We start from the raw sequence: 230,686 nt of genomic DNA, 5'->3' as shown, positions 1-230,686 counted from the left end.
TAATGCCAAGATTTTGTCGTTCGAAATTAATGCCGATAAACCTGATTTCAATGCCGGTCAAATTACTTTGGCTTCGCAGGTAAATAACCTCAACGAGGTGTCGGTGAGTGTAACCCGCCCGGTAATTAAGCAGGAAATTGATAGAATCAGTTATGATATTCAGGCTGACCCCGAAAGCAAAGTTTTGACTGCCCTGGATATGATGCGTAAGGTGCCATTGCTTTCTTTGGATGCTGATGATAACATCAAATTAAAAGGAAGTGGAAATTATAAAATCCTGATCAACGGAAAACCATCGAGCATGGTAGCGAGAAGTCCTAAAGATGTTCTGCGAGCCATGCCTGCTTCTTCCATTCAGAAAATTGAAGTCATCACCACGCCTCCGGCGAAATACGACAGCGAGGGTTTATCCGGGATCATCAACATTATCACTAATAAAAAAATTGATAACGGTTATAACGGCAGTTTAAATTTAAGACATCAGTTTCCGGCTGGCGGCCCCGGCATTGGCGGGTTTTTCACCGTAAAACAAGGAAAGTTTGGCGTAACCGCTTACGGTGGAACTGGATTTTACAGCACGCCAACCACTCAAAACATCAATTCACGAACGACTTCAGGTGCTAACCCCTCTGAACTTTTAAACATCGGAAACCGAAAATTCAATAATAATTACCGCTACGGTGGTGCAGAATTGAGTTTTGAAATAGATACCTTAAACTTAATTACTGCCGAAATCAATCCCTACGGCGGTTACAACAAATCGGCAAATAATCAATCTTTTAGTCTAACCTCTCCAGCGCAGGTTACCGCCTATGATTTAATTAGCAACAACCGTTTCGATTGGGGCGGCATCGATTTAAGTTTAAATTATCAGCTCGGTTTTAAAAGTAACAAAGAACGTTTGCTTACCTTTTCTTATAAATACAGCAACGGAACTAATCCGCAAAGAAACGAGTTGAATTTCATCAACCGCCAGAATTTTAACGATCCCAATTATATTCAGGAAAACGAAAGCCGCTCAAAGGAGCAGACCATACAGCTCGATTATGTCCATCCCGTAAAAAAACTGAATATTGAAGCTGGTTTGAAAGGGATCCTCAGAGATAACAACAGTAATTTTGAATTCAAAAGGCAGGTGAGCGGTGGCGATTATCAGATTGATCCGGCCCGGACAAACATTTTTAACAACAACCAGGATGTGATCGGCGCCTACAACTCTTACGCTTATAACTTAACCAACTGGGGTTTCAAAGCTGGGGTAAGGATAGAAGAAACATTTGTAAAAGCCGATTTCATCAGCAATGCCTCAAATGTAAATACCGATTATTTTAACATTATCCCTTCGTTTTCAGTTAACCGCAAGTTTAAAAATCAAAGCAGTTTAAACTTTGGTTTCACGCAAAGAATTGAACGCCCGGGAATAGATAATTTAAATCCATTCGTCGATCGTTCGGTGCCAAACTTCGAATATAGCGGAAACCCGGATCTGGAAGCCGTTTTGAGCAATAATTTTGATCTTACGTACAGCCGCTTCAAAAAAGGTTCTATCAACGCCGGGGTGGGCTATAATTTTGCCAACAACACCATTCAGAACATTTCAATTTACAACGATGCAGATAAAATTACCCGCAGTACCTTTGCAAACGTAGGGCGTAATAAAAACCTGACAGCCAATATCAACATCAATTATCCGCTTACCAAAAAGTGGAATCTTTCGGTGAGTGGTAACGCTGGTTACGCCTGGCTGGAAGGAACAATTAATGGCTTAGCAACCAAAAATGAAGGTTTATCGGGCAGTATCTACCTCAATACAGGCTACAAATTTGAAAAAGATTGGCGGGCAAATGCAAGTTTTAACTACAGCTCTGCCGATGTTTTATTGCAGGGCAGATCCGGGCAATATTATTACATGTCGTTCAGCGGAAGCAAAGAACTGGTGAAAGATAAGTTGACCATTTCGGCGGGTGTTAACAATCCGTTTATGAAATACCGCTACTATGAAACCTTAACAGAAGGGCCAAATTTTTCGCAGCGATACCGCGGACAAAATTATAACCGCTCTTTCAATGTAAGTTTAAACTGGAAATTTGGTAAACTCAAAGACGCCATTAAAAAGAATCAGCGGAGCATCAGTAACGATGATGTGAAATCAGGGGGAAGCAAATCAGGGAGCTAATATTTAATACCAAAGCCTGTTGCCATAGCAAACAGGCTTTGGCTAAACATTAACATTCGCCATTGCGTTCATCCATCTTTTTAAGGATGTAAGAAAGGATCTTGGCAAAAATAACGTAGGCAACAAAAACGAAAAAGCCCAGCTGCAAAGCCGAATTATTGGAAGTAACCGTTTTCAAGGTTTCATTCTCTATATTCAAACCAGAAAGCTGGCTTTTCAAAATGCCATTCAGGCCGATATAAGTCATCGCAATACCAACCACCATTACATCAGCCATATCCCATTTACCCAAATCGAAGGCTAAAAACCGCAAAGCCTTTTTACTTCCGAAGAGGTGAGCACAGGCTACATGTAAACCTCTCGCTATAATCCTCAATAAAGGCAAAATCACTACAAAAAGCAATAACAATACACCCACCAATACGGAATCGAGTTTAGGCTGCTCGATCAAAGTACCTATAATGCCGAGAATACTTTTGCTCTGGAAAAATAACACCTGATTGGTGAAGGCAATTTTATCACCCAGCAAAGCGAATTCGAGGGTTTTAATTCGGGCATCCACTTCAATAATTGGCGAGATAATCCCTACGGTAAGCAATACCAGGGCAAACAATAACGACATGACAAATAACGGGGCATGCAACTGAACCTGTTTGCGTAAAAATAACCACATTAAAAATGCAATGGAAATGCAGCCAAGCATAATCGAGCCAAAAGTCATGGTCATCTTTTTAATATAGGCCAATTTGGTCTCAATAATTTTATCAAATGCGGTAGCATTCGCGGCATGGTATTTCTTGTAAATGTTACGTTCTACGGTAGTAATGGTGGTATCGCTATGATCATAGGTTTGCGCCTCCAACTCATCTACCTTACTGGTTGCAATGCCTTTAATTTTTTTTAAACTCCCCGGACTTGTAATTTTCACTACAATGGTTTTGGCAAAAGAAGGTACCTGAGCATGCAGTTCATCCTGATCAACAAATGTATTAAAAGCCAGCTTTTTAAGCTTGCCACCAAGGCCTTTCTGCGGTTTGGTAATTTCGGCAACAGCCTGATTAATGAGCCCATGAAGTTCTTTTTCTACCTGTTTCCGCATTTCTAGTTTTTGCTCACCCGTGAGTTTGAAACCCTTCACCCTACGGTCGGCAACGGCAGAAATTTTATCGCCCCAGCGGTCTACAGAAAAAATACCAAAGGTGATGTTGTTAGATAAACTATAATCTTCTTTAATGCTTTTTTGCTCAACAGCAAGCTGATAAAAACGAAAACCCGCGTAGGCTGCGCCAAGCAAAAGGATGCTTAATACGGCAATGAGCACAAAGGGAGCTGCCTTGCTCTTTTTGCGTGGAGTATCGGGAGTGGAAGAGTTTGTCGCCATCATAATTAAAACCGGTTAATGCGCATCGTGTGGAGTAATAAACTTAAGTATGGTGGATAAAATCAATCCATAAAGCACAAAACTGATGAATATGATATAACCCGGTTGCAACGCCGTGTTGTTGGTAGTGAGGATGGTGAGCGAATCATTTTTAATATTCAGTGCCTGGAGCTGCCCTTCTAACAATCCGTTCAAACCGATGTAAGCCATCAGAATCGCAATTACAATAACATCAGCCATACTCCATTTGCCCGATTGGAAGGCGAAGTATTTCACAATTCCATTCTCCGCCAGTTTTTTGTTACCGAGCAAATGAATGCCGGTGGAAGTAAGCTTAACTACCGGAAACAAAATGCTAAAAGCGAGAATCAGCACCCCTACCAGGATAGAATCAATCCCTTCCTGACCAAGCAAAACCCTCACCACATCCATAATACTCTTACTTTGGAAAAACAGTACCTGATCTTCAAATACAATATGTTCGCCAAGCAACACAAAATCTATAGAGCGAATACGGGCATCTACTTCAATCATAGAGGCAGTTAAGCCAACGGCAAGCAACATAAATGCAAAAAGGAGCGACATCACAAAAAGGGTAACGTGTAAATCGCGGCGCTTTCTTAAACCCCACCAAAAAGCCAAAACCACGGCTACACAAGCCAGCATTCCATAAGAATATTGATAAGTTTGCGTCCGTATTTTAGATAGCGAAGCCCTTAATTTGCTGTTCAGCTCATCGGTGTTGTTTACTTTATAACCTGCAAACAATCTTTTTAGTTCGGCTTGTTTGGCTACAAAAACACTGTCTTTCATTTCTTCGGTGGCCAGCTCATTAAATTCTCCAATAGCCATTTTACTCAACTCTTTTTTATTTTTTGGATCATCAACCTCGGCAATAATTTTTCTGGCGAAAGTGGGTACCTGTGCCCTTATGCTATCAGAATTAACAAAGTTCTTGATGGCAAATTTTTGAATTTTACCGCTAATGGTTTTTTTAGGTTTATTAACCAGCGCCTCCGCCTTATCAATTAAAGCAAGTATTACCTTTTCTACTTCCTGTTGCAAAACGCGTTTTTGCTTTTTGGTCATTTTAAGGTTTCGTACCTGATGATGCACAATTCTGGATACATTATCTTTCCATTTTTGCACAGAAAATAATCCATAGGTGATGTTATTGATGTTGGAATAATCTTCCTTAATACGCTCCTGCTGATCGGAAAGCTGATGCAATCTAAAACCGAAATAGCCCTCTACCCCAAGCAATACTGCCAGAGAAAGGATAAGCATCAGTTTAGGAAAGAAAGACTTTTTCTTCTCCATAGGGTTATGTTGTGTTTGCAAGATGATTGGTTTTGTATTGCCCCTACTCAAATTAACGTAATCGTTTTTAATTGAAACTGATCAGCTAAACGGGTTTACGATTTGGTTAGGTATCGGCAAATAAAACAGCGGTGTGCTTAAAAGGTTTTGATCCTGAAAAATAATGAATGCGGGCACTCCAAAGCCTGGTGCAATTTTTTTGCACCTAAATTTCTAATCAATATCTTTGCCGCCACATTAAAATAGGATACGTTAAGGCATGAATACCGAAAAAGAAGATATGGTATCTAATTGGATACAGGAAAACGGAAACCCGGCAATTGAAAAATTAACCAGCATCAACCAAAACACAGCCAGAAAGGTAGGCGAGGTTTTAAAAGAAAAAGGAATAGATGCAGAAACTTTTGCCCAACTGGTAGATACGCAGGTGGCAGAAGTAAGCAAATGGCTGGCAGGCCATCATAATTTCAGCGAAAAAATGCTTAGTGAAATTACCGCAAAGATCGAAGTCAACTAAATTTCGGTTAGTTGAATTCTTGCCTAAAAGCAAGTGGAGAAAAATTGGTTTTCTTTTTGAATAAGGTGCTAAACGACTGAGCATGCTCAAAACCCAAATCGTAAGCAATTTCACTCACCGATAAATTTGTGGTAGAAAGTTTCTCTTTGGCTTTCTCAATTAACTTTTCATGGATGTGTTGTTGTGTATTTTGCCCGGTATGCACCCGCAATAAATCGCTTAAATAATTGGGCGAAAGGTTCATTTGCCCCGCCACATATTGTACCGTTAATAAACCGTTGTTCTGGTTTTTCACAAAATAATCTTCCAGTAACCTTTCGAATTTGGTTAGCAATTCATGGCTGTTATTTTTCCTGGTAATAAACTGCCGCTCGTAAAAGCGGTTTGAATAATTAAGAAGCAGCTCTATTTGTGAGAGAATAATTTCCTGGGTGTGCTTATCAATATGCACACATTCTTTATTTATTTTGTTTAAAATCGCGATTAGGTTATCCTCTTCTTCTGCTGATAAATGAAGTGCCTCATTTACCGCATAGGAAAAAAAGCCATATTGGTGAATAGTGTTTGCCAGGCTATGGCGAAGTAAAAAATCAGGGTGGAAGATGAGCAAATAACCCGAACCGCATTCCATTTGATTCAAATCGAGATACTGAACTTGGTTTGGAGCAGTAAAACTGAGCACGCCTTTATCGTAATCATAATGCTGTTGCCCATACCTTATTTTGCCGGTAGCACCTCTTTTCAAAGCCACGCAATAAAAACGATTGATAAAACCTTTCCAGATTTCATCCTCTAAAAAAATCGCCTGATCGAGATTAATTACGCTAACTAAAGGGTGTAACGGTTCCGGGAGCGATAATAACCGGTGAAATTGTGAAATCGAATTTATGGCGTTCATGGTTGTAATTTACAAATAAAAGAGTAAAGAATTACGGCTGCATCACGGTGCAGCCGTGAAATTAATCGAGCAAGCTCATACTAAATTCGTCGTAGGCTTTGCCAGTATCCGTACCAAGAGGCACTATATTTTCTAATGTAGCTACATCGGCAGGTGTTAATTCTATACTCGCCGCAGCCATATTTTGTTCCAAATACTTTCTTCTTTTAGTCCCGGGAATAGGAACAATTCCTTTATTAATAATCCAGGCAATGGCCAATTGAGAAGCACTTACATTTTTGTCTTTAGCTAAGGCTTCAATGGCTTCTACCAACTCGATATTTTTATGGAAGTGAGCTTCCTGAAAGCGTGGAATTGCCCTTCGGAAATCATTTTCCGGTAAATCGCTCATTTTTTTAATATCACCCGATAAAAAGCCACGACCAAGTGGTGAATATGCTACGAAACTGATTCCCAATTCTGTTAACGTTTGAAGTATGCCCCGCTCTTCTACTGTTCGCTCAAATAAAGAATATTCGCTTTGAACGGCAGTAACCGGATGTACAGCATGTGCTCTTTTTACCGTTTCGGAAGATACCTCTGATAAACCGATATAACCTATCTTGCCTTCTTTAACCAGTTCACTCATGGCACCAACAGTTTCTTCGATTGGTGTATTTTTATCCAACCGATGCATATAGTATAGATCGATATAATCGGTTTTTAGGTTTTTAAGTGATCGTTCTACCGCCATCTTCACATATTCCTTTTTCCCGTTAATAGCCCACGTAACTTTATTGTCTTCATTAATTTCCCAGCCGAATTTAGTGGCTATAATGTACTTATTCCGATCTGCTCCCATTGCTTTCGCAATAAGTTGCTCATTCTTTAAAGGACCGTACAAATCTGCAGTATCTAGAAAATTGCCACCCATTTCAAGCGACTTGTGAATGGTAGCAATCGCTTCAGTTTCATCTGCGGCTCCATACATATTGGCATCTTCAAAACCCGTCATCCCCATACAGCCCAAACCAATCTGAGGTACAACTAAACCTTGATTACCTAATTTAATCTTTTTAATTTCCATTTTTTGATGTTTTTGAATAACCAAAATTAGGCTTACGTTCTGGTATCAATGTTTGCAAAACCCCGAAAAACGTATGCAAAACAAAGGAGATTTTCGATTCATCACCGGTAACAAAAAATCAGAAAAAAATTTATATTATTAGAATCTATTTATAAATCTAAAAGTATAGTTTTCATCTATTAAATTTTCACCACTAATCTAAGTCAAAAAAATAAGGTCATAAAAAAACAGCTACCCATTTCCAGACAGCTGCTTACCTATAAATAATTAGCGCTTATTTTGCTAAAACCATTGCGTTTTGTGCGGCGTTCATAATCGCTTCTGAAGTGTATGAAGCAGATTGTTTGCTGGCAAATTTATCAATGTTAACGTTTTTATTATTACTGGCAACCATCGTGCTTTGATCTGCTGTACCATTTAATTTTAGTACTGCGTCTTCTTTAACAACGGTGTATAAACTTCCGGCAGTGGCTTTGATTTTTACCGTGGCGCTTTGATTTAAAAATAACTGGAGGTTTTTAACGTCAAGGTTATTGGTGCTTAGCACTACCGATTGTCCGTAGGCTTCGATTCTTTCCAAATCTTTAACGGTAATGTTTAAAGTTACCTGACTGTTTTCTAAAGAGTTGATGAAAAGTGTTCTGCCATCACTCATTACCGACGTTTTAGTTGCATCGTAACCATCGCCGCCTAAAATGCTCGTGCTGCTTCCCTGTGTTAAGTTAATTTTCACATTTCCACTTACCCAAATTCTTTTGAATGTAGGAACTGCGTTTACTTTTGTTTCTTTTTTGATTGGCGCTATAGCGAAGCTGCTCATTGCTGATGAAGTAAATACTACTGCTGTTAATGCTACTGCGAATAATGTTTTTGTTAAATTTTTCATGACTTTATATTTTAAGTTTCTTAATGTTTTCTGATAATAAGACGCCATCACCCCAAAAACGTTGCAGGGAAAAATGGTGTATTATACCAGCTTAAGTAACTATCAGACCAACGCCTGTAATTTGTCGACGAAAAGGAGTTGGTATATCGATTAAAACTTTCAATGATGAGCATATCACTCGCAACTCGTGATCTAGACCGCAGCGGAGAGATCTCTCAAAACCAAATCCCCCTCCAGCAAATCCGTCATCCTCGCGTAGGCGGGGATCTTAAAACACTAAACAGGTTCTATTATTACCATGAATTTTCTCTTTCGCCTCATCGGCGGCGGCCTCTTTCTTTTGTCTTGATACAAAAGAAACAAAACATCAAGGCTTGCATCTGATGTCGGCTATCCTCGTCGAAACTTCCATCGCGGCAACGCAAGTATTCCGACGAAGGGTCGGAACAGAACGCGTTGCCTTGTAAGTAGTATTTAACGTTAGTGCACAAGTTTCAACAGGCTTTCCTTCCATCATATGCTAGGCCGGATAGCATGATGGCTATAGCATTTTGCAAAAACATCAATCCGTCATCCTCATCAACCAGTCCGTCATCTCGACCGCCGCGGAGAGATCTTTTAAGCCAAGTTTTAGTCTTATCGCTTGTCATCCTGAGCCTAGTCGAAGGATCTCTTTCAATCATTCCTTTCGCCTCATCGGCGGCGGCCTCTTTCTTTTGTCTTGATACAAAAGAAACAAAACATCAAGGCTTGGACCTGATGTCGGGTAAATTCGTCAAAGCTCTTATTTCGGCATCACAAGCTGCGATGAAGAATCGCAGAATACGCGTTGCCTTGGTTTGTGGTTTTTGAACGTTGCTGCTAAAGCTTTAACGTTTTCTCCTTCCATCAGCTCCTATGCCGGAGAGCATGATGGCTATAGCATTTTGCAAAAATATCAATCCGTCATCCCCTTCCAACCAATCCGTCATCTCGACCACAGCGGAGAGATCTTTTAAGCTCAATCTCGTCCGTTGTCATCCTGAGCGTAGTCGAAGGACCTCTTTTTCTCCTTGATTCAAACCATTTTTAAACCATATAGGTATATAGTACATATAGCCTTTCTCCATTCATCATCCGCAATGCAGGAAGCCACCACAGGAAAAACCACCACATGAATCTTTCTGCTCATCCTCATCTCCACCAACCAATCCGTCATCCTCGCGTAGGCGGGGATCTTAAAACACTAAACAGGTTTTATTATTACCATGAATTTTCTCTTTCGCCTCATCGGCGGCGGCCTCTTTCTTTTGTCTTGATACAAAAGAAACAAAACATCAAGGCTTGGACCTGATGTCGGGTAAATTCGTCAAAGCTCTTATTTCGGCATCACAAGCTGCGATGAAGAATCGCAGAATACGCGTTGCCTTGGTTTGTGGTTTTTGAACGTTGCTGCTAAAGCTTTAACGTTTTCTCCTTCCATCAGCTCCTATGCCGGAGAGCAGGGCGGCCATAGCGAGCGATTATTTTAGAGCATCCTCATCTCCTCCAACCAGTCCGTCATCCTCGCGTAGGCGGGGATCTTAAAGCAAATTAAATTTCCCCCTCTCCATAGTAAAAACTCAGCAGTTCGCTTCAAGAAAAAAGAATCATAAATTTTTCACTATTTTCGATTGTTCATCCAACTAAAAACGACGATTCTCCCATATGATCAGGTATTTCACTTTCAGCTTATCTATTGCCTTTATCTCCTGGATTGTTGGCATGATCATTACCGCACTGCTTTCCAAAACCAATTTTTATCAGCAACGACTCTCCAGCCTCAACTTCATTAGCAACGAAAAGCTCAATACAGTACTCGGAATCCAACCTTTTAAATGGATTATCCTGCATAGCTTTTTTAAATATTTTAATCCAAAGCTATCCCTTAGTAAGAAAATAAAGGCAAGCGAATTAGGAACGTACAGGGTGGAGATGATGAAGGCAGAACTTAACCACCTATTTGCTTTTTTGTTTATGGTGCCTTTCATCTTATTCAGACTGTATCAGGGGCTGTATTGATTTGCCCTAGTGATGCTGCTCGTCAACCTGATCATGAACTTCTACCCAACGTTACTACAACAGCAAAACAAAAGGCGAATCGACCGTTATCTTCAGGTATTGAAACAGCGATCTGCTTCACCCGTTTAAAACTCCTTTTAGGTTTAATTAACCATATAGGCATATAGAACATATAAGTATTCCAAAATACCTACATCATTGCCTGCCTGCGGTAGGCGGGAGAGGCTGGGTTAGAGCGAGCCGAAGCAATCCCCTCGTTTACGCCGCATTTCCATTCAGCAAATCCTTCCAATCAACCTCATTCAACAAATTCCCTCAATAAATCCGTCATCCTCAGCTTGACTGGGGATCTTAAAGCTCATAAAGAAACTCCTTTGGGTTCAATAACCATATAGGCATATAGAACATATAGGTTTTTCTCTCCAAAGTCCAGCCTATCCCATAATTGCCAAAACCCATAACGTCAGCTACAACCCTAGAGCCGTTATTGCCTGCCTGCGGTAGGCGGGTGAAGGAAGCGCCTTCCGCTGACTACGACAATCTTCTTGCTTACGCAAAAATCCCCCCAACCAATCCGTCATCCTCAGCTTGACTGGGGATCTTAAAGCACATAAAGAAACTCCTCTGGTGCAATTAACCATATAGGCATATAGAACATATAGGTTTTTCTCTCCAAAGTCTAACCTATTCCATAATTGCCAAAACCCACAACGTCAGCCATAACCCTGGAGCCGTTATTGCCTGCCTGCGGTAGGCGGGTGAAGGAAGTGCCTTCCGCTGACTGCGACTATCTGCTCGTTTATGCAAAAATTCCTTCAACAAATCCGTCACCCTCAGCTTGACTGGGGAATCCTAAAGCAAGGACTATACTAGAATTTTGTCTTCTATATTTTTGATTCAGAAAAACGCAACCGCCTGCAATGCGACTTTGCTTTGCCACCTAATAAGGCCAACGCAGAACATCTCCGTTAACCTTCAATCCGGCCTGACAAATTCTTGGGGATGCACAGTCAAGGCCTAAGCAGAAACTTGAATACAAGAATTTTAAGCCGGTGTTTTTTGTTGCTTTTTGACATCAAAAAGCAAAAAGCCTGTCCGGCCAGGACAATAAAGTCTAACCTGATATCCTTTATACACTTGAAAGCCTAAATACACTCAACAAATCCGTCATCCTCAGCTTGACTGGGGATCTTAAAGCAAATAAAGAAACTCCTCTGGTGCAATTAACCATATAGGCATATAGAACATATAGGTTTTCTTTAAACTAATCTGAAGTAAATCTATCCTCGACCGTAGCGGAGAGATCTTTTAAGCTAGGTATCAATCTCGCAACTTGTCATCCTGAGCTTGTCGAAGGATCTCTTTCGCCTCATCGGCGGCGGCCTTCTTCTTTGTTCTTGATAACAAAGAAGCAAACAATCAAGGCTTGGATCTGCTGTCGGGTAAATTCGTCAAAGCGTTTACGGCGGCATCACAAGCTGCGATGAAAAATCGCAGAATACGCGATGCCTTGGCTGGTGGTGTTTGAACGTTGCTGCATAAGCTTTAACGTTTTTCCTCCCGATGGTAAATCGGGACAGGCTCTTCCATCATCTCCTATGCCGGGAAGCAGGGTTATTATAGCAATGAGGAGATCACATTCTTTTACGAGCCTTTCTCTTTAAGGAGAAAGGTGTCGATAGGCGGATAGAGGTTTTTTCCCTTCCATCAGCTCCTATGCCGGAGAGCATAGCGGCCATAGCGAGCGCCTATTTAGGTCACCGTCATCTTGACCGTAGCGGAGAGATCTTTTAAGCTAGGTATCAATCTCGCAAATTGTCGTCCTGAGCGTAGTCATAAATTCCGATCTACGGTTGATTTTTTAACAATGCTCTATGTTCCTCGCCCCAACTTTCCAGGGCTTTGATCACCGCTTTTAGCGCATAACCAATTGGAGTGAGTTCATATTCTACACGGGGCGGAACCTCGGCATAAATTGTTCTGCTGATGATCTTATGCTCCTCCAGCTTTCGAAGTTGTAAGGTTAACATCCGTTCAGTAATGTTGGGTAATTTCTTCCGAAGTTCGCCGAACCTCATTTTTCCACTCAACAACCAGGAGCAAATCACTAAAGTCCACTGGCCGCCGATGATATTCGAGGCGTAGGCTTCCGGACATTCATCCGCCAGGGCGATTTTATTGGCAAAGTTGGTTGATGTTTCTTTGATCTCACTCATTACTTACATTTTATATAGTACCTAACAATTGGCAGGCAATATACAAAACACTTGGTTAGGCAATAACTTTGTAGCATCATAAAAAATGAAAGAAATGAAAACATTAGTCATCGTCACTCATCCCAATATTGCAGAATCCGTCATCAACAAACGATGGATTGAGGAACTGTCTAAATTCCCTGAAAGTTATACCATTCACCAATTGCATCAGGCTTATCCAGATGGAAAAATAGATGTTTTGGCAGAGCAACGCCTGGTTGAACAATATGATCAGATTGTATTTCAGTTCCCCTATTATTGGTTTAATTGCCCGGCGCTGTTAAAGAAATGGCTTGATGAGGTGCTCACCCATGGCTGGGCCTATGGGAGCAAAAGTGGATACCGAATGAAAGGAAAAAAGATTGCTTTGGCGATATCATTAGGCGTAGAAGAAAGTGAGTTAAGTTCTTCCGGCATCTATAAATATCCGCTAAGCGAACTGATTAGACCCTTTGAACTCAGTTTCGAATATGTAAAAGCTGATTATCAGCCACCGTTTGCTTTTTATGGAATGGAACATCAGGTTGATGAAAGCCATATCGATAAAGGCGTATCGTTATACCTGGAATACCTAAAGCATTTATCGGCTGGTCAAACCCTTTAATGTTATTGATCGACAGGCGTAGACGTAACTCGAGGATCATTCAATGACCTTAAGTTAAATCCACTGAAATGCAAAGAACTCACCAATAACGATTGATGAGTTCTTTCAATTAGCAAATCACCAAAGGCTGATCTCGTTGCTAACCAGTATTATTTTTACTGACTAGTATTTGAATGGTTGTGTGCCGCAATGGATTGACCTAAACTGCTTACCAGGTTTTCATCCAGGTGATCCATCGTACGCCACTTTGTACCTTCATGACCCGGTTCAGCATAGATTACGCCAATTTTGTTTTCACCTTGAAAAATGCGGTAAGTACCGTTCTCCTGTGGCGAAATGGTGTAAATTCCCTGCCCTGCGGTTACCGTAAAATCTGAATGTTCTGATACAGCAGCGGGCTTCACCTCGTCGTGCTCCACCTTATTTTCCTCCGCATGCTCTACCAACTGATGAATGGTGTGTCGTTCTTCTTCGCGGTTTTCAATGGCCGCATCAGAAATTACTCCAGAAGGTGAAGTTTCCTGCCTTCTCGAGATCACATTACCACGATCGAAATGATGATGCGCATAAAAATCTGCAGGATCAAGCTCGTGAATTTCTTCTTCTATGCGTAATGCCGCCGGACTTCCAATGGCTGATCTGATTTGCATTTCGGTGTCTCTCGTCACCTCGCCTATGATGTAGCGGGGCATGGCATTGTACTGATCTTCATGCAAAACAGGGATCACCACCTCCTTTTTATCCTCGCCTAAGTTGGCAAACCCAATCGGGATCAGGATGGCTTTGTCTTCTATTGCAGTGTGTTGATCATTAAGGTCAACAATGATATAACGAACCGCATTTTGCTCCGGATCAAACAGTAAATCCCGCACTTTTCCTACAGGTGTTTGGCTTTCATCAACCACCGGCCAACCTGTAATATCTGCCTGTCCATCTGTAATCACGTAATCCTCATGGGCTAATTCTCTGAGGTTTAAATAAGTTATATTTCCTGAATTCATGTTTAATATTTAAGAGGATAAAAAATCTCATCCATCTTTTAAACATTACCTCAGGTAAATGGTTTTGGTTTATTCAACCGATTTGTAGGTACTAGAAATTTCGTCTTCTGTCCCTAAAACATTCAACCAATCCCTCATCCTTAACTCGACTGGGGATCTTTAAGCAAAAGGACTAAACTAGAATTTTGTCTTCTATATTTTTGATTCAGAAAAACGCAACCGCCTGCAATTCGACTTTGCTTTGCCTCCTAATAAGGCCAACGCAGAACATCTCCGTTAACCTTCAATCCGGCCTGATTCCAAAGGAATCCCATTGGGACAAATTCTTGGGGATGCACCGTCAAGGCCTAAGCAGAAACTTGAATACAAGAATTTTAAGCCGGTGTTTTTTGTTGCTTTTTGACATCAAAAAGCAAAAAGCCTGTCCGGCCAGGACAAATAAAGTCTAACCTGATATCCTTTAAACACTTGAAAGCCTAAACACACTCAACACATCCGTCATCCTCAGCTTGACTGGGGATCTTAAAGCACGAGCACAACTTAAATTTCAATTAACCATATAAGGCATATAGAACATATAAGTTTTTCTTTCTCAAATTCCAATCCAGTTTATAATCTAAAAACCCACAACGTCAGCCTTTAACCCTAAGGACGTCATTGCCTGCCTGCGGTAGGCGGGTGAAGGAAGTGCCTTCCGCTGACTGCGACAATCTCCTCTTTTACGCCGCATTTCCATTCAGCAAACCTTTCCAATCAATCCCATCCAACAAATCCCCTCAACAAATCCGTCATCTCGACCGCAGCGGAGAGATCTTTTAAGCTCAATCTCGTCCGTTGTCATCCTGAGCTTGTCGAAGGATCTCTTTTTCTCCTATACGGCATCAAACCAGTTTTAAACCATATAGGTATATAGTACATATAGCCTTTCTCCATTCATCATCCGCAATGCAGGAAGCCACCACATGAATCTTTCTGCTCATCCTCATCTCCTCCAACCAATCCGTTATCTAGACCGCAGTGGAGAGATCTTTTAAGCTGAATCTCGTCCGTTGTCATCCTGAGCTTGTCGAAGGACCTCTTCTTTTTCTCCTTGACGATTCAAACCAGTTTTAAACCATATAGGTATATAGTAAATATAGCCTTTCTCCATTCATCATCCGCAATGCAGGAAAACCACCACAGGAATCTTTCTGCTCATCGTCATCTCCTCCACCAGTCCGTCATCTCGACCGCAGCGGAGAGATCTTTTAAGCTCAATCTCGTCCGTTGTCATCCTGAGCGTAGTCGAAGGATCTCAAAGCAAATTAAATTTCCCCCTCTCCATAGTAAAAACTCAGCAGTTCGCTTCAAGAAAAAAAGAATCATAAATTTTTCACTATTTTCGATTGTTCATCCAACTAAAAACGACGATTCTCCCATATGATCAGGTATTTCACTTTCAGCTTATCTATTGCCTTTATCTCCTGGATTGTTGGCATGATCATCACCGCACTGCTTTCCAAAACCAATTTTTATCAGCAACGACTCTCCAGCCTCAACTTCCTTAGCAGCGAAAAGCTCAATACGGCACTCGGAATGCAACCTTTTAAATGGATTATCCTGCATAGCTTTTTTAAATATTTTAACCCGAAGCTATCCCTTAGTAAAAAAATAAAGGCAAGCGAATTAGAAACGTACAGGGAGGAAATGATGAAGGCAGAACTTAACCACCTATTTGCCTTCTTATTTATGGTGCCTTTCATCTTATTCAGACTGTATCAGGGGCTGTATTGGCTTGCCCTAGTGATGCTGTTCGTCAATCTGATTATGAACCTCTACCCAACGTTATTACAACAGCAAAACAAAAGGCGAATCGACCGTTATCTTCAGATATTGAAACAGCGATCTGCTTCACTCATTTAAAACTCCTTTAGGTTTAATTAACCATATAGGCATAGAGAACATATAAGTATTCCAAAATACCTTACGTTATTGCCTGCCTATGGTAGGCGGGCGAGGCTGGATTAGAGCGAGCCGAAGCAATCCCCTCGTTTACGCCGGATTTCCATTCAGCAAATCCTTCCAATCAACCCCATCCAACAAATTCCCGCAACCAATCCGTCATCCTCAGCTTGACTGGGGATCTTAAAGCAAATAAAGAAACTCCTCTGGTGCAATTAACCATATAGGCATATAGAACATATAGGTTTTCTTTAAACTAATCTGAAGGAAATCTATCCTCGACCGTAGCGGAGAGATCTTTTAAGCTAGGTATCAATCTCGCAACTTGTCATCCTGAGCGTAGTCGAAGAATCTCTTTCGCCTCATCGGCGGCGGCCTCTTACCTTTTTCTTGATAAAAAGGTATCCAAACCGAGCTCTTCAGCGAGCTCATTGATACCTTTAAAAACATATAAACTATTAATAACATCAAGGCTTCCCGATGAATCGGGACGCGTGCATCTGCTGTCGGGTACATTCGTCAAAGCGTTTATAACGGCATCACAAGCTGCGATGAAGAATCGCAGAATACGCGATGCCTTGGCTGGTGGTGTTTGAACGTTGCTGCATAAGCTTTAACGTTTTCCCTCTTCCATCATCTCCTATGCCAGGAAGCAGGGTTATTATAGCAATGAGGAGATGACATTCTTTTACGAGCCTTTCTCTTTAAGGAGAAAGGTGCCGATAGGCGGATAGAGGTTTTTCCCCCTTCCATCATCTCCTATGCCGGGAAGCATAGCGGCCATAGCGAGCGCCTATTTAGGTCACCGTCATCTCGACCGTAGCGGAGAGATCTTTTAAGCTAGGTATCAATCTCGCAACTTGTCATCCTGAGCGTAGTCATAAATTCCGATCTACTGTTGATTTTTTAACAATGCTCTATGTTCTTCGCCCCAGCTTTCCAGGGCTTTGATCACCGGTTTTAGCGCATAACCTATTGGAGTAAGTTCATATTCTACACGGGGCGGAACCTCGGCATAAATTGTTCTGCTGATGATCTTATGCTCCTCCAGCTTTCGAAGTTGTAAGGTTAACATTCGTTCAGTAATGTTGGGTAATTTCTTCCGAAGTTCACCGAACCTCATTTTTCCACTCAACAACCAGGAGCAAATCACTAAAGTCCACTGGCCGCCGATGATATTCGAGGCGTAGGCTTCCGGACATTCATCCGCCAGGGCGATTTTATTGGCAAAGTTGGTTGATGTTTCTTTGATCTCACTCATTACTTACATTTTATATAGTACCTAACAATTGGCAGGCAATATACAAAACACCTGGTTAGGCAATAACTTTGTAGCATCATAAAAAACGAAAGAAATGAAAACATTAATCATCGTCACTCATCCCAATATTGCAGAATCCGTTATCAACAAAAGATGGATTGAGGAACTGTCTAAATTCCCTGAAAGTTATACCATTCACCAATTGCATCAGGCTTATCCAGATGGAAAAATAGATGTTTTGGCAGAGCAACGCCTGATTGAACAGTATGATCAGATTGTATTTCAGTTCCCCTATTATTGGTTTAATTGCCCTGCGCTGTTAAAGAAATGGCTGGATGAGGTGCTCACCCATGGCTGGGCCTATGGCAGCAAAAGTGGATACCGAATGAAAGGAAAAAAGATTGCTTTGGCGATATCATTAGGTGTAGAAGAAAGTGAGTTAAGTTCTTCTGGCGTCTATAAATATCCACTAAGCGAATTGATTAGACCCTTTGAACTCAGTTTTGAATATGTAAAAGCTAATTATCAGCCACCGTTTGCTTTTTATGGAATGGAACATCAGGTTGATGAAAGCCATATTGCTAAAGGCGTAGCGTTATACCTGGAATACTTAAAGCATTTATAAATTGATCGAACCTTCTAATTGTGCTGATCGACAGGCCATCAGGTAAATGGGAGATTACGGACCGTACGTACTGAAGATTTAAATCCACTGAAACGCAAAGAACTCACCAATAACGATTGATGAGTTCTTTCAATTAGCAAATCACCAAAGGCTGATCTCTTTGCTACCCGCTATTTATTTCTACTAAACAGCATTTGAATCGTTGTGCGCCGCAATGGATTGACCTAAACTGCTTACCAGGTTTTCATCCAGGTGATCCATCGTACGCCACTTTGTACCTTCATGACCCGGTTCAGCATAGATTACACCAATTTTGTTTTCACCTTGAAAAATGCGGTAAGTACCGTTCTCCTGTGGCGAAATGGTGTAAATCCCTTGCCCGGCGGTTACCGTAAAATCTGCATGTTCTGATACAGCAGCGGGCTTCAGCTCGTCGTGCTCCACTTTGTTTTCCTCCGCATGTTCTATCAACTGATGAATGGTGTGTCGTTCTTCTTCGCGGTTTTCAATGGCCGCATCATAAATTACTCCAGATGGCGAAGTTTCCTGCCTTCTTGAAATCACATTACCACGATCGAAATGATGATGTGCATAAAAATCTGCAGGATCAAGCTCATGAATTTCTTCTTCTATGCGTAATGCCGCCGGACTTCCAATGGCTGATCTGATTTGCATTTCGGTGTCTCTCGTCACCTCGCCTATGATGTAGCGGGGCATGGCATTGTACTGATCTTCATGCAAAACAGGGATCACCACCTCCTTTTTATCCTCGCCTAGGTTGGCAAACCCGATCGGGATCAAGATGGCTTTATCTTCTATTGCAGTGTGTTGATCATTAAGGTCAACAATGATATAACGAACCGCATTTTGCTCCGGATCGAATAGTAAATCCCGCACTTTTCCGACAGGTGTTTGGCTTTCATCAACCACCGGCCAACCTGTAATATCTGCCTGTCCATCTGTAATCACGTAATCCTCATGGGCTAATTCTCTGAGGTTTAAATAAGTTATATTTCCTGAATTCATGTTTAATATTTAAGAGGATAAAAAATCTCATCCATCTTTTAAACATTACCTCAGGTAAATGGTTTTGGTTTATTCAACCGATTTTTAGGCGCTAGAAAATTTAGTCTTCTGGTGCCCCACTTGTGAATAAGTGGATCAAAAGTGGAGCATAGTTAATGCGTAATTCAAAATGAGCAAAATTGGAATTAAAACAAAAAGCGGTTGAAATAAATTTCACTGCGCTCTTATATAGTCTCGACGAAACCAAAACAAGCTTTATTTAAACAATCTACTGACTAACAATTACTTGCAAAACACAATTACGACTCACTAACGATCTAAAATGACTGTTATTGGGCTCAAATGTTATCACTTAAATTTGCGAAATGAATTCGTTTAACACAAGAAAAATCATCTAAACACAACCAGCTACGAAATATCAAGAAAATTAATAAATGGCTTTCGCGAACATTTCAGTAACAACAATACATACACTTACCCTAATTCTATTACAATTACTAATAAAATTCACCCTAATTCTGTGATAGAAAAATGATTAATTAACCCTAATTTTGTGACGAAATATTCACTATTTAACCCTAATTTTGTAACAATAAGTAGTTTTGGAATTAAAGTTTTTGTCAAATGTTCGATAGGATAATATTTACAGAGTTAGAAAAATGGCTTATCAAATCAAATCGTAAGCCATTGGTGATACGAGGCGCTAGACAGGTGGGTAAGACGACTGTTGTTGAGCAATTTTCAAAAAAATTTAAGCAGTACATCTATCTCAATCTCGAGCTTGCTGTGGACAGAAAGCCTTTTGAAGAGTTCACAACGATCGAATTACTTGTGCAGTCTTTGTTTTTTATTAAAAATCAATCACTTACCCAAAGAAACGATACACTTTTGTTTATCGATGAAATACAGGAAGTGCCTGAGGCCTTAAACATTCTACGTTATTTTTATGAAGACCAACCAGGGATTGCGGTAATAGCCGCGGGTAGTATGCTCGAAACGTTATTTGATAAAAACATTAGCTTTCCGGTTGGTAGAGTGGAATATATGGTTTTAAGACCTGTTTCTTTTCCAGAATTTTTGAGTGCTATGGATGAGCGGGAAGCGATAAATTATTTACAACAGGTACCCGCACCAACCTTTACACATGATAAACTCATGCAGCTATTTCATACCTATGCACTTATAGGGGGAATGCCGGAAGTTATTGCAGCGTATAGTAAAAACAAAGATTTACTGGAATTGTCATCAATCTTCGATTCGTTGATTACGGCATACATGGACGATGTTGAGAAATATGCAGGGACAAATGCACAGGCATTACATATAGGTCATGCGATAAGGGCATCATTTGGACGGGCCGGTCAGCGTATTAAATTTGAAGGTTTTGGAAATTCGCCCTACCGGTCCAGGGATATGGGAGAAGCATTAAGAACGCTGGAAAAGGCGCTGTTAATTGAGCTCATTTACCCGTCAAGTGATGTAAAATTGCCTTTGCTGCCAGACTATCGGAAATCTCCAAGGCTTCAGGTGCTGGATAGTGGAATGCTTAATTATTTTGCTGGTATACAGACAGAGGTTTTAGGAACTGATGATTTAAATAAAGTTTATCAAGGGACCTTGATTGAGCACTTGGTTGGTCAGGAGTTACTAGCCACACAGTTTAAATCCTTAAGTGCACTCCATTTTTGGGTGCGGGAGAAAACTACTTCAAGTGCGGAGGTTGACTATGTTGTACCTTTTGAAGGGCAACTAATTCCGGTAGAAGTGAAATCAGGAGCTGAAGGTAAATTAAAATCTTTGCATATGTTTATGGATCTGTCCCCACATAATATGGCCATCCGATTTTATGCAGGCTCGCTGCACATTACCGACGCCGTTACCCCCGGCGGAAAGAAATATAAACTATTGAACCTCCCTTATTATCTGGTATCTCAAATCGAGAATTACCTAACCTGGTTCAAAACGCAAATTTAGATTAGCAAGCTTACACGAATTTTTTCAAAAGAGATAAGCTCTATCGCAGGCGGGTGAAGGGAGCGCCTTCCGCTGACTGCGACAATGTTCTCGTTTACGCAAATAATCCCTTCAACAATTCCGTCATCCTCAGCTTGACTGGGGATCTTAAAGCACAAGGACGACATAAATTTCAATTAACCATATAAGGCATATAGAACATATAAGTTTCTCTTTTTCCTTCCATCAAAACCAACTCAATCATCCTCGTGTAGGTGAGGATCTTAATTAACCATTAAGGCATCAAGAACATTTAGAATTTATTCAATCTGTCATCCTCAACACCCCCAACGTCATTCCTTAACCCTAAGGCCGTCATTGCCTGCCTGCGGTGGCGGGTGAAGGAAGCGCCTTCCGCTGACTGCGACAATCTTCTTGTTTACACAAAAATCCCTTCAACAAATCCGTCATCCTCAGCTCGACTGGGGATCTTAAAGGATAAGGACGACATAAATTTCAATTAACCATATAGGCATATAGAACATATAAGTTTTTCTTTCTCAAATTCCAATCCAGTTTATAATCTAAAGACCCACAATGTCAGCCTTTAACCCTAAGGACGTCATTGCCTGCCTGCGGTAGGCGGGCGAGGCTGGGGTAGAGCGAGCCGAAGCAATCTCCTCTTTTACGCCGCATTTCCATTCAGCAAACCTTTCCAATCAATCCCATCCAACAAATCCCCTCAACAAATCCGTCATCCTCAGCTCGACTGGGGATCTTAAAGCACGAGGACAACTTAAATTTCAATTAACCATATAAGGCATATAGAACATATAAGTTTTTCTTTCTCAAATTCCAATCCCATTTATAATCTAAAAACCCAAAATGTCAGCCTTTAACCCTAAGGACGTCATTGCCTGCCTGCGGTAGGCGGGCGAGGCTGGGTTAGAGCGAGCCGAAGCAATCTCCTCTTTTACGCCGCATTTCCATTCACCAAACCTTTCCAATCAACCCCATCCAACAAATCCCCTCAACAAATCCGTCATCTCAACCGTAGCGGAGAGAGCTTTTAAGCCAGGTATTAATCTCGCCAGTTGTCATCCTGAGCGTAGTCGAAGGATCTCTTTCGCCTCATCGGCGGGGCCTCTTACCTATTTCTTTATAACAAGGTAACCAAACCGAGCCTTTCAGCGAGGTCATTAATACCTTTAAAAAAACATATAAACTATTAATAACACCAAGGCTTCCCGATGAATCGGGACACGTGCATCTGATGTCGGCTATCCTCGTTGAAACTTCCATCATCCCCTATGCCAAGAAGCAGGGCGACTATAGCAATGAGAAGATGACATTCTTTTACGAGCCTTTCTCTTTAAGGAGAAAGGTGCCGATAGGCGGATAGAGGTTTTTCCCCCTTCCATCAGCTCCTATGCCGGAAAGCAGAGCGGCCATAGCAATATACAGAAATACCAATCCGTCATCTCGACCGCAGCGGAGAGATCTTTTAAGCCAATTTTTAGCTTCGTCGCTTGTCATCCTGAGCGTAGCCGAAGGATCATTTCAATCATTTCTCTCGCCTTATCGGCGGCGGCCTCCTTCTTTGTTCTTGATAACAAATAAGCAGAACCGAGCCCTTCAGCGAGCTCATTAATACCTTAAAAAACAGTAACCAAATATTAATACCTCAAGGCTTGAATCTTTACACTTCATACCAGAAAGTTTTTTCCGCACAATATGGTAACTTCACAACATGAAAATAATCTTTTTAGCGCTCGCATTGCTCTTTTGTAGTCAGGCAGGCTTTTCTCAGGAAAGCATCTGGACGAAACAACGTAAAATTTCCGAGGTGATCGATTTTGAAAAGAAACTTGATCCAGATACAAAATTTCTTTCAAAAAATGTCTGGCTTTCCAAGGAATACTATCCCCTTGCAGATCTTTATAAGACTGTTAACCCCGTTATTGTACAGCGTAAGCCGCTTGGTGTGCTCCCGGTTTATGCAGAATATTTTTACACGCCAAATGATTCGCTATTGCGCCTGGTTTCTTACGACTGGGAAACAGGGCGTTATGCTGACCTAAAAGATATGCTGGAGAGCCGCAAAGAACAGGCGGGAAAATCGGAAATCTATTTCAAAGAATATGAACGGATCAGACAGCAGCTCATTAAATCATTTGGCAAACCTGATCAGGCTGATGAAAAGCCAAAAACAGTGAATGATGAAGGACAAAAATATCTTAATCAGAATACGCTTTGGGAGACTGATGACCTCCATGCTGATCTGAACCTGATTTTTTCTGCCGGAACGCAGCGAATCAGGCTCACCCTTTATTGGAAAAAATAGTTAATAATAAATCCATACTCAATGATTGATTGCAGTCAAACCTTGCCGTTCAATTTCATCCGTTTAATCAAATCAGACAATAGCGGAAGGTATTAAACCGCAAAGCCCGGTACATATCTTGATGGATCGGGCTTCGAAACTCAGCACTCCGAAACTGGCAGTGTAAGTAGAACAAATATACCTTTTTTGATTAGCTTTAGAAACATTTTAACCCTCTTGAACACATCCCTCCAAAAATACCTTAAAGCCTTTAGCCACCTTAAGCAAGGGCAAAAAAATCTGATACAACCAAAAAACTTTCACTATTATGAACAGATTAATATTAGTTGGCAACGGTTATGATCTAGCTCATGGTTTAAAAACAAGCTATAAAGATTTTATAATCTGGCACTTAACAAAATCACTTGGCTGCGTAGGATATTCCCCAAAAATTCATGAAGACAGATTGTTAAAAATCACCTTTAAAGATTTAAATTCTTTTAATGATTTCTTTTCTGCCATTAGGTCAGGTTCATTTACGTATAAAGTAACGAAACAAGATGTTAAGGATTTTATAGCTAATCATTTTGAAGAACAAACTATAAAAGCACTTTTGAATATTGATGAAGATAATGTACCCGAACCCATAAGGGTAAGTGACGACGATTTTCATCCGATGATTAATTACCGTGGTTACCCTTTCCGTATTCATATTAAATCTGATTTTTTAAGAAGCTTAATAATTAATTGCCAAGATTGCAATTGGGTGGATATTGAAAATGAATATTTCGACCAGCTCAAGCTTTGTAGGTATAAGGATGATTTCGATATGAAAAAGGTAAGGCAATTAAATAGCGACTTCGCTTACATCAAGAAAGAATTAGAGGAGTACTTAGCCTTGCAGCAAGAAAAAGTAAATATCATACCAAAGCTTTTAACTGCGATGGGCAGTAAATTTGATATTGAAGATTTTGAACCATTAATGGGCTATGAAAACGCTAGGTTGGAATTGGGATATGATAAAACATTAAAACCAGAAATGACCCATAAATTGTACTTCCTTAATTTCAATTATACTGATAGCGTAGAGCCCTATCTTAATGCTTTAAACTCAACAAGGACAGATTTTTCAAATATAGAAATAAATTATATCCACGGGCAGTTGAATAAAACGGATAATCCAATAATTTTTGGTTTTGGCGATGAGCATGACAAGCAGTATCTGGAATTTGAAGAGAATCGAAATAATGAACTTTTTGAGCATATCAAATCTTACCAATACCTACACACACCCAACTACCGCAATTTACTAAAGTTCTTAAATAGTGGCTGCTATCAGGTGCTTGTAATGGGCCATTCTTGTGGATTGTCAGATCGAACCATGTTTAAAGAAATTTTTGAACACGAAAATTGCAAGGCGATCAGGTTATTTCATTACAACGGCGATTTTCACGACAAGGTTATCAATGTAAGTAAGCATTTCAGTAACAAAGGGCACATGCGTAAACTCATTGTTGATTATAAGGTTTCCGATGCTTTTCCACAAATTACAAGATAATGATCTCCCGCATATACTCAAAACCGTTATTACTTGCAATTGTAATCAAGGGCGCAATAGTGCTTTTAAATTTCAGCTTATAGGCATCCGGTAATTGCTGCACACTGCTCAAATCGGGGAAAATGCTTAAATAATCTTCCAGGAGTTTATCTTTCGGCAGCTTATATTTAATAATTTCAATCGCCGTTTTTTGTAACCCATAAAATGCATCGAAGTACTTTTCCAGCCTTGGCAGCTTATCCGATTTAGTACTGTTGAAAGACGGACAGGCCGGAATCAGGTTCCAGAATAAATCATGCGATACAAAAGCATAAGGAATAAAATGTTCTACGGCAAAGCTATTTTTCTGTAGCCTGGTATTAGTGTAAATGCAATCTACCCCACCTAACTCGTCTATCACCACATCCCATACTTTGCGCTGCTTAGCCAGGCCATTTCTTTTTGCAAGTTTAACCAGTTTGTTTGGGATATCGGGAACATTAGGGTTGTGCTTCTGAAGATATAAACTCAGTTTCCAGTAACAAAAGCTTTTCAAAACCCCCGCATTGGTTCGGAGATAATCAATCCAGATCGGATTAATGATAATATGGGTTTGCTCCAGCGCATACAAACAATCGTTTTCAAATTGCTGTGAAGTTAATTGCACTTTATTACGTTTCTCCGCTATCTCCGGAAACCACGGACTTAAAAATCGATGGGGCACCTGCTTATCAAAATGCCACAACAGTTTTTGCGTAAGCAGAAGATTACTCTGGCTTATCCGATGTTTAATATGCGCCCTATCCGCATCAATGCTGATGTTCTCAAGTGCTGCTATTTCTTTTACCTTTTCGTGTAGCTGATCCTGCTTGCCAAAGTTGATTTTAAAGTAATTAATGGTGTACCAGCTGGCAGCTACCATCCCGGCAAATAACCTTTGCTTGGGGATATGGTACTCTCTCTGCTCTACTTCCTCTAAAATGGATAGAAACCAATAGAATTTATAGGCCGCAGCAGTATTGTTAAAACTGGCAACTAAAAGGTTTACAGGCAGTCGTTCATCATTAGAGTTCATTCAAGGCACAAGATAACTATTCCCTGGCTAATATAAAATTGACAGGATATCGCCTGGGGTTATGAAATCTTAACGAAGTCGCTAGAAAAAAATTAACGCATTCATTACTTTAATCAAAGATCCGCAGCTTGAAAAATAGCACACAGGAGCTTACCGACCAAAATTGTATTTAATGCGCAAGTTTTGTGTTTGTAATTTAGGTCTAACACTTTATATCTACCGCACCATTACGATAGGTAGATAACACACATTTGGCATGGCCTAACCTCATATTTCTACTAGAATAGATTAAAAGCCGATAGTCTGTACGAATATTGAATCGAGCGCTAGCTTTAACGAGAGCACAAAAAACATATTAGTATTTTGCTGATTTGGCCGGGTCAGCGCTTAATAACCTTTTTTTTTGAATAGTCCTTAAAATCAATATCTTTAAAAAAAATTTAACAATGACGCTCCCATACTCAATACATCTAAAAGAATTTCTTTAGCGGCAACAGCACTATCTTATAAGTAGACCACTAACCTTTATTTATTAATTGCCTTGAGGGTAGGTTTTAAACTTCTTAAGCTTATCTATTTTCCAATATTAAACTAACAGTTGCTATGGATTTTTACGATTTCAATAAAGAACTCATTTTTACCGCATACAAAAAACTTAAGCATTATTACTACTATGACAACACAACTTTAGTTACTCGCCAGAGGATTGCTGCTTTTGAAGGTAAATATCTATCTAAGCTTAATAAGAAAGAACTTAAGGAAAAGCTTAAAACACTTGTAGATGACCAGCTGCGTGCTATTAGCAATGGAATAGTAGATATCCATCCTTATATATTGCCAAAAAAGATTAAAAGGTCTGAAAGTGATATCATTAGTAACTATAAAGACCAAACCGAGATTTTCGAAGTTGAAAGGCTCAATATTCTAGCTGACGCTAACGTTGAGATACATATTATTTGTACTATTTGGGTAATGATGGTCGGGCGGTATCTATCAAAAAGTGTTGGTGAAAACAATTACGCTTATCGTATGACCTTGGATATCAATGAAGAAAATGACCTTCCTTGGGAGAACTTAAAGCTATACGAACCATATTTCGTCCAGTATCAAAAATGGCGAGATTTAGCTATAGAGAAGGCTGAAGCATTAATGGATGAAAAACGTAATGTGACAATGCTAAGCCTGGACATCAAAGACTACTTCCACAGCGTAGACTTAGACTTTGAAGAGCTAGATAGGGACACCAATGACATGATCGATGATCATTACAAGCATTCTGTTTGGAAGCAAAAGAAAAACCATATCTATAAAAGAAAACAGGCCGCAGGGTTTCTTAACCGACAGCTTCACCAAATTCATAAAATTTACGCTAATCGATTAGAATCCTATCATCCCAAAAAACTAAGTGAAACCCGTGGCCTCCCACTTCCAATAGGACTCATTTCCTCAGGGCTACTTGGCAATTATTACCTAAACCTAATCGACAAACAGCTAATTGAGCAGCTGAATCCAGCTTTCTATGGCCGCTACGTGGATGATCTAATGTTTGTGTTTTCTGACCTGAGTGCTACTAAACGCAAGGTGACCTCCACTATAAATACCTTTATCAACCAGCATTTGGTAAAGAGGGGAATACTTGAGTTCTCTAACGCCAAAAAATATGATCGCTTTTTTAACGAAAAAGGCGATTACATAGATAACCCTAGTGAAAAAAAAGAATACGTCATCGAGCACATTGACGAAAAAACCATTGATAAAATTCTCGTCAAGAACCTCACATATAAACTCAAAAGTGAACCTGGGCTGGAAATTCAGTCTGCTAAAGTGGTGATGCATTTTTTTGATTACCGCGAATCCAAAGCGGCACTGAATATCTTTAAAATGAAACTTGAAGAACAGCGAAGCGAGTTCAGGTTTTTACCCGATGAAGATGAAGTAAGCGAAGATTTTGATAAAGGTGCATTCTCCTTACAATACAACGATTCTGTAAACAAATTTCGAAGTATCCAGGACTTTACGGAGGATAAATACGGCGCATCAAAATTTTTGGCAAAGAAAATATTTGCTCGTAACTTTGGTAACAAGGAAAATGATGACAAGACTGATCAGCAGATTCTCACATTTTTCAAAGAACGCATTGCCATCAGCTTTTTTTCTCTTTGGGAAAAGGTAGCCACTTACTTTGTCGTTTGTGGCCAAGGTGAAAATCTGGTTAAATTTAAAAGAAACGTCGAGCTTGCCATTGCCCGTGTAAGTTATATTTCGCTTGAAAGTGATGAAGAAGAAAAAGAATTAACACTCAAACTCAAAGAGCAATTACTAGAACAGCTCCGGATTGCAATAGCCATTCCTCTTGCCCTAAATCCAAACTTAAAAAAGGTGGCTGCAACTAAGCAGGAACTACATGAATTTAAGTACCTGCGTGAAGTCTATGTCATGCCCATTCGTATTAGTAACCTATTTCGGCAATCATTAGTAAACTTGCCATTCCTGAATTACACAAAGTTTCTTTATACCAAGCAAAGCTTGCTTAGTTTTAACCCCGATTTCCTTAATATGGATGAACCCAAGCTAGTGGAAAAAGGGTTGGGCCTATTGGCTCCAAATTATGTTCCATTCCACGAAGTAAACATTTTTCAGATTGCCCTAGTTGTCAACACGTTAAATCGCAAACGACTTAAAAATAGTTTGCCAATCATTACCCCTGACAAGGCCGATCAAACCCAAGCGCTAGACATTATAAACCGAATACCTGACATAGCATTTAATCATTATTATAAAGTAAATTACCATTGGAAAAAAATAAGGCGAAATAAACAAGAGCTCAAATCAACCTATTTTGATATACAGCCAGCCGGCAACTACGATGGCAAACCGACGCATATTAACATTGAAGTGAAAGGAGAGAGAGATGCCGGTTTTGACAATGACCAGGTAAATAAAAAAGTCGCCATTGCCAACATGAAAGTCAACGGCAAGAATATCAAGTCTAGCATCCGCAAGCAACCAAATTTAAGCAAGGCCAGACGAAAAGAGGTTTTTCAGTTATTGAACATGGCTGACAAAAACGACGCCGACCTTATTGTATTCCCCGAAGTATCGATTCCCTATGCCTGGATACGCTTACTTGCTGAGCGAAGTCATAAACGCTATATGGGTATAATTGCAGGACTTGAGCATTGGATTAATGGCCATAACTTCGCCTTTAATTTTATGGTGACTATACTGCCTTTCAAAGTACATCACTATACTACATCTTTAATTAAAATTCGCTTAAAAAACCATTATTCACCATCCGAGGCCGCCCTGCTGGGTGGAAACAGATTATTGGTGCCCGGAGAAACTATTAAAGAATATCCTAAAATGTATGACCTTTTTCATTGGCGAAAAACATATTTTTCAGTCTACAATTGCTTTGAACTGGCTAACATCAACCATCGAGGAATTTTTAAATCCAAGGTTGATTTTCTTATCGCTTCAGAATACAACCCCGATACCAATTATTTCTCCGATGTTGCGGGTTCTTGGGTCCGGGATATACACTGTTTTTTTATCCAGGTCAATTCTTCAGATTTTGGAGACTCAAGACTAATTCAACCCTCAAAATCTTATTCCAAAGATCTAATTCAAGTCAAAGGTGGCGTCAACTCCACCGTATTGGTAGGAGAATTGAATATCACCCAACTCCGCGAATTCCAATACGTAGAACATAATCTTCAACGCGATATGATTGAAAAAGGAGGTGTCGACCTAAAACCTACTCCGCCAGATTTTGATACATGTGCTGTTGCAAAACGCATACATAACAAAGGCTTAAACCCAAAGCAAAAAAAATAGCATGGAATTCAGAATTCAAGAAATCATTAAAATGCTTGTCCCTGGTGGCATGTTTCTCATCAGTCTTTACCTTTTCATTTTCCCTATCACGGCTATAGAAATGTCTTTTAATAAAGACTTTCTTGCCGTTTACTTACTTATGCTGACCACCATAACCTATGTGGCGGGTTATTTTGTTGACTGGCTTGGCAGTCTTTCTGAAAAGCTATACTATAGTATTAATACAAAGCCATCCGAGCGCTTGCTCAATAACTTTTCCAAAAGTAAAATATTCGGCATCAGAATGTCGAAGCATAAAGAAATCGGTGAAAAACTCTGCGCTTGCATAGATGAAACACCTACCGGTAGTAGATATGATAAGGATTTGTCCGAAAAGCTCTTCAGGGCCGCCAATGCCATCAAAGACCAGAATGTAAATGATCATATAAAAGAGAGAATTTCCGACTTTTACTTTTACAGCATTTTCAGCCGGAACCTAGCTACTGCATTCCTTCTCTCCTTTTTCGCTTATCCGACATTATACTTTCTCGCCAGTCAGCACATAATTAAACTCTTTATAGGGGCTGGAAACCTGCCCGATTTCAATTGGTACTTTCTTTGCTCGCCATTGTTATTCGTCTTTAGTCTCTTTCGATGGAAAGACCATGCTACCTATTATACACGGCTGATCTTTTACACTGCATGCCAAGATGTCTTTACGCCCAAAGATATACCCCCTACACCATAGTCCCACAAATGCCGGTATGGAACATCTTCTAAGCTGGCCAAGATTCAGGCCAAATTAAAGCATTAATAAAGTTGTCTCGGCCATTATCCAATAAGGCTGTATCAAACCAGGCTGCCAGAGCATAACTAGCGAAATAAAAAACAAAAGCTCGATTACCTACAGATTGTCGTCACCAGGTATTTTAGTATATTTAATTATATAAACTCTATTAACAAACTCTCAAAATGGCAAATTTATCCCTTAACTCTTACGATACCTTAGATGACATTCTTCATGATGTTTTTCAAGACCTATTATCTCAACCGTTTAATGTAGTTAATACAAGAGGGACGAGTAGTGAAATCATTGGCCTATCAATTAAATTAACGAATCCTAGGGCACGTCTCAGTAGGAGTGAAATTAAATCAAAAGCTTTTAGTGCAATTGGTGAGCTATTATGGTATCTCTCAGGCAGTAATGAGCTTGAGTTTATAAAACACTACTTAAAAAAATATGAGAAGGAAAGTGATGATGGCAAAACCATATATGGTGCCTATGGCCCCAGGCTATTTAACATGAGGGCTGAATTCAATCAACTTGAGAATATTACAAAATTATTGACTGGAAATCCAAGTACAAGAAAAGCAGTAATTCAGATTTTCGATGCTATGGATATACAAGAAAAGCACAAGGAGGTCCCATGTACCTGTACACTCCAGTTTTTAATAAGAGAAAATAAGCTAAATCTTTATGTCTCAATGAGGTCTAATGATGCATTTATGGGACTTCCACACGATCTGTTTGCCTTTACTATGTTACAGGAAATCATGTCGGTTAAACTTGGTGTAGAGCTCGGTACTTACCACCATTCGGTTGGAAGCCTACATCTTTACGAAACTGACATTAAAAAAGTTAGTACTTATCTTAATGAGGGTTTTCAACCTACTAACTTATTTATGCCTGACATGCCAAAAGGCGATCCATGGCCAGCTATATCTTGGCTGTTAGAGTTTGAATCCAAGGCTAGAATAAATGGTGAAATATCAACAAATAATGAAATTGATGAATATTGGGATAACCTTGCAAAACTTTTATTAATCTATAACCTATACATCAAAAAAAATCAAGATGATAAAATAAGAGAACTAATGGAAAGTATGAACCCATTATATCAAGTCTACATTATGTCGAAAATTAAAACGAAGACAAAAATTAGCATATGATAACCAAAATCTATGATTTAATTTTACGCCTCACAGATCCTTCCATCGATGATCTGGAAATTATTGGATGGGCTTCACCTATAATTTCATTTGGCAATCCAGAAACTTCAAAAATAGCAACCTTAGGTCTTAATCCAAGTAATAAAGAATTTGTAGATAATAAAGACAATGAGTTAACTAGCAACAATAGAAGATTTCAAACTTTAGCTTCGCTAAAACTCTTAAGGTGGGATTATATTTCAGATGACCAATGTAAAATGTTAATGGATCAATGCTACGATTATTTTATAAGAAACCCTTATGATAGTTGGTTTAAGAGACTGGATTATTTAATTTCTGGAACCTCAATGTCTTATTACTTTCCATCCAGAGAAGCATGTCATCTAGATCTTGTTCCATACGCTACTTTTAAAAAATGGGGAGGTCTAACCACAGGTCAAAAATCAATCTTACTAGAAAAGTATGGCGATGTGCTTGGGCTAGTCTTAAAAAGTTCTACGATAAAGATTTTAATCTTAAATGGTAAAACTGTCATTGATAATCTGCAAAAAATTTCTAATGTCGAATTTAGTGTTAACTATCAACCAACGTGGGATTTATTGCGAGAAAATACAAGCAATGTAAAGGGCAACTCCTATCAAGGCTACTTAACAAAAGTTGGAGGGATAGACTTGGAAAAAAAAATTCTTATATTAGGTTTTAACCACAACATACAAAGCAGTTTTGGAGTCACCTCAGTAGTGCAGCAGGAAATTAGGAATTGGATATCAAAAAAAACGAGTGAATATTTATGAGAGCACCCAAAAACAATGCAGTTGTAGCAAACTTAGAGGCACAACTTGATGCCTTTTCAAACCTAATCCCACTAAATGGGATAAACACTCTTACCCAGAAGAATTGTTTTTTATATCAATTGGAAGATAGCATTCGTCGAATCCAGTATGTTCAGACAATCGGGCTTAAACAGCATGACCAAACATCTGCAGATCCAAATTTGGCTTTCTTTAATCCTATATCTGCAGCAGCATGGCATTTGTCAAATGGAAATGTAGATGAAGCTTCGTGGCTCGTATTTTTAATTACTCATTTTGGAAAAAATAAGCGAACAGGATGGCGGTTACTTAAAGATGTATATAGTGGTTTAGGTCAACAGTTATGGGATTGGCCAACGGTAAGTTTTACTCCAAATGCATTTGGTCATTGGATTGATGCAAATCTTGTTGTGCTTAAAGCAAATGGCATCTTTGGCAACCATAGAAAGTACGAGAGCCTAAAATATCGGATAACAGGCGGCGCTATCAATAGCTATGTAGAATGGGTGGGACCAAATTTAAGCCATGTGGTAAAATTCGCCCAACTCGAACCGGTCAATGCAACGCCAAGAACACGGTTTAAGGCATTTTACAGATCATGTAGCCGAATATATCGTTTCGGAAGAATGGGAACTTTTGACCATCTAACGATGATGGGCAAGTTGAATATATTAGATATTGAACCGGACTCTGTTTATTTTTCAGGTGCAACCGGTCCCATACCAGGAGCTAAAATGCTTTTTACAGGAAATCCAAATGCGAATTTAACCAATGCACAGCTTGAAAATCAGTTGTCACAACTCGATGCACATCTAGGGCTACCGTTTGGAATGCAAATTTTGGAGGATGCTTTATGTAACTGGCAAAAATCACCTGCAGACTATATCTATTTTAGGGGTTAATATCTGTAGGCATATTTTCCCATGAATATTTTCTCTTATAACTATTCATTCGGTGATATTCTAACTTTCCTGAATGCTGTAACTGGCCGATTACAATTCCTGCAGAAACACCTGCTTTGGTAGCAAAACCAATAATTGATCTTTTATTACTTACAGCTAATCTCATCATTTCGGGCCGTAGGTGCATTGGGATCAGCATTTCACCAGCAAAATTATTTGCCTCTTCTTCTTCTTGGCTAATTAATCTCGTTTTACCTACTTCTTCAACAAATACTGCTCGCTTGCCATGCAACACCAAGTGACCAGCTTCATGGAAGAAGGTAAACCAAAAATGGTCGTCTGTTAAATACCTTAAGCTTAACATTATTAATGCTCGATCTGCTGTTAAAAATTTCGTGACACCACTTGCCTGGCAACCATTTGGCGTTCTTGCTATTGCAATAGCGACTCCACACTTAGCACAGAGTTTTGCAAGTTTTGGCAAAAAATCAATCGGATCTTTTATTTTAGTCAGTTTTTTTATTTCAAATAAAGTTTCCTTAAACAATTCAGGATTCCATTCTTCACAAGATATAGGTTGACTCTGTATTTCGCCTTGCCTCAACCATGCCGCAACTGCAGCTGGCTGTTGTTTAAATGAATTTGAGGTGCGAAAGGAAACCTGAGCCATTTCAGCTTCATATTTCAAATGCCATTCATTGATTGAATCAACACCAAAGTAAGCAAGTAGAGATTTTACACTTTTAGACACTTCTTGTTTTATCCAGCCGTATTTAACCATATCAGCAATAGGTAAAAGTTTAAGCCAAGAAATTTCTGCTACTTGCTTTAACCTTACTTGGTCTTCCCTAAACTGAAATTCGCGTCGCAGCCAAAAATCTACGGTTGACCCTAAGAGTTTAGCTAACTTTTTAGAAGTCTCCTCATTTATTTCGTTTTGCCCTGCAATAAGCTTCTCCACATATTCACGTGAGGCATCCATTTGTTGAGCAAAAACATCAATTGAAATATTTCTCTCATTCAAAATGTCTACAATCGTATTGCCTGGTGCTGAACTCCAATTTGGCTGGAATGTTCCTGTATTTATCATATTTGAGATCCAATATTAACTAGTTTTACACGACTGACTTGTTGCCAATCGGTATTATTATTTGGGAGTAAAGGAATCGTTTCATGTACACAACAAAAAATTAGGCGTTCTTGTGTTGTTAAATCGAGTTTATAAGCTGAAATGTCATTATAATTGGTTTCCCCTGGAGAACCAGCAAGAAGTTCGCTAACAAACATTGCCGCTCGCATATCCGCTAAACGGGACTTTAGTGTCAATGCTACTGATGCGCCTAACATATCTTTTGCTGTGTCTTCATTTTCACATATCATGCGAATATTCTGGCTTACGAATGATAGTTCCAAGAGAGTCGTTATATTTTAATTGTTTGAAAAGTCTTAAGTTAGGCAAAACCTGTCCACTTTATTTCAGCAATGTTATTCAAACAATATCAATTTACAAAATTAATAAAGTAGATTTGAGCATAATTGTTAACATCTTAACATAATGTTGAGATTTATTGGTTACTTAATGATAAATTAATAATGGTTTCAGTCGCTGCGGCAATAATTTCCAATGGTTCTAAAGTGCTTATCGCAAAAAGACCATCCAATAAATTCTTAGGTGGTTATTGGGAGTTCCCAGGCGGAAAAATTGAATCAGGCGAAACCCCAGAAGTTTGCCTACGTAGAGAGCTAATTGAAGAACTAGAAATCAGTGTTCATATTAATCGTTTTTTAACAGAACAAATCTATGATTATGGGGACTTTATAGTTTGCTTGAAAGTGTTTCTGTGCACAGTAGATAAAGGTAAAATCACGCTTAATGATCATGACGAGATTAAGTGGGTAGAAAAGCATGACCTACTTTCTTTTAATCTCGCTCCCGCGGATATCCCTCTGGTTGATTTCTATCTTTCAAATGAAAATAAGTATCGCTTATCAGACACTTAAAGTACCACAAAACGGCTTATCATTATCGCTGTTTATTCTAGTCAGGCTTTAATCAAAATCGTTTATACCACTTTTTGCAAAATTATAGCATAAATCAACTGCGGTTGGTTTCGCGGTAATACTGTCGTATGTTATTCTCTTGGTCTACATCAGTCCTATAAAGTCTGAAGTTATAAAAATATCCTTTGACAGCATCATATGTACCGTATAAATGCCGTGTGGGTGGCTTTGAATTACGATGGTTGCGTGTTTGCATAATCCATTAGCACGTGATTTATCTTCTTAGAAAATAATGACACAAACAACTCTAACTGTATCCATGTGCAAGGCGATGATAGGCTAGATTTGATAAATTTAGTTCATGTTTTTCTTTCAAAATTAACTTTCCAGCTACATCGCCTAACAAGTTAAATTCATTTGAAATAGAGAATAGCCCATTGTCAGACATTACATGATGATTAGGGCACAAACATATTAGGTTGTTCGAGTTATCATCTCCGTTATGTGGCTTGCCTAGCGGTTTAATGTGTGCACCTTCGGGATAGCGGCCAACTTTGGTAATAATGGTTTCATCGCATATTTGACACTGATATTGTAGAGTTGTTTGACTTCTCTTGCTATTTTGTGTCACGAACTATCCTTAGAACGACGCTTTCGGTTCTCTTTTTATCTTTAGTCGAGTAATCAAGCTCTATTTCTTCTGTGGTTTTCCTATGTGGATTAATGCCTGTGTATTCGAGCTTGTATCTGCAGATTTTAAAGCCGCTTTTACCGATCTCCTGCCATGCATCTATTACACTGTAAAGGCCTGCGTACTTATAGCCTTGTTTTGGAGAAAATGGTGTTTTGTGTTTTGCACCTCTAATTACTCTTATGGGTAATCCTTCGTCCATGCTTTTTAATAATCCAGCGTTGCCTCGATTATTCCAGTCTTGGTCTTTGGTTTGCTTTTTACTGCCGCCTTCATTTCCTCCAGCGCCAGTATAAATGATTGTATCGCCAAGATCTTCGTCATCTGCATAGCCCCCTGAAAGTACAATAGCAACAACTGTTTTCCCTGTACCATCAATTCCTCCTGCACAGTTTCTATGGAAACTGTCTTTCATCATTATTCTTCTATCTTCAAATTGATAGCCTTCTGGGATACCTTTTATCTCCCAAATATTATCGGCTTAGTCATGAAAAGTTATAGCGTTCAATAACTGCTGGGTTTCTTACATGTATTTGGCCAGGGGTCAATTTAAAATATAAATCTAACGCCAGAATAATTTCATCTCCATGCCATTTAGTATTTCTCATCAAATATTATCAACTAAATTGTTTATTTTTAATCATGAAAAAGCTAATCCTCTTAATTTTTTCATCCCTAATTTTTAGCCAAACCAACGCCCAGAAACAAATCCCAATTAATGATGCGCCAAAATATATCGGCCAAAAGGTCGTAGTTTGTGATTCTGTTTATAGTATTATAATACTGCCGAGCCTTACCTTTGTAAATATTGGTGGAGATTATCCTAATCAAAAATTAACTTTAGTTTTTTACAAAAAAGATTTGGTGTTAAAAAACTTAGATGTAAAAGCTTTATGCTTAAACAAAAGAATCTGTATTATTGGAAAGCTGCTTAAATTTGAAGGGAATCTGCAAATTGTTATAAATAACAAAATGCAGATCACTATAAATAAATAGAACGTGGGTAATTTGGATTACAGTTTGAAGAAGAAACCGATTGATGTTACCTGTGCCATTATAATAAATGATTTTGGGGAGATACTGGTTACCCAGAGGAGTGAAAAAATGTCCCTCCCATTAAAATGGGAATTTCCTGGGGGTAATGTAGAATTTAACGAGGCACCTGATCAATGTTTAATTCAAGAGATAAAAGAAGAACTAAATCTCGACGTTAAAATTATTACACAACTACCTGAAAACATTTATGAGTATCCTTCCATTATAATCAGGCTAATTCCATTTGAATGCATTTTAATAACTCAAGAGATCAAACTGGCTGAACATGCTCAATTTGTATGGTCGACTAAAGAAAACTTAACAAACTTTGCTTGGGCCGAAGCAGACATTAAAATTGTATTCGATTTGTTGACAAGGCTATAATTCGAATTGATATTTTTCCCTGTGATAGGCCAAATACTCTTGTTGTTTTTTGTTGAAGCTACCAACATTAGTTTCCTTGAGGCCCCATGCAGTAAAAATATCCTTAGCTTCATCTTTTATCAAAACTTTTCCACCTCCTGTAAAGCTTATAAAACCTTTGTCAAATAGTTTGTCCACATGTGGGCTCAACAACAACCCATTATTACCATCCAGCTTTTCCTTATCAGTTGATTTACACCAAGGCTTTATATGACTTGCAACTAAAAATGCCAAATCCGATATTTTTGTTATTCTACATTTTTTTTCAATATTAACGACATCTTTTCTAAACTCACCCTGGCCGAGTCTTGCATTAATTAACCTTTGTTTTTGAGTTTCTGTTCTTTTGGATTTTCTAATATCATCTACTTCTTTGCCTTCATCTCTCGGTAAAGAAGTCACATTGTTATCATCAACTAGATTTTTATAGATAATAAGCATTTCCGTCAAATCATCTAAAAGCATATCTTCTTTGGGAATATTTGCGGCAGGATAATATTTCGACATTATGTTACCTGCTTCATAATCGCCTGGTAGGCTACTACTAGTTTTCTTATTTTTCTTCAGGTCAATTGGCTCTGTAGTAAAGCGATCATCTACAATCTTAATTTGCCTTTGATAGGATTTTGCTCTTTTTCTAAGAACGTCCCTATAGCCCTTTTTTATTTCCTGATTGACACTAGTTACACCCTGATTTAATGTTAAATAAAATCCAGACATATCCTCACTAAAAATGTAAACAGGATAATATCCTTTCTGTGTAGTGTTTGTTACTAGTAAATCAAGAATTGCAATCCAAGGGCACGCTACCCATCTTCCATTTCCAGCCGAACCTTTTACAACGTATCTCTCTGGATTCGCTATGTTTCTCTTAACTGAGTCAGGAAGTTCATGTCTCAAAAAATTAGCAATTTTATTTTCATTGAATTCTCCTTGAGTTGAACTTAAGTATTCTTGTAGTATTTTAATTAGATGAGAGCGCATGGGCAATAGTTATTTATTCTTATCATTTTTCCTTTGATAAAGAGTGCAGAGGGAGAAATTCACGTGGTGAAATGCCAAAATGGTCAGCCAATTTGTCGATATGAGATAGGTTATATTTAGATCTATTTTTAGGACTTTCTACATTCGTTATAAAGGTTCTTTTCACCCCCAAAACTGTAGCAATATCTTCTTGCTTAAGAGTATATTTATCTCTTAGCTTAATAACGAAATCTATAACGTACTGATCAATTTCAGAAATATTAATTCCCTCTCCCATACGCTATAAAAGGATAAAAAAAATAAACACGAAATGACATACATGTATTACATATTTTGATTATCTTTGTTTATTACACAACGGTATTAATAAGAGTCTTGCGATTACAAATCTGAAGCCGTCAACGCAAGTAAGCAGATTAATACCCACAGCTTGTTTTAGATGTACTATCTTTGTGCATTGAAATAACTGTGGGCTCTGCTGTAATTCCATGTTGACATAAGGCTTCAGAAACTTTTAGGTAATCATGGTTTGAAGAGCCCACAGGTATTCATTCCACCAAGACTCGTATTCCATACGAGTATGAACAGAAAAGAAAAACAGGTACAGATTGATTCTACGCTCCATCCCAAAGCGATACTTTTTTTTGCGTTCGGCTCTATCCCTAAACATCACCACCATGTTACCCATCCCTTTGATTGCCCCTTTGACTATTTGTTTGCTTTGAAGCCTAAAAACCCTGTGTAAAGCATGATCAAGCCCTGCCTGCTCCTTCTTTTTTGTAGAAAATTGGTGATTTAATAAAGGTTTAAGGAACAGGTGGGGTTTGTCTTTCACTTCCGATTAAATGTGTAGCGCTTTAAGATCCCCGCCTACGCGAGGATGACGGATTGGTTGGAGGGGATTTGTTGAAGAGATTGAAACGATATGCCCTTATATGCCATATCGTTTAAATGATAATGGCATGTGGAAGGGATCTACAGAGGAGATTGCCGCGGCTCGCTCTTGTCCGGCCTCGCAATGACGATAATGTGAAGAGCAATGCCGGCGGTTTGATCCGGCCTAGCAAATGATGGATGTATAGCCCGTTGAAAATTTTGCACTAACGTTGAATTACCAGGAACAAGGCAACGCGTTCTGTTCCGACCCTTCGTCGGAATACTTGTGTTGCCGCAATGGAAGTTTCAACGAGGATAGCCGACATCAGATGCCAGCCTTGATTTTTGATTACCTTTTTATCAAGAAAAAGGTAAAAGGCTGCCGCCGATGAGGCGAAAGAGATCCTTCGACAAGCTCAGGATGACAACTGGTGAGACTAATACCTGCTTTAAAAGATCTCTCCGCTACGGTCGAGATGACGGATTTTCGGGAGGGAATTTGCTGGACGGAATTTGTCTAAGGGAAGCATCGCGTAAACGAGGAGATTGCTTCGGCTCCCTCTTGTCCGGCCTCGCCCGCCTACCGCAGGCAGGCAATGACGATGATTTGAAGTATTTATGACACAATGCTATAGCCGCCCAGAGCTCCCTCTCTTAAAGGAGAGGGCGGGGGGTGAGGTCTAAACAAACTAAACATGAAAAAAATAATACTTTTTACTGTAATGGCATTGCTATGCCTGAATTTTTGGGCAGTCGCACAAGCCCAGGAACGCCTAATCATTGGCGATAAAGTGCCCAATGTAGTATTCTCAACGGTACTCAATTATAAAGACAGCACCATTCAACTCTCAAAACTCAGGGGAAAAGCGGTCATTCTTGATTTTTGGGCAACCTATTGTACCGCCTGTTTAAAGGAGTTTCCAAAAATGGACTCGCTGCAACGCCAGTATGCTAAAAACCTGCAGATCATTTTAATGGATGCCTATACCAAAGACACCAAAGCGGTATTACAGGCATTTTTAGAAGAGAGGCTGCATGCCGACAGTGGCTTTTCGATGCCAATGGTGCAACATAGTGAAGCCATAAAAAAGGTTTTTCCGATCAAAAGTATGCCGCACTACATCTGGATTGGAGCAGATGGCCGCATTAAAGCCATTACGCGGGCAGATCAGGTTAAGCCTGCAAATATCGAACGGTTGATTGCAGGTTTAACGCTTAACCTCAAACTTAAAAAAGACTAGCCATGAACGACAATCATTTTAACGCTAAAAAAATGAAGTGGAACTTCATGATCATCAGTACGGTGATCGTCTTATCGATGCTGGCATTTGTTACGGCCTATGCGCAAAACCCATCAAAAATTTCAGGTAAGGTAACAGATTTAGATGGCCGACCGGTTGGGGCAAGTGTGAGGTTTAAAGGAGGGATGCTGCTTGCCGATGGTAGGAACGGCGAATTTACGATCCCTTTTATTAAACCTGGTGATACGATACGCTTTACTGCTCTGGGCTATACCAGCCTGACAAAAGTTTACCATCGGGAGGGCGATTTTCTCTTCGTTAAAATGACCGAAGAAGTGAAGCAACTGGAAGATGTGGTGGTACAAACCGGTTATCAAACGGTAAAGCCAAATGAGATTAATGGCGCTGTTTCGCTGATTAATGAGCAGGCGCTTCAAACCCGGGTGGGCAGCAATATTCTCGACAGGATTATTGGCCAAAGCAGCGGATTGATGCTGCAAACCGGCAAAAGCAATGGCAATCCTCAAAACACCACCAACCTGAGCATCCGGGGCCTGGGCACTATTAACGGTCCTTTGGATCCGCTGATTGTACTCGATGGTTTTATTTATGAAGGCGACATTGGCAACATTAATCCGAACGATGTAGAAAGTGTTTCGGTTTTGAAGGATGCGGCGGCTGCATCAATTTGGGGCGCCAGGGCAGGCAATGGGGTAATTGTGATTACCAGTAAGCGTGGAAAAATAAATCAGGCCATGCAGATTTCCTTTGGAGCCAATTACTTTTCACAGGCATTGCCTAAGCTGAAAGAAATGAATCAACTGGAAGCCCGTGATTACATTATGGTGGAGCGGCAATTATTTGATGCAGGTTATTTTAATGATAGGATCACCACCACGCCTTTTTATGCGCTCACGCCAGCGATAGAAATTTTATTGGCGATGCGCAATGGGTCGCTTAATCAGCAAAGCGGGGCATCTCAATTGGAAGCGCTGAGCAAAAATGATACCCGCCAATCGTATCTGGATAATTTCTATACCCATGCAGTTACCCAACAATACAATCTGAATGTAAAGGGTGGTGGAGAACGGAACAGTTACTTATTTGGAATTGCTTACGATCGGGCTAAAGGAGAAACCTACACCACAAATAACAAACTGAACCTTCATTTTGCTAACGATTTTAAAATTGTTAAAAACCTCGATTTAAGCACTAATATCTATTACACCAACAGTACTGCGAATAGCGGCCGTCCCGCCTACAACAGTCTATCCGTTGGCGGTCGTTTTCCGGCCTATCTCGATTTTGCATCAGGCGATAAACTGGCTTACCAATACCGTTCGGCCTATACCGATACTTTGGCAGGAGGCAAATTGCTCGATTGGGCTTACTATCCGCTCGACGATTATAACCATGATGGGTATAAAAGAAAAACGCAGGAATTTTTTGCCAACGCAGGCTTGCGCTATCAGATCATGAGCGGCTTAAATTTACAGTTGAGCTACCAATACCAGAAACAGAATTCGGCATATACCCAAACGGCCGATGCGCAGAGCTACGCTGCCCGGAACCTGGTAAATACCTTTAGTCAATATGATCAAAGTACAGGCTTGATCAAATATATCGTGCCAAAGGGCGGCATCCTGAATATGGATCAAACAGAAGTGTATTCTCAAACCGGGCGGGCGCAGTTTAATTACAATAAGCTATTCGGCTTACATGCCATTAACGCCATTTTTGGGGCTGAAATGCGTTCGGCCAGCACCAGTGGCCATTCCAGCAGGCGTTTGGGTTATCAGGCCGATCCGCTCTATTTTAGTGTGGTGGATGAATTAACCTCTTATCCTGAATTGTTAACCGGTAATTACAGTCAGCTGGCAGGAGGCAATACTTTAACGCAAACCGACTACAGGTTTATAAGTTTATATGCCAATATTGCCTACAGTTACAAAGGGCGCTATACCCTAAGCAGCAGCGTTCGCCGTGATGGCTCTAATATATTTGGCGCCAATACCAACGATAAATGGAAACCTTTATGGAGCGCAGGCTTGGGCTGGAAACTGGCGGAAGAAAGTTTTTATCACCTGGATTGGCTGCCGGTATTCACATTAACCAGCACTTTCGGTTATAGTGGCAATGTAGATTTAAGCAGAAGCGCATCGGCAATTGCCGGATATGCCAACAACACCGTAACCGGTTTTCCGATTACCAGGGTAAACACCATTGGCAACCCCAGTTTGCGCTGGGAGCAATTGTCGCAACTCAACTTCAAGGTTGATTTTGAACTGAAAAGGCAGCGATTCACCGGTTCCTTTTCCTGGTACCTTAAAAAAGGAGCTGATTTATATGGCAATGCACCTTACGATTATACCACCTGGGGCGGCAGAGATGATTTAGTGAGGAATATCGCCAACATGAAAGGTTACGGTTTCGATTTGGATTTACACAGCAGAAACATTCATCGGGGTCGTTTCAGTTGGAATACCGATTTATACCTTAGTTATAACCAAAGCAAAACAACCAAGTATTATAATCAATATGGTGTTAATATCGTCAGTCTCCTCTCGGGAGGCACCTTTATTACCCCACTGGAAGGCTATCCACTCTACTCCATTGCAGCCTACAAATGGGGCGGGCTGGATGGGCAGGGCAATCCGCAAGGTTACCTAAAAGGGCAATTGAGTACAGACTATAATGCCATTGCCGAAGAGGCCGGGCAAACTGGTGCTAACCTGGAATATAAAGGCACTGCCAGCCCCACCTATTTCGGATCTTTAATCAATACCTTTAGCTGGAAGCAGTTGAGCTTATCCTTCAATATCAATTATAAACTCGGCTATCAGGTGCGGAAACCTGCAATTGCTTACAGTCAGTTGATCAGCAATGGGATTGGCAATAAGGAGTTTGCCACACGCTGGCAAAAACCAGGTGATGAGCGCACGACGAATGTACCTGCTTTCATTTATCCTGTTAATGGTAACCGTGATGCTTTTTATGCAGGCGCAACCGCCAACATTATGCCTGGCGATCACATCCGGCTGGATTACATTCGTTTGGCTTATACTTTTAGTACAGCAACCTGGAAGTTTCCTTTCCGCAACCTGGAGGTATATACAGGTCTGCAAAATGCCGGCATTTTATGGAAAGCCAATCAGGATGATTACGATCCGGATTATACCCATGTCATTCCACCAGGCCGCCAGTTCACCTTTGGCTTAAGAGGCTCATTTTAATATAAAAAACGATGAAAAAGAAATACACAATAGCAATCATTATGGGGCTCTATGCCACCATTGTCATATTGGGCTGTAAAAAATACCTGGAAATAAAATCCGATGCGAAGCTTGTGATCCCGAAAACACTTGCTGATGCCCAGGGATTACTGGATGATGCGAATTTAATGAACCTGAGAACTACGCCTTCATTTGGCGAGGCCTCGGGCGATGACTTTTTCCTGCCGCCAGCCAGTTACAACGCGATTATTACCCGGGGGCAGGAAGCTTATACCTGGCAACCTACTGCTTACCGCTATCAAAATGATTGGAGCATGGGCTACCTTGCCATTTACAATAGCAATTTAAGTCTGGAGCTATTGGATGATATCACCCGCAATACGGCCAATGCGGCGGCCTGGGATCATGTTAAGGGCAGTGCCTTATTTTTCAGGGCCTATTATTTCCTGATGCTGAACAGCCAGTTTGGTTTAGCCTATGATCAGTCAGCAGTTTCCAATTTAGGGATTCCGCTGCGTTTAAATACCGATTTTAACAGCCCATCAGTAAGGGCAAGCGTGAGCGAGGTTTATCAGCAGGTGATTGAGGATGCCACCAGAGCAATCGATTTATTACCCAACTATCCGCAGCATGTGATGCGCCCATCAAAAGGGGCGGCGGCGGCCTTACTTTCGCGGTGTTATCTCTACATGCATCAATATGATCTGGCTTTAAAATATGCTGCTGAAGCGCTTAAGTTAAATAACAAGCTCATGAATTTCAACGGCGATACGGACTTGTTAGCATTGAGTAACGCTGTGCCTGTTAAAAAATTTAATAAAGAAACCATTTGGTATGCAGAATTATCAACCAGTTTTGGTGTAACTACAACTGCCAGAATAAGGATTGATTCTAATTTATATGCCAGTTATGGTCCAAATGATTTAAGGAAAACTGCATTTTTTAAAGCCGCCGCACCGTACCAGCAATTTAAAGGAAACTATACCGGAAGCGCTACGGTTTATTTCTCGGGGCTTGCAACTGACGAGCTTTATTTAAATAGCGCAGAGTGTAAGGCGTATCTTAATGATTTACCTGGCGCAATGGCCGATTTAAATACTTTATTAAAAAGCAGGTGGAAAAACTCAGTAGCTTTTGTGCCCATAACGGCAGTCGACAGAATTGATGCCCTGGATAAAATCAGATCAGAACGGAGAAAGGAGCTTTTAATGCGGGGCCTGCGCTTCGGTGATTTGAAGCGATACAACAAAGAAGGTGCAAACATTATCCTGAAAAGATTAGTGAACGGCAAAACCTATACACTTTTGCCAAATGCAAGCTATTATGCATTACCGATCCCCACAGATATTATTGAGGCTTCGGGTATGCCACAAAACTAAAAAAAGGGCAGATAAATTTATCTGCCCTTTGCCGTTTTATCAGATTGATATACTATTGAATACTACGGTTTTGAATTTCCATGCTGGCATCTGCACTTCCTGCCACGTACGCATTGGCTGATGAAATGGCACTCGCATTTAGATTTAAGGTAGATTTCAATGTTGGGCTGGCACCTGCATTTACATAGGCAGCATCTACTTTTATTAAACAGGCTTGTTCCTGCTCCTGATCACAATCTCCTGCTGTTGCATCATAAACCCATTTGCTTTCATCTTCTACGTTAGCTTCGCTATGATTGGCATCGTTGAAACGAAAGGTGTATTGGGTTCTCTTAGCGTTACTTTCTGTTTTAAAGGCAGATCCTGTAAAAACCAATGTTAATCCGAAAGCGGCGGCTAATAGGCCTTTGCTTAAATTTTTAATGTTTGTATTCATGTTTTAATACTGCTTGTTTGCATTTGAAAAAGCAGTGAAAAAGTTTAGTTTAAGGTTTGGGCTTTCGCCCCGTTTATTAAATAATTTATGATGTGTCGCTTAACCTCCTTCCCTTTTTGCTCATGGTGTAAAGACAAAAACTATTGATGGCGATTAAAATCAGATTGAATTTTAAATGATTTTTCCAGCTCATTTTAGAAATGAAGCCCCCGCAGCTACAAGGCCTATCAGGGAAAGCCCCATTAAGAACCAGTAAAATATAAATGGTAAACGCTATTAAAAGCATTAAGGAAAGGATCAGGCCAGTAAACTTTTTACCAATAATTAAAAGGATTGCGGCTAAAGCCTCGCTAATCAATAATCCGTAAGTTAATATGCCCTGAAAAAAGAGGGGAAAAGGCTGATCAGCCATTTGATTCTGGTAGTGATTAAAATCGATGATTTTGATAAAAAAGGCGTAAGTCCACAAAGCGATGAGCAGCATCAACCCTGCTTTATTTAAAAGATTACCGATGATTAACCTGCTTTTCATATCCCTCATTTTGAATAGAATAAAGCTAGCCGGATAAGGAGGAGTAAAGAAGGTTAGAATTGCACCGAATGCAAGCTTAATTTGCAGCGCTTATAATCAATTCGGCTTTGGGCGGTTGAGTTAATTCATCTGATGGATGATTTACATGGGGGATATTGGCTTAAGCTGCATGCGCAGGTTTTAGCCATAACGCAAATGTTTGATGGTGCTGATGCTCATGCCCAAAAAGGAGGCAATATCTTTCAGGCCGGCATGCAACAATAAGGAAGAATGGTATTTCATCAGGAATGCGTAGCGGGCAGCACTTTCGGCATGTTGGATCAAATCAAGATGTTCACTAAGTTTTTGATTGATGCGCTCCAGATAGCCCTGACTAATCAAATAATATTCAGGGAAAAGGTGATTGAGGTGCTTGAGGTGAATATACGATAGGGCAATTACCGTACTTTGCTGATCGAGTGAGATGGTGGTTCTGGCCGGGGTTTGGCTAAACAGGCCATCAAGCGGCAAGATCAACTCATTCTGCCAATACCATAAAGTCAAATCTTCCGCAGTATTTTCATCTACACGGTGTACCCTTGCCGAACCCGATGGCAGATACCAGATGTGTTTTGGAATTTTACCGGCCTCTAACAGCTTGGAGTTTTTGGGCAATACTTTTTCGGTAACACTTTCTTCCAGGTATTCGGTCAACCCTTCGGATAGCGGATGGTATTGACTCAGGTGTTTTGTAAAATCAGTGAAGGCGGTCATGGTCGTCTTTAGGATGAATTGGATCCAAATGTACAGGGGATGTGAGCTAATAGGGATGGTTGTGTTTTACTCTCCGCAACAAAGTATCGGTCAATGCACTGCGGATTTCATGATGTGCCTACTGATATTCAATGGTAAAGGTGAGTGTTTCTTCTTGTGTAAACCCTTCAACAGATGAATATTTACCCTTCGTATCTTCATGCACAATAACCACTTTGTCTTGTGTTTCGGAGCGGGCAGCAGTAGTGGCCGCCTTGACTAGCACAACAGGAAGCCGGTTTTCAATAAAGTAAGCGCTTTTAACCGCGGCCATGGCAATAAATTCGTTGCTTAATGCAGTAAGGAAAATGATCTGGCTTTCGGCCAGGTTAAAATTCCCCGTTAACCACCTCCTGAAATCGGCGATGATTGCTGCTGCTTCAAACTTTAATTGGGCGTCGGGCAATTGGTAAAGCTGCCTCAAAAGTTCGGATAAACCTTCGGGACTAAGTTCATTTTTATCCATAGTATTCGTTTTAATCTTGCACACCATTGTGCTCTTCAAACTTAGAGATCAATCTAAAGCCAACAAAATACAGATGAGCGGGAAAACCATAAAATGTCCATTTACAGCGCTATTTGACACTAAATAGCTCGCAAATTGCCCAAAACCAGGTATAAATGGTCCATAATAATTACCTGGGTAAGCTTAAAAATAAGGTAGGTAAGCGGTTTAGCAGCGGTGTTTTCAGTGCATAAGAAATAAATTTTATACCTTTTAAGCCTAAACGAAACGTAACCTGTAAAACCATTGAAATCCAGATTAACCAATAAAACCTATTTACCTCTGGCATCCCGTTTAATCCTCGCTGTTACTGCTGCTTTTTATATAGTAGTGGAAGGACAGCAAAGGCCGATTTGGGTTGTCATTTTTGACCCTAACGTAATCATCACTATCATATTCAGTATTGGGATTGCATTCATTTTAATTGCCATCATTCATCAGGGCACTAAAACGCTGGATCATTATCATCCCTGGCACCGCAACTTCAACCAACGCCTGGCTTTTCAATTGCTCTGCTGTGCCCTGTTTCCTATTGCACTTGATTTAGCGCTTGTGAAGTACTTTTTTTGGTTATTCCGCTACGATTTCTCAAAAAGCAATTATCTAACTTCCGAATTTCCATTAGTGAAGTTACTGATCTATGGCTTTAATCTCTGGTACTACTTCTATTATTCCAGCAATCAACCCATCGCTAATGATTCTCCGGAACTTGCTCCTCCGGATTCACCCGGAAGCGAATCGAGTGAATCCTCTGCGGTACAGTTACCATTATTGGCGTTCAATGGGAGCATGGGAATCAATAAAAGGGTTTTTCATGTAAGAGATTTAAATTGCTACAAACGGGAGTCGAATGCAGGCATGGCACTTTTAAAAGACAATACCATTTGGTTCATCGATTTCAAAACCGATGAGTTGGAAGAGAAACTCAATCCACAAGATTTCTTCAAAATCAACCGAAACGTGATTATTGGTTTCGACACTATTGAAACGTATAAAAACGATGGTAAAGGAGGTATGCTAATCTTAAAAAGCGGAATTAATTTTGATGGATCTGTATCGGTAACGCGAAACCGTTATCCGAAATTTAAAGTTGCCTTTAAAGAATATATCGAGAGGCAATAATATCCTTTTTCAATATGTTAAAAAGATTGCTTTTGTGTATAATTTCATTGAAATAATAGCTGTTTTTATATCCTTCTTTAAGTAAATTTAATCATCGGTCAGTGCATAGTTACAAGTAATATTATTAGGCAACATTTAATCGAATCATGAAACGATTAATGCTGTTGCCGGCAATTAAGACTTTGAATTATGAAAAAGATCGATACCCTCATTCAAATCCTTTATAAAATTTATCTTTTGTTAAAGGAACACCCCAATCTTTTATTGTCTTCGCCACCGCTTATGCCTGAAGAGGAACAAATGACCCGTCAGGAGGTTAAAGATTATTTAAAAATTAGCGAGAGCACTTACAAGCGTAAAGTAAAAGATGGCACATTAAGGCCAATCAAAATGCCTGGTGGCGATCGGTTTTACAAGCGTGAACTGCTGGCGGCTTTCCAGGAAAGCTATCGAAAAGGAAGATTATAATTTCTTTACCCTTTCTGGCACAAAGGTTAACCCTTGCTTTACCCCATGTAAACCTTTTCTTTACCTATCTTGTACCTATTCGTTACCCTTTCATTACCTCGCAGTAACCCTTAAGGTTAAGTGAAGCTTTGGTGTTGGTTCGCGAGCGCTAAACAAATTGTTCTGGCTGCGCAAGGAAAGCATGTCGTAATTTACAAGAGAGATTTTTTGCTTTTTTTATTAAGAACAATGAAGGTTGCTTCCATTGAGGCGAAAGATCCTTCGACTACGCTCAGGATGACAACCGGCGAGATTAATACCCGTCTTAAAAGATCTCTCCGCTACCGTCGAGATCACGGAATGGTTGGATGAGGGATTGGTATTTCTGCATATCGCTATAGCAATCATATTATCAGGCCTGGCAAATGATGAAAGGAGAAAAGCTATATGTTCTATATGCCTATATGGTTCAAAACCTAAATGATTGTAATCTTACTGGGAAAGATTGAAGAGGTCCTTCGACAAGCTCAGGATGACAACTGGCGAGATTAATACCCGTCTTAAAAGATCTCTCCGCTACGGTCGAGATGATGGATTGGTTGGATGGGATTGTTGACTCTGCATATCGCTATAGCAATCATGTTATCCAGCCTGGCAAATGATGAAAAGAGAAAAACTATATGTTCTATATGGTTCAAAACCTAAACGATTTCGATCCGTAAAAGAGAATTGCATCGTCTATGGTTCACTTCAGCCCATATTAGATCATCTCGTCCCAATACAGCCTAAAATGCATTTCAGCCTAATAATGTGGACTATGTTTGATCATGGATTTCAAAATATACCGGTATTCAACATCCATTTAAACAATGATCACATTTTAAAATTTAACATTATGGGAAGTTATTCAAAAGGTGCCAACGGCACATTCTCTGGTAAAGTAGGAAGCGTTGTAGGCAGTAGCTGGCGTAGTATTGATTATCTAAAAGGTTTGCCGAAAAAAAGTACCAAAGTGGCAACGATAGACCAGATTACACAACGGGCAAAATTTGCCCTGGCTCCTCTGTATCTAAGGCCAATAAAAGACATTCTTAACATTGGTTTTGGTGATAAAAAGTTAAACAAGATCACGGGCTATAATGCTGCGGTAAAGGTCTTTCTAACACAGGCCGTGGGTGGGGTTTATCCTGATTTTGAAGTAGATTATTCAAAGATGGTAATGAGCAAGGGCTCACTGTCAGTATTCCATGGTCTCGGCTCTACTTTGCAGGGAAGTGATTTAATCTTAACCTGGCAAAACATCTTGAACAGGTACAATTCGTTTGCCGATGATGCATTAATTGTCATTATTTTCAATGAACCGAAAATGATGTATCTCATTTATGAGGAAATGAGCCGGGCTGATTTGACCTATACCGTTAGCATAGGGCCTGAGTTTGCCGGGGATGTATTTTATACCTGGGCGTTTGCTTTAAAAAGAGAAGGCGATGTTGTAGCCAACAGTCAATACCTTGGTTCGTTTACCATGCCTTAATTATTCACTTAAAGTTTGTTTGATGTGGGGCGCCTTTTTAAAGCCAAAAGGCTCTTGAGATGTTCCGCATCAGGCAGCTTTTCTTAAAAATCAAAATCATGAAAACACTATTATTAGGCAGCCAGGCGCTGCTCAAAATTCCATTCATTCATCTGGTAATGCCTTTGCTTCTTTTAGGTTTATGGTTCAGCCTCCCAAAGATTATTGGCTACCTGGAGCCCACTGCTGGCCTGCTTGATGCCGGAGTTGTTCAAGTAATTCTATTGAGTTTTACTTGCTATTTCATACTACTAATTTTCTGCTGGTTGTTGCTTAACCGTTTTTGGCGCTTGGCCGGCCTCACCCAAACTAAACAGATGGTTTCACAATTTCAAACATTAATGACATGGCAACAATTAGGATTTTACTGGGCATCTTTTGCCTTGCTGCTTTTGGCTGGAGTGGGCTGCCTGGCGGCGGTTTTGTAGGCCGGGCTGAGTTTGGAGCAGGAACTTTGGAGTCGGCAGTTGCTAGTAAGCAGTTACCAGCCTTTAGTGTGGCTTACAGAAAAGCAAAGCCTTTGCATCTTATTTCCAGAAAGGTAGTCCCTTATGCGGATAAAAATGCCATTATCTCCATAGCACAATTTCAGATAGGTGTGCGGGAGGCTACAGGCAAAAACGACGGTTTAAACGTAGCGCAATACCTTGCCTATACCGGGGAGCAGACGGGAGCGCCCTGGTGTGCCGCCTTTGTAAGCTGGGTATTTGGAAGGGCAGGTTTCGGTCAGCCTAAAACCGCCTGGAGCCCTGCGCTGTTTCCGCTTCAGAAACATACAACTGACATCCAACCTGCAACTGTATTTGGCATCTATTTTCCTGCTTTAAAAAGGATTGCCCATTGTGGTTTTGTAGAGCACCTGGAGGGGCATTGGATCATCACCATTGAAGGCAATACCAATGTTGCCGGAAGCAGGGAAGGTGATGGCGTGTATCGAAAACGAAGATTGGTAAATACCATCCGGTATTTTGCCGATTGGACCAAAGGGAAGGAGGAAGCAAAGCATGAGAAATTTTAGACTGTTGTTGATGATCATCAGCCTCACCACCGCCTGTGGGAGTATTAAAGATAAACAGCTTCTGAAAGCAAGTACCTCCGAAGCGGAAGCCATTGTAATAAATACGGATTTATCGATCGCTGCTAGCACCAATGAATTAATTACCGACAGTTCCCGGCAAGATTACCTGGTGGAGATTTCACCCCTTGGCGTTTTCACTTATGATGCCGTTAACGGATACAAAGGCATGGCCAGCCAATTGGTGTGGAAAGGAAAATTACAGCAACAAAGGCAGATGAAGCGCAAGGAGGATCAAATTATTGGCGTTAATTACCGGCAAACCCAGGCCACAAAAATAAAAAAGACTCAATTGGAGGAACATCTCAAAAAATCAGATTTGAGTTCAGCCATTTGGCTTTGGCTTGCAGTAGCCGGTGTGATATTCCTTGCGTGGGTGATCCTGGATTCAAGGTTGCGAAAGAAGTTGGCGATGATTTAAATTAAGCGCCGCACAATAAACATCGTACCTGATCGTATTATATACGAGAGCGTTAATTTAGATCAAACGGGAATTGTCCAAAATTGGATGATTCCCGTTTTCTTTTCAGGGCACTCATAAAAAAGCCTTAAAGGTGGTCTTTAAGGCTTAAGGGCTAACATAAAAAGTGGTCCCGACGAGAATCGAACCCAATGCATTTAAAGGCATTTAGAAGCACCTTTCACGATATTTTTATTCAAAACTCACCTGTTACTCACCACAGATATCAGTCTAAATATTGCAATATCTAATGAGCTAAATTTCGTAATAAGATATCAGAAAAACAAGCTAATAATATGGATACACTTTCTTCTCGAACTTTTTTTTATCGACTATTACAAATGAACACTAGCAAGATTGAACACTCAAAGCGTCAACCTTTGATTTCCCAAATTAAGTTCCTTTTTTGAGACATTAACTTAAAAGGAATCTTAAGTCCTATCAAAAGCCAAGTGGAAAAATAAGAGCCCTGTTTAGATCTAAGACTGAAATATCCAAATTAAGGGCTCTCAAAAAGTCGTTGTCAACTAATTTTGCGCTGAATCAATATCAGTATTTTACACTGATATTGTTATTTGAGGTTGGTTTCATACTAACATCCTGTTCGACTAAGCCCTTAGGAAAAAATAATGTTACGTTATTGAAGGCTGCTTATGATGAGATTGAAATGAGTTATAAATTTATTTCCAAATCGGGAAAGAATATATTATCTCAAATGTCTAGATCCATAATGGGTATTGATATGAGCATAAAGATCCTTGAAAATTGCACGAATCCGAACTAAGCTTAGTGTTTGCCATAGAATATATAGTTGGGTTACGTAACGTCAGGAATTTAGGCGGTGCGTTAATATGTTTGCCATCGCATATGCAATAATGTGTCATTCATAATGGGAAACAATGTTCTAAAAGGCCGAGCCAGTTTGCCTCTTTTATTTTAGCTGATTAAGATCAATAGACGAAGGAGATCAGTTAATTTAATTTGGATGAATGAACTTTATCTTTTCGTTAGCATTAGTTATTTCACGCGAACGGGTGAAACAGATAAATATTGTTAAAAAATAAACAACCTTAAAGTTTAATTTATTCTCTCTTGTTGTTACTAATCAGGCACTTATAAAAACCGTTTGTCAATAACATTCGTTTCTTAATTAACCTCGCACTTAAAGGCGATAAATTAAAGGAGTAGCCGAAAACCTCAAACAGAGTAGGCAAAATTAAAATTAAAACGTTATGAAACTTCAAGAGTTAAATTTAAACGAAATGAAAGAAATCAACGGTGGTGGTTTATTTGGTGGTAATGATTCATCGAATTCAGGTGGATTATTAGGATCAATTGGAATTGGTAATTTATTATCATTTTCGAATGAAACACAAGACGGAGATGAATCGAGTAAAACCTCGTTCTCTTTAGGGAATAACATTGGTGGAAGCTTACAAGGGTTATTCCAAAGCTTAACTAGCTAATTTTATTAAGCTCAATTAATTAAAAGGGATTCTTACCAGAATCCCTTTTTTACATTATTAAAAAATGGAACGTCATGGAAAATTTATCTAAAGAACAAATGATGGGTATTAATGGGGGTGGAATTTTTGGGAATAATTATAATGCTACCGGAATTTCTATCCATGCATCATCAGAAAGTTTATTGAGCATAACATTTGTTAGTAATTATGGTGATCGCCGTAACGAAACCAAAATCTCAATAGGGAACAATATCGATCTCGGCTTAGGGCTCGTCAATAGAAATCAATAGAAATATCAAGAAAAAGACCATGAATATTGGTCTTTTTTTATGTTCGCGAAAACCAAATTAATTGAAATGCGTATATAAAATTTAGATATGGACAGTGATAAATACATATTTCCTAAAGAGATTATTGAAAATACAGCAGAGTACCATTTTCATTCTCATAATTCTTATACCAAGGTAATTTATCAGGTTATTCTGGTGGTCCTTGTTATTTCCTTTTTTGCAATCTTTTTAATTAAAGTTGATGTGAATGTTAAAAGCACAGGCCTTTTCCGGCCTACTGCAGAGCGAAATGAAATAAAGCCACTAATTGCTGGGAGGATTGATTCTCTATTTGTAAAAGAGAATATGCATGTTAAAGCTGGCCAGGTTTTACTTACCATTAAAAAGGAAAACATAGAAAGTCAGGATGCTTTAAATCAGTTTCAGCAAACCGACGTAAAAGATCAATTACATGATTTGGGTTTGCTGATTAGCGCTTACAAACGAAATGATTGGTCGAAAAAGTTACCCCTCAAATCTGGCGTTTATGGCCAGCAATATAGTTTTTTTATGCAGCGGGTTACCGAAGCTAAAGCCCGTTATCAACTGGCGCTGAAAAATTTTGAGCGTTATGCTTATTTGTATAACCGCAAGGCTGTTTCAGGAGTTGAATATGATGAAATGAAACTTAAAAAAGACAACGTTTTTAATGAGTTGGGGCTAATCGGTGAAGAACAGGGCAGCAAATGGCAGATGGAACTAAATCAACTTTCCATCCAAAACCAGCAACTTGGCACCAGAGATAAACAATACGAAGAAGAGAAAGAATTTTATACCATTAAAGCTCCCTTAACAGGCACTGTACAACAACTAAAAGGAATACAGCCCGGAAGTTCTGTTTCTGCAAATGAGATTCTAGGAGAAATTTCTCCAGATTCCGGGTTAATTGCGGAAACTTATGTGCAACCCAAAGATATTGGTTTATTAAAAGTGGGTACTAAGGCCAGGTTCCAGATTGATGCCTACAATTATAACGAATGGGGAATGGCGACCGGAAAAGTAATTTCTGTTTCCAGCGATGTTTTTATGCAAAATGGATCTCAGCCTTTTTTCAAAGTCCGTTGCTTGCTCGATGAAAACAGCTTAAAACTCAAAAACGGCTATACGGGTAAAATAAAAAAAGGGATGACGCTGCAGGCAAGGTTTTTCGTAACCAGAAGAACGCTGTTTCAATTGTTATATGATAAAGCTGACGACTGGTTGAACCCAAATGTAATACCAGAAAGCAAAGAAAATCAAGTGTCTAGCCTATGAAATCATTAAGTCAAATTTTTAAGGCTTTTAGCTCAAAACTCGCTTCAAATAAGAAAGCTAAACGCAGCATAATCAAACAGCATGATGTAACAGATTGTGGCGCCGCTTGCTTAGCTTCAATTTCCATTCACTATGGATTGGATTTGCCAATTGCCAGAATAAGGCAATATGCCGGAACTGATAAAAAAGGAACTAATGTTTTAGGGTTGATCGAGGCTTCATCCAGGCTAGGTTTTTCGGCAAAGGGTGTAAAGGCTACTTATGACAATCTTTTCACTATACCTACACCCGTTATTGCCCACGTTAACCACAATAACTTAGCCCATTACATTGTACTTTATAAGGTAACTGAAAATTATGTGGAGGTAATGGACCCGGCTTATGGAGAAATGCAGCGATTAACGCCAAATGAATTTAGGCAAAAATGGACCGGCGTTTTAATTATGTTGCTTCCTGGCGATGATTTTACCGCTGGAACAGAACGAATTTCACTCGAAAAACGGTTTTTATACCTTTTGATGCCGCATAAGTCGATATTGGTTCAGGTGTTAATTGGTGCCATTTTTTACACTATTTTAGGATTATCTACTTCCATATTTTTGCAGAAAATAGTTGATAATGTGCTGCCGGAAGGCAATACCAACTTGCTTAATTTGATGGGCACGGTGATGATTATCATCATTCTCCTGCAAATTTTTATCAACTATGCAAAAACACTTTTAACAATAAAAACTGGTCAGCAAATAGATGCAAGGTTGATTTTAGGTTATTATAAGCATCTGCTAAAATTGCCACAGGCATTTTTTGATACGATGAGGGTCGGAGAAATTATTTCCAGGATGAACGATGCAGTAAAAATCAGGGCCTTTATTAATGATGTGCTGGTGGGTTTTGCAGTCAATATTTTTATCCTCATTTTCTCTTTTGCGCTAATGTTTACCTATTACTGGAAACTTGCGCTAATTATGCTTACCGTTATTCCGTTGTATGCATTAGTTTATTATATTTCGAATCGTTTGAATAAGACTACACAACGGCAGCTGATGGAAAAGAGTGCCGAACTGGAAAATCAACTGGTGGAATCGGTTAATTCGGTAAGCACGATTAAACGTTTCGGGTTGGAAAATTTTTCTAATTTAAAAACAGAAATCAGATTTATAAACTTGCTGAAAACAGTTTACACTTCAGGTACTAACTCTCTTTTGGTGGGTAATGCGAGTGGTTTTATTTCGAGTACATTTTCAGTTATTTTGCTTTGGGCTGGAGCAAGTTTTGTACTTCAAAATCTAATAACACCAGGCGAACTGCTTTCTTTTTACGCTATTATTGGCTATTTCACAGGTCCGGTTATTAGTTTAATTGGAATGAACAAAGTGTTTCAGGATGCCCGGATTGCAGCAGACAGGCTTTTTGAAATTATGGATTTGGAGCGGGAGAAGACTGAAAACCGGATGGATATTACCACTGATATGATTGGTGATATTGAATTTAAAAAGGTTAATTTTAGGTATGGTACACGGGTTACTGTCTTTGAAGGTTTCGACCTCCACATCCCAAAGGGAAAAATAACAGCTGTGGTAGGCGAGAGTGGCTCAGGCAAAACCACTTTACTTTCTTTACTCCAAAATATTTATCCATTGCAATCTGGCAGTATTATGATTGGTGAGTTCGACATCAATTACATCACCAACGAAAGTTTAAGAAAACTCGTTGCCGTAGTACCTCAAGATGTGCATCTTTTTGCTGGAAATGTGATTGAAAACATAGCTGTTGGTGAAATGGAGCCAGATATGAAAAAGATTATCCGCATTTGTGCGCAACTAAATATTATGGATTTTATTGAGCGTTTGCCAAACGGATTTGATACTTACCTTGGTGAGAATGCTACAAATTTATCTGGTGGACAACGCCAGCGTCTGGCTATTGCCCGGGCCTTATATCGGGATCCTGAAATCCTCATTTTGGATGAAGCCACATCATCATTAGATTCTTCATCAGAAGAGCACATTCACAATGCAATATCTTTACTTCGTGAGCAGGGAAAAACCATTATTTTAATCGCTCACCGCCTAAGCACCGTGGTTAATGCCGATAAAATTGTAGTGCTTAAAGAAGGGAAATTAATAGAAGAAGGAACGCATCAAGAATTGGTGAAATTGGATGGAATGTATACCAGCATGTGGCATAAACAATTTCCATCAATTACCGATGCTATAAAGAAAACGAAGGCAAGAAAAGTTGAGCCTAAAAGTTGAAATTTAATTTAGGCTCCTGTATTATTTTTGAGAGTCTTGAATAACCTTAGCCTTTATCTCGCAGATGGGATGGTCCTTATATCGCTCTAAAATTTCCCTTGCCTCTGGAAGGATAGGGATATGCGAGGGTGTCTCAGTTTTTGTCCTGGATGTAAATATCCATTTCTTGCCATCATCGCCAATCTGGATCTCACTTCTCTTGAGTTTTTGCACATCTATGTACGCCAGTCCGGTGTAGCAGCTGAATACAAAAATGTCCCTTACCTGAACGTGGCGCTGTACATGGAGCCTTTTCGACCGCATGGCATCTAGCTCTGCCTGCGTCAGAAAGGTCCTTGGAGAAGGCTTGGCAGTTAATTTATAATGAAGAAAAGGGTTGGCGACAATCCAGCCGCTTGCAAGGCTGAAAAATATGATCTTCTTTAAATGAACGATATACTTCTGCGCAGATATAGCCATGCACTGCTTTTCAACTCTAAGGTAATGCTCGTATCCGGTAATGAAGCCAAAGTCTACTTTGATCAAAGGATAATCAGGTTTATCTAACGTTGCTTTGATGTATTCTTTCAGATGTTTTATCGAGCTCTTGTAGGTCTTAAGTGTGTTCTTGCTATAGCCATTTCCGATGAGTTCGGCAACCTTTATATTATGCTCCTCAAATATTTCGAGAATCATTTTCGACCGGGTACCTTTCCCGAGATAATGGTTGCGGATCGCCTCAGCATCAATTTCCTCGTCACGATCTATCATGCTAGTGTGAATCTTTCGGATCTTTCCTACGACACTCCCCATATAATCGTTGAGGGCACGGCTTTCCTTGCGGGTACCCTTGACCCTGTTACGACTGTTGTCCCATTGATCGGGATCAATTTGCCTTCCGATAGAGATCTCTGATCTTTTCCCGCCAGTGCTGATGCGAAGGTAAATTGGTGAAAGGCCATCTTCACTGTGTTTTTTTTGCTTTTTCAGATAGAAAAGCAGGCTGAAGTTCTGATTCATACGCTTGAATTACTAGGTTAACAAAGTTAGATTTGCAACCCGACTAAATCAAGATGTTCGGAATTCGAACATGCTGACAATCAGTGTTTTAGACTCAATCCGTGGTAGAAATTCGATTCTTTCCAAAACTCACCGAATTACTCACCCAAGTGGGTGAAAACAGCCTGTTTTTGATGGTTTTTGATAAAAAACAAAATCCTGCAACATATTGATTTACAGGATTTTGAATCGTTTTAAAACACATAAAAGTGGTCCCGACGAGAATCGAACTCATATCTAAAGTTTAGGAAACTTCTATTCTATCCGTTGAACTACGGGACCAAGTTTGATTAAACTTATAATAAATAGTTTATTACAATCTGATAATCAATTAATTGACAGCATAAAATAATGATTTATTGCTATTGAAAAATTAATTATTTCTGCAAATATAATAAAACTTTTAACTCAAAAACACCAATTTTTAGATTGGTTTGGCGCATCTGGTGACGCAGATTTCTGAGTTTCGCCCCTTATAAAAGATGAATAAAACCTGCCCTATCAACCTTTCCTCAAAAGGGTGGCTTAAGTGATGAAGAGTAAAGTTTTGTAGGTTTATACATATACACCATAGAGTGGCAGATAGAGACAGACGAAAGAAGATAAGAGATGAACGCCGTCTAAAAGCACAAAAGGAAGAAGACAGCCTTCCAATGTTTACTGAGAAATTTAAAAGCTTAGTCTTTGCTGTGCAATTACCAGTTCTCACACATTTTCTCAGTTCGCAGGCGGTGAGCAACTATAAACGCTATATTTGGTTCTAATGAAATCATCAATAGTAAACGCATTAATATCAATTTTAGCCCTGTTTTTAATAGCATTGGGCTTTTACTGTTTATCAAATGCATGGACGGTTGCCAATGGCAACGGGACATTATATTTAATTAGTGGTTTTATAGTTGGTGGAACTGGAGTCGGTCTGTTTATTTATCTAGTAACAGCCGCGAAGGACTAAGGAATAAAACATAACGTTGCATCGTTCTTCGAACTTTACTGCAACGATGGTCGCTCAATACGCATCTTCGGTACGCGTTCTTTATAAAAACCTATCAGTTTACTCTTTTCAAGTCCAACTTGATCAACACATGATCTACTTCTATTTTGTTGCCATTAACATAATACGGCGGGCTCATCGCATGGGTGATATCGCCTGTTAGCGCCAAAGAGCCATCGGATTCTTTTACAACATTCCAGTTATTGACAAAGTAAATACCTTTCCCTCCTAAACTAAGATTGATGTCTTTGCCATATTTATTTGAGGTGAAAGGAATTGTTATTGCGTTATTATATGAATCCAGAATACTTACATTACCTCCATCAAAGGTTAATTTGATCTGGACATCAGACTCGGGAATATAAGGAGTGATTTGGTGGTTATTGGAATCGAAGTAAGCTATGCTGTATCCATTGCTAATCCATTCCCCTTGAAGTGTTAGGTCAGGCCTATCCTTTTTACAGCTCACAAATAGAAGGGCTAGTAGCATTATTGAGAGGGAGTTTTTCATATTATATAGTAAGCAGCAATTATAGCAATCTCGCTAAACAAATCGTTCCATACTTGACAAATTAACGATTTGATAACACTTAGAATAAGTTCGTAGAATTGATACAGAAATCTCACCAATCGCTTGTGTTAAAACGTCGATCGGATACCGTTGCGGTGCAACTGCTGATCCTCACACATTCTCTCAGTTTCCCGGCGGTGAGCATAATTACAATCCAATTAAAACCACTATCTTGACTTACATTATCTTTTCAAATGTTTGCAGAATTTATCGATAGACCAACTTCAGGCGAGTATCAAGAAAAGCACTTCGGAAATACTGATACTGATTGTTCTTGGGTTAAATTTACTAGCATTAACGGAGAGGAATGGGTGGGCTCATTTCAAAAAGGATGGCTTGATCAATCACTGATAGTTAGACTAATGGATAATCGCAAATATGCTTTTGTTATAGCTAGCGGTTCAGCCTATCTAATTAATATCGCAACTCATCAATTAGTCTATAACGCAGAAACATCATATGTTAAAACGGTTTTGGTAGATGATGAGCAACTTATTGTTTACTATTCAAATGGTTTTGACTTAAGATTAGTTGACATACACGGTAATGAAACTTGTCTATTCGAGTATAGCGGCTTCGATGATATTGAGCTGACTAATATAACGGGTAGTAAGCTATATGCAACCTATTTTGATTACCAAGATATTACTAAGCAATTTCAAATCGAAGTAGATTTGCTTACAAAGAAAGTACTCGATTCGTTTTACAATGTTCAACCATCAGTAATAAGCAGTGAAACACAGATTATAGATAAACCAAGGCCATGGTGGAAGTTCTGGTAGTTGTGATTAGCACAACTTCCTACCATATCTGTTTTATCAATCTCTTCGATATAAAAATGGGCGCTACTGCTAGTCGTTATAAAAGGTAGACAGTTGTAGTCGTATTCGTCTTACCTCTTAAATACAACATCGATAACAAAGCACTGTAGCATATCCAAAACTTCCTCTTAACATTAGTTAATGCAACTATTTTAGATATTGTATATCTTACTTACTCAACTATCATGAACTATAAATTTAACAATCCAAAAAACACAGCTTGCTTTGTTTGCAAGCATGTTCTTAACAAACAAAGACCAATACTATATATAACACATGAAGCGGAAGATGGCTTTTGGCAATTCTTATGTGGGCATGATGACCATCCAAATGATGACGATTACAAAGTGATTTCACTAGAAGAAGTAACTGCAATTGATGAATCTATAAACGATTTATATGAAATGCCAGTGGGTATTGGTGCAACCCGCGAAAGTCAATCTTGTAAATGGGAACCTTTCAATCTTGATTGATTTAGCAAATACCAAAGATGTCTTTATACATCTGCCCCAAATGTGACATTAAAAGCTTTACATGAGCTATCGAAGGTGAACATATCTCTTAACAAATTGAGGTTGTTATTCCTGTGGCTATTTAGCTTTCGAAGATGAACGGCTAGAGCGTATTTGTAAAGTATGCAGGCAAAACTCAGAATCACTTTTGAAAGATGAGTTGAGAGAGCATTGGTGGTGATTGACTTGTGAGCAAGAGGCTGACCATTGATATCCATAAGTTAAACCTTCCCCTTAAAAGAAAGAAAAGCATTGAAAGCTGGATATTAAGAAGTGACGCTGGGAAGTATCTATACAACAATACACGAATTTAAGCTTGTCTTCCCAAGACGCCAAAAGGAACTACGGCATAAACGCTCATGTAGCCAACGCACGACCTATTTATTAGGGGTAACAATTTTGGGTTGTGTAAATATAATTTGGCGCATCTGTTGGCGCAAAACCAATATTTAACCTTAACTAAATAACTTTCAATGTTTCGGATGATATCCTTGGAGGAGGCTATCCTAAACAATAGCGGATGTTATCTGTTGCATTATATATTCACCTCATATTTTTGTTATGGATACGAAAATGATCTGGGCTAATCTGGCCGTAAAAGACCTTGCCCGAACCGCTGAATTTTACAATGCGCTTGGCTTTAAACAAAATGGGGAGCAAACTACCGATCTGGTGAGCTTTTCTTTTGGCAATAATAATTTCATTATTCATTTCTTTACGGAACAGCAATTTACCAATGCAGCAAAGTTAGAAAGCACGGCGCTTCACACCGGAACTGAAATTATATTTAGTCTCTCTGCAGAGAGCCGCGAAGAAGTTGATGCCTGGTTTGAAAAGACGAAGGCTGCTGGAGCCACTATTTACGCCGGGAAAGAAAATTATCAAAAAGGTTACACCTTTGGCTTTTCGGATCCAGACGGACATAAGTTTAACGTGCTTTATTGGCCGTCTTAATTTGAAATTTACTTTCGAAAAACCCGTTGAAAAGAGTCGCTAAAGGCTAACCTACATATAGCATAAAAAATCAGCAGATGCAATATTGTGCATCTGCTGATGTGATCACTTTTTAACTTGTGTGTCTAAAGTGCTTGAGGTAACGTTTAAATACACGAGCGATTCACTTGTGTTTAACCTAAATTATACATCAGTTAGTTCCAGATGTACATTCCTAAATACGAATTCACTTTCAAGTTGGATTTTCAGAAATCATCCTCATCATTCATTTAATTGATTTAGTGACACATAGAATGAGTACAATATCATTATTTGATTAAAAAATAGGCTTAAACCAGGAAGGATTTACAAGCTGATGTGTACTAGTGAAATAATAAAATAATTGCTATTTATGCTCTCAGAGGCATTCTGCACCTAGTGTGGAATCCGACAACAAAAATCTGCGCTTAATCGACATATATTTTAATCAGAATTTTGAAGATTATCTGGAAGGATTGTACCACAAAATCATTCCCGAGGTAATTGAGAAAAAATTAAGCTTTGAAGATCCTAAAATTGCCCGCCGAATGGCCGAGCTTGACAAGGTCTTTGGCTTAACGTATTACCCAGAAAGCAGCAGGCTTTACTCGATCGATATGGACCAAGCTAAGAACAATTGGCTACGTAATGGGAAGAATTTATGTCCCGCTTACAAAGATTTGAATATCGCTTAAATAAGCTAACTTGCTCCTGTCAACATTTCGAATTTAAGTGCCTCCAGTAAGCTAATCACACAAATGCTCCAACGAATATTCCACCATATCTTAATCACTCTTTTTTTCCTGTTAACAATAAATGCAAATCTTGCTTTTGCGCAAAAAAAGATTGTAAAGGAAACCATTGTTGATAGTTTGACTTTCTTGCAGAACAGGAAAATAGTAAATAGCTTAAATTCTAAAGTATGGCTCAAGAGGGATTTCATTCTTGATAGCATCCAAATTCCTTATCGACTGCTTTTACCTAAAGCACCTAAACCCGGCAAGAAGAGTTACCCTTTAGTGATTACTTTTCATAACTCCACCAGAATTGGAAATGACAATGAGCAACAACTGGAGCCACTGGCAAAAATCTGGCTCCGACCTGAAATTTATCATGATTATCCATGCTATGTGGTGGCACCGCAATTTAACAGGCGATCGTCCAATTATGCGAAGGATGAGGCGGGTACTTTAATTGCAAAACCTTCTGCGGATGTTTCTGCTTTATTGAAATTGATTGACCAATTGACAGATGAATATCCTGATATTGATCGAAATAGAATCTACCTGATCGGCTACTCAATGGGTGCCTCTACTGCACAAAATCTACTGAACCTGGCGCCAGACAAATTTGCAGCAACAGTTTCTATCGCAGCCGTTTCAGATTTCTCTAACCTTCAAAAGATTAGTCAAAAAAACATTTGGCTCATCCATGGCGAAAAAGACGATGAAAACCCTTACCAGAGTAGCTTGGCTTTGTTTAATCGATTGGTTTCCGACAAAAATCTCGTTTTCACAACCTTTACCAATTTAAACCATAACAACATTGTAATCCCCTTTTTATTAACTGAGGAGATTCCAAAATGGCTGTTTAGCAAACGGAAATAATTTTTGAGAAAACAATGATCGCACCTGCAGGAAACCAGTATCTGTTTAATCGGAATTTGATGTTGAAGGCGAAGCGAATTTGGCTTTACCTGCTACTTTTTGGCGGCTCATTAATCGTCTTAATCGTTGCAGCGATGATCGACCCAAATGCTGGAAAAGGGATTAACGGATTGACTGTCAAAAATCGATACAGCCAAAGAAATATCAACCCTTTAATGCTAAAGTACACCACTGGCATCCGCTCTATTTTTGCAGATCGCAAAGGAGATATCTGGTTTGGCAGTCACCAGGAGGGTGTTGCGCTGCTTCATAAAGGGAAATTTCAATATTTTAGTAAGGCGAACGGTTTAAGTGATCATCAGGTAAGGAACATTTATGAAGATAAAAATGGTATCGTTTGGTTTGAGTGCGGCAGGGGCTTAAGCCGATATCAAGACGGTAAAATGGCAGTTTATAGCCAGAAGGATTACCATAAAAAAAACGACTGGAAGCTCAACGAGAACAGTATTTGGTTTAAGGGAAATGAGATGGAAGCCTATAATCAGCTTGAAGGCAACCCCGGCGTATACGAATATGATGGAAAAAAGCTCTACTACCGTACATTTCCTATTCGTTCCAGAATAGGGCATGAAAATCATTTCTCAATTTCCACGGCTTTTGTGAAAGGCAAAAATGGCAGACTTTGGTTTGGCTCCTATGGCGCAGTAGTGGGCTATGATGGGAACAATTTTAAAATTCTGAACGACTCGACTCTGGGTTTGAGCGATAAAACCAGGCGGCTTCACGCCAGAGCCATCATGGAAGATCGTGAAGGCAACCTTTGGATTGGCAACAACGGGATAGGTGTATTGAGATACGACGGCAATAAGACTGTTAATTTTACTGTTGAACAAAAACTTAGAAAAGCCGACACCGGGGGGAATTCGTTAGAAAAAGTTTTTGCACTTGCAGAGGATCAGGCTGGAAATATCTGGTTTGGAACCGTAGGATCTGGTGTATGGCGATATGATGGAAAGTTGATGAAAAATTTTACTAAAGCAGATGGGCTGGAGAGCCAACACATCTGGACAATCTACAAAACCCCGCAAGGCGAATTGTGGTTCGGCGGCGCAAACCCAAGTGGAGTATACCAGTTAACAGGAGATAGGTTTGAAAGGAAATTTTGAACTTTAGATCCGTAAGTTAAACTACCAAGCCAATAGGTCGCAGCTGCTACTGTGGCTTATGGCTTGGCAGGTTTAGTTTGAAATCAAACTTTTTATTTTTTATCAGTGCAAAAATTATTACGCAATTTCAATATTTTCTATCCCCTTTTCTAAAGCAGTTTCTTTTAGATCAGGCATATTTACGCCTTCTACTCTGAAAACAGTAACATCTGTCATTCCCAGAAAGCCGAGAACAGCTTTCAAATAAGGTGCGGCAAAATCATACGCCTGCATCGGCCCATCAGAATATACGCCACCAGAGGCAATGGCCAGATAAACTTTTTTCCCTTTAACTAAACCTTCAGGTCCGCTTGCTCCGTACTGAAAGGTAACGCCAGCTCTGGCGATGTGATCAATCCATGCTTTAAGCGTAGAATGGATGCCGAAATTGTAAAAAGGTACACCAATTACTAAAATGTCAGCATCTTTTATTTCCTGAATCGCCTCATCAGAATGTTGTACCGCAAGCCGATTTTCAGGACTTCTCTGTTCAACAGGCATATAAAAAGCGTTGAGATGCGCTTCCTCCAGGTGAGGGAAATGCTTGTTGATAAGATTACTCTCCTTAACCTTTGATCCTGGGTATTTCGATTGAATTTTATCGACAATGGCATTACCTAGTTTAATGCTCATGGAGGCCTCTCCACGAGGACTTGAAATAATATGAAGGATATTTTTCATCTGTATATATTTTTTTAAGGGTGATGAAGCGATCAGATTGATTCATTCCACTAAGTGGTTTCGAAAAAATATGAGGCTTCCTGTTTTTAAATTTACCAGACAAATTTAGCCGTAACACCTGAGCAAACCTCCTTACTATCCCAAAGGGTAGTGCTATCCTTTGGGATAGCCTCAATAAAATCAGGCACAAAAAAAGCCCCGAATAACTCCGGGGCTTGATGCAAATCCTAATGATATATTATCGAATAATACTACCTTCTTGAAACTTTTCAACCGGCGCAACAAAAGTTAATTTACCTTCCGAATTTTCGGCCATCAAAATCATTCCCTGTGATAAAATTCCTTTAATTTCACGGGGAGCAAGATTAACAATCATGCTCACTTGCTTGCCGATAATATCTTCTGGCTTATAATATTCTGCAATACCTGAAACTACGGTTCGTTCATCAATACCGGTATTTACGGTTAGTTTTAATAACTTTTTGGTTTTCTCTACCTTTTCGGCCGCTACGATGGTTGCCACACGGATATCCATTGCAGAAAAATCATCGAAATTAATATTCTCTTTAGCAGGAGTAGCCACAACAGCACTCGCGGCATTGGTTGCTTTACTTTGATTCAGTTTTTCAATCTGAAAATCGATTTCAGCATCTTCAATTTTCTCGAAAAGAAGTACGCCTTCTCCAATCTGGTGACCGCGTTTAAGCAAACTCACACTTCCGGCATCATCCCAATCATGACCACCATTCACCAGCATCTTCATCAACTTCTCGGCTGTAAACGGTAAGAAAGGCTCAATTAAGATTTGAATATTTGCTGCGATTTGGAGCGACAAGTGCAAAATGGTCCTTACACGGTCTTCATCTGTTTTAATCAGCTTCCAGGGTTCAGTTTCTGCTAAATATTTATTCCCCAAACGGGCAACATTCATCACTTCAGATAATGCCTCTCTAAAACGATAATTCTCAATTGAAGCCGATATTTTTGCCGGATAACCTGCCAGCTCATCAATTACAGCTTGATCAACTTCAGTAATTTCCATGCAGGTGGGCACAATCCCATTGAAATATTTATGTGTAAGTACCACTACACGGTTTACAAAATTGCCAAGTATAGCGACAAGCTCGTTATTGTTTCTGGCCTGAAAATCTTTCCAGGTAAAATCGTTATCCTTTGTTTCCGGTGCTGTTGCGGTAAGTACATAACGTAACACATCTTGTTTGCCTTCAAACTCACGCAGGTATTCGTTTAACCAAACCGCCCAGTTTTTAGAGGTAGAAATTTTCTGTCCTTCGAGGTTTAGAAACTCATTGGCTGGTACATTGTCGGCCAGGGTATACTCGCCATGCGCCATTAACATGGCCGGGAAAATGATGCAGTGAAAAACAATATTATCCTTGCCAATGAAATGTACCAATTTGGTTTCATCACTTTTCCAATATTCCTCCCAACCACATTTATCCGCTTCGTAATTACTGATGTAATATTCTTCCGCTTTTGGATTCCAAACATCGAGTTTGGCATAGTTACAAAGTTCTTTTGTGGCAGAGATATAGCCAATCGGTGCATCGAACCACACATACAATACTTTACCTTCGGCATCGCGAAGCGGAACACGTACGCCCCAATCTAAATCGCGAGTCATGGCCCGGGGCTGTAATCCAGCATTCAACCAGCTTTGGCATTGTCCGTAAACATTTGGTCGCCACTCTTTATGGCTTTCAATATAAGTCCGAAGGCGATCTTCATATTGATCTAAAGGTAAAAACCAGTTTTTAGTTTCCTTTAAGATGGGTTTATCTCCTGAAAGCGTAGATTTTGGATTAATTAAATCGGTAGCATTTAAAGTAGAACCACAATTCTCACACTGATCGCCATAGGCGTTCTCATTGCCACATTTTGGGCAAGTACCCGTGATGTATCGGTCGGCTAAAAATTGTTTCGCCGTAGGATCATAATATTGCTCGGTAATTTCTTCGGTAAACACACCTTTATCATAAAGGGTTTTAAAAAAATCTGAAGCCGTTTGATGATGGGTTTGAGAAGAGGTACGGTGATAAATATCGAAAGAAACCCCAAACTCTTTAAAGGAATCGCCGATAATTTTATGGTATTTATCTACTACTTCCTGAGGAGTAATTCCTTCGCGTTTTGCCTTCAAAGTAATTGGCACACCGTTTTCATCCGACCCACAGATGAACTTCACATCGCGTTTATTCGACCGAAGGTAGCGAGCATATATATCAGCAGGAATGTAAACACCCGCAAGGTGCCCAATATGTACGGGTCCATTGGTATATGGAAGCGCTGCCGTTACGGTATATCTTTTTATTTTACTATTATCCAAAACAATTTTTATTAATTTGGCAAAGATAAGTGTTTTAAAGATGATTAAGCAGCCCCCGTATTTAAAAAAAGGAGATAAGATTGCCATAGTTTGTCCGGCAAAGAAATTACCTAAATCCATTGATAGTGCAATTTCCATTCTGGAAAATTGGGGCTTAGAAGTTATAGTGGGCGAAAGCGTATATGCAAGTCACCATCAGTTTGCCGGTACAGATCAATTGAGAACCCAAGATATTCAGCGTTTTTTGGATGATGAAACCGTGAAAGCGATTATCTGCGGTCGCGGAGGTTATGGCACCATCCGAATTATCGACGAGCTTGATTTTACAAAGTTTAAGCAGAACCCGAAATGGTTTATTGGATTTAGTGATGTGACGATTTTACTATCGCACATTATAGCGCAAACCCAGATGCAATGCTTACATGCGCAAATGCCTTACACTTTCGATGAATCTACCCCTGAAGCTTTAGCATCATTAAAAAAGGTGATTTTTGGTGAGCGGCAAACTTATCATTATAACAGCGAATTTAATAATCAACCGGGTGTTGGAACAGGCATTTTAATAGGTGGAAATTTAACATTACTTGTCATGATGCAGGGATCAGTTTCGGAGATGGATTTTGATGATAAAATTTTATTTCTCGAAGATGTGGGTGAGCAAGAGTACAGTATTGATAGAATGCTGAGAATGCTGAAGCGTGCCGGAAAGCTAAAAAACCTTCGAGGCTTAATTATCGGAGCATTTAATGAAATAGCAGAAGAGAAGATCTCTTTTGGCCAAACGGCAGAGCAGGTAATTTGGGATATCGTGAAAGATTACGATTATCCTGTTTGTTTCAATTTCCCCACCGGACATATTGAAAATAATTTAAGTATGGTTTTAGGGGCTGAAGTAGAATTAAAAGTAGAAAAAAACGACGTTCAATTTAAATATTTATAACATGGCAATTTTTGATAGTTTGGGTAAGTATCGCAACACTGGCCTAATAATTCTCCGCATTGGTTTAGGGGTGATGTTTATTATTCATGGTTTTCCAAAATTGGCTGGCGGTCCTTCTGGCTGGGCAGGTTTAGGCGGCAGCATGAAAGTTGTCGGCATTGATTTCTTACCCGTTTTTTGGGGCTTTATGGCTGCCGTAGCTGAAACCTTTGGCGGCTTCTTGTTAATTGTGGGGTTATTTTTTCGCCCTGCCTGTATGTTATTGGTTTTTACAATGGCTATAGCCGCTTTGGTTCATTTTGGAAAAGGCGATGGCCTGAGAGGCGCAAGCCATGCAATAGAGTTGGGTATTGTATTTTTCAGCTTGATTTTTATCGGCCCTGGAAAATATAGTGTAGATAAGAAGTAAGTTATTTTTGATTAACGCAAAAAGCCAGCGAATGCTGGCTTTTTGCGTTAAGAATGGTCATGACTAATTTTGTGTAGCCAATTTGTTATTCTGTATTTCTGTTGCCGAGATCGGCCAAATGTAACCAGCAGTATTGAAAGGAATAGCTGGAGCTGTACCCTGCGGACCACTTTTAGCTACGAAACCCGCACCTAAACGCATGATATCTGGAGATCTAAATCCTTCGCCTAAAAGTTCTATTCTTCTTTCTGTGAGAATGGTTGCTTTAAGGTTTGCAGGAAATAAGTCTGCCGCAGGAAATACGTAAGTAGGGTTTGAACGCTGTCTAACTGCGGTTAGTAATGCGATAGAACGGTTAGGATCACTTACTACTGTTGCTTCTGCTAAGTTTAATAAAACTTCGGCATATCTGATTACTGGAATGTAATCTGTATAGGGAGAAGGTTTTTTAAACTTGGTTAAATAGGTATTTGCACCTACTGCTGTAGTTAAGGCTTTTCTAGCATCTGGTGAAGCTGCAGCAAATGCAGCATTACCAAATATACCAGCGGTATTTAGGAAATATTCCTGATTTCCGCCTAAACTTTCTAAATTGTAGTAATAAGCCAATTGATTTTGTGTACCAGGTGCATCAAGCTCCGTCATCGGAAAAGATAAAAGCGCTTCAGGCCCAACATAATTTCCACCAAAAACATTAGCAATACTGGCATCTAATCTATTTGCCACACCAGTAGTAGCAGTAAATGGTGCGGTGGCTGTTACAATTTTGTTTGCTTCAGTTACAACAGAAGCTAGGTTGCCCATTGATAAATATACACGCGTTTTTAATGCGATTGCCGTATTTCTCGAGGCTCTGGTTGCTATTAGCGTTAAAGCCAAATCTGGCTCTGCCTCATTCAAATCTTTCAAAATCTGCGTATAAACCTCAGCTACGGTACTTCTTTTTAAATCATTTCCTGTTAAATCTTTTTCAGCCCTAAGCCTTAACGGTACGCCTAAACTTGCGCCGTTATCAGTGATATAAGGTTTAGCATAAAGTTGCAAAAGACTGTAATAGCATAATGCCCGCATTACTTTTGCTTCCGCAATGTATTGTTTGGATAATGCAGGTGTCAAAATCGCCGAATTTGCCGTGATCCCTTCCATCACTAAATTAGCTCTGTTAACTGCCGCGTAGATGGCACCCCACAAACCAGTAACTTCACTAGTATTAGATACCAGGTTGAAGCGCCAGGTTTCTAGGTTTGTAACACCGTTTGGTTTATTAACAATAAATTCTTCCCCGCGAATGTCGTTATAAACCAAATAACGCCCCCCATAAAAGTTGCCATTTTTTACTCCTGCGTAAACACCTCTGAGCTCAGAAAGTATTCGATCAGGATTTGAAAATGCCTCTTCAGTTGGCAATGATGTTTTCGGTGCTGTATCTAGAAAATCCTTTTTACAAGCGGTTGTAAACAACAACGGCGCAGCAACAAAAAGGTATTTTATTTTATTATTTATATTAATTTTCATATTTACCTAAGTTTAAAATCCAACATTAATACCAAAAGTGAATGTTCTCGCAGATGGAACTGAGTTTCTATCCACACCAGGTGCTAAACTTCCACTGTTTCCTGTGGCTGTCGAGTTACCATTCACCGACACCTCAGGATCTGGTCCCGGATAGTTAGAAATGATCCATAAGTTGCTCGATTGTGCATAAACCCTTACATTAGAAATTCCATATTTATTCAAAAATTCTTTCGGTAAAGTATAACCTAAAGCGAGGTTACGAACCTTTAAAAAGTTACCAGAGAATACATTTTGTGATTGTGCAAACGCAGAACCATTGGATACGTTATCGCCGTAAACCAAACGAGGAATATCGGTAACCTGACCAGGTGTAGTCCATCTGTCCATCATTCCGGCTTCATTATTCCAGAAACGCTGATCGCGAAGACCTGCCAATGATCCGTAATAAACTTTATTACCACCTGAAAAGGTTAAACCTAATGTTAAGTCGAATGCTTTGTAACGGAAATTATTGTCTAAACCACCAAACCACTTTGGAATTGCCTGACCGGTGATGGTGGCATCTAAAGCTGCATCAATTGCTGGTGCATTTGTTCCTGCATTTGGTCCGTCTAAATATTGGTAACGGGCTGCTGCTGCTCTTTGAAAGCTAAACCTTAGTTTTTGTCCAAACCTGTTTACAAAAATTCGCTCTCCGGTAGCTGGATCAACACCTGCAGTTGGTACCGTATAAATTGATCCGATAGGATAACCTACACGAGTAATGTTAGCCGTTTCCAATTGGGTAACTCCAAATAAGTCAGCGTTGTTATTTCCCAATGCAGTCACTTCATTTTTTAAAGTACTAAAGGTAAATGAGGTCGACCACGAGAAGTTATCATTGTCTATATTTTTAGAGTTAACTGCAAACTCAAATCCTTTGTTATACATCTTACCAACGTTAGTTGTGATAGCATTTCCAGGAATACCTTTAGATGGCGATTGAGGTGCATTTTGCACTAAATTATCTATATTATTATGATAATAATCAACATCCAATGAGAAACGACCGCCTAAGAATTCTAAGTTTACACCAACATCTGCTTTTTTACTTGTTTCCCAGGTTAAGTTGGGATTACCCGCCTGAGTGAAAGACAGTGCGGCATCTGAACCATATAAGCCCGGACTGTATAAATATAAAGCAGGGTAGTTTCCGATATTAATGTTACCAACCTCTCCATAACTACCACGAATTTTAACACGAGTTAATATTTTGCTGATTCCAGATTCTTTGTAGAAATTTTCTTCAGAAATAGCCCAACCAGCCGAAGCGCCACCAAAGTTACCGTATTTGTTACCATCAGATAAACCAGAGTAACCATCACGGCGGAATGAGCCCGTTAAGTAATATTTCTTTTTATAGTCATAGTTTACGCTTCCGAAAAATGAACGGAAAGCGTTGTCAAACTGTACTAAGTTGGCCGGTGTAATTGCACCAAATGAACCTTGATAAACCTCAATAAAAGGATCGATTACATTTTGACGGGTAGCACCGTAACCATAAGCCTTAGTGTACTGATCTTCAGCACCGATAAAAGCACCAACGGTATGATCGCCAAAAGTATTGGCATAGTTTAAAGTGTTAGACCAGTTCCATCTGCTATTTTTTACGTAGTTACTTGTTGCACCGCCATTATAAGCAAATCCATCACCCTGCAGGCGATTTACAAAAACATTATTATCAAGCTTTAAATTATCAATACTGTAATTGGTTTTAAAAGTTAAACCTTTAAGGATTTGAACCGAAACATACCCATTAGCGATTAAGCGGTCACTTTCGGAAGTATTCCTATCCATATTAACCAAAGCAGCAGCATTTGGATAGTTAGATGCAATTAAATTTGCCCCTAAACCTATTGCTGAACCTGCAACGTTGTACGAGCCATCTTCATTGTATGGAGAGACGTTCGGTGGCAAAACTAGCGCCAAACGACCTAAACCACCTGTATTAAATGATGATCCTGGAAGTGAACCTGTATTTGGTGCACGATTTAGCGTATTACTGTAAGAAAAGTTGGTTCCGATCGTTACATTTTTAAACAACTTATGATCTAAGTTTACGCGGCCATTTTTTCTTTCGAATGAGTTATTGATGATGAAACCCTCCTGGTTGCTGTAACCCAAGGAAACAAAGTAAGAAGTTTTTTCACTTGCTCCAGAAAAGTTTAAAGCATGGTTTTGAGAAGTGGCCGTTCTATAAGCATAGTCATACCAATTCGTCTCAACCTGAGAACCATCAGATCTGGTTTGTAGGAAAAATGCAGGAGCCAAACCGATATTGGTTCTAGCTTCATTTTTGATTTGAACATATTCTGCGGCATTTAATAAAGGATTAAGATTTTGAGCTTTAGATGACCCCACCCATCCTTCGTAATTTACCTTTGTTGTTCCTTGCTTACCTTTTTTAGTGGTGATTACCACTACGCCATTGGCTGCTCTTGAACCATAAATAGCTGAAGAAGCCGCATCTTTTAAAATGTCGATAGACTCGATATCTGCTGGATTGATATCACCCAAAGCATTACCAGCAGCGCTATTACTAGATTGATCACCTGTAAAAACGGGAATACCATCAACAATGATTAATGGGTAAGAACTTAAAGAGATGGAATTAACACCACGAACCCTAAATACAGGCGGGTTGTTTAACAAACCATTTGGTTGAATGATGTTAACACCAGCAGCTTTACCCGCTAAAGCTTGCTCAAAACTTTGAACAGGCTGATTTTTTAGTTTCTCACCACTTACGCTGGCGATGGAACCAGTTACGTCTCTTTTGGCCTGAGTGGTATAACCTGTAACCACGACATCAGATAAGGTTTTTGAATCACCTGATAGTGTAACATTAAGCACATTCCCCGAGCCGATTGGGCGCGTTTGAGTTGAAAAGCCGATGTAAGAAAATTCTAATGCTGAGGCTTGTGAGGTGATTCTGATTGAATATTTACCATCTGCAGCTGTTGTGGTTCCGCCTGCAGCCCCTTTAATTTTTACACTTACTCCAGGGAGCGGCAAGCCGTCTTCCTTTCCTGTAACTGTACCAGTGATTGTTCTGTCTTGAGCTATAGCACTTCCTGCTATAAACAATAGAATGAACAAACTTTGTAGAAGTTTTTTCATAAAATTTTGTTTGGTTTAGTTAATGATTTTCTAAATATAAAATTTAACAACCTGTAATACAAATTTTACATAATAAAAAATAAGCGTTAAAAATCTAAAACGCTGCATAAAGCCATATAAAAAGGCTAATAAAGCCATAAATTAGCCCAACTCCATTAATATATTATCTAAAAAAAGATACTATAATCGAATTAAACCTACAGTAACAAAAATTTTCATCAAAGTATGAGCTCAAAACTTTTTACTTGTGGGAGAAGATTAAATATTTAAGGTTTATAAAAATATTTAATGCGATTTATAACCGATTTCGACAACATTCGGCATACATCACAGGTATCCTGACGCCAGTAACGCTTTTTCATGAATTTAAATTAGTTGTTTGATTTATTAAGCTTTGTGAGTTCCAATGTGATATTTAAAGTATTGTAAATCAAATATTACAACCTGATTCGCAATTAGAAAAACAGATTAGAGATGTTATGACTTTAGATTACTATAAGAGTTTACTAATGGTGTTCTTTCTATAAAACAAGGTTATTTAAATGTCGACAATCCAAGCAATAGCTATGGACACAGTCTACTAAAAACAAAAAAAGGTCTCAACTATACGCTGAGACCTTTAAAATAATAAGATGATTTAACCTACCATCCTGGATTCTGAACCAGGTTTGGATTTAAGATAATATCATTTGTTGGCAACCCCCAAACAAATTTCGGATCAGATGCTGCAATTGTTAAGCCAGTAAAACCCGTCGAATTTTGAACAGCAGCAGGAACTTGAGCAGTTCCCCTAGTAAATCCTTGACCCCATCGTTTCAAATCAAACAAATGGAAACCATCAAAATTTAGCTCACGAGTACGTTCGGCTCTTACCTCGTTGATTAAAGCTGGGCCAGTTAGGCCAGATAATGCTGTTAATCCACGAGCAGTACGAAGTGCATTTAAAGCCGTTAAAGCATTGCCACTTTGACTTAAATTAGCAGCAGCTTCGGCAGCAATTGCATAAACCTCACCTATACGAAAAATCTTATTTGCATTTTGATAATTAGTAAACTGCGTAGTAAACAGGGCTGGATTTCCTGGAAATTTATTAACTAACCAAACATTAGGATAATTGATGCCCTGCATACGGATCAACTTTTGCTCGAAATAAACGCCCTTCCTTATATCAGTAGCATCATAGCTATCAACCACGGTTTGTGTTGGGATAAAGTCTGGAGCGAAAAAGCCACCTGCACCATTTAAACCCAAATATATGGCGTTCGTATTTACAGTTTCGGCTAATGTCGCATTTATACGCATAATATCTTCTTGTGCTGCATCTGTAGCCCAATACGATTTTAATCCAGCAGCAGTAGTATAAAGTGGGTACCTTCCGGAGGCAATTAAGGTATTTGCAGCATCATAAGCTCCTTGCCAATCCTGCATATCTAGTCTAACTCTAGCTTCTAATGCCAATACAGCATCTGGAGTGAAATATCTTGCTCCTTTTATATTAGCTCTTTTGGTATTGAGAGATTTAGCATAGGCTAAATCTGCTAAAATCTGATCGTATGTAGCTTTAACTGTAGCCCTTGCAGGTTTTGCTGCCAAATCAAATTCGGTAACCAATGGAATACCAGGATCACTTGCTGCAGTAGCTGGATTATATGCTTTTGCAAATCTTTTCACTAATTCGTGAAAGTAGTATGCTCTAGCCATTCTCGCATCAGCTTTGTAGGTGTTTAAACTGTCTGTTTGTGCTCCGGCAGAGGCTTGTATTTGCTCGTAACCCTTAATAACTACGTTAACATTTGATAAACCTGAATAATATCCCTGATAAACACCAGCGAAATCGTCATTATTTAAAAAACTTCCCCAACGGTGAGGGGCTCCATTTCTGTTTCCAAAATCTATTGAAGCATTCAATTGATCTCCTTGTACTTCTTGTAAAATGTTATAACTACCATAAACACGGCCTCTTAATGCCGAATATATCCCTGAATTCCAATATTTGGCATCGAGAACGCTATTAAAACCGGTAGATATATCAACGGCATCATATGGCTTTAGATCCAGCTTTTTACATGAAGTAATTGCTGTAAAAGTCAATGCGGCCCCTACTAATCCCAAAATTATATTTTTCATAACTTTATTATATTTTAAAGTATATCTCTTATTTATTAAAATGTCAATTGCATACCGAAACCAACTTGTCTGGTATTAGGGTTAACGCCTAAGGTTAAGTTAGAATCTACCTCTGGATCTGGACCAGTATAATCAGTAAATGTTAAAAGATTTCTTGATACAAAGAAAATCTTTGCACCTTTAACTACTTTCGTATGGCTCAATATTGACTGGGGTAAGTTATATGCCAATTGAACGTTCTTTAATCTTAAAAAAGAAGCATCTTCAATTAATCTGCTGTCAAATTGAGTAAACTGTTGAGTAAGATTCGGAAATGTAGCATTTTGCCCAGGAGTTTTCCAGTAGTCTAAGACTGTTACTGCTTGGTTGAAACCTGAAAATGTAGTAGGGTTCTCAAAGAAATACCTATCGTTATTGATTAAGTATTTACCTTGTGAGAACGTGAAGTCTACACTTAAGGAAAGTCCTTCATAGCCAGCATTGAAACCGAAGCCACCGTTCAACCACGGATAGCGTTCAATACCAGTATTTTGTTGCAAGTTAGCTGCCGAGAACGTGCTTGTAACTGCATTAGGATCTGTTCTTGTATTAATACTTCCATCGCCTGCATTAGGGATATACCATTGAGGCAAACCATTTGCTGGGTTAACACCCGCCCACATCGGATAAACGAAAGAAACAGGTTGGCCTATTGCCCAAAGTACCCCAGTTCCAGAATTTACGAAGTAATTCTTACCCTGAAATAATTCTGTGATTTTGTTTTTGTTAAAGTTGGCATTGATGTACGGTGTAATAAACGCGTTGTGCTCGTCATTAGTCCAAACATCAAAATTTAAACTTACATCTAAACCTTTATTTTCCAAAGCACCGACATTTGTTCTAACCAGTGAATAGCCTGTTGTAAATACTTGAGGCACATTGAATAACTGTCTACTTGTTTCGCGGAAATAGAGCTCCACATCTAATCGGAAACGTTTTAAAAACTCTGCTCTGAAACCAAAAGATGTTTTTTGTTGTTTTTCCCATCCCAAATCTGGGTTTCCAGCTGTATTCTGCAAAACAGTAGATAAACCATTATAATTAGTACCACCAGCTGCAGTAGCTAAATTGTCATAATTACCAATCGCTGAGTTACCACTCGTTCCTGTACTTGCTCTAACTGTTAAATCATTTAACCATTCAACATCTTTAAGGAAACTCTCTTCTTTAGCCTTCCACATTCCACCAACGGACCAAAATATTGCGCTTTTATTGTTCACGCCAAAGCGAGAAGATTTATCTTCGCGAATCGAACCATCAATGTAGTATCTGTTATTGTAGTTATATTCTAAACGTCCAAACAAAGACTTAAATGAGTATTCAGTTTTAAATGAACTCACGCCTCTGTTAGTAGCATTACCGTTTTGCAAGATAAATAAATTATCATTTGGCAGACCAACCGTACTACCACCAAATTCTTGTGTAGTTCCATCTACATATTCCTGGCCAACTAAAGCAGTGAAGTTATTTTTACTTAATGAAAACTTATATTCTAGTGTATTGGTAACTGTTTTATTGATCCTTCTTGAATAATACTCAGAAAGTGTACCAGCCCCAGGAAATGCTGCATAAGAAGGTAACCTTGCATCTGTAGTTCTATCAATAAAACCATCAATACCAGCTTGTGATTTAAAAGTCAAATTTTTAACAGGTGTAATTTCTACGAAACCACTTGGCGTAAAAGTTAAACGATTTCTGTTGTAAGGTGTATTGTCAGCCAAATACCTAGGGCTGTATCGACCCCATCCAGGAATTAACGTACCATAATACTCATTTCCATTTGCATCGAAAGGAGAGAACCAAGGCTGGGCTAACAAAGCCAACGGACCGTTCGTATCATTACCAGCTAAAGGGTTAGTTTGTGTATCAGAACTACCACCAGCAAGATTTAAACCCAATTTCATGTAATCGTTCAGGGTTGTAGTGAGATTCGATCTTAACGTATAACGGTCAAAATTTGAACGGAATCTATTACCTTCACTATCGAAAAAACTTCCTGAAATATAGTATGAAGTTTTACCCCCTCCACCAGAAACAGTTATATCCGTTTGGTATGTAGGCACATCCTTTTTAAAATAATAATCATACCATTTAGTGTCGTTAGGGTATTGCGCCAGAAGTGTAGCTGTTTGAGCGGCAGTTCTTAAGCCTTGCTCAATTTGCAACTGGCTTAATTGCGCTGTATTAAGAAAGTTTCTATAAAATTTATCGCTTGCAGGATTTGCAACCGAATACTGTCCTTGGACTGTAATTGTTGCGTCTTGTCCTATTTTACCTCGCTTTGTCGTAACATAAATAACACCATTTGCAGCACGTGCACCATAAATAGAAGTGGCTGACGCATCTTTTAGAACCGATATATTTTCGATATCATTTGGATTTGTATTCAGAATGGTTGATTCATCTACCTGGATACCATCCAATAGGAAAAGTGGCGCATTACTCGCACCCAAAGATCCTACTCCATGCAATCTTATGGATGATGTTGCAGATGGCTCACCTGACGATGTGAAAACTTGTAATCCTGAAACTTTACCTTGCATAGCATCGAAAGCATTTGCTACCGGCTTACTCTCTACGGTTCTTGCACCTACAACAGCGACCGTACCAACGGTAGATGAAATTCTCCTGCCTGAACCATAACCGCTAACTACAACCTCGTCCAATACTCTCGAATCACTTTCAAGAGCAATGTTCAAGATATTACCATTTGCAGGAATAGATTTAGTGATTTTTGTGTAACCAACAGAGGTAAATTCAATTTCTACCACACCTGCTCCAACACTTATCGAATAGCGACCATTAACATCGCTGGTGGTACCACCTGTACCATTTTTTACTCTGATACTAGTACCAGGGAGAGGTAATCCATCCTCTTTAGCGGTAACTGTACCTGTAATTGTTCGGTTTTGTGCCCATGCAGATCCAGCAAGTAGCATTAACACGAACAAACTTTGTAGAAGTTTTTTCATGAAATTTAAGTTAGTTAGTGATTGATTTGTTTGAACATCTAATTTAAATATTACAACAGATTTCTTCGCATGAGCCTATAGAAAAAACACAATTAATAGGAATAGCAAACAACTATGACAATAAAATTACGATAGTATTAAAACTGTATTAGTCAAATACATAAAGAGTGAGTTATATATTGCTTTGAGCCGGTTAGGGGAAAATCCTATGGGAACAGGTATAACATTTACAGTTTCCAGATATTAAAATTGTGTATGGATAACTAGAAATCTACACTGATATTTGATATTATGTATCACTTTTTCTGAGATTAGTTAGCTAAACAATAATCCGCTTTTCGAAGAGAACGGGAAGTTGCACCTATCAGAGTTGGTGAATCATTTACCATAAATTTTGGAAGTTAAAAAAAAATGCCTCTAAAAAGCTGATAACTTTATAGAGGCATTACATTTTACTAGAATTTTATAACATTATTTTTCCCAAAAAATCTTATTGGTAAAAATGTCAATAATTGGCACATTCGCACCGTTGTTTGCTAGCTCATTTTGAGGATAGGGGATACGTAATGGTAATTTACCTCCACTAGCATTATTAATACCTACAGGCAAGTTAGAAGGAAATCCAGTCCGACGATATTCTGTCCATGCCTCGTGGCCATTGAAGCCATTGTTTGCAATCCACTTTTGAGTGATAATCGCTTCAAATTGTTTATCTGGAGTTCCAGCAACAGCCCAGTTAACTAGCGGCTGTGTAGAAGTGGTGTAATAGGTTGTAGCTGCTGCCGCTGTAGAGCCTAAAATCTTGAAAGACTCTTGGATTCCGGCTTGATATGCTGCTTGAGCACCTGCGTTTCCTCCTGGAAGGTAGCCTTTCAACATAGCTTCAGCTTGTAGAAAAAAGCCTTCCGCTGCAGTCATTAAATATGCTGGTTTAGAAAATCCGCTATTAGCACTTGAAGGTAATACCCCAGCACCAACCGCCGAATAGTTATCTTTTTTAGTGGTCGTTGTTGCTGTTGTTCCTGGATATACTCCAACATAGGTAGCTCCTGGTGCTACCGGTGTAACTGCAGGTCTGTAAAGCAAGCCTACACGTGGATCATTATTAGCTAATAAAAAGTCAACTGCGTACTTATTGCCTCTGGTTGCTTGATAATTTGATGTTTCTGCACCATTAACTTGGAAGCCAATTGCACCATATAATGGATTATACTTCCCGGCCTGATTAAAATAGCCCGGATTAACTCCTACATTCTCTCCCGCAGCCAAAAAAGACTTACCTGCCAATGTCGCAAATCCCGCAGCTACTTTCGTTGCTCTAGACTGAATCAAAGATTGTCTTAAAAGAACACGAAGCTTTAGTGTATTAGCAAATCTTATCCATTTATTCATTGCAACAGCTGGAGCTGTTGTTATTGAACCATTACCAAAAATGATGTCACTTGATGTAGAAGGATTATCGCCTGTTGCTGTAGTATTGATAATGGCAATACTTGCATCAATAGTAGAAAGTATTCCATCATATATATCTTCAGCTTTATCATATTTTGCAGATAATAAATCTGTACCCTTCAAAGCGTCCTTGTAAGGAACATCTCCCCAAGTATCAACTAACAATTGAAAATTATAAGCCTGCATAATTTTTGCAATTGCCTGGGCATTTACTTTTCCGTTAATTGTTGATTGAGTCTCTACATATTTTAGGTCGTTTAATGCGTCTGCGTAAAGTGTTGTCCATACTCCATCATATGTAGATGATGTGAAGGCATACGTTTCCTGTGGTTGGTAGAATGCAAAGTCAGGAGACTGAGCCCAATTCCCAGCTAACAAATTACCCAGTATATTAAAGTTGTTGTTTACAACAGTCCCTGTCGAAGCTAAGGCCGCAGGCAGTACAAGTTCTGGAGTAGTAGTTGTTGGTGTATTTGGATTACTATTAATATCCAAAAAGTTTTTTTCACAACCACTTAGCGAGACTGCTAATGATAAAAAGGCTACTCCCTTTATGATATTTTTGATTTTCATTTTCTTAGATTTTATTATAACTAAAAACTAGCACTTAAGGTAATACCAAAGGTACGTGTAGAAGGTATACTAGTAAATTCTCTTCCTTGTGAATTGTTGGTACCGAAAATACTTGCCTCAGGATCTACATAAATATTTGATTTTGGAGTCCATAATAAAATATTTGCACCAGATACAGCAACGCTCACTCTTCCAAAAGGAGTTTTATTTAATAAATTAGCAGGTAGTCTATATGTTAAAGAGATATCTCTTAACTTCAAGAATGCTGCGTCGATAATATTGGATTCTGCAATTTGGGCATAATTTCCGTACCAAAAATCATAACTACCGCTACGTGTTTTCACTGAAGTATTCGGGATAAAATTACCAGAATTTAACGGAGACTCTATTACTGAATTAGGGTAAACAAATGGCTGACGGCCATATTCAACAGTTTCTAAGCTCGATCCTGTAAAGGTAAGTTGGCTTTTTGTTCCTGAAAAAAGTACATTTCCCGAACGAAAATCCAAAGTTGTGGAAAGAGAAAACGCTTTATAAGAGATTGTGTTGTTAAATCCTAAAATATGTTTAGGATTAACTTGTCCTAAATTTCTCAACGTCGGATCTTTTCTAATGAAACCAGTGGTTGCATCTACAACAACCCTACCTTCTGAATCTCTTAAATATGCTCCCCCTACCAACGAGATTGGTTGTCCAACAATTGCTGTAGGAACAGGATCACCACCACCAAGCGATAACTGCTTAGAATCCTGATATAATGACTCAACTATATTTTTATTGTTTGTATAAGTAAAACTAAAATTCCAAGAAAAACCATCGCGGTTTGCGAAAGGGTTACCTTTCAACGCCACCTCAATACCTTTGTTTGTAACTAAACCAGCATTAACAGTTGCAGCGGTGAAACCTGTTGATGATGCCACACCAATGTTAATGATTTGACCATCCGTTTTAGTATTGTAATAAGTAAAGTCTAAACCTAACTTATCTTTCAAAAATGACAATTCAGCTCCAACCTCAAATGCCTTTGTAAATTCAGGTTTCAAGTTTGGATTTGGCGTTGTATTAGATAACGAGAAAGCTGCAAGTGAGCTATAAGGGAAGTTGGTAGCTGGACCAAATGTTGGCTGCAAGCTATATGCACCGGCATCAGACCCTACTTTAGAATAACTTGCTCTAATTTTCGCATATGATAACACGTCATTATCTTTTAATGACTCTATTGCTGAAGTAGGAATGAAACTTAAATTTACAGAAGGATAGAAATATGAATTATTATCTTCAGGAAGAGTAGAAGAAATATCATTTCTTAAAGTTCCGTTTAAGAATAAATAATTCCTGTATCCTACGGTTAGATCTCCTGCCCATCCGATTAAACGCTTCTTGTTAATGCTTTCACTACCTCCTAATTCTCCTACTCTATTAGAGAGATTGAAAAAACCTGGTGTAGAAAGCGCACTTGCTGAAGCAGTTAAATTCCGAGTATCTACCTGGCGAACGTTGTTCAATAGAATTAATGTAGCATTGAAATCTTTATTCAAATCCTTTTTAAATGTTAGCAATAAATCTGAGTTCATAATCCTGTTTGAAAATGCATTTTCAGTTATTGCGCCTGGAGTTGCAGTTGGACGTTGTCCTGCACCAAAGGTTGTTTTTTCAAATGTTGATTTCGTTCTGCTAGAGGCATAATCAGTTCCCAATCTCCAAGTAACATTCAACCATTTAGTTGGATCGTAACCTACTTGGAAACTACCTAGAAAACGATCTAGATTATCAGCATATCTATTATTAGCTATATTGTAGTAAGGGTTAGGCTGATATCCATTGAAATACCCCTGTGTAGTAGCAAACTCATAGTTTTTCCAATCTTTGAAGTCTTCAAGATTGATCTGACGACTGGTATTCAAAACAGCATCCATAACACTATTATTTCCACCACCAACGAAAGAGGTATTAGTTAGGTTCTTATTGTAACTGATGTTAGCACTTACGTTGAAATTATTAGCCAGCTTTGTAGCTCCAGATAATTTGAATGTGTTTCTTCTAAACTTGTCGCCAGGAACAACACCTTTAACTTCATTGTCAGAAAGTGAGGCATAAAATGAGCCTTTTTCACTTCCACCTTGAAATGAAACTGAATTCTGAAAATTTGTTCCTGTATCGAAGAAGTTTTTGATGTTATCTTCAACAGCACTGTAAGGAATCATTAGTTTATTACCATTAGCAAGAGTAGGACCAGACTGAACGATAGAACCGTCTAATTTTGGCCCCCAGTTTGTGTTCTCGATTGGATCATATTCTGTAACAGACACACCATTAACAATATCCGTTTCATAACCAGAACCGTACTCGTTTTGAACTTTTGGTAATTTTTGAACGTTATCTATTTGGAAAGTTGAAACAACATTGATTTCCATTTTTTTATTTCTAGAAGCTGCATCCTTTCCTGTTTTTGTTGTTATGATTATCGCTCCATTTACACCTTGAGAACCGTATAATGCGGCAGCATTCGCTCCTTTTAAAACTGTCACAGATTCAATGTCATCAGGATTAATATCACCTACACGGTTTCCAACGTCAACTTGATTTGCTGAAGTTGAAGAAGGCTGTCTAGCACCATTATCAATAGGAACTCCGTCAATCACAAATAATGGCTGTTGTTCGCCCTGTAAAGACCTGATACCTCTCATAGTAATACGTGTTGCAGTGTTAACACCACCACTCGAACGACCAATTTGAACTCCAGCAGTTTTACCGGTTAATCCATTTATTAAGTTGGTCTGTCTACCATTTGTTAAGTCCTGTGCTTTAACAACATCAGCAGAATAACCTAGTGACGCTCTATCTTTTTCTATACCGACAGCGGTCACAACCACTTCATTAAGAACTTTGGCGTCTGAAATCAGACTAATATTAATTATTGAAGCCGAACCAAGTGATTTTGTCTGCTTCACATAGCCAATATAGCTGAATTCAAGCGAAGTCGCAGTACTTGGAACTCTTAGAGAGTACTTACCATCAGCACCTGTTACCGTGCCACCGGCTGCACCTAGGATTTTTACACTTACCCCTGGGATAGGCTGCTTGTCATCCGAGGAAGTAACTGTTCCTGTGATTGTTCGGTCTTGAGCCATTGCAGTTACTGAAATGAACATCAAGATGAACAAACTTTGTAGAAGTTTTTTCATTTTTACGAAATAAGTTAGTTAATGATTAATGATTGGCCTAATTTAAGAGTTGTTGAGCACGTTAGAAAATTTTTCTTAACATATTTTAACATAGTTTTAATCTTGCTCCAATAAAAGAGCTGAAACGATCATAAGAAATTAATAATCAGAATATTACAGTTTTACTCACCTGTAATCAATGAATAGATTTACGAATTTTTTGTTGGATAATTTTAACTTATAAGGCCAAAATAAACCAGTGTTATCAGAATTTAAGAGGCAATTATGAGCGAATTCGCCTTATTGTTGATAAAAATCAAGAAAAAAACCCTAATAATTAGATAAGAATGTAACTCACTGCAATAGATCATATTACTAATAACTACAAAATAGAATATTCCCAAAAAGTGTCTTGCCACCTTCCCAAAAGTTTCTAAAAAGAGGATCGTTTGCCAGATAAACTACCTGGCCTTTACCAAAATCCTGGACACCAATTAACAAACCTGATTTTAGCTCTTCTCTTACCTTTTTTCCAACGACACCAGCCATTAAACTTTTATCATTTACCTGACCAACATTCCAACCTTTTGTAAAAGGCTCATAAATTTTACGATCTGTTTTTAGCGTATAGTAGAATTTACCCAAACCGTAGGAGAAGGGGTGAGATGCATCTAAATTTACTTTATAGATTGCGCCTGGAATAGCAAATTCGAAATCATCTTTATCTTTGTTTTTAAACAGAAGTTTACTTGGCTCCGGTTTTTCATCCTTTTTAACCACCGCTTCCTTCTTTTTAATATCATAACCCTTTTTCTCCAGAACACTCTCGATAGCATCCTCCATTAAAATCAGTTTTCCACCTTTATTTAACCAGGCGGTTAAGCCCTCACCTATAAAAGGACCGTAACTTCCATCAGGAAGAATCAAAGTATTTACCTTATTGATATCCAAATTGTTGAAATCTTTTGCATTAATGATGCTTGGCGAAAGATTTAAATCATGCTCCAAATAAAACCAAGCCTCGCCAAAAGCTAAAGAAGAAACCTCATTTCCTGATGCAATTGCAATTTTAGGCTGTTTTAAAATAGGATAAACATTAGAGCCAAAGTCTTTCCCCTTTTCTACAAAACCACTGGTTATGCCTCGTACGGGTTTATCAAATTTCTTCGCCACCACTACAACCTTATCTTTTAAACCTTTAACCGTCTTTTCGTTTTCAGTTCTTAAAACAATTAAGGTTCCGGCAGGATAATCTCTACCAGCTACCGTGAAGGCTTGATCTGATTGCCTCACTTTTATATTTTCTTTCTGTAAATTAATTAAAACACCAGCATCTTCAGCTGATCCCCAAGAAAATAACCAAGCCAAGGGTTTGTCAATGTCGTTAGATGTTGGGTCGGCAACAGATAGATCAGGATATTTGCCCTTAAAACTTTCTTTACTGGCATAAGCTTTCAAACCATATACATAAGGCAGCGCCCAAGCTGTTATATCATAGGTGTTCGAGTCGGTAACAAAAGTTTGGGGCTCCAGCAACACATTGGCCAGTACTGCTCTAGGCTGTTGAATATTTACAATCAAGTCGTTTCGATCGATAGAGAAATTCTCCTCTTTTTGGGTATCGTAGTCATATCCTCTACCCGATTTGTCTGCGCCATAAGCATACTGAATTTTATTTTTACTTAACAGTTCCGCCAATTTTTTCAATCTGGAAATATTACTTGCCTTAATGATATAGGTTTTATAAGCTCCCGGAGCTGCTATCAATTCTTGTTGGAAGTATTTTTTATATTCCTCCATTAACTTCGCCTGATTTTGAGAAGATACTTCGACCGTTGACATGCCCGTTGCGAAATGATGGGCAATTCTATCTTTCAACGTAAGCGTATCACCATCATTTGTAACCACAGATAAACCTGCCTTGATCCCTCCTTGCTCATAAGTCATACCGATTGAGCCGTTATACAAGGGATAAGTATCGCCGTAAGATGGATAAAGTAAGTCGAACCGCTCTTTAGTGAAATACTGCCAACCTTCAGCATCGAAATATTTAGCATTATTTTTCCCTACAACCACTTGAAAACTTCTTTGCCAAGGGGTAATATCCTGATGAACAGGTTCTGCCGCTGGCGCAAAATAATAGGGTTCATTATAGCTTTGTTCATGAAAATCGACATGAACCTGAGGCATCCACTCATTATAAAGCGCTAAACGTTGTTTACTTTCCAGTTGGGTTTGCCAAGCCCAATCTCGGTTTAAATCAAAGTAATAATGATTTGGCCTTCCACCTGGCCATGGCTCAATATGCTCCCGGGAAGCGGGATCGGAATTAGGCGTTTTGCCAACCACACTATTAAAGTAATTTACATAACGGTCTCTTCCATCGGGATTTAAACACGGATCTATCACTACAATTGTATTTTTTAGCCAATTATTGGCTTCCACATTTTTGCCGGAGGAAAGTGTGTAAAGCATTTTCATAGAAGTTTCAGTAGAATTTGCTTCATTTCCATGCACATTATAGCTCAACCAAACGATGGCTGGTTGTGCTTTTATATCAACTGTATTATCTGCACCAGTAGCTAATTTTAAGTTATTGGTTCTAATTTGCTCTAATCTGGCAATGTTTTCAGGCGCAGATATTACGGCAGCCAATAGTGGTCTACCTTCATTTGTTTTTCCGTATTCGATTAATTTGATGTTTTTTGGAGAAGCAACAGCAGTTTGTTTAAAGTAATCGGCTACTTTATAATGCGGCGTAAAATGCGCACCAAGTTCATAACCTAAAAACTCATCAGGCGATTTGATTTGGGCATTCAAAACCAAAACAGAAGCCATAAAAACCAGACAGAACGTTATGCTTTTTTTCATAAAACAATTAAATTTTATCTAATGTAGTAATTTTGCTTTTTGTTATTGCTAAACCTTAATTTTACAGCATAATTATTAACAATAAAGATGATTACAACAGCCGAATTATACCAGCACTTCCTTAACAATCCGCTTATCTCAACGGATACCAGAGATATTTCTGGTGGCTGCATCTTCTTTGCTTTGAAAGGCGATAATTTTAATGCCAATACTTTTGCAGCACAAGCTATTGAAAAAGGGGCTTCTTTTGCTGTAGTAGATGAGGAAGAGTATGCGGTAAATGAGAACTGTTTATTGGTTGATGATGTTCTTCTTACCTTACAGGATTTAGCCCGGCATCACCGCAAACAATTAAATATTCCAGTGATTGGTTTGACAGGGAGCAACGGAAAAACAACGAGTAAGGAGTTGGTTAATGCCGTTTTAGCAGAGCGATATAAAACTTTTGCAACGGCTGGCAATCTAAATAACCACATTGGCGTTCCACTTTCCATCTTAGCCATTACTAACAATGTGGAAATTGCGGTAATAGAAATGGGCGCAAACCATCAGAAAGAAATAGAATTGCTTTGTACTATTGCCCAACCTACTCACGGCATTATTACGAACGTAGGCATGGCGCATTTAGATGGGTTTGGCGGTTTTGAAGGCGTAAAGAAAGGCAAAGCAGAACTTTATGCTTATCTTAAAGAAACCAATGGCTATACTTTTATTAATAGAGATAATGCCTATTTATTGGAAATGAGTGCTCAAGCCGGGCTAAGTAAACTCATTTATTATGGCACTGAAAATGGAAATACCATTAAAGGAATGTTAAAAAGCAGTGATCCTTTTATTGAAGTTGAATGGACCAATCATGACGTTTCAACGGCAGTAAAAACTAATTTAACCGGCCGTTATAATTTTGAGAATATTCTGGCTGCAATTTGCATTGGCGATTTCTTTGATATGGACCCTGAAGATATTAATAGCGGGCTTGCCAACTATCAGCCAAAAAATAACCGCTCTCAGTTAACGAAAACCGAGCGCAATACCGTGATTTGTGATTTTTACAATGCTAACCCAAGCAGTATGATGGCGGCTTTGAATAACATTTCCGTATTATCTGCAGATAAAAAGACAGCTATTTTAGGCGATATGTTTGAGCTTGGGCCAGAATCTGCTATACAACACGAATTAGTTGCAAAACAAGCTACTCAAAGCGGTTTAAACAAGATTGTTTTTATAGGAAGCCATTTTTATGCTTTTAAAGATAGCTTTGATGGTATGTTTTTTGAAACGCCTTCCGCAGCAGCTACGTATTTAGTAGCAAACAGAATAGAGAATAACCTGGTTTTGCTTAAAGGATCAAGGGGAATGAAGCTGGAAAGTTTGTTAGAGTATTTGTAGGGGCCTCACCCATTGAAAGGAAGATTTTTGGCTAATGCTGTAACCGCCCTCTCCAGACGAGAGAGTTTTTGGGTACGGAACTTTAAACCAAAAATTTCAAATCACAATTCTCTCAATTTCCTCCTCTTTGGGAAGGAAACGCAGAAATTAGCCTAACACCAACATTGATAGGGTGGAGTTCGGAGCTAAAAAAAGCGTTGCACATTTCTGTACAACGCTTCTAGTTGTTTGGTTGTATTATCTTAAAAAGTACAAGCTATTTTTCCGTAAACATACCGGCCGCTAAAACCGAACTGACTTACTGCTCTTGGATATAAAAATCTACCATTTGAAGTATTGTCTAATCCTCCTGTATAACTGCTTGTAGAAGCACTGTTAAAGTTTGTTTCATTGTTACGAGCATCGATGTATAACTTATCAGGATAAACATCAAAAATGTTATTCGCTCCTACAGTGACAGTCCACATTTTACTTGGTGCATAACTCACTGAGAAATCAGAAACCCATTTAGGAGAGAAAGTTTGGTCTAATTGAGTTGGCAAACCATTTGCCGGAATATTAGGATCTATAGCGTTTAAGTAAGTTACCTCGCCAAAACGAACAGTTCGTGCTACAAAAGATAATTTATCTACGTTATAAGTAGCGGTAATATTCAATTTGTTTTTGGGTACGGAACTTTCAAAACGAGAACGTTCTAACCTATCGAAAAGTTTAGCTTTTAATGCTGGGTCGCTTTCAATTTTATCCGATCCTTGAATACTTCTAACCACAGTTTTATTCATATTTCCAGCAACGCTTAAAATTAAGCTGCTTTTGGTTCCTAAAGTAAATTTATTGGTTAAAACTACATCAATACCAGCTGTATTTGTTTTAATAGCGTTAGTAAAAAATTGTACACTATTAACCTGAGCAGCTGGATCTACTGTATTTAAAATTTGATTTACCACACCTGTTGGCACAAGAACACCGCCAGAACGTTCACGAGCATACTGACTAGAAAAAACAATACGATCGCTAATGTCAATGTTATAAGCATCAACGGTAAATGTAAATGTTTTGGCAATTCTTCCGGCTAAGCCTAAACTTCCTGACTTGGAAATTTCTGGCTTTAAAGCACCAACACCAAATTGACCTACAATAGGATTTGTATTATTTACCGTTAGCACCTGTGTAGCAGCCGTCCCAACAAATTGCGTACTCTCATTATTAAAATACTGTTGGTGTAAAGATGGCGCTCTGAAGCCTGTGGCATAAGCTCCACGCAATGACACATCACCAAACAGTTTAATTTTGCCTGTAAACTTATAAGAGAAATTAGAACCAAAATCGCTGTAATGTTCGTAACGACCTGCAGCACCTATCGTTACTCTCGTCCCAAATTCAGCTTCTAAATCTGCATATGCACCAACATTATTTCTTGATTTATCTAATGCATTACTAGGTTTAAATCCTGGAAATACCTGCGAGCCTGAAGCCGTTGGTGAAGTACCAATTAATCTTCCTCCATTTGAATAGGATAATAATTCACCTTCTTTGATTTGATAGTTATCTATTCTGAATTCAGCACCGAATGCAGTGTTTAACGTGCTAAGGAAGCTTCCGTCAAGCTCATGTTTTTTATTAACATCGAAATTGCTGGTGTTTTGTCTGAACAACAATTCTCCAGCATAAAATGACCTTGGACTTGTACCAGTTGGTAAAGAGGCATTAACCGTATTATCGATATTGAACTTGATAGTATTTTCTCCACTGGTATTGCTTAAATCATAATCCCAGGTGCCAATTTTACCTCTTAAACCGGCCGAAAATGAATAATCATTGATTGAGGTATTAATAAAAGGCAAAAATCCATTAGGATAAATTGACAAATCTATTTGAGTGGTTTGAGTAGGCAAACGATAGAAACCGGCTGCGCTACCCGTTTTATGTGTGAAACCGGCTGCATAATACAATTGTGTAGTTTTACCAAAATTAAATTGGCCGTTTAAGAAACCGCCTCCATTTTTAGAATCAGAGTTACCAACACGCATATTATTTCTATCTAAACCATTTGCTGCTGCTCTTGCATCGTCAGCAGCTTTTAAACTGGCGAAACGAGTTTGAAAAGCGGCTTCAGTTTCGGTTGCTCCTCTAGTTGGATTAGCAGAATATAGAAGCGGGCGAGTATCTAAACCACCCCGGTTAGTGTAACCACGTTGTAAGTATTGTGCAGCAAAATTGATGAAACCTTTATCATTTTTAAAAGCCCAGCCTTTGCTAAAATCTACCTGAAAGGTTCTACCGTCGCTAAAATCGCGACCTAAAGCACTTGATGATGATTGCCCAAAAGAAGTAGAAATGCTATACGGTGTTACCTTTTTTAACACGATATTAACTACGCCTGCAATTGCATCAGAACCGTATTGTGCAGCAGCGCCATCACGCAAAACTTCAATACGTTCAATTGCCGAAACTGGAATTGAGTTTAAATCTGTACCAACTGACCCTCGTCCGAAAGTACCGTTAATGTTAACCAAAGCTGTAGTGTGACGGCGTTTTCCGTTTACGAGAACCAAAACCTGATCTGGCCCTAAACCCCGTAAAGATGCTGGATCGATGTGATCCGTACCATCAGAAACTGTTTGCCTATTTGAACTAAAAGATGGTGCAACGAAATTTAAAATTTGTGTTAAATCTGTTTGAGCAAATACCTTAACGTCTTTAGCAGAAATTAAATCTACAGGAACAACACTTTCAATGTTCGTTCTCGGTGTAGACCGTGAACCAATTACTACAACATCTCCTAAATTAGATTTCGTTTCTAATAAAGTAAAATCTAGCGTTTTAACAGATTTCTCAATGGTAACATCTTGCTCTGCGTTAACATAACCAGTAAAAGTGACACGAACTTTATAGGTTCCGGCAACAGGAAACTTTAATGAATATTGGCCATTGCCATCTGTTGAAGTTCCAATTTTCTGACCAACAACTTGTACACTGGCTCCTGGGATGGCCACGCCGGTAGAATCGGCTACCTTTCCTTGCAAGCTTTGTGCAAATAACTGACTGGATATAATTAGAAAAAAGAGTGGGAGGGAGATTTTGAGTAAATTTCTTATCATAAATTATTGTTTGTTTATCAGCAATGATAACAATTTTATTACAATAACAAATATTTTACAATCATTTATCCAAATAAAATTCGAAAACGATTCTTTCGGCAATCTTTTTTAAAATTTTATGCGCCTTTTATCTACAAACTTAAATCACTATACAGAAAAATAGCAATTAAAAAGTCTTATTCAACCTCTTCTACCAAAATACCAACATCGCTAACTTCCACTAAAGGATTATCCCGCATATTTTGCTCAATTTCAATTTCAAACTTTCCATTTCTCGGGAAACGATGGTTTTCCAGCAATGGTAAAGTGTAATTGAATAGATTTCCCGATCCACTACCTAACCATTCGCCATCTTTTTTAGCCAATTGAAATTCGAATCGTTGATTAACCATTGCTTTTCCATCTTTAAAATGAGCCAGAATAAAAATATTCGAATATTTATACTCAGCGGTATGCCTCAACTTAAAATAAACATTATAGGCTTTTGTATTATCTTTTATTTCAAATGCTGTAGTAATATGATTACGATAAGTCCATTTGCGTTCAGGAATTTCCACATTGCTATCAATAACACTCGACGTACATCCTGTAAAAAACGATGCAACCAAAAGAAAGCTCAATAAAAAAGCTGTTTTATTCAGAAGCAGGTTTATTCTCTGAGCCATTTGTATTGTTTCGGCGGTTATTATTTTTTCTACGGTTATTTCTATTCTTGTTTTTACTTTGCTCAGGCTTCGCACCTTCAACACTTTGAGCTCCTTCCGCCTTCACTACGGGTTTCTGCTGCTGAGGTTTCGGTCCGGCATTTTGCGGTTTTGGTCCGTTAACATGAGCAGGTTTTGGCACCGCTTGCTGTTGGTTTTTTTGATTGGCATGCTGAGGTTTAGCACCAGCATTTTGAGGCTTGGCACCTTGCTGAGGCTTCTGGGGATTCTGCTGCGACCTGTTGTTAGGCTCATTGCTTTTTTCGCCAACCGGAACACGCTCTCTTCTGTTATCGTTTTTATTATTGCGGTTTTTCGAATTCCTGTTTTGATTGTTTTTCCCTCTCGAACGTTCATCCAAACGGGTTAAACTATCCTGGCCAACCACGTTTTCGTAATCGAATGATTTTTCAACCACTACCGGAGCAGCAATCTGAACAGCTTCTTCTTTAAGGTTTGGCGCTTTTTTACCAGCCTTATTCATCACCATGATTTCTTTAACACGAGCGGCTTTAACCGGGATCCAGTTTTCATCACCCTGATAACTAAACCACATTATCTTTTTGAAAATATCAGTTTTTTGATGACGGGCATAACCCGCTTCAGTATCTAAATTTTCAATGCGATCAGGAATATCCTTCAGCGCATCTAAATAAGTATCCAGCTCATAATTTAAACAACATTTCAACTTTCCGCACTGGCCAGCAAGCTTCAACGTATTTAAAGAAAGGTTTTGATAACGGGCAGCAGCCGTAGAAACCGTTTTAAAATTGGTTAACCAGGTAGAACAGCACAATTCACGTCCACATGAACCAATTCCACCTAAACGACCGGCTTCCTGGCGCATTCCAATCTGGCGCATTTCAATCCGAATCCGGAAACTCTCAGCCATTTTTTTAATCAGCTCGCGAAAATCAACACGGCCATCAGCAGTATAAAAGAAAGTTGCTTTTGTTTTATCCGCCTGGTAATCCACATCACTAATTTTCATTTGCAAACGAAGATCTAAAGCCAGTTTACGGGCTTTGTGCATGGTTTCCCATTCCATTTCTTTCGCGGCATTCCATTTTTCTACATCCGCTTCGGTAGCTTTGCGATAGATTTTTTTGACTACCTGATCTAACGAAGTTTTGCGTCGTTTCATTTGTACGCGAACCAATTCGCCAGTTAATGAAACATGGCCAACATCAAAGCCTCCGGTTGGTCCTTCAACGGCAACCAGCTCGCCAATTTCCAAATAAATGTTATCCGTATTAAGGAAAAATTCTTTTCTTGAACCTTTAAATTTTATTTCTGTAACCTGAAAAGGTTTATAACTTGAGGGCATATCCAGGTTGGATAGCCAATCGTGAACTTCCATTGTCTGGCACCCACCGGTACCGCATGAGCCATTACTTTTGCATCCATTAGGGGTGCAACCACCACCTGTTGAACAACTTCCACATCCCATAATCTAATTGTATATATATTGAGTCCCCTGAGGGAGCGTTTTAAACTTTATAATTTTTACCAACTGTAAAGATACATCTAAAAACAGAATTTTAGGATTTGCATTCCTTTCGATATGGTAATGTGCTTTCTCCAACTCACCAATTATTGCCTCGGCCATTGGCAACGTGAGTACGTGTGTGCTGAGCTTTTTTGCGGTTTCAAGCGTTAACGGAGGCAGTTTTACCAGGTCTTCCGCTCCACTTAAAATTAGGCAACATTCGCGTAAATAATTTACACCGTACTTTAAAAAATTCTTTTGATTTTCCCTTCCCCACTTTGCCGCTTCATCGGTAAAATCTATCAATTCGGGCACTTTGTTGCTAAAACCATTTCTAAGCCAACTGGTAAAAGTACCCGAGCTGTCACTCTGAGTATCGGCGGCAAGTGCCTTCGCCTCAATCAAATTTCCATCAGCCAGAAATGCATAATCTATTGCCTGATGTTCAGTTAAACTTCCTGAATTAAGCAAATAACCAGTAACCTCTGCCCCGGTAAGTTTTGGCATTTTAACAATTTGCGTTCTTGATAATATGGTAGTTAAAATTTGATCCTGACTTTGTGCAATCAAAATAAACAGTGTATTTGCAGGCGGTTCTTCAATCAGTTTCAGCAAAGCATTTCCAGCTTTGTCCAAATACTCGGGCAGCCACATAATCAAAACCTTCGTTTCAGCTTCAAAAGCTTTATAGCTTAATTTTTTTATAATATCGTGGCATTCGGCTATTGGAATATTGGCTTGTTTGTTGGCTGCATCGAGTTTCGATCGCCAGATATCCATATCAAAATACGGATCATGCATCACCATACTGCGCCATTCTTCCAGTACATCTACCGCAGTTTTTGTACTGGCAGATGCAAAAAATGGATAAGAAAAATGTAAGTCGGGATGAATGAGCCGATCATACTTTCTACAGCTTGAGCATTCTCCGCAGCTATCATTTTCCATTTTATTTTTGCAGTTAATGTATTGCGCATAGGCAATTGCCAGTGGCACCGCACCAGAACCCACCGGCGATAAAAAAAGCTGGGCATGGCTCACCCGGTTTTCCTTTACCGTTTGCACCAATTGTTGCTTAATTTTGCCTTGTCCGATGATTTCTTTAAACTGCATTTGGTGCAAAATAAGAAATAGATATGAGAATTGAAGCTTTGTTATTCTGATCTTCTTTCAGGAGCTGCATTTTTTAAATTAAAACGACATTTTATTGATTAGAAAAGCAAGCTCCGGTAACGCTTTTGTTCCGTTCGGTCCCTCTTTCCGCTTTCTCCCAAATTGTACCCATTTGGGGATGCCGCTGCAATAGGGTTTAGAGCGCAAGTGAGGTCGCTTTTCCACCCCAAAAACCCATTTACCAAAAAACCTTACCTTTGGGGCTTTTAATTTTCGCAATGGTCAAAGCATTGCGCCACAGGCAAAACACTATATGGCAAGAATTCTCGCTTTTGATTATGGAACTAAACGTATCGGTATCGCCGTAACCGATCCCTTGCAGATTATTGCAACAGGCTTGGACACCGTTCATCCAAAAGACATTATCGATTATATCAAAAAGTATATGTTAGCAGAGCAAGTGGAGGCATTTGTTTTAGGCGATCCAAAGCAAATGAATGGATCAGATTCTGAATCAAAACAACATGTTAAAGGCTTTTCTACGCTACTTAAAAAATCATTTCCAACCGTACCACAGCATTGGGTTGATGAGCGTTTTACCTCCAAAATGGCACAGCAAGCCATTATGCAAAGCGGCTTAAAAAAGATGGACCGGAGAGATAAGGATCGGGTGGATACCATCGCCGCCACCATTATTTTACAATATTTTATGGAAACCAACCGTTTATAACCGAATACATGAGCTTAATAAACGACGATTTACAACAACTACTTCTTGATTATTGCGAACCCGAAAGTGAGTTGCTTCAACATATCGATCGCGAAACCAACCTTAAAGTTTTAATGCCAAGAATGCTTTCTGGCCACTACCAAGGCCGGGTTTTGAGTATGTTGAGTAAAATGGCAGCTCCAAAAAGAATTTTAGAAATAGGAACCTTTACTGGTTATGCTACGCTTTGTTTGGCAGAAGGATTAATGCCTGATGGGTTGATTTACACCCTTGATATTAATGCAGAACTGGAAGATCTGGTTAGAAACAATTTTGCCAAATCTCCACTGAATGATAAGATCAAATATATTATAGGCGATGCGACCGAAACAGTAAATCAACTGGATGAAGTTTTTGATATCGTTTTTATTGATGCGGATAAGAAAAACAACGGTACCTATTACGATTTGATTTTCGATCGCGTTCGCCCGGGGGGAATTATCATTGTTGATAATGTGCTATGGAGTGGAAAAGTACTTCAGGAGAAACAAGACAAAGACACCAGAAATATTACTAGTTTTAACGATAAAATTGCTGAAGATGAACGGGTTGAGAAATTAATTTTACCCGTTAGAGATGGATTATTTGTGATTCGGAAAAAATAAAATTCGTCGTTGCGAGGCACGAAGCAATCTGTTGGATGAGATTGCTTCGTGCCTTGCAATGACGATCAAATGAATAAAAAATGAGAAATATACTTACTTTTTGCCTTTTACTTCTAAGTGTAATTACCACCAAAGCACAAGACACGGAAGATTATATTGCCGAACATGTGGAAGTTGCGCAAGAGTTAATGCGTGATCATAAAATTCCGGCGAGCATTATTTTAGCGGTTGCCATTCATGAATCTGCTGCTGGAAACAGCCGGATTGCTCAGCACCTAAATAACCATTTTGGCGTTAAAGGGCCAAATAATAATGCTGATATCCGTTCTGCTTACCGCGATTACGAAAGCGATGAAGAATCTTATAATCACTTTGTAGAATTGATGGAAACCAGAGCGCCTTTTAACGGCTTATTTGGAAAATACGATCAATACGATTATAAAGGCTGGGCTAGAGGAATACAGAGATCGGGCTATGCACAAAGCCGAACCTGGGCAAGCCAGGTTATTGCCCTGGTAGATAAATACGATCTTTATCAATATGATGAACGACCTGAAGATTATGTAGCGCCTGTATATAAAGCACCTGTTTATCATCGCAAAAAAAGATCTACAACAAGAATTTATACTGTAAAAGCCGGCGACAACCTCGGTGCCATTGCAAAAAAGAAAGGTACAACAGTAAAAACACTGATGAAAAAGAATGGGATGAAAAGTGCGAACTTAAAACCTGGGCAGCGAATTAAGTTTTAAGTATTTAGATGCCAATAATTCCATTTCAATTAATCGATTAAATAATTTCAACAATTTACCATATAATGCATTCATCCTATCGCTTATCGTTTCTATTTCTCCTTATCGTTTTGGCCAGTTCTTGCAGTTCGCGGAAGTTTTCGAAAAACAACAAGCAAATTGAAAAAGCGGCTAACAAAGCCAATAACAACAGTTATAAAAGCTACAACACTTTAAGCTATATCGATGAGTTTAAAGCAGTAGCCATTGAGGAAATGAATTCCGATGGTATTCCAGCGAGTATTACTTTAGCACAGGGAATTCTGGAATCAGGTAGCGGAAACAGCGATTTAGCAAAATATGCAAATAATCACTTCGGGATTAAATGCACTTCAGACTGGAAAGGAAAAAATTATTTCCGTGATGACGATCAAAAAAATGATTGCTTCAGAGTTTATAAAGATGCCCGTGAATCTTTCAGAGATCACTCTGAATTTTTGAAGCGTAAGCGTTATAGTTTCTTGTTCCAACTGGATAAAAATGATTACAAAAGCTGGGCCCAGGGCTTAAAAACTGCTGGCTACGCCACTAATCCAAAATATCCTGACCTGCTGATTAACATGATCGAAAAATATCAGCTTTATCAATACGATCAATCGGAAAGCGAGAAACAGAAAATAGCTCGTGAGGATCGCGTTTTTGCAGAAATTAACCAAAATATCCCGCAGGAAAAAAAGAAATTTACACCAGTTGATACCCCGCCGCCAGGAGCGAAACCAATTATTGCCGACGGAACATACACAGTTGTAAAAGGCGATACGCTTTATAATATTGCAAAACGTTTCAATTTATCGGTTGATGAACTGAAAATGCTGAACGAAATGACTACAGATGGCATTAAACTTGGTCAGGTGCTTAAGGTTAAATAATGTTAATACTAAACATTGCGCAACAGATATTTGTAGTTTTGTAAACACATGAAACTTTTTGCAACGCTTGCTTTTCTTTTTTGCTTCACAATGGCACTACATGCACAAACTAAACCGGTGCAGGGTATTGTTATTGATAAGGAAACCAAGCAGCGATTAGCCAAGGTTTACATCTATAATGTGCGCAGTAAAGATGGTTTGTATAACAACACAAAAGGTGAATTCAGCACTTATGCCAATCCCGGCGATACACTGGTTGCTGCACTTTCTGGATACGGGGTAGATACGATTATTTTCAAAGGGCAAACCGCAGCTTACTTTCAATTAAAATCCCTTGGGATCAGACTTCGCGATGTTGTAATTGCCCAAAAGAGATTAACACCTCAGCAGCAATACGAAAAATCGATAAAAGAATTCCGCTACCAAACCATGAAGGGTAGTAGTAAAGACCTTTTAAATTTAGGCACAGGCGGTGTTGGCCTCGGTATAGATGCGATTTATAATTTATTGAGCCGGCAAGGAAGAAATGCCCGCCATCTACAGAAAATACTGGAAAAAGATTATCGGGAAGATTTAATAGATTATCGCTTTAAAGCTTCATTGGTTAAGCAAGTTCTAGGCATAAAGGATACTGAATTGGAAGATTTTATGCAACAATACCGCCCAACTTATCAATTTGTGCTCGATGCGGATGACTATGCTTTTAATGTATTTATCAAAAATGCTTATCGCAGCTACCGGCTTAACCCGAAGGCTTTGCAATTGCCTGCTTTGCCTAAATTAACTATTGAGAAATTGTGAAAGCACCAATCTTGATTGTTAAGCATTTGCCTGCAGCAGGAATGGCAATTTTTCCCTTCATTTTGCTGAAGTCGGAAAAACTTAAGTCCGATATGGAAATCATCAACCATGAGAAAATTCATTTAAGGCAACAGCTGGAATTATTGATTTTACCGTTTTACATTCTTTATTTAATCAATTACCTGTTTAATTTGATTATTTATAAAAAGCATGATTTGGCTTACCGCAAAATCATATTTGAACAGGAAGCCTACCGGCATGATGCAGATTTAAAATACCTTAAAAACAATAGCTGGTATGGCTGGATTAAATGGTAATAGCGCTTCAATTTTAGTCGTTTCATAATTGTCTACCAGACATTCATTTTGGTAAAACCTTTTTATCTATAGAATTTTTGTTTTTCTTTGTAACCCATGAAGAATTGTTTAGCCGCCCTAATCCTTATTCTAAGTATCTGCTCTACAAAATTATTTGCACAGGTAATTGATACCGTTCCGATCAATACTAAAGACCTGAACATTAAGCTTAAGCGTAGTCCGCTACCTAGCAGACAAGGACCGTTAAATTTCGAGCCCGTAAAAATCCCTCCATTTATTGTAAATGCAAAGGTTAATTATTGGAAGACAAAAACATCGATAGGCATTAATGTGAACCAGGCGCAATTTAGCGACAACTGGAAAGGTGGGGGTGTAAATTCCGTAGCCGTAGGCGGATTACTGAATTGGAAAGCCGAATACAATAAAAACAACTACAGTTATGTAAGTGAGGTAATTTTGCAGTACGGTAAAATCAAAAACAAAGATCAGCTGCAAAAGAAAACCAACGACCGTATTTTCTGGGATAACAAAGCTTCGTTTCAATTATCAAAAAACTGGTTCTTTTTCGGATCTGTTAACTTTGAATCGCAATTTGATAGTGGCTACCGTTACTTCAGAGATGGAAATGGCGAAGAGCAGCAAGTGTTAATCTCCAGATTTATGTCGCCAGGATATTTAACTGAATCAATCGGTTTTGAGTACAAGCCAAACAAATATTTTTCAACCAGAATTGGTACGGGTACCGCCCGCCAAACATTTGTGTTAGATACTGCCGTATATGATAACAAAGCGAACGTTTTCGGGGTTGATAAAGGCAAACACTTTAGAAACGAACTTGCTTTCCAGATAGTAAGTGCCTTTGATAAAGACATTTTCAAAAACACCAACCTTAAAGCACGTTATGCCATGTTTATTCCTTATGAAGACATCGCCGTGAAACGCATCGACCATAGATTAGATGTTGCTTTAACCGCAAAAATTAACCGTTTTATGAATACCAGTTTAACAGGTGTAATTTTGTACGATACGGATACGGACGCTAAAGTTCAGGCCAGCCAAACTTTAGCGCTTGGTTTTGCTTTTGTTTTCCCGAGGTAATTAAGCACCACCTATTTTACCAATTTCCCAGTAGGGCTTGGTAATAATCTGATTGAAACCTACGCCTCTTTGTTTCAGGTATTTTTTAAACTGCTGAACCGATTTTGCCCGGCCAGTTAAATAAAAGGTTGCATACTGCCACATTTCCCAACATTTCGGATGCATGTTTTCCATCCATTGAATGGCTCTTTCGGCAGGGGTATTTTTATCTACTGGTACAGCGTCTATCAAAAGCTTGATGCAATTCAAGGCTTCGAAGTTTTCTTCATCAAGTTCCAGGATCCCAAAATATTCTTCATCCATTTCAACTGCTTTTTTTCCGAGCGATTCATATAAACCGATGCTGGTTTCATCACCAAAAAAGAAATGCTGACTTGAACCATTATTATACTTCACCCTCGCTTTATCTATAATTAGTTTTAACTGATCTCCACACTGTATATTTTCAGCAAAGGCATTGCCTGGTCCACGCCTGTTTAAATAAAAAATCACTACACAGGTTTGATCTTCCCTGTTAAATCTTGAGACCGTATAATGCCTGTATTCGTTGGCATTTACCCTGAAAAGAATTTCCATTCCCGGAATAAATTCAGTTTCATAAAAATCTCCTTTAAAGGTTACGCTTTTGATATTGTGGCTTAACATTTTGGCTTCTAAAACCTCAACCTGAACTATTTTATTGCTGATTAATTTCTCTACTGTATAAGCCAGCCATGATGGTAACTTCGGCATTGTTTAAATTTGTTTAGTAACTTTGAGCAAAAGTAATGGTCTAAAAAATGCTTCCTTTTACATCAAAAGGAGAAAAATTTATATCAAAAGGATTTTTTATGGCCTTAAACATTTATGATAGTTCAGATCGTCATTACATTGTAGGTAACGTCTTCAATGAAATTGAATTCAACCAACCCTTAGTTAGAGAAACCCGCGAAAAGTTAAGTTTTCCATTTGGCGATGCAGAAATGGTACAGATCATTTTTTCTGGGATATCAATTGTTTATGGTGATATGGTGATGAAAGAAAATCGATTAAAGATTAAATCGTTGGATGAACCGGATTTGGTAGAATTACACTTTTCGATAAGTGGTAATGGCATTATGAATAACCACATTACAAATAGGAGCATCAGCATAAAATCAAATCATCATAACATCCTTTACACTCCTAATTTTGATGGAACAGCCGACTTCGATGAAACAGGTAAGTATAAGTTTTTTGAAATTCATTTTCAGAAAGAACGCTTTGTAGATTTGACTAGCGACAGCAGTACTTTATTGAAAAACTTTGCAGAGAATATTATGAACAATAAATCTGTAGAGTTATCGGAAGAACATTTACCAATCAGTTTTGCCATGCATAACTGTATTAAGGATATTATGAACTGTCAGTTTTCGGGAGGGTTGAAATTGCTGTTTTTACAATCTAAATGTGTGGAACTGCTGGCTATGCAGGCACAAGCATTTGAAATTGCGGCGAAGAAAGTAGAGAAACCAAAATTAAAGACAGTTTATGATCAGGATCGGATTTACTATGCAAGAGAATATTTGATTCAGCATGCCAATTGCCCCCCATCGCTACCCGAACTTGCGAAAGTTGCCGGAATAAATGAATTTAAATTGAAGCAGGGCTTTAAAGAAGTATTTAATGATACTGTATTTGGCCATTTAAGCGATTATCGGTTATCAAAAGCAAAAGATCTTTTATCGGATAAATCAAAAGATATTAAGCACATTGCAAATGATCTTGGTTACTCTTCAGTTCAACATTTCAGTAACGCTTTTAGTAAAAAATTTGGCGTAAGCCCAGGCAAGGCGAGATAATATATTAAACCTTTTTTCTTTTTTTCTTAAGATCAAGATAATCTACAAAGTACAATACCTTAACAGATAAACTATTGTTTTGAGGTGCAGCAAGAATGCCGCCCAAATTGCGGTTGTAACGCTGCGTAAAATACGAATCGTAGGTTTCGGCTGCATCTTTATACGAAAGTGATAATGTACTGCCGGGGGCGAACTGCCAGGTATAAATTAAATCGATATTAAAAACATTATAGTTTCTGTCCGTTCCCGTTAAAGCGGGGCCTTGATAATCAGTTAAATTACCATCTGGGTTTAACAAGTAAAACTCTTTGTTTCTTCTGTCGCTCCAATAATGCCTTAACACCACGGTAACCCCCATTAAGTTGGTAAAGGTGTACTTTGCATCAAAAGAATTTTCAACAGTACGTCTATCATATTTAGAAAAAATTGCCTGGCTTCCTTGTGATGTTACCCAGTTTACATAGTTATAATTTGGGTTGAAATTCAAATCCAAACCAAAAGCGACTTTATCATTTAGGCGGAAATTTTGAAACAGGTAGAAATTATATTCTTTGCCCCCAAAAAGTTGTTGTTCGAAAAAGCGAACATTTCCACCAAAATTATACGCTTTAGCCCGATTTGGATTAATGTAAAGCCCAATACCATAACTTTCTGGCGCTTTATAAATTTGTCCGTTCCGTGCTTCGTAGAAATCGTTACCCTTCGCATTATAACTCATATCTATTTCCGCCGACCATAGATTTTTGAAACGTACATAAGCACCTCCATTTGCTAGCGTATTTTGGTAATCGCCAGGATTTACCCTTCTTGAATAGGTAACATTTAGCCAACTTTGCATTTCATTAAACCACTTGCTCGGCTTAAAAATATTGTATCCAAGTCCTATTTTTTGATCTAAAAAATTATTGTTGGTAAAGAAACCTAGATCTGAAGGATCAAATTGATTGTCGGCATAAACCTGGTTATAATTCCAGGTAAAATTGCCGCTTTGTTTTCCCAAACGCAAGGTATAACTATAGCCCGTGCTGCTTTCTTCGCCACGTAAATAACTCATTTTAGCCCCGCCATTAATAAAATATTTGTTGTTTTTATTGTTTAAGTTAAAAAGCAAAGCACTCACATTTGCATCATAAGCACTACCCTGGCGCAATACATTTGTATTAATAAACGTTGCGGAACTGTTATTTTTTAACGATTGATCGAAAACCAAAATATTATAGTTGGTGAGCGGTTGTGTTTCTACGTTCCGAACATTTCCTGCTGCATCTTCTACTTCGGTTTGCATACTGTTAGTAATGGCATTAAAAATACCAACTCCTAAACCCTTTGCCGTACGTCCAGATATTTTAGTTGCGTTTAATACTTTTGCTTCGGTTTGATCTCTAATAATTTTGTCGCTTTCCGCTACGCCAGAATAGTTAGAGTAGGCGGGAATAGAGCCAATTCGTTTGGAATAAAACAGATCGCCTTTGTTAAAAAGTTCTGTTCCTTCGGTAAAAAATTGCCGGTTTTCGTTAAATTTTACCTCAAACGGCGTAAGGTTTAAAATGCGATTATCAGATTGCACCTGCCCAAAATCGGGTACTAAAGTCATATCTAACGTAAAGCTGTTGTTGATGCCATATTTTACATCCATACCACCATTGAAGCGAGAGGTGGTATTTTTTACTCCGGGAATATTTGCTGGATATTGATTTACGTAAGCAGAAACGTACGGTGAGAACGACAAACGAAGTGGTGGCTTAATGTCTTTTAAACCTGTAAAAAGCCCTTCCTGATTAATGAAACCATTAACCTTTGGATCAACAAAATTCCAAAAGGTTTGGATATTGGTTCGTTGAATTCGGCGACTAAAGTTTAAACCCCAGTTTTGAATTTCCTTACCAGAAAAACGTAATGCAGAATAAGGAATTTTCATTTCGCAGGTCCAGCCTAAATCGTCTAATTTGACGGCACTTTCCCAAACGGCGTTCCAATTCGGGTCTTCATCGCCAACTTGAGAGTATTTAGCATCAAACTGAACGCCTGCAGCAGTAACGAAAAAACCATTACCATTCATTTTATCGTAAAACGGGTCGACAATGATTGAAATAAAATCGGCATTACCGATGTTGTCCCTCGAAACCAACTCGTGTGAAACGCTATCCTTATCATCGTACATCCGGGCGTAAACGTAAATTGCAACATCATCATATAGCACTTTCATTTCCGTCCGTCGATCTTTCGTTTCCACTCTTCCAGGTACGGGTCTTATTTCGAAAAAATCAGTAGCAATTGGCACATTTACCCAGCAGGCATCATCTAAAACACCGTCAATTTTAGGAGTTTCCACAGTTCTCACCGCTTTAAGTTCCTTTTGTTTAGCAGGATCTTGGGCACCACAATAAGAATACAGGAATATAAAGATAAGAGTTGCCCAGCGTTTCATTTGTTTAGGTTAGTTATGTATAAGACTAGCTAATGTTAAAAATGTTGCACCTAAAAAGAAAATATCAAATTAATAATGACTAACTATTTGAAGCGCAATGGGTTTTAAACACATCGGATAGCACTTTATTTAGGGTTAGCTTGCTGGATTTGCTTTTTGTAGTAACGTTTGACTAGCAGGCCGTTGTGCCTAAACGTGACAGAAACGGAGATACTTTTTATAAACCTCGTAGGTTTTGAAAACCTACGAGGTTTAAATTAAAAAGATCGAAGTGTATGGCAGGACTGATGTCTCCTAAATAATACTGAACTTTCATTTCCAAAAAAAGATTTTTGACTTTGTGGTGCAGCGATTTACAATCAAAATTTGATACATTTGCCTTTTATTAAAAACAGTGGCTTTTCGTTAACTACGATTAGCTTTTTAGCTTAAAAAAACATGTTTGATAATTTACAGGACAAGCTAGACAGAGCATTTAAAGTATTAAAAGGACAAGGCAGCATTACGGAAATCAACGTGGCAGAAACCATGAAAGAGATTCGTAAAGCATTATTAGATGCCGATGTTAACTATAAAACAGCCAAAACATTTACGGATGAGGTAAGGCAAAAAGCATTGGGCCAGAACGTTTTAACTTCGGTTTCACCAGGCCAATTGCTAACCAAAATCATGAATGATGAGCTTGCGGCCTTAATGGGCGGCGAGGTTACGGAATTGGAAACTAAAGCCAACCCAACCATTATTTTGATTGCGGGTTTAAACGGTGCGGGTAAAACTACTTTCGCTGGTAAACTGGCTTTACACTTAAAAGGTAAGGGCAAAAAGCCTTTATTGGTTGCCGGTGATATGTATCGCCCTGCAGCGGTAGATCAGCTGGAGGTTTTAGGAACTTCGGTTGGTGTATCAGTTTATGCAAACCGCGAATCGAACGATCCTGTTGGCATTGCCCTTGAAGGTATTGCCCATGGTAAACAAAACGGAAATAACGTCATCATTATTGATACCGCCGGTCGTTTAGCGATCGACGAATCGTTGATGAACGAGATTTCGGAAGTTAAAGCCAAAACACAACCACACGAAATTTTATTCGTTGTGGATTCGATGACGGGTCAGGATGCAGTAAACACGGCCAAAGTTTTTAACGATCGCCTTGATTTTACGGGTGTGGTTTTAACCAAATTAGATGGTGATACCCGTGGTGGAGCGGCGCTTTCGATTAAATCGGTAGTGAACAAGCCGATTAAATTTATTGGTACCGGTGAGAAAATGGAGGCTTTGGATGTCTTCTATCCAGACCGTATGGCATCGCGTATTTTAGGCATGGGTGATGTGGTTTCGCTTGTTGAACGGGCACAAATGCAGTTTGATGAGAAAGAAGCCGCAGAATTGCAAAAGAAAATCCGCAAAAATAAATTCGATTTCAACGATTTCTATAGCCAGATTCAACAAATTAAGAAGATGGGTAATATGAAAGATTTGATGGGCATGATTCCGGGTGTGGGTAAGATGATGAAGAATGTGGATATTCAAGATGATGCTTTTAAATCGATCGAAGCAATTATCAATTCAATGACGCCGTTTGAAAAAGAAAATCCAGATTCAATTCAACAAAGCCGCCGTTTACGTATTGCCAAAGGTTCGGGTAGCAAAGTAGAAGAGGTGACTAAGCTGATTAAACAGTTTGAGGATATGCGTAAAATGATGAAACAGTTTTCGAACCCTGCAGCCGCAGCAGCGATGATGAAGGGTATGCCGAAAATGCCAATGGGCAGAAGGTAGGTTTTTCAAAAGTTAAAAGTTAAAAGTCAAAATAGCGAGGCTTAATATGTAAATCCCAATCAGAAATGGTTGGGATTTTTTGTTTTATTGTTTCTTTTTGGCTAAAGCCCTAATTGCTTAATTAAGAACAGTCAGCTAAAGCAGACTGCAATGAAATGAAGATAATCAGCATTTTAAACCTATCCATTTCATTGCCGTCGGTTTCAACCGACGAAGAGGGGTTCTCTCATTCCTTTTGGCTAAAGCCTTAATTGAGTACAGTGAGCTAAAGCAGACAGAAATGAAATCGACACAAGGCATTAATATCCTTCCTCTGTTTCAATTGGCCATGACATAACCCAGTTACATTTCATTGCCGTCGGTTTCAACCGACGAACAATGGTTCTTTCATCCGTTTGGCTTTAGCCCTAATTGCTCAATTAAGAACAGTCAGCTAAAGCAGACTGCAATGAAGTCGACACAAGGCATTAATATCCATCCGGTATTTGAATCTTGTCATAATAAAGCATTTTACATTTCGTAGCCATCGTTTTTAACCATGTAATTAGATAATTCTTTATATATTAGAATAACGATCTACATCCCCTAAAAACATAACATCCCTTTTAATTTTCAAGATTCATTAATGCTTGTAAAAACATACGGGAGCGCCGTTTATGGTGTAAATGCCTTAACCATTACTATTGAGGTAAGCATAAGTGCTGGTACAAAATATTACATGGTTGGCCTGCCTGATAATGCCGTAAAGGAGAGCCTGCAACGTGTGGCAAGCGCCATAAATGTAGCGGGTTTCAGGATGCCGAAACAGAAAATTGTAGTAAATCTGGCCCCGGCCGACATTAAAAAAGAGGGTTCATCTTATGATTTGCCTATTGCGATTGGCATACTCGCTGCATCCGGACAAATTCCCAATGAGGATTTAGCAAACTATTTTATTATGGGTGAACTTTCATTGGATGGAAGTATTCAGCCCATTAAAGGTGCCTTACCCATCGCCATCCAAGCACAAGAAGATGGCTTTAAAGGTTTCATCCTTCCCAAACAAAACGTTCGTGAAGCGGCAATTGTCGATGGTTTAATTGCTTACGGTGTAGAAACTTTGGCACAGGTGATTGCCTTCTTTAACAAAAGCGAAGCGCTCGAACAGGTTAAAGTAAACACAAAAGAAGAATTTCTTAAAAATATTGGTAATTACGAACACGACTTCGCCGATGTAAAAGGACAGGAAAACATAAAAAGAGCTTTGGAAATTGCTGCTGCAGGTGGGCATAATGTGATTTTAATTGGTCCGCCAGGTGCAGGCAAAACCATGTTGGCAAAACGTTTACCTACCATTTTGCCTCCCTTAAATTTATATGAGGCTTTAGAAACTACCAAAATCCATTCCGTTGCAGGCAAATTATCTGCCGCAGATGCGCTAATGACCGTTCGACCATATAGATCGCCCCACCACACCATTTCGGATATTGCTTTGGTTGGCGGAGGAATGAATCCTGCTCCAGGAGAAATTTCTTTAGCGCATAACGGAGTATTGTTTTTGGATGAATTGCCAGAATTTAAAAGAACGGTTTTGGAGGTGATGCGCCAGCCTTTGGAAGATCGGAAGGTGGCTATTTCCAGGGCACGTTTCTCGGTTGAATATCCGGCTAGTTTTATGTTGGTGGCCTCAATGAATCCTTGTCCTTGCGGTTTTTACAACCACCCGGAAAAGGAATGCGTTTGTGCACCTGGTGTGGTTCAAAAGTATTTGAGCAAAATATCGGGGCCACTTTTAGATCGGATTGATTTACATGTAGAAGTTACACCTGTCAATTTTTCGGAACTGGCTTCATCCCGCGAAGCGGAAAAAAGCGAACTGATTAGAGCCCGTGTGATTAAAGCGAGAGAAATTCAAGATCATCGCTTTGCAGATAAAGCAGATTTACACTATAACGCACAAATGAGCCCAAAAATGGTACGAAAAGTCTGTGCGATAAGCGAGGCCGGCACCACGCTCCTTAAATCGGCGATGGAGCGGTTGGGGTTATCTGCCAGGGCTTACGACCGAATTTTAAAGGTGGCTAGAACCATTGCAGATTTAGATGGGAGTGAAAATGTAGAATTGGAACATTTAGCTGAATCGATCAACTATAGAAGTTTAGATAGAGATGGTTGGGCGGGATAATTCCAATGTGGACAAAGAGTGAAGTGTGTGCTTCGTTTCAATATAGTGATGAACCAATATAATTTTAGTGATCTAAATTAATAAAAAAAATAACCATATAGGAATATAGATCATATAGTGAGGAGCAAATACCATAAGTCTTTATGTGCTATGGCTCTATATGGTTCAAAATGAATAGAAAAGTAATTAACCATATAGTGATATAGATCATATAGTGAGGAGCAAACATCATAAAGCCTATATGTTCTATGTTTCTATATGGTTCAAAATTAATCACAAAGTAAATAACCATATAGGGATATAGATCATATAGTGAGAAGTAAAAACCATAAAGCCTATATGTCCTATATTTCTATATGGTTCAAAATTAATCACAAAGTAATTAACCATATAGAAATATAGATAATATAGTGAGGAGCAAATACCATAAGTCTATATGTTCTATATTTCTATATGGTTCAAAATTAATCACAAAGTAAATAACCATATAGGGATATAGATTATATAGTGAGGAGCAAATACCATAGAGCCTATATATTCTATATTTCTATATGGTTCAAATGAATAGAAAAAGCTAAAATGTAAAAATGGAGATGACAACGAAAAAATATCTAAAGGAAATTACTTACAATGTAATTGGTGCCGCTATAGAAATACATAAATCTCTTGGCCCTGGTTTGTTAGAAAGTGTCTACCATGAATGTATGAATCATGAGCTCACCCTCCGAAAATTATATTTTCTAACAGAAATCTCCATGCCGGTTAGATACAAAGAAATAGAAGTAGCAACCAATTTAAGATGTGATCTATTTGTAGAAAATTGCTTAGCTGTTGAAATAAAGGCATCCAAAACTATAGAACCCATTTTCGAAGCCCAGATAATAACCTACATGAAATTATTGGAAGCCCCGCAAGGTTTGATCATTAATTTTAACTGTGTTAATATTTTTAGTGATGGACAAAAGACATATATCAATGATTTTTACCGATTTTTAGAAGATTAAACGCCCCGAATGATTAGAACGCTTATAATTGAAGACGAACCTGCCATCCGCAAGGAAATTGAATGGCTTTTGCAACAAGAAATACAGTTTAATTTGATTGGTTATGCAACAAGCGTAGCTGAAAGTTTAGTGCTCATTAAAGCAACAAATCCCGAATTAATTTTAATGGATATCCAGCTTACTGACGGCACCGCTTTCGATATCTTAGACCAGTTGGATGAAATACCTTTTCGCATTATATTCATCACCGCATATAATCACTTTGCTGTTAAGGCGATAAAGTTTGGCGCCCTGGATTATCTTTTAAAGCCATTGGATGATGCAGAATTTAAAGCTGCGTTAGCTAAAATTGCTACGAATGATGAAACCAATATTACACAGCAAAAGCAACAGATTTCTATTTTAAAATCACAATCCGGCCATGGAGAAAGTAATTTAGACAGTAGAATTGTATTACACACCTTAGAATTTTTGCAGGTTTTACAGCTTCGTGAAATTATCTATTGCCAGAGTGAAGGGGGTTACACCAACTTTTTCCTAACCGAAGGCCGAAGGATTATGATCTCAAAACCACTCAAATTTTATGATGAACTTTTGCCCGAGAAGTGGTTTCTACGGCCCCATCAATCTTATTTAGTAAATGTTTTATACGTTGATAAATTTCTAAAATCCGGTACAATTGTATTGAAAGATAAAACCGAAATTCCGGTTTCAGGGCGTAGAAAAGATTACATTTTGCAGCACATCAACCACATCGAATAAAGAACTTCAATAAGTCTCTCAATCATGAAACAGAAAGTATTAAAAATCTTTAAATGGATATTCATTGTTTTAGTTTCATTGGTTTTGATACTATCAGCTGTTACTTATTTATACATGAAAAAGCCACTTTTTGGTAAGGCTGCCGAAGGTGTAAGGCTTGAACGAATGAAAAAATCGCCGCATTTTAAAGATGGCGTGTTCCATAACCTCAATCGTACACCTGAACTTACAGAGGGTTATAGCACCATAGGCATTATTTATGATAAACTTTTTGGAGATCACCCACGATTAAGTCCTGTAGATAGTATTCCATCAACAAAAGTAGATTTATTGCATTTACCCATTGATTCGAACATTTTAGTTTGGTTTGGTCATTCCTCTTATTTTATTCAACTGGATGGTAAGCGCATATTAGTTGATCCTGTTTTTAGTGGAAATGCTTCGCCAATTCCAGGTACAGTTGTAGCATTTAAAGGCACCGATCGTTACAAAGTAGAAGATTTGCCAAACATCGACTATTTAATCATCTCACATGATCATTACGATCATACGGATTATGAAACGTTAATCAAGCTCAAATCGAAAATTAAAAAGGTATTCTGCGGTTTGGGTGTAGGCGCCGATTTTGAAGATTGGGGTTATAATGTTGAAGATATCTACGAGAAAGATTGGGATGAAACCATTGATTTGGGGGATGGTTTTTTTATACACACTACACCTACAAGGCACTTTTCTGGCAGGGGTTTCACAAGAAATAATACGTTATGGATGTCGTATGTTTTTCAAACCCCGACTATGAAGATTTATATAGGTGGCGATAGTGGCTATGACACCCACTTCGCCAACATCGGCAAGAAGTTCGGCCCAATAGATTTAGCGATTTTAGAAGACGGGCAGTATGATGTTAAATGGAAATACATTCACTTACAGCCTGCAGAGGTATTAAAAGCAGCGCAAGATTTAAATACAAAACGTCTTTTCCCTGTGCATTCATCAAAATTTGTACTTGCAAATCATCCTTGGGATGAACCTTTAGTAAAAATTACAGAACTAAATAAAATCACCAAAATCCCATTGGTAACGCCAATGATCGGCGAGTTTGTTTATCTCAAAAAACCCAACCAAATTTTTAAGCCCTGGTGGATTGGTATAAAGTAGCAATTAAGGCCGTGGCATTATTATAACGAATAATAATGCAACCGCTACAATACCATTTTTTTTGGTCGGCAATTAATAAAGTTTTAAAACTGTCTTCTGGTTCTTGAGTATATTAAGAAACAGTAAAAATTTTAAGTAGTTGGCCTTGCTTTATTATATGAGATTGAAGTTAATTATTCCATTAGTTCTAATAAATCTGTTTGTTGCAAATTTCACGGTTGCACAATCAAAAACTTATTTTGAAAAAAAGGCAGATTCGCTAACTAAAATTGGTCAAGAAGAAAAGGTGATTCCTTACTTGGAGAGGGAATTAAAACTCGCACCCAAAAGTGAGCCGCTTTTGCGATTATTGGGATTTTACCATCTCCGAAACAATAATTTAGTAGTTGGTGAAAAGTATTATCGAAATGCATTATTAATCAATCCTAAATGCACCAGATGTTATTTAAACATTGGCCGTATACAAGCCATAAAAAATGATGGAGCAGAAGCTTTGTCATCAATAGATAAAGCTATTTCGCTCGACCCAAAAGATGCATTACTATTTTTGACAAGAGCAAACACTAAGGCTCAATTTAACGATGAATTCGGTGCCCTTGCAGATTATAACAAAGCAATTGAACTTGCGCCCGATAATGCTGAATATTATACCGCCCGTGGCGCCTACAACGCCGACAATGGTTATCATGCTTTAGCGCTTACCGATCTTAATAAAGCAATTGCTCTGTCACCTGAAGGATACGACGCCTATTTTTACCGTGGAGGTGTCTATTACAATCAAAACCAAGTGGAAAACGCTTTAAGCGACATCAATAAAGCCATTGTTTTAAATGACAAGCAAGCACATTTTTACAATGGAAGAGCATCAATTTATTCAAACCTAGGGCAATTCGACAAAGCACTAGATGATTACACCAAATCCATAAAATTAGATCCCTTAACCTACACTGGATATTTAAATAGGGCAAAAATTTATTATGAATTAGAAGATTTAGATGCTGCCTGTACAGATTATTCAGCCGCTAAGGCAATAGTAATCAGTAAAAAAAATTACGATCCTGAATTACTAAAAACGATTTCCGAATCTTCTGCCGATTTCTGCGATGAAACCAAGCCAAGCTATTATTACCAAAGGGGCATCGCCCAGTATAACCTAAAACAGTATGATAAAGCTTTAGTTCAATATGCTAAGGGCTTGGAAAAATTCCCTAAAAATGCCATGATGTTATCATTTAAAGGCAATGCTTATCTGGCGCTGGCTGACTATAAAAATGCTACTGCAAATTACAAAGCATCATTAGAGAACAAGGAAAACCTACTTCATGAAATCGAGATAAACCCTCGTTTTGCGACAGCAACGAAGGCTGACATCAATCGCTATTACAATTCCTCTTTAGCATCCATTTATTCCGGTTTATCTGATTGCTATCTAAATGTCGGATCGCTGGAAGAAGCACTCAATGCGATAAACACAGCATTATCTTTAGCGCCAGATGTTAAAGATTTTGAGAAAGAAACTTATTTTAACCGCCGTGGAAATATCTACTTATCTACCGAAAAATATAAGCTGGCATGGAGTGATTTTAATAAAAGTATTGAGTTAAAAAATGATTATGCGCTTGCTTACGTCAATCGGGCTATAGCTCGCGTAAGCCTCACTGATAATGTAAAAAAATCTACTTATCGAGTAGCTGCAAAAATAGCCAATCAACCGGCAAGTTTTGGTTGGATAGTAAACGATAAGGCTTCCATTAAGAAATCTCAGGACGAACTACTTCTCGCTTTAACAGACTGCAATAAGGCTATCGAATTGGATAAAAGTTTAGGTTTTGCCTACTACGTTAGAGGATCTATTAAAGAAATTTTGGGGCAGAAAGATTTTTGTATTGATATACTTACCGCTAAAAAAATGGGCATTGAAATTGATGAACACATGTTGAAGATTTGCAATCAATAACTACTTAAATATGAGATATTTATTTTTGTTTTTCGTTTTACTATCATTAGAATCTACAGCACAAGTTTTGCCAAACTTCGTGGTACCAGCCGGACGAACAAAGGTTTTTGAAACTAAGGGCGACTTAGATAAAGATGGCATTGATGAGGTGATATTGGCTTTCAATACTACAAAAAAAATAGACCGAACAGGTTACACCAGAGAACTATTTATATGTAAAGTAATTGATGGTACTTTAAAACTTTGGAAGAAAAACACATCTGTATTATGGAACAGCGAAGATTGTGGTTTCTGTACCGATAACGGGATTGATTTATCTATTAAAGTAAAGAATAATACCCTCATTATTGAGCAAACGTTTTGGCATAATACAAGGCATACCAGCAAGCACAAAAACATTTATCGTTACCAGAATAATGATTGGTTTTTAATTGGATCAACTTACAACGACGATTATAATTGCGGCTTTCATCATACTTACGACATCAATTTTTCGACAAAGCAAGTACATGTTAGTTATGATAACGAAGATTGCGAAGATTCTGTCCAATTATACCCAGCTACAGACAAATTATTTAAATATCCTTTTAAATCCGTTCCGAAAATGGATGGATTCACACCCGGAAGAACTGAAATCAAAATCCCTAATTCTAAGCAATTCTTCTATTATTAACCCTACTGGCAAGTCAGATAATTGTTTATTTGCAACAAATAATGGATGAGTATTAACGAATAATAAACGGGTCTAATTTGATAGCGCAGTTTGCTTAGCTTAGCATTGTTAAACAAAAACATCCTTAATCTATAGGGAATAAATGTTGAATTTATAGTTTTTGGTTCTGTTAACAGCTGTTTGGTTTTAGGAATGTAACGTCTCTCATTTGATGGTATTGGCGGCGTAAAATTTCAGTATATATATCCAGTATGTACTGTGTTTTACGCCTCCTCATCAAACTCTTTAATTTCCTTTATTTAATCATACTAATACTCAAAGAATGAAAAAGATACTCATTTTAGTGTTCTGTCTGGCGAGTGGAACAATCGCATTTTCGCAATCAAGTTATTCGGAAATTCAAAAGGATGTTAAAGCAGCGGTTTTGAGTTATTCGGCACAAAATGCTAACTATCCAGTTCTAAAAAAATTAGTTACTGCTTTCGAAAGTGCGAAAAAATTAAACCCCGACTATCTCACAAAAGACAATCTGGGAATTGCGATATTTCTATCAAACCAAAATCCTGAATTGGATATTTTCCCGGCCCGCTACACCTTCGAAAATGACAAGATAAATTTATCCGCTTTGCGAGATAAAAACACCAAAAAACCGAGTGATGATATGCGGGAGTACGTTAAAACGTATATCGAAGACTTTAATCAGTTGGGTAATACCAAAATATTTAAAAAGATGATTTATAATGCGCCAGAAACTGATGGCACTTATACGTCTAATAAAACGGAGCAAATTGTAAAAGAGGCTTATGCAACTACCTTTGTACGTGGCAACGATACCTGGATGTATGCGATGAGTACAGGTAACCAGGGAATTATTTTGTATGCTTTTAAAATGACCATTTCTGGTGAAAACTTAATGGATAAAAAGGTAGAGAACAAGCAAAGAAAATAGGTTTTACAGTGTATTAAGTTATTTTTTCGTTTAAAATATCCTTTCTAAAATATGAAATTAACACTTCAATTGGCCATCATTTTATGTTGCGTCATAAAAGTAGCAGTCGCACAGCCTCCTACCATATCAGTACCAAAAAACAAAGACAAGAGTTTCTCTAACAATAACATCCTTACCATGGATGATATGGTTTTCGACCAAGTGATTACACCGATTAAAGCTACCACTTTAGATACAAACAGCATCCTGATATACAACACAGATGGCATTCTAAAATCGATGAACTTGAAAACCAAAAAAATAAACTGGGAAGTAAAAGCATCGGATGCTGACCGGCACATTAGCGGAAATAATAAACTCTATATAGAAAACGGAACGGTATATATTCCGTTTATCAATGGCGAAATCTTTGCTTTAAACAATCAAAACGGTAAAATTTATTGGAAATCAAGGTTGGGAATTATAAAAGATGCAATTGTCCTTAAAGGGCAGTCGGCACAAGTGGTTAATGGCGCAATTTCATTGAGTGCTCAAAGCAGGAATCAAAATATTTATTCAATAGACGCCAAAAACGGTAAACTGATTTGGAACTATAAGTTGGATTATCCTTACAACCACCTTCCAACCCTTACTTTCGGAAATAAAGTTTTCGCACAGAATGCTCCCTACCTTTTAAGTTTTGATGCTAAAACAGGCCAGGCACTTTACAAAAGAGGTTTCAAAAAGGCTATGTATGGAAAACCGGTTACCGATGGCAAAAACGTTTTTATCCCTGATGAAAGTGAAACATTGTTTGCGCTAAATCCCGACAACCTATCCATTTTATGGGAGTTCAAGCTGGAAAAAGGACAACACAATATCAAGGAAAAAATATTTACAAAAGACAGTAAAATTTACTTCGGCACAACCTCATCCACTGAAGCATCTGTATACGCATTGAGCACAGCGAATGGCGAAAAACTTTGGAAAACCAACTTCAATGCATCTATAGCTTATTTACTTGATAAAGCCGATGCCATTTGGGGTTACACCGAAAAAGGACTACTTTTTGAATTAGATCTCAAAACTGGTAGTAAAAGGAGTGAGGCACAATTGGCTAACCTTCCCCTTTCTAACCTCGAGTTTTTGAGCAAAAATGAAGTTTTATTTTATAGTAAAGCTGGGCTCGTTAAATTGAATTTGAAAACCAAAGAAGAATCCATTTTGCTTGCCCATCAAAAGCTTGATGATCATAATAAAAACGATGCATTCATCAAGCTGCTGAAAGTTTCAAAGAATTAATTTAAGATCTGCCTAACTTGAGGCAACCAATTTATTATTTGATTTTAACCACAACTTTGCCTTTCGCCCTTCCACTATTAACGTAATCCATTGCCTGGTTCAGCTCTTCGAAAGGAAAAACTGTATCCAATACGGAAGTTATTATACCTTGATCAATTAATTTTCCTATTTCCGCTAACTGTTTGCCATTGGCTTTCATAAATAGAAACGAATAATCAACACCGAGCTTCTTGGCTTGATTAATGGTTTTTCTGCTCAAAAAGTATATGGCTAATTTCATGAACCATGATAAGCCACTTTCCTTCGCAAAGGCTGGATCTGGAGGACCGGAAATAGAGATTACTTTACCTCCCCGACTGAGTATTTTTAGGGATTTGCTGAGCGTTTTTTCATCCTGGCTGTTTAGTACCAAATCATATTGGTTTAGGATAGTTTCAAAATCTTGAGTTTTGTAATCAATCACTAAATCAGCGCCCAATTTTTTTACTAAATCTGCATTTTGCGCACTTGTAGTAGTAGCCACAGTGGTCCCCAGATGTTTAGCCAATTGAATAGCAATTGTGCCTACGCCGCCTGAACCTGCTTGAATAAACACACGTTGGCCTTTTTTAAGTTTCGCCTTTTCAACAAAAGCTTGCCAAGCTGTTAAGGCAACAAGCGGTATAGAGGCTGCTTCTTCCATCGAAATGTTTTTTGGTTTCAGGGCTACATCTCTTTCATTCATTGCAATGTATTCGGCAAATGTTCCTATGCTAAAATCAGCCGGACGGGCAAATACTTCATCGCCTATTTTAAATCGCGTAACCTTCGATCCTATTTTTACCACCACCCCAGCTACATCATGCCCTAAAATTAATGGCAATTTGTAAGGCATTAACAACTTAAATTCTCCATTTTTAATCTTGTTATCCAGCTGGTTAATGCTAGTGGCATAGATTTCTACTAAAACTTCATCTGCTTTAGGCTCGGGGATGGATATTTCAACAACCTTTAGCTTTTCTGTTTTACTATAACTATTTATGGTGTATGCTTTCATTATTTTAGGGTGATTATTGCTGTAAAAAGGATTCTGCTTTTTTTGGATTAACCAATTTAAAGGCCAGTTTAGGGAAAAAACGATTCATCATGTAAAGCACTTTTGAATCGCCAATGCCAAAAACTGTTTTGCTGCTTCAAGCCCTATGCCTGCACTGCTTCCGGTAATCAGTATTGTTTTTCCTCTCAATTCCATTTTATGTATTGAATTTAGTAATTTCGCTTTCAAATTGCAAGTGCAAATATATAATAAACTTGCAAAATGCAAGTGAATTAATTTTATGTATGTCAGAGCTAAAAAAAAGATCCAGTTGTCCGGTAAGTTCATCTCTTGATATTTGGGGTGATAAGTGGTCGTTACTCATTATTAGAGATTTAATGTTTGCCAAGCAATGCACTTATGGCGACTTTTTAAAATCAGCAGAAAAAATCGCGACCAATATATTGGCCTCCAGACTTCAGATGTTGGAAGAGAACGGAATAATTACGAAATTAGAACATCCGGATAGCAAGGCAAAAGTATTGTATAAACTCACACAGAAAGGAATTGACTTGCTTCCGCTGATGGTTGAAATAAATTTATGGGCCGAGAAATATTTTAGCCTACCCGAAGATCGCCTGGCTATGATAAGGGAGGTGAAAAAAGATAAAGAGGGGTTTATTAAAGCAACCACAAGAGAGTTACAGCGCAACAGCAATTTAATCTAACAAAGATTCGATCGGCTTTATCAAAAATAAAGTCCCTATTAAATAACCAAATAAAACCTATAAACAACCAGCTATGGCACTTATTAACCCACACATTAATTTCAACGGCAATGCCGAAGAAGCTTTCAATTTTTACAAGTCGGCATTCGGTGGAGCTTTTACATCAATAGTGCGCATGAAAGACATGGCAAGCGACGAATTTCCTGTTGAAGAAAACGACGCAGAAAAAATTATGCACATTGCTTTGCCAATTGGCCCAAATACGCTAATGGGTAATGATGTGCCCACTTACCTTGGGCAGGTAAATGAAAACGAAAATCGATCAAAAATTTCTATTAGCGCAGAAAGCAAAGAAGAAGCTGATAAAATATTCAACATTTTATCAGCTGATGGAACTGTAGAATTTCCGCTGGGCGATAGTCCTTGGGGATCATACTTTGGAATGTTTAGAGATAAATTCGGCATCGAATGGATGATTGAATATGTTGCATAATTGCTTACTCAAACTTATATAAATCGCGTTCTATACGCAAAATTCCAATCCCCGCCAATCTAGACGAGGATTTTTTTTCAAATAATAATTCATTCTCTACAAATAAGAATTGAATTTTAACGAATAATAAACCAGTCCATCTTTTAGCTGCAGCAGTATTATTTTTAAATAAAAATCGATAAAAATGATTGTTACAGCTCAAACCTACACGATAATACTCGTTGCAATTCTTGTCTTGATTTCCTTAAAACCACTTTACACCAAGTTGGTAAAGAAGCAAGGCAAAAAAGACGATTGGATGTTTTTATTAATTATACTCCTATTGCCTATTAATTGGTATACGCCAACTATTTTAACGGTTACAGATTGTAATCAATTTACCAAAGAAGTGCTATTGTTCCCTACAGAAAAAGAGGGAATATCAATGTCGTACGGTAGAAAAAATTATATATTCAACCATTCTAAACAAACCCTTGGGTTCGAATATTTATACTACGGCAGCGATCAAAAAGAAGATGACCACCGTGATTTAGTTATTTTTCCTAACAAAACTGCTACGGTAAACGAGGTTAAAATTGACTATGTTTTTGAAGCACCCGCAAAAAGTGTTTCCACAAAATCAAGCGGAGCTACAAAAACCATGTTGTATTGCCAACAAGACAGTACAGAAGATTCAACACAATAATATTAAACCGAAATCTACCCTTAAAAATCTCATGAAGAACTTAACTTTTATCTATTTAATAGCGTTGGTAACATTTTTTTCTTGCAATACCAAAGATAAGCAACCCGAAATACTCGAAGCAAAGGGAGGCTTTGATCTTGAAAAAGTCGATTTTAAAGAGGACGTTGCTAAGCTTTACGGAAACAATGTAATTCTTAGCGATGGTATGCGTTACGACAGTGCCGAAAACGGGAAACTTACCGATGAATTGCTAAAATATAAGATCAGTAATTCGATGCTGGATGCGATGAAAATTACGGTTCCTCAAAAAGATTTTGGCTATTTATATCAAAGCCATACTTCAGATAGTTTGGCCAAATATAATGGCTATTATTTTAGTAACCTGAATATCCTCACCGACAAAAATAAAAAACCCGTAGCTTATCATGCCGAGGGCGAAATTTACGACCTTAAAGCCAAAAAAGCTTTTCTTGCTAAAATGAAAGAAAAGTATGGAGCTCCAAAATATTCCATTTTTATTTCTCATCATTTTAGTCAATCTTCTTACGAGTGGATCTTAAAAGATCGCACCATCCAATTGGAAACTTCTAAGGGTTTTAGCGCCAACTTTAGCACTGATAGTGATGCAAAATCAGGAGAATACCTTCGCTTTGATTTACTCATTATTGCCAATGATAAAAAAGAGCAAGTTCATAATGCACACATATATGAATTTGACGATAAAGTAATGTACAATGGCAAATATCTTACATTGGAAGAGTTGCAACTTGATAAAAAATCGACATTTAAAGATGTATTTCTGCTAAACTCTACAGATAAAAAATACTTTAACGATCCAACTGGTCAATATGATATTAGCCGGGAAGAGGCCGAATAAATTAAGCACACTATCTACTTAAATTATTTTACCATGGAAAATTCTAATTTTAATATCGAGCCGATCCAACAAGCAGAGATTATCCATCAGCCAAAGCGTAAAAATAAAGCTAAAACCATTATTTGGGTGATTGTAGCCATAATTGTTGTGGCGGGCGCAACCGGTTTTGCTTATTTATATGGTGGCTATAGAATGCGACAAGATATTTATAATGTCGATGGTGATGATACCACTTATCCGGCAGACAGTGTTTTTGTTGATGGTTGGGCATCACCTGAAGATTTCGCCACATGGAGAAATGCTACATTTACCATCCCGCAGTACGATGATATACCAGTTGCTTTTCAACGGGGAATTGTTAAAATCTTTATGGATAATAACTATTTTAGCAAAGAGAACAACGAATTATACTTTTTCACCAAAATTAAAGATCGTGCTTATCGTGTTATTGCTTATGGCGATTTCACCGGTCAAGGGGAAAAAGAAATGGCGTTTTTGCTCGAGAAATCAGATTTTGCAAGTAGCGCTATTTACATCATCCCCCAAAAAGGAAATATATTGTATTGGAAAGCACTAAGTGGAGAATTACCCACCATAAAAAGCTTTAAAAAAGGTGCGCTAATTTTCATGGATAAAATGGAACTTACACCCGCTCCAAGTGATGGAATAATTAAACAAACAAAAAGTTCTAAATATGTGCTCATCTACAATCGGCAAACTAAAACCTTTGATGAATACTATCAATACACCGATGAAGATATAAAAAGTGCAAATGAAGAAACAGACGAGGGAGAATCAGAAGAAGCAGATGAGCCAGATACAACCGCTATTTCGGAGCAATAAAAAGCTGTTATAAATTTCGCGATTTAAGCTCTTCCTGCATCTTTTTAATGTTGCTTAGGTTTGAAATAACAATAGGCAATAAAGAGATTGGAATTACAGTTAAGGGGGTAAATCCTTTTTTGAAATTCAAATACATGCTCAGCGCAAAAAGAAGCACCAACATTACAACAAGAGTATAGGTGGATGCTTTAGCTACCTTTTCGCTTTTCTGTAACTGCTCATTGCTCATTTCCGCAAACTTATTTTCACTCAATTTCAAGGGAGATAATTAATGTATTAATAGGAATTGATTTCTTTTGCTCAAAAATAATAAAGACCAGCGTTTTTGCAATCCTCATTTCCTATTTAAAAAAGCGAATTATAATTAGAGTTCAGCGAATTATAAATCATTAACTGCGTTTATCAATTGGGCATTAATCAATTCTACAATAATGATTAATATAGCATTACAAAAGCCCTCAAATAATTTTGAACGGGTCTTTCAGTTTAAGTTAAACCTAAATATTTTAAAAATGACAGTTACTTACATGATGTTGGCCTTTACTACAATTTACCTGGCCGGAACTTATTTTTATTATAGACACACTGTAAAAAAAGGCACAGAGTTTAGATATAAACCAATCTTCTTACTTATCATTGGTTTGTTGTTTTTATCATCACTTTACGGGAGCGTTACCAACCAGCCATTTAATACCATTGTACCTTTTATTAGGTAGGTCTTAGCATTTGTCTTTATTAATAATTCACTGTTTTAATTTGAAAAGAAAAAAAGCTTTATTTCTTGTCGTTGTATTAGTAATTGGCTGGTACATTTTCATTTGGTGCAAATTCCATTTCTTTAACAAGGCGATTAGCCAGGAAGAAATAAATAAAGAATTTGCAGTTTTAAAAATGGAAGCACCGCTATATGATTCGATTTACATTCGTGGCTACAGCATAAAATATATTAGCAATAAAAAGAATTATAGCGAAAAAGGTGATCAATTTGGCAAGGAGAAACCCTATTTGGTTTTGCTACATGACAGTGATAAAAATGCAGGCTATTTTCTAGATTATTTTAAGAGTAAAGCACTAAATAATAGATTCCATATCATTGCGGTAGATCGGATCGGTTTTGGGAACACAAGCTTCAAGAAATCTGAACAAAAAAATTCCCTGTTTCAGCAAGAAGAAAAAGAGTTCGGTAAAATGGCTGAATATGCATCAGGCACAGCCGTAAAAGAAATTTTAAATGCTGAAGGCCAATACATGGAAGAGGTAAGAATTGTTGCTGATGGCAGTGGAGGCATGGCGGGGTTGCAGGCATATTTATATGAGAGTCTTTCGTTTTCAAAAGTTTTTTTATTCGACCCGGATTTAAGCAGTCGGTTTTTCTTGAGCAAAATTTTTAGTAAAATAATCGTAAGCCCGATACTGGCCTGGAGCTTTCCCAGAGCCTATATAAGCAAACATCAGGATTTGCTACTTGCTGACCAAAATAAGGGAGATAACTTTGAAAAGCTTATCAAAAATGTTCAATTTTCTGAAAACCAAGAGGGTAAGGAAAACGGCTATATGTATCCGAAAGGGTTTAAATCGGTTTTTTTCTTAGGATTGAGCAAAAACGAACAGGAGCGAATTACAAAAATTTCTGGGGAAAAGAACTTCGTTTTTCAAACCAGCGATGCCAACATTTACTCTTCACCAGAAAACGTGCTTAAAACTATACTCACTAACGACATCTACACGCTGCCGTTTAACAGAATAAAATGATGAAAATTTACGCCTTGCTCATTCTGATGATGTTTAGTTTATCTTCTTGCAAATCGCAAATAAATGATCATGCCGAATTGCTTGAGAATTTGAAATACGATCCGAATAAAGAGATGTATCAAATTGCAGGAACGAACCTGTATCCTGTAGAGATTACCATCAACGACTATCCAGCAGGTAGAGGTCTCGCCTTTTTTGGCAATCAAATGTATTACGTTGCGGATATTGGTTTACAGAAGAAAGGCCGCCAAACGGCTAAAGTCACTTTGGATTTAAAGAATTTTAAACCTACAGACATTGATCAGCCTATACTTTTCGTGGCTATTTATTACAGTGGTGATATTTCAATGCCATCAATAAACGATGAAGAAGATGTACTGGTGCACTATGTACTGACTGGAAAAGACGTAACTACCCAGGATATTAAAAATGGTTACATCACCAAAACCTTTTCTTTTGAAGCAAAAGAAGTTCGCACAAGTTTAGATAGCTGGAAAAATTCAAAAAAATTAACGGCCAATGATGCGCTTTTCAATCAGCTATATGAAGCATACGAAGAGCTGCAATCAGATTTAAATGCTTCGGACAAAGGCGATGCCATTGAAAAAATGAAAGTTGCTGAATACGAAACTGCTCAGCTGAGAGGCGCTAAAAAGGAGTGGATTTTAGAGGAGCGGGAAGCTTTATTTTCCAATACCTGGAAGTTGCTGCCAAAAGATAGCTGTAAACTAAAACTTTACGGTGATGGAAAAATTGTAACCCTAGTCAAAAAAGACGGTTCGATCATTTCACCATCAGCAATTTCCTCAAATCCGAGATCTAAGCATGGTAAAACTGTTCAGGTTTTAAATTTATATTTTCATATTCCAAACAATAAAACCGATTTAGAATTAACCCGGTTCGATGCGTATGCGATCACTAATTTTGGGAAGTAAAGGATAAAGTTAAGTATTAATTATTTGTGCTAGTGACAGTGATTGTCTTCCATGTTAATCGCTGGTCGAAACTGTTAAAGAATAAGCAACCAAAGCCTGGCTAAAATGCAGTCGACTGAGCCTGAAATGTTTGAAACAAGAGTATAGAAACTAAGCCAAAAATTTTAAATATTTCTCAAAACTTAAGCTTATTTCTTTAAAAAAATGTAACATTATATCTGTTTACTTGAAATCAATGCTTACTGCTCTACCCGTCATCAAATGAAACAACCTTTTCTTTATTTTTGCCTGGCAATCTTGCTTATTCTTTCATGCAGGCAAAAACCAACTGGTGATAAAAATGAGCAACTTTTAAAGTACAAGGAAGAGATTTCATTACTCTCGGCAAAACAGCCAAATAAAACAAATGCCGATTCTATTGTTCAGGCATGGAAGCAGTACAATAGTAACCCAATTGTACTGGCCGACACCGATTTAAATACCAAAACCAAATACAACCTGGGTAAAATGTTTGCCCGAAAAAATCCCGATAGTTCTAAAATGTTTTTACAGCAAGGCCTTGATTTGGTTGAGCCAGGTAACAAGTTTTTAGAAATTAAAGCTAATCTCTATAACGGGATGGGAAATCTGGCCAATGCAGAACCCTCTGAACACCAGGCCAATTATTATTACAACAAAGCGGCCATGATTGTCCTTTCAGATACGACTTTAACCCTGAAACCGATGGCCAAGGCTATTATTTTACTGGCCGCAGCACAAAGCAACAAAAGTTTACAGCAGTACAGTCTGGCGTTAAAAATGAACTTGGCCGCATTAAAATTAATGCCACAACTGCCTCCAAATATTACCAACCAACAGCGGGTTCTAACTCAGTTAATTTCATTAATTTATACTGCAAACTTTCCCAGAAAGAATGTGGAAACCTACCTCGCAAAACTAGAAAAATTGCAAGCTACGTATCCTGATGATTTTAACCCCAGGTTTTTATATGATAGTAAATTGCTTTATTTCGATAAGGCCAGTAACGTCGATTCTGTTTTAAAATACTCTTTGTTAAATGCAGAAATTGATGAACAAATTTATGGGCAAAACCCAACTGAACCAACCGCAGCGGGCAACATTTACACTACCTATACCAATATTGTAACTAATTATGTAAAGGCTAAAAATTACCCCGATGCAGCACGCTACCTGAAAAAAGCAAACGAAGTGTTTAAGCAAAGTGGCAGGCTATTAGAGTACGAAGATTTGATAAGAGGAGGCGAGGCAAGCTCAAGTTATTATGCTGCAATTGGTCAAAAAGATAAGGCGCTCCAAACCGCGACAGAAGTCATAGCGCTCCAAAAAGAGAATTATGAGATAGAAAACACGCAGGCAGTGGCCGAAATGGGCGCTTTATATCAAATTCAAGCGAAGGATAATTCGATAGAACGATTGAACGAAGACATCAAAATAAATACCTTGAAACTAGAGCGCAATAAATTAACCTTGGTGATTACAGCCCTCATTATTTTGATTTTGCTCATTGTTATCTTCTTATTTTATAGCATTTATAAACAAAGAAAGCTAAAACAGGAAAAAGAAAATGTACAGTTGCAGCAACAGTTACTGCGGACGCAAATGGAACCGCATTTTATTTTCAATACCTTATCTGCATTGCAAAGTTTTATTCGATTGGATGAGAAGGACGAAGCAATTAAATACCTCAACCAATTTAGCAGGTTATTGAGAAGTAGCCTTGAGTTGAGTAGAGAAAAATTGGTTCCATTAAGCCAGGAGATAGAAACGCTAGAGAATTATTTGAGTTTACAGCAAATGCGCTACAATAACATTTTCAATTTCGAGATTAATATCCCGGAAAATGAAGATTTGGAAATGATTATGCTTCCGCCGATGCTCATACAGCCTTTTGTAGAAAATTCGATTTTACATGGCATTAATTTGAACGATAAAGATGGCTTTGTAAATGTGAATTTCTCCATTGCTGACCAAAATTTAACCGTCACCATCACCGATAGCGGTAAAACTATTAGTGAAAACAAACCTCAGAATCATCAATCGCTTTCAGGTATCATTAGCAAGGAAAGATTGCAACTCTTAGGCAAGGAACGCAATCAAAATGCCGGAATTACTCAAAATAAAACAACCACTGGCGGCACAGTTGTATCCTTAAACATTCCGATTAGCCAAAATGAATCTATGGGTAAATATTAATTCTGCAAAACAGCAATAGCATTCATGTTTGTTAGATAATTTCATATCTACTGCGAATAATAATTCAAACCCTACGAATGATAATCATCTGGATATTTAAAGTAATTCCTTTCTATATTTAAGTGGAATACCGTTTATAACCCTTAGATGAAGATAAATCTCCTACTGTTTTTTGCATTTTTTTTATGCGCCTGTAATGGTCAAAAGGTACCGCAAAGCGAATCGGCAAAAAAGTTCGTTGCCAAATTACAGGCCATGAACTTTGATGAGTTAAAACATCAATTAAAAGCAGATACTGCCGAACTTAACCAACTTATCAAAACGGCAACATTCGAAACGCAATTAACTTCACATATCTCACCTGGTCAAAAATCAAAAGCAGAAAAACCTGTAACCGAATTTTCAGTAAACACTGATGCGGACAAAGTTGCGCAGCTATTTAATGATTATTGCAAACAACTATTTTTTAATCAAGATTTTAGCGACGATACCCAAGCGGAATTTGAATTCGAAAGTCGCTACAACTTAACCGAAGATAATCATCTTCTAGAACAAAAAGATAGTCTGTTTAAGCCCTATACTTCAAATATAGCTATAGCAGAAAAAGCATACTATTTTAATGGAAAAAGTATCCCTAAAAAGCAAATTGGCTTGAAACGGGTTGATAGCATCGAAACGGATATCAGCTTAAAAATACCATTGGAATTTGAGAAATTTAAATTTTCAAAATCAGATAAAAATTTCGTTTTTCAAGATGAAAATATTATTGTGGAACGTGTTAAAAGTAACGTCGCCGAGTTAAAAATTCCATCAACATTGTACAGTAATATTATCGGATATCAAGCTTTCAACGCTCAAAATATTCGGATGAATACCAGTGCCTTTAGTTCCAACCCAATCCTTGAAATAAAAACCGGGGTGAAAAACGGTTTAAATGATTTGTTGGATATTTTTACCAAGGCACTTAAAGAGGGTGATGAGAGGAAAGCCAAAGGGGTGCTCAATAATATCAATCAAAATCATTTGGATGCAAGAACCGACATGATTGAATTTAAGAGTTTCGTCACTGGGCTCGCTCAAAACAAAGAGCAAAACCAAGCGATGGGCGATATTGATTTATATAACAAGATTGCAGAAATCGGTCGAAAGGTGATTGAGCCTGCACATCAATTTGTGATTCTTGAATTTCCCGATGACATCAAAACCGTTGAAATATTTGTGGCGACGAAATACCGTGACCTCAAAAATAAAAAGATAATAAAATTCAATAATCATCGTCTCGACAGAAAATTTTTCGACCCTGCAAACCCCAACATCATTTATACAGCTTTTACAGCAGGAGAAGGGCGCAAATATGGCATATCTAATCAAAATGGAGATAAAATAATCGAAGCTCGATATGAACAACTCCAACAGTTAAGCAATACTTATTTTCTAATCGATGAGAAATTATTCTGGCTAAATGTCAATGATAAAAAAATGGTCTCTTTGAAGCAATTTCAAGGTTTTGATCAAACACTGAAACCTGGTTACGATGTTTTTGAAAAAACAGTTGGAGATAGAACAGCCTATGGTGTTGTGCTTAATCGAGGTAAGGTAATTTTGCCTTTTGAATATTCGCGATTTCAAAAGTATGACAAGTTCATCATTGCCCACAAACATAATGGAGAAGATGAACTCTATGACCTTAATCTAAAAAAACTGCCAAATAAAGGCATTAAACAAATTACTGCAATTGATGAGTTTATTGCATCTGATTTAAAATATCCTAAGCTTTTTGTGGCTGAAGATGGAAATAAGAAAAAGGCTTTAGTTAATGAAGATATTCAGATATTAACCCCTTTTAAATACGAATTTATTGATCCTTTTTTTGAAATAAACGGATATTATATAGCCGGAATAAGAACTGCAGATGGCAGTAACTATTTATACGGAATAATTGATAATAATGGTAAAGAAGTGGTGCCATTTATATTTTGTAACATCGATGATGAACCAAATAAAAACAGAAAATTTAGCTTCTGTTTAGAGGATAAACATCAATCGATGGATTTTAAATTATTTTTAAAAAAATATGGACATTAAATTATGCTAAAGATGAAAGCACTACTTTTTATCACCTTGTTAGTTTGTTCTTTTGGTAAGCTTTTCTCACAAGAAAGCCAAGCCGATGATAGTATTTTGCTGCCTAAGGTATTACAGCAATTGGGCCTAAAGACTGAAGATATTAACACGCAATTATATGCAGAGAAAGTTTTACCAAATGCTAAAACACAATCGGCAGTGGTGGTGGCTAAATACCATAAAAATGAACCCGATGGCTATGGCAATTTCTATTCAGAGTATGATGTTTATGTGTTAATTGTTAACAATACAACGGGCAAAATCTTCTATAAATATTTCGAAGAAGAAGCCCTTATATCTGATGCCATTCGGCTAACGAGCATCAATATAGATACAGGAATTTTCACTTTGAACAACGAAACCCGTGCTTTCGGCATTGAGGCATATTATTCGGGCAGCAGCCAACCAAACCCACACCATCATACCGATTTGTCGCTATTTATCAAAAACAATAAGTCGTTAAAAAAAGTGCTTAACAATTTTACTACACAAAAATTTGGTGGGGAGTGGGATATGAAGTGCGTAGGAGAATTTGAGGAAGTGAACTCCACAATTATTATCGACAACAAGAATAAAAGCAAAAACTTTAATGGCTTAATCGTTAAGGATAAGATTACCAAAACCATAGGCAAGGTAGTTAATGACGAATGCGAAGAGAAAAAAACCGTTTCAATTAAGACAAGAAAACTGAAATACAATGGAATGGAATATAAATAGGCTATTTAAAACAGAAGGGAAAATTTAAGAAATGAAACGATTTTTTAAAGGATGCCTCATAGCGGTTGGTGTAATAGCACTATTAGCAGCTATATTTGTTGGTTTAGTTTGGTGGTCTATGCAGCGTAGTAAGGCAAATGCAGAAAGCGATGCCGAAGCGCTATCAAAAGCTTGTGATACGGCTAAATACATCACCGAAAATCCACAACTAACATTCTTAAAATTTACGCCAAAAGAGCTTCAAACCCTACAGTTTCAAATTTTAAGAGATGGGAAAATAAGTAATGATACTTTGGTTGAAACAGCATTTAAAGACAACAAGAATTTAAAGGTCAACATTCCATATAAGAAATTTTTAAAAACCGACACGATCATTTTAACGCTACAAAACCAGCTCAAATACTACATATCTGGTTATGGCCACTACGCCTATCTGCACTATGGAATGTTTGGCTATGTAGGTTCAAGCGATTGCCGTTTTTCAGAAAATTGTGTAATAAACAATGTGGCATCAACTGGAATAATAGAGAAATTTGATGGTTGGTTAGATCCCGAAAAATCAAAGCATATCCGTAGAATTCAACCTGTTGCCGCAGAATATAAAGCCTTCGCTGCCAAGTGTAAAATTAAGTTAAAAGAGGCTGAACAGATCTTCATTAACAATCGAAAAAACGAACATCTTTACTCTATGCTTTCGTACGGAATTGAAGTTGGACCAGAAGCTAGCTATTATATTTTCGGTGAAGAGAGGGAATCAAAAAGAGATCACATTGATATTGTTAAAATTAACACCGAAACAGGCAAGATTAAGAGATATACAAATTATCCGTTCGATAAATGAAAAATCAAATCTCCAAATATCTTCTCATAAGGTTGCTGTTTTTAGCAGTTGGGCTTTGGCTTGTGTATCATTTCGCTTTTTACTTACTGCCAAAAAATATTCAGGAAGATCAGTTTTCTTTTGTTGGTGAATTAGACTTAATCGTTGGTTTGAGCCTTGCATTTACCTTGTTTTTCAGTGCTTTCATTTTTTTCGAATACCTAAAATTTAACAAAAGCCAAAAGGCAAAACTAAAAAAATCTGCTTTGGTGATGCTATTTATCGGAGTCGTGCTTGTTTTGGTATCACTTTTTTTATCTTTTAAATTATGATGAGGCTACTCAAAATTAAAACCATTTTAAAGTTGATATTAATTGCTACTCTAATCGGGATTGTGTTTGTCGTTGCCTCTAGTTATTTAGTGAAGAATAAAACCGAAGATAAAATTTACTCGGACTTAAATGCTATTCCCAAAACGAAAGTGGCCATTATTTTTGGTGCCGGCGTACGCAATAACAAACCTAGTAAGTATTTAAAAGATAGGCTGGATGCCGGCATTTCCTTATACAAAAATAATAAAGTTGATAAAATTTTGCTCTCAGGCGATAATGGCAGAGATGAATATGATGAACTAACGGTGATGAAATTATATTGCTACGAAAATGGCGTTGATACCAATAAAATTTACATCGATTATGCGGGTTTTGATAGCTACTCAACTATGTATCGAGCGAAGCATATTTTTAAGGTGGATACAGCAATTTTAGTTACACAGCAATATCATTTAAATCGTTGCATCTACTTAGGGGAGAAACTCGGTGTGCAATGTTATGGTTTTAGTGCAAACACAGGAATCTATCAAGGCTATAAATATTATGCTTTTAGAGAAAACTTTTCCATTGCCAAAGCCACATTTGATGTGTTGCGCCACCGAAAACCCAAGTATTTAGGACAAATTGTTGATATTAATGGGAAATCTAATTATACAAAAGATAAATGATGAGATATTTAATTTTCGTTTGCTTTATTTGCCTACTTGGATGTAATCCATTTCCAAAAAAAGATGCACATCCTGAAGTGCCGCTGCTTAGTAATCTGTTAAAAGACAAAACGAAGTTTAAGAAAATTGTGGGCATGGATGGATTAAGTGAAATTCTCGTTTTAAAAAGTGATCGCTTGCTTCTCACACCTAACAATAGTAATCTTCCTTTTAAAATAATTGATGTTAACAATAAGTTAGTAATAGAGAAAAAGTTTGATTGGAAACTTCCTTTCTATGTTGATAGAGCAGGAAATTTATATTTTGATAGAGCGAAATATTATTTCCCAGACTATAATAAATCGGAGCCATTTAAAACTGTTGTTGTGCAAGACAGTTTGGATAAAAAATCGGAGGATTTGCAAAACCTAACAGATTCGTTAAGATGGAAAGCCGTTGACAAATACGAAATCAGTTTATTGAAACAGTATGGCTTACACCAATGTGAAAATTCGATTGCAAATACAGCTGGATGCAATGTTTTCAAGATCATCAATAATACATTGGTTGTAAGACAAACAGCGCTTTTTAAAAATGAATTTGAAAAAACTAAAACATCCGTGCCAAAATTTGATGAAGATGTCTTAATCGGCTGGAAAAATGGGAAACTGCCAAGCCCGGATTATTTGGCTTATTACCAATTTGGCGATCTAAAATTCAAATGCGATGATATGACTCACCCCAAAACAGTAGAAATTGCGGGCAAAAAATACCTACACTTACCGAGCGACGGCTTATATCAAATTCTGTAAATTTTCGGAGGCATATCCTGAAAGATGTATACTATCTTAGATTTTAGCCCCATCTGTTTCATTTTCGTGAACATCAATTTGCCAACACATTGAATTTCTTTCCGAAAAACAACTAAAAATCTATTAATCAACACTTTACAAGGGTAAGTTTTTTACAAAAAATTGCTCATCACGCTGTTTTTTGATTAAGCTTTTAGCATTTTGGCACAACCCTTGTAAACCTGCTGTTACATTTTACTAACCGAATTTGTTGTCTACCGCGGCAAATTCAAACTTGAAAAACATAATTATGAAAAAGACAGTTCAAATTTTCAGTATGCTTTTAATAGCATTAACAGTGATGGTTTCGTGTAAAAAGGATACCGATCCGGCAGATAGAGATTTTTTTGTAGGTACCTATAGAGGAACTGTTACCTACAGTAAAGGCGATACACAAATAACCAGCACAGATGGCAAAGTAACCGTTACAAAAGTGGATGATACCTACAGTTTCTTCTTTGGCAACAACATTCCAGATATCACTGGAGTTAAATTCCAGGAGAGCGGAAATACCTACATTAGTGTGGGTACAGGGGTTATTGGGATTACAATAGATGCCAGCACTTTGAAGATCGGCGTGGCCAATTCAAATGGTACCTGGACGGCAAACGCCACCAGATAATTACAGAAAGACATAAATCCTGGTTTCGGCCAGGATTTTTTTTGCCCTTTGTTTTTAGTTAGCTTTACCAAATGAGTGTTGAGTTAAGAAAACATATTGAAGAGATCGTAACCCTTAACGATCAGGAATTTGAAATCATCAACAGCTATTTTAGATCCAAAAGCTTAAAAAAACACCAATATCTAATTCAGGAAGATGAGGCTGTTAAAAACATCTATTTTGTTGTAAAAGGATTGCTCAAAGCAACCTACACCGATATTAATGGAAAAGAATATATCATTCAATTTGCAATGGAAAACTGGTGGATTTCCGACTTCCAGGCCTTTTATAATAACGCACAGTCAATCACCAACGTCAGCTGTTTAGAGAACGTAGAATTACTCTCCATTACCAAAGAAAACCTGGATAATATTTGTAGCGAAAGTCATAAAATGGAGCATTTTTTCAGAGTAAAAAACAGCTCTGGCTATGTCGCTTTACAACAAAGAATTTTATCACTGCTCACCACCAGTCCAAAAGAAAGATTCGAACAATTTACAAAGCAATATCCGCAGCTTTTACAAAGAGTTTCTAAAACCATCATCGCCGCGTATTTGGGTATTTCCCGCGAAACATTAAGCAGACTTTCAGGCAAATTGTGATTCAACGCACATAAAATTTGTGATTCTGGTCCTTTAAAGGGCTTAAGCATTCAGCTAAATTTGTTCTACAATTAAATAATCGATGATGAACAAGAAAGTTTTATTCGTGCTTACGAGCCACGACGAATTAGGAAACACAGGTTTAAAAACAGGTTTTTGGTCAGAAGAATTGGCTGCTCCATATTACGCTTTAACAGATAAAAATGTTGAGGTAGTATTAGCATCGGTAAAAGGAGGCCAACCGCCAATTGATCCGAAAAGCGAAGATCCATCTTTTCAAACTGATACCACCAGAAGGATGGACAAAGACACTGTTCTTTTAGAAAAATTGAAAAATACAAGCCCCTTGGCGGAAGTAAAAATGGAAGATTATGATGCTGTATTTTATCCAGGCGGCCACGGTCCGTTATGGGATTTAGCAGAAAGTGGCGCCTCGCAAAAGTTAATTGTAGACTTTTATGAAGCCAATAAACCTGTTGCATTTGTATGCCATGCACCAGGCGTTTTAAAAGACGTAAAAATAAATGGAGAATATTTGGTGAAAGGGAAAAACGTTACCGGTTTTACCAACACCGAAGAAGAAGCCGTTCAGCTTACCAATGTGGTACCTTTTTTAGTAGAAGATGTGCTTAAAAGAAATGGCGGGCTTTATACAAAAACCGAAGATTGGAACCCTTATGCGGTGTTAGATGGATTGCTGATTACAGGACAAAACCCAGCTTCATCAGAAAAAGTTGCAGAAGAACTACTGAAACTAATCTAATAAAGTTAAACTGCAAGATACAAAAAGTTTCAATGCTCCATGCGTCTTGCAGTTTGCTATTTAAACGATAAAGGCATCATCGTCTTCCTCTTCTTCAGGCACATATTTCTCAATGGCCTGTCCAATTGCGTTAACTTCTTCATCCTCCTCAAAAATTGGAAGTTCAGTTTTATAATCCATTTTTAACCAAATCGATGAGGTATCTTTCTGTATCTGGATATACTCTTTGCCATCTTTAAAAATGGTATATGAATCATTTCCTTCAGGAAAAACAGAATAATTTGTCTTCCCTATTTCTATATCAAACGGTTCTTGCATGGTTGATGTTTTTTCTGCAAAGATAACGGTTTAAAGGATTTTTTATTTAAGATTTGGAAATGAAAGCTTCGGTTTTGATGGCGGCTCGCAGCCCCTCTTTTCCTGCCTGACCGGCTGGCAGGCGCTTCAACAAAAGCAGAAAAAGCTTTTGGTTTCCGCTGCAATCGCCTGCCCGCCGCAGGCTGGGGTTTATAAACTATGGTTAAGCACATAGCCAAAAATAGTACCGCCAACCAAAGCCACCTAAACTCGACTGTAGCGGCAGCCCCCGATTTAAGCATCTTTCTTTCATTTTTTACACTATGCTTGCTTGTTGCACAGGTTTCTATCGGGGCTACAGCAAAAGGCGGGAGAGGTTTAACGAAAAAGCTACTGCAATTGCTTTCCAAAAAAAATCCGCTAACCAAAAAATTACTTCCTATTGTTTAAAAATTGCATCAATTGTACTACTTTACACCAAACAATTACAGAGAGAATAGAAGATGAAGTTAACGTTTTGGGGCGCTGCACAACAAGTTACAGGAAGTATGCACCTGCTCGAGGTTGGGCATTATAAAATACTGATAGATTGCGGTTTAGATTACGAAAAGGAAACTTATCAGGAAGACAACCAACAATTCCCCTTCGATCCCGCTGATATCAATCTGGTTATTTTAACCCATGCTCATATCGATCATTCGGGCAATTTGCCCACTTTAGTACGCCTCGGTTTTGACGGTCAGGTGCTTTGTACACCACCAACAGCAGATTTAGCTTCCATTTTATTGTTTGATTCTGTTGAGCTTTTTTTAAGAAAACAAAGCAGGAAGCCCCGCACCAAAAGGGGCAATTTTAGCGGACCGAAACCTTTGTACCTGCATAAACACGTAATGGATACAATTGACCGTTTTGTAACCATTGCATTTAACAAACCATTTAAAATAAATGGAGATATCAGTTTAACTTTTATTCCCGTTGGCCATTTGTTGGGTGCCGCCGCAGCAGTTTTAACCATAAATGATAACGGGGAAGAGAAAAAAATTGCCTTTTCTGGCGACATTGGTCGAGATAACTATCCTGTTCTGGTAAAGCCCGAGCCCATCCCCGAAGTTGATTATTTTGTTTGCGAATCTACTTATGGCGGCCGCTACCACACGAAAGACCAAACATTGGAAGAGCGGTTGGTGAAGGAAATTGAAGAGGCCTGTATTAAAACCCCTGGGCGATTAATTATCCCTGCCTTTAGCATCGGCAGAACGCAATCGCTGGTTTTTGCCTTGAATCAAATTTTCACAAAAAAACTGTTACCACCTGTGCAAATTTTTGTGGATAGCCCAATGGCAATCCAGGCGACAGATGTTTATCGAAAACACCATAATTTAGTTAACCAGGAGGCCAAAGATTTTTATAAAACCATGGGTGATGAATTTGAATTTGAGCATTTGGCTTATGTTCAAACCATGAAAGAAAGTAAGGATGTTTCCAATTATTTCGATCCCTGCATCATCATTTCGTCGGCTGGGATGTTGGAGGGTGGACGTATTCAAGATCACCTTTATTACAATATTCAGAACTATTATTGTACCATTCTTTTTATTGGCTACTGCGCCAAAGGAACGCTTGGTTATAAACTTTTAAGTGGTGCGCCGATCGTTAGAATTAAAGACCGCGAAATGATGGTTTATGCTACCATCCGCCAAACCGATTTGTTGAGTGGCCACGGAGATCACGATGATTTAGTACGAACAGTAAAGCAAACCGGCCATCCTAAACAGGTTTTTCTGGTGCATGGCGAAGATAAAAGCTTAAAAACACTGGCTGCTACTTTGCTGGAAGATGGTTTTAATGTGGTTGCCCCAGAAAGAGGAGAAGTTTTTGAGATTTAGCTCATTGGTCCAATAGTCATTGGTTCAGCGGACGAATAATTCTAAACATCATGTCGTTGCGAAGCACGAAGCAATCTTAATGCGCTTGCATAAACCCGTTGTTGCAGGATTTCTTCTTGCCCGAGGAAACATGCTGTGTCAGTTTTCAATCGCTTGCAGATTCTTCGCTGCGCTCAGAATGACAGCAAATGAGCTTACTTCCTCACTTGCCCATCACCACGAACCACCCATTTATAACTCGTCAATTCCTCCAATCCCATTGGTCCACGGGCATGAAGTTTTTGTGTACTGATGCCAATTTCGGCGCCTAAACCAAATTGCCCACCATCTGTAAACCCTGTTGAAGCATTGGCATAAACGGCAGCCGCGTCTACTTCGTTTAAAAATCTAGTGATGTTTTTAGCATCTTCAGAGATAATCGCTTCGCTATGTTTTGAACTGTAATCGGCAATGTGATTTAATGCCGCATCGAAATCATCAACCGTTTTAACTGCCATTTTTAAAGACAGAAACTCCGTTCCGAAATGTTCTTCGGTGGCTTGGTTTAAAAGTGCTTCAGGATAAGTAGATTTAAGGATTTCATAGCTTTGCTCATCAGCAAAAATTTCCACTTGCCCATCGGCCAAAGGCGATAAAAGTGCTGGTAAATCTGCTAATCTATTTTGGTTGATTAACACACAATCTAACGAATTGCAAACGCTAACCCGCCTTGTTTTAGCATTGAAAATGATGGCTTTTCCTTTATCCAAATCGCCCGATTCATCAAAATAGGTGTGAACAATTCCTGCGCCAGTTTCTATAACTGGAATTTTACTGTTTTCGCGAACGTAATTAATCAGCGACTGACTTCCACGTGGAATGAGTACGTCAACGAAACCTCTGGCGTTAAGCAAAGCTTCGGTTGCAGTTCGTTCAGCAGGCAATAAAGTCAACACATCGGTGTTTATTTCATGCTTGGCTAAAACGCTATGAATTATTTTAGCAATGGCTAAATTGGAAAACTCAGCATCACTCCCTCCTTTTAAAACGGCTACGTTGCCCGTTTTAAAGCAAAGCGAAAATACATCGGCGGTAACATTCGGCCGAGCCTCGTAAATTACACCGACCACGCCAAGGGCCACCCGAACTTTTTGAATTTGAAGTTTATTTTCTAACGTCTTATCTGAAAGAATTTCACCCAACGGACTTGCCAATGCCACAACATTTTTAATATCACTGGCGATATCTGCGATGCGCTGATCAGTCAGTTTTAGTCTGTCGTATTTAGGATCTTCAGCAGGCATTCTGGCCAAATCTTTTGCGTTTTCTGCAATTATTTCAACCGTATTTAAAACCAATGCATCAGCTAAATCGGCCAACACTTCATTAATGATTTCTTTACTCAATCCCACCATTGTACGGGTTGCGTGTTTTGCCTTTTCGAAGTAATGTTTGTAATTCATTTTTTTAATATCAAGTATCAAGCTATTATTGCTTGCTTTAGTTTACCACAGCACATACAGCGTTTTCATGGGAGAGAATGAACTTACTGTGTAATTATATCAAATTATCCTTTCAGCTTAAATCGCTGAATAAAAATAATCGTAATGCACCAGTGGCTTTTGTTTTTTCTGTCCGATTCTTTCTTTGGCCTTATCCGAACCGTATTCTGCAATTCCTAAACCGATGAGCTGATTTTGCTCATCGATAATTTTAATAATATCGCCCTTTAAAAAATCAGTTTGTATTTCCATGATCCCAATGGGCAACAAACTTGTAGCCTTGCCCGAGGTTAACACATTTTTAGCCCCGTCATTTAATTTGACCACTCCTTTAGCTGAAGTTTCCGAATGTGCGATCCATTTCTTCTTCCCTGATTTTGTCTTCTCCGGCACGAATCGGGTATGTACAATTTCATTGTTAAGTAGGCCTGTCAAAATATGATCAGTTGTTCCGTTTGCAATGTGAACCGCAATACCGAGTTTCGCCACTTTTTGTGCCATAGTTGATTTGGTAACCATTCCGCCACGGCCAAACTGCGACTTGCCTGTTTGAATAAAAGAGGCCAAATTTGAAACCGAACCAGAAATTTCTTCTATCACTTCTGATCCTGCGAGTTTAGGGTCGCCATTATAAATTCCATTTACATTCGAAAGAATAATCAAGGCATCGGCATTTAGCATTGAAGCAATTAAACCTGCCAATTCATCATTATCTGTAAACATAAGTTCGGTAACCGAAACCACATCGTTCTCATTTACAACAGGAATTACATCATTTTGCAGCAAAATTTGCAGGCAGTTTTTCATGTTGAGGTAATGTGCCCTATCTCTAAAATCTTCTTTGGTTACTAAAACCTGTGCACATTTTATTTTATGCGGATCGAAGAAATTAGCATAAGTATTGATCAGTTTTACCTGGCCGATTGCCGCTAAAAGTTGGCGGGTAGTAACGGCGTCTTGTTTCTCTGAAACCTTAATTAAACTTCTGCCAGAAGCCACTGCACCCGATGAAACCAGAATAACTTCGATTCCCTGTTGTTTTATCTCGGCCAATTGGTTTACCAAATGCTGAATACGAGATTCATCAGGTAAGCCATTTGCCTGCGTGATGACATTGGAACCTACTTTAACAATAATTTTTTTGTACCCTAATTTCATTACTACTATTTGATGTGGCAATTTAACATCTATTTTTTTCAATTGGAATGAATATTAATATCCGGACAAATTTTTGCGAAAATGATAATAGTTGAGTGGAGTTTTAACCAGAGATGCAAGCAGATAAACACTGATTTTGGCTCCTAAACTATTTTATCTGTATGTATCCTTATTTATCTGTGGTTAATTAATCTACCCAAAGGCACCGACCTTTGTTCTTAAACCCGACAGAAGCGAACACGAAGTGCAACGAAGTAAAGCGGATGGCGGGACTACATTCCTCCATGAAAAACCAGACCGTTGTTTTCCAGATCAAAATCTAACCTAAAAAATTGTTAAATTGCATCAACCTGAACCAAACTAAAATGATGAAACGTATTTTACCCGGCATGCTTTTACTGAGTACAGTTGTAGCATGCAACAATCCCAAACAAAAAGAAATGAAACCTATAAAATGGCCTGATGCCAAACCGCCTATTGCAGAGATTATTCCACATAAAAGAGTTATTCATGGCGATACAGTGGTAGATAATTACTACTGGATGATTGACTATTTTAAAAAAGGATCGGACAGTTCTAAGGTTGTCGATTATTTGAAGGCCGAGAATGCTTACCTGGACACCATGATGAAGGGTACGGAAAAGTTTCAGGCCGATTTGTTTAAGGAAATGAAGGGTAGGATTAAGGAAAAAGACGAATCTGTTCCGGTTTTTAGGAATGGATATTTCTACTATACACGGACCGAAGATGGCCAGCAGTATTATAAGTATTGCAGGAAGAAGGGAAGTTTAAGCGCAACAGAAGAGGTTTTACTAGATGTTGATGCATTGGCAAAAGGGCATTCTTATTATAGCGCAACTAGTTTTAGTGTTAGTCCTGATAATAAATTACTGGCTTTTGGCGTAGATAAGGTTTCGCGTAGGCAATATACCATTCAGGTTAAAAACCTCGAAACCGGAGAAATTTATAAGGATGCAATTGCAAATACCGAAGGTGTGGTAGCCTGGGCTAATGATAATAAAACATTGTTTTATACTTCCAAAAATGCGGTTACGTTGCTGAGCGAAAAAATCAAAAAACATGTGCTTGGAACGGACGCAAAGGCTGATGTGGTGGTTTATGATGAGAAAGACAATACCAATTATATCGGCGTAGGAAAATCGAAAAACGGTCGGTACATTATGATTTCATCTGCAGGGACACTTACGAATGAATTTAGAATGATTGATGCTGATCATCCAGAGGCCGCATTTAAAATTTTCTCGCCACGATCTAAAGACGTTTTATATGACGTTTTGCCTGTTGATGATAAGTTTTACATCATTACCAATTGGAATGCAAAGAATTTTCGCTTGATGGAATGCGATTTGAATAAGACGGAAAAAGAAAACTGGAAAGAAGTGATTCCAAACCGGAAAGATGTTTTGTTGGAATATGGTGATGAATTTAAGGATTTCCTAGTATTATTTGAACGCAAAAACGGTTTAACCGAAATGCATGTGTTGAAGACAGACGGCAAAGATTATTACATTAAATTTGACGAGCCAGTTTATGCAGCAGGCATTGGATCGAACCCCGAATATACTGGCAAAATGCTTCGATACAACTACACTTCTTTAACTACGCCGAATTCTGTTTATGATTACGATTTGCAGAAAAAAGACAAAAAGTTAATGAAGCAACAGGAGGTTGTGGGTGGCTACGATCCGAAAAATTACGTTACCGAACGTTTGTTTGCCAAGGCTAAAGACGGAACCAAAATTCCTATTGCCATAGTTTACAAGAAAGGCTTTGATAAAAATGGGAAAGCACCGTTGCTGCTTTATTCTTACGGCTCTTACGGTTCGAGTACCGAAGCATCGTTTTCTTCGCAGCGTTTAAGTTTGCTTGATCGTGGTTTCGCATTTGCCATTGCAAATATCCGTGGCGGACAAGAAATGGGGCGTCAGTGGTATGAGGATGGCAAATTGATGAAAAAGAAAAATACTTTTACTGATTTTATTGCTGCCGGAGAATACCTGGTGGAACAAAATTACACTTCGAAAGCGCATTTGTATGCCAATGGTGGCAGTGCTGGTGGGTTGTTAATGGGTGCAGTTGTAAATTTGGCTCCAGATTTATGGAACGGTGTTATTGCAGATGTTCCTTTTGTTGACGTGGTAAATACCATGCTTGATGAAAGCATTCCATTAACTACGAACGAATTCGAAGAATGGGGAAATCCAAAGAAAAAAGACGCTTACGATTACATGAAAAGCTACTCGCCGTATGAAAACGTAGAGAAAAAAGCTTACCCGAATATGCTTGTTACCACGGGTTTACACGATAGCCAGGTACAATATTTTGAGCCTGCTAAATGGGTAGCCAAGCTTAGGGCAAATAAAACTGATAAAAACGTTCTGTTACTAAAAACCAACATGGAATTTGGCCATGGAGGCGCATCAGGTCGTTTCGATTATTTGAAAGATGTAGCTTTGAGATGGGCATTTTTATTTTCGTTAGAGGGTATCACTAAATAATTTCAGTTTCGTTGTCATCCTGAGCCTGTCGAGGCACATTCTGATCGTGTTTCGACAGGCTCAATATGACAGTCTATTAAATCCTACATATTATCAATCCATAATGAACACCAAATTAAAAACACTCCAAATTATTCACCTTGCTTTATGCAGCGGCGTTTTACTTTTCGCTTTAGTAACTATTTTTTTAAACCGCGAAATCATGTTTTTTGATGCTAACCCGGCAACTACCGCACCATTCAACCCGATTTTCCCAATTATGGGCTTGATCACCATTTCGGCAAGCATTTTTTTCTTTAAAAATCTAATCGCTAAAATTGATAAAATGGAAACAGCAGAAACAAAAATCAATTTGTATCAAAGTGCCTTTATCATTAGCGCTGCACTTTTAGAAGGAGGGGCACTTTTTAATGTTGTCGGCTTCTTCATTACACACAATTCATTTTTCCTGCTTTTCGCCGCTGCAAATTTTATTTTTCTAGCGTTAAAGCATCCTACTAAAGATAAATTGATTTCTGCTTTACAATTGCAATACCCAGATACCGAGGCTTTGTAGTCAAATAGCCGTATCTTTGCCTTCCAATGGAATACAATGTTCATACTTTACCGAACGGCATCCGCTTGTTGCATGTGCCCTCGGCTTCTACTATATCTCATGCCTGCATCATTATCAATACCGGTTCTCGTGATGAGCCCGAAGGCAAAGCAGGTTTGGCCCATTTTATCGAACATTTAATTTTTAAGCGAACCGAGAAACGCAGTACGAATCAGATTTTAAACCGTTTGGAAAGTGTGGGCGCAGATTTAAATGCCTATACAACCAAAGAATATACCTGCATCCATGCTTCGTTTTTAAATCCTTATTTAGATAGAACCCTTGATCTTTTTAACGATATCATTTTCCATTCTACTTTCCCCGAGGAAGAAATGGATAAAGAAAAAAGCGTAATCCTTGATGAAATTGCTTCTTATCTCGACCAACCCGAAGAGGCTATTAATGATGATTTTGAAGACATGCTTTTTGCAGGAAATGCTTTGGGTAATAACATCCTCGGCACTGTAGAAAGCGTCAACAATTTCACCCGTGAGGATGTGATCAATTTCCGCAAAGCGAATTATCGAACCAATGAAATTGTAATAGCTGTTTTGGGCGATTACAGTTTTAATAGCGTGGTAAAAAAGGGCACAAAACATTTTAGTGATGTAGAAGAAAACTCCCCTTCGCTAAACCGAAAAAAACCTGCTATTTTAAATACAACTTCGACCGACATTTATAAGCCTATTATGCAATCACATTGTATTGTTGGCGGGCAAACGTATTCCACTCACCACAAAAATAAGGCAGGTTTAATGTTACTGAATAGTTATTTCGGGGGCAACGGAATGAGTTCGGTGTTGAATCTTCAAATCAGAGAAAAATACGGCATTGCCTATACCATCGAATCTAATTTTTCTCCGCTAAGTGATACCGGCATTTTTTCGATCTATTTCGGTACGGATAAAGAAAAACACACAAAGGCATTAACTTTAATTTTTAAAGAGATGAAAAAGTTAAAGGATCACCCTTTGAATGAGTTGCAGTTACAAAAAGCAAAAAATAAATTTATCGGCCAAATTGCCTTAAGTGAAGAGAACAGGATCGGCCTAATTATTTCAATGGCAAAAAGCCTGATTGATCACGATAGAATTGATTCGTTGACGCAAGTTTTTGAAAGAATTAATAGAGTGAGCACGACAGAAATGGCCCAAATTGTAGATGAGGTTTTAGCACCAGAGCAATTGAATATTTTTACATTCAGTCCGATACTGGAATAATTGCTATTTTTGTAAAGTGGTAGATTGTAATCCTGAGCTTGTCGAAGGAGCAATCGGAGAGTCTTCGACAGGCTCAGACTGACAAACCTTTGGAATTTAGTCTCAGGCTTATTGTCTGAAAAAATATATTACACAATGAAATTACCAATAGTAGCTTACGGAGATCCTGTTTTAAAAAAGGTAGGAACGGATATTGATGAAAATTACCCTGAATTAAAAGAGTTGATTGCAAACATGTTTGATACCATGTACTATGCAAATGGCGTTGGTTTGGCGGCACCGCAAATTGGCTTACCCATTCGTTTATTTATAGTGGATACCGGGGAAGAGGAAGATGGAACGCCAGGCTATAAAAGAGTATTTATCAATGCCCGGATTGTAGAAGAAACCGGAGAACCCTGGAGCTTTAATGAAGGTTGTTTAAGCATTCCGGATATTCGGGAAAACATTATGCGCAAACCCAACATCAAAGTGAATTATTTTGATGAAAACTGGGTAGAACATACTGAAGATGTTGATGGCTTACCTGCTCGGGTAATTCAACATGAGTACGATCATATCGAAGGTAAACTCTTTACCGATAAGGTTAGCATTTTGCGTAAAACAATGCTAAAGAGTAAGTTAGATGCCATTTCAAAAGGAAACATCAAAACAGACTATAAAATGAAGTTTCCGAATAAAAGTAAAAAACGATAGGTTTTTATTTAAGATTTTGGAGGGAAAACGGAAACGTTATCCCTTTTTTTGTGCCCATGGCTAAGTCAGGCATCCAAGACTTTTGACTCAGAGACTAAAGACTCCCGACTTAATTTTCATTTCTTTTCTTATCCCCATCGAAGATCTGTTGCATCAGCTTACCCCATGCGAAAGGATTTAAAAGAGGGTTGGTTTGCACCATGTTCTTGTTAATCATCCTATCGAAATTATAACGATAATTCTGACTTCCGATTTCCTGTCCATCACGCGGTAGCGTTTGAATTAAGCCATTGATAGATGATCTGGAGAGGTTTTTCTTTGCTATGGCCATATCATCATCCGCTAATTTCATGGATAGAAACTCCCGGGTAAACTCTTCCGTAGTAGCCCATGGGAAAACCCTTACCGAAGGCAAATCGATTACATTGGCTTTCAGCTTAACCATAATCGTGTATTTACTATCAGGTGTTCCGGTTGGTATAACAGTGGAGAATTTTTTATAACCTATGGCCGTAAAAAGAATGGTATCACCCGGATTTACAATAAAGGTAAAATAACCCCTGTAATCGGCTGCTACACGTTTACCATTTGCAGAAAGATTGGTGATGGTAACGTAAGGAATTACGTTTGTACTATCGATATCAGTAATGATCCCAGAAAATTGTATAAGTTTTTCTTCTGCTGATCTTTGTTGTGAAAAAGCAGCGGTAGAAAAAAGAAGGCAAATTAGGGCAATACAATATCTCATTAAGACAAAAGTAATTTTAAAAATAAAACTTCCTTGTTAAATATTGTTAAAGCTAAACTTGCTCTGCCATGTTGACGGCCACAACTGAAGTAATTTGAGGTACGGCTTTCATGATTGCCTGTTCTATGCCCGATTTCATAGTCATGAAACTCATCGGACAAGAACCACAGCTGCCTAAAAGTTTAAGCTTTACCATTCCTTCTGATGTAATTTCTTCAACAGAAACATCCCCTCCATCAGCCTTCAAATAGGGTCTGATAGTTTCTAATGCCTGTTCTACTTGCTCTGTTAAATTCATTATGTGTATTTTAAAATATAAAAATAGTAATTTTTTAGCAATTAGCCATTTGTGCATTATTAATGGATATCTGCTGCGCAATCTTGCTTGCAATATCTCCAAAGATAACATCCAAAAGCGGATTTTGGTTTAGCACTACCGGCTTACCATTGTCTCCAGCCTCTGCAATGCTCTGTATTATCGGAATTTCACCCAAAAATGGAACATCAAACCGCTCTGCTAAAATAGTTCCTCCGCCTTTTCCAAAAATATAATATTTGTTATCAGGCAATTCTGCTGGCGTAAAGTACGACATGTTTTCTATCACCCCTAAAATCGGGATATTAATTCCTGGCATACGGAACATGGCCAAACCTTTATGGGTATCAGCCAAGGCTACTTGTTGCGGCGTAGTCACTACAACGGCTCCAGAAATAGGGAAGCTTTGGGTAATGGTGATGTGAATATCGCCGGTACCCGGTGGAAGATCGACAATTAAATAATCCAATTCACCCCAGTTGGTGTCGTTAAATAATTGTTTCACCGCGTTTGAAGCCATTGGCCCACGCCACGGCACTGGCTGACCAGGATCTGCAAAAAAGCCAAGCGATAACAACTTTATCCCGTACTTTTCAATCGGGATAATCTTAGTTTTTCCATCAGCTGTTTCTTCTGCACCAGGTTTAGCATCAACCAAATCAAACATGGTAGGTATCGAAGGACCATAAATATCGGCATCTATTAAACCTACTTTTGCACCATCCTTCGCCAAGGTTACCGCCAAATTACTCGATACGGTAGATTTACCAACACCACCTTTTCCAGATGAAACCAAAATGATGTTCTTAATGTTATCTAGTGAAGATGAATTTGTTGGTTGAGTTACCCTGGAAGTTACATTGATATTTACTTCAGCATCTGCAGATACAAAATGCTTAACTGCATTTGTACAAGCATTTTTCAGCATGTCCTTCATCGGGCAAGCAGGCGTAGTAAGCTCTAATGTAAAGTTTACCTGGTTGTTATCTATATGTAAATCCTTAATCATGTTTAAGGTCACTAAATCTTTTTTAAGATCGGGATCCTCTACATTTTTTAAAGCATCTAAAACTTGTTGCGGGCTAATTGGCATCGTATTAATTTAAATTCAAAATTAACAAAACATAGCCATAAATACTTTTATTTAGGGTTTTAAACTGTAATTTTAACACGAAATAAACATTTAATTGTTACGTTTAAGCAATTAACCATTTTAACGACTATATGCGCATACCGAAAATTAAAATCCCTAAAAAATATTTAAAAATTGGAGCGTGGATTTTAGGTGTTTTTTTAATTGCTTTCCTTGCTATCGGTGCTTATGCTTATAGTAAAAGGGAAGCGCTTCTGAAAAAAATGGTGGCCAAAGCCATTGCAAAAGCCGATAAAGATTATGGTTTAGAAGTGAAAATCGGATCTGCAGGCTTTGCAGGGATGAGCACAGTAAAAATGACCAATATTTCGGTGGTTCCGAAAGATCGGGACACGCTTTCCAATATCGGTGAATTGAGTGTTGGCGTAAAGTTATTTCCATTGATTTTTGGAAACGTTAAGCTAGCTGAAGTAGAATTAAGCGATGGCTTTGTGAATGTAGTATTCAAAGATTCGACTAGTAATATCGATTTCATCCTCAAAAGAAAGAAAAAAGACAGTACCGAGAATAAAGGGAAGGCCAACTTACCAGAAATTGCCAATAATTTATTGAACCAGGTTTTGTATAAAATTCCTGATGATATGGACATGAAAAATATGGTTTTCAAGTTCAACGACCACGACACGGCAAAATTGAGTTTTGCTACCACAGCCACAATAGATGATGGTGATTTAAAATCTACTATCAATGTAAATGAAGGCGAATCTACCTGGCACATTGACGGTTTGGTAAACCCTGGTAGTAAGCGCTTAAAATTTATGGCCTATGCTGATGGAAAAAAACTGGAATTGCCTTATTTGAATAATAAGCTCCATGCAAAGGTAAGTTTCGATACGCTTGAAACCGAGCTTAAAGATGCGGGATACAGTGGCGATGATTACAAAATATCGGGTTCGTGGTCGGTTAAAAATATGTTACTTAACCAGGCGAGGATAGCGAGTAACGATATTATTGTTCAAAGTGCAAAACTTGATGCTGATGTTTTAGTTGGACCCAATTTTGTTGCTTTGGACAGTTCATCGACTGCTTATCTTAAAAATGCCCAAATTCATCCATACGTTAAATACACGTTGGGTAAAAACAAAATTTACGAGCTTAAAATAAATGCCGAAGAACAAGATGCGCAGGCGATTTTAGATGGTTTCCCTCAAGGTTTATTTGAATCTTTAGATGGTTTGAAAGTGGAAGGAAAAGTAAAATACAATCTTAATTTCTATCTGGATACTAAAGTGCCAGACAGTGTAAAATTCAGCTCTACCTTAACTCCAGTAAATTTCAAAATATTAAGATGGGGAAAAACCAATCTTCAAAAAATTAATGCTCCATTTATTTATACGCCATACGAGTATGGAAAACCGATGCGTGATATCACCATTGGCCCATCAAACCCAAATTTTACTCCATTAAGTGCAATTTCTAAAAATTTCATCAACGCGGTTTTAACTGCCGAAGATCCATCATTTTATACCCACAATGGTTTTGTGGAAGAATCGATCAGAAAATCGATTGCAGTAAATTACAAGGAGAAGAAATTTAAACGGGGCGGCAGCACGATCAGCATGCAGCTGGTTAAAAATATATATTTAAGTCGCCAGAAAACTTTAGCCCGCAAAGCGGAAGAAATATTAATTGTGTGGCTCATTGAACACAATCATTTAGTGAGCAAACAACGTATGCTGGAGGTATATTTTAATATTATGGAGCTTGGTCAAAACATCTATGGCATCGGCGAAGCATCGAGATATTATTTCGGAAAGCAGCCAGCAGATTTAACCATTGGCGATGGCTTGTTCCTGGCCAGTATTGTTCCAAAACCTAAGGCATCGATGTACAAGTTTATGGCCGATGGAAGCTTGAAACCTTATATGTTCAACTATTTCAGGTTTATGGGAAACATTATGGCGAGAAGAGGCTTAACTCCTGGAGATACGTCGGGTTATGGTTTTTATAATGTTCGTTTGCGTGAAGGTTTGCGCCGTTATCTTGCACCAGACACTGTAGAAATTGACACCAACGCTTTTGAAGATGATGAAGAGGGAATGCCGCCTGTAATGATGCAGGACAAAAACAAAAATTTATTCGACAGGATTTTTGGTGGCGGAAATAAAAAAGATACCGTAACCGCTAAACCAGCCGATACTACAAAAAGTAAAAAACAGCTCAGACAGGAACGGAGAGAACAACGGCGAAGGGAAAAAGAGCAGGAAGAAGGCGGGTAGTCAGTCGTCAGTTTGCGGTTTACAATTAATGTTTTATCTCTTTAGAATCAAATAATTGTATACCAAAGCCTATCAAACATTACAACATTTCAACGAATAATATAAATGCACAAAATTAAGGTAGACGATAAGGAATTCGAGATTTTTCTAGAGAACGACAACCTGAATAAAAGGATTCGCCTGCTGGGCATCCAGATTAATTTGGATTATGAAGGAAAATGTCCACTTTTTATTGGCGTGCTGAATGGAAGTTTTCTTTTTATGGCTGATTTGATTAAAGAGATTGATGTGCCTTGCGAAGTCGCTTTTATGCGTGTGGCTTCATATGAAGGAACATCTAGCAGCGGTAAGGTAAAAGAACTTATTGGCTTACCTGATGATATAGAAGGCAGAGACATCATTATTGTAGAAGACATTGTTGATACGGGATTAACGATTAACCACATCATTAAAACGTTAAAAGAGAAAAATCCGGCTTCGGTTAAAGTTAGTTCGCTCCTGGTAAAACCAAGCGCTTTGCAATACGATGTGGAAGAGTTAGCCTATGTTGGTTTTGAAATACCAAATGAATTTGTAGTTGGCTATGGCTTAGATTACAATGGCCTGGGCAGAAACTTAAACGATATTTACAGGGCGACTGAAGGATAATTTTTCGGACTGATTAATTTATTTTTCGCACCTTTGTGCAATAATTTTAACGTAATGACCATACACAAAGAAGGCTATACCACCATAGCAATAACTATTTTACTTATTTTCGTGATCAACGCTGTTGTGGATTATAAATATTACGACATGACCTGGTTGCGTTGGTTCATTTATATCTTCTCGGCGGCGTTATTCATCATTGTACTTCAGTTTTTCCGTAATCCCAGCCGCAGTTTTTCTGCCGGAGAAGACCTGGTAATTTGCCCTGCAGATGGTAAAGTAGTTGTAATTGAAGAAACAGAAGAAGGTGAATATTTTAAAGACAAGCGCTTACAGGTTTCTATATTTATGTCGCCGGTAAACGTTCACATCAACCGTAATCCAATTTCTGGTGTAGTTAAATTTTTCAAATATCACCCTGGAAAATATTTAGCAGCCTGGAACCCGAAATCATCTACTGAAAATGAGCGTACCACTACTGTAGTTGAACATGCAAATGGAACGCCTGTATTGTTCCGCCAAATTGCAGGTGCTTTAGCCCGTAGAATTGTATGGTATGTTAAAGAAGGAGATCAGGTAAAACAAACCGAACAGTTCGGGTTTATTAAATTCGGCTCAAGAGTAGACGTTTTTTTACCTGTTGGAACAAAAGTAAACGTAGAGCTTAATCAGGTGGTAAAAGGAGGAATTACTACTCTGGCAACTTTAAGTTAAGCACCATGATACCGCATTAAAAAGCCGATTTGGGATTTCCAAATTGGCTTTTCTTTTAACCAGATGTTTTATTTGGATTTCAGTGCTTAATCAATTGCATCATTTCCAACTTCCTTTTCATGATCATTATTAATCGGTCTGTCGCTAATTAAGCGTTGCGTAGGATAGGCAAAATCAGATTTATTTCGCATCACGATATCCATAATTTCAAGATTTATTTCCTGCCTGATTCTTAAAAATTCATTAAAATCAAGGTTGGTAATGAAATAGTTAATTTCAATATTTAAAGCTGAATCACCAAAGCTTTTAAAAGATGCATGTACATCAACCGTTCCTGGCCTTTGGTTGATATATGCCTCAATTTCTGATATAATATTTTTAACAGATTCTGCCGTTGTTTCGTAAGTTAATCCAATTATAAAATTCACCTTTCTTGAATCACGTAACGAAAGGTTTTCCAAAACGCCATCAATCATACCGCGGTTAGGGATAGTGGCCATCGTTTTTTCGGCCGTACGAATTCTGGTGCTTCTAAAGCCCACTTTCTCTATAGTACCTTCAACACCATCAACCTTAACCAAATCGCCAACTACAAAAGGCTTATCTAAAAAGATGGTAAAAGAACCAATCAAATTTTCCAAACTCTCCTTAGCAGCCAGCGCAATAGCAATACCACCAATACCTAAACCGGTAATCAGTGTTAATACATTCACCTCGAAAACAAAGCCAAGCAAAGTAAAAAAGCCGATAAAAATCACCAGCGTTTTAAAAAGTTCCTTAAGAAACGGAACCAATTGATCATCCGATTTATTATGGGTTAATGAGGCTTTAAATAATAAAACATGACTGATGAAATCAATAATCCTCAGGATGATCCAGAACACTGACAGGATAATCATGAAGAGGAATATCCTGTCTACACAATCGCCAATGCTTACCGGAATAGCTTCTTTCGTTTTGCCTACCAATTTGCTGTAATGGAAAATGGCCACTTCTAGCGGGTGTTTAAGCTGATTAATGGAAAGATAAAGTGTAGCGAGCAGGATGAAGGTTTCGATCGGCTTCACCAGCAGGGAAACAAAAGCTGCATCGTGCGATTGCTGAGAGAAACTTCTGAACAATCTAAACAAAAGTTTGCTCAACAGTTTGGAAAATATGCGCTTGAAAATCAAACCGAACAAAAGTATTCCGCCGAAAAGGCAATATGCTTTTACGGTATTGCCCCAAAGAACCTGTTCGAAAAATGCAGAATCTAACATATAGGTAAAGGTATAAACAAAAAAACCTCCACGAAATTAATCGTGAAGGCTATATCTTTTAATAAAGAATATTATTTTCTCAAAGATTTGATACGAGCAGCTTTACCAGTTAAAGCACGTAAGTAGAATAATTTCGCTCTACGAACTTTACCATAGCTATTTACTTCTATCTTCTCGATGTTTGGAGAATTAACAGGGAAAATACGCTCAACACCAATACTGTTACTAATTTTACGAACTGTGAAAGTTTCGTTAGCACCTGCACTGTTGCGTTGAATTACAACACCTTGGTAAATTTGAATACGTTCTTTATTACCTTCGCGAATTTTATAGTGTACGCTCACTGTATCGCCAGACTTGAACGCAGGAAAATCTTTTTTCGCGATGGCCTGCTCTTCAACAAATTTTACTAAATCCATGATTTTAAGCTATTAAATCGATATTTCAACCCGTGAAATTCGGATTGCAATATTAGGGATTTTTTTTCAATTATAAAAACTAATTTTATTTTTTCCACAATCTTTTAGAAATCCACATTGCTGCCTGTTAAATGCTTCTATTCCAAAAGATCAGGCCGGCGGGCTTTAGTACGCTCCAATGCTTGTTCATGCCTCCATTCATTCACTTTTGCTTCATGTCCGCTCAATAAAACATCAGGCACTTTATGGCCTCTCCAATCAGCCGGCCGGGTGTAAACAGGTGCATCCAGCAGCTCTCCCTGAAAGCTATCAGAAAGGGCAGAAGTTTCATCATTCAAAACACCAGGAATTAACCGCACCACGGCATCAACTACAATCGCCGCAGGCAATTCTCCGCCACTTAACACGTAATCGCCTACGGAGATCTCACGGGTAACAAAAATATCGCGAATACGTTGATCTATTCCCTTATAGTGGCCACACAGAATAATGATGTTTTTTTTAATGGAAAGTTCGTTGGCTGTGCTTTGATTTAGCGTAACCCCATCCGGACTCATGAAAATGATCTCGTCATATTCCCTTTCTGCCTGAAGCTTTTCAATACAGGCCGCAAAGGGCTCAATACTCATTACCATCCCGCTTCCTCCACCGTACTGATAGTCATCTACACTTTTTTGTTTATTAGTTGCATAATCACGAAGATTATGAACCACAATTTCCGCAATACCTTTTTTTTGAGCACGCTGCAAAATGGAATGTGCAAAAGGGCTTTCTAACAAAGCCGGAAGAACCGTTATAATATCAAAACGCATGGAGCAAAGGTAAGAATAGTTTGGCGTTTGGTGATAAGCATTGTGTTCAATGGCTTAACAGAAATACATCGCCAGTAGCACAATCAGCATTTTCTATAAAAATTCTGCTAATCGCAATTTATAGTCTGCTATTTCAACAAAACTAATCCAGGTAATATTTTGGAGAAAGAGAGAATCAAATCGTCCATTGATCGTGAATTACTGCTACCAGATAATAGGCTTGCTCGTGCTTTTTGAAAACGAAACGAAGGCTATTCCAATCAAGCCCTTTATATTTCTCGTTATTTCCTTTAAAATAGTATTCGGTAAAATGGAGCTGCGGGTAACTTTCCTTTAAATTATTGATCGTATTGCCTTGGCCGATAAACTCGTCATAGCTTTTCCGATCTGCATTTAAATAGTCTGCATTGTAAACAAACCTTTCAATATAAGGCTTAACCTTCATCTTTATTGCCTCGCCACTACCATCAAAGTGGCCCCAGGTGAGTGTCCAGTTTTTATCGATGGCTTCTAAAAAATCTTTGGCTAAAACATGTTTGTGTGTAGGATCGATGAACCCATAAGGAGAAAAACGAACGCCATCAATGGGGTGAAAGTATGACGCAAATGCCTGGTAGTTCTTTTCTTTTAAAGCTTTGAGTGCTTTAACAGCAACGACATTGATAGAATCTTGCTGGAATTTTTGCTTGATAACTTCCGCCCCTGCTGACTTATTTTCAGGTTTTTTGGTTTCATTACAACTCGCTAAAAGCAGCAATGCCACAAAAGAAATGAATAAACGTCTCATGATTGTTAAACGAAAAACTCACAAGAAAGGTTTATCAGAGAGAGATTAATTCTCCAGATAAATATCAAGTAAGCCTTCCGGCAAATCCAGGGTCAAAATCTTTTCCTCATCGTCTATCTCCACAATGAAATCTTCATTGAGCGGAAAAAGAATTTCAGTTTGCTGGTATAAAACGGTGGCAATAAATTGTTGTGGGTATTCATTTACCTCGAGGATTTCACCAAGCTCACCAAGGCTTTTGTCAACTGCAGTAAAACCCTTTAGGTCTGTATAGAAGAATTCGTTCTCATCACGTTCTGGCATGAGGTTTAATGGCAGATATAACTTTTTCTTTAACAATGGTTGCGCCTTATCGATATGATCAACGTCATCGAAATTAAAGTAACCCGTTTTATTTGCCTGTAGCTTCGAATCGGCCACGAAGTAAGGCACGAGTTTTCCATTCATATCCGCAAACATCACATCAAATGCGAGCTGCTCGTATTCATCAAATTCAAAAAAGATTTGAACTTCTCCTTTTAAACCCCTCGTTTTTGTAACGTAACCTACGTAAAATGCTTCTTCGTGTTTCATATCACCCCAAACCCCTAAAGGGGCTTCTAAATGCTATCGTCACCCTGAATTTATTTCAGGGTCTTTAATGCTAGACAGATGCTGATCCAGAACGTTCGGGACGGCATGACGATTGTGTTAAAAATCTCTTTATATAAAAATAGCGTTCCGAAACTCGAAACGCTATTTCTTTGAACAAAACAATTAAAATTATTCTGCTCCTTCTTCTTTAGTAGCTTCTGCTGCAGGAGCTTCTTCAGTTGCCTCAGCAGCTGGAGTTTCTTCTTCAACAACTTCTTCTGCAACTGGTGCATTTTTAGCTGCGATTGCTGCTGCTCTGTCTTCTTTTTTCTTAGCTTCTGCCGCTAATGCTGCTTTACGCACATCTGCTTTAGAAGTAGCTAAACCTTCTGTTTTACCAGAGATTTTACCAGCTTTAGCATCAACCCAAGCAGTGAATTTTTCGTCAGCTTGTTCTTGTGTTAAAGCACCTTTTTTAACACCACCTTCTAAGTGTTTTTTGTATAAAACGCCTTTGTAAGATAGAATAGCACGAGCTGTATCAGTTGGTTGTGCACCACTGTTAACCCAAGCTAAAGTTTTTTCGAAGTTAATTTCGATAGTAGCAGGATTGGTATTTGGGTTGTAAGAACCTAAACGCTCAATAAATTTACCATCACGTGGAGAGCGAGAATCTGCTACCACAACGTGGAAAAAAGGTTTTCCTTTTTTACCGAATCTTTGCAATCTGATTTTAGTTGCCATTTCTTTTCGTATTTATGTATTCAACATAGTTCCCGGAGCTACATGCTGCGGGGCTGCAAAGATAAGTAATGAATTGATACTTTGCAAATTGAAAAAGGATTAATGAACAAGGAGTAAAGTCTTGAAGATAATAGGTGGCTTAAAAATAGGATTTGATCTTTTATCCTTGCTCCTTCATCCTTGTTCATTTATCTTTACCTTTATGAAAATAGCCATTGATATGGATGAGGTAATTGCCGATCCGATTAAGAAATTTATTCAGCTTTACAACCGCGATTATAATGTTCCATTGGATTTGAAAATTGATGCCGGCAATGAAATTTATCACCATGTGCCGAAAGACGTGGAACGAAAATGGTTTGAATACATCAACGAACCTGGTTTTTTCCGCGACCTGGAAGTTATTCCAGATAGCCAAAGGGTACTTAAAGCGTTGCAAGAAAAGTACGATGTATTTATTGTTTCTGCCGCAATGGAATTTCCAAATTGCTTAAAAGATAAATACGATTGGCTAACAGAACATTTCCCTTTCATTGACTGGCAACACATTATTTTTTGCGGACAAAAAATTGTGAGTACTGATATTATGATTGACGATAGGATTAAAAACTTTGTGAATTTTCCCGGCAGGCCGTTGTTATTTACTTCGCCACATAATTTATTAGTTACTGAATACGAACGCGTAAATACCTGGGAAGAAGTTGCGGGCTTATTACTTTAATAAGTTAAACCGTCATCACGACCAAAGCACAGCGAAGCGGAGAGATCTTTCTCCACTCTTTTTAAAGATTTCTCCACTGCGTTCGAATGAAGAAACCTGAAAAACCATATAAGGCATTTAAGAAAACATAAGACAATTGAGCTTATATGAAATCTTAAATGCCTTATATGGTCAATTCTACCGTAATGCTATTTTAAAAATTAAACTCCCCAACAAGGTTGCCATTTCGATTATCGGCGGCCATTGGTAGCACAATTACTTTTCTTTGCTGCTTGCCTGTGGCATAACGGGTGTAAATCTCCGCGGTTACGGTTGTAGGTCCGCTGATGTTGATCTGCCTATCGCCATAATAATTCACTTCTATTTTATATTTCCCTTTTATAGCCTTTTTGATCATAAACTGCTCTGGGCCATATCCTGATGTAAAATCGTTACTAATTCTGCCGCCAATTTTTGTCCGGTTGTTTCCGTAATAACCCTTTTCTCCAGTCGGATCTGTTAACCACAAATCTATATCGGTATCATTTTTATTCCAATTTAATACGACACGAACATCAACTGGCAACGCCGAAATTAAACGCTTGTCTATTTTTCTAATATTTAATTTATCTCCGTGTTTGCTGATTAGGTTATTGATTTCCGAAATGATTATTTCTTCAATGCCCTGGTCGCGATCGGCTATTTGTGAATTATAACTTTGCGTTAAAACTTTGTACAAATTATCCAAAGCCATCTGATATTGACCAGCATCCGCCAAAGCCAATGCGTAATCGCGGTAACTTTGTGCATCCATCGGGCGCCATTGCAAAACCTTACTGGTAATAAAAATTTCTTCCTGATAATTGCCGGTTTGCTTCAATTTGTAGGCAAGGGTTTTATATAAATCAGCATTTTCCAGATCCAGATCGGCAATGCTGCTTAAAATTGTTAAAGCCCTAACGCTGTCTTTTTGCTGGTAAAACCAATTGGCCACATCGAAATAAAACATAGGTGTAGTGATGTAATCTGGGCGCATTTTCAAATAAGATTGATAAGCGCTATCTGGTTTGCCAATCAATTTTTTCATGTAATCTTTATCACTTTTAAATTCTGGGATAACGATTGCAGGCTGTGTTTCTACAACCCTACTTGTACTGTTCGTTACATTTACCCCAGCAACCCGGCCTTGTAAAGAGGAGCTTGCAGTTGTCTGAGATCTGACTATTGTGGTTGCACTCGCCGTTTCCATTCGCTTAGCTTGTGCCGCATTACCAACAACCATTATTTCTTGTAAAGCCTGACGATCATCTGCCTTTGCTTCCCGCTGTGCTACAACCGGAGGCGGCGGCATTCTTACCGCATCAACTCTTGGTGGCGCTGCTTGAGTAGCTTGTGGTCTCGATCTCTGTGCATCTCCAACTTGAGTAGCAACAACTACAGGTGGAGCTGGCGCACCTCGAACTATTCTGTTTTCTGGTGTTGGATATTGCTCCTTTTGTTTTGCCGGTTCTTTGTAATAGAAATCGGTATTCCACCAGGCCTTTAAATCTTTTGTCATCACTACCGCAGCGTTTAACAAATTTGTTTTACGTTCCTGAATATCCATTCTACGTTGTTTTAAAACGGCATCGTAAGCCTGACGCAATTCTGCTGGGGGTGCAATATCATAACGCAAATAATCATCTAAATTTTCCAACACAATTAAGCTGGTGTTTCGTGTTACAATACCAAACTGTTTGCTTAATAACCCGATATCTTCTTTGTTTGCATCGTACTGAATATCCATTTCGGCAATTTTCTTTTGTGCCCAAACCCTGCTAACATCTATGCTGCTCAGGGCGTGTTCAGTTGCATTTAAACGAACTGCTTGCTCTGCTACCACTGTATTTCCATAGCCAAATTGCAATACAAATTCGGTATTCAAACCGTTCAAAATTCCGGCTACAGATAAATGCCCGTTTACATTTACATGCATTGATGGATAGGTTTGACGAATATCCGTTGCGTTTTTAATTCCTAAAAACTGCAGATTTTCCTGACCTAATTGTTTAAATGCATCTGTTACAGTTGTTGCATTCAGATTAATAAATTGCCCGCCGGTTTTTAAACTAATGTATTTTAAAGTGCTGTAGTCTGCTTTCAAAGCACTATTGATACCATGAACAGGTTTATTTAATGCAACAGTATTTTTCCCGAAAGTTGATAAGCCGTCGGTGAAAAGAAGATATTCCTCAGCAGGAAGCAATCTCGAGTTTACTGCGCTGAAGTTTGTGCCGCCATCATAAACCAGGCTTTCGAGTTTTGCCTTTAAGGCAGACCAGTTACCATCCACAATTACATATGAGCCTTCCTTTTTAAATTCGTTATTCAGCAAGCCCAATTGAACTGTCAAATTTTGTTTTTGGGCGATGATTAAACCTAAAAGCTCAATCTCTTTTTTAGTATCCCGCTGTAATCCGCTCAAAGAAACATCCCAAATCAAACCAATTTGATTTGCCCATTTCCTCGGCCTGCTTTCAATTTTTGGAAAAACGTTCACCAAGAAATAATATCCATTTGAAGCTTTTTGCATTTGCACTTCAGGCAAATCATTTCGTTTTGGAAGGTTAATGGTTAAGCCGTTTTTAGGTAGATAGTTTGTTTTTTTAATTTCGCCAACATAAGTATTGCCATTTGCCTGCATGTCGAAATTGCCATCTGGCTGTTCGCTTAATTCTGGTTTGAGCACACTTTCAAAAACTGTGGTTTTAAGAGAAAAATCTTCAATCTTTTCATTATAATCGAGAGGTAGATGATATTTGAGTGAGGCTCCTTTGTTAAAACTCAGCTCTTCCTCATAACCTACGATGATTGTTCTACTTCCGTTAGCTGGCAATGGGTAAATTCTGGTACGGAAGTTATTTCCTTCTACTTTCTCTAACAAACCAGGATCTACACGTCTCCGCTCAATACTCTCGAAAACCTCCGTTGCCTTTGCTTTTTCAACCGGAACAGCTTCACGCATTTTGCCATTAATATCTAATGCGTAGCGGCTCACCGTAATGCCTTCAGGCATTGGAAAAGTAAGTTCTCCCTCTAATATTCTGTTGGTATTATTATGGAAAGTCATTGTCATTACCGTGGTGGCAATGTTTCCCGTAATCTGGACATCGATATTAAGTTTGCTCATTTTTACCGCCGATTTTTCAGCATCGCTATTGGATTGCTGAACCTTTAAAACAGGCATTTGTGCTTTTACAAAAATGGCAATGAAGAATAGAGGGACGATGAGTAGTTGTTTAGATATTTGCATGACTTTGATTTTTAATAGTGATGCAGAATATTTCGCTATTACATAAATTTATTTTTTCGACCCCAGGCCGGCGCTCCGAAAATAGGAGCAGAAACCCGCTGGAAATAAACCAGATTGAGCATAAATACTTTTAATTTTTCAATTAAAAGATTGAAGTGAAAGCGGGACTGCAGCAACCAAAAGGATACAGGCGATGCTTTTCCAGAAAAATGTAACAATTAAATAAAATTTGCTTCTAATTATAAAAACTGAAACTATGTTATTAACCACAACGCCTTCGGTTGAGGGCAGAAAAATTGTAAAATATGTTGGTCTGGTTACTGGAGAGACCATTATCGGTGCAAATATTTTTAAAGATTTATTTGCCGGGATAACAGATATTGTAGGTGGCAGATCGAGCTCTTACGAACGTGTTTTGAGAGAAGGAAAAGATACTGCTTTAAATGAAATGCAGCAATATGCAGCTGCTTTAGGGGCAAATGCAATAGTTGGAATTGATTTGGATTATGAAACGGTGGGTAGCGGCGGTAGCATGCTGATGGTTAGCGCTAATGGTACCGCAGTTATTTTAGAGGATTAAAATATTGCTTAAGGCGAAAACTAAGCAAAAAAAGAAAGTCTTTCCGGTGCGGGAAAGACTTTTCTATTTTATTCAAAATCTTTAGAAAGATAAAATATCAATCAATTTTAGCCATTTAGAGCTTACTTTTTCTGCATCGATGTGCTTAATGGCATGATCGAAAGGGGTAAAGGTAATTTCCCGGTTAACCTGACCGGCCATTACGCGGTTTTCACCATTAATTAAACCTTCTACCGCAGCAACCCCCAACTGACTCGCCAATACGCGATCCATACAGGTGGGTTTTCCGCCACGTTGAATGTGCCCTAAAACAGAAACTTTGGTATCATAATGCGGGTATTTTTCCTGCAGAATTTCACCTACTTTAAATGCGCCTCCGGTATCATCGCCTTCTGCAACAATGATAATTTTCGATGCCTTATCTTTTCTGCTATGCTCTAATTTATGTAAAATGTCATCAGCGTTCATGTTCGCTTCAGGTATCATTATCGCTTCAGCACCTACACCAATACCGCTTCGCAAAGCAATCAGACCAGAATCGCGGCCCATTACTTCAACAATAAAAAGTCTGTCGTGAGATTCTGCAGTGTCTCTAATTTTGTCAACCGCATCAATAACGGTGTTAATCGCAGAATCATAACCAATGGTAAAATCGGTACCAGCAAGATCGTTATCTATTGTTCCTGGCAGGCCAATGATCGGAAAATCGAACTCCTGTGCAAAAATATTTGCTCCCGTAAAGGTTCCATCTCCACCAATCACAATCAGGGCATCTATATTTTTTTCTTTTAAATTATTGTAGGCAATCTGTCGGCCTTCTTTGGTTCTAAAAGCCTCACTTCTGGCGGTTTTTAAAATCGTTCCGCCACGCTGAATGATGTTCGCAACAGATTTCCGCTCCATGGCGATGAAATCATTGTTAATTAAACCTTCGTAGCCACGGATGAAGCCAGTTACTTGAATATCATAATAAATTGAGGCCCTAACTACGGCCCTAATGGCAGCGTTCATGCCTGGCGAATCTCCGCCAGAGGTTAAAACGCCAATGTTCTTTATCTTTTTCATTTAATTATTTCTTTCCATTGAAAATATCCAAGGCACTCTGCAAATATAGCGCATATTCTTTTGCATCGAATATTGCGCCTTGAGGTGCCACAAGGGTTTTCAAATCATGACCAGCCAATACATAAAATGGCTGAGAATTGGAGTTGTAGGTAGTTGCCTGAAAATCTGCATTCCAGGCGCCTAAATCTTTAGTTTGTTTACGAAGGATTTCTGAATAATGCACCTGATTAGCTGGCACTTCTATTGATCGCTCATCAACATAAAGCTGAATAAGAACAAATTCTTCTCTAATCAATCGGCCAACTTCCGGATCAATCCATACCTGATCTTCCATTCTCCTGCAGTTTACACAAGCATGGCCAGTAAAATCAATTAATAAAGGTTTTTTAACTTCTTTAGCATAAGCAAGTCCTTCATTTAAGTCGAAAAACGCATTAAAGCCACGGGGTGGGTGTAATTTCTCAGCGTATTTCACTTTGGCAGGAAAACCTGTAGGCGGCGTTGAAGCTTGAACATTTCCTCCTAAAACAAAATCCTGAGTATTCATTGGCGGGGCTAAACCGCTTAATGTGCTTACCGGAGCACCCCATAATCCAGGTAAAATATATACTGCAAATGAAAAGGAAAGAATAGCTAAAAACAACCTAGGTACAGAAACATAAGGTAAATCACTGTCATGTGAAAATTTGATTTTCCCTAAAAGATATATTCCCATCAACACGAAAATCACAATCCAAAGGCAAAGAAAAACTTCTCTGTCGAACCATTCCCAATGCCATACCAAATCTGCAGCTGATAAAAATTTAAGTGCTAAAGCCAATTCAAGAAAGCCTAAACATACTTTTACGCTGTTCAACCATCCGCCAGATTTAGGCATGCTGTTTAAAAAGCCCGGAAAAATAGCAGATAAAGTAAAAGGCAGAGCCAGGGCAAGGGCGAAACCGAACATGCCTACTGCCGGACCAAGCACATTACCTTTTGAACTCGCTTCTACCAACAAGGTTCCAATTATTGGCCCTGTACACGAAAATGAAACTAAAGCTAAAGACGCCGCCATAAAAAATATGCCTCCTAAACCTTTACTGGTATCTGCTTTCTGATCGATCTTGTTTACAAAAGAACTAGGCAAGGTAATTTCGAAAGCGCCAAAGAAAGAAATGGCGAATACAACCAGTAAAATAAAGAAAGCAAAATTGAACCAGCCACTACTGCTTAATTCATTTAGCTTACTTGAACCGAAAAGAACGGTAATGAGTAAGCCAAATACCACATAAATAACAATGATCGAAATTCCATAGATAATGGCCTGCCCGATGCCTTTTTTTCTACTGCCCGCCTTTTTAGTAAAATAACTAATTGTTAGTGGTACCATTGGGAAGATGCAGGGCATTAAAAAAGCTAGAAAGCCACCGAAAAGACCTTTAATAAAGGTTTGCCAAAGGGTTAATTTCTCGGCTCCATCAGTTGAAGATGAAGGCTTCTCGACGTTATTTTGGCTAACTGGTTTATCTTTTTTAACGGTATCCGCAACAATTTTATTTGCTGCGCTATCTTTTGCAGAGCCTACCTCTGTAAAAACGATATTGTCGGGTGGAGCAGTGCTCGTAGTATCTTGTGTTACAGCAGCGTAACTTTTAACAGCAGGTAACGCCAGAAACGTTAATGCTATTAATAAAAATAAAAAAACCTTTTTCATTTGTGTGTTCTGTGTTTGAGGCGTGAAATTAAGAATAATTTCATAAAGACATCCTGCTAATGCCGAATGGACCTCAGATTTTACTTTAAAAAGAAACAGTCCCGAAAAATTCGGGACTGCTAGGTAATACTTTTAATATCAATTATTTAACCGGGATACTAAACTCAACTTCTTCCGGCGGCAAGCATTGTCTATCGTTACAAACCATAAACTCTACTTTACCTTTTACAGTTGTTGCGGCTTTATTCAATTTAACTTTTTGCGTGAAGATTACCGATTTTTCAAAGTAACTTACATTCATTTTAAATGTGTCTTCGTATTTCGTAATGGCTTTTGGCTCAGCAGTTTTACCCACTAATGAAAAATCTTTCGAGGGTGAGAAGGCAAAAGTTGTTTTTACCGGACCTCCGTCTTTAACATTTTGAGAGTAAATGTGCCATCTATCATCAATTGTTGCTTTTAAATATAAAACAGCTTCAGTTTTACTAACTTTTTTTGCTGCATAAGACCAGGTAACTGGCTTTTCGATTTGAGCAAATGCCGCAACAACAGTAAACAATACCATTGATAACGCCAGAGTGATTTTTTTCATTGTGTGTTTATTTTGTGTGTGTAAATTCAATTTGTTTAAAGTTAAAAGATTTTTGATGATTACCTATCTTCATCATTAATCGCCCCTCATCTTCAACTCCTATAATCTCACCTTCAAAAACCCGTCCATCTTCTTTATAATATGCCAGTTTATTTATGGCGTATAACTTTTTGAGGTATTGACTTTTAAGGCTTTCAAATTTTCCTGATTTCAAAACTAGGTAGTATTTCTCCATAAAGACGAATAATTTCTCGATAATTACTTCCAGCTGAAACTCTTTTTGTAAAATCTGAATGACAGAGGTGGCACGATGCACTATCTCATTAGGAAAATCTGTTTGATTGATATTTAAACCAATGCCAATAACGGATGATTTTATGATTGTACCTGTCAGTGAGTTTTCTATTAAAACGCCACCTAGTTTCTTATCTAAATAGTACATATCATTTGGCCATTTAATACTTATTCCGCTTGCGATAAAATATGATAAAGTTTCACTAATGGCCAAACTAACCGCCATATTGAGATAAAACTGTTTATCGAGAGGCAAGAATGAGGGTTTAAGATAGATACTCAAACTGATGTTTTTACCCACCTGCGTTTGCCAAACGCTATTCTGTTGCCCTCTACCAGCGAATTGATTATCTGCCATAATTACAGTTCCTTCGGGTAATGGCTCGGATTTTGACACCAGTTCTTTCAAAAAGTTATTCGTAGAATCAACCTCTTTTAATTTGATTAAATTTTGACCAACAAATAGTGTCGAAAAAGTGTTATTTTGCAAGGGTTGAATTTATAATATTGTAATTCCAAAATTAAAGCATTTTAATGGTAAAAAAGAAAATAGTAGCCCTTTCTACATACCTTTCTGAGTTGGCCGTTCATGGCATTCAAGAGAAAAAAGGAGAAGATATAGTGCGGTTAGATCTAAAAAATATTCATACATCTGTAGCAGATTATTTTATAATAACGAGTGCAAATTCCAGTACTCAGGTGAAAGCAATTGCCGATAGTGTAGAAAAAGAAATCTATAAAGCGACTCAAACCGACCCAAGACATAAGGAAGGTTTCGAATCGGCAGATTGGATTATTCTTGATTATTTTGATGTGGTTGTGCACATTTTTAAAACTGAAAAACGCCATTTTTATGGCATAGAAGAATTGTGGGGAGATGCTGAGAGTACAAATTACAAAAGCGCATAACCTCTAGAACCATTTTGAACAAGACAAATGAACGATAATCAAAATACAAACGAAAACAAAAAACCGGGAAAGAGAATTCCTAATATCCCGAAAAAACCGCAAAAAGGACCAAAGTTTAATATTTTCTGGGTTTATGCTGCAATTATTGTTGCTATCATAGCTGCTCAGGTTTTATTCTCTGGAGATGGCGGTAAGAAAGTTGATTATCCAGAATTCGAAAGCAAAATGCTTTTGACTGGAGACGTTGAAAAATTGGTCGCTTATAAAAGCGAAGATTTAGTTAAAGTGGAGGTTTATATTAAAAAATCTGCTTTAGATAAACCAGAATACGAGAAATATAAAAGCACAAGCAAGTTTTCTACTGCCAATAGTGGCCCAATTGTATACTTTAATGCTGGTACAATGGATGGCTTGGATAAGCAGTTGGCAGAGTCGCAAAAAAACCTTCCTGCTGATCAACCCAGAATTTTGGCTGAAAAAGATAGCCGTAGTAATCCATTCTTAGGTTTGTTAGTGAACATTGGTTTGCCATTGCTTTTATTAATCGGTTTCTGGATTTTTATGATGCGCAGAATGGGCGGTGGTGGCGCAGGTGGCGGTCAAATTTTCAGCATCGGTAAATCAAAAGCAACACTTTTTGATAAAGAAAGTCAGGTTAACATTACGTTTAATGATGTTGCGGGCTTAGAAGAAGCAAAACAAGAGGTAATGGAGATTGTAGATTTCCTTAAAAACCCTAAAAAATATACCAACCTTGGAGGTAAAATTCCAAAAGGTGCATTGCTTGTAGGTTCGCCAGGTACGGGTAAAACTTTGTTGGCTAAAGCTGTTGCTGGTGAAGCACAAGTTCCATTCTTCTCTTTATCAGGTTCTGATTTTGTGGAGATGTTTGTAGGGGTAGGTGCATCACGTGTGAGGGATTTGTTTAAGCAAGCAAAAGATAAAGCGCCATGTATCATCTTTATTGATGAGGTGGATGCAATTGGTCGTGCTCGTGGAAAGAACAGCGTAATGGGTGGAAACGATGAGCGTGAAAACACATTAAACCAATTATTGGTAGAAATGGATGGTTTCGGAACAGATTCAGGCATTATCATTTTAGCGGCAACAAACCGTCCTGATGTGTTGGATTCTGCTTTATTACGTCCCGGTCGTTTCGATAGACAAATTTCTATTGATAAACCAGATTTAGTAGGCCGTGAGCATATTTTTAATGTTCACTTAAAACCTATTAAAACAGCTCAGGAAGTTGATGCGAAAAAACTATCTGCTCAAACCCCAGGCTTTGCAGGTGCAGAAATTGCCAATGTTTGTAACGAAGCAGCATTAATCGCAGCACGTAGAAACAAAGAGCAGGTTGATATGCAAGATTTCCAGGATGCAATTGACCGTGTAATTGGTGGTTTAGAAAAGAAAAACAAAATCATTTCGCCAGAAGAAAAACGAATCGTTGCTTATCATGAAGCTGGTCACGCTATTGCAGGTTGGTTTTTGGAACACGCAGATCCATTGGTTAAAGTTTCTATTGTTCCACGTGGTGTTGCAGCCTTGGGTTATGCCCAATACTTACCAAAAGAACAGTTTTTATATACAACGGAGCAGTTAATCGACGGAATGTGTATGACGATGGGCGGACGTGTAGCTGAAGACATTACTTTCGGTAAAATTTCGACCGGTGCCCAGAATGATTTGGAGCGAATTACCAAACTTTCTTATGCCATGGTGAGTATTTATGGTATGAACGAAGCGGTAGGTAATGTTTCTTTTCATGATCCGCAGAACGAATACAATTTTAACAAGCCATATTCTGAAAAAACATCTGAATTAATTGATGTTGAAGTTCGTAAACTGATTGGCGATGTGTACATCAAAACCAAACAACTGTTGTTAGATAAACAAGATGGTTTAGAAAAATTAGCTCAAAAATTATTGGAAAAAGAAATTTTATTCCAGGCAGATTTAGAGGAAATTTTAGGCAAACGTCCTTTTGATACCAGAACTACATACGATGAATTCGTAAATGGAACGGGCGATCAAACTCCGGCAGCAGAAGGATTGCTTCACGATGGCGTTAGCGATACAGATATTAACAAAGAAGTATCTGGTTTAAATCCCTCTTCTGAGAAAGAGTAAATAGATATGCTCCATTGCATATAAACACAATTATACATAAGTTTGAAACCTTGAACCTTAAAAGTTCAGGGTTTCATTTGTTTAGATACATTGATTAACAAATCAAATACAAGACACCGAACTTGTTTCGCATCTTAACAAAAGCAAGTACAAAAAAATGAAGGATAACACCACCGCTAAAGAACAAATACTAAAAAAGATAAGGAAAGCGCTTTTAGAGAAGCGAGAAAATCCATATCCTAATGCGGAGGAAAGTCCTCTTTACAAAAAAAATACGCAAGAACTTGAGGTACTATTTGCCGAGCAGTTGACGGCTATTTCCGGAAATTTTATCTTTTGTGAAGATGGCATCGATTTTTTTGAAAACATGCTTCAATTGGCAGATAAGTTTAAATGGCGCAAAATTTACTGCTGGGAACCTGAACTTCAGGAGTTTCTGGCTAAATACGAATTTCCTTTTTACCAAACAGATAAAGATTTTGAACAAGCTGAAGTGGGCATCACCTTGTGCGAAGCATTGGTTGCCAGAAACGGAAGCGTAATGGTTACCAACCAAAGTGCAGCCGGCAGAAGGTTAAGTATTTTCCCGCATCACCACATCGTAATTGCCAGAACGAGTCAGCTGGTTTTAGATTTGAAAGATGCCTTTCAGTTGCTTAAAAACAAATACGGAAATCAAATTCCATCGATGATCAGCAACATTACCGGACCAAGCAGAACGGCGGATATTGAGAAAACACTGGTACTAGGTGCGCATGGGCCGAAGGAATTGTTTGTGTTTCTAATTGACGATTTTAGTTAAAAAATTTCTATTTCTTATTTATTAACCATATTTTTATACTACATACCGTTTTAGTATGCGGTATTATAATTATGAGCAAAGTAATAAATACGGTTATCGCCGGCACTGGAAGTTATATTCCTGAAAATATTATATCTGGTAACGAATTCCTAAATTCAACATTTTTTGAGAATGGGAATCGACTAGAAAAGGAGAATTCCGAAATTATACACAAGTTTTCTGAAATAACCGAAATTGTAGAAAGACGGTATGCTTGTCCGGAACAATTGAGTAACCATATTGGCGCCAAAGCAGCTGAAAAAGCAATCGAAGATGCTGGTATTGATAAAGAAACGTTAGATTATATCATCTTCTGTCATAATTTTGGAGACATCCCCTTGGGAAGTAATCGTACAGATATTTTACCTTCACTGGCCGCAAAAGTTAAGCAGCAGTTGGGCATTTTAAATCCCGATTGCGTGGCTTATGACATTATTTTTGGTTGTCCAGGCTGGGTTCAGGGTTCAATCCAGGCAGATTACTACATTAAGAGTGGTGATGCTAAAAGGGTGATGGTGATTGGAGCCGAAACCTTAAGCCGAATTATTGATCCGCATGATCGTGATAGCATGATATTTTCTGATGGAGCAGGTGCAGTAATTTATGAGGCAAAAGAAGAAGAGTCGGAGCAGAAAGGGATTTTAGCCCACAAAACTGAAACCCATGCGGTAAATTATGGAAATTTACTCATTATGGGTAAAGGTTCACACCCTGAAGAAACCAGTGGCAACTATTACCTTAAAATGAATGGGCGTAAGCTCTATGAGTTTGCCGTGGTACAAGTGCCTCAGGTAATTAAAAAAGCACTCGATAAGGCCGAACTAAGTGTAGAAGATGTTAATATCGTTTTTGTTCACCAGGCTAATGGTAAAATGGATACGGCAATTATGAAACGATTATTTAAGCTCTACGGTAAAGATACTGTTCCAGAAAATCTGGTACCGATGACGATCTCCTGGCTGGGTAATAGTTCGGTTGCAACAGTACCAACTTTGTTAGATCTGGTATTGAAAGAGCAAGTGAAAGGTTACAAAGTTAAGCCTGGTGATGTGGCCGTTTTTGCTTCAGTTGGCGCTGGAATGCACATCAACGCCTTTGTTTACCGTTTCTAATTAAGTCTTTTCAAACCCGCTTTAGCCTGGCTTTCAATACTGCTTTCATATTCATGGTTTTTCATGGAAATGGCATTATTGAAAGCCTCTTTTGCTTTCGAGTTATTCTTACGTTTTTCATAAACTTTGCCCATTTGCAAAGCAGCATTTGCAGCAAAATAATATTTTGAATTTTTACCCAGGTTGATTGTGGCCTGATAAGCATTTAAGGCATCTTCATCTTTTCCTAAATCATCATAAATTCTTCCCAAACGGTAATTAAATTCTGTTTTATCCTTCTCTGAAGAAAAATCCGCAGTTTTTTTGTCGCCTAAAATTTGTAATGCCCTGGCTAAGTAGCCACCATCAAATAACAACCTTGCTTTTAACAAATCGATGGGCGGTTGTGGAGATGACGCTTCATTTTTTGCTTGCTTATCTTTCTCATTATAGGTGTAACCATTGTTAATAGCTTTAGTCACAAACGCGGAGTAACCATTTTTGTCACCTTTTAATAATGCAATCCAGCCCAAATGTAGATAAGTATCTTTGATATAATTGACACCCTTATTGCTGCTTAAAAAGCGATTGAAATAGGTAGATGCAGATAGATCAAGCTTATTTAAGTGTGCTAAACCTTCTAAATAATCCAAATAGGGAAAGGGTTGGTAAAGCGGACCCTCCGGTTTTTTTGCGAGAATGGCAATGGCTTCATCATTGTGTGCGTTCTTGATGCAAACATAGCTTCGTAAATAGCTTTTTAAGAGGCTAGTATCCGCTATCCGATCCGTGTATTTCATTGTCTTTGAATAGGCCGAACTGCTATGGGCAACATCAGTTAAAACATAAGCATAGTAAAAAACCACTTCTTCATAAAACGGTTCATAAGATGACTTTGGCAAATTATCAGCCAGCTTTTCGAACATATTTAAGCCCGTTTGAAGATTTCCTTTTATCCCAAAAGTTGATAAAGTACTTTTAAGTGCGCCATCGGGAAGATTTCCCAGAACAGCATTAATTAAGCCTAAACCTTTCATATTCAGGTGGAAGCTGGGAAATTTTTTGCTATTATCCTGAAGCAATCCATTGGCCTTTTTTATTTCCATCGCGGCGTTGAAATACTCCCCAAAGCGACCGCGAATTAAAGCCCATTGTAAATTGATTTCAGCCTGTGCGTATAAATAGTACGGAGAGCTTTTATCATCATCACTTATCTGATCCAACCGTGATGATTTATTTCCTTTTAAACGATCGAAATCTGCTTTGCTTTCGGATGTTAAAATAGTAAAATAATCAACATAGTTTTCCAAAAGGGGAATGATGGAATTATTTGGATGTTGCTTTTTTTCTGTAGAGATATAAGCTCTTGCATTGCCCAGCTTAAGTTCAAATATACTTTTGTAGGCATTTAAGCAATTGGCATTAAAATCAAAATTGGCGAAAAGCGAAAGTGGAAAAACCAGTAAAGTTGATAGGGTAAGTAAGCGCAAAAATTTAATCATTTGGGATAGTCTTGTTATTATTGCACAGCAAAGGAATTTCAATTGAAAACAAATATTTAAGTTAACGCATAAATATCATTCTTGTTTTGTGTAGAAACAAAAAACGTCCTGATTTTCATCAAGACGTTCTTTAAAATTTTTTGGAGAAGAATTAAGCTTCTGCTACTTCGTGAGTTAAAGCCTCATCAACCAAAATACGACCACAGTGCTCGCAAACGATGATTTTTTTTCGCTGACGAATATCTAATTGACGTTGAGGTGGAATCTGGTTAAAACAACCTGAACAAGAATCACGATCGATCGTTACAACAGCCAAACCGTTAATAGCGTTTTTGCGCAAACGTTTATAAGCGATCAATAATCTTTCGTCTATTGTCGGTTCTGCTTTATCAGCTTTCTTTTGTAAATCTTGCTCTTCCTTTTCAGTTTCAGCAGTAATTACATCTAACTCGCCTTTTTTAATATCTAAATCTTTCTTTCTACCTTCTAATTCAGCTTTAGCAGCCTCATAGATTTCGGTTTTAGAAGTGATTTCGAAACCATGCTCTTTAATTTTCTTTTCAGAAACCTGAATGTCTAATCCTTGAATCTCAATTTCTTTAGTTAAAGCATCGTATTCACGGTTGTTTTTAACTTCTTTTAATTGAGTATCGTATCTTTTGATTGCTGCCTGAGCATCTTTGATTGTATTTTTACGGTTTACGATCGAATCCTCAAGATCATCAAGTTCACCTTTGATTTTTGAGATTCTAGTTTCTAATCCTAAAACATCGTCTTCTAAATCGGCAACTTCCATTGGTAACTCACCACGTACCTGGCGAATTTTATCAATTTTGGTGTGGATATTTTGTAATTCGTATAAAGCCTTTAGCTTTTGTTCTACGGTTTGTTCCATTAAAACAAGTAATTTATGGGGTTTGTATTTTGCTCCGTTAAACGGATTGCAAAGTTAGTAAATTTTTTCTGAATAATTTCAAGCAATAAATTAGATGTAAATTGTTCAGTTTCAAAGTGTCCGATGTCGGCAATGATGATTTTTTCTTCCGCATCGAAAAACTCATGATACTTAAAATCTGCGGTAATAAAAGCATCTGCTCCTGCGGCAATTGCATCTTTAAGTAGAAAACTGCCAGAACCTCCACAAACAGCCACTTTTTTTATCCTTTTTGCAATCACGTCTGTATGCCTCACCACTTTAGCCTGCATTCTATCTTTTACCAGGTGTAAAAAATCATAAGCATCCATATCATATTCCAGCCAGCCCATCATGCCTGATCCAACCAGTTGATGCTTATTTTCCAATTTATAAATATCATAAGCTACTTCTTCATAAGGATGGTTTTCGAACAAGGCCACTAAAATTTTCCGTTCTGCCTGGGTAGGATAAACCATTTCAATCCGTACTTCAGATTCTCTATGCCGAACACCTTTTTCACCAACAAAAGGATCAGAACCTTCATTGCCTTTAAAAGTGCCAAAACCTTCAGCATTGAAACTACACTCGCTATAGTTGCCAATATTGCCTGCTCCAGCATAAAATAAAGCCGAACGTAATTGCTCTGCTTGCGCCTGAGGACAATAAGTAACCAGCTTTTTCAATAAGCCTGGTTTTGGAACCAATACTTTTGTACCCGTTAAACCCAACCTTTCACAGATTTTGGCATTTACGCCAGTATGAACACTATCCAGATTAGTATGTATGGCGTACAAAGCGATGTTGTTTTTTATGGCTTTCAGCACTACGCGTTCTACATAGTTTTTACCATTGAGTTTTTTTAATCCATTAAAAACAATGGGGTGATGCGTGATAATGAGGTTACAGCCAGTAGAAATGGCTTCATCAACAACTGATTCAATACAATCTAAAGCAACCAACGCCGCCCTGATTTCCATTTTCGGATCGCCAACAATTAAACCGGAATTGTCATAGTCTTCCTGATAATTCAATGGCGCAATGCTTTCCAGATAATTCGTTAATTCTGATAATCTCATGGTATAAAGATATATATTTTGAGGTTTTTGTCTGAGGAGAATTATCATAAAAACCACTTTTATTAGAAACCACCACCAACCTCTCCTTGAAAATAAGGAGGGAAGTTGTATAGTGGAAAAAACGTATAAATCTTTCCCATCTAAACCCGATAGAAACAAAAAGCCCGCAAACCCGATTCTTCATCGGATGCGGACTTGGAGTGCATCGCTCCACAGAAGTTCCTTTGGAACGGGACGAACGTTTAAAAATGATTCTGTCCCTGATTTTAAAAAGATCTGTTTTTAAAACTTACGAAGTTCTCCTAATGCTTAAGCTCCATTAAACTTCGTAAGTTAAATTATGCTTGCTGAAATCCACCACCCATTCTTACCATTTGCAAACTTTCAAAAACCGCTTTCTGGTTGTATTCAAAAGCAAGACTTTTATGATTGATCACGTCGACTATGGTTCCGATCATACATAGCCCGCCGGTGAAAAAGTATAAAATACCCATTCCAATCTGGCCAATTACAAACCGGTGTATTCCGGCGAAGCCAAGGAACCCGATTAAGGCTAGCAATAAAATTTCTGATGGTTGTTTTCTGCGGCTACCATAAATCATCAAGAAATTACGTAATTGCTGCTCGTTTAAACCTGTTGTTGCTTGTTGTAAGTAAGCATATTCTTCTGGCGTTATACCTGGTAACGACATTAAAGGTGATTGATATATATCCATGGTTTCTATGTATTTGTTGTTTGAATTTTAAATTTATTTCTATTTTTTATCAATGTATACACTCTATAAAGTATAATCAAAAGTGCTGGAAGGCCAAACCAATGCTGGGAAAAGCTTTCGGTAAACTCGCCATGAAAAATATGGCTTATCGACCTTCCTAAACCGCATCCCGGACACCAACCTTCGTAGCCTAAATTTGCCAGCGGACAAAGTGTAAAGTGATGCTCATGACCATTAGCTGTTGCCAATAACACTAAAGCTGTCAGCCAGAACACAAGTTCCAGTGGAAAGTTTTTAATGTGTTTCATGCTTTCAATTTATATATTTTAGAGGATTTGAGCCGTGCTTTGTTACAGGGATAGCCGTTTATTCGACCAACCGTAAATATAAACCGACGAATTACGATTAACACCCGAAGAATAACGAACAAACTTAAAAAACCTTTAACAAAGTTTGCGGTTAAATATAAAAGATAAGCTTATTTTTGTGCCTTGAACATTCGTGATTTAATAACCCGTTACAAAAACGACGAAAGGGTAACTGAATTTACCAAAGCGTTAAACTCTACTAAAAACCCAAAGATACAATTGAAGGGATTGGTGGGTTCTGCCGATGCTATTGTAGCACTTTCCTCTTATTTTTTACTCCATAAACCTTTACTTTTTGTACTTCCAGATAGGGAAGAAGCTGCCTATTTTCAATCAGATTTGGAAAGCGTTTTAGATAAACAGGTGTTGCTTTTTCCTTCTTCCTACCGCAAATCATTTGATTTCACGCAGGTTGATACCGCAAATGTACTGGCCAGGGCAGAAGTTTTAAATGAGCTCAACCACGATTCGGAATATGGTAAAATCGTAGTTTCCTACCCCGAAGCGATTGCAGAAAAGGTAATTGATCGCTCTGCGTTGGAAAAAAACACCTTGGAAATTAGCCTCGGCGCTAAACTGGGTATCGATTTTATTAATGAGTTTTTAATTGATTATGATTTCGATAGACGGGATTTTGTTTATGAGCCAGGTCAGTTCTCCATTCGTGGTGGTATTGTAGATATATTTTCTTTCTCTTCTGATTTACCTTACCGCATCGAATTTTTTGGCGATGAAGTAGAAAGCATCAGAAGTTTTGAAATTGAAAGTCAGCTTTCGGTGGCCGATGTAAAAACGCTTACAATCGTACCCAATGTACAAGCCAAGTTCTTAACCGAAAGTAACATCAGCATTCTTGATTATATTGATCAGGATACGCAGCTGTGGTTTAAGGATGTAGAATTTACCCTTGACATTGTTAAAGCAGGATACAAAAAAGCTGTCGAATTATGGAAAGCACTATCTCTTGATGATAAAAACAAAAACCCGGATTGGATTGATCCGAAATTTGCTTTCAGTGATGAAAAATTATTAGGTGATCATTTACATGATTTTCCTTTAGTTGAATTTGGAAAACAATTCTTTTATAAAACCGACGATCGTTTCGAATTTGAAACCAAACCGCAACCATCGTTCAATAAAGATTTTAATCTCTTAATTCACAATTTAAAAGAAAATGAAAAAGAGGGAATTGTAAATTTTATTTTTACCGATTCGCCGAAACAAATTGAGCGTTTATACGCCATTTTAGAAGATATTGACAAAACCGCCAAATTTACGCCTATCAACAGCATGTTGCGGGAAGGTTTTGTAGATCCAAAAATTCAAACTGCCTTTTATACCGACCATCAGATATTTGATCGTTACTATAAATACAAGCTAAAGAAAGGTTATCAAAAAAGTCAGGCGATTACGCTGAAAGATCTCCGTGAGCTAAAATCTGGCGATTATGTAACCCACATTGATCATGGTATTGGAAAATATGCCGGATTGGAAAAGGTTGAAGTAAACGGCAAGACGCAGGAAATGATCCGCTTGATTTATGCCGATAATGATTTGCTTTATGTAAACATCAACTCTCTAAATCGCATTGCGAAATACAGTGGTAAAGAAAGCGGCGTACCGAAAATGAATAAACTAGGTACCGACGCCTGGGATAAACTCAAAAAAACCACAAAAAAAAAAGTTAAAGACATTGCCCGCGATTTGATTAAGCTTTATGCTTTACGCAAAACACAAGCAGGAACGGCTTTTTCTCCTGATGGCTATTTACAGACCGAACTCGAAGCATCTTTCATTTATGAAGATACGCCAGATCAGTTGAAAGCAACGCAGGATGTGAAAAGGGATATGGAAGCACCACACCCAATGGATCGTTTGGTTTGTGGTGATGTTGGTTTTGGTAAAACAGAAATTGCTGTTCGTGCTGCTTTTAAAGCCGTTGCTGAAGGAAAACAGGCTGCAATTCTGGTTCCGACTACCATTTTAGCTTTACAGCATTTCAAAACATTTTCTTCACGTTTAAAAGATTTCCCGGTTACGGTAGATTATATTAATCGCTTTAAAACCAACAAGCAGATAAAAGATACTTTAGCTGAAGCTGCTGCCGGAAAAGTTGATATTCTCATCGGTACACATCGTTTGTTGAGTAAAGATGTGAAGTTTAAAGATCTGGGCATCATGATTATTGATGAGGAACAGAAGTTTGGCGTAACGGCAAAAGAAAGGCTTAAAGCTGTTCGTGTAAATGTAGATACGTTAACGCTTACTGCGACGCCGATTCCAAGAACGTTGCATTTTTCATTAATGGGTGCCCGGGATTTATCAATCATCAGTACGCCCCCGCCAAATCGCCAACCAGTAAGTACTGAATTGCATGTTTTTAATGATAAACTGATTCAGGAAGCTGTTCAATTCGAATTGGATCGCGGCGGACAGGTTTTCTTCATCCACAACCGTGTGAATGATTTAATGCAATTGGGTGGATTGATTCAGAAATTGGTTCCTAAAGCCCGAATCGGAATTGCTCATGGCCAGTTAGATGGTGATCAGCTAGAGGATGTAATGCTTGATTTTATCAATGGTGAAAAGGATGTTTTGGTTTCCACTACCATTATCGAGGCTGGCTTGGATATTCCGAATGCCAATACAATCATCATCAATCACGCACATATGTTCGGCCTGAGCGATTTACATCAAATGCGTGGACGTGTTGGGCGAAGCAACAAAAAAGCCTTCTGTTATTTATTGTCGCCACCACTTTCTACGTTAACTTCTGAGGCTAGAAAACGCTTGAGTGCCATCGAAGAATTTTCTGATTTAGGAAGCGGCTTCAATGTGGCGATGCGGGATTTAGACATCCGCGGAAGCGGGAATTTATTGGGAGCAGAGCAAAGTGGTTTTATCGCTGAAATTGGCTTTGAAATGTACCACAAAATTTTAGATGAGGCTATTCAAGAACTGAAAGAAGCAGAATTTAAAGGTTTATTTGAAAATGAACCCGCAAGGGCTTTCGTAGGTTTTACACAGGTTGATACCGATTTGGAACTTTACATTCCTGATGCCTACATTACCAACATCACCGAACGTTATAATTTATATACCGAACTTTCGAAGCTGGAAAATGAAACCGAGCTGGCTGTTTTTGAAAAACATTTAGCCGATCGCTTTGGTCCGGTTCCGCCACAGGTAAAAACGATGTTAAGTGTGGTCAGGTTGCAATGGTTAGGCAAAAAGTTGGGTTTCGAGAAGATCAGCTTTAAGAAAAATAGTTTACGCGGATATTTCCTGAGCGATAAACAATCTGCTTATTTCGATTCGAATACTTTTACGAAGATTTTAACTTTCGCACAAAATCATCCCCGGATGTGCAATTTAAAGGAAGTTAAAAATATCTTGCGCATCGCTTTTGATAATGTAACCACTGTTGAAGAAGCTATTCAAACTTTAGAGCTGATTGATTAGCTAAGTACAGATTTGTTTATTTCGGTGTGTGTGGACACAGACCGAGGCGCATAATATCAAATGCAGAAATGACTTTAGCCGTGGTCTGTGTCTCCACAGGCCACTCATTGCTTTTCTCTTGTGCCTATTACTTCGATACTTGCTTAAATAATATAATTAATGGACCCAACCTTATTACTCGATTTAGTGAAAATGCAAATGCCTTATGGAAAGTATAAGGGCTACTTAATTTGCAATATCCCTGAAAGCTATTTGCTTTGGTATAAAGATAAAGGCTTCCCGAAGGGTAAATTGGGCGATTTAATGGCTACCATGTTTGAGATTCGCGTTAACGGATTGGAATATTTGTTAACGCCATTGAAAAATCAGAATAGGTAAAAATGCTAAAACTGATTCAGGATTTAGATAACAGGTAACTATTCAATATTCGATTTTTCAAAACAGCTCCCGTAGATTAGGATGATTTATGCAGAGAAAAATTTGCACTTATAGCATAATCTGCGGGAAACAGCTTAAATCTCACAACCATTTTCATCGCAAATGGCATCATCATTTTTATTTAACGAAGTTAAAGTTGATTTCGGCTGGTTTGCTTTCCACTCTGTAAAGCTTTGCGTTAACGCATCAGTAAAAGCTTGTACAGGTTGTGCTCCAGAAACGCCATACTTTCTATCCATTACAAAATAGGGAACGCCTCGAATCCCTAAATTCTGACTTTCGTAAATATCATAACGAACAGCCTCAGCAAATTGATCTCCGCTTAAAACTTCTTCAGCCTCTACTCGATTTAAACCAATTTCTACAGCAAGATCAATCAAAACACCATTGTCACCAATATTGCGGCTGTTTACGAAATGCGCTTCAAAGAGCTTTTCTTCTGCCAAATCTTGTAAATTATGCTTCGCAGCTAAATGAATTAAACGGTGTGCATTAAAAGTATTTGCTGGTATGTTGGTGTCGAAATCGATTTTTAAACCAGCATTCGAAGCCATATCTACCACTTGTTGCGTCATTTGTTTGGCTTGTTCAATAGGCATGCCCTTGCTTCGGCCTAGGTAATCGTAAATTGTCTCATTATTGGTATTATGGTAATCGGGATTAAGCTGGTAGCTTTTCCAATTAACCTCAACTTCCGCTTTAAAAGGCAGTTTTTCAATTGCTTGTTCAAAATGACGCTTACCAATATAGCAAAACGGACACATCACATCCGACCAGATTTCTACTTTCATGATGTAAAAATAAGCGGTCGTTATTAAAAGACGGTAAGTACAAAGTCAATAATTCCCGATAGTAGAAATGCATTGCTCAATAAGGGAAAAATATTTCCCATCTAAAACCTCAATAAATATACAATAGTTTGTTAACCAACGAATTATGAGCATGGCATCATTTTGTATTAAGCTACCTAAATCACATTAAAATAATCATGAAGAAAACGCTTTACACAGGCTTGCTTTTAACGGGCCTGTTCTTCGGTGCTTTTGCACAACGCCAACCGGACAATGTATCGAAATTTGACTCCAAAATTCAATCCATCACTCTTGATAACCTTACTGGCAACATTATCGTTAAAGAAGCCAATAAGGTTTCTGCTTTTAATCCAACAAGTAACCAGATTGAGTGGACCGTCACCGATGAACAAATAGGAAAAATGAGTGCGCTAAACCAGGCAACAAAAATAAACGATGCGCTAAGCGACCCTGATTTACTGAAGATTTTTCAATCTTCAGATCAATTAAATTTTTTACCCAATACCCCATTTATTAAAGCGAATATTAACTCAAAAGATGTAATTATTAACTCACTTGATGGAAAAATTTTGTTTAACTCTGGTACAACCTCTTACCGGGTCATCCTAAGTCAATATGTAGCTGGTGATGAGAAATTTTTATTCTTAGCTACATCAGGTAAAGATTTTAAATGCGTTCTTTTCGATCCTAAAACCGGAAAAGATGAATGGGCGACAGTAGTGGGCACCAAAGAAGGAATGCTTAAAAGTTTGCTGGCAAATGCCGCAGCCAACAGCCTGGGCTTAGGTCTTTCGAAACTTGCAACCAAAGATGAGGTGGTAGCTACTGGAGATGCAATTTATGCAACGATAAACAATCACCTTTTTAAGCTGGATAAGGCGAGCGGGAAAATCCAATGGTCGGCCAAGGATGATGTACATCGTTTCTACCTTTCTAACGATAACAAGCATATCATTACCATGCGCAATGCCGGAAGTTTAATTTCTGCTAAAAGAGCGTTAAATGCCCTTAATACTGAAAATGGAACACCTACTTTTAAAGAAGATATTACTACAAAATATGTTTCTTATATCGAAGATTGGGGCAATAAATTCCTTGTAGCTCATTCAAATGGATTCAATTTTTTTGATTATAACACCGGCCAAAAAATATGGAAAAAGGATGCAAAAGGAGATGACATTAAGAAAGTTATACCAATAGATAACGACTACTTGTACATTGCCGACAATGAAATGAGTTTAATCGACCGCGACGGAAAACAAAAGTGGAAAAATTTTATAGAAATTAGTGATGATAAAACCGATCCTGTGTACTTTTTAAATAAAATAGCTAACAATAAGGTTTTCTATTTAACCGGTACTTATGGCAATATGGTAGATTATACCACAGGCAAAAAGATTTGGAAAGGAAACATCAAGTTTGAGCCGAAACTGCCACTTCTATACGCATTTGACGAGCCCACTGAATCATTTTTGGTTTTTAACGATGAAAAGATTTATAAGTTCGATCCGTCAGCAGCAGATAAGCCAGAAGCTTTTGCTAAAATCAAGGTTAAAAATGATAAAGCTTTGTCAACCTTAGGTTTATTTGATTGGGGCGTATCTTTAAGTGGAGAGAACGAAGTAATTGGAGTAAATAAAGATGGCTCAGTAAAATTTCAAAAAGTTTACAAAGAACCAGGAGCTGCAGCAAGAAGACTACTTAAAACAGGCAGTATTATTGGAATGTCGTATTTAGGATTAAGATCTGGCTTACAACAGGGTTTTTCAGAAGCAACATATGTTTCACGGGATGCTAACGGCAACGTAAAAGAAGACTATTTACTTTCAGAATCTTCGAGGGAACGATTAAAAACTAAGGCTGCTCTCAATAACGGTATTTCTCAAGCTATTGGTTCAACAGTTTTAAACCGTGTCGATTCGAGGTTTAAGGCCTTGAAACAGAACAATGATTTTGCGTTTATATTTGCCCGTGGAGAAACAGATGAAACAAATTTCCTAGTTAAAGTAAATAAAGCTACAGGCGTTGAAGTTGATAAAATCGCAATTGATAATACGAAACCGATTTATGAAGTAGATTTTGTAACAGACAATCTTTACTATGTAAATAATAATGAGCTGAGGATATTTTCAAAGAAATAAAACTCAAACGAACAACAGGAAAGCGACTTCAGCCCGAATTCGCTTTCCTGTTGTTTTTATTTATACAATTGGTTAAATATCATTTTAAAAGTTCCGTGGGTTTGCGCTCTAAAAGCAATCTCTGGCCCAAAAGCAAATAATTTGCCTTTGCCAACATTTGCTTCGAAAGCAGTTACGCCATCTTGCAAATAAGCTTGTCCCCATGCCCAACCGCTGCGTAAAGGCGTAGCAGATTCAAACCACATTAAAGGTTTAATTTTTCCTGCAGTAATTGCATCGCCAGTTAATTTAAAAACAGGACTGTTATCAAAATAGATGTCAGCTTCCTTTTCCATTCCCCAAACTGCCGGTTGTTTGGTATCGACAGCCACATTTAAAACACTACCTGGCACATAATATTTTTCTGCAGGTAATCTTTTTTCCTCTCCGTTTACAATTTCCATCATCGCATTGCGTACAGGAAGTTTTAAGTGATAGGCTAAATTTGTACTGCTGCCAATCGTTACAATGTTTCCTCCATCTTCTAAAAATTTCTTCAACTGTGGAATGGATTTATCTGCTGATATTCTACCCAATCGATTTCTAAACTCTTCGGGAATATCTTCGGCTTTTGGTCCAAAGTTTCTTGAGCCAAAACCACCAGCCTGAACAGAAGGAATGGCGCCGCCAACAAAAATAATCACATCATATTTCGACTTTAAATTCCCGGCATCAATATCTTGAGGATAAATTACCGTGGCGTTATAATGATACTGCTCCATAATAAACCGCATCCAGCCAGAAGCCATTGACCCGCCATAAGTATCCCAAAGAGCGATTCTTGCGGCAGAAACTTTAGATTTCTCTTTAGGGGCTACACCCGTTTTTAATTTAACATTCGCCTTTTCTAGTATTGATTTCCCTGCGGAAGAAACATAAAAATCACCATTCTCATTCGAGCGGTAAACTTCTACTTTGTTCTTCAATAAATCGTTAACAGCTGTGTAAGAATCGTTCTGTGCGGCACTTAAAACATAATTAGAACCTGCAATTTTATTCTCCGGAACCAATAAGTTTCCATAAGGATTTTTCTCAAACGGTCCGGTGAAATCATCTTGAATGCGGTCAAATTTCACGTCCATTAAATAAGCCAATGTCCAACCCGCAGCATCGTAAGGAGGAATAGGTGCACCGCCTTCGTATTTAAAGTCATTCGGGTGATCCTGTGGCTCGAACATATCCAAAACATGTGGCCGGAATGCTTGATCTGTTTTAACCACATAACTTCCTGCCGGATATTTTTTGCCTGCTACCGTAAAAGTGGCGGTAGCCTTATGCACCACTATTCCTGTTCTGATTAATGCATTTAAAAACTTGATAGCAGAATTGAAATCCGGCTGATCTGCCGATAAAATATAACCACGGGGATCTCGATTTACCGGTGCATTCATCACCGTATCAAAATACTTTACGTTCATTGCCCTTCTGGCATCAAACTCATTATCACCCACATCAGCAGCACCTGAGCCTCCTTTTTTTGCAGCCGCGTTAATGGCCTCAATTTTCTTTGGGGAGAAAGACCAGGTATCTTTTTTACCTCTATCGATGGAGTTTTTTCCCATTTGATAAATGTTAAACAGCAACTCATCAGCATGGCGCTGTGCGTAGTTCAAAACCGCATAATTCAGTGATACAGAATAATCGATCGAATTTTTGAAATACCATTTGCGTGGCGTAACGGGATTTGGCGAATCGCTATTTGGCAACAACCGCGATGGTACCAACGGAATTTCTGATGGAGTTGGGCTACCTACAATTTCCGTAAGTAGACCAATCATGTTATGAAAATAGGTGGTCGTTCTCAATCCGCCATTGTACCAGGTAGAAAATACTGAACCGCCTCTCTGGGTATATCCTGGCTTTGCTTCAACATTCAATCTGGTGTGCATTGCGGCACCAACAGCATCTAAACTGGTTAATAGTGTGGGATCGAAAACGTAGTTAAACGGATCGCGATAGGGCGGGCCTGCAACCACCGTTCCTGCCGGACCAGCCTGATGGTGGTTGTACATGATTTGAGGAATCCACTCTACAAAAAGCTGGCGACCCATGTTTTGTGTTTCTTTCAGGTTCAACATAAAAAAGTCGCGGTTGTTATCATGCCCGGCGTACTTTTCATATAAGGTTGGCCAACCCGAAAGCACTCGTTTTTTAGGATCTTTTTCCCGCATATACCAATTAGCCACCAGCTCTTGCCCATCTGGATTGGCGTGGGTAAATAGAATAATCACGTTGTCCAAAATCTTCATCGTTTCCGGATCTGTTTTCGAAGCAAATTCATAGGCGGTCTGAATTAACTGATGTGCGCCTACGGTTTCATTGGCGTGTAATCCACCATCAATCCAAACCACAGCTTTACCTTCTTGCGACAAAGCTTTTGCTTGCGCAGGCGAAAGCTCTGCATGAGCCAGTTGTTGTGAAATTTCTTTGTATCTCGCTAATTTTTCAAGGTTGGCCGGAGATGAAACAATTAACATGTATTGTGATCGTCCCTCCTCAGTTTTACCAATATCTACAAGTTTGACCCGCTTGGATGTTTCTGCAAGCTTTTTAAAATAAGCTTCCGTTTGCGTGTAATTGGCTAGTTGATAATCATCGCCGATAGTGAAGCCAAAATGAGATTTTGGTGTAGGAACATCTTGTGCCAAAGCACTACTGCTCAATATCAAAAAGGCAAAACAGAACTTTTTAAAGTAAAATTTAGTCATAGTTAAGGTTATTTGTTGGATAATCAAATATAATGTAGAAACTTATCGGTTTTTTGCATGCTCTAAATTTGTTACAAGCTAGGCTTTTCGAACATGCTTAACTAAATTTGCCGATTAAATCATCATCATGACCTTAGACGAAAGAATTCAGAATTCGACCACCAGTATTTTTAAAGCTGTTTTTCCAAATACAACCAACCATTACGATACTTTATTCGGCGGAACCGCCATGCACATGATGGATGAAGTGGCTTTTATTACCGCTACGCGTTTTAGCAGGCAAATTATGGTAACCGTTAGCACCGATAGAATTGATTTTAAAAAACCCATTCCTGCAGGAACTATTGTGGAGTTGATTGGCAAAGTAAGCCACGTGGGTAATACGAGTTTAAAGGTTAATGTGGAAATTTATATAGAGCAAATGTATGCCGAAGGCAGGGCGCTTGCAGTTCATGGCGATTTTACTTTTGTTGCCATCGATGAAAATAAAAAGCCAATTCAGGTGATCAAATAGTTGTTAGCGTTTATTTTAGGTCAATCATTTTTACTTCGATTTATGTCACATCAACCTTCTGAAGAGGAATTACGAAATATTGCTAGGCAATTGCGTCAGCCTGAAGGCGAGCAAGGCATAAAAACCGGAGAAATGATGAATGTGAGCAATATCGGAATGACTAATTCTGCTATTGAAGCTTTAAATCTATGCGACGGAGAAACCGTACTGGAAATTGGCCATGGAAACGGAGGGCACATTGCAAATTTACTTAGCAAAGCACTGGATTTAAAATATGCTGGCGCCGATATTTCGGAAACCATCATTACTGAAGCTAAGAGAATCAATACGGACTTTATTGGTCAGATAGATTTTAAATTAACAGATGGCCTTCGTTTACCCTTTTCAGACGCCCAATTCGACAAAATTTTTTCGGTAAACACTATCTACTTTTGGGAAAATCCTGGCGCCTACCTTTTGGAAATAAAACGTGTATTAAAACCTGGCGGAAGTTTGGTTTTGTGTTTCGCTGATAAAAGTTTCATGGAAAAACTCCCTTTTACTAAATATGGTTTTACCCTGTATGATTTGGATGCGATTATTGATTTGTTGCAAGAAGCTGGATTCAACAATGGCGAATCGATTAAAAAAACAGAGCAAATAAAAAGTAGTGCGGGGTTTATGGTAGAACGAGATTATTATGTGGTTTCGGCAAGTAGATAGAATACGCTACGACTAAGGGAAGAGTAAGTTCTCGTTGAATAAGCAGGATTGTAGTATAGGATAGTTTATTACTGACGACACAACATTAAATACCAGCACCATTTCTGGCCAACTAGCCCCGGGTGAAGCGATACCCTGCAGCAAGGAGGGAACCGACGATGCGAAGCGTATTAGCGTAACACGGGAAGTAATTGTGTGATGCGTACAGGCGTTGCGCTACAAAAAATTTGAAATTTATTTCTTCGATTTTGCTGTCGGGTAATTACCGAAAATACCTACGACAAGATGAGGTACAGGTAAGCGTAAACAACAGGAGCTGCCAGCAACAAACCATCAAAACGGTCGAGTAGGCCACCATGCCCAGGCAATAGGCCGCCGCTGTCTTTTGTATCCAAACTACGTTTCAACATCGACTCTACCAAATCGCCCAATGTGCCGAAACAGGCAATAAGCACGGCCATTCCGGCCCAAACCCAGGCTTGGTTTTCCTTAAAAATAAACGATAATCCAAATGAAACCAAAACGCTGGTGAACATCCCTCCAAAAAAGCCTTCCCAACTTTTCTTTGGCGAATGGCGCTCAAAAAGTTTACGCTTGCCATACTTTACGCCGAATAGATAAGCACCGGTGTCATTAGCCCAAAGCATCAATAAAAAAGCAAGCGGTAAATGGAAGTTATATTCGTTCCAGTCTCTTAAAAAGCCTAAGGCATGGAAAAAGCAAAATGGAATAGTTACATAAACAAAGCCGACAAACGTGTAGGAGATGTTGGCAAAAGGAATTTTGTTTTTCTTATATAACTCGGTAATAAAAACCGAAAAAATTAAGGGGATACAAAGCAGTAGATATTTAACATCATACTGCAAATAATGCAAGCCAGCAGCCATCAAAAAGATAAGTGCCCCGGCTACCAAACCTATGTTACGGTGGGGCCGGATGCCTGAATTTTTGATCAGTTTGTAAAACTCAAAAAGCGATAAAATGCTTAATACGAGATAAAATATAGTAAAAGCATAGCTTCCCAAAAAAATGGAACCCAGCATCACAATGGTAAAAAAGAAAGCGGTTATTGCCCTGGTTTTCATATTGAAAAAGGTAAGTGGGAAAATGAAGTCTGGAAAATCGAAAACCTATTATTCAATTTCATTTTCTACAATGTATTCTATGGCTTTATCGAAATCTGATTTATTTACCAGAACATTTATTTCGCCAATGTTGTAAGCCGATAATTGCTTATTCATAGTAACCGCAGGAATTCCAGCTTCTGTTAAACCCTGCTTTAAAACCTCTGCAGCAAATGGGTTGCTCGTGGTGTATACTTTAATCCAATTTTCGCTCACGTTCTGCGCTATCTTTAAAAAATTTAAACAAAGCTATGGTAATTATTGCACTAATTAAATAGCCATACCATGGAAAACCAATTGGCTCATCTGCTTTATTTAGAGGCATGTTATGTTTTTGCATGTAGAACGCCGCACAAACGGCATAGGCATTATTAATAAAATGAGCCAACATGGCGTACCAAAGGCTTCCGCTGTAAAAATATAAGTAACCAAAACCAGCGCCTAAAAGCATACGTGGTATAAAGCCGTAAAACTGAACGTGGATGGCACTGAATATAATGGCAGTAAGCCAAATGGCTAAATGAGGGCTATTGAAGGCTTTCGTTAGCGACCGTTGCACGCTACCACGAAACATAAGCTCTTCGCCAATTGCTGGTAAAACAGCAATCATAATCAAGTTTATAATAAAATCGAAGTTGCTGCGAACCGTAATGAGCTGAATGGTAATTTTCATTGCCGCGTCTTCTTTTTCTTTCATCCATTGCTCTACGCCCTTCAAATAATCTGGCAATACCATTTTCTGGTTAATCAGCACCGTCCATTCCATAAACGGCATGCTCACGATCATAATCGTTAAAACCAGAAAAATTAATAAAGTTTGAGGCTTTTTAAAGCTGTAGAACTGAGTAACTTTTTTACCTTCAGTAAGCGCCAAGGCGATAGGAGGTAAAATAAATGTGCCTATCGAACTCAGAATCTGGATGATTTTGAATTCGGTAATAAATTTGGGATCGCCTGATAAAAGTAGCTCCAAATTGCTAACCATCCCTAAACCATTAATTATTAAAATAATTACGATAGCCAAAAGACCGAACACAAAACCACCGAGCAAAGCGTAAAATAAAAGTAAAAGTAGTTGTAAGAAAGGATTGATTTCCTCCTTGTTAGGTTTTACAAAAATCATTATTTGTACCTTTGTGTGTTTTTATAAATTGTTTGAAGATAAAGAATGTCTGTAAAGATAGGAAATATAGATTTAGGTGAGTTCCCGTTGTTGCTTGCCCCGATGGAAGATGTGAGCGATCCGCCGTTCCGTTACGTTTGTAAACAGAATGGGGCCGATTTAATGTACACCGAATTTATTTCATCTGAAGGGTTGATTCGCGACGCAGCGAAAAGTCTTCAAAAGCTAGATATTTTTGAATACGAAAGACCGATAGGCATCCAGATTTTTGGGGGAGATATCGAGCATATGCGTGAAGCATCTGAAATTGCATCTGCTGCCGGACCAGATTTAGTTGATATTAACTACGGCTGCCCCGTAAAAAACGTAGTTTGTAAAGGTGCTGGCTCTAGTTTACTTCGTGATATTGATAAAATGGTAAAAATGACAGAAGCGGTTGTTAAAGCTTCACCTTTGCCAGTGACAGTAAAAACCCGCCTAGGTTGGGATGACGATAGTAAAAATGTTTATGAAGTAGCCGAAAGGCTGCAGGATGTTGGAATTCAAGCTTTAACAATCCACGGCAGAACAAGGGCACAATTATATAAAGGCGAAGCTGATTGGAGTTTAATTCGAGAAATTAAGCGCAACCCCCGCATTAAAATCCCAATTTTTGGAAATGGCGACGTTGATAGTCCGGAAAAAGCTGCCAACTGGCGCATGGAATATGAAGTTGATGGCATTATGATTGGAAGAGCGGCAATAGGCTACCCTTGGATTTTTAGAGAGGTAAAGCACTTCTTTAAAACCGGTGAACATTTACCCGGACCAACTATTGAAGAGCGCATAAATGTTTGCCGCACCCATTTGGATAAATCGTTGGAATGGAAGGGACCTAAAACTGGTATTTTCGAAATGCGGAGACATTATGCCAACTACTTTAAAGGCCTACCAGATTTTAAGCCATACAGAATGCGTTTAGTGGCAGAGCCAGATATCAATAACATTTATAGCATTTTGGAAGAAGTGGCAGAAAAATTTGCCAGCTACGACGCTACAAAAGTAATGGCTTGATTTTTGAATTGATTTTTATACATTCGTCACGATCATGGTTACTGCAATTACAGATGGGGTTAAAGTTTCAGTTGAAACTGTTTACCAGCCAGAATATTCAAATCCGGTTAATGAGCATTTTATGTTTGCTTATCGCGTAGAGATTTCTAATCTTTCTGATTATGCTGTGCAGTTGATGCGCCGTCAATGGTTTATTTTTGATTCTAACAGTAGCCGAAGAGAAGTTGAAGGCGAAGGTGTTGTAGGTTTACAACCCATTATCCAACCTGGTGAAACACATGTTTATGTTTCTGGTTGTAATCTTAAAACTGACATGGGCAGTATGAGAGGTGCTTATTTAATGAAACGTTTAATGGATGAAGCTGAATTTGAGGTTGATATTCCGCAGTTTCAATTGGTGGCACCATATAAATTGAATTAATCTCCTCTTAATTCTTAGCGTGTCAAGAAGGCAATCATTTTCCCCGCTGATCACGCAAATAAATATCGCAGATTTAGGATGGTTTTATTCTCTGATTGATACATAAAAATGTCTGCTGTTCTTAGCTATTTTAATCTGCGGGAATTAATCTTCGACGTCAATCTTCACACTCATTTAAAAAAAAAGCGGTCAGGAAAATCCTGAACCGTTTTTTTTTCTTAGGTAAGTATTTTAATCTCTGCCTCTTCCAAATAGCATTGATGCGTAGTAAAGCAAGTTTGCCAATGCACCAACCGCAGCTACTACATAGGTCATTGCAGCCCACCAAAGTGCATCTTTAGCCTGGCTATTTTCTTCTTGCGTTTGCATTACACCCGGGTTATTTTTTAACCAGGCCAATGCTCTGTTACTGGCATCAAATTCTACTGGTAACGTGATGATGCTAAAGATGGTAACCAAAGCTAGTCCGACTACACCAATAGCTAAAACAATCGGCGTTACGGCGAAAACCAATAACATCACTCCAATGAGTAAAACCCACTGCAGGAGATTTGACGAAATGCTTACTACAGGCACCATAGTGCTTCGAAGATTAAGCCATGAGTACGATTTTGCATGTTGTACAGCATGCCCGCATTCATGCGCAGCCACTGCCGCCGCGGCTACACTTCTACTGTAATATACATCTGTACTTAAATTTACGGTTCTATCTGTTGGATTGTAATGATCTGTTAATTGTCCTTCTGTGCTCATCACTTTCACATCGTATATTCCGTTATCATGTAGCATTCTTTCTGCTACCTCTTTGCCCGATAAACCTGAGCTAAGTTGCATTTCTGCATATCGAGAAAACTTGTTTCTGAAACGCCACTGTACAAACATGCTCAGCAATAATACCGGGATGATTATTACTAAATAAACTCCCATTTCTTTTCTGTATGTTTTTCAATTCGCAGTATATCAAAAAGCGTTCCCATAATATTTGCAATACATTTTATAGTACATTTATGGTATGGCAAATAACTTTTCTTATTGGGAGCAAAGCAGTTTTTTTGATTATGATGCAATTATTATTGGTAGCGGAATCGTTGGCTTAAATGCAGCCATTCACCTAAAAAAATCATCTCCAAATTTGAATATTGCCGTTTTAGAGCGTGGATTTCTACCATCTGGCGCCAGTACCAAAAATGCTGGTTTTGCATGTTTTGGAAGCGTTTCCGAACTGATTGAACAAGAAAAAACAAGTACCACAGAAGGCCTTCAACATATTATAGAAAAACGCTGGAAAGGATTACTGAAAATGCGTTCGTTATTGGGTGATAATGCAGTTGATTTTAGGCCTTTGGGTGGCTACGAATTATTTAAAAGTACTGACTATGAGTTGGTCAATAGCTGTGTATCAAAAATTGAACATTTTAACATTTTGGTAGGCGACATTGTAGGAAAGAACGCATTTTCGCTAAGTAATAATAAAATCGATGCATTTGGCCTTGAAGGAATAAGTAACCTCATATCAAACCGATATGAAGCGCAAATTGATACCGGCAAGATGATGGTTGGCTTAATAAAATATGCACACGGTTTGGGTATTATGATTTTTAATAATTGCAGTGTAAATGCTATTCAACAAGAAAGCAATGGTAATGTTCTTCTAACGCCTCATGGTAGTTTCCATTGTAAAAAACTGATTGTTGCGACTAATGCATTTATCAAATCATTAATACCAACGGTTAATTTATTACCCGGACGAGGACAGGTTTTAGTAACTAAACCAATTGTCGGCCTAAAAATAAATGGAACTTTTCATTATGATAAAGGATATTATTATTTCAGAAATATTGGCGATCGTGTTTTGCTTGGTGGTGGAAGAAATATTGACTTCAAGACGGAAGAAACCACGGTATTTGGAGAAACGAAAGTTGTTCAAAACGCTTTGGAAGAATTGCTAAAAACCGTTATTTTACCCAATCAACATTTTGAAATCGATTTAAGGTGGAGCGGGATAATGGCTTTTGGCGAACAGCTTGAACCATTAATTAAACAGGAAACCGAAAATATTTTCTATGCGACAAGGTGTAACGGCATGGGCATCGCCATCGGATCGCAAACTGGAGAAGATGTCGCAGAACTACTGCTTCAATCTGGGATTTAATTTAAGGAGCTCATCATTTTTTCTACTCTTTCCGCATAACTGTCATTCGGAACAATCCATCTAAAAACTTCATTTTTCCACTGCTGGAGCTTTTCTTTATTCAAAAGTTTATAGTATTTAAAAGCAATGTTGTAGGCCATATCCGCCTTCGCCGTTTCATCTGTACATTCCTTTATCGCATAGTAATACATTTCTTCAGCCTGTTTTAATTCGTTTGCATTGGTTTGTTTAAATACTAAAGATTTATATAACTCACAATTGGTTTGTCTGGCTTCAGATACATCCGCAAGGGCTTCGCCTAGATAAAAACTAGCCAGGAGTTCACGTTTTTTGCCATTATAAGCATAGTAGAATTCACGATCTAAACCCGGGTACTTTTTATCTTTGCTTTTCACCATTTTTAGAAATTTCAAAGCTTTTTCTGCATTGCCCCACTTGTTGTATGTATGTCCCCACCTAAATAAGCGATCTATATTTTGATCGTCGGTTCTATAAAACTTCAACCAATCCGGTACCGGTGTAATTGCCAACTCTTTATATCTATCTTTTGGGATTTCTGCTGCCATCACCTTATTTGGTGCTATCCTAACTTTAAGCTTATTAACTTTCATTTTTACGTAATTGGATGCAGAATTAATGGAAAATGCACCATCGAGATTGAATGTTAATCCAGCTGAATTATCCATATAAACATAACCGTAATAATATTGCAAAGAGTCAATTTGGATAGCGATCCATTTGTCTTCACAATCGACCAAAAACTTATCGAATTTGAGATCAGTTTGAGCCTTTGCTCCAAATGAACAGAGCATAAGGAGGCACAATAATAGTTTCATAATAGGAATTTCGTGTGTTATTTAAAGATAACAGTTTTATTGCCACTTACAAAAACACGATCTTCAAAAATCAACTCAAGCGCTTCCAATAACACTTTTTTCTCTATTTCTTTTCCGGCCCGCACCATTTCTTTTACGCCAAAGTTATGGTCGATATGAGTAGTGTGTTGCGTAATAATTGGTCCTTCGTCAAGGTTATCAGTTACAAAATGAGCGGTTGCACCAATAATTTTCACGCCTCGCTCAAAGGCTTGCCGATAAGGATTGGCACCAATAAAAGCGGGTAAAAATGAATGATGTATGTTAATTACTCTACCGGCATAGTCCTTAACAAAATCGGCAGAAAGAATTCGCATAAATTTGGCCAAAACCAAATAATCTAAATCAAATTGATTTAAAACATCTTTTATTTCTGCTTCAAATTGTGCCTTCTCTTTTCCAACATGATCAACAAAGAAATATGGAATACCTAGTTTTTCACTAAAATCGCGAAGCGATTCATAGTTGCCAATGACACATTTAACATTAGCCCCAAGTGTTTTAAACTGATTTTTGATAAGAATTTCGGCCAGACAATGATATTCCTTTGTCACCAAAACTGCAATCTGCTTTTTTTGCTGAGCAATCACATTTACTTCAGCATCGTTGGGCAACGTTTCCAATAGTTTTTGCTCCAGTTGATTCTTGTTATCGATGTTTCCCGTACATGCTATTCGGGTAAAAAAAGCCTTATTGGCTTCATCCACAAATTCCCTCATCGCAACAATATTAAGCTGTTGACTGGCTAAAACACGCGTAATGTTGGTTACCAAACCAACTTGATCGGGACAGGAGATGAGAATTGTTAATTCGTTCATTGATTGTATTTAAAGTTCAATGATAAGAAATTTGATTTGCAGATGGGTAGAATAAATTGCAATTCCGACTATCTTTTAAAAAAGTGAGCTGCAGAGTCTCATATTAAATAGATTCACCATTTCTTGCTTAAACCCTCTGGGCAAAACTCTAGCAGCTATAAAAAGCAAACTATTTTGGTAAATCTCTTTTTAATGCCGATTTTTACTAAAATTTTTATCATGATGGAATACGCTGCAATTGGCCTTCTCGTTATTATTTTATTGGTTTTGGTATTACTTTTCTTTAAAAAGCCGCAACAATCTGTTGCATTAATTTCAATAGAAGATTTTGAGAAAACCAAAGCGGAAAACGATTCACTAAAAATTCTACTGGCGAGAGTTGAGGAAAGGGCTGCTAACTTATCTACGGAAAAAGAGCACATCACAATATTGCTACAACAAGAGCAACAACGTTTAATAGACGAGCTTCAGGCTGAACGCGATCGCCTTGCTGATGCTAATCGTGAATTGGAAAGTACACGCTCCTTTTATCTTGCAGAAAAAGAAAAATTAGCCGAACAGAAATTAAGCTACGAACAATCTCAGGAGAAATTAAACAAAGATTTTGAATTGATTGCGAATAAGATTTTGGAAGAAAAATCTACTCGGTTTGTAGAACAGAACAGAACAAACCTCGATTTGATTTTAAATCCTTTAAAAGAGAATATCAAGGCTTTTGAGGATAAAGTAGAAAAGGTTTACAAGGCAGAATCTGATGAACGGAATATTTTGAAAGGGGTAATTTCTGAATTACAGATCCAAAGTAAAATGATTCAGGAAGATGCTAACAACCTTACAAAAGCGCTAAAAGGCGACAGTAAAAAACAAGGAAATTGGGGGGAAGTTATTTTAGAAAAAGTTTTAGAGCGTTCTGGTTTGGTTCGAGATCAGGAATATCGCATTCAGGCCTCGCTAGTATCCGCCGAAGGCGGTCGATTTCAACCCGATGTGGTAATTGATTTACCGGATGATAAACATCTTGTGGTCGACGCTAAGGTAAGTTTAGTAGCTTACGAACGCTCAGTATCGGCAGAAACAGAAGAAGAGCGTGAGGGCTATGTAAAAGCGCATTTGGCCTCCATAAAAAATCATATTCAGGAACTATCCGCAAAAAACTATCAGGATTTATATAAAATCAATTCCCCAGACTTCGTTTTATTGTTTGTGCCGATAGAATCATCATTTAGCATTGCTGTACAAAAAGATGCGGAGCTGTTTAACTTTGCCTGGGATAGGCGAGTAGTAATCGTTAGTCCATCAACATTATTAGCCACTTTGCGCACCATTGCCAGCATGTGGAAACAGGAAAGGCAAAACCGAAATGTATTTGAAATCGCTGAGCAAGCAGGCTTTCTTTACGAAAAATTTGTTGGTTTTCTTAAGGATATGGAAGATATTGGAAGGCATATTGGCTCTACACAAAAGGCTTATGATGGCGCTTTCAATAAACTAAAAGAGGGTTCGGGAAATATGATTTCTAAAATTGAGAACCTTAAAAAATTAGGTGCCAAAGTAAAAAATAATAAACAGATTGATATGAAGTATTTGGATGGGGAGTAGGTTTATCGGTTGGTATGACACCAACAGAAAAAACATATTTTAATCAAATCCGTATCTTAATTTGATAAAAAATGAATTTTAATGGCCTCAAAATAAATTTAAACATATATAATATAATTGAGCCTACGATTATACCTGGAATTATCATAAATGAGCTTAAGACAAGCAAACCGGCATTTAAAAATATAAGAATAATTATGAAGATGGTTATAATGCCAAAGCCGATTACAAAATTTGTTTCCCACTTATCTTTAATTTCCAAATAGTTAATACTTACTGGAGCAACTCCTTTCAGTCCTTCAAAATTATCGATTTCTATCAGACCACTAGCACCCTCAATCTTATTATTCACAATATAGAATTCATCACCTTTATCTAGAATATATGGATAAACCTCAACCAATTTTTTATTATATTGAAATTCAATATGTTCCTTTGTTCCTTTATCAATTTGTAATATTCTTTCGACTTTAACAAAACCTATTTCGTTTAAGTCAAAAACTTTGCTTGTACTAAAAATATCATAAAAAGATAGCTTATCACTACTTTTTGATTTATAGTTAAACCCTATTAACTTATCATCATTAAGTTCGCAATGTTTACAAAAAAAAATACTTTCATTGTCTTTCTTAACAAAGCCAGTTGTTTTTTCATATAAAATAATTTCAAACCAAATTATTCCATTTCTCAATTTTTCCGATACAATGGTTCGGTATTGATTGGCAGCGAGTATTTTTGTGATAGGTGATTTATCAGATCTTGATTTGAATACATCAATTGTTTTTAGTGTTCTCAGGTAATTTCCCATTAATATAAGTTTATATAATAGGATGATTTATTTTAAAATTACTATTTTTTCTCTAAATCTACTTATTAAAAGCGTTCCAACCTTGTGCTTTCAATTCATGAACATTGTTAGATTTTGAAACCATTTACTCTTGGATAAGTTGTTTTAATTTCTCTTTACTCGGTAAAACTGTAGAGTATTTACTTGCAAAAATTTGTTCATTATTTTCTGGTAATGTGAATTGTACAACGGCCTCGCTCTTATCCTGCCAAAGTATTATTCCGATGGTTTTATTTTCATCAGATAGTTTAACTTCTCTATCATAATAATTTACATACATCTGAATTTGTCCAATATCCTGATGGCTTAACTCTCCAATTTTTAAATCGATTAGTACAAAACATTTCAAAATTCGATTATAAAAAATCAAATCTATTTTAAAGTGCTTTTCTTCAAAAGATATTCTATTCTGCCTGGCAACAAACGTAAAGCCAGTTCCAAGCTCCAAAAGAAAGTGTTCTAGTTTATCAATAAGCTTTTGTTCTAATTCATTTTCAGAATAGCTTTTTTCATCTGGCAAACCTAAAAACTCTAAAATATATGGATCTTTAATGGCATCTTTTGGCTTTTCTAATACTGCCCTTTTATTGATAATTCAAAGATTTCTACTTAACGATAAGCGGGTATATGAGGCTATATCATACTGTCTTTGTAGTTCTCTTAAACTCCAATTATTTTTAGATGATTCTATTTCATAAAAATTTCTTTCCTTATCATCATCAATTCTCATGAGCTTTAGATAGTGAGACCAGCTTAATTTGAATTCCGCAGACAGTGTTTGCGTTTTTGCGTAAACCTTATAAAACTGCCTCATCTGTTCAATATTTCGAATGGAAAAGCCTTTTCCGAAATCGGCAATTAGCTTAATAGAAAGTCTTTTTATAACTTCCTTTCCATAATCTGCCCTATCTTTGCCATTTTGTTCCTCCTCAACAATCATCCTACCAATTTCATAATACGTTAAAACCATTGTTTGGTTAACTGTATTTACAATTTTATTGCGAGCCTTATTTAGCAAATCTGCAATACGCTCAATAAAATTTTGGTGTGATAAATTGCTATTCATAGCATTTATTTATTAAAAGCGTTCCAACCTTGTGCTTTCAACTCATGAACATTGTTGGATTTTGAAACCATTTTACAACCAGAATTTTTGTCAGTAACGTGACCAATAACGGTAATATCTACGTCGTGTTTTAGTTTCTTATAATCTTCCTGGCTGATTGTAAACAATAACTCATAATCTTCACCCCCACTCAAAGCACAAACCGTTGGATCAATACCCAACTCACGAGCTGTTTCATAAGTCATTGGATCTAATGGGATTTTCTCCTCATAAATGGTAATTCCCTTATCAGATTGTTCAGCAAGATGAAGAATTTCAGAAGCCAATCCGTCCGAAACATCGATCATTGATGTTGGTTTAATATCCATATCTTCCAAAAGCGCCACGATATCCATGCGTGCTTCAGGTTTCAATTGTCTTTCGATGATATAATCTTTTCCTTCCAAATCCGGTTGAATTTGTGGATTCTCCAAATAAATTAGCTTCTCTCTCTCTAAAATCTGAAGACCAACATAAGCGCCACCCAAATCGCCCGAAACACAAAGTAAATCATTTTCCTGAGCGCCATTTCTATAAGTAACTTTATCTGCATCAGCGTAGCCAATACTCGTAATGCTAATCACCAAACCTTGCTTGCTTGATGAAGTATCCCCACCAATCAGGTCAATATTAAACTTGTTGCAAGCCAGTTCAATTCCCTTATAGATTTCTTCTACAGCTTCCAGCGGAAATTTGCTCGACAATCCTAATGAAACGGTAATCTGACTAGCCTTACCATTCATGGCATAAATATCACTCAAATTAACCTGAACTGCTTTGTAACCCAAATGCATCAAAGGCACATAAGCTAAATCGAAGTGAATTCCCTCCAAAAGCAAATCGGTAGAAACCAATATTTGTTTGCCTTTTGCATCCAAAACAGCAGCATCATCACCAACACCTTTTACCGAGTAATCGTTTCTAATTTTAAAATTGGTTGTTAAGTGTTTGATTAAACCAAACTCACCTAATTCGTTAATATCTGTACGCTCTTTATTTTCAAACATATTCACCCAAACCCATTAAGGGGCTTTTATTAATAATTATACATTTCTAAGGGGTTAAGCCCTTATTTTCTATTTTTAAAATTATTTGTCATGCTGAGTATAGAGAAGAATCATTTACTCAGGCCAGTACTTATTAGCAAAACAGATCCTTCCTTCGTCAGGATGACAGCATGCTCAGGATGACAAACCCTTACTTTCCATCCAATTTTTGCCTTCAGTAAACCTGGAAATCAGCATCGCCGCAACATTATCTCCGGTCGCATTTAGAAGTGTCGCCATTGGATCTACCAAAGTTCCTATAATCATCGCCGGAGGTAAAGCTTCTGGTGGCAATTGATAAGCTGAAATCATTAATAACTCTCCAATATAACCTCCATTGGGAATTCCACCCTCTACTATACTGACTAAAACAGTGATGCCCAATGCCAAAATGATGGTATCTACATGAACCAAATCCTTTCCAAAAATAGCAAATACTACTGCGATTTTAATTATAGAACTAATGCTCGAGCCATCCTTGTGTAATGTTGAACCCAATGGAATAGTCACATTGGTAATGTAAGCCGGAACACCCATTTTATTTGTTCCTTCTAAATTCGCAGGGATTGTTGCTATGCTGCTACAAGTGCCAATAGAGGTTAAGGACGGTACAATATTATTTTTCCAGAATACTTTTATCGCTTTAAAACCGCCGGCAATAAAGGCATATAACGTAAAAAATACAATGAAATAGAATGCCCCGACTCCATAATATAATCCCAATGCTTTGGCATAAGTACCAAAAAGTTGCGGCCCGAACACACCAACCTGATAAGCAAAATAGGCACCCAAACCTATCGGCCCAAGTTTCATAATTAAGATGATGAGTTTTTTCATCACTTCATTACCCGACACCAAAAAGTTTTTAAAACCATCACCTTCTTTTCCCGAGTATAGGGTAGAAAATCCCACTAAAACGGAAAAAATAATGAGCGCCAGCATATTTTTTCTACTGCCAATCTCGTAAAATTCTCCAACGGTTAAGAGCTGTGTCATTTGCTCTCCGAACGATTGAATTTTTTCTGGTTCGGTTGGAATTGGATTATTGCCCAATGCCTGGTGAATAGGAAAAACCCATGTGGCAGCCAGAGTTAGAATTGCTGCAATAAGAATAGTTGATAAAAAAACCAATACCATAATGGTTAATAGTTTCCCCAACTTTTTAGTACGATCTATATTTGCAATGGCAGAAGAAACTGCAAAAAATACCAAAGGAATAACGGCAGTAAACAACAAATTCAAAAATATATCACCCAGAGGTTTTATACTTTCAACTTTTTGTCCAAAAATTAACCCAATGATGCTTCCAGCGGTAATCCCTGCTAGTAGCCAAAGCAAGCCTGAGTAATTTTTTAAGATATTAGTTGTTTTCATTTTTATCATTTATCCGTCATTGGGAGGTACAGCCTGTCCCGACTTTTCGGGAAAGCAATCTCATTACTTTCGTAATTGAAAACCCAACGCTTTAAGATTGCTTCGTGGCTCGCAATGACGAGTGTCTTATTTTACTACTCAATATTTTACTACAATCCTAGCTCTGCAGAAATATCCAACATTCTTTGAATAGGTTTACGTGCCTGCTCAATAATATGCTCTGGTACAGTTACTTCTGGCGAACTATTTTTAAGACATAAATATAGTTTTTCTAAAGTATTTCTCTTCATGTATGGACAATCATTGCAAGCGCAACTATTATTCGGTGGCGCCGGAATAAATGTTTTCTCCGGACAAGCTTTTTCCATTTGATGGATAATTCCACTTTCTGTAGCTACAATAAATTCTGTGGCCGGATTGGATATAGCATATTTCAAAAGTCCGGTAGTAGAGCCAATATAATCGGCCATTTGTAAAACGGCTTCTTCACATTCCGGATGTGCAATAAACCTGGCGTTAGGGTGGCGTTCTTTAAGTTTCGTAATTTTTTCTTTCGAAAAAATCTCATGTACCATACAGGCGCCATTCCAAAGCACCAAATCTCTACCGGTCTTTTTGGCAACCCAAGCGCCTAAATTCCTATCCGGACCGAAGATTATTTTCTGATCTTTTGGTAAACTTTCTACAATTTGAACAGCATTTGTAGAGGTACAAACAATGTCACTCAAGGCTTTCAACTCAGCTGTGCAATTCACATAAGTGATGACCAAATGATCAGGATACTTCTCCTTAAATTTTCTAAACAAATGTGGTGGACAGCTATCAGCCAAAGAACAGCCTGCTTTTACATCTGGTAATAAAACTTTTTTTGTCGGAGATAAAATCTTGGCAGTTTCGGCCATAAAGTGTACTCCTGCAAAAACAATTACCTCAGCATCAGTTTTTGCTGCTTCCTGAGATAAACCTAAACTGTCACCAATATAATCTGCAATATCTTGTATATCAGGTTCTTGGTAATAGTGTGCTAATATAATTGCATTCTTTTCCTTCTTCAGTTTTTCGATTTCAACAAAGAGGTCAAGCGTAGGGTCAATTTCTTCTTCTACGTAACCTTTTTTGTTTATTTCTTCTAAGACATCTATGTTCATTTTTAAATTTTCCTTTTTTGAATTTTGACGTTGGTCAAAGATAAAGCTTTCCACGTCTCAATAATTAATAAGTTATTTTAAATAAATAAATCTTGTTTGTTTATTAGTGTGTTGGTAACGTTGGTAAGTTTATTAAAAACGTTCTTCAATGTAAGTTGTTAATCGTTTACTAACATTTAGATTACATTTTTGTAATATGATAAGATTGATTTTCAGCACTATCGAAAAACCGGTTAATTTTTCTCCATATTGGAATGTTAATTGTTTATAAGTGTGTGAAAAGTTAATTACTTGTACAAAGGTGCTTAAAAATTGAGTAAAAGATTGTGGCAAATTGTCTTTTTAGAGTAGCTTTAAACATTCAAATTTATTTGTTAGTCTTATTTCTACATAAAGCTAACAGTTGTTCTATAGTTATCAACAGCGTTGATAAAGTAAATGTTTTTTAGATGAGAAAAGTAGATTTTCTGGTAATTGGTTCAGGGATAGCGGGTTTAAGTTTTGCACTTAAGGCGGCCAAATTTGGTAAGGTTTTAATTGTTACTAAATCAAATGAAGACGAATCGAATACAAAATATGCGCAAGGTGGTGTCGCAGTTGTTGTTGATAAAGATGATTCTTTCGAAAAACATATACACGATACCTTGATTGCCGGCGACGGTTTATGCGATGAAAAAATTGTAGAAATCGTTGTAAAAGAGGGGCCTCAGCGCATTCAGGAGATTATTGACTATGGTATAAATTTCGATAAAGATAACTCGGGCTTCTATGATTTAGCCAAGGAGGGCGGACACTCCGAACACCGTGTTCTACACTATAAAGACATCACCGGATATGAAATTGAGCGGGTACTTTTAAAGGAAATTCATGAGAATCCGAACATAGAGATATTAACACATTACTTTGCACTCGAGTTAATCACTCAGCATCACCTCGGTGAGTTTGTTGATAAACGTACTGAAGATATCAACTGTTATGGGATATATGCCTTTAACACAGAGCTTAACGATGTGGAAAAGATTGTGGCAAACGTTACGGTTATGGCTTCAGGTGGTGCCGGACATGTATATTCTGCTACAACAAACCCTGTAATTGCAACAGGTGATGGTATGGCAATGGTTTACCGAGCTAAAGGAAAAGTAAGGAATATGGAGTTTATTCAGTTCCACCCAACCGCTTTATACCATCCTGGAGAGTATCCTTCCTTCCTAATTTCTGAAGCAGTTCGTGGTTTTGGCGGTGTTCTTCGCCGTAAAAATGGTGAAGAGTTTATGCATGAATACGATGAGCGTAAATCATTAGCACCTCGAGATATTGTTGCTAGGGCAGTTGATAATGAAATGAAAAAATCGGGTGATGAATTTGTTTATTTAGACATCACGATGCGTAAGAAGGCAGATATTTTAAAACATTTTCCAAATATATTTGCCAAGTGTTTATCTATTGGTATCGATATGACAAAAGATTATATACCAGTAACGCCGGCATCTCATTATATGTGTGGTGGCATTTTAGTAGATGAATATGGGCGATCTTCTATCAAAAACCTTTATGCCTGTGGTGAGGTTTCTTCAACTGGTTTGCATGGTGCTAATCGATTGGCTTCTAACTCCTTACTTGAGGCGACTGTTTTTGCACATCGTATTTATCAGGATGCGGTTGAAAACTTCAAAAATAATGTAATTCCTGAAAATATTCCAGAATGGGATTCACAAGGGGTTACACAAAGCAATGAAGACGTTCTGGTTACCCACAATTTAAGAGAATTGCAGAAAGTGATGGGTGATTACGTTGGTATAGTTCGTTCTGATTTTCGTTTAGAAAGGGCGCACCGAAGACTGTTTTTAATTTACCAGGAAACAGAGGAATTCTATAAAAAGAACAAGGTTTCGGTGAAGCTTTGTGAACTGAGGAATGTAATTCAGACTGCTTATTTGGTCATAAAATCAGCTATGAAGCGTAAAGAAAGCAGAGGTTTGCATTTTACCACTGATTACCCTGATCACGCTAAAGAACTAATTGATACTGTTTTTTAAACTGATGCTGCAAGCTTGCTGATCTATTTCAGTATATAGAAAAGAAATAAACGATTACCCTAAAAACCTGATTTAGATTCAGGAGTATGTGAAAATAAAGCTATGCCATTAATACTTCCAGTAAAAAACAAATATCCTGAAATAGGAAATGATAATTTCATCGCTGAAAACGCTACAATTGTGGGTGATGTCACTATAGGAAACAATTGTTCGGTTTGGTTTAATGCGGTGATTAGAGGCGATGTAAACGCCATTACAATTGGAAATGAATCCAATATCCAGGATGGCGCTGTAATTCATGCTACGTATTTAAAAGCTTCAACACACATTGGAAATAGGGTATCTGTTGGTCACAATGCAATCGTTCATGGTTGTACAGTTCAAGATCACGTTTTGGTAGGTATGGGTGCAATTGTAATGGATCATGCCGTTATTGAAGAATATTGTATCATCGCCGCTGGATCAGTGGTGTTGGAGAACATGGTTTGTGAAACCGGTTATTTATACGCTGGCACCCCAGCAAAAAAAATAAAGCCCATTACTGATGAGCAAAGGGCTTTATTAAATAAGTTACCAGATAATTATATCATGTATTCCAACTGGTTTACAAATCCATAATCAATCTTTCGGTGGGGGTGGGATAGCTAAGGGATCTTCTCTTTCCCAATTCGGTTTTAGGTCTAAAAGTGCTTTGAGGTACCATACTTTCTCTGGTTGAGTACCTGCTTTTACATTTCCAGTATCCCAAATTGCGTTTCTATTTTCGTCATAAATTACTCGAATCATATATTTTCCGGCGGGATAATTTGCGAAACGAAGCTTCGTATTTCCTTTTATCGGAAATGATTTGATCAGATCCTTTTTCTCTGTCAAAAATTGAACGATATAGTTTTTACTTGAATCTGGTACAGTTACATTATATATTAATGTGGTATAATTATCTGTTGGATCTAGTTTAAAGGTCTTATTGATTTCCTTATTTTTGGCATTAAAAATTGCTGTGAAAGCTCCTGCAGCATATTTTATATCATAGGTTCGTTTTTGTTTCCAGGGATATCTGATGTAGTATTTTAAGAAATCGGTACTATCTTTTATCAGTTGAAAGGTTGTTCTTTTAACTGAATCTTCTAATAAAGTAATCTTTGAAGCATCTGCTGCTGTTATTGGGAAAGGAAAAGTTAAGGTATAAGTTTGGTAGGGATTTAGTTTACCACCACTTGCGTTATCATTAATATTTACATCGCGAACGTAATTATCCTTTTTTCCTTTGCTAAAATTAAGTGTTTGTAAAACCTTGCCTTCATCCTGAATGGCTACCTTAACAGAGTCGAAGCTTAAATCAGTAAGCCATACTTTGGCGGTATCGTTAGTTTTATTAAAGTGAACAAACTTACCTACATCTACTTTCGGTGGATCCGTAATAGTAATTTTCGGATCCTTAAGTTGTTTGTTTGTTGTAATGGTGATGATTCCATCATTAGCAAGTTTACGATCTGTAACACGAAAATCTGTCGCCAGTTCTTTGAACACCTGGAGATTGATATTATCGAGGTTCTTATCAATAGTGATTGGATCTTTCAGAAAACCAACTTCATCAGATACTTGTTGATATATTTTATCTCCACCACCACTGCCTTCCTTAAGTGCATAAATTTTATATTGACCAGCTCTTAGATTGTTAAGCTTATAATTTCCAGAACTGTCAGTCAAGGTATATATTGATGGCCTTTTCTTTCCAAACAGGGTGTCACGTGCTAATGGTAAGATGAAAACAGTAACGTCTTTCTCAAATTCATCATTTAGCGAGCTTTTTACATTTCCACTCACAGATAAGGAATCAATTTCATTTCCGGTAGAAAACACATAAGATAAATTTTTGACCACATTACTCTCATTGATATCGGCAACTGCCTTTCCAAAATTTAGGGTGTATGTTGTATTTTTCTCTAATGTATCCTGAAGTTCAATTTCCAGTCGCTTAGAACGAATTTTTAAAATAGGTGCTCGTTCCTGCTCTGGTGAAATACTAAATTCTTTCGATTCATCCACAAGCTTAAAATATTCATCAAACTCAATTGTAATTTTTTTTGCATTAAAATTACGGGTTTGATTTTTCGGAGTCATATTTAAAATTTTAGGTGGAGTTGAGTCTTTCGGTCCTCCCTGTGGTGTTTGCATACTTGCACAACCCATAAATAGGGGAGAGATGATAACAACTGCTAAAATTATTTTGTTAAAATACTGAGCTTTTAAATTTGGCATATTTTAAACGTTATGACGAATTTTTGATGTTTTTGGAAATCTGATATTAAAAAAAGTTTTTATGCTTTTATATCGCTTTATTTTAAGTCGATATATGTATGTTTAAATTGTTGATAATCAATCACTTACCAATATAGACCATTAAAACTGAGATATCTGATGGTGATACGCCAGAAATTCTTGATGCCTGGCCTAAAGTACGTGGTTTTATTTTGAATAACTTTTCACGGGCTTCTTTTGAGATGGAAACAATTTTATTATAGTCGAAATCAGGTTTGATTTCTTTGTCTTCCATTTTCAACATTTTAGCTACTATCTCATTTTCTTTTTCAAAATAACTCTCATATTTAATTTTGATTTCCGCTTGTTCTATTGTTTCATTATCTAAATCCTTGGTGGCTTCAGCCAATGGTTTACTTACTTTTATAAGATCTTGTAAGCCCACATGAGGACGACCAGCTAAACTATGAATTTTTACATTTTGATTTAAAATACTCGAACCTAAACTTTCTAACATAGGATTAGCATCAACCATTTCTATGCCTTGGCTTCTGGTAAATTTAACTAAAGCTTCTGCTGCTTCAACTTTATGTTTAACCTTTTCTAAACGTTCATCAGATATCAAACCTAATTCATGTCCGATAGGAGATAAGCGAATGTCTGCATTATCCTGTCTCAATAATAAACGATGTTCTGCTCTTGAGGTAAACATTCGATAAGGTTCGTCAGTTCCTTTGGTTACTAAATCGTCAATTAAAACACCAATATAACTGTCCGATCTTTTCATAATCAGCTCGTGCTTGTCATTAATTTTTTGATGTGCATTGATACCAGCCATGAAACCTTGGCAAGCTGCTTCTTCATAACCTGTAGTTCCATTTATCTGACCAGCTAGAAATAGATTATTAATTAATTTAGTTTCTAGAGTAAGTGATAATTGAGTAGGAGGGAAGAAATCGTATTCGATAGCATAACCGGGTCTGAACATTTTTGCATTCTCAAAACCTGGAATTAATCGAAGCGCTCTTTGTTGTACATCTTCTGGAAGAGAAGTTGAGAAACCATTCACGTAAATTTCGCATGTGTTCCATCCTTCAGGTTCTACAAAAATTTGGTGTCTGTCGCGTTCTGCAAAACGGTTAATTTTGTCTTCAATGGAAGGACAATATCTTGGACCCAAACCTTTAATTCTGCCTGTAAACATTGGCGATTTTTCGAAGCCTTCTTTCAAGGTTTCGTGTACATCCCCATTGGTATAAGTAATCCAGCAGCAACGTTGATCTGCTGAGACTTCGGTATCTGTGAAAGAAAATTTACTGGGGTTTTCATCTCCCCATTGTTCTTCCATTTTGGTATAGTCTAAACTTCTACCATCTACTCTAGGGGGAGTGCCTGTCTTCATTCTTCCAGCTTCCATACCCAGTTCCACCAATTGTTCTGTGATTCCAGTTGATGCTCTTTCTGCTGTTCTGCCTCCACCAAATTTCTTTTCTCCAATGTGCATTACCCCATTTAAGAAAGTCCCATTTGTAAGTACTACTGCTGTACTTTCAATCTCTATTCCTAAAGATGTTTTTACGCCATACACGGTATTATCTTTAACTAATAAGCCAACAACACTATCTTGCCATAAGTCGACATTAGGAGTTCTTTCTAAAGCTAAACGCCATTCTTCAGCGAAGCGCATTCTGTCAATTTGAGCTCTCGGACTCCACATTGCAGGACCTTTTGACTTGTTTAACATTCTAAATTGAATGGTTGATTTATCAGATATAATTCCTGAATAGCCACCCATTGCATCTACCTCGCGAACAATCTGTCCTTTCGCTACGCCACCCATTGCTGGGTTACAACTCATCTGGGCTATGGTGCCCATATTCATTGTTATCAATAAAACTGATGAGCCCAGGTTGGCGGCAGCGGCAGCAGCTTCGCATCCTGCATGTCCAGCACCAACAACAATCAAATCGTATTTTGAAAACATTTTCTTTTTCTATTATGTTCCACGTGGAACAATTGTATTATTTATTTGGTATGTTAAACCGATTCAAGCACTTATTTTTCCGTTGAGAAAGTTTGATTTTAGCCTTGTATCACAACTGAACTGAATGTTCCACGTGAAACATAACGCCGAAACATATGAAAAGTTATTTAAATCTATTCTGATAATTCTAGCCACCGCATTGTATAATCATCGTGCTTGACTTTTAACTTTTCAATTTCATCCGAAATTTCTTGAATCTTAACATAATCGGAAGCAGCTACCGCTGATAAACTTTTTGTCAATTCAGCTATTTTAGTTTCTGTATCTGAAATCCCTTTTTCGCATTCATCAAGTTCCGTTTGTTCTTTAAAACTTAATTTTTTTGCATTTTTTATCGGAGCTTCAGCAGCTATAGGCGTGGAAGTTTTTTTGGCTTCTGTTTTAACTTTTGGCTGTTCTAAACTTAAACGGTATTCAGAATAATTTCCATTATATATTTTTACTATTCCTTCACCTTCCATAATAAATAGCTGATCACTCATTTTATCAAGTAAGTATCTATCGTGAGAAACCAGCATTAAAATGCCAGGGAAGTTTTCCAAAAATTCTTCCAGTACATTTAATGTGTCAATATCCAGATCGTTAGTTGGCTCATCCAAAATTAAAAAGTTAGGATTTTGCATCAAAACCTTCATCAAGTTCAAACGCTTCTTTTCACCACCACTTAATTTTTCAACCATGCCATGTTGTTTCTTAGGCGGAAAAAGAAAAAGTGTCAATAGGGCAGAAGCAGTAATTACAGAACCATCAGCCATCTTAATATACTCAGCGTCTGATTTCACAACATCAATTACCCGTTCTTTAGGATCGAAAGTTAAACCTCCTTGTTTGTAATAACCAAAAACTGTCGTTTCACCAGTATCAACTGTCCCTGCATCCGGTGCTAGTTGACTAGTAATGATATTTAATAAAGTAGATTTGCCAGTACCATTTTTACCTGCCAAACCAATTCTATCTCCTTTTTTGAAAGTGTAACTAAAATCATTAATAATTGGACGACCATCGAAAGATTTTGCTATATGATCGATCTCGATAATTTTACCACCCTGACGAGACATTTTCATTTGGAGGTTAATAGACTGATTATCAGACTTTTTCTTTGTTTTTTCCTCTAAATCATAAAAAGCATTAATCCTGGCGTTAGATTTCGTTGCACGAGCCTGTGGCATGCGTCTCATCCACTCTAATTCTTTCTTTAACAGCTGCTGATTCTTATGTTGAACAGTGGCATCGAGCGCTTCTCTTTCTGATTTCTTTTCCAGATAGTAAGCATAATTTCCATTATAATTAAAAATCTTTCCTCGATCTAATTCAACTATAGTATTACAAACATTATCTAAAAAGTATCTATCGTGTGTAACCAGGAGGATGGTTTTTTGTCCTGTTGTTAGTAGCTTTTCTAACCATTCAATCGTATCAATATCCAAATGATTGGTGGGCTCATCCAATACCAAAATTTCCGGGTCTTCTATTAAAAGTTTAGCCAAAGCTAAGCGCTTCTTTTGTCCGCCAGAAAGGGTAGCTATTTTTTGTTGAAGATGAGTAATCCCCATCCTATTCAATATGGTTTTTATTTCATGTTCATATTCCCAGGCATTGTGTTCGCTCAGTTCTTCATACAAACGATTAAGCGTTTTCTCATCGGGATTCGGATCCTCAATTAATTCCTCATACTCCTTAATCAGTTGTTGCTGTTTATTTTCTAAAGAAAAGATATGGTCGCTTATAGAGAAACCTTCAGTGAACTGGGGTTCCTGATCCAAAAAGCCGATTTTAACTGCTTTATTTTTAACAATCTTACCTTCGAGCGGAGGGAACCTTTCTGCCAATAATTTTAAAAGTGTACTCTTACCAGCGCCATTAATTCCAACCAACGCTACCCGCTGACCAGAGTTAATACCTAAGGTTAAATTTTTAAATAGCCATTCATCATGGTAACCATGACCTAAGCCTTCTGCCGCAATTAGTGTGCTCAATTTTTTTGTATTTCGGTTTTATAAAGGAAAATTAGTGCAAAAGTAAGGATAAAATATTTGGTAGGTTGTATAGATGTTTTAAAGCGGCTAAGTATCCTCAAAAATGGCAAAATATTGATATGTAATGAGCTGGAAAATTGCAAACTGAGAAATAAAAGATCCTGAATGACTTGCTTCATCATTTTAAAAAACAAAAACAGCGACTGGAATCGCTCCGCCGCTGCTTCAATCATTAACTAAAACTAAACTTTATCTTTTGAAAGGATTAATCCCTTATCTTATATTTCTATTAAAGAGCCTGAGCTTTTATTTTAATTATAAGACCGAGTAATGGTTGTATTGTTGCAGCTGAATAGCCACAAATATACCAGCATGGGTAATTTATCGACCAACACTGTTAACCGTCAGACGAACGGAATAAAAATTACTTGAAAATGGTTGCTGTCAAAAAAAGGGCGAGCGTCTTCGCGGTTATTCCTGAGCGAACAGTAGATGTTTATTTTTATTCTAAATTTTCGGTAAATTGTAATAACCAAGAGCTATATCATTATGAACCGACAATCGAAATTTATAAAGCCCGAAGAGCTTTTACGAGTTTATTTTACAATCATAATTAATGAAAGTAATAGCCTTAGAATATTATATTTTGTCAAAAATGGCTCGCAAGTATTTGCCACAATGGATAACGTTCAAGGAAGAAGGGCACATCCAGTAAATTTAAAAAATAATACGCTAATTTTTGACGCCGATGGAGACGGGAATAAAGTATATAGGTTTGTGCTTAGTAAATCAGTTGTTGGCCAGATTATTAAGCTGAAATCATTCGAATATAAAAACCTAAGCCTTGATACGGCATACCTTCAACATGCTCAAGTTGATAAAATTTACACGGCTATAAAGTTTGAAGATAAAGTATATCAAATGATGGATATGGTAGATCTACCTCAACCAACAAAATATTTGGTATTTAATGGCACTAAATGGTCGTGGACCATATTTCCGTATTTAATAGAAGATGCAAGTTCAAGCTATTACAAGGTTACATCAAGAGCCTGGAAAGGTAAATCATTTGGCGTGGATTGTATAGGAGTTAGCATCAATAAATATGAAGGAAACTCTGCCAAAATCCTGGTACAAAAAAGTGATTCTCCATTGGTATTTTTATTTACAGAAAATTGAAATCTACTCTGAAGCTTAAATATTCATTTTCTTTTTGCGTCATTAGAGTTTTTGCTGCTTTACCCTTGTCTTTGTAACCCAGTAAGTGCAAGGTTCCATGGATCATGATGCGGCAAACTTCATCAAATTCTGTTGTTTTGAAAGTTTTTGCATTTTCTTTTACACGTTCAATGCTGATGAAAATATCACTGACAATCAACTTTTCCTCATCAGAGTTGTCGAAAGTAATAATATCAGTGTAAGTATCATGATTTAAATACTGTTGATTAATACCCAGTAAATATTCATCGCTACAGAAAATGAAATTGAGTTCTTGTAATCTAAAGCCCTCCCTTTCAATAGTTGCTTTAATCCATTTCTTAACCTTAAGTTTTTGAGGAAGATTGTAAGTAACCGATTCTGTAAAAAATGAAATTGCAGGCATGTGGATATGTTTAAAGCCGCAAATTTAAGAAATAAAAGTTAGGGGACAGTAGAAGTTATGCATGTGGCCGTCATACTGAATTCATTTCAGTTATTAGTTGGATATCCATGCTGAAATGATTCAACATTAAGAATAGATTTATCCTACCTTACCATATTCAAAGATTTTAAATATTCGGCGATTTTATTTTTATAATAGTAATTCAAGCCAGGAGGCAATTTCTGCAACATATCGTTTCCATTTTGTTGTTGCTTTTTAAAGTCATCAACCATTTTTTGGTAAGATGGTGGAAATTCCTTGGCAGCTTTACTCTCTCGTTTTGAATCTTCTTCCTGGTCGCGTTCTGCTTTTTCTGCCTCTAAAAGCTTAGTTAATAACTCTTTCTGTCTATTTAAGGTTTCTTGCTGTAAACGCTTATTCACCAAGTCGCTTTCTGTTTGCTTCATCTCCTTAATGGCCTCATTAAGATTGCCCATTTTACCCGAACCATTTTTATTTTCTTCACGGTTGATTTTTTCCAAAGCCTGGCGAATCATATGCTGCTGCTGTGCCATTTTTCCAAACTCCTGACTCATTTCGCCTTTGCCCACCTTGCCTTGGTTGCCACCAGATTTTTGCATCTGCTCACGAGCCTTTTGCATACTTTTATTCAGCTGCTCCTGCATTTGCGAGAGCTGCTTAATACCTTGTTTCTGTTTTTTGCCACTTCCAGGCTTCGCGTTTTTTTGCATGTTCTGCAATTGATTCAAAGCCTCACTCAACATCAAACTCAAATTGTTAATTGATGTCATGGTATACTGCTGGTAACGATTGGCCTCTGGAGTTCTTCGCTCGCCAAGACTTTCCAAACTTTTATCGAGGTTGAAGTTAATCTTATTCATTTCTTCGTTCACCGTCGATTCAATTTGAGGAACACGTTTACTCAAAGCATATAAACTATCGGCAATCGTTTTAAGGTTATCTTTAATGCTGCGTTGCTTTTGAACGTTGCCAATATAGGATGGATCAGCTGAAGTCATTTTTTTTAACGTTAACATCACCTTTTCCTGCTCAAAAGAAGTATTCAGCAAGTTTTCAAGGAGCTTACGCAACTCTTTCGCATTCAGGTTGTTTTCCATTTCCTCACCTTGCTGCTGCATTTCGCTCATTTTTTTCGAAAGTTTTTCCATCTGCTCACCAGCTTTTTGTTGCTTATGACTAGCTCCTTTCGAATCTTTTTTATTAAGCGCATCCTTACTATCTTGTTGATCTTTTTCAATATCCTGCAGCTCTTTTTCTGGGTTTTCGAAGGGATTAGGTTTTTCTAACGACTGATTTTTGTCTTCCAGTTTCTTCAAATCATCCTTTAAATCTTTCATTTCCTTATTCAAGGCATCCTGCTTTTGTTTAAGCGATTCGTTATCCTGCTTTTTATCAGCCGTTTCTTTGCTAAGGGCCTTTTGATCTTTAGCCAATTCATTTAAACGATCGATGTCGTTTTGCAAGTTTTGCTCAAATTCTAGCTGCTTGTAAAGTTCTAAAATTCTGTCGAGTTCATTTTTGAGCGTTTTATTGTCCAATTGCATCTTTGAAAGTTCATTTTGCGTTTGGTCTTTATTTTTCTCATTCATCAGGTTTTGAAGCTTCTGCAAAAGTTCCTTTGTCTTTTCATCCAATACATGGTCAAACAAATCCTTAATTTGCTTTTGCTTCTCCAAAAGCTCTTCTGTTTGCAATTGGTCTTCCTGCTGCTGAATATTTTTATCGTTTTGCGCTTTAATTTGTTTTACCGCCTCATCCAGTTGTTTTTGTTTATCCAGCAAAGCCTCAATTTGCTTTTTATCTTCAAATGAGATCTGCTTTTTATCAATTAAGCTTTCGGCAACTTTTTTACTCTCTTTTTCGACGGTATTGGCTAAACGAATAGCCGATTGTACTTTTTGCTTTAGCGCCTGGCTGTTAGCGCTTACTTGCTCAGCTGTTTCTTTTTTTGTAGGCTGTTTAAATGTTTTAATCTCCGAACGCGTAATTTTTGAGCCATTAACGCCATCATTATCAGCGACTTCAAAATAATATTCTATTTCTTGGCCAGGCTTTGCCAAGGCTGCTTTTAAATCCCAGAAGAAGAAAAATCTATTTTCAGTTATGTTGGTTTTGATGGGGATATTTTTGCTGACCGTACTAATTACCTTATTATTTTCACGAATGTTATACTTAAAACTCAATCTGCTAAAGCCATAATCATCCGTAACCTGTCCACTGAAATAGATGGCTTTGTTGCTAATTGAATCGGGCTTCTCCTGAATTTGAATAGCTGGAGATTGATCTTTAATTACCGTAATTTGATGCGATAGAGAATCCGAAAGCGTTACAAAATCATTTTTTGGGCTAATGCTATATTTTGAATTATTGCGGATCGTGGCATTAAATGCTGATTTGTCATCATCCACCTTCAATACAATTTCTTTACCATTTAGCGTAAATAGCAGCGAATTGCTTTGGCCGGTTTTGAAACTCCAGGTCACACGCGTCCCTTCGGGTAGAAGGATATCGCCAACGTTAGCAATCACCTCAGGTTTTTTACCTAAGTAAGATGGATAATTTAAAGTTGCCGATGCATTCAATAACTCCGGACGAGGCTTAACGCTAACTGTAAATGTTGCGGAACTAAATCCGCCGCCTTTAAAAATCAGTTTTTTATCACTCTGAATGTTTTTAATGTTGTAATTAAACTTGCTGATGTTATCCTTCTCAAGTTTATAAGTGTTTTTTCCATCTTCAACATATACTTCGGCAGGCAATTCATCACCAGCCAATTTCAAATTTATCGTTACATCATCGCCCTGCGTAACAGCTAGATTTTTGTTTAAAACAGTGAAGCTAAACGGGGCTTTCGGAGCAATGTATTCATCATATTTGAAGAAACTATTGGTTCCCTCGCGAAGAATGGCAGGTGCAATCAGGGCAATCAATAGAATAATAGAAAGCGGAACGAACAGGTATTTCAAGTATTTCCTATTGTCATTTATCCGAACGGCGGTATAAAATGGTACGGGTTTCAACTCCAGAATTTTCTGATCGATGCTCGCCATAATTAACTGATTATTTTCTGGCAAATTTTCGGAAAGTTTATGCAGTTGTAGTGTATTCAAAAGCTTATCCTTAATATCAGAAAAGTGGTTTCCAATAATTACCGAAGCTTCATCGAAAGACAGATGTTTGCCTAATTTCAACATCGAGAGCAGAGGTATTATAATTAAAAAACCTATCAATAGTAAGCCCAGTAATAAGTAAGCGAAGAAAATAAAAGTTTTTAAGCCTGCTGTTGGGTTTAGATAATATAGACTTAAGAAAACAAGCAAATACAAGCCGAGTAATATTGCGGCGGCATAAATGGCACCACGTAAAATCTTGTTTAAATAAAATTTACGGATAAACTCATCTATCTTCCTCAACAAATCGTTGTAATTATTGCTTACCATATCAACGTAAATGTAAAAATTGTTCCCATCAATTAAAAGAAACCCTGTTAAGGTAACGCGTTTATTTCAAATTGTTTATTTGAAAGATAGAATAAAGGTTTGGAAAACAATGCTTAGTGTTTCATGGAGGTCTTCAGTCCCGCTTTTTGCTGCTCCCGATGAAAAATCGGGATTCGCGGCAATCGGGTTTATTTAACAAAGCGTATTGCTTTTGCCGTATCAAACCACCCCCAACCCCTCCTAATTTAGGAGGGGAATAGGGACTGCTGCAGCGAAATTATCGGGTTTATTAATGGCCTGAAGGTTAAACCCACTACCTAAAATAGCTGAATTAATAAAAAATAGCACAATCCAACTCCCCTCCTTATTTCAAGGAGGGGGAAGGGGTGGTTTTTCATTGCCGTGGCTTCAGCCAACGGCACAATTAATCTAAAAATATTTATCTTGGATAATTAATACAAAGGTTACATAGATTTTAAACTGGTATTCCAATAAAAATCTACTTTTGATTTTTTGTACAATCACCCCAAATATGAAACGAGCACTTATTTTAACAAGCATGGTATTTATTTTTACCACCTCATTCGCCCAAAAATTTAACTGGAATAAAAATCAGGTGATTGCACATCGCGGCGCATGGAAAAAAAATAAATTTCCTGAAAACTCCATCGCATCCCTGAATGAAGCGGTAAGGTTAGGTTGTTATGGTTCGGAATTCGATGTATGGATGACCGCCGATAAAGTGCTTGTTGTAAATCACGATGCTGAATTTCAAGGCTTAACCATCGAGAAGGTTAAATACGAAGAACTTTTAACCAAAACCATGAGCAATGGCGAGAAAATTCCAACTTTAGAAGCTTACCTAAAAGAAGGTAAGAAACAAAAAACAACCAAATTGATTTTAGAAATAAAACCATCGCTAGTTAGCAAAGAACGTGGTATTGAGCTTACAAATGCCTGTATCGATATGGTTAAAAAAGTAGGGGTTTTAGATTGGACAGAATATATTAGTTTCGACTATGATTATTGCAAACGCATTCTGGAGGTTCTTCCAAAAGCGAAAATAGCTTACCTGAGAGGAGAAATCAGTGCTGAACAAATGAAGGCAGACAAATTGACTGGTGTTGATTACCATTATAGCATCTATCAAAAAGATGGCTGGATAGAAAATGCACACAAATTAGGCTTAACAGTAAATGCCTGGACAGTGAACACTGCGCCAGAAATGCAATGGTTATTGGCGCACAATGTCGATTATATAACTACAAACGAGCCAGAATTGACTTTTGAAGAAATAAAAAAAGCACCTGTTGCATTAGGCTGGAAATTAAAATGGGCAGATGAATTTGATGACAAAGGCTTGCCGCTAAGCAAAAATTGGGGTTACGATGTTGGCGGAAAAGGATGGGGAAATAATGAGCTTCAATACTATACCGAGGCTGATACTGCCAATGCGAAAAATGTTAAAGGAAGTTTGAACATCACTGCAGTTAAAGCCGATAAAGAAACTAATAAATACACATCAGCCAGATTGGTAAGTAAAAATAAATTTAATTTCAAATATGGCAGGGTAGAAGTGCGGGCGATGTTGCCAAAAGGAAGGGGTTTGTGGCCGGCAATTTGGGCACTTCCTACCGATTGGAAATACGGCGGCTGGCCTAAAAGTGGTGAAATAGACATTATGGAGCATGTAGGTTATGAGCCTGATAGTGTTTATGGAACTGTACACACTGAGAAATTCAATCACGTACTTAAAACTCAGGTAGGCAAAGGCGTAAAGATAAATCCTTACAATGCTTATCATATTTACGCCGTAGAGTGGTTTAAAGACAGAATTGAATTTTTTGTAGATGATCAAAAATATTTAACCTTTAAAAATACAGGTAAAGGTCCTGCCGATTGGCCATTTGATCAAAACTTTCATGTGATTTTGAATTTAGCTGTTGGCGGAAATTGGGGAGGAAAAAACGGAGTTGATGATGCTATTTTTCCAGCAACGATGAAAGTGGATTATGTGAGGGTTTACCAGAAATAGGGTTTTCGGTAATAACTACACGAATTCCGTTCACAAGTTTTTTACATCAAGAATTAAGACACCTGCTAACAGACTCGCTACTTATTCATAACTTGTAGTATCTAAGCTATATTGTATAATTTATGGACTCACGTAGAGAATTCTTAAAAAAGGCGGCACTGTTCGCCGGGGCTACTGGTATGGCTAACACCTTGCCCAGCTCGGTATTAAAGGCTATGGCAATAAATGCCGAACCCGGTAGTACTTTTTACGATGCCGAGCACATCGTATTTTTAATGCAGGAAAACCGTTCCTTCGACCACATGTTTGGTAAGATGAAAGGGGTACGGGGCTTTAATGATCCGCATCCGCATATTCAGCCCGATGGTAACAAAGTCTGGCTGCAAAAGGACGGTCAAGGTTATACTTATGCGCCTTTTCACGTAGATATCAATAAAACGAAAATCACTTGGCAAGGCGGTTTACCTCACTCCTGGAACGATCAGGTTGCAGCCCGAAACGGAGGACGTTATGATAAGTGGTTTCCTGTTAAATCGGCGATGACATTATCTTACTACGATCGAAATGATGTCCCGTTTTATTATGCTTTGGCTGATGCATTTACTGTTTGCGACCAACATTTTTGTTCATCCTTAACAGGAACAACACCTAATAGATTATTCTTTTTTACAGGGACAATTAGGGGAGAGAAGAGCGCAAACCGCGTGGCAGTAGTAAATAATGACCAGGCGGAGTCGCAGAACAATGTTTTTGTAGACTGGCCAACCTTTCAGGAAACTTTAGAAGATAACGGTGTTGATTGGCGTATCTATCAAAATGAACTTTGGACTTCAAAACTTCCGGAGGGTGAGGTTGATGACTGGCTGGGCAACTATGGCGATAACCCTGTTGAATATGTAAAAAGACATAATGTTAAGCTTTCTGCTTATTTCAGAAAAAATGGCGATAAGACTGTTACACCGGCATTAAGTCCCGAAGAAGTTCAGGCTAAATATGATAAATTATCTCAACGGGAAAAAAACCTGATTGATAAGGCTTTCCAAACAAACATTAGCGAGAAAGATTATTTGGAATTAGCGCCATTCACATTCACTAACGATGAAGGAAAATCCGAAACGATAAATATTCCGAAAGGCGATATTTTTCATCAGTTTAGAAAAGATGTTGATAGCGGAAAACTTCCGGCAGTTTCGTGGTTGGTGGCGCCGCAGCGTTTTTCCGATCATACGAGTTCGCCGCTTTATGGAACCTGGTATGTAAGCGAAGCGCTGGATATTTTAACCAAAAACCCTGCAGTGTGGAAGAAAACCATTTTCGTTTTAACATATGATGAAAATGATGGTTATTTTGATCATCAACCCCCATTCGTTGTGCCGAATCCAGATGATAAATCAAGTGGAAAGGTATCTGAGGGGATAAACTATGCAACAGATTTTGAGGGAAGAAAAGGCAGTCCTATTGGCTTGGGTTACCGTGTGCCCATGGTTATTGCTTCACCCTGGAGCAAAGGCGGATTCGTAAATTCGCAGGTTTTTGATCATACCTCTTCTTTAATGTTCATGGAGAAGTGGTTAAGTAAAAAGACAGGAAAAAACATCAAAAGCAATAATATTAGCGATTGGAGGCGAAACATTTGTGGCGATTTAACGTCGGCTTTTCGGCCCTACAATGGAGAGGAAATTAAATCGCCAGAACCATTAAATCGCGAAACCGTAGTCGCAAATATTGGTAATGCAAAAAATAAACCGGCACAAGTTGGGCCAACTGCTTTAAACAGAAATGAGGTTGCTAAGATTAACAAGTTCGAAGCTTTTTCAAGCCAGACTTCAATACATGCGCCAAAGCAAGAACAGGGAACAAAACCTGCTTGCGCACTTCCTTATCAAATAAATGCAGATGCTTCTTTGGTAAACAGTGAGGTAGAGCTCACTTTCCAATCTGCAAAATCGCTTTTTGGAAATGAAACCGAAACTGTTGGTGTACCTTTTACAATGATTACTAGCGAAAGTTTCAAGGGCGTTAAAGGCAAAGTTTGGGCTTACGCTGTTAAAGCTGGCGATAAATTATCAGAAAAAATTAATATTGAAGACTTTGATAATGGTGTTTACGATTTCAGAATTACTGGTCCGAATGGTTTTTACAGACACTTTATAGGTAATAAACAAAACCCGCAGATAGTGGTAAAAACGATGGCTGAACAAAGTGGACTGGTGAGCAAAAAGTTAACCGGTAATTTGATTTTTTCTATCGAAAACAGAAGTTCAAGCGCCATAAGCATTCAAATTCTAGATAACAAATATAAATCTGCCACCAAAACTGTTTTGCTTAATCCAAAAGCCACAACAAATTTGCCATCTAACCTTTCAAAAACTGGTAATTGGTACGATTTCAGCATCATAAATACAGGCAATTCGACTTTTAAACATCGTTATGCAGGCAAGATAGAAACCGGGGAAATTACAATAAGTGATCCTTATATGGGTAATGCGTAAAAACAGCGCCCATTTAGAGTTAAGTGTTTTGGAAAGGAATTATATTTATTTTATTTAGATGTGCAGCAATCTGTTTCTCAAAAAGATGAAGTGTCTAAAGTTTCGTTCGGATTAAAAAAAAGCCCCGATTTTAATCGGGGCTTTGATATTTTATCAATATTTATCCTAAAACGTTATTGGCAGCTCTGCCTGGGTTTTATCCCAGCCGATAATTAGATTTGCGCCACCTTCCTTTGCAATAAAAGTTAACGAAAAGTATTCTATTGGTTTTGCTAATGCCTTAACAGGTACATTTGTCCGCACAACATCCTTGGTTTCATCATAAGAAAAAGCGCCCCATTTATCTGTTTGGCTGTTTACAATAATTGTCCAGCTGTCTTTATTTGGAATCGCAAACAAACTATACGTGCCAGCTTTTATTTTTTTACCTCCGATAGTTACTTTTTTGAAGAATTGAACTTCGGTATTTTCATTAGCCCCGAAGCGCCAAACCTTTCCGTACTGCTCTAAAACGCCAAAAATATCACGACCTTTTCGCTGCGGGCGAGAATAAACGATTTTGATTACCGGTTTAGTGGCATCCTTCGCTTTTGGAGCATTTAAAGGAAAGTAAACTATATCTGCCGGACTCGGATCTGCCGCCGGAAACTTAACCTCATTTGAGGAAGTTTCTTGAGCTTTTACTCCGAAGCACAAAAGAGCGAAAACAACAATGAATATTCTTTTCATTTGCTGTATGAGTTAGTTATGTTAAAAAAGGAATGTTAAACTAATTCGGGATGGATTAGTATTTTCTGCCTTTTACTATAGCATTTAAAAATAAGCCTGCAGTTAACAAACCCAAAACGCCACCTAATAATGCGAAAATATAGTTCTGCGTAATTACAGCTCCAGTTAAAATCCCGAAGAATAAACCTAAAGCATAATATAACCAGTTGAAATTATTGCTGCTGTTTTCTTGTACACTCATGTTTTTTGTTATTTGGAGGCAAAGTTAATATTTATTTTAAAATTTGGTTCTTCAATGATTATCAATATTCATAATTAATTATCAATTCTACTTAACTGGTAGCCATCTTTTTTCAAATAGCGGATTAAGTCGGGCAGGCGGTCGTAAAACTTCTCCTTCCTTTTAGCATCAGTGCCGATGTGTAACAACAAATAAGATCCGTTTAATCCATTGGCTTTTTGTTCATTGAAGTTGGTAATGGATTTATAGATCTCGTCTGTTGTACGATAACTTGAGCCCATTTCAGGAAAGGTATAATCTGCATTGGATCGGGTTCCTGGAGTAAAGTTGATAAGCTGCAAGCCTTTTAAACGGGTCCAGCTGGTTATTTTTTCGTTGTACCATTCGTATGGAGGAAGAAAGTACGATGCATCCCGCTTCTTAATTCCAAAACTGGCCATGGCTGCATAATTTGCATCCAGATCTTCATCAAATTGTTTTTGGGTAACAAGTAGGCTGTCGCGATTTTTCCAATCGCAATAAAGCAGATGTTTATCTGAATGCGCTCCCAGGTAATGCCCGGCCGACTTTAATCTTTTTATCAGTGATTTAAACCTTGGGTTTCTATAAAAATTTCCGGTCAGAAAGAAAGATGCTTTTACATTTTCATCTTTTAGTGTTTGGAGTATTTTCTCTCCGCCATCAGCAAATTCATCACCTGTAAAAACGAGCGAAACCTTTTTCAAAGTCGAATCTCCACGAATATTTGCACCTAAGCTGTAGGTTTTTTTGCTGGCTGTTTTCGCCTGAGTTTCTTTTGCCGCCAGCAAGTAAATTAACGAAGCCGTACCATCCATGGTGGGTTCATTGGTGCTGTAATCACCATAATCATCGTGGTAAACAGCCAGATCACTTTGAAATTCGGCGTATTCATCAGCCTCTGATAATTTGATGCCAATTAAACTATTGTAGATGTTGGTGTAAACCGGGCCATCAACTAAACCTCCGTCGATAGGATAATTTTTTAAATGGGTAAACGCCGAATGTGGGTCGGCAGGGGTATCACCCCAGTTGGGCAAACCATAAACCATGCTTGTTCCCCATGGATTACAACCAAAAATCCAATCGAAGTTAGCTTGCTCCAGTGCGTTAAACTGATTATCTCCTGTTAGTTCTTCATACCATTTACATTGCATGGCAAAGGCCACGGTTAAATTGTTGCTACACCAGATAAAAGGGACGCCCCGATAAAAGGCATTTGTTTTTGCCCGAGCCCAAACTTGCTCGATTCCTTCCTTATAATAGCTTTCAATTTTCTTTCTTTCCGCTCCGGTGAGTTGTTTCGCAAGTTCATAATGACCGAGGTTGATGAAGGGATAATATTGATAATGTGCTGCGGTATCTTTAGCTAACCAAGGTGTTACTTTTTCCTGGTCTGCGTAAGCTAAGGCCGACTTAGATGCTTTTGAATCTGTCTTTGCGAAGCCAACTGAAGCCATAGCCAGTTCCATATCATCAACCCAATTGTCTTCCGCATAAATATAGGGCGATTTAACAGATGCAGTTTGTGTAACGCCCGGTTTTTGCAATGCGAAACTCAGTGCAGAGTTTCCCTTTCTGTCAAGCAGAACCGAATATTTCTGATCGGTACTCTTGAATAACTTTGCGCCTAAATTAAAAGCACTGGCAAACTTTGCTGCGGTAGAACTTGTTCCCGTTGTGGCATTCAAAAATTTGCCACGTTGCTGCGGTTCACCGTTGATGAAATATAACGGTCGTTCGAAGCCCTTGCCATATTGGCTATCTTCTTTCGGAATTCTCATCGAAATATGGTCACGATCATCAGCCAACTGGTTAAACATCACTTTTTTCTTTGGATGCATTTTCAACAGCCAATCCAATCCCCATTTTGCCTCGTCCAAAACATCGGCCTTTCCATTTTTTCCATCCAAACCGTTTGCCTGTTTTTCATCGGTAAAAACAGCAGGAAAATCCCGATAGGCCATGAGTAAATGATATGTAGCATTGGCAGAAGTGGTGGAATATTGGAGGTAATCACTCGCATCATGCCAGCCGCCAGAAGCATCGAAATGGGTACTATCATTTATTCCAGCTTTAGCGCCGTATAACGAAAAACCATCATGGGTATGGCAACTATCTTTTAAATAGGGGTTAAAACCACTCCTTTGCTGGCGCATGTAACGAAGACAAAAATCGGCCGCACCCTTATAAACATCATCATTAATAATAACCAGCGGCGATAAAATGCCATCGGCCTTGATGTAAAACCGCCCTGATTTATTGAAGCCAGAAAAATTAATTCGTGCCGTTTGTTTGAAAGGACCATAGGCGCCAAATGGTTTAACGTTGAGCGAGGTGTAAACAACCTTTTTAGTTTTTTCATCTATCAACTCAAACAAGGCAGGAGTTTGATCGGATTTACTAGCCCAAACCGCCACCTTTGATCCGTTTACCGGATAGCCGAGCAGGTTAATCCTGATCCAGCTTTGCTCCGGATTTTTATCCCGAAAGGAGAATAATGAAAGAATACATAAGAGCACTAACATTAATAGAGAAGCCTTTTTCATCATAGCAAAATTTTTCTAGCCTTAAAATTAGGCTTTTATCAAGATAATGTAAAAGAAGTAGTATTTCATTTGGAAGTTAATCAAACGATTGATTAATTTTGTGCTATCAAAAGATGAAGACAGAAAAAGTAGATAAAAAACAAGCCATTCTGGATGCAGCCGAAAAACTGTTTTGCGAAACAGGATATGAGGGCACGTCAACCAGGCAGATTTCAAAGGAATCTGGAGCCAACATGGCAATGATCAATTATTATTTCGGGTCGAAAGAAGGAGTTTTTATAGAAATAATGAATAATCGCATTGAGGGTTTCGCCTCTCAATTAAAGATTATTAATGAAGATAAAATATCGTCCTTAGAAAAATTGCACAAAGTGATTGAAGGTTATGCAAACAGAATATTTTCGAACATAGCATTTCACAAAATGATGCATAGAGAGCTTTCCCTTACCCAACGGCCAGATATGTATGATAAGATTAAAAATGCGATGAGTAGAAACATGTCGCTCCTTGATAGGATTATTATAGATGGAATTGAGGATGGAAGTTTCGGCAATGTTGATGTAAGGATGATTATTGCAACTATTATGGGAACCTTGACAAACGTTGTTATTGCACCACATAAAATTTCTAACGATAAAGCCATCGACTTATCTAACCCGAAAGAGAACAAAATTATTAAAGAGCGAGTAGTCGCCCATTTGCAAAACCTTGTAACAGTTTATTTAACATCAAAAAAATGATACCCAAATCGATTAGATTAATGCTTGCGGCATCATTAATTCCTGCAGCCTTATTTGCTCAAAGCTCAAAGGAGTTAACCATCAATCAAGCTATTGAACTTGGCATTGCCAATAGTAAAAACCTAAAACTTTCCCAAAACAAAATAGACCAGGCGGTAGCGCAATTGGAAGTGGTAAAAGACAATGTTCTTCCTACGGCCAATGCCAGCTTTATGTATAACCATGCCGAAATACCAACGCATACTTTTAGTTTAGGCGAAGGTACGACTGCCTTTAATTTACCACGCAGAGCCGATGCGTTTGTAGGTACTGCAGCCGTACAGGAGCTGGTTTATGGAGGCGGAAAGTTAAAATACGCAAAAGAATCGACCAAGTTATTAGCCGATGTTGCCCGTTTGGATGCGGATAAAAGCAAAGAGGAGATCACTTATGCGGTAATTAACACTTACTATAACCTGTACAAAATTGAGCAAAGCAAAAAAGTGGTTCAGCAAAATTTAGAATCAATTGCTGCACAAATTAAACAGGCGCAACGGTTCTTTGAGCAGGGCATTGTGACTAAAAACGATGTATTGCGATTCCAGTTGCAACAGGCCAATGTAACGCTTACGCAAATGGACATAGAAAGCAATCGCAAGGTAATTAACTATAATCTCGATATTTTGTTAGGCTTGCCTGAAGATACCGAAGTTAAAATTGTAGATCCGTCAGCAGGTTTGAAAACAGCAAGTTCGCTGGCCGATTACATTAATCTGGCTATGGCAAATCGCCAGGAGTTGAAACAGCTTGATGTTCAGAATAAAGTTGCTGATTATAACATCAAAACCATTAAAGCCAATACTTTACCAACCGTTGGTGTAGGTGCTAATTTGTATTACATCAATCCAAGCGGAAGTTTTATCCCTCCGGTAAATCAATATTTGTTACCAGTAACTGTGGGCGCAACCGTTTCGTGGAATATTGGTAGCCTATGGACAAACAGAAATAAAGTGAGCGAAGCTAAAATTCAGCAGAGCGAAATTTCGATCCAGAAAGATATTTTATCGGACAATGTAAAAACAGACATTAATAAAAACTTTCAAAACTATCAGGTAGCAATGAACAAGATCCAGGTGTTGGAAACTTCTATTGCTCAGGCTACTGAAAATGACAAATTATTGGCCTCGAAATATAAAAATAATGTGGCTTCAGTTACGGATAGAATTGATGCTGAAACTTTATTATATCAGGCAAAAATAAATTTAGAAATAGCAAAAGCCGACGCTGGTTTGGCTTACTATACTTTACTAAAATCAACAGGAAAAATAACGCAATAAATACAGCAATGACAACTGAGAAGAAAAAAAAGAATTTAGTAGTACCTATTATTTTAGGTGTTTTACTAGTTATAGGTATCATATTTGGTATCAAAGAATGGACTTATTTTAGCAAACACGTAGATACCGACGATGCCCAAATAGACGGAGATATCAGTCCTGTTGTTGCCCGCGTTGGCGGTTATGTAAAGGATATCAATTTTGAAGAAAATACTCATGTTACAGAAGGGCAAATTCTGGTTAAACTTGATGATGCCGATTACAAAGTTAAATTAGAACAGGCACAAGCGGGACAGAAAGGTGCTAATGCAGGGGTAGGTGTGGCCCAATCGCAAATTATTGCAACACAAGCAAATACAAGTACTGCAAAAGCAAATGTTGATGCAGCGAAAGTGAAATTGAACTTAGCAAACAAAGATTTTGCCCGTTATGCAAATTTGGTAAAAGATGGTTCCATTACGCAACAGGCATTTGATCAGGCTAAAGCGACTCAAGAATCTGCTCAGGCAGCTTATCGTGCTGCGGTAGATCAATATCAGGCTGCGGTTAAACAGGTTGGAACTACTCAATCTCAATTAGCGGTAAGCAGCAATGTAATTAGTCAGCGCCAAAGCGATATCGATTTTGCAAAACTACAGCTATCATATACGGATATCAAAGCGCCTGCAAGCGGTATTGTATCTAAAAAGAATGTTCAAAAAGGACAGCTTATTCAGCCAGGGCAGTCGTTATTTGCTGTAGTAAACGATGGAAGTATTTATGTAACGGCAAACTTTAAAGAAACGCAGTTGGAGAAAATCAAAACAGGATCAAAAGTTGAGATTGAGGTAGATGCTTATCCAGAAGAGAAAATTGAAGGAGAGGTCTATAATTTTTCACCAATTACTGGCGCAAAAGGTTCGTTATTGCCTCCTGATAATGCTACGGGTAACTTCGTAAAAGTTGTTCAGCGTATTCCGGTAAAAATTAAAATTCATCCATCAAAAGAAATGTTAGCTAAACTACGCCCTGGAATGAGCGTTAAAGCTTCGGTTTCTACTAATTAATATCAAAATGGCCGAAGTAGGTTTAAAAAAATGGATTATCACATTTACAGTGATCACCGCTTCTTTACTGGAGCTGATTGATACGACCATTGTGAATGTGGCCATCCCACAAATACAGGGAAACCTGGGCGCTACCCTGGAGGATATCGCCTGGCTATCTACTGGTTATGCTGTTGCGAATGTAATCATACTGCCCATGTCGGGTTGGTTGGGAAGTCGTTTCGGGCGTAAAAATTATTTCTTAACCTCCATTATTGTTTTTACCCTCGTTTCATTTTTGTGCGGTAATGCCACATCATTAAATGAACTAATTTTATTTAGGATTTTACAGGGTGTAGCCGGGGGAGGTTTAATTTCAACCGCACAAGCTATTTTGATAGAAACCTGGCCACGTGAAGATGTGGGTATTGCAACTGCATTGTTTGGTTTAGGAGCTGTTGTTGGCCCAACCGTTGGCCCAACCATTGGTGGTTATATTTTGGAAATTGCTGATTGGCCTTGGATCTTCTATGTAAATATTCCCGTCGGGATACTCGCCGCCTACTGTACCTACACATTTATTCGAGAGACGCCGAAAGATGGACAGGGTAAACCAGTCGATTGGTGGGGAATAGCCTTACTGGCCATAGCGGTAGGTAGTTTACAAACCGTATTGGAAAAAGGCGAAAGTGAAGATTGGTTTTCTACTCCCTACATTACAGCATTAGCAGTAGTATCAGTTTTTGGATTATTATTATTCATCTGGCGAGAAACTGCCACCGATCACCCGATTGTAAACCTTCGGATTATGAAAAAGCGAAGTTTCTCCATCGGGATGTTCACCTCCTTTATTTTAGGATTTGGATTATATGGTTCCGTTTTCGTGTTCCCGGTTTTCGCCCAAAACTTGCTAGGATTTACCCCATTACAAACTGGAAAGCTTTTTATTGCAGGCGGTATTTGTACCATTGCTATGATGCCTTTTATTGGTATTATGCTTAAAAAGGGCGTACCAGCACAATTTATGGCAACAGGAGGAATGTTTTTATTCTTCGTTTTCTGCTGGATGTTGAGCAATTCTACCCTGGCATCAGGAACAGGAGATTTTTTCTGGCCACTGGTAATCAGAGGATTCGGAATGGCCCTGTTATTCGTTCCATTAACCACTCTGGCGATGCAGGATTTATCTGGTGCTGAAATTGGTCAGGGATCTGGTTTGAATAACATGAGCAGGCAATTGGGAGGATCATTTGGTATTGCGGCGTTAACAACATTAATCCACATTCGTTCTGGTTTCCATAGAAGTAGTTTACTTGCCAACATTAACGAGTATAACCCTGCATTTATTCAAAAATTGAATGCCCTAACGAGTGGTTTTATGGCCAAAGGTTCATCCTTTATTGATGCTAAACTGATGGCAATGAAAGCAATTGAAGGAACTGTTATTAAACAGACGATGTTGCTCACTTATAATGATGCTTATTGGGTTGCAGGATTAATTATGTTGTTCTCAATCCCTCTCTTATATCTGCAGAAATTTAAGAAAAACGCAAATATTGTTACCGATGCACACTAAAATTGGCAAACAATTGGCGTAAAAAATGTCAGAAAACAAAAACAGCCGGTGTATTTTATTACATCGGCTGTTTTAACCCAAAAAATTAACAATCAATGCAATGCCCTTAAACATTGCAAATGTTCTTACATAGCTACATAGTAGCCAAATAAGATTCTAAAATTAAAAATTATTCTATAATTATCCAAATTGTAAGCCCTAGAATTTTAATACCTTATGCATTTTTTGTAGTATTACCGTATACAAAACTATTGTTTAAGCTATGCCAAAACTTCGTTTAACAACACAACGAGAATCAATTTTTAATAATGAGGTTATCTCAAAATTCGAACTCTTTAATAGTCTGTTTTTAACCCTTCCATTTTATAAAATAAAGGATACCGGAACATTATTGCCCCTGTTTTTTAAGAGTTGCGAAGAAGGGATAGCAAACGGCCAGAAGCCAGCTCAAATTATCGAAGAGTTTTTTGCCAAGTTTACGAGTTATACAGATAGGAAAGACATTATCGATTTGCTATTCCGCTTTATTCAATACATAGAGCGCCAGGTTGTGCTTTTTGATGCTGTTGAAGATGCTTCATTTACGAAGTTAAACACTACAGATGAGCAGAGTACGCTCGCTTTCATTTTAAAAAAGAATGCGGATAATAAGCCCATGTTGGCTAAAATCGAAAACTTAATTGATGAGTTATCTCTCCGTTTGGTTTTAACGGCTCACCCCACTCAATTTTATCCTGGTAATGTTCTGGCCATTATTACTGATTTAACCAAAGCTATTCGTGATAACGATATCACGGCAATGAATTCTTTGTTGCAACAACTCGGTAAAACACCATTTTTTAATAAAAAATCGCCAACTCCGGTTGATGAAGCTTTAAATCTTGCCTGGTTTTTAGAGAATACCTTTTACTTCGCTGCGGCTAACATTCAGGAGGAAATCGACCAGAATTTAGACGAATATAATCTTGAAACGAAGAAGATTTTAGAGCTAGGGTTCTGGCCAGGCGGCGATAGAGATGGCAATCCAAACATCCATGCTGATACTACGCTGGAGGTTTCCAAGATGTTGCGACAAATCCTGTTCCGTTGTTACTATCGTGATTTTAGAGTAATTAAACGCCGCATTACCTTTAGAGGTGTAGAAGAAAATATTTCGAAATTGCATGATGTGCTTTATCAGAATGCTTTTGATCAAAGCTGCGAACTACATGATATTTCGGATGAGTTACGTGAAAATCTAAATAAAATTAAGGATACGCTTTTGCAAGAGCACGAAGGTTTATTTGTTGATTTAGTTAACGATTTAATCCGCAAAATTGATTTATACGGCAATTATCTTGCTTCATTAGACATTCGTCAGGACAGTCGCGTTTTGAGGAGTGTTCATGCTTACTGCCGTCAAAATAAACCAATATCATCTCTATACCCTGAAGATTATGATCAATTGTCAGAGGCCGAAAAACTAAAACTGATCTCTTTTAAAGAAGCCAAGCCTGTTTACGCTAGTGAAGGAGATGCTTTGATTGAAGATACCATTCAAACCATCAAAGAAATTAAGGGGATCCAGAGACGTAACGGAGAAAAAGCTTGCCATCGATTTATCATTAGTAATTGCCAGCAAGCAAGCGATATTTTACAATTGATTGAGCTTTTCCTTTGGAATGGCTGGAGCAAAGATAACCTAACCATTGATTTTGTGCCACTCTTTGAAACCGTTAACGATTTGAAAGGTGCTGCGGTAATTATGGATACGTTATATAGCAACCCGTTTTACAAAGCGCATTTGGCTAGCCGTGGAAATAAGCAAGACATTATGCTGGGCTACTCAGACAGTACCAAAGATGGTGGTTATTTAATGGCCAATTGGTCAATTTTCAATGGTAAAACCTCCCTGTCTGAGGTTTCTAAAAAACATAATATTCAGCTGGCATTCTTCGATGGTCGTGGTGGTCCGCCTTCTCGTGGTGGAGGTAAAACACACCGTTTCTATGCTTCAATGGGGAAAGAAATTGCCAATAAAAACATTCAGTTAACCGTTCAAGGCCAAACCATCAGTTCGCAATATGGTTCAATTGAAAGTGCAGAATTTAATATCGAACAATTAATCAATGCGGGCATTTCGTCTGGGTTAAAAGAGAAACACAATGTTTTGTTAGATCCTGAAAATAAAGCCTTGCTCGATGAAATGGCCGATGATGGATACAAGGCCTTCGTCGATCTACGTGAGCATCCACTTTTTGTGAGTTATCTAGAAAAACTTTCTCCTTTGAAACTACTTTCTCAGGCAAATATTAGCAGCCGACCAGTTAAAAGAAACGGTGGCGGGGAAATGAAACTCGAAGATTTGAGAGCGATTAGTTTTGTTACCGCCTGGAGTATGCTGAAGCAAAATGTTCCCGGTTTTTACGGAATGGGAACGGCTATGAAGAACCAGGAGAAAGCGGGCAATTGGAGCAAAGTAGTTAAGGTTTATGAAGATTCTGACTATTTAAAAACCATCGTGGATAACTGCATGATGAGCATGAGCAAGTCAGACTTCGTGATTACGGCTCATTTGGCCAATGATAAAACTTTTGGCGCTTTTTGGACTCAGCTACATGATGAATTTGAATTAACTAAAGAGATGCTTTTAAAACTATCAGGGCAAGAAACTTTAATGGCAAACTACCCGGTAGATAAAAAATCAATCGCTACCCGCGAGAAGATCATTTTACCACTAGTTTTAATTCAACATTTTGCTTTAGAGAAACTGCAGCATGATCAAAATGAAAAGGATCAAACAGCTTTGGAAAAATTAGCGGTTAGAACGGTTTTCGGTATTGTAAATGCAGGCAGGAATTTGGCTTAAGGGATTTTGTAAACCTCGTAGATTTTGAAGCAAATTTGCTTAACATATAAGGCATTTAAGGAAATATAAGTTTTAGTTAGCAAGGTCTGTGTCTTTCACAGACCTTTTTTTTGCACTTGTCATTCTGAACGCAGTGAAGAATCTATACCCAAGGTCTGTGTCCTCACAGAACTTTTTTAGGCGTTAATTAAAACGGTCGTCACACTGAATTTATTTTAGGGTCTTAATGACAAGGCAGCCAAGTAGGAAAGATGCTGATCCCGAATGTTCGGGACAGCATGACGGAGTAGGCGAAGAAAATCAAGCAAGGACGTGGTGCCTGAAAAACAAAAAACCCTTTGCGAAAACACAAAGGGTTTGATATTTTAAAGAGCCTGATTAAGAAAACTATCTATCAATCGAGCCCATTACTTTCTGACCGAAAGCGTTAAGTGCATCTTTTTCAGCCGCACCTTCGCTTACCATCTGGTGTACTTCAAGCGCACCACAAATATTGGTAATCATTTCGCCAGCAACATCAACTTCGTGCTCGCTAACCCCTCTAAACTCACAGAAAGCCTCTAAAACTTCTAAAGTTGTTTCCAATTGAGCAGGAGTGGTGTTTTGAAATAATTGTCTTATAACCGGAATTTTCATTATTTAATCTTGTTAAAAAGTTCAATTAAACCTTCCGCTTTGTTGGTTTGCACCTGATCTACCAAATTACCGCCTTCGAAAGCTGCAAAAGTTGGTAAATTATCAACGTTTGCAAATTTGCGTGAATTTGGAAGTTTTTCGGCATCAACAATTAAGAAAGCTACGTCTTCATTTTCAGCAGCCAGTTTTTTAAACTTCGGTTTCATGATTCTGCAGTTACCGCACCATGATGCAGCGTACTGAACCATAACTTTAGAGTTATCGGCCAAATACTGTTGAAGATTATCTTCTGTTAATTCTAAAAACATAACGTTTTATTTAATTAGTTAGCAGCTAAATATTCAGCAACGCCGGTTCTGTTTGCGTTCATTGCTTCTTTTCCTTCTTCCCAGTTTGCAGGACAAACTTCACCGTGTTTTTGAACGTGAGTGTATGCATCAATTAAACGCAAATATTCTTTCACGTTTCTGCCTAGCGGCATGTCGTTAACACTTTCGTGGAAAACTTTACCAGTTTCATCAATTAAGTAAGTTGCTCTGAAAGAAACATTTGAACCAGAGAATGATTCATTTCCTTCTTCATCGTAGTTAACTTCTTGATCTAAAATATCTAAAATTCCAGATAATTGTCTGTGTGTATCAGCTAAAATCGGGTAAGTAACACCTTCAATTCCGCCATTATCTTTTGGAGTGTTTAACCATGCGAAGTGAACTTCGTTAGTATCGCAAGATGCACCGATAACAATTGTATTTCTTTGTTCAAACTCAGGTAAAGCAGCTTGAAAAGCATGTAATTCTGTAGGGCAAACAAAAGTAAAATCTTTTGGATACCAGAACAATAACACTTTGCTATTCTTATTTACAGCCTCTTCAAATACATTGATTTTCAAGTCATCACCCATGTCTGACATTGCATCAATACTAACACTCGGAAATTTTTTACCTACTATTGCCATAATTTTTGTCTTTAATTTTATAGCGCAAAGGTACGGCGAAAACAAGTCCAAATCAACCCAGATCTGGTATTTGTTAATTGTATTTATTGATGGCGATATAGTCAAAAACTATAATGATTAAAATATATATAAATTTTGAATATCTGGCTTCAATGTGTCGTCATTGCGAGGCACGAAGCAGTCTTAAAGCGCTGGATTAATAGCGATTGTTGTAGGATTGCTTCGTGCCTCGCAATGACGTGGCGCTTAAAATTATTTCTTCAATGTATTTTCATACAATTTGAATATCCTTTTATATTCATCCGTCCAGCTGCTTGGCTCTATGAAGCCGTGGTCTTCAACTGGATAAACAGCCAGTTCCCAATTGTGTTTTCCAAGTTCGATAAAGCGCTGTGTAATCCTAACAATATCCTGAAAATGAACATTCACATCAACCATTCCATGTGCCATTAATAAATTGCCTTTCAATTTATCAGCAAAGTAAATTGGCGAGCTTTGTTTGTAGGCAATCGGGTCATTAAAAGGTTCGTTTAAAATATTGGAAGTGTAGCCATGATTGTAATGTGCCCAATCGGTAACCGAACGCAAAGCTGCACCGCTGGCAAAAACGTCCGGTTCATTAAACATCGCCATTAGCGTAATAAAGCCTCCGTAAGAACCACCATATAAACCCACATGTTTAGGATTAACACCATAATTTTCTACCAAAAACTTAACACCATCAACCTGGTCTGTTAAATCTTTTCCACCCATGTGGCGGTAAATGCCTGTTCTGTGATCGCGACCGTAACCCGAACTTGCAGTGTAATCTATGTCGATTACCGTGTAACCGTTGTCGGCCAGCAAATTGTTGAACATAAACTCCCTAAAATAGGTACTCCAACCGAAGTGTACATTTTGTAGATAACCAGCTCCATGAACGAAAACGACTGCGGGATGGTTTGGATGCGGCTTATCAGATTTATAAACTCTTGCGTAAACATCAGCACCGTAGCGGTTTTTGAACGAAACCATATCGGGTTCACGCCATTTATAAGAATTAAATTCCTTTGTGGCAGACTCAGTAACTTTTGCTGCTTTAGCCCCAATTTTGTTCGGTTGAATATATAGCTCACCTGGTTTGTTTAGATAAGAATAATTGATGGCAAGATACTTTTCGTCAGGCGAGAGTGTGATGTCATTCAAGCCTTTCATGGTTGTAATTTGAACCAGCTCACCACCATTTACACCAATGCTAAAGAAATTTGTAATACCTGGATGTTCCTTGTTCGCTTTAAGATAGAAGTTTCGTTTGTCTTTCGCTAACTGAACCGACTGAACTTCCCATTTACCAGAGGTGAGTTGCTTTTTAGCGCCGGTTGAAATATCCGCAACATAAAGGTGTGAATAACCGGTCGCCTCACTTTGATAATAAAAATGGTTGTTATCTATCCAACCCGTGCTTCCTTGAAAAAAACCGCTAATGCCGGGGCCACCAATCCAAGCCTCATCATGCTGACGATCTATTGAATTAAATTTGCCTGTCGAAGCATCTAAGTTTAAAATCCAGCGGTCCTTATTGTCGGTAGAAGTTGCTACCATAATTGCAGCACTTCCATTCTCATTCCACAACGGACCGAAAAAGTTAACCAACCTGTCAGCATTTTTCTTTTTTAACGAATCCAGTAGCTTTGGATATTCCTTATAAAAATCAGGAATATCTTTAATACCTGGAATATTAGAAGTTTGAATCGCATACACCGAATCCCTTTGCGTATCGTAAATAAATCCTTGAGATACACTTTCGTTTTCACCAACTTTGGTTCTGCCGGGAATATCTTCTGTATAGCCAGATGCTGTTACATAATTTGGTACGACGGTGTTATGGTTATTTTGAGCCAGAGACGTTAATTTGTAGGTTACAAAACGGCCATTAGGGCTAATGACGACATTGTTTAAAAACCGATCATCAGTGTAAAGCGGTTTTAAAGATTTTGTATCGCCAGATTGTGCTCCGAAGCGACTTCTACCTCCACGACCAGTACCCCGAGTTTCTGCATTTCTTTTTTTAATGATATCGAACAACTCTGTTTGCTGTGCCTTTAGCCAGCCATCTTGTTCGGTAGCAGGCTTGGAACTTGTTTTTCCAGGAGCTTTACCCTTTACGAAATTGGTTATTTGCTTAGTTTCAGCTGTAGCCCGATTAAGCTGAAATAAATTCTCACCTAATTGGTAAACTACATCTCCATTGCTTAAAAAAACAGGGCTACTTTCCCTCTCCAGCGTATTGGTTAACCGAGTTTCTTTCTTTGTTTTTAAATTTTGAAGATAAATATCACCGCTCTTTTCTACCAAACCTAACGATTTATCTTTGTTGTGAACATAATTTAAGCTGAGCAATTTTTCATCTTCCTGATCAACGGCTTTAATGGGCTTGGAATTCGAAGTTGATATTTTATATAATGCTTCTTTTGCTTTGTTTTCAGGATTCCAGTTAAAGTATAAAGTTTTGCTATCTGCCGTCCAGCGGAAATTTGTAGGCGAACTTCCCATCCATTTTGGGTCTCGCATAATTTTTTCTACCGTTAATGGACCAATTTGTTGTGCGAAAGTGTACCCGCTTGAGCAGAGCAATAGGAAAAGTATATATTTCTTCATGAATTTTTGTTTGGATGGCGCAATTTAGAGAATGCTCGAATTAAAGTGGTAAGGAAATGGAAATGTTACAACCTCACCCTGTTAAAGTTTTTGCTTTGCCTTCTATTGTGCGCTCCCTCTCCTGAAAGAGAGGGATTTTTTTGATGTGAGTAAAGTCGATGGGTTTAAAACACAAACGAAGTTTCCCTTTCTTTCAGGAGAGGGATGCAGTGCCTAGGCTACAGCTACAAACTTTCACAGGGTGAGGCTTATCGAATCACTCGCCCTGTTCTATCCACATTAATCAAATCAAAAGGCTTTAAAAATTCGTTGATGATTACTGAAAACTCCCGTCGTGTTAAAACCTTTTTCAGATCGTATTTTGAAGAAAACTTATAAGTCTTGTTCCACTTCTTCTCAATTTCAGTTCTGGTGGCATCAACCGCTTTATTCCCAACATAACAGACCATTGAAATGGTATTATCCAGA

196 protein-coding genes, 1 tRNA gene and 1 pseudogene (2 of these 198 only partly in view) are annotated in these 230,686 nt (G+C 38.0%); 107 read left to right on the top strand and 91 right to left on the bottom strand.

Annotation, left to right across the window (positions count from 1 at the left end; genetic code table 11):
* Window positions 1–2,176, top strand: the 3' portion of a protein-coding gene (locus tag ACZZZK_RS14185) for an outer membrane beta-barrel protein (RefSeq protein ID WP_463484703.1). Its footprint begins 263 nt before the window's first position; the window shows 2,176 of its 2,439 coding nt (coding positions 264–2,439); its start codon lies off the left edge, out of view; the stop codon is at window positions 2,174–2,176.
* 49 nt (window positions 2,177–2,225) lie between these two features.
* On the opposite strand, the gene ACZZZK_RS14180 is transcribed toward ACZZZK_RS14185, so the two are convergent.
* Together ACZZZK_RS14180 and ACZZZK_RS14175 are read right to left on the bottom strand one after the other, a co-directional pair.
* A complete protein-coding gene (locus tag ACZZZK_RS14180; protein ID WP_463484702.1) occupies window positions 2,226–3,560 on the bottom strand; it encodes a paraquat-inducible protein A in 1,335 nt (444 codons plus the stop codon).
* Between the two features lie 12 nt (window positions 3,561–3,572).
* The gene (locus ACZZZK_RS14175) at window positions 3,573–4,877 is read right to left on the bottom strand and encodes a paraquat-inducible protein A (protein ID WP_463484701.1); all 1,305 of its coding nucleotides are present in this window, start codon (window positions 4,875–4,877) and stop codon (window positions 3,573–3,575) included.
* Window positions 4,878–5,136: 259 nt separating this feature from the next.
* Between ACZZZK_RS14175 and ACZZZK_RS14170 the strand changes: the two genes are divergently transcribed.
* Entirely contained in the window at window positions 5,137–5,394 is a 258-nt protein-coding gene (locus tag ACZZZK_RS14170) for a hypothetical protein (RefSeq protein ID WP_463484700.1), read from the top strand.
* 7 nt (window positions 5,395–5,401) lie between these two features.
* Here ACZZZK_RS14170 and ACZZZK_RS14165 read toward each other — a convergent pair whose 3' ends face one another.
* From ACZZZK_RS14165 to ACZZZK_RS14150, 4 genes are all read right to left on the bottom strand, one after another.
* Complete coding sequence (locus ACZZZK_RS14165; RefSeq protein WP_463484699.1) at window positions 5,402–6,292, bottom strand: helix-turn-helix domain-containing protein; 891 nt, start codon at window positions 6,290–6,292, stop codon at window positions 5,402–5,404.
* Between the two features lie 61 nt (window positions 6,293–6,353).
* A complete protein-coding gene (locus ACZZZK_RS14160; protein WP_463484698.1) occupies window positions 6,354–7,358 on the bottom strand; it encodes an aldo/keto reductase in 1,005 nt (334 codons plus the stop codon).
* 274 nt (window positions 7,359–7,632) lie between these two features.
* Entirely contained in the window at window positions 7,633–8,244 is a 612-nt protein-coding gene (locus ACZZZK_RS14155; protein WP_463484697.1) for a GIN domain-containing protein, read from the bottom strand.
* A gap of 1,710 nt (window positions 8,245–9,954) precedes the next feature.
* The gene (locus tag ACZZZK_RS14150; protein WP_463486315.1) at window positions 9,955–10,116 is read right to left on the bottom strand and encodes a hypothetical protein; all 162 of its coding nucleotides are present in this window, start codon (window positions 10,114–10,116) and stop codon (window positions 9,955–9,957) included.
* Here ACZZZK_RS14150 and ACZZZK_RS14145 point away from each other — a divergent pair.
* A pseudogene (locus tag ACZZZK_RS14145) lies at window positions 10,054–10,413 on the top strand (glycosyl-4,4'-diaponeurosporenoate acyltransferase CrtO family protein). The gene ACZZZK_RS14150 and the pseudogene ACZZZK_RS14145 sit on opposite strands and share 63 nt — an antisense overlap.
* Before the next feature lie 1,718 nt (window positions 10,414–12,131).
* Here ACZZZK_RS14145 and ACZZZK_RS14140 read toward each other — a convergent pair.
* Complete coding sequence (locus tag ACZZZK_RS14140) at window positions 12,132–12,500, bottom strand: winged helix-turn-helix transcriptional regulator (RefSeq protein WP_463484696.1); 369 nt, start codon at window positions 12,498–12,500, stop codon at window positions 12,132–12,134.
* A gap of 94 nt (window positions 12,501–12,594) precedes the next feature.
* Here ACZZZK_RS14140 and ACZZZK_RS14135 point away from each other — a divergent pair, with 94 nt between their 5' ends.
* Complete coding sequence (locus tag ACZZZK_RS14135) at window positions 12,595–13,143, top strand: NAD(P)H-dependent oxidoreductase (RefSeq protein WP_463484695.1); 549 nt, start codon at window positions 12,595–12,597, stop codon at window positions 13,141–13,143.
* A 155-nt stretch (window positions 13,144–13,298) separates the two neighbouring features.
* Here ACZZZK_RS14135 and ACZZZK_RS14130 read toward each other — a convergent pair whose 3' ends face one another.
* Window positions 13,299–14,144, bottom strand: a complete 846-nt coding sequence (locus ACZZZK_RS14130; protein WP_463484694.1) for a PRC-barrel domain-containing protein — start codon at window positions 14,142–14,144, stop codon at window positions 13,299–13,301.
* A gap of 1,476 nt (window positions 14,145–15,620) precedes the next feature.
* Here ACZZZK_RS14130 and ACZZZK_RS14125 point away from each other — a divergent pair.
* Window positions 15,621–16,046 (top strand): glycosyl-4,4'-diaponeurosporenoate acyltransferase CrtO family protein, encoded by a 426-nt coding sequence (locus tag ACZZZK_RS14125; RefSeq protein ID WP_463484693.1) that lies wholly within the window; start codon window positions 15,621–15,623, stop codon window positions 16,044–16,046.
* Between the two features lie 931 nt (window positions 16,047–16,977).
* Here ACZZZK_RS14125 and ACZZZK_RS14120 read toward each other — a convergent pair.
* Window positions 16,978–17,346, bottom strand: coding sequence for a winged helix-turn-helix transcriptional regulator (locus ACZZZK_RS14120; protein ID WP_463484692.1), 369 nt, complete (start codon window positions 17,344–17,346; stop codon window positions 16,978–16,980).
* Between the two features lie 94 nt (window positions 17,347–17,440).
* Here ACZZZK_RS14120 and ACZZZK_RS14115 point away from each other — a divergent pair, with 94 nt between their 5' ends.
* The gene (locus ACZZZK_RS14115; protein ID WP_463484691.1) at window positions 17,441–17,971 is read left to right on the top strand and encodes an NAD(P)H-dependent oxidoreductase; all 531 of its coding nucleotides are present in this window, start codon (window positions 17,441–17,443) and stop codon (window positions 17,969–17,971) included.
* Between the two features lie 183 nt (window positions 17,972–18,154).
* On the opposite strand, the gene ACZZZK_RS14110 is transcribed toward ACZZZK_RS14115, so the two are convergent.
* Window positions 18,155–18,997: a PRC-barrel domain-containing protein gene (locus ACZZZK_RS14110; protein ID WP_463484690.1), complete on the bottom strand. Its 843-nt coding sequence runs from the start codon at window positions 18,995–18,997 to the stop codon at window positions 18,155–18,157.
* A gap of 624 nt (window positions 18,998–19,621) precedes the next feature.
* Between ACZZZK_RS14110 and ACZZZK_RS14105 the strand changes: the two genes are divergently transcribed.
* The 3 genes from ACZZZK_RS14105 to ACZZZK_RS14095 all read left to right on the top strand — a co-directional run bounded on the left by ACZZZK_RS14105 (window position 19,622) and on the right by ACZZZK_RS14095 (window position 24,831).
* Window positions 19,622–20,971 carry an ATP-binding protein gene (locus ACZZZK_RS14105; RefSeq protein WP_463484689.1) on the top strand — a complete coding sequence of 450 codons (1,350 nt, stop codon included), beginning with the start codon at window positions 19,622–19,624 and terminating at the stop codon, window positions 20,969–20,971.
* Between the two features lie 1,729 nt (window positions 20,972–22,700).
* Window positions 22,701–23,294, top strand: a complete 594-nt coding sequence (locus tag ACZZZK_RS14100) for a hypothetical protein (RefSeq protein WP_463484688.1) — start codon at window positions 22,701–22,703, stop codon at window positions 23,292–23,294.
* Window positions 23,295–23,601: 307 nt separating this feature from the next.
* On the top strand, window positions 23,602–24,831 hold the full coding sequence (locus tag ACZZZK_RS14095; RefSeq protein WP_463484687.1) for an AbiH family protein: 1,230 nt from the start codon (window positions 23,602–23,604) through the stop codon (window positions 24,829–24,831).
* Here ACZZZK_RS14095 and ACZZZK_RS14090 read toward each other — a convergent pair.
* Window positions 24,821–25,885 (bottom strand): HNH endonuclease domain-containing protein, encoded by a 1,065-nt coding sequence (locus ACZZZK_RS14090; RefSeq protein ID WP_463484686.1) that lies wholly within the window; start codon window positions 25,883–25,885, stop codon window positions 24,821–24,823. The genes ACZZZK_RS14095 and ACZZZK_RS14090 overlap by 11 nt on opposite strands.
* A gap of 603 nt (window positions 25,886–26,488) precedes the next feature.
* Between ACZZZK_RS14090 and ACZZZK_RS14085 the strand changes: the two genes are divergently transcribed.
* The 5 genes from ACZZZK_RS14085 to ACZZZK_RS14065 all read left to right on the top strand — a co-directional run bounded on the left by ACZZZK_RS14085 (window position 26,489) and on the right by ACZZZK_RS14065 (window position 33,365).
* Window positions 26,489–29,722: an RNA-directed DNA polymerase gene (locus ACZZZK_RS14085; RefSeq protein ID WP_463484685.1), complete on the top strand. Its 3,234-nt coding sequence runs from the start codon at window positions 26,489–26,491 to the stop codon at window positions 29,720–29,722.
* 1 nt (window position 29,723) lies between these two features.
* Window positions 29,724–30,449, top strand: coding sequence for a hypothetical protein (locus ACZZZK_RS14080; RefSeq protein WP_463484684.1), 726 nt, complete (start codon window positions 29,724–29,726; stop codon window positions 30,447–30,449).
* 224 nt (window positions 30,450–30,673) lie between these two features.
* Window positions 30,674–31,651 (top strand): thymidylate synthase, encoded by a 978-nt coding sequence (locus ACZZZK_RS14075; RefSeq protein ID WP_463484683.1) that lies wholly within the window; start codon window positions 30,674–30,676, stop codon window positions 31,649–31,651.
* Window positions 31,648–32,445 carry a hypothetical protein gene (locus tag ACZZZK_RS14070; protein WP_463484682.1) on the top strand — a complete coding sequence of 266 codons (798 nt, stop codon included), beginning with the start codon at window positions 31,648–31,650 and terminating at the stop codon, window positions 32,443–32,445. Before ACZZZK_RS14075 ends, ACZZZK_RS14070 begins: the two co-directional genes overlap by 4 nt.
* Window positions 32,442–33,365, top strand: coding sequence for an alpha-glutamyl/putrescinyl thymine pyrophosphorylase clade 3 protein (locus ACZZZK_RS14065; RefSeq protein ID WP_463484681.1), 924 nt, complete (start codon window positions 32,442–32,444; stop codon window positions 33,363–33,365). Before ACZZZK_RS14070 ends, ACZZZK_RS14065 begins: the two co-directional genes overlap by 4 nt.
* Here the strand turns inward: ACZZZK_RS14065 and ACZZZK_RS14060 are convergent.
* Window positions 33,355–34,455, bottom strand: coding sequence for an ImmA/IrrE family metallo-endopeptidase (locus tag ACZZZK_RS14060; RefSeq protein WP_463484680.1), 1,101 nt, complete (start codon window positions 34,453–34,455; stop codon window positions 33,355–33,357). The two genes, ACZZZK_RS14065 and ACZZZK_RS14060, sit on opposite strands and share 11 nt — an antisense overlap.
* The gene (locus ACZZZK_RS14055) at window positions 34,452–34,778 is read right to left on the bottom strand and encodes a hypothetical protein (protein ID WP_463484679.1); all 327 of its coding nucleotides are present in this window, start codon (window positions 34,776–34,778) and stop codon (window positions 34,452–34,454) included. Before ACZZZK_RS14055 ends, ACZZZK_RS14060 begins: the two co-directional genes overlap by 4 nt.
* Window positions 34,779–34,958: 180 nt before the next feature.
* Here ACZZZK_RS14055 and ACZZZK_RS14050 point away from each other — a divergent pair, with 180 nt between their 5' ends.
* Window positions 34,959–35,366, top strand: a complete 408-nt coding sequence (locus ACZZZK_RS14050; protein ID WP_463484678.1) for a (deoxy)nucleoside triphosphate pyrophosphohydrolase — start codon at window positions 34,959–34,961, stop codon at window positions 35,364–35,366.
* 307 nt (window positions 35,367–35,673) lie between these two features.
* Here the strand turns inward: ACZZZK_RS14050 and ACZZZK_RS14045 are convergent, their stop codons facing one another.
* On the bottom strand, window positions 35,674–35,997 hold the full coding sequence (locus tag ACZZZK_RS14045) for an HNH endonuclease (RefSeq protein ID WP_463484677.1): 324 nt from the start codon (window positions 35,995–35,997) through the stop codon (window positions 35,674–35,676).
* Window positions 35,984–36,511, bottom strand: a complete 528-nt coding sequence (locus tag ACZZZK_RS14040; protein ID WP_463486294.1) for a YDG/SRA domain-containing protein — start codon at window positions 36,509–36,511, stop codon at window positions 35,984–35,986. The genes ACZZZK_RS14045 and ACZZZK_RS14040 overlap by 14 nt, the downstream gene beginning before the upstream one ends.
* 188 nt (window positions 36,512–36,699) lie before the next feature.
* On the opposite strand from ACZZZK_RS14040, the gene ACZZZK_RS14035 reads away from it, so the two are divergent.
* Both ACZZZK_RS14035 and ACZZZK_RS14030 read left to right on the top strand, forming a co-directional pair.
* Entirely contained in the window at window positions 36,700–37,053 is a 354-nt protein-coding gene (locus ACZZZK_RS14035) for a hypothetical protein (protein WP_463484676.1), read from the top strand.
* Between the two features lie 24 nt (window positions 37,054–37,077).
* The gene (locus ACZZZK_RS14030) at window positions 37,078–37,476 is read left to right on the top strand and encodes a (deoxy)nucleoside triphosphate pyrophosphohydrolase (RefSeq protein ID WP_463484675.1); all 399 of its coding nucleotides are present in this window, start codon (window positions 37,078–37,080) and stop codon (window positions 37,474–37,476) included.
* Here the strand turns inward: ACZZZK_RS14030 and ACZZZK_RS14025 are convergent.
* From ACZZZK_RS14025 to ACZZZK_RS14015, 3 genes are all read right to left on the bottom strand, one after another.
* Window positions 37,471–38,499, bottom strand: coding sequence for an MrcB family domain-containing protein (locus ACZZZK_RS14025; protein WP_463484674.1), 1,029 nt, complete (start codon window positions 38,497–38,499; stop codon window positions 37,471–37,473). The genes ACZZZK_RS14030 and ACZZZK_RS14025 overlap by 6 nt on opposite strands.
* 22 nt (window positions 38,500–38,521) lie before the next feature.
* Window positions 38,522–38,776 (bottom strand): helix-turn-helix domain-containing protein, encoded by a 255-nt coding sequence (locus ACZZZK_RS14020; protein WP_463484673.1) that lies wholly within the window; start codon window positions 38,774–38,776, stop codon window positions 38,522–38,524.
* Between the two features lie 237 nt (window positions 38,777–39,013).
* Window positions 39,014–39,334: a hypothetical protein gene (locus tag ACZZZK_RS14015; RefSeq protein WP_463484672.1), complete on the bottom strand. Its 321-nt coding sequence runs from the start codon at window positions 39,332–39,334 to the stop codon at window positions 39,014–39,016.
* Between the two features lie 736 nt (window positions 39,335–40,070).
* On the opposite strand from ACZZZK_RS14015, the gene ACZZZK_RS14010 reads away from it, so the two are divergent.
* From ACZZZK_RS14010 to ACZZZK_RS14000, 3 genes are read left to right on the top strand one after another with little or no spacing between them, the layout of a single operon-like run.
* Entirely contained in the window at window positions 40,071–40,616 is a 546-nt protein-coding gene (locus ACZZZK_RS14010; protein WP_463484671.1) for a TlpA family protein disulfide reductase, read from the top strand.
* A gap of 2 nt (window positions 40,617–40,618) precedes the next feature.
* Window positions 40,619–43,849, top strand: a complete 3,231-nt coding sequence (locus tag ACZZZK_RS14005) for a SusC/RagA family TonB-linked outer membrane protein (protein ID WP_463484670.1) — start codon at window positions 40,619–40,621, stop codon at window positions 43,847–43,849.
* Between the two features lie 11 nt (window positions 43,850–43,860).
* The gene (locus ACZZZK_RS14000) at window positions 43,861–45,228 is read left to right on the top strand and encodes a RagB/SusD family nutrient uptake outer membrane protein (protein ID WP_463484669.1); all 1,368 of its coding nucleotides are present in this window, start codon (window positions 43,861–43,863) and stop codon (window positions 45,226–45,228) included.
* A gap of 52 nt (window positions 45,229–45,280) precedes the next feature.
* Here ACZZZK_RS14000 and ACZZZK_RS13995 read toward each other — a convergent pair whose 3' ends face one another.
* The 4 genes from ACZZZK_RS13995 to ACZZZK_RS13980 all read right to left on the bottom strand — a co-directional run bounded on the left by ACZZZK_RS13995 (window position 45,281) and on the right by ACZZZK_RS13980 (window position 47,454).
* Window positions 45,281–45,664, bottom strand: a complete 384-nt coding sequence (locus tag ACZZZK_RS13995; RefSeq protein WP_463484668.1) for a hypothetical protein — start codon at window positions 45,662–45,664, stop codon at window positions 45,281–45,283.
* Between the two features lie 85 nt (window positions 45,665–45,749).
* Window positions 45,750–46,196: a MauE/DoxX family redox-associated membrane protein gene (locus tag ACZZZK_RS13990; protein ID WP_463484667.1), complete on the bottom strand. Its 447-nt coding sequence runs from the start codon at window positions 46,194–46,196 to the stop codon at window positions 45,750–45,752.
* Window positions 46,197–46,376: 180 nt separating this feature from the next.
* Entirely contained in the window at window positions 46,377–46,949 is a 573-nt protein-coding gene (locus ACZZZK_RS13985) for a Crp/Fnr family transcriptional regulator (protein ID WP_463484666.1), read from the bottom strand.
* A gap of 118 nt (window positions 46,950–47,067) precedes the next feature.
* Window positions 47,068–47,454 carry a hypothetical protein gene (locus ACZZZK_RS13980; RefSeq protein ID WP_463484665.1) on the bottom strand — a complete coding sequence of 129 codons (387 nt, stop codon included), beginning with the start codon at window positions 47,452–47,454 and terminating at the stop codon, window positions 47,068–47,070.
* A 285-nt stretch (window positions 47,455–47,739) separates the two neighbouring features.
* Between ACZZZK_RS13980 and ACZZZK_RS13975 the strand changes: the two genes are divergently transcribed.
* The 10 genes from ACZZZK_RS13975 (at window position 47,740) to ACZZZK_RS13930 (ending at window position 57,474) form a co-directional block, all read left to right on the top strand.
* Complete coding sequence (locus ACZZZK_RS13975) at window positions 47,740–48,615, top strand: LytTR family transcriptional regulator DNA-binding domain-containing protein (RefSeq protein ID WP_463484664.1); 876 nt, start codon at window positions 47,740–47,742, stop codon at window positions 48,613–48,615.
* Window positions 48,616–48,804: 189 nt separating this feature from the next.
* Window positions 48,805–49,083 carry a helix-turn-helix domain-containing protein gene (locus ACZZZK_RS13970; RefSeq protein WP_463484663.1) on the top strand — a complete coding sequence of 93 codons (279 nt, stop codon included), beginning with the start codon at window positions 48,805–48,807 and terminating at the stop codon, window positions 49,081–49,083.
* An 874-nt stretch (window positions 49,084–49,957) separates the two neighbouring features.
* Window positions 49,958–50,596 carry a DUF6266 family protein gene (locus ACZZZK_RS13965; protein ID WP_463484662.1) on the top strand — a complete coding sequence of 213 codons (639 nt, stop codon included), beginning with the start codon at window positions 49,958–49,960 and terminating at the stop codon, window positions 50,594–50,596.
* A 98-nt stretch (window positions 50,597–50,694) separates the two neighbouring features.
* A complete protein-coding gene (locus ACZZZK_RS13960) occupies window positions 50,695–51,063 on the top strand; it encodes a hypothetical protein (RefSeq protein ID WP_463484661.1) in 369 nt (122 codons plus the stop codon).
* Window positions 50,982–51,653 carry a C40 family peptidase gene (locus ACZZZK_RS13955; RefSeq protein ID WP_463484660.1) on the top strand — a complete coding sequence of 224 codons (672 nt, stop codon included), beginning with the start codon at window positions 50,982–50,984 and terminating at the stop codon, window positions 51,651–51,653. The genes ACZZZK_RS13960 and ACZZZK_RS13955 overlap by 82 nt, the downstream gene beginning before the upstream one ends.
* A gap of 10 nt (window positions 51,654–51,663) precedes the next feature.
* Window positions 51,664–52,131, top strand: a complete 468-nt coding sequence (locus tag ACZZZK_RS13950; RefSeq protein ID WP_463484659.1) for a hypothetical protein — start codon at window positions 51,664–51,666, stop codon at window positions 52,129–52,131.
* 1,271 nt (window positions 52,132–53,402) lie between these two features.
* On the top strand, window positions 53,403–53,636 hold the full coding sequence (locus tag ACZZZK_RS13945) for a hypothetical protein (protein WP_055907032.1): 234 nt from the start codon (window positions 53,403–53,405) through the stop codon (window positions 53,634–53,636).
* Window positions 53,637–53,710: 74 nt separating this feature from the next.
* Complete coding sequence (locus ACZZZK_RS13940; RefSeq protein ID WP_463484658.1) at window positions 53,711–53,926, top strand: hypothetical protein; 216 nt, start codon at window positions 53,711–53,713, stop codon at window positions 53,924–53,926.
* 87 nt (window positions 53,927–54,013) lie between these two features.
* Entirely contained in the window at window positions 54,014–55,219 is a 1,206-nt protein-coding gene (locus tag ACZZZK_RS13935) for an HlyD family secretion protein (protein ID WP_463484657.1), read from the top strand.
* Entirely contained in the window at window positions 55,216–57,474 is a 2,259-nt protein-coding gene (locus ACZZZK_RS13930; RefSeq protein WP_463484656.1) for a peptidase domain-containing ABC transporter, read from the top strand. Before ACZZZK_RS13935 ends, ACZZZK_RS13930 begins: the two co-directional genes overlap by 4 nt.
* Window positions 57,475–57,495: 21 nt before the next feature.
* Here the strand turns inward: ACZZZK_RS13930 and ACZZZK_RS13925 are convergent, their stop codons facing one another.
* The 3 genes from ACZZZK_RS13925 to ACZZZK_RS13915 form a co-directional block, all read right to left on the bottom strand.
* The gene (locus ACZZZK_RS13925) at window positions 57,496–58,473 is read right to left on the bottom strand and encodes a phage integrase SAM-like domain-containing protein (protein WP_463484655.1); all 978 of its coding nucleotides are present in this window, start codon (window positions 58,471–58,473) and stop codon (window positions 57,496–57,498) included.
* A gap of 249 nt (window positions 58,474–58,722) precedes the next feature.
* Window positions 58,723–58,794 (bottom strand) — tRNA-Arg (locus tag ACZZZK_RS13920).
* 767 nt (window positions 58,795–59,561) lie between these two features.
* Window positions 59,562–60,017, bottom strand: coding sequence for a hypothetical protein (locus tag ACZZZK_RS13915; RefSeq protein WP_463484654.1), 456 nt, complete (start codon window positions 60,015–60,017; stop codon window positions 59,562–59,564).
* Window positions 60,018–60,271: 254 nt separating this feature from the next.
* On the opposite strand from ACZZZK_RS13915, the gene ACZZZK_RS13910 reads away from it, so the two are divergent.
* The 6 genes from ACZZZK_RS13910 to ACZZZK_RS13885 all read left to right on the top strand — a co-directional run bounded on the left by ACZZZK_RS13910 (window position 60,272) and on the right by ACZZZK_RS13885 (window position 65,155).
* On the top strand, window positions 60,272–60,859 hold the full coding sequence (locus tag ACZZZK_RS13910; protein ID WP_463484653.1) for a hypothetical protein: 588 nt from the start codon (window positions 60,272–60,274) through the stop codon (window positions 60,857–60,859).
* Window positions 60,860–61,083: 224 nt separating this feature from the next.
* Window positions 61,084–61,371: an immunity protein Imm33 domain-containing protein gene (locus tag ACZZZK_RS13905; protein WP_463484652.1), complete on the top strand. Its 288-nt coding sequence runs from the start codon at window positions 61,084–61,086 to the stop codon at window positions 61,369–61,371.
* Between the two features lie 600 nt (window positions 61,372–61,971).
* On the top strand, window positions 61,972–62,364 hold the full coding sequence (locus ACZZZK_RS13900) for a VOC family protein (protein WP_463484651.1): 393 nt from the start codon (window positions 61,972–61,974) through the stop codon (window positions 62,362–62,364).
* 419 nt (window positions 62,365–62,783) lie between these two features.
* The gene (locus ACZZZK_RS13895; protein WP_463484650.1) at window positions 62,784–63,077 is read left to right on the top strand and encodes a hypothetical protein; all 294 of its coding nucleotides are present in this window, start codon (window positions 62,784–62,786) and stop codon (window positions 63,075–63,077) included.
* Between the two features lie 63 nt (window positions 63,078–63,140).
* Window positions 63,141–63,989, top strand: a complete 849-nt coding sequence (locus tag ACZZZK_RS13890; RefSeq protein ID WP_463484649.1) for a carboxylesterase family protein — start codon at window positions 63,141–63,143, stop codon at window positions 63,987–63,989.
* Window positions 63,990–64,003: 14 nt separating this feature from the next.
* Entirely contained in the window at window positions 64,004–65,155 is a 1,152-nt protein-coding gene (locus ACZZZK_RS13885) for a ligand-binding sensor domain-containing protein (RefSeq protein WP_463484648.1), read from the top strand.
* 117 nt (window positions 65,156–65,272) lie between these two features.
* On the opposite strand, the gene ACZZZK_RS13880 is transcribed toward ACZZZK_RS13885, so the two are convergent.
* Both ACZZZK_RS13880 and metG read right to left on the bottom strand, forming a co-directional pair.
* Window positions 65,273–65,875, bottom strand: coding sequence for an FMN-dependent NADH-azoreductase (locus tag ACZZZK_RS13880; protein ID WP_463484647.1), 603 nt, complete (start codon window positions 65,873–65,875; stop codon window positions 65,273–65,275).
* A 238-nt stretch (window positions 65,876–66,113) separates the two neighbouring features.
* On the bottom strand, window positions 66,114–68,222 hold the full coding sequence (gene metG / locus ACZZZK_RS13875) for a methionine--tRNA ligase (protein WP_463484646.1): 2,109 nt from the start codon (window positions 68,220–68,222) through the stop codon (window positions 66,114–66,116).
* A gap of 40 nt (window positions 68,223–68,262) precedes the next feature.
* On the opposite strand from metG, the gene ACZZZK_RS13870 reads away from it, so the two are divergent.
* A complete protein-coding gene (locus ACZZZK_RS13870; RefSeq protein ID WP_463484645.1) occupies window positions 68,263–69,162 on the top strand; it encodes a S66 peptidase family protein in 900 nt (299 codons plus the stop codon).
* A gap of 1 nt (window position 69,163) precedes the next feature.
* Window positions 69,164–69,571, top strand: coding sequence for a DoxX family protein (locus ACZZZK_RS13865; protein ID WP_463484644.1), 408 nt, complete (start codon window positions 69,164–69,166; stop codon window positions 69,569–69,571).
* A gap of 63 nt (window positions 69,572–69,634) precedes the next feature.
* On the opposite strand, the gene ACZZZK_RS13860 is transcribed toward ACZZZK_RS13865, so the two are convergent.
* The 7 genes from ACZZZK_RS13860 to ACZZZK_RS13830 all read right to left on the bottom strand — a co-directional run bounded on the left by ACZZZK_RS13860 (window position 69,635) and on the right by ACZZZK_RS13830 (window position 87,443).
* Window positions 69,635–71,086, bottom strand: a complete 1,452-nt coding sequence (locus tag ACZZZK_RS13860; RefSeq protein WP_463484643.1) for a RagB/SusD family nutrient uptake outer membrane protein — start codon at window positions 71,084–71,086, stop codon at window positions 69,635–69,637.
* Window positions 71,087–71,098: 12 nt separating this feature from the next.
* Entirely contained in the window at window positions 71,099–74,245 is a 3,147-nt protein-coding gene (locus tag ACZZZK_RS13855) for a SusC/RagA family TonB-linked outer membrane protein (RefSeq protein ID WP_463484642.1), read from the bottom strand.
* Window positions 74,246–74,887: 642 nt separating this feature from the next.
* Entirely contained in the window at window positions 74,888–76,372 is a 1,485-nt protein-coding gene (locus ACZZZK_RS13850; RefSeq protein WP_463484641.1) for a RagB/SusD family nutrient uptake outer membrane protein, read from the bottom strand.
* A gap of 35 nt (window positions 76,373–76,407) precedes the next feature.
* Window positions 76,408–79,383, bottom strand: coding sequence for a SusC/RagA family TonB-linked outer membrane protein (locus ACZZZK_RS13845; RefSeq protein WP_463484640.1), 2,976 nt, complete (start codon window positions 79,381–79,383; stop codon window positions 76,408–76,410).
* A 471-nt stretch (window positions 79,384–79,854) separates the two neighbouring features.
* Complete coding sequence (locus ACZZZK_RS13840) at window positions 79,855–81,408, bottom strand: SusD/RagB family nutrient-binding outer membrane lipoprotein (RefSeq protein ID WP_463484639.1); 1,554 nt, start codon at window positions 81,406–81,408, stop codon at window positions 79,855–79,857.
* 20 nt (window positions 81,409–81,428) lie between these two features.
* Window positions 81,429–84,593: a SusC/RagA family TonB-linked outer membrane protein gene (locus ACZZZK_RS13835; protein WP_463484638.1), complete on the bottom strand. Its 3,165-nt coding sequence runs from the start codon at window positions 84,591–84,593 to the stop codon at window positions 81,429–81,431.
* Window positions 84,594–84,947: 354 nt separating this feature from the next.
* Window positions 84,948–87,443, bottom strand: coding sequence for a M14 family metallopeptidase (locus tag ACZZZK_RS13830; protein WP_463484637.1), 2,496 nt, complete (start codon window positions 87,441–87,443; stop codon window positions 84,948–84,950).
* A gap of 87 nt (window positions 87,444–87,530) precedes the next feature.
* Between ACZZZK_RS13830 and ACZZZK_RS13825 the strand changes: the two genes are divergently transcribed.
* Entirely contained in the window at window positions 87,531–88,832 is a 1,302-nt protein-coding gene (locus ACZZZK_RS13825; RefSeq protein WP_463484636.1) for a UDP-N-acetylmuramoyl-tripeptide--D-alanyl-D-alanine ligase, read from the top strand.
* Window positions 88,833–89,074: 242 nt separating this feature from the next.
* Here the strand turns inward: ACZZZK_RS13825 and ACZZZK_RS13820 are convergent, their stop codons facing one another.
* The 4 genes from ACZZZK_RS13820 to ACZZZK_RS13805 all read right to left on the bottom strand — a co-directional run bounded on the left by ACZZZK_RS13820 (window position 89,075) and on the right by ACZZZK_RS13805 (window position 95,239).
* Complete coding sequence (locus ACZZZK_RS13820) at window positions 89,075–91,933, bottom strand: TonB-dependent receptor (protein WP_463484635.1); 2,859 nt, start codon at window positions 91,931–91,933, stop codon at window positions 89,075–89,077.
* Window positions 91,934–92,109: 176 nt separating this feature from the next.
* Window positions 92,110–92,598 carry a gliding motility lipoprotein GldH gene (locus tag ACZZZK_RS13815; RefSeq protein ID WP_463484634.1) on the bottom strand — a complete coding sequence of 163 codons (489 nt, stop codon included), beginning with the start codon at window positions 92,596–92,598 and terminating at the stop codon, window positions 92,110–92,112.
* Window positions 92,567–94,087, bottom strand: coding sequence for a regulatory iron-sulfur-containing complex subunit RicT (gene ricT, locus ACZZZK_RS13810; RefSeq protein WP_463484633.1), 1,521 nt, complete (start codon window positions 94,085–94,087; stop codon window positions 92,567–92,569). The genes ACZZZK_RS13815 and ricT overlap by 32 nt, the downstream gene beginning before the upstream one ends.
* A 3-nt stretch (window positions 94,088–94,090) precedes the next feature.
* Window positions 94,091–95,239, bottom strand: coding sequence for a DNA polymerase III subunit (locus ACZZZK_RS13805; RefSeq protein WP_463484632.1), 1,149 nt, complete (start codon window positions 95,237–95,239; stop codon window positions 94,091–94,093).
* Window positions 95,240–95,552: 313 nt separating this feature from the next.
* On the opposite strand from ACZZZK_RS13805, the gene ruvX reads away from it, so the two are divergent.
* The 7 genes from ruvX to ACZZZK_RS13770 all read left to right on the top strand — a co-directional run bounded on the left by ruvX (window position 95,553) and on the right by ACZZZK_RS13770 (window position 100,489).
* Entirely contained in the window at window positions 95,553–95,969 is a 417-nt protein-coding gene (gene ruvX / locus ACZZZK_RS13800; RefSeq protein WP_463484631.1) for a Holliday junction resolvase RuvX, read from the top strand.
* A gap of 8 nt (window positions 95,970–95,977) precedes the next feature.
* Window positions 95,978–96,613: an O-methyltransferase gene (locus tag ACZZZK_RS13795; protein WP_463484630.1), complete on the top strand. Its 636-nt coding sequence runs from the start codon at window positions 95,978–95,980 to the stop codon at window positions 96,611–96,613.
* An 80-nt stretch (window positions 96,614–96,693) separates the two neighbouring features.
* Entirely contained in the window at window positions 96,694–97,365 is a 672-nt protein-coding gene (locus ACZZZK_RS13790) for a glucosaminidase domain-containing protein (RefSeq protein WP_463484629.1), read from the top strand.
* 65 nt (window positions 97,366–97,430) lie between these two features.
* Window positions 97,431–98,273, top strand: a complete 843-nt coding sequence (locus ACZZZK_RS13785) for a glucosaminidase domain-containing protein (protein WP_463484628.1) — start codon at window positions 97,431–97,433, stop codon at window positions 98,271–98,273.
* A 48-nt stretch (window positions 98,274–98,321) separates the two neighbouring features.
* Complete coding sequence (locus ACZZZK_RS13780; protein WP_463484627.1) at window positions 98,322–99,074, top strand: hypothetical protein; 753 nt, start codon at window positions 98,322–98,324, stop codon at window positions 99,072–99,074.
* Window positions 99,071–99,391, top strand: coding sequence for a hypothetical protein (locus tag ACZZZK_RS13775; protein ID WP_200926416.1), 321 nt, complete (start codon window positions 99,071–99,073; stop codon window positions 99,389–99,391). Before ACZZZK_RS13780 ends, ACZZZK_RS13775 begins: the two co-directional genes overlap by 4 nt.
* Before the next feature lie 96 nt (window positions 99,392–99,487).
* On the top strand, window positions 99,488–100,489 hold the full coding sequence (locus ACZZZK_RS13770; RefSeq protein WP_463484626.1) for a DUF3078 domain-containing protein: 1,002 nt from the start codon (window positions 99,488–99,490) through the stop codon (window positions 100,487–100,489).
* On the opposite strand, the gene ACZZZK_RS13765 is transcribed toward ACZZZK_RS13770, so the two are convergent.
* Window positions 100,490–101,221 (bottom strand): ferredoxin reductase domain-containing protein, encoded by a 732-nt coding sequence (locus tag ACZZZK_RS13765; protein ID WP_463484625.1) that lies wholly within the window; start codon window positions 101,219–101,221, stop codon window positions 100,490–100,492.
* 98 nt (window positions 101,222–101,319) lie between these two features.
* Between ACZZZK_RS13765 and ACZZZK_RS13760 the strand changes: the two genes are divergently transcribed.
* The gene (locus ACZZZK_RS13760) at window positions 101,320–102,309 is read left to right on the top strand and encodes a helix-turn-helix transcriptional regulator (RefSeq protein WP_463484624.1); all 990 of its coding nucleotides are present in this window, start codon (window positions 101,320–101,322) and stop codon (window positions 102,307–102,309) included.
* Window positions 102,310–102,313: 4 nt separating this feature from the next.
* Here ACZZZK_RS13760 and ACZZZK_RS13755 read toward each other — a convergent pair whose 3' ends face one another.
* On the bottom strand, window positions 102,314–104,737 hold the full coding sequence (locus tag ACZZZK_RS13755) for a DUF5916 domain-containing protein (protein ID WP_463484623.1): 2,424 nt from the start codon (window positions 104,735–104,737) through the stop codon (window positions 102,314–102,316).
* Between the two features lie 438 nt (window positions 104,738–105,175).
* Between ACZZZK_RS13755 and ffh the strand changes: the two genes are divergently transcribed.
* The 9 genes from ffh (at window position 105,176) to ACZZZK_RS13710 (ending at window position 116,464) form a co-directional block, all read left to right on the top strand.
* The gene (gene ffh / locus ACZZZK_RS13750; protein ID WP_463484622.1) at window positions 105,176–106,516 is read left to right on the top strand and encodes a signal recognition particle protein; all 1,341 of its coding nucleotides are present in this window, start codon (window positions 105,176–105,178) and stop codon (window positions 106,514–106,516) included.
* Window positions 106,517–107,141: 625 nt separating this feature from the next.
* A complete protein-coding gene (locus tag ACZZZK_RS13745; RefSeq protein ID WP_463484621.1) occupies window positions 107,142–108,680 on the top strand; it encodes a YifB family Mg chelatase-like AAA ATPase in 1,539 nt (512 codons plus the stop codon).
* Between the two features lie 587 nt (window positions 108,681–109,267).
* A complete protein-coding gene (locus tag ACZZZK_RS13740) occupies window positions 109,268–109,684 on the top strand; it encodes a GxxExxY protein (protein WP_463484620.1) in 417 nt (138 codons plus the stop codon).
* A 9-nt stretch (window positions 109,685–109,693) separates the two neighbouring features.
* Window positions 109,694–110,446 carry a LytR/AlgR family response regulator transcription factor gene (locus ACZZZK_RS13735; protein WP_463484619.1) on the top strand — a complete coding sequence of 251 codons (753 nt, stop codon included), beginning with the start codon at window positions 109,694–109,696 and terminating at the stop codon, window positions 110,444–110,446.
* Window positions 110,447–110,470: 24 nt separating this feature from the next.
* Window positions 110,471–111,604, top strand: coding sequence for an MBL fold metallo-hydrolase (locus ACZZZK_RS13730; protein WP_463484618.1), 1,134 nt, complete (start codon window positions 110,471–110,473; stop codon window positions 111,602–111,604).
* Window positions 111,605–111,761: 157 nt separating this feature from the next.
* The gene (locus ACZZZK_RS13725) at window positions 111,762–113,561 is read left to right on the top strand and encodes a tetratricopeptide repeat protein (RefSeq protein WP_463484617.1); all 1,800 of its coding nucleotides are present in this window, start codon (window positions 111,762–111,764) and stop codon (window positions 113,559–113,561) included.
* 10 nt (window positions 113,562–113,571) lie between these two features.
* Window positions 113,572–114,234, top strand: coding sequence for a hypothetical protein (locus ACZZZK_RS13720; protein WP_463484616.1), 663 nt, complete (start codon window positions 113,572–113,574; stop codon window positions 114,232–114,234).
* 322 nt (window positions 114,235–114,556) lie between these two features.
* Complete coding sequence (locus ACZZZK_RS13715) at window positions 114,557–115,183, top strand: hypothetical protein (protein ID WP_463484615.1); 627 nt, start codon at window positions 114,557–114,559, stop codon at window positions 115,181–115,183.
* A gap of 51 nt (window positions 115,184–115,234) precedes the next feature.
* Complete coding sequence (locus tag ACZZZK_RS13710; RefSeq protein WP_463484614.1) at window positions 115,235–116,464, top strand: PQQ-binding-like beta-propeller repeat protein; 1,230 nt, start codon at window positions 115,235–115,237, stop codon at window positions 116,462–116,464.
* Between the two features lie 34 nt (window positions 116,465–116,498).
* Here the strand turns inward: ACZZZK_RS13710 and ACZZZK_RS13705 are convergent, their stop codons facing one another.
* Window positions 116,499–117,500: an NADP-dependent oxidoreductase gene (locus ACZZZK_RS13705; RefSeq protein WP_463484613.1), complete on the bottom strand. Its 1,002-nt coding sequence runs from the start codon at window positions 117,498–117,500 to the stop codon at window positions 116,499–116,501.
* Window positions 117,501–117,784: 284 nt separating this feature from the next.
* Between ACZZZK_RS13705 and ACZZZK_RS13700 the strand changes: the two genes are divergently transcribed.
* The 5 genes from ACZZZK_RS13700 to ACZZZK_RS13680 all read left to right on the top strand — a co-directional run bounded on the left by ACZZZK_RS13700 (window position 117,785) and on the right by ACZZZK_RS13680 (window position 121,105).
* Window positions 117,785–118,207: a winged helix-turn-helix transcriptional regulator gene (locus ACZZZK_RS13700; protein ID WP_463484612.1), complete on the top strand. Its 423-nt coding sequence runs from the start codon at window positions 117,785–117,787 to the stop codon at window positions 118,205–118,207.
* Window positions 118,208–118,280: 73 nt separating this feature from the next.
* Window positions 118,281–118,700, top strand: coding sequence for a VOC family protein (locus ACZZZK_RS13695; protein ID WP_463484611.1), 420 nt, complete (start codon window positions 118,281–118,283; stop codon window positions 118,698–118,700).
* A 184-nt stretch (window positions 118,701–118,884) separates the two neighbouring features.
* A complete protein-coding gene (locus ACZZZK_RS13690; protein ID WP_463484610.1) occupies window positions 118,885–119,385 on the top strand; it encodes a hypothetical protein in 501 nt (166 codons plus the stop codon).
* A gap of 31 nt (window positions 119,386–119,416) precedes the next feature.
* Window positions 119,417–120,262 (top strand): hypothetical protein, encoded by an 846-nt coding sequence (locus tag ACZZZK_RS13685; protein WP_463484609.1) that lies wholly within the window; start codon window positions 119,417–119,419, stop codon window positions 120,260–120,262.
* Window positions 120,263–120,295: 33 nt separating this feature from the next.
* Entirely contained in the window at window positions 120,296–121,105 is an 810-nt protein-coding gene (locus ACZZZK_RS13680; RefSeq protein WP_463484608.1) for a hypothetical protein, read from the top strand.
* Window positions 121,106–121,112: 7 nt separating this feature from the next.
* On the opposite strand, the gene ACZZZK_RS13675 is transcribed toward ACZZZK_RS13680, so the two are convergent.
* Entirely contained in the window at window positions 121,113–121,364 is a 252-nt protein-coding gene (locus tag ACZZZK_RS13675) for a redox-active disulfide protein 2 (protein ID WP_463484607.1), read from the bottom strand.
* A 253-nt stretch (window positions 121,365–121,617) separates the two neighbouring features.
* Between ACZZZK_RS13675 and ACZZZK_RS13670 the strand changes: the two genes are divergently transcribed.
* The 12 genes from ACZZZK_RS13670 to ACZZZK_RS13615 all read left to right on the top strand — a co-directional run bounded on the left by ACZZZK_RS13670 (window position 121,618) and on the right by ACZZZK_RS13615 (window position 133,523).
* On the top strand, window positions 121,618–121,821 hold the full coding sequence (locus tag ACZZZK_RS13670; RefSeq protein ID WP_463484606.1) for a hypothetical protein: 204 nt from the start codon (window positions 121,618–121,620) through the stop codon (window positions 121,819–121,821).
* Between the two features lie 40 nt (window positions 121,822–121,861).
* Window positions 121,862–122,857, top strand: a complete 996-nt coding sequence (locus ACZZZK_RS13665) for a hypothetical protein (protein ID WP_463484605.1) — start codon at window positions 121,862–121,864, stop codon at window positions 122,855–122,857.
* On the top strand, window positions 122,854–123,792 hold the full coding sequence (locus tag ACZZZK_RS13660) for a hypothetical protein (RefSeq protein WP_463484604.1): 939 nt from the start codon (window positions 122,854–122,856) through the stop codon (window positions 123,790–123,792). The genes ACZZZK_RS13665 and ACZZZK_RS13660 overlap by 4 nt, the downstream gene beginning before the upstream one ends.
* Before the next feature lie 261 nt (window positions 123,793–124,053).
* On the top strand, window positions 124,054–126,006 hold the full coding sequence (locus ACZZZK_RS13655) for a sensor histidine kinase (protein ID WP_463484603.1): 1,953 nt from the start codon (window positions 124,054–124,056) through the stop codon (window positions 126,004–126,006).
* Window positions 126,007–126,153: 147 nt separating this feature from the next.
* A complete protein-coding gene (locus tag ACZZZK_RS13650; protein WP_463484602.1) occupies window positions 126,154–128,091 on the top strand; it encodes a WG repeat-containing protein in 1,938 nt (645 codons plus the stop codon).
* Window positions 128,092–128,103: 12 nt separating this feature from the next.
* Window positions 128,104–128,847 (top strand): PA3715 family protein, encoded by a 744-nt coding sequence (locus ACZZZK_RS13645; RefSeq protein WP_463484601.1) that lies wholly within the window; start codon window positions 128,104–128,106, stop codon window positions 128,845–128,847.
* 31 nt (window positions 128,848–128,878) lie between these two features.
* Window positions 128,879–129,688: a hypothetical protein gene (locus tag ACZZZK_RS13640; protein WP_463484600.1), complete on the top strand. Its 810-nt coding sequence runs from the start codon at window positions 128,879–128,881 to the stop codon at window positions 129,686–129,688.
* Window positions 129,689–129,995: 307 nt separating this feature from the next.
* Complete coding sequence (locus tag ACZZZK_RS13635; protein WP_463484599.1) at window positions 129,996–130,667, top strand: SanA/YdcF family protein; 672 nt, start codon at window positions 129,996–129,998, stop codon at window positions 130,665–130,667.
* Window positions 130,664–131,458 (top strand): hypothetical protein, encoded by a 795-nt coding sequence (locus tag ACZZZK_RS13630; RefSeq protein WP_463484598.1) that lies wholly within the window; start codon window positions 130,664–130,666, stop codon window positions 131,456–131,458. Before ACZZZK_RS13635 ends, ACZZZK_RS13630 begins: the two co-directional genes overlap by 4 nt.
* A gap of 289 nt (window positions 131,459–131,747) precedes the next feature.
* Window positions 131,748–132,119, top strand: coding sequence for a hypothetical protein (locus ACZZZK_RS13625; RefSeq protein ID WP_463484597.1), 372 nt, complete (start codon window positions 131,748–131,750; stop codon window positions 132,117–132,119).
* Window positions 132,120–132,190: 71 nt separating this feature from the next.
* Entirely contained in the window at window positions 132,191–132,760 is a 570-nt protein-coding gene (locus tag ACZZZK_RS13620; protein WP_463484596.1) for a Crp/Fnr family transcriptional regulator, read from the top strand.
* An 82-nt stretch (window positions 132,761–132,842) separates the two neighbouring features.
* Window positions 132,843–133,523, top strand: a complete 681-nt coding sequence (locus ACZZZK_RS13615) for a type 1 glutamine amidotransferase domain-containing protein (RefSeq protein WP_463484595.1) — start codon at window positions 132,843–132,845, stop codon at window positions 133,521–133,523.
* Between the two features lie 60 nt (window positions 133,524–133,583).
* Here the strand turns inward: ACZZZK_RS13615 and ACZZZK_RS13610 are convergent, their stop codons facing one another.
* Window positions 133,584–133,841 carry a hypothetical protein gene (locus ACZZZK_RS13610; RefSeq protein ID WP_463484594.1) on the bottom strand — a complete coding sequence of 86 codons (258 nt, stop codon included), beginning with the start codon at window positions 133,839–133,841 and terminating at the stop codon, window positions 133,584–133,586.
* Window positions 133,842–134,039: 198 nt separating this feature from the next.
* Between ACZZZK_RS13610 and ACZZZK_RS13605 the strand changes: the two genes are divergently transcribed.
* Complete coding sequence (locus tag ACZZZK_RS13605) at window positions 134,040–134,270, top strand: hypothetical protein (RefSeq protein WP_463484593.1); 231 nt, start codon at window positions 134,040–134,042, stop codon at window positions 134,268–134,270.
* Window positions 134,271–134,323: 53 nt separating this feature from the next.
* On the top strand, window positions 134,324–135,706 hold the full coding sequence (locus tag ACZZZK_RS13600) for an MBL fold metallo-hydrolase (RefSeq protein WP_463484592.1): 1,383 nt from the start codon (window positions 134,324–134,326) through the stop codon (window positions 135,704–135,706).
* Between the two features lie 194 nt (window positions 135,707–135,900).
* On the opposite strand, the gene ACZZZK_RS13595 is transcribed toward ACZZZK_RS13600, so the two are convergent.
* Both ACZZZK_RS13595 and proB read right to left on the bottom strand, forming a co-directional pair.
* Entirely contained in the window at window positions 135,901–137,148 is a 1,248-nt protein-coding gene (locus tag ACZZZK_RS13595; RefSeq protein WP_463484591.1) for a glutamate-5-semialdehyde dehydrogenase, read from the bottom strand.
* A gap of 117 nt (window positions 137,149–137,265) precedes the next feature.
* Entirely contained in the window at window positions 137,266–138,345 is a 1,080-nt protein-coding gene (gene proB, locus ACZZZK_RS13590; RefSeq protein WP_463484590.1) for a glutamate 5-kinase, read from the bottom strand.
* A gap of 368 nt (window positions 138,346–138,713) precedes the next feature.
* On the opposite strand from proB, the gene ACZZZK_RS13585 reads away from it, so the two are divergent.
* The 4 genes from ACZZZK_RS13585 to def all read left to right on the top strand — a co-directional run bounded on the left by ACZZZK_RS13585 (window position 138,714) and on the right by def (window position 143,375).
* Window positions 138,714–140,864 carry a S9 family peptidase gene (locus ACZZZK_RS13585; RefSeq protein WP_463486293.1) on the top strand — a complete coding sequence of 717 codons (2,151 nt, stop codon included), beginning with the start codon at window positions 138,714–138,716 and terminating at the stop codon, window positions 140,862–140,864.
* 103 nt (window positions 140,865–140,967) lie between these two features.
* Window positions 140,968–141,420 carry a hypothetical protein gene (locus tag ACZZZK_RS13580; protein ID WP_463484589.1) on the top strand — a complete coding sequence of 151 codons (453 nt, stop codon included), beginning with the start codon at window positions 140,968–140,970 and terminating at the stop codon, window positions 141,418–141,420.
* A gap of 26 nt (window positions 141,421–141,446) precedes the next feature.
* Window positions 141,447–142,679 (top strand): M16 family metallopeptidase, encoded by a 1,233-nt coding sequence (locus tag ACZZZK_RS13575; protein WP_463484588.1) that lies wholly within the window; start codon window positions 141,447–141,449, stop codon window positions 142,677–142,679.
* Between the two features lie 135 nt (window positions 142,680–142,814).
* Window positions 142,815–143,375 (top strand): peptide deformylase, encoded by a 561-nt coding sequence (def, locus tag ACZZZK_RS13570; protein ID WP_463484587.1) that lies wholly within the window; start codon window positions 142,815–142,817, stop codon window positions 143,373–143,375.
* A 109-nt stretch (window positions 143,376–143,484) separates the two neighbouring features.
* On the opposite strand, the gene ACZZZK_RS13565 is transcribed toward def, so the two are convergent.
* The 3 genes from ACZZZK_RS13565 to ACZZZK_RS13555 are packed head-to-tail and all read right to left on the bottom strand — an operon-like array spanning window position 143,485 to window position 145,532.
* The gene (locus ACZZZK_RS13565) at window positions 143,485–144,123 is read right to left on the bottom strand and encodes a peptidase associated/transthyretin-like domain-containing protein (protein WP_056850549.1); all 639 of its coding nucleotides are present in this window, start codon (window positions 144,121–144,123) and stop codon (window positions 143,485–143,487) included.
* A 52-nt stretch (window positions 144,124–144,175) separates the two neighbouring features.
* On the bottom strand, window positions 144,176–144,421 hold the full coding sequence (locus tag ACZZZK_RS13560) for a NifU family protein (protein ID WP_056850550.1): 246 nt from the start codon (window positions 144,419–144,421) through the stop codon (window positions 144,176–144,178).
* A 34-nt stretch (window positions 144,422–144,455) separates the two neighbouring features.
* Complete coding sequence (locus ACZZZK_RS13555) at window positions 144,456–145,532, bottom strand: Mrp/NBP35 family ATP-binding protein (protein ID WP_463484586.1); 1,077 nt, start codon at window positions 145,530–145,532, stop codon at window positions 144,456–144,458.
* Window positions 145,533–145,663: 131 nt separating this feature from the next.
* Between ACZZZK_RS13555 and ACZZZK_RS13550 the strand changes: the two genes are divergently transcribed.
* From ACZZZK_RS13550 to ACZZZK_RS13540, 3 genes are all read left to right on the top strand, one after another.
* Window positions 145,664–147,811 (top strand): transglycosylase domain-containing protein, encoded by a 2,148-nt coding sequence (locus tag ACZZZK_RS13550; protein ID WP_463484585.1) that lies wholly within the window; start codon window positions 145,664–145,666, stop codon window positions 147,809–147,811.
* A gap of 105 nt (window positions 147,812–147,916) precedes the next feature.
* Complete coding sequence (gene hpt / locus ACZZZK_RS13545) at window positions 147,917–148,459, top strand: hypoxanthine phosphoribosyltransferase (protein WP_056850553.1); 543 nt, start codon at window positions 147,917–147,919, stop codon at window positions 148,457–148,459.
* Between the two features lie 54 nt (window positions 148,460–148,513).
* Complete coding sequence (locus ACZZZK_RS13540) at window positions 148,514–149,173, top strand: phosphatidylserine decarboxylase family protein (RefSeq protein WP_463484584.1); 660 nt, start codon at window positions 148,514–148,516, stop codon at window positions 149,171–149,173.
* A gap of 86 nt (window positions 149,174–149,259) precedes the next feature.
* On the opposite strand, the gene ACZZZK_RS13535 is transcribed toward ACZZZK_RS13540, so the two are convergent.
* The 6 genes from ACZZZK_RS13535 to ACZZZK_RS13510 form a co-directional block, all read right to left on the bottom strand.
* Window positions 149,260–150,432 carry a mechanosensitive ion channel family protein gene (locus ACZZZK_RS13535; RefSeq protein WP_463484583.1) on the bottom strand — a complete coding sequence of 391 codons (1,173 nt, stop codon included), beginning with the start codon at window positions 150,430–150,432 and terminating at the stop codon, window positions 149,260–149,262.
* 71 nt (window positions 150,433–150,503) lie between these two features.
* Entirely contained in the window at window positions 150,504–150,851 is a 348-nt protein-coding gene (gene rplS / locus ACZZZK_RS13530; protein WP_056850556.1) for a 50S ribosomal protein L19, read from the bottom strand.
* Window positions 150,852–150,988: 137 nt separating this feature from the next.
* Entirely contained in the window at window positions 150,989–151,663 is a 675-nt protein-coding gene (gene trmD / locus ACZZZK_RS13525) for a tRNA (guanosine(37)-N1)-methyltransferase TrmD (protein WP_205056939.1), read from the bottom strand.
* 175 nt (window positions 151,664–151,838) lie between these two features.
* A complete protein-coding gene (locus ACZZZK_RS13520; RefSeq protein ID WP_463484582.1) occupies window positions 151,839–152,450 on the bottom strand; it encodes a hypothetical protein in 612 nt (203 codons plus the stop codon).
* A gap of 45 nt (window positions 152,451–152,495) precedes the next feature.
* Window positions 152,496–153,023, bottom strand: coding sequence for a ribosome maturation factor RimM (gene rimM, locus ACZZZK_RS13515; protein ID WP_463484581.1), 528 nt, complete (start codon window positions 153,021–153,023; stop codon window positions 152,496–152,498).
* A gap of 189 nt (window positions 153,024–153,212) precedes the next feature.
* Window positions 153,213–153,767 carry a 30S ribosomal protein S16 gene (locus tag ACZZZK_RS13510; protein ID WP_056850560.1) on the bottom strand — a complete coding sequence of 185 codons (555 nt, stop codon included), beginning with the start codon at window positions 153,765–153,767 and terminating at the stop codon, window positions 153,213–153,215.
* A 202-nt stretch (window positions 153,768–153,969) separates the two neighbouring features.
* On the opposite strand from ACZZZK_RS13510, the gene ACZZZK_RS13505 reads away from it, so the two are divergent.
* Window positions 153,970–154,488, top strand: a complete 519-nt coding sequence (locus ACZZZK_RS13505; protein ID WP_463484580.1) for a 5' nucleotidase, NT5C type — start codon at window positions 153,970–153,972, stop codon at window positions 154,486–154,488.
* Window positions 154,489–154,681: 193 nt separating this feature from the next.
* Here the strand turns inward: ACZZZK_RS13505 and ACZZZK_RS13500 are convergent, their stop codons facing one another.
* On the bottom strand, window positions 154,682–157,759 hold the full coding sequence (locus ACZZZK_RS13500; RefSeq protein WP_463484579.1) for a VIT domain-containing protein: 3,078 nt from the start codon (window positions 157,757–157,759) through the stop codon (window positions 154,682–154,684).
* A 256-nt stretch (window positions 157,760–158,015) separates the two neighbouring features.
* On the opposite strand from ACZZZK_RS13500, the gene ACZZZK_RS13495 reads away from it, so the two are divergent.
* Entirely contained in the window at window positions 158,016–158,339 is a 324-nt protein-coding gene (locus tag ACZZZK_RS13495; RefSeq protein WP_265797167.1) for a heavy metal-binding domain-containing protein, read from the top strand.
* A gap of 81 nt (window positions 158,340–158,420) precedes the next feature.
* Here ACZZZK_RS13495 and pfkA read toward each other — a convergent pair whose 3' ends face one another.
* From pfkA to ACZZZK_RS13475, 4 genes are all read right to left on the bottom strand, one after another.
* On the bottom strand, window positions 158,421–159,404 hold the full coding sequence (pfkA, locus tag ACZZZK_RS13490; protein WP_463484578.1) for a 6-phosphofructokinase: 984 nt from the start codon (window positions 159,402–159,404) through the stop codon (window positions 158,421–158,423).
* A gap of 4 nt (window positions 159,405–159,408) precedes the next feature.
* Entirely contained in the window at window positions 159,409–161,100 is a 1,692-nt protein-coding gene (locus ACZZZK_RS13485; RefSeq protein ID WP_463484577.1) for a protein-disulfide reductase DsbD family protein, read from the bottom strand.
* A 142-nt stretch (window positions 161,101–161,242) separates the two neighbouring features.
* Window positions 161,243–161,692 (bottom strand): protein-disulfide reductase DsbD domain-containing protein, encoded by a 450-nt coding sequence (locus tag ACZZZK_RS13480; RefSeq protein ID WP_463484576.1) that lies wholly within the window; start codon window positions 161,690–161,692, stop codon window positions 161,243–161,245.
* Between the two features lie 7 nt (window positions 161,693–161,699).
* Window positions 161,700–162,476 carry a biotin--[acetyl-CoA-carboxylase] ligase gene (locus tag ACZZZK_RS13475; protein WP_463484575.1) on the bottom strand — a complete coding sequence of 259 codons (777 nt, stop codon included), beginning with the start codon at window positions 162,474–162,476 and terminating at the stop codon, window positions 161,700–161,702.
* A 44-nt stretch (window positions 162,477–162,520) separates the two neighbouring features.
* On the opposite strand from ACZZZK_RS13475, the gene rsfS reads away from it, so the two are divergent.
* The 4 genes from rsfS to ACZZZK_RS13455 all read left to right on the top strand — a co-directional run bounded on the left by rsfS (window position 162,521) and on the right by ACZZZK_RS13455 (window position 166,981).
* Window positions 162,521–162,895, top strand: coding sequence for a ribosome silencing factor (rsfS, locus tag ACZZZK_RS13470; protein ID WP_056850566.1), 375 nt, complete (start codon window positions 162,521–162,523; stop codon window positions 162,893–162,895).
* 27 nt (window positions 162,896–162,922) lie between these two features.
* Window positions 162,923–165,028, top strand: coding sequence for an ATP-dependent zinc metalloprotease FtsH (gene ftsH / locus ACZZZK_RS13465; RefSeq protein WP_056850567.1), 2,106 nt, complete (start codon window positions 162,923–162,925; stop codon window positions 165,026–165,028).
* Window positions 165,029–165,185: 157 nt separating this feature from the next.
* Window positions 165,186–165,830, top strand: coding sequence for a LutC/YkgG family protein (locus tag ACZZZK_RS13460; RefSeq protein WP_056850568.1), 645 nt, complete (start codon window positions 165,186–165,188; stop codon window positions 165,828–165,830).
* Window positions 165,831–165,901: 71 nt separating this feature from the next.
* Window positions 165,902–166,981, top strand: coding sequence for a 3-oxoacyl-ACP synthase III family protein (locus tag ACZZZK_RS13455; RefSeq protein WP_463484574.1), 1,080 nt, complete (start codon window positions 165,902–165,904; stop codon window positions 166,979–166,981).
* Here ACZZZK_RS13455 and ACZZZK_RS13450 read toward each other — a convergent pair.
* The 5 genes from ACZZZK_RS13450 to ACZZZK_RS13430 form a co-directional block, all read right to left on the bottom strand.
* Complete coding sequence (locus ACZZZK_RS13450) at window positions 166,978–168,462, bottom strand: tetratricopeptide repeat protein (RefSeq protein ID WP_463484573.1); 1,485 nt, start codon at window positions 168,460–168,462, stop codon at window positions 166,978–166,980. The genes ACZZZK_RS13455 and ACZZZK_RS13450 overlap by 4 nt on opposite strands.
* 151 nt (window positions 168,463–168,613) lie before the next feature.
* Window positions 168,614–169,357 (bottom strand): zinc ribbon domain-containing protein, encoded by a 744-nt coding sequence (locus tag ACZZZK_RS13445; RefSeq protein WP_056850571.1) that lies wholly within the window; start codon window positions 169,355–169,357, stop codon window positions 168,614–168,616.
* On the bottom strand, window positions 169,357–170,454 hold the full coding sequence (locus ACZZZK_RS13440; protein WP_463484572.1) for a Nif3-like dinuclear metal center hexameric protein: 1,098 nt from the start codon (window positions 170,452–170,454) through the stop codon (window positions 169,357–169,359). The genes ACZZZK_RS13445 and ACZZZK_RS13440 overlap by 1 nt, the downstream gene beginning before the upstream one ends.
* Before the next feature lie 338 nt (window positions 170,455–170,792).
* Window positions 170,793–171,170, bottom strand: a complete 378-nt coding sequence (locus ACZZZK_RS13435; protein ID WP_463484571.1) for a TM2 domain-containing protein — start codon at window positions 171,168–171,170, stop codon at window positions 170,793–170,795.
* 5 nt (window positions 171,171–171,175) lie between these two features.
* Window positions 171,176–171,478 carry a DUF2752 domain-containing protein gene (locus ACZZZK_RS13430; RefSeq protein ID WP_463484570.1) on the bottom strand — a complete coding sequence of 101 codons (303 nt, stop codon included), beginning with the start codon at window positions 171,476–171,478 and terminating at the stop codon, window positions 171,176–171,178.
* 183 nt (window positions 171,479–171,661) lie between these two features.
* Between ACZZZK_RS13430 and mfd the strand changes: the two genes are divergently transcribed.
* Window positions 171,662–175,000 (top strand): transcription-repair coupling factor, encoded by a 3,339-nt coding sequence (mfd, locus tag ACZZZK_RS13425; RefSeq protein ID WP_463484569.1) that lies wholly within the window; start codon window positions 171,662–171,664, stop codon window positions 174,998–175,000.
* Between the two features lie 159 nt (window positions 175,001–175,159).
* Window positions 175,160–175,378, top strand: coding sequence for a DUF3820 family protein (locus tag ACZZZK_RS13420; RefSeq protein WP_316754770.1), 219 nt, complete (start codon window positions 175,160–175,162; stop codon window positions 175,376–175,378).
* Between the two features lie 134 nt (window positions 175,379–175,512).
* Here the strand turns inward: ACZZZK_RS13420 and ACZZZK_RS13415 are convergent, their stop codons facing one another.
* Window positions 175,513–176,229, bottom strand: a complete 717-nt coding sequence (locus ACZZZK_RS13415) for a DsbA family oxidoreductase (protein WP_463484568.1) — start codon at window positions 176,227–176,229, stop codon at window positions 175,513–175,515.
* Between the two features lie 197 nt (window positions 176,230–176,426).
* Between ACZZZK_RS13415 and ACZZZK_RS13410 the strand changes: the two genes are divergently transcribed.
* On the top strand, window positions 176,427–178,391 hold the full coding sequence (locus ACZZZK_RS13410) for an outer membrane protein assembly factor BamB family protein (protein WP_463484567.1): 1,965 nt from the start codon (window positions 176,427–176,429) through the stop codon (window positions 178,389–178,391).
* Between the two features lie 56 nt (window positions 178,392–178,447).
* Here the strand turns inward: ACZZZK_RS13410 and ACZZZK_RS13405 are convergent, their stop codons facing one another.
* The gene (locus ACZZZK_RS13405) at window positions 178,448–181,138 is read right to left on the bottom strand and encodes a M14 family metallopeptidase (protein WP_463484566.1); all 2,691 of its coding nucleotides are present in this window, start codon (window positions 181,136–181,138) and stop codon (window positions 178,448–178,450) included.
* A 127-nt stretch (window positions 181,139–181,265) separates the two neighbouring features.
* Here ACZZZK_RS13405 and ACZZZK_RS13400 point away from each other — a divergent pair, with 127 nt between their 5' ends.
* Together ACZZZK_RS13400 and ACZZZK_RS13395 are read left to right on the top strand one after the other, a co-directional pair.
* Window positions 181,266–181,652, top strand: coding sequence for an acyl-CoA thioesterase (locus ACZZZK_RS13400; RefSeq protein WP_056850596.1), 387 nt, complete (start codon window positions 181,266–181,268; stop codon window positions 181,650–181,652).
* Window positions 181,653–181,694: 42 nt separating this feature from the next.
* Window positions 181,695–182,354, top strand: a complete 660-nt coding sequence (locus tag ACZZZK_RS13395) for a class I SAM-dependent methyltransferase (RefSeq protein ID WP_463484565.1) — start codon at window positions 181,695–181,697, stop codon at window positions 182,352–182,354.
* 275 nt (window positions 182,355–182,629) lie between these two features.
* On the opposite strand, the gene ACZZZK_RS13390 is transcribed toward ACZZZK_RS13395, so the two are convergent.
* Genes ACZZZK_RS13390 through ACZZZK_RS13380 form a run of 3 tightly spaced genes read right to left on the bottom strand, consistent with a single transcriptional unit; the run spans window position 182,630 to window position 184,601 of the window.
* A complete protein-coding gene (locus ACZZZK_RS13390; protein WP_265797186.1) occupies window positions 182,630–183,439 on the bottom strand; it encodes a phosphatidate cytidylyltransferase in 810 nt (269 codons plus the stop codon).
* A 48-nt stretch (window positions 183,440–183,487) separates the two neighbouring features.
* Window positions 183,488–183,694, bottom strand: a complete 207-nt coding sequence (locus ACZZZK_RS13385; protein WP_056850599.1) for a putative signal transducing protein — start codon at window positions 183,692–183,694, stop codon at window positions 183,488–183,490.
* Window positions 183,675–184,601: a lysostaphin resistance A-like protein gene (locus ACZZZK_RS13380; protein WP_463484564.1), complete on the bottom strand. Its 927-nt coding sequence runs from the start codon at window positions 184,599–184,601 to the stop codon at window positions 183,675–183,677. Before ACZZZK_RS13380 ends, ACZZZK_RS13385 begins: the two co-directional genes overlap by 20 nt.
* Window positions 184,602–184,646: 45 nt before the next feature.
* Between ACZZZK_RS13380 and dusB the strand changes: the two genes are divergently transcribed.
* Window positions 184,647–185,654, top strand: coding sequence for a tRNA dihydrouridine synthase DusB (gene dusB, locus ACZZZK_RS13375; protein ID WP_463484563.1), 1,008 nt, complete (start codon window positions 184,647–184,649; stop codon window positions 185,652–185,654).
* A gap of 34 nt (window positions 185,655–185,688) precedes the next feature.
* Window positions 185,689–186,075, top strand: coding sequence for a Co2+/Mg2+ efflux protein ApaG (gene apaG / locus ACZZZK_RS13370; RefSeq protein ID WP_056850602.1), 387 nt, complete (start codon window positions 185,689–185,691; stop codon window positions 186,073–186,075).
* Between the two features lie 231 nt (window positions 186,076–186,306).
* Here apaG and ACZZZK_RS13365 read toward each other — a convergent pair whose 3' ends face one another.
* Entirely contained in the window at window positions 186,307–187,002 is a 696-nt protein-coding gene (locus ACZZZK_RS13365) for a zinc metallopeptidase (protein ID WP_056850603.1), read from the bottom strand.
* Between the two features lie 85 nt (window positions 187,003–187,087).
* Between ACZZZK_RS13365 and ACZZZK_RS13360 the strand changes: the two genes are divergently transcribed.
* Window positions 187,088–188,227: an NAD(P)/FAD-dependent oxidoreductase gene (locus tag ACZZZK_RS13360; protein ID WP_463484562.1), complete on the top strand. Its 1,140-nt coding sequence runs from the start codon at window positions 187,088–187,090 to the stop codon at window positions 188,225–188,227.
* Here the strand turns inward: ACZZZK_RS13360 and ACZZZK_RS13355 are convergent.
* Window positions 188,224–189,063: a hypothetical protein gene (locus tag ACZZZK_RS13355; protein WP_463484561.1), complete on the bottom strand. Its 840-nt coding sequence runs from the start codon at window positions 189,061–189,063 to the stop codon at window positions 188,224–188,226. The genes ACZZZK_RS13360 and ACZZZK_RS13355 overlap by 4 nt on opposite strands.
* A 17-nt stretch (window positions 189,064–189,080) precedes the next feature.
* Window positions 189,081–189,920, bottom strand: a complete 840-nt coding sequence (gene purU, locus ACZZZK_RS13350) for a formyltetrahydrofolate deformylase (protein WP_463484560.1) — start codon at window positions 189,918–189,920, stop codon at window positions 189,081–189,083.
* A 222-nt stretch (window positions 189,921–190,142) separates the two neighbouring features.
* On the opposite strand from purU, the gene ACZZZK_RS13345 reads away from it, so the two are divergent.
* Window positions 190,143–191,519 carry a DNA recombination protein RmuC gene (locus tag ACZZZK_RS13345; RefSeq protein ID WP_463486292.1) on the top strand — a complete coding sequence of 459 codons (1,377 nt, stop codon included), beginning with the start codon at window positions 190,143–190,145 and terminating at the stop codon, window positions 191,517–191,519.
* Between the two features lie 43 nt (window positions 191,520–191,562).
* Here ACZZZK_RS13345 and ACZZZK_RS13340 read toward each other — a convergent pair whose 3' ends face one another.
* The 6 genes from ACZZZK_RS13340 to nadA form a co-directional block, all read right to left on the bottom strand.
* The gene (locus tag ACZZZK_RS13340) at window positions 191,563–192,327 is read right to left on the bottom strand and encodes a hypothetical protein (RefSeq protein WP_463484559.1); all 765 of its coding nucleotides are present in this window, start codon (window positions 192,325–192,327) and stop codon (window positions 191,563–191,565) included.
* 124 nt (window positions 192,328–192,451) lie between these two features.
* Window positions 192,452–192,919 carry a PDDEXK nuclease domain-containing protein gene (locus ACZZZK_RS13335; protein WP_463486291.1) on the bottom strand — a complete coding sequence of 156 codons (468 nt, stop codon included), beginning with the start codon at window positions 192,917–192,919 and terminating at the stop codon, window positions 192,452–192,454.
* A 42-nt stretch (window positions 192,920–192,961) separates the two neighbouring features.
* Complete coding sequence (locus ACZZZK_RS13330) at window positions 192,962–193,432, bottom strand: DUF1016 N-terminal domain-containing protein (protein WP_463484558.1); 471 nt, start codon at window positions 193,430–193,432, stop codon at window positions 192,962–192,964.
* Between the two features lie 5 nt (window positions 193,433–193,437).
* Window positions 193,438–194,478 (bottom strand): thiamine-phosphate kinase, encoded by a 1,041-nt coding sequence (thiL, locus tag ACZZZK_RS13325; protein ID WP_265797196.1) that lies wholly within the window; start codon window positions 194,476–194,478, stop codon window positions 193,438–193,440.
* Between the two features lie 174 nt (window positions 194,479–194,652).
* Window positions 194,653–195,891: a dicarboxylate/amino acid:cation symporter gene (locus ACZZZK_RS13320; RefSeq protein WP_463484557.1), complete on the bottom strand. Its 1,239-nt coding sequence runs from the start codon at window positions 195,889–195,891 to the stop codon at window positions 194,653–194,655.
* A 149-nt stretch (window positions 195,892–196,040) separates the two neighbouring features.
* Window positions 196,041–197,081, bottom strand: coding sequence for a quinolinate synthase NadA (gene nadA, locus ACZZZK_RS13315; RefSeq protein WP_463486290.1), 1,041 nt, complete (start codon window positions 197,079–197,081; stop codon window positions 196,041–196,043).
* A gap of 407 nt (window positions 197,082–197,488) precedes the next feature.
* Here nadA and nadB point away from each other — a divergent pair, with 407 nt between their 5' ends.
* Window positions 197,489–199,075: an L-aspartate oxidase gene (gene nadB, locus ACZZZK_RS13310; RefSeq protein ID WP_463484556.1), complete on the top strand. Its 1,587-nt coding sequence runs from the start codon at window positions 197,489–197,491 to the stop codon at window positions 199,073–199,075.
* Between the two features lie 102 nt (window positions 199,076–199,177).
* On the top strand, window positions 199,178–199,693 hold the full coding sequence (locus tag ACZZZK_RS13305) for a gamma carbonic anhydrase family protein (protein ID WP_463484555.1): 516 nt from the start codon (window positions 199,178–199,180) through the stop codon (window positions 199,691–199,693).
* Here ACZZZK_RS13305 and ACZZZK_RS13300 read toward each other — a convergent pair whose 3' ends face one another.
* The 3 genes from ACZZZK_RS13300 to ACZZZK_RS13290 all read right to left on the bottom strand — a co-directional run bounded on the left by ACZZZK_RS13300 (window position 199,694) and on the right by ACZZZK_RS13290 (window position 205,357).
* Window positions 199,694–201,337, bottom strand: coding sequence for an Ig-like domain-containing protein (locus ACZZZK_RS13300; protein WP_463484554.1), 1,644 nt, complete (start codon window positions 201,335–201,337; stop codon window positions 199,694–199,696).
* Between the two features lie 121 nt (window positions 201,338–201,458).
* A complete protein-coding gene (gene mnmG, locus ACZZZK_RS13295; RefSeq protein ID WP_463484553.1) occupies window positions 201,459–203,321 on the bottom strand; it encodes a tRNA uridine-5-carboxymethylaminomethyl(34) synthesis enzyme MnmG in 1,863 nt (620 codons plus the stop codon).
* 173 nt (window positions 203,322–203,494) lie between these two features.
* Window positions 203,495–205,357, bottom strand: a complete 1,863-nt coding sequence (locus ACZZZK_RS13290) for an ABC-F family ATP-binding cassette domain-containing protein (RefSeq protein ID WP_463484552.1) — start codon at window positions 205,355–205,357, stop codon at window positions 203,495–203,497.
* A 678-nt stretch (window positions 205,358–206,035) separates the two neighbouring features.
* Here ACZZZK_RS13290 and ACZZZK_RS13285 point away from each other — a divergent pair.
* Window positions 206,036–206,536, top strand: a complete 501-nt coding sequence (locus ACZZZK_RS13285) for a hypothetical protein (RefSeq protein WP_463484551.1) — start codon at window positions 206,036–206,038, stop codon at window positions 206,534–206,536.
* Here ACZZZK_RS13285 and ybeY read toward each other — a convergent pair.
* On the bottom strand, window positions 206,523–206,960 hold the full coding sequence (ybeY, locus tag ACZZZK_RS13280; protein WP_463484550.1) for an rRNA maturation RNase YbeY: 438 nt from the start codon (window positions 206,958–206,960) through the stop codon (window positions 206,523–206,525). The two genes, ACZZZK_RS13285 and ybeY, sit on opposite strands and share 14 nt — an antisense overlap.
* Window positions 206,961–207,103: 143 nt before the next feature.
* Entirely contained in the window at window positions 207,104–210,421 is a 3,318-nt protein-coding gene (locus ACZZZK_RS13275) for a DUF4175 family protein (protein WP_463484549.1), read from the bottom strand.
* A 532-nt stretch (window positions 210,422–210,953) separates the two neighbouring features.
* Here ACZZZK_RS13275 and ACZZZK_RS13270 point away from each other — a divergent pair.
* Window positions 210,954–212,456, top strand: coding sequence for a glycerophosphodiester phosphodiesterase family protein (locus ACZZZK_RS13270; RefSeq protein ID WP_463484548.1), 1,503 nt, complete (start codon window positions 210,954–210,956; stop codon window positions 212,454–212,456).
* A 122-nt stretch (window positions 212,457–212,578) separates the two neighbouring features.
* On the top strand, window positions 212,579–214,948 hold the full coding sequence (locus tag ACZZZK_RS13265) for a phosphocholine-specific phospholipase C (protein WP_463484547.1): 2,370 nt from the start codon (window positions 212,579–212,581) through the stop codon (window positions 214,946–214,948).
* Window positions 214,949–215,113: 165 nt separating this feature from the next.
* On the opposite strand, the gene ACZZZK_RS13260 is transcribed toward ACZZZK_RS13265, so the two are convergent.
* The 3 genes from ACZZZK_RS13260 to ACZZZK_RS13250 form a co-directional block, all read right to left on the bottom strand.
* The gene (locus ACZZZK_RS13260) at window positions 215,114–215,677 is read right to left on the bottom strand and encodes a DUF2911 domain-containing protein (protein ID WP_463484546.1); all 564 of its coding nucleotides are present in this window, start codon (window positions 215,675–215,677) and stop codon (window positions 215,114–215,116) included.
* Between the two features lie 55 nt (window positions 215,678–215,732).
* On the bottom strand, window positions 215,733–215,918 hold the full coding sequence (locus tag ACZZZK_RS13255; RefSeq protein ID WP_056850620.1) for a hypothetical protein: 186 nt from the start codon (window positions 215,916–215,918) through the stop codon (window positions 215,733–215,735).
* 74 nt (window positions 215,919–215,992) lie between these two features.
* Window positions 215,993–218,464: a glycoside hydrolase family 9 protein gene (locus tag ACZZZK_RS13250; protein WP_463484545.1), complete on the bottom strand. Its 2,472-nt coding sequence runs from the start codon at window positions 218,462–218,464 to the stop codon at window positions 215,993–215,995.
* Window positions 218,465–218,598: 134 nt separating this feature from the next.
* Here ACZZZK_RS13250 and ACZZZK_RS13245 point away from each other — a divergent pair, with 134 nt between their 5' ends.
* The 5 genes from ACZZZK_RS13245 to ACZZZK_RS13225 all read left to right on the top strand — a co-directional run bounded on the left by ACZZZK_RS13245 (window position 218,599) and on the right by ACZZZK_RS13225 (window position 225,990).
* Window positions 218,599–219,225, top strand: coding sequence for a TetR/AcrR family transcriptional regulator (locus tag ACZZZK_RS13245; protein WP_265797212.1), 627 nt, complete (start codon window positions 218,599–218,601; stop codon window positions 219,223–219,225).
* Window positions 219,222–220,541 carry a TolC family protein gene (locus ACZZZK_RS13240; RefSeq protein ID WP_056850623.1) on the top strand — a complete coding sequence of 440 codons (1,320 nt, stop codon included), beginning with the start codon at window positions 219,222–219,224 and terminating at the stop codon, window positions 220,539–220,541. The genes ACZZZK_RS13245 and ACZZZK_RS13240 overlap by 4 nt, the downstream gene beginning before the upstream one ends.
* An 8-nt stretch (window positions 220,542–220,549) precedes the next feature.
* Complete coding sequence (locus ACZZZK_RS13235; protein ID WP_056850624.1) at window positions 220,550–221,587, top strand: HlyD family secretion protein; 1,038 nt, start codon at window positions 220,550–220,552, stop codon at window positions 221,585–221,587.
* A 7-nt stretch (window positions 221,588–221,594) separates the two neighbouring features.
* Window positions 221,595–223,142: a DHA2 family efflux MFS transporter permease subunit gene (locus ACZZZK_RS13230; protein WP_463484544.1), complete on the top strand. Its 1,548-nt coding sequence runs from the start codon at window positions 221,595–221,597 to the stop codon at window positions 223,140–223,142.
* Window positions 223,143–223,404: 262 nt separating this feature from the next.
* The gene (locus ACZZZK_RS13225; RefSeq protein ID WP_463484543.1) at window positions 223,405–225,990 is read left to right on the top strand and encodes a phosphoenolpyruvate carboxylase; all 2,586 of its coding nucleotides are present in this window, start codon (window positions 223,405–223,407) and stop codon (window positions 225,988–225,990) included.
* 387 nt (window positions 225,991–226,377) lie between these two features.
* Here the strand turns inward: ACZZZK_RS13225 and ACZZZK_RS13220 are convergent, their stop codons facing one another.
* The 5 genes from ACZZZK_RS13220 to ACZZZK_RS13200 all read right to left on the bottom strand — a co-directional run.
* Window positions 226,378–226,626, bottom strand: a complete 249-nt coding sequence (locus ACZZZK_RS13220) for a DUF6952 family protein (protein WP_010599336.1) — start codon at window positions 226,624–226,626, stop codon at window positions 226,378–226,380.
* Window positions 226,626–226,934, bottom strand: coding sequence for a thioredoxin family protein (locus ACZZZK_RS13215; protein WP_010599335.1), 309 nt, complete (start codon window positions 226,932–226,934; stop codon window positions 226,626–226,628). Before ACZZZK_RS13215 ends, ACZZZK_RS13220 begins: the two co-directional genes overlap by 1 nt.
* A 14-nt stretch (window positions 226,935–226,948) precedes the next feature.
* Window positions 226,949–227,581 (bottom strand): peroxiredoxin, encoded by a 633-nt coding sequence (locus ACZZZK_RS13210; RefSeq protein WP_131563058.1) that lies wholly within the window; start codon window positions 227,579–227,581, stop codon window positions 226,949–226,951.
* A 252-nt stretch (window positions 227,582–227,833) separates the two neighbouring features.
* Window positions 227,834–230,218 (bottom strand): S9 family peptidase, encoded by a 2,385-nt coding sequence (locus tag ACZZZK_RS13205; protein ID WP_463484542.1) that lies wholly within the window; start codon window positions 230,216–230,218, stop codon window positions 227,834–227,836.
* A 248-nt stretch (window positions 230,219–230,466) separates the two neighbouring features.
* Window positions 230,467–230,686, bottom strand: the end of a protein-coding gene (locus ACZZZK_RS13200; RefSeq protein ID WP_463484541.1) for a hypothetical protein. 968 nt of this gene lie beyond the right edge of the window; the window shows 220 of its 1,188 coding nt (coding positions 969–1,188); its start codon lies beyond the right edge, outside the window; its stop codon occupies window positions 230,467–230,469.

This window comes from Pedobacter sp. AC163, assembly GCF_979258665.1.
This window is presented reverse-complemented; position numbering and strand designations above follow the sequence as displayed.

Coding starts and splice junctions, on each gene's coding strand:
- ruvX (WP_463484631.1), top strand. CDS start 95,553: ATGGCAAGAATTCTCGCTTTTGATTATGGAACTAAACGTATCGGTATC.
- ACZZZK_RS14170 (WP_463484700.1), top strand. CDS start 5,137: ATGAATACCGAAAAAGAAGATATGGTATCTAATTGGATACAGGAAAAC.
- ACZZZK_RS13915 (WP_463484654.1), bottom strand. CDS start 60,017: ATGAAAAACTCCCTCTCAATAATGCTACTAGCCCTTCTATTTGTGAGC.
- ACZZZK_RS13795 (WP_463484630.1), top strand. CDS start 95,978: ATGAGCTTAATAAACGACGATTTACAACAACTACTTCTTGATTATTGC.
- ACZZZK_RS14085 (WP_463484685.1), top strand. CDS start 26,489: ATGGATTTTTACGATTTCAATAAAGAACTCATTTTTACCGCATACAAA.
- ACZZZK_RS13640 (WP_463484600.1), top strand. CDS start 128,879: ATGAAACGATTTTTTAAAGGATGCCTCATAGCGGTTGGTGTAATAGCA.
- pfkA (WP_463484578.1), bottom strand. CDS start 159,404: ATGAAAAAGATAAAGAACATTGGCGTTTTAACCTCTGGCGGAGATTCG.
- ACZZZK_RS13440 (WP_463484572.1), bottom strand. CDS start 170,454: ATGAGATTATCAGAATTAACGAATTATCTGGAAAGCATTGCGCCATTG.
- ACZZZK_RS13245 (WP_265797212.1), top strand. CDS start 218,599: ATGAAGACAGAAAAAGTAGATAAAAAACAAGCCATTCTGGATGCAGCC.
- ACZZZK_RS14150 (WP_463486315.1), bottom strand. CDS start 10,116: ATGCAGGATAATCCATTTAAAAGGTTGGATTCCGAGTACTGTATTGAG.
- thiL (WP_265797196.1), bottom strand. CDS start 194,478: ATGTTTGAAAATAAAGAGCGTACAGATATTAACGAATTAGGTGAGTTT.
- ACZZZK_RS13275 (WP_463484549.1), bottom strand. CDS start 210,421: ATGGTAAGCAATAATTACAACGATTTGTTGAGGAAGATAGATGAGTTT.
- ACZZZK_RS13905 (WP_463484652.1), top strand. CDS start 61,084: ATGAACTATAAATTTAACAATCCAAAAAACACAGCTTGCTTTGTTTGC.
- ACZZZK_RS14010 (WP_463484671.1), top strand. CDS start 40,071: ATGAAAAAAATAATACTTTTTACTGTAATGGCATTGCTATGCCTGAAT.
- proB (WP_463484590.1), bottom strand. CDS start 138,345: ATGAAATTAGGGTACAAAAAAATTATTGTTAAAGTAGGTTCCAATGTC.
- ACZZZK_RS13505 (WP_463484580.1), top strand. CDS start 153,970: ATGAAAATAGCCATTGATATGGATGAGGTAATTGCCGATCCGATTAAG.
- ACZZZK_RS13560 (WP_056850550.1), bottom strand. CDS start 144,421: ATGAATTTAACAGAGCAAGTAGAACAGGCATTAGAAACTATCAGACCC.
- ACZZZK_RS13850 (WP_463484641.1), bottom strand. CDS start 76,372: ATGAAAAATATAATTTTGGGATTAGTAGGGGCCGCATTGACTTTTACA.
- ACZZZK_RS13400 (WP_056850596.1), top strand. CDS start 181,266: ATGACCTTAGACGAAAGAATTCAGAATTCGACCACCAGTATTTTTAAA.
- ACZZZK_RS13595 (WP_463484591.1), bottom strand. CDS start 137,148: ATGAATTACAAACATTACTTCGAAAAGGCAAAACACGCAACCCGTACA.
- ACZZZK_RS13705 (WP_463484613.1), bottom strand. CDS start 117,500: ATGAAAGCATACACCATAAATAGTTATAGTAAAACAGAAAAGCTAAAG.
- ACZZZK_RS13890 (WP_463484649.1), top strand. CDS start 63,141: ATGCTCCAACGAATATTCCACCATATCTTAATCACTCTTTTTTTCCTG.
- ACZZZK_RS13690 (WP_463484610.1), top strand. CDS start 118,885: ATGATTGTTACAGCTCAAACCTACACGATAATACTCGTTGCAATTCTT.
- ACZZZK_RS13700 (WP_463484612.1), top strand. CDS start 117,785: ATGTCAGAGCTAAAAAAAAGATCCAGTTGTCCGGTAAGTTCATCTCTT.
- ACZZZK_RS13285 (WP_463484551.1), top strand. CDS start 206,036: ATGGATAACGTTCAAGGAAGAAGGGCACATCCAGTAAATTTAAAAAAT.
- ACZZZK_RS14110 (WP_463484690.1), bottom strand. CDS start 18,997: ATGAATTCAGGAAATATAACTTATTTAAACCTCAGAGAATTAGCCCAT.
- ACZZZK_RS14180 (WP_463484702.1), bottom strand. CDS start 3,560: ATGATGGCGACAAACTCTTCCACTCCCGATACTCCACGCAAAAAGAGC.
- ACZZZK_RS13225 (WP_463484543.1), top strand. CDS start 223,405: ATGCCAAAACTTCGTTTAACAACACAACGAGAATCAATTTTTAATAAT.
- ACZZZK_RS13830 (WP_463484637.1), bottom strand. CDS start 87,443: ATGAAAAAAAGCATAACGTTCTGTCTGGTTTTTATGGCTTCTGTTTTG.
- ricT (WP_463484633.1), bottom strand. CDS start 94,087: ATGGGATGTGGAAGTTGTTCAACAGGTGGTGGTTGCACCCCTAATGGA.
- ACZZZK_RS13990 (WP_463484667.1), bottom strand. CDS start 46,196: ATGAAAAGCAGGTTAATCATCGGTAATCTTTTAAATAAAGCAGGGTTG.
- ACZZZK_RS13260 (WP_463484546.1), bottom strand. CDS start 215,677: ATGAAAAGAATATTCATTGTTGTTTTCGCTCTTTTGTGCTTCGGAGTA.
- ACZZZK_RS13685 (WP_463484609.1), top strand. CDS start 119,417: ATGAAGAACTTAACTTTTATCTATTTAATAGCGTTGGTAACATTTTTT.
- ACZZZK_RS13320 (WP_463484557.1), bottom strand. CDS start 195,891: ATGAAAACAACTAATATCTTAAAAAATTACTCAGGCTTGCTTTGGCTA.
- ACZZZK_RS13255 (WP_056850620.1), bottom strand. CDS start 215,918: ATGAGTGTACAAGAAAACAGCAGCAATAATTTCAACTGGTTATATTAT.
- ACZZZK_RS13965 (WP_463484662.1), top strand. CDS start 49,958: ATGGGAAGTTATTCAAAAGGTGCCAACGGCACATTCTCTGGTAAAGTA.
- ACZZZK_RS13270 (WP_463484548.1), top strand. CDS start 210,954: ATGAAACGAGCACTTATTTTAACAAGCATGGTATTTATTTTTACCACC.
- ACZZZK_RS13355 (WP_463484561.1), bottom strand. CDS start 189,063: ATGAAACTATTATTGTGCCTCCTTATGCTCTGTTCATTTGGAGCAAAG.
- ACZZZK_RS13540 (WP_463484584.1), top strand. CDS start 148,514: ATGACCATACACAAAGAAGGCTATACCACCATAGCAATAACTATTTTA.
- ACZZZK_RS13770 (WP_463484626.1), top strand. CDS start 99,488: ATGAAGAATTGTTTAGCCGCCCTAATCCTTATTCTAAGTATCTGCTCT.
- ACZZZK_RS13740 (WP_463484620.1), top strand. CDS start 109,268: ATGGAGATGACAACGAAAAAATATCTAAAGGAAATTACTTACAATGTA.
- ACZZZK_RS13985 (WP_463484666.1), bottom strand. CDS start 46,949: ATGACCGCCTTCACTGATTTTACAAAACACCTGAGTCAATACCATCCG.
- ACZZZK_RS13450 (WP_463484573.1), bottom strand. CDS start 168,462: ATGATTAAATTTTTGCGCTTACTTACCCTATCAACTTTACTGGTTTTT.
- rplS (WP_056850556.1), bottom strand. CDS start 150,851: ATGGATTTAGTAAAATTTGTTGAAGAGCAGGCCATCGCGAAAAAAGAT.
- ACZZZK_RS13620 (WP_463484596.1), top strand. CDS start 132,191: ATGAGTGTTGAGTTAAGAAAACATATTGAAGAGATCGTAACCCTTAAC.
- ACZZZK_RS13550 (WP_463484585.1), top strand. CDS start 145,664: ATGCGCATACCGAAAATTAAAATCCCTAAAAAATATTTAAAAATTGGA.
- ACZZZK_RS13405 (WP_463484566.1), bottom strand. CDS start 181,138: ATGACTAAATTTTACTTTAAAAAGTTCTGTTTTGCCTTTTTGATATTG.
- ybeY (WP_463484550.1), bottom strand. CDS start 206,960: ATGCCTGCAATTTCATTTTTTACAGAATCGGTTACTTACAATCTTCCT.
- ACZZZK_RS14035 (WP_463484676.1), top strand. CDS start 36,700: ATGAAAAAGCTAATCCTCTTAATTTTTTCATCCCTAATTTTTAGCCAA.
- ACZZZK_RS14065 (WP_463484681.1), top strand. CDS start 32,442: ATGAGAGCACCCAAAAACAATGCAGTTGTAGCAAACTTAGAGGCACAA.
- ffh (WP_463484622.1), top strand. CDS start 105,176: ATGTTTGATAATTTACAGGACAAGCTAGACAGAGCATTTAAAGTATTA.
- ACZZZK_RS13615 (WP_463484595.1), top strand. CDS start 132,843: ATGATGAACAAGAAAGTTTTATTCGTGCTTACGAGCCACGACGAATTA.
- ACZZZK_RS13610 (WP_463484594.1), bottom strand. CDS start 133,841: ATGCAAGAACCGTTTGATATAGAAATAGGGAAGACAAATTATTCTGTT.
- ACZZZK_RS13495 (WP_265797167.1), top strand. CDS start 158,016: ATGTTATTAACCACAACGCCTTCGGTTGAGGGCAGAAAAATTGTAAAA.
- ACZZZK_RS13390 (WP_265797186.1), bottom strand. CDS start 183,439: ATGAAAACCAGGGCAATAACCGCTTTCTTTTTTACCATTGTGATGCTG.
- ACZZZK_RS13925 (WP_463484655.1), bottom strand. CDS start 58,473: ATGAATCAGAACTTCAGCCTGCTTTTCTATCTGAAAAAGCAAAAAAAA.
- ACZZZK_RS13725 (WP_463484617.1), top strand. CDS start 111,762: ATGAGATTGAAGTTAATTATTCCATTAGTTCTAATAAATCTGTTTGTT.
- ACZZZK_RS13870 (WP_463484645.1), top strand. CDS start 68,263: ATGATTAAGCAGCCCCCGTATTTAAAAAAAGGAGATAAGATTGCCATA.
- ACZZZK_RS13420 (WP_316754770.1), top strand. CDS start 175,160: ATGGACCCAACCTTATTACTCGATTTAGTGAAAATGCAAATGCCTTAT.
- ACZZZK_RS13955 (WP_463484660.1), top strand. CDS start 50,982: ATGGCAACAATTAGGATTTTACTGGGCATCTTTTGCCTTGCTGCTTTT.
- ACZZZK_RS13645 (WP_463484601.1), top strand. CDS start 128,104: ATGAAAGCACTACTTTTTATCACCTTGTTAGTTTGTTCTTTTGGTAAG.
- ACZZZK_RS13210 (WP_131563058.1), bottom strand. CDS start 227,581: ATGGCAATAGTAGGTAAAAAATTTCCGAGTGTTAGTATTGATGCAATG.
- ACZZZK_RS14060 (WP_463484680.1), bottom strand. CDS start 34,455: ATGATAAATACAGGAACATTCCAGCCAAATTGGAGTTCAGCACCAGGC.
- ACZZZK_RS14165 (WP_463484699.1), bottom strand. CDS start 6,292: ATGAACGCCATAAATTCGATTTCACAATTTCACCGGTTATTATCGCTC.
- ACZZZK_RS13360 (WP_463484562.1), top strand. CDS start 187,088: ATGGCAAATAACTTTTCTTATTGGGAGCAAAGCAGTTTTTTTGATTAT.
- ACZZZK_RS14160 (WP_463484698.1), bottom strand. CDS start 7,358: ATGGAAATTAAAAAGATTAAATTAGGTAATCAAGGTTTAGTTGTACCT.
- ACZZZK_RS13565 (WP_056850549.1), bottom strand. CDS start 144,123: ATGAGATATTGTATTGCCCTAATTTGCCTTCTTTTTTCTACCGCTGCT.
- ACZZZK_RS13230 (WP_463484544.1), top strand. CDS start 221,595: ATGGCCGAAGTAGGTTTAAAAAAATGGATTATCACATTTACAGTGATC.
- trmD (WP_205056939.1), bottom strand. CDS start 151,663: ATGCGTTTTGATATTATAACGGTTCTTCCGGCTTTGTTAGAAAGCCCT.
- ACZZZK_RS14000 (WP_463484669.1), top strand. CDS start 43,861: ATGAAAAAGAAATACACAATAGCAATCATTATGGGGCTCTATGCCACC.
- apaG (WP_056850602.1), top strand. CDS start 185,689: ATGGTTACTGCAATTACAGATGGGGTTAAAGTTTCAGTTGAAACTGTT.
- ACZZZK_RS13710 (WP_463484614.1), top strand. CDS start 115,235: ATGAAATTAACACTTCAATTGGCCATCATTTTATGTTGCGTCATAAAA.
- ACZZZK_RS13555 (WP_463484586.1), bottom strand. CDS start 145,532: ATGCCAATTAGCCCGCAACAAGTTTTAGATGCTTTAAAAAATGTAGAG.
- ACZZZK_RS13240 (WP_056850623.1), top strand. CDS start 219,222: ATGATACCCAAATCGATTAGATTAATGCTTGCGGCATCATTAATTCCT.
- ACZZZK_RS13860 (WP_463484643.1), bottom strand. CDS start 71,086: ATGAAAATTAATATAAATAATAAAATAAAATACCTTTTTGTTGCTGCG.
- ACZZZK_RS13345 (WP_463486292.1), top strand. CDS start 190,143: ATGGAATACGCTGCAATTGGCCTTCTCGTTATTATTTTATTGGTTTTG.
- ACZZZK_RS14155 (WP_463484697.1), bottom strand. CDS start 8,244: ATGAAAAATTTAACAAAAACATTATTCGCAGTAGCATTAACAGCAGTA.
- ACZZZK_RS13960 (WP_463484661.1), top strand. CDS start 50,695: ATGAAAACACTATTATTAGGCAGCCAGGCGCTGCTCAAAATTCCATTC.
- ACZZZK_RS13500 (WP_463484579.1), bottom strand. CDS start 157,759: ATGCAAATATCTAAACAACTACTCATCGTCCCTCTATTCTTCATTGCC.
- rsfS (WP_056850566.1), top strand. CDS start 162,521: ATGGTAAAAAAGAAAATAGTAGCCCTTTCTACATACCTTTCTGAGTTG.
- ACZZZK_RS13780 (WP_463484627.1), top strand. CDS start 98,322: ATGAAACTTTTTGCAACGCTTGCTTTTCTTTTTTGCTTCACAATGGCA.
- ACZZZK_RS14135 (WP_463484695.1), top strand. CDS start 12,595: ATGAAAACATTAGTCATCGTCACTCATCCCAATATTGCAGAATCCGTC.
- ACZZZK_RS13630 (WP_463484598.1), top strand. CDS start 130,664: ATGATGAGATATTTAATTTTCGTTTGCTTTATTTGCCTACTTGGATGT.
- ACZZZK_RS13805 (WP_463484632.1), bottom strand. CDS start 95,239: ATGCAGTTTAAAGAAATCATCGGACAAGGCAAAATTAAGCAACAATTG.
- ACZZZK_RS13265 (WP_463484547.1), top strand. CDS start 212,579: ATGGACTCACGTAGAGAATTCTTAAAAAAGGCGGCACTGTTCGCCGGG.
- ACZZZK_RS13880 (WP_463484647.1), bottom strand. CDS start 65,875: ATGAAAAATATCCTTCATATTATTTCAAGTCCTCGTGGAGAGGCCTCC.
- ACZZZK_RS13330 (WP_463484558.1), bottom strand. CDS start 193,432: ATGAATAGCAATTTATCACACCAAAATTTTATTGAGCGTATTGCAGAT.
- ACZZZK_RS14070 (WP_463484682.1), top strand. CDS start 31,648: ATGATAACCAAAATCTATGATTTAATTTTACGCCTCACAGATCCTTCC.
- mnmG (WP_463484553.1), bottom strand. CDS start 203,321: ATGTTTTCAAAATACGATTTGATTGTTGTTGGTGCTGGACATGCAGGA.
- ACZZZK_RS13855 (WP_463484642.1), bottom strand. CDS start 74,245: ATGAAAAAACTTCTACAAAGTTTGTTCATTCTATTGTTTATAGCAGGA.
- ACZZZK_RS13940 (WP_463484658.1), top strand. CDS start 53,711: ATGGAAAATTTATCTAAAGAACAAATGATGGGTATTAATGGGGGTGGA.
- ACZZZK_RS13215 (WP_010599335.1), bottom strand. CDS start 226,934: ATGTTTTTAGAATTAACAGAAGATAATCTTCAACAGTATTTGGCCGAT.
- ACZZZK_RS13300 (WP_463484554.1), bottom strand. CDS start 201,337: ATGCCAAATTTAAAAGCTCAGTATTTTAACAAAATAATTTTAGCAGTT.
- ACZZZK_RS13680 (WP_463484608.1), top strand. CDS start 120,296: ATGGAAAATTCTAATTTTAATATCGAGCCGATCCAACAAGCAGAGATT.
- ACZZZK_RS13815 (WP_463484634.1), bottom strand. CDS start 92,598: ATGGCTCAGAGAATAAACCTGCTTCTGAATAAAACAGCTTTTTTATTG.
- ACZZZK_RS13910 (WP_463484653.1), top strand. CDS start 60,272: ATGTTTGCAGAATTTATCGATAGACCAACTTCAGGCGAGTATCAAGAA.
- ACZZZK_RS14100 (WP_463484688.1), top strand. CDS start 22,701: ATGAAAATAATCTTTTTAGCGCTCGCATTGCTCTTTTGTAGTCAGGCA.
- ACZZZK_RS14130 (WP_463484694.1), bottom strand. CDS start 14,144: ATGAATTCAGGAAATATAACTTATTTAAACCTCAGAGAATTAGCCCAT.
- rimM (WP_463484581.1), bottom strand. CDS start 153,023: ATGAAACACGAAGAAGCATTTTACGTAGGTTACGTTACAAAAACGAGG.
- ACZZZK_RS14050 (WP_463484678.1), top strand. CDS start 34,959: ATGGTTTCAGTCGCTGCGGCAATAATTTCCAATGGTTCTAAAGTGCTT.
- ACZZZK_RS13840 (WP_463484639.1), bottom strand. CDS start 81,408: ATGAAAATCAAAAATATCATAAAGGGAGTAGCCTTTTTATCATTAGCA.
- ACZZZK_RS13785 (WP_463484628.1), top strand. CDS start 97,431: ATGCATTCATCCTATCGCTTATCGTTTCTATTTCTCCTTATCGTTTTG.
- ACZZZK_RS13585 (WP_463486293.1), top strand. CDS start 138,714: ATGAAACGTATTTTACCCGGCATGCTTTTACTGAGTACAGTTGTAGCA.
- ACZZZK_RS13655 (WP_463484603.1), top strand. CDS start 124,054: ATGAAACAACCTTTTCTTTATTTTTGCCTGGCAATCTTGCTTATTCTT.
- ACZZZK_RS13820 (WP_463484635.1), bottom strand. CDS start 91,933: ATGATAAGAAATTTACTCAAAATCTCCCTCCCACTCTTTTTTCTAATT.
- ACZZZK_RS14025 (WP_463484674.1), bottom strand. CDS start 38,499: ATGCGCTCTCATCTAATTAAAATACTACAAGAATACTTAAGTTCAACT.
- ACZZZK_RS13605 (WP_463484593.1), top strand. CDS start 134,040: ATGGTTAAGCACATAGCCAAAAATAGTACCGCCAACCAAAGCCACCTA.
- ACZZZK_RS14105 (WP_463484689.1), top strand. CDS start 19,622: ATGTTCGATAGGATAATATTTACAGAGTTAGAAAAATGGCTTATCAAA.
- ACZZZK_RS13220 (WP_010599336.1), bottom strand. CDS start 226,626: ATGAAAATTCCGGTTATAAGACAATTATTTCAAAACACCACTCCTGCT.
- ACZZZK_RS13340 (WP_463484559.1), bottom strand. CDS start 192,327: ATGGGAAATTACCTGAGAACACTAAAAACAATTGATGTATTCAAATCA.
- ACZZZK_RS13520 (WP_463484582.1), bottom strand. CDS start 152,450: ATGAGACGTTTATTCATTTCTTTTGTGGCATTGCTGCTTTTAGCGAGT.
- ACZZZK_RS13715 (WP_463484615.1), top strand. CDS start 114,557: ATGAAAAAGATACTCATTTTAGTGTTCTGTCTGGCGAGTGGAACAATC.
- ACZZZK_RS13455 (WP_463484574.1), top strand. CDS start 165,902: ATGAGCAAAGTAATAAATACGGTTATCGCCGGCACTGGAAGTTATATT.
- ACZZZK_RS14090 (WP_463484686.1), bottom strand. CDS start 25,885: ATGAACTCTAATGATGAACGACTGCCTGTAAACCTTTTAGTTGCCAGT.
- ACZZZK_RS14020 (WP_463484673.1), bottom strand. CDS start 38,776: ATGGGAGAGGGAATTAATATTTCTGAAATTGATCAGTACGTTATAGAT.
- ACZZZK_RS13235 (WP_056850624.1), top strand. CDS start 220,550: ATGACAACTGAGAAGAAAAAAAAGAATTTAGTAGTACCTATTATTTTA.
- ACZZZK_RS13790 (WP_463484629.1), top strand. CDS start 96,694: ATGAGAAATATACTTACTTTTTGCCTTTTACTTCTAAGTGTAATTACC.
- ACZZZK_RS13250 (WP_463484545.1), bottom strand. CDS start 218,464: ATGTTAGTGCTCTTATGTATTCTTTCATTATTCTCCTTTCGGGATAAA.
- ACZZZK_RS13995 (WP_463484668.1), bottom strand. CDS start 45,664: ATGAATACAAACATTAAAAATTTAAGCAAAGGCCTATTAGCCGCCGCT.
- ACZZZK_RS13445 (WP_056850571.1), bottom strand. CDS start 169,357: ATGGAACAAACCGTAGAACAAAAGCTAAAGGCTTTATACGAATTACAA.
- ACZZZK_RS14005 (WP_463484670.1), top strand. CDS start 40,619: ATGAACGACAATCATTTTAACGCTAAAAAAATGAAGTGGAACTTCATG.
- ACZZZK_RS13410 (WP_463484567.1), top strand. CDS start 176,427: ATGAAGAAAACGCTTTACACAGGCTTGCTTTTAACGGGCCTGTTCTTC.
- ACZZZK_RS13950 (WP_463484659.1), top strand. CDS start 51,664: ATGATCATCAGCCTCACCACCGCCTGTGGGAGTATTAAAGATAAACAG.
- ACZZZK_RS13835 (WP_463484638.1), bottom strand. CDS start 84,593: ATGAAAAAACTTCTACAAAGTTTGTTCATCTTGATGTTCATTTCAGTA.
- ACZZZK_RS13970 (WP_463484663.1), top strand. CDS start 48,805: ATGAAAAAGATCGATACCCTCATTCAAATCCTTTATAAAATTTATCTT.
- ACZZZK_RS13435 (WP_463484571.1), bottom strand. CDS start 171,170: ATGGATATATATCAATCACCTTTAATGTCGTTACCAGGTATAACGCCA.
- ACZZZK_RS13480 (WP_463484576.1), bottom strand. CDS start 161,692: ATGAAAAAAATCACTCTGGCGTTATCAATGGTATTGTTTACTGTTGTT.
- ACZZZK_RS13755 (WP_463484623.1), bottom strand. CDS start 104,737: ATGAAACGCTGGGCAACTCTTATCTTTATATTCCTGTATTCTTATTGT.
- ACZZZK_RS13650 (WP_463484602.1), top strand. CDS start 126,154: ATGAAGATAAATCTCCTACTGTTTTTTGCATTTTTTTTATGCGCCTGT.
- ACZZZK_RS14095 (WP_463484687.1), top strand. CDS start 23,602: ATGAACAGATTAATATTAGTTGGCAACGGTTATGATCTAGCTCATGGT.
- ACZZZK_RS13845 (WP_463484640.1), bottom strand. CDS start 79,383: ATGAAAAAACTTCTACAAAGTTTGTTCGTGTTAATGCTACTTGCTGGA.
- ACZZZK_RS13430 (WP_463484570.1), bottom strand. CDS start 171,478: ATGAAACACATTAAAAACTTTCCACTGGAACTTGTGTTCTGGCTGACA.
- ACZZZK_RS13460 (WP_056850568.1), top strand. CDS start 165,186: ATGAAGGATAACACCACCGCTAAAGAACAAATACTAAAAAAGATAAGG.
- ACZZZK_RS13945 (WP_055907032.1), top strand. CDS start 53,403: ATGAAACTTCAAGAGTTAAATTTAAACGAAATGAAAGAAATCAACGGT.
- ACZZZK_RS14115 (WP_463484691.1), top strand. CDS start 17,441: ATGAAAACATTAATCATCGTCACTCATCCCAATATTGCAGAATCCGTT.
- ACZZZK_RS13765 (WP_463484625.1), bottom strand. CDS start 101,221: ATGCCGAAGTTACCATCATGGCTGGCTTATACAGTAGAGAAATTAATC.
- ACZZZK_RS14120 (WP_463484692.1), bottom strand. CDS start 17,346: ATGAGTGAGATCAAAGAAACATCAACCAACTTTGCCAATAAAATCGCC.
- def (WP_463484587.1), top strand. CDS start 142,815: ATGAAATTACCAATAGTAGCTTACGGAGATCCTGTTTTAAAAAAGGTA.
- ACZZZK_RS13865 (WP_463484644.1), top strand. CDS start 69,164: ATGGCAATTTTTGATAGTTTGGGTAAGTATCGCAACACTGGCCTAATA.
- ACZZZK_RS13365 (WP_056850603.1), bottom strand. CDS start 187,002: ATGGGAGTTTATTTAGTAATAATCATCCCGGTATTATTGCTGAGCATG.
- hpt (WP_056850553.1), top strand. CDS start 147,917: ATGCACAAAATTAAGGTAGACGATAAGGAATTCGAGATTTTTCTAGAG.
- ACZZZK_RS13735 (WP_463484619.1), top strand. CDS start 109,694: ATGATTAGAACGCTTATAATTGAAGACGAACCTGCCATCCGCAAGGAA.
- nadB (WP_463484556.1), top strand. CDS start 197,489: ATGAGAAAAGTAGATTTTCTGGTAATTGGTTCAGGGATAGCGGGTTTA.
- ACZZZK_RS13575 (WP_463484588.1), top strand. CDS start 141,447: ATGGAATACAATGTTCATACTTTACCGAACGGCATCCGCTTGTTGCAT.
- ACZZZK_RS13885 (WP_463484648.1), top strand. CDS start 64,004: ATGATCGCACCTGCAGGAAACCAGTATCTGTTTAATCGGAATTTGATG.
- ACZZZK_RS13510 (WP_056850560.1), bottom strand. CDS start 153,767: ATGGCAACTAAAATCAGATTGCAAAGATTCGGTAAAAAAGGAAAACCT.
- ACZZZK_RS13600 (WP_463484592.1), top strand. CDS start 134,324: ATGAAGTTAACGTTTTGGGGCGCTGCACAACAAGTTACAGGAAGTATG.
- ACZZZK_RS14140 (WP_463484696.1), bottom strand. CDS start 12,500: ATGAGTGAGATCAAAGAAACATCAACCAACTTTGCCAATAAAATCGCC.
- ACZZZK_RS13695 (WP_463484611.1), top strand. CDS start 118,281: ATGGCACTTATTAACCCACACATTAATTTCAACGGCAATGCCGAAGAA.
- ACZZZK_RS13730 (WP_463484618.1), top strand. CDS start 110,471: ATGAAACAGAAAGTATTAAAAATCTTTAAATGGATATTCATTGTTTTA.
- ACZZZK_RS13305 (WP_463484555.1), top strand. CDS start 199,178: ATGCCATTAATACTTCCAGTAAAAAACAAATATCCTGAAATAGGAAAT.
- ACZZZK_RS13900 (WP_463484651.1), top strand. CDS start 61,972: ATGGATACGAAAATGATCTGGGCTAATCTGGCCGTAAAAGACCTTGCC.
- ACZZZK_RS13930 (WP_463484656.1), top strand. CDS start 55,216: ATGAAATCATTAAGTCAAATTTTTAAGGCTTTTAGCTCAAAACTCGCT.
- ACZZZK_RS13205 (WP_463484542.1), bottom strand. CDS start 230,218: ATGAAGAAATATATACTTTTCCTATTGCTCTGCTCAAGCGGGTACACT.
- ACZZZK_RS13380 (WP_463484564.1), bottom strand. CDS start 184,601: ATGATTTTTGTAAAACCTAACAAGGAGGAAATCAATCCTTTCTTACAA.
- ACZZZK_RS13745 (WP_463484621.1), top strand. CDS start 107,142: ATGCTTGTAAAAACATACGGGAGCGCCGTTTATGGTGTAAATGCCTTA.
- ACZZZK_RS13760 (WP_463484624.1), top strand. CDS start 101,320: ATGGCCTTAAACATTTATGATAGTTCAGATCGTCATTACATTGTAGGT.
- ACZZZK_RS13825 (WP_463484636.1), top strand. CDS start 87,531: ATGATTACAACAGCCGAATTATACCAGCACTTCCTTAACAATCCGCTT.
- ACZZZK_RS14175 (WP_463484701.1), bottom strand. CDS start 4,877: ATGGAGAAGAAAAAGTCTTTCTTTCCTAAACTGATGCTTATCCTTTCT.
- ftsH (WP_056850567.1), top strand. CDS start 162,923: ATGAACGATAATCAAAATACAAACGAAAACAAAAAACCGGGAAAGAGA.
- ACZZZK_RS13625 (WP_463484597.1), top strand. CDS start 131,748: ATGAAAAAGACAGTTCAAATTTTCAGTATGCTTTTAATAGCATTAACA.
- ACZZZK_RS14125 (WP_463484693.1), top strand. CDS start 15,621: ATGATCATCACCGCACTGCTTTCCAAAACCAATTTTTATCAGCAACGA.
- purU (WP_463484560.1), bottom strand. CDS start 189,920: ATGAACGAATTAACAATTCTCATCTCCTGTCCCGATCAAGTTGGTTTG.
- ACZZZK_RS13720 (WP_463484616.1), top strand. CDS start 113,572: ATGAGATATTTATTTTTGTTTTTCGTTTTACTATCATTAGAATCTACA.
- dusB (WP_463484563.1), top strand. CDS start 184,647: ATGTCTGTAAAGATAGGAAATATAGATTTAGGTGAGTTCCCGTTGTTG.
- ACZZZK_RS14080 (WP_463484684.1), top strand. CDS start 29,724: ATGGAATTCAGAATTCAAGAAATCATTAAAATGCTTGTCCCTGGTGGC.
- ACZZZK_RS13580 (WP_463484589.1), top strand. CDS start 140,968: ATGAACACCAAATTAAAAACACTCCAAATTATTCACCTTGCTTTATGC.
- ACZZZK_RS13935 (WP_463484657.1), top strand. CDS start 54,014: ATGGACAGTGATAAATACATATTTCCTAAAGAGATTATTGAAAATACA.
- ACZZZK_RS13485 (WP_463484577.1), bottom strand. CDS start 161,100: ATGAAAAAGGTTTTTTTATTTTTATTAATAGCATTAACGTTTCTGGCG.
- ACZZZK_RS13980 (WP_463484665.1), bottom strand. CDS start 47,454: ATGGATAAAAATGAACTTAGTCCCGAAGGTTTATCCGAACTTTTGAGG.
- ACZZZK_RS13670 (WP_463484606.1), top strand. CDS start 121,618: ATGACAGTTACTTACATGATGTTGGCCTTTACTACAATTTACCTGGCC.
- ACZZZK_RS14075 (WP_463484683.1), top strand. CDS start 30,674: ATGGCAAATTTATCCCTTAACTCTTACGATACCTTAGATGACATTCTT.
- ACZZZK_RS13395 (WP_463484565.1), top strand. CDS start 181,695: ATGTCACATCAACCTTCTGAAGAGGAATTACGAAATATTGCTAGGCAA.
- ACZZZK_RS13535 (WP_463484583.1), bottom strand. CDS start 150,432: ATGTTAGATTCTGCATTTTTCGAACAGGTTCTTTGGGGCAATACCGTA.
- ACZZZK_RS13660 (WP_463484604.1), top strand. CDS start 122,854: ATGATGAAAATTTACGCCTTGCTCATTCTGATGATGTTTAGTTTATCT.
- ACZZZK_RS13415 (WP_463484568.1), bottom strand. CDS start 176,229: ATGAAAGTAGAAATCTGGTCGGATGTGATGTGTCCGTTTTGCTATATT.
- ACZZZK_RS13635 (WP_463484599.1), top strand. CDS start 129,996: ATGATGAGGCTACTCAAAATTAAAACCATTTTAAAGTTGATATTAATT.